This window comes from Sphingopyxis sp. H050 (genome assembly GCF_001468265.1).
Lineage (GTDB): Bacteria > Pseudomonadota > Alphaproteobacteria > Sphingomonadales > Sphingomonadaceae > Sphingopyxis.
The window spans coordinates 170,160-377,182 of sequence record NZ_LNRZ01000005.1 but is presented as its reverse complement, the minus strand read 5'-3'; the positions used below and the strand labels follow the sequence as shown (position 1 = coordinate 377,182).

Annotated in this window: 200 protein-coding genes, 2 tRNA genes, 2 other RNA genes and 1 pseudogene (1 of these 205 only partly in view); 86 read left to right on the top strand and 119 right to left on the bottom strand. The window is 65.7% G+C overall.

What is annotated here, in order from left to right; translation table 11 throughout:
• Nucleotides 1-217: 217 nt before the first annotated feature.
• From ATE67_RS21720 to ATE67_RS12860, 13 genes are all read right to left on the bottom strand, one after another.
• Nucleotides 218-703 (bottom strand): AHH domain-containing protein, encoded by a 486-nt coding sequence (locus ATE67_RS21720; RefSeq protein ID WP_058817060.1) that lies wholly within the window; start codon nucleotides 701-703, stop codon nucleotides 218-220.
• Complete coding sequence (locus tag ATE67_RS21715; protein ID WP_231728151.1) at nucleotides 703-1,509, bottom strand: hypothetical protein; 807 nt, start codon at nucleotides 1,507-1,509, stop codon at nucleotides 703-705. Before ATE67_RS21715 ends, ATE67_RS21720 begins: the two co-directional genes overlap by 1 nt.
• Nucleotides 1,510-1,618: 109 nt before the next feature.
• Nucleotides 1,619-3,580, bottom strand: a complete 1,962-nt coding sequence (locus tag ATE67_RS12910) for a potassium transporter Kup (RefSeq protein ID WP_058817058.1) — start codon at nucleotides 3,578-3,580, stop codon at nucleotides 1,619-1,621.
• A 56-nt stretch (nucleotides 3,581-3,636) separates the two neighbouring features.
• Complete coding sequence (locus ATE67_RS12905) at nucleotides 3,637-4,311, bottom strand: tetratricopeptide repeat protein (RefSeq protein ID WP_058817057.1); 675 nt, start codon at nucleotides 4,309-4,311, stop codon at nucleotides 3,637-3,639.
• Entirely contained in the window at nucleotides 4,308-4,715 is a 408-nt protein-coding gene (locus tag ATE67_RS12900) for a cytochrome c-type biogenesis protein (protein WP_058817108.1), read from the bottom strand. The genes ATE67_RS12905 and ATE67_RS12900 overlap by 4 nt, the downstream gene beginning before the upstream one ends.
• Before the next feature lie 134 nt (nucleotides 4,716-4,849).
• Nucleotides 4,850-5,380: a DsbE family thiol:disulfide interchange protein gene (locus ATE67_RS12895; RefSeq protein ID WP_058817056.1), complete on the bottom strand. Its 531-nt coding sequence runs from the start codon at nucleotides 5,378-5,380 to the stop codon at nucleotides 4,850-4,852.
• Entirely contained in the window at nucleotides 5,377-7,347 is a 1,971-nt protein-coding gene (locus tag ATE67_RS12890) for a heme lyase CcmF/NrfE family subunit (protein ID WP_058817055.1), read from the bottom strand. The genes ATE67_RS12895 and ATE67_RS12890 overlap by 4 nt, the downstream gene beginning before the upstream one ends.
• A gap of 112 nt (nucleotides 7,348-7,459) precedes the next feature.
• On the bottom strand, nucleotides 7,460-7,897 hold the full coding sequence (ccmE, locus tag ATE67_RS12885) for a cytochrome c maturation protein CcmE (protein WP_058817054.1): 438 nt from the start codon (nucleotides 7,895-7,897) through the stop codon (nucleotides 7,460-7,462).
• Nucleotides 7,894-8,079 (bottom strand): hypothetical protein, encoded by a 186-nt coding sequence (locus tag ATE67_RS12880; protein ID WP_058817053.1) that lies wholly within the window; start codon nucleotides 8,077-8,079, stop codon nucleotides 7,894-7,896. The genes ccmE and ATE67_RS12880 overlap by 4 nt, the downstream gene beginning before the upstream one ends.
• Before the next feature lie 21 nt (nucleotides 8,080-8,100).
• Entirely contained in the window at nucleotides 8,101-8,832 is a 732-nt protein-coding gene (ccmC, locus tag ATE67_RS12875) for a heme ABC transporter permease CcmC (protein WP_058817052.1), read from the bottom strand.
• Nucleotides 8,833-8,959: 127 nt separating this feature from the next.
• Entirely contained in the window at nucleotides 8,960-9,313 is a 354-nt protein-coding gene (locus tag ATE67_RS12870; RefSeq protein ID WP_058817051.1) for a YbaN family protein, read from the bottom strand.
• A 176-nt stretch (nucleotides 9,314-9,489) separates the two neighbouring features.
• Nucleotides 9,490-10,539 carry a Glu/Leu/Phe/Val family dehydrogenase gene (locus tag ATE67_RS12865; protein ID WP_058817050.1) on the bottom strand — a complete coding sequence of 350 codons (1,050 nt, stop codon included), beginning with the start codon at nucleotides 10,537-10,539 and terminating at the stop codon, nucleotides 9,490-9,492.
• A gap of 98 nt (nucleotides 10,540-10,637) precedes the next feature.
• Nucleotides 10,638-10,714 (bottom strand) — tRNA-His (locus ATE67_RS12860).
• Between the two features lie 102 nt (nucleotides 10,715-10,816).
• Here ATE67_RS12860 and ATE67_RS12855 point away from each other — a divergent pair.
• Entirely contained in the window at nucleotides 10,817-11,497 is a 681-nt protein-coding gene (locus ATE67_RS12855) for a prolyl hydroxylase family protein (protein WP_231728150.1), read from the top strand.
• Between the two features lie 49 nt (nucleotides 11,498-11,546).
• On the opposite strand, the gene ATE67_RS12850 is transcribed toward ATE67_RS12855, so the two are convergent.
• On the bottom strand, nucleotides 11,547-12,293 hold the full coding sequence (locus tag ATE67_RS12850) for an SIMPL domain-containing protein (protein WP_058817049.1): 747 nt from the start codon (nucleotides 12,291-12,293) through the stop codon (nucleotides 11,547-11,549).
• A gap of 134 nt (nucleotides 12,294-12,427) precedes the next feature.
• On the opposite strand from ATE67_RS12850, the gene ATE67_RS12845 reads away from it, so the two are divergent.
• Nucleotides 12,428-14,203, top strand: a complete 1,776-nt coding sequence (locus ATE67_RS12845) for an ABC-F family ATP-binding cassette domain-containing protein (protein ID WP_058817048.1) — start codon at nucleotides 12,428-12,430, stop codon at nucleotides 14,201-14,203.
• A 161-nt stretch (nucleotides 14,204-14,364) separates the two neighbouring features.
• Here ATE67_RS12845 and ATE67_RS12840 read toward each other — a convergent pair whose 3' ends face one another.
• Complete coding sequence (locus ATE67_RS12840) at nucleotides 14,365-14,847, bottom strand: DUF6456 domain-containing protein (RefSeq protein ID WP_082660349.1); 483 nt, start codon at nucleotides 14,845-14,847, stop codon at nucleotides 14,365-14,367.
• Nucleotides 14,848-14,933: 86 nt separating this feature from the next.
• Here ATE67_RS12840 and ATE67_RS12835 point away from each other — a divergent pair, with 86 nt between their 5' ends.
• A complete protein-coding gene (locus ATE67_RS12835; RefSeq protein ID WP_058817047.1) occupies nucleotides 14,934-15,494 on the top strand; it encodes a helix-turn-helix domain-containing protein in 561 nt (186 codons plus the stop codon).
• A 103-nt stretch (nucleotides 15,495-15,597) separates the two neighbouring features.
• Nucleotides 15,598-16,767, top strand: a complete 1,170-nt coding sequence (locus tag ATE67_RS12830; RefSeq protein ID WP_058817046.1) for a glycosyltransferase — start codon at nucleotides 15,598-15,600, stop codon at nucleotides 16,765-16,767.
• Between the two features lies 1 nt (nucleotide 16,768).
• Here the strand turns inward: ATE67_RS12830 and secF are convergent, their stop codons facing one another.
• Genes secF through yajC form a run of 3 tightly spaced genes read right to left on the bottom strand, consistent with a single transcriptional unit; the run spans nucleotide 16,769 to nucleotide 19,761 of the window.
• Nucleotides 16,769-17,749 carry a protein translocase subunit SecF gene (gene secF, locus ATE67_RS12825; protein WP_058817045.1) on the bottom strand — a complete coding sequence of 327 codons (981 nt, stop codon included), beginning with the start codon at nucleotides 17,747-17,749 and terminating at the stop codon, nucleotides 16,769-16,771.
• Nucleotides 17,750-17,764: 15 nt separating this feature from the next.
• Entirely contained in the window at nucleotides 17,765-19,381 is a 1,617-nt protein-coding gene (secD, locus tag ATE67_RS12820; protein ID WP_058817044.1) for a protein translocase subunit SecD, read from the bottom strand.
• A 50-nt stretch (nucleotides 19,382-19,431) separates the two neighbouring features.
• Nucleotides 19,432-19,761, bottom strand: coding sequence for a preprotein translocase subunit YajC (yajC, locus tag ATE67_RS12815; RefSeq protein WP_058817043.1), 330 nt, complete (start codon nucleotides 19,759-19,761; stop codon nucleotides 19,432-19,434).
• Between the two features lie 278 nt (nucleotides 19,762-20,039).
• Between yajC and ATE67_RS12810 the strand changes: the two genes are divergently transcribed.
• Nucleotides 20,040-20,116, top strand: a tRNA-Pro gene (locus tag ATE67_RS12810).
• 44 nt (nucleotides 20,117-20,160) lie between these two features.
• Here ATE67_RS12810 and ATE67_RS12805 read toward each other — a convergent pair.
• The 3 genes from ATE67_RS12805 to ATE67_RS12795 form a co-directional block, all read right to left on the bottom strand.
• A complete protein-coding gene (locus ATE67_RS12805; RefSeq protein WP_058817042.1) occupies nucleotides 20,161-21,003 on the bottom strand; it encodes an amidohydrolase family protein in 843 nt (280 codons plus the stop codon).
• A 97-nt stretch (nucleotides 21,004-21,100) separates the two neighbouring features.
• Entirely contained in the window at nucleotides 21,101-21,427 is a 327-nt protein-coding gene (locus ATE67_RS12800; RefSeq protein WP_058817041.1) for an EF-hand domain-containing protein, read from the bottom strand.
• A 100-nt stretch (nucleotides 21,428-21,527) separates the two neighbouring features.
• A complete protein-coding gene (locus ATE67_RS12795; RefSeq protein ID WP_058817040.1) occupies nucleotides 21,528-22,505 on the bottom strand; it encodes an NADPH:quinone oxidoreductase family protein in 978 nt (325 codons plus the stop codon).
• A gap of 71 nt (nucleotides 22,506-22,576) precedes the next feature.
• Here ATE67_RS12795 and ATE67_RS12790 point away from each other — a divergent pair, with 71 nt between their 5' ends.
• Nucleotides 22,577-23,146 (top strand): glycoside hydrolase family 108 protein, encoded by a 570-nt coding sequence (locus tag ATE67_RS12790; protein WP_058817039.1) that lies wholly within the window; start codon nucleotides 22,577-22,579, stop codon nucleotides 23,144-23,146.
• A gap of 61 nt (nucleotides 23,147-23,207) precedes the next feature.
• Nucleotides 23,208-23,621, top strand: coding sequence for a holin family protein (locus tag ATE67_RS12785; RefSeq protein ID WP_058817038.1), 414 nt, complete (start codon nucleotides 23,208-23,210; stop codon nucleotides 23,619-23,621).
• 139 nt (nucleotides 23,622-23,760) lie between these two features.
• Here the strand turns inward: ATE67_RS12785 and ATE67_RS12780 are convergent, their stop codons facing one another.
• From ATE67_RS12780 to dapA, 13 genes are all read right to left on the bottom strand, one after another.
• A complete protein-coding gene (locus ATE67_RS12780; RefSeq protein WP_058817037.1) occupies nucleotides 23,761-24,243 on the bottom strand; it encodes an SRPBCC family protein in 483 nt (160 codons plus the stop codon).
• Nucleotides 24,240-26,897: an alanine--tRNA ligase gene (gene alaS / locus ATE67_RS12775; protein ID WP_058817036.1), complete on the bottom strand. Its 2,658-nt coding sequence runs from the start codon at nucleotides 26,895-26,897 to the stop codon at nucleotides 24,240-24,242. Before alaS ends, ATE67_RS12780 begins: the two co-directional genes overlap by 4 nt.
• Nucleotides 26,898-26,960: 63 nt before the next feature.
• Nucleotides 26,961-27,701 carry a hypothetical protein gene (locus ATE67_RS12770; RefSeq protein WP_058817035.1) on the bottom strand — a complete coding sequence of 247 codons (741 nt, stop codon included), beginning with the start codon at nucleotides 27,699-27,701 and terminating at the stop codon, nucleotides 26,961-26,963.
• A gap of 96 nt (nucleotides 27,702-27,797) precedes the next feature.
• Complete coding sequence (locus ATE67_RS12765; RefSeq protein WP_058817034.1) at nucleotides 27,798-28,370, bottom strand: hypothetical protein; 573 nt, start codon at nucleotides 28,368-28,370, stop codon at nucleotides 27,798-27,800.
• Nucleotides 28,360-29,010, bottom strand: a complete 651-nt coding sequence (locus tag ATE67_RS12760) for a glutathione S-transferase family protein (RefSeq protein WP_058817033.1) — start codon at nucleotides 29,008-29,010, stop codon at nucleotides 28,360-28,362. The genes ATE67_RS12765 and ATE67_RS12760 overlap by 11 nt, the downstream gene beginning before the upstream one ends.
• Nucleotides 29,011-29,025: 15 nt before the next feature.
• Nucleotides 29,026-29,841: an agmatinase gene (gene speB / locus ATE67_RS12755; protein WP_058817032.1), complete on the bottom strand. Its 816-nt coding sequence runs from the start codon at nucleotides 29,839-29,841 to the stop codon at nucleotides 29,026-29,028.
• 268 nt (nucleotides 29,842-30,109) lie between these two features.
• The gene (recA, locus tag ATE67_RS12750; RefSeq protein ID WP_058817031.1) at nucleotides 30,110-31,192 is read right to left on the bottom strand and encodes a recombinase RecA; all 1,083 of its coding nucleotides are present in this window, start codon (nucleotides 31,190-31,192) and stop codon (nucleotides 30,110-30,112) included.
• 117 nt (nucleotides 31,193-31,309) lie between these two features.
• Nucleotides 31,310-31,666 carry a response regulator gene (locus ATE67_RS12745; protein WP_058817030.1) on the bottom strand — a complete coding sequence of 119 codons (357 nt, stop codon included), beginning with the start codon at nucleotides 31,664-31,666 and terminating at the stop codon, nucleotides 31,310-31,312.
• The gene (locus tag ATE67_RS12740; protein ID WP_058817105.1) at nucleotides 31,659-34,019 is read right to left on the bottom strand and encodes a hybrid sensor histidine kinase/response regulator; all 2,361 of its coding nucleotides are present in this window, start codon (nucleotides 34,017-34,019) and stop codon (nucleotides 31,659-31,661) included. The genes ATE67_RS12745 and ATE67_RS12740 overlap by 8 nt, the downstream gene beginning before the upstream one ends.
• Nucleotides 34,020-34,127: 108 nt before the next feature.
• Nucleotides 34,128-36,191, bottom strand: a complete 2,064-nt coding sequence (locus ATE67_RS12735) for a M13 family metallopeptidase (RefSeq protein WP_156417004.1) — start codon at nucleotides 36,189-36,191, stop codon at nucleotides 34,128-34,130.
• Between the two features lie 96 nt (nucleotides 36,192-36,287).
• Entirely contained in the window at nucleotides 36,288-36,911 is a 624-nt protein-coding gene (locus ATE67_RS12730) for a DUF2062 domain-containing protein (RefSeq protein WP_082660348.1), read from the bottom strand.
• The gene (gene smpB / locus ATE67_RS12725; RefSeq protein WP_058817028.1) at nucleotides 36,908-37,393 is read right to left on the bottom strand and encodes an SsrA-binding protein SmpB; all 486 of its coding nucleotides are present in this window, start codon (nucleotides 37,391-37,393) and stop codon (nucleotides 36,908-36,910) included. Before smpB ends, ATE67_RS12730 begins: the two co-directional genes overlap by 4 nt.
• A gap of 8 nt (nucleotides 37,394-37,401) precedes the next feature.
• Nucleotides 37,402-38,277 carry a 4-hydroxy-tetrahydrodipicolinate synthase gene (dapA, locus tag ATE67_RS12720; RefSeq protein ID WP_058817027.1) on the bottom strand — a complete coding sequence of 292 codons (876 nt, stop codon included), beginning with the start codon at nucleotides 38,275-38,277 and terminating at the stop codon, nucleotides 37,402-37,404.
• A 100-nt stretch (nucleotides 38,278-38,377) separates the two neighbouring features.
• Here dapA and ATE67_RS12715 point away from each other — a divergent pair, with 100 nt between their 5' ends.
• Complete coding sequence (locus ATE67_RS12715) at nucleotides 38,378-40,405, top strand: lytic transglycosylase domain-containing protein (protein WP_058817103.1); 2,028 nt, start codon at nucleotides 38,378-38,380, stop codon at nucleotides 40,403-40,405.
• A 6-nt stretch (nucleotides 40,406-40,411) separates the two neighbouring features.
• On the top strand, nucleotides 40,412-40,894 hold the full coding sequence (gene greB, locus ATE67_RS12710) for a transcription elongation factor GreB (RefSeq protein WP_058817026.1): 483 nt from the start codon (nucleotides 40,412-40,414) through the stop codon (nucleotides 40,892-40,894).
• Between the two features lie 3 nt (nucleotides 40,895-40,897).
• Here greB and ATE67_RS12705 read toward each other — a convergent pair whose 3' ends face one another.
• A complete protein-coding gene (locus ATE67_RS12705) occupies nucleotides 40,898-42,616 on the bottom strand; it encodes a caspase family protein (RefSeq protein WP_058817025.1) in 1,719 nt (572 codons plus the stop codon).
• Nucleotides 42,617-42,846: 230 nt separating this feature from the next.
• Here ATE67_RS12705 and ATE67_RS12700 point away from each other — a divergent pair, with 230 nt between their 5' ends.
• On the top strand, nucleotides 42,847-43,509 hold the full coding sequence (locus ATE67_RS12700; protein WP_058817024.1) for a hypothetical protein: 663 nt from the start codon (nucleotides 42,847-42,849) through the stop codon (nucleotides 43,507-43,509).
• Between the two features lie 102 nt (nucleotides 43,510-43,611).
• On the opposite strand, the gene ATE67_RS21710 is transcribed toward ATE67_RS12700, so the two are convergent.
• From ATE67_RS21710 to aspS, 7 genes are all read right to left on the bottom strand, one after another.
• Complete coding sequence (locus tag ATE67_RS21710; protein WP_197411945.1) at nucleotides 43,612-43,767, bottom strand: hypothetical protein; 156 nt, start codon at nucleotides 43,765-43,767, stop codon at nucleotides 43,612-43,614.
• A gap of 74 nt (nucleotides 43,768-43,841) precedes the next feature.
• Nucleotides 43,842-44,224: RNase P RNA component class A (gene rnpB / locus ATE67_RS12925), an RNA gene on the bottom strand.
• A 127-nt stretch (nucleotides 44,225-44,351) separates the two neighbouring features.
• Nucleotides 44,352-44,888, bottom strand: a complete 537-nt coding sequence (locus ATE67_RS12695; protein ID WP_058817023.1) for a J domain-containing protein — start codon at nucleotides 44,886-44,888, stop codon at nucleotides 44,352-44,354.
• Nucleotides 44,889-44,942: 54 nt separating this feature from the next.
• A complete protein-coding gene (locus tag ATE67_RS12690; protein WP_058817022.1) occupies nucleotides 44,943-45,728 on the bottom strand; it encodes a polyphosphate kinase 2 family protein in 786 nt (261 codons plus the stop codon).
• Nucleotides 45,729-45,796: 68 nt separating this feature from the next.
• Nucleotides 45,797-46,729 (bottom strand): hypothetical protein, encoded by a 933-nt coding sequence (locus ATE67_RS12685; RefSeq protein ID WP_058817021.1) that lies wholly within the window; start codon nucleotides 46,727-46,729, stop codon nucleotides 45,797-45,799.
• A 56-nt stretch (nucleotides 46,730-46,785) separates the two neighbouring features.
• Entirely contained in the window at nucleotides 46,786-47,658 is an 873-nt protein-coding gene (locus ATE67_RS12680; protein WP_058817020.1) for an alpha/beta fold hydrolase, read from the bottom strand.
• 114 nt (nucleotides 47,659-47,772) lie between these two features.
• On the bottom strand, nucleotides 47,773-49,563 hold the full coding sequence (gene aspS, locus ATE67_RS12675; protein WP_058817019.1) for an aspartate--tRNA ligase: 1,791 nt from the start codon (nucleotides 49,561-49,563) through the stop codon (nucleotides 47,773-47,775).
• Nucleotides 49,564-49,742: 179 nt separating this feature from the next.
• Between aspS and rnd the strand changes: the two genes are divergently transcribed.
• Entirely contained in the window at nucleotides 49,743-50,930 is a 1,188-nt protein-coding gene (gene rnd, locus ATE67_RS12670) for a ribonuclease D (RefSeq protein WP_058817018.1), read from the top strand.
• A gap of 39 nt (nucleotides 50,931-50,969) precedes the next feature.
• On the opposite strand, the gene ATE67_RS12665 is transcribed toward rnd, so the two are convergent.
• From ATE67_RS12665 to ATE67_RS12650, 4 genes are read right to left on the bottom strand one after another with little or no spacing between them, the layout of a single operon-like run.
• The gene (locus ATE67_RS12665) at nucleotides 50,970-52,457 is read right to left on the bottom strand and encodes a Ppx/GppA family phosphatase (RefSeq protein ID WP_156417003.1); all 1,488 of its coding nucleotides are present in this window, start codon (nucleotides 52,455-52,457) and stop codon (nucleotides 50,970-50,972) included.
• A gap of 5 nt (nucleotides 52,458-52,462) precedes the next feature.
• A complete protein-coding gene (locus ATE67_RS12660; RefSeq protein ID WP_058817016.1) occupies nucleotides 52,463-54,631 on the bottom strand; it encodes an RNA degradosome polyphosphate kinase in 2,169 nt (722 codons plus the stop codon).
• Nucleotides 54,622-55,275 (bottom strand): HdaA/DnaA family protein, encoded by a 654-nt coding sequence (locus tag ATE67_RS12655; protein WP_058817015.1) that lies wholly within the window; start codon nucleotides 55,273-55,275, stop codon nucleotides 54,622-54,624. Before ATE67_RS12655 ends, ATE67_RS12660 begins: the two co-directional genes overlap by 10 nt.
• Nucleotides 55,275-56,546 carry a hypothetical protein gene (locus ATE67_RS12650; RefSeq protein WP_058817014.1) on the bottom strand — a complete coding sequence of 424 codons (1,272 nt, stop codon included), beginning with the start codon at nucleotides 56,544-56,546 and terminating at the stop codon, nucleotides 55,275-55,277. Before ATE67_RS12650 ends, ATE67_RS12655 begins: the two co-directional genes overlap by 1 nt.
• An 85-nt stretch (nucleotides 56,547-56,631) precedes the next feature.
• Here ATE67_RS12650 and purM point away from each other — a divergent pair, with 85 nt between their 5' ends.
• The 3 genes from purM to ATE67_RS12635 all read left to right on the top strand — a co-directional run bounded on the left by purM (nucleotide 56,632) and on the right by ATE67_RS12635 (nucleotide 59,514).
• Entirely contained in the window at nucleotides 56,632-57,738 is a 1,107-nt protein-coding gene (gene purM, locus ATE67_RS12645) for a phosphoribosylformylglycinamidine cyclo-ligase (RefSeq protein ID WP_058817013.1), read from the top strand.
• Between the two features lie 115 nt (nucleotides 57,739-57,853).
• Nucleotides 57,854-58,804, top strand: a complete 951-nt coding sequence (purN, locus tag ATE67_RS12640) for a phosphoribosylglycinamide formyltransferase (RefSeq protein WP_058817012.1) — start codon at nucleotides 57,854-57,856, stop codon at nucleotides 58,802-58,804.
• Nucleotides 58,729-59,514: an imm11 family protein gene (locus tag ATE67_RS12635; protein ID WP_082660347.1), complete on the top strand. Its 786-nt coding sequence runs from the start codon at nucleotides 58,729-58,731 to the stop codon at nucleotides 59,512-59,514. Before purN ends, ATE67_RS12635 begins: the two co-directional genes overlap by 76 nt.
• On the opposite strand, the gene ndk is transcribed toward ATE67_RS12635, so the two are convergent.
• Nucleotides 59,511-59,933, bottom strand: coding sequence for a nucleoside-diphosphate kinase (gene ndk, locus ATE67_RS12630; protein WP_058817010.1), 423 nt, complete (start codon nucleotides 59,931-59,933; stop codon nucleotides 59,511-59,513). The two genes, ATE67_RS12635 and ndk, sit on opposite strands and share 4 nt — an antisense overlap.
• Nucleotides 59,934-60,047: 114 nt before the next feature.
• On the opposite strand from ndk, the gene ATE67_RS12625 reads away from it, so the two are divergent.
• Nucleotides 60,048-60,692 carry a dioxygenase family protein gene (locus ATE67_RS12625; RefSeq protein WP_058817009.1) on the top strand — a complete coding sequence of 215 codons (645 nt, stop codon included), beginning with the start codon at nucleotides 60,048-60,050 and terminating at the stop codon, nucleotides 60,690-60,692.
• A 140-nt stretch (nucleotides 60,693-60,832) separates the two neighbouring features.
• Here the strand turns inward: ATE67_RS12625 and ATE67_RS12620 are convergent, their stop codons facing one another.
• Complete coding sequence (locus ATE67_RS12620; protein ID WP_058817008.1) at nucleotides 60,833-61,282, bottom strand: DNA polymerase III subunit chi; 450 nt, start codon at nucleotides 61,280-61,282, stop codon at nucleotides 60,833-60,835.
• Nucleotides 61,283-61,298: 16 nt separating this feature from the next.
• Nucleotides 61,299-62,744 (bottom strand): leucyl aminopeptidase, encoded by a 1,446-nt coding sequence (locus ATE67_RS12615; RefSeq protein WP_058817007.1) that lies wholly within the window; start codon nucleotides 62,742-62,744, stop codon nucleotides 61,299-61,301.
• A gap of 132 nt (nucleotides 62,745-62,876) precedes the next feature.
• Here ATE67_RS12615 and ATE67_RS12610 point away from each other — a divergent pair, with 132 nt between their 5' ends.
• The 4 genes from ATE67_RS12610 (at nucleotide 62,877) to rsmA (ending at nucleotide 68,521) form a co-directional block, all read left to right on the top strand.
• The gene (locus ATE67_RS12610) at nucleotides 62,877-65,186 is read left to right on the top strand and encodes an LPS-assembly protein LptD (protein WP_058817006.1); all 2,310 of its coding nucleotides are present in this window, start codon (nucleotides 62,877-62,879) and stop codon (nucleotides 65,184-65,186) included.
• A gap of 135 nt (nucleotides 65,187-65,321) precedes the next feature.
• Nucleotides 65,322-66,662, top strand: coding sequence for a peptidylprolyl isomerase (locus ATE67_RS12605; RefSeq protein ID WP_058817005.1), 1,341 nt, complete (start codon nucleotides 65,322-65,324; stop codon nucleotides 66,660-66,662).
• A gap of 6 nt (nucleotides 66,663-66,668) precedes the next feature.
• Nucleotides 66,669-67,688, top strand: a complete 1,020-nt coding sequence (gene pdxA / locus ATE67_RS12600; protein WP_082660344.1) for a 4-hydroxythreonine-4-phosphate dehydrogenase PdxA — start codon at nucleotides 66,669-66,671, stop codon at nucleotides 67,686-67,688.
• A complete protein-coding gene (gene rsmA, locus ATE67_RS12595; protein ID WP_231728149.1) occupies nucleotides 67,685-68,521 on the top strand; it encodes a 16S rRNA (adenine(1518)-N(6)/adenine(1519)-N(6))-dimethyltransferase RsmA in 837 nt (278 codons plus the stop codon). Before pdxA ends, rsmA begins: the two co-directional genes overlap by 4 nt.
• Nucleotides 68,522-68,671: 150 nt before the next feature.
• On the opposite strand, the gene ATE67_RS12590 is transcribed toward rsmA, so the two are convergent.
• The 3 genes from ATE67_RS12590 to guaB form a co-directional block, all read right to left on the bottom strand.
• Complete coding sequence (locus ATE67_RS12590; RefSeq protein WP_231728148.1) at nucleotides 68,672-69,217, bottom strand: hypothetical protein; 546 nt, start codon at nucleotides 69,215-69,217, stop codon at nucleotides 68,672-68,674.
• An 11-nt stretch (nucleotides 69,218-69,228) separates the two neighbouring features.
• Nucleotides 69,229-70,419 carry an RsmB/NOP family class I SAM-dependent RNA methyltransferase gene (locus ATE67_RS12585; RefSeq protein ID WP_058817002.1) on the bottom strand — a complete coding sequence of 397 codons (1,191 nt, stop codon included), beginning with the start codon at nucleotides 70,417-70,419 and terminating at the stop codon, nucleotides 69,229-69,231.
• A 153-nt stretch (nucleotides 70,420-70,572) separates the two neighbouring features.
• Entirely contained in the window at nucleotides 70,573-72,030 is a 1,458-nt protein-coding gene (gene guaB, locus ATE67_RS12580; protein WP_058817001.1) for an IMP dehydrogenase, read from the bottom strand.
• 313 nt (nucleotides 72,031-72,343) lie between these two features.
• Here guaB and ATE67_RS12575 point away from each other — a divergent pair, with 313 nt between their 5' ends.
• The 10 genes from ATE67_RS12575 to ATE67_RS12530 all read left to right on the top strand — a co-directional run bounded on the left by ATE67_RS12575 (nucleotide 72,344) and on the right by ATE67_RS12530 (nucleotide 84,305).
• Nucleotides 72,344-73,714, top strand: a complete 1,371-nt coding sequence (locus ATE67_RS12575) for an MFS transporter (RefSeq protein ID WP_058817000.1) — start codon at nucleotides 72,344-72,346, stop codon at nucleotides 73,712-73,714.
• The gene (locus ATE67_RS12570; RefSeq protein WP_058816999.1) at nucleotides 73,714-75,774 is read left to right on the top strand and encodes a glycoside hydrolase family 97 protein; all 2,061 of its coding nucleotides are present in this window, start codon (nucleotides 73,714-73,716) and stop codon (nucleotides 75,772-75,774) included. Before ATE67_RS12575 ends, ATE67_RS12570 begins: the two co-directional genes overlap by 1 nt.
• 3 nt (nucleotides 75,775-75,777) lie before the next feature.
• Nucleotides 75,778-76,860 (top strand): ABC transporter ATP-binding protein, encoded by a 1,083-nt coding sequence (locus ATE67_RS12565; protein ID WP_058816998.1) that lies wholly within the window; start codon nucleotides 75,778-75,780, stop codon nucleotides 76,858-76,860.
• Nucleotides 76,861-76,863: 3 nt separating this feature from the next.
• On the top strand, nucleotides 76,864-77,913 hold the full coding sequence (locus ATE67_RS12560) for a LacI family DNA-binding transcriptional regulator (RefSeq protein WP_058816997.1): 1,050 nt from the start codon (nucleotides 76,864-76,866) through the stop codon (nucleotides 77,911-77,913).
• Between the two features lie 200 nt (nucleotides 77,914-78,113).
• The gene (locus ATE67_RS12555; RefSeq protein ID WP_058816996.1) at nucleotides 78,114-79,382 is read left to right on the top strand and encodes an extracellular solute-binding protein; all 1,269 of its coding nucleotides are present in this window, start codon (nucleotides 78,114-78,116) and stop codon (nucleotides 79,380-79,382) included.
• Nucleotides 79,379-80,269 (top strand): carbohydrate ABC transporter permease, encoded by an 891-nt coding sequence (locus tag ATE67_RS12550; protein WP_231728147.1) that lies wholly within the window; start codon nucleotides 79,379-79,381, stop codon nucleotides 80,267-80,269. The genes ATE67_RS12555 and ATE67_RS12550 overlap by 4 nt, the downstream gene beginning before the upstream one ends.
• A gap of 148 nt (nucleotides 80,270-80,417) precedes the next feature.
• Nucleotides 80,418-81,227 (top strand): carbohydrate ABC transporter permease, encoded by an 810-nt coding sequence (locus ATE67_RS12545; protein WP_443028766.1) that lies wholly within the window; start codon nucleotides 80,418-80,420, stop codon nucleotides 81,225-81,227.
• Between the two features lie 203 nt (nucleotides 81,228-81,430).
• Nucleotides 81,431-82,102 (top strand): alpha/beta hydrolase-fold protein, encoded by a 672-nt coding sequence (locus ATE67_RS12540; RefSeq protein WP_443028765.1) that lies wholly within the window; start codon nucleotides 81,431-81,433, stop codon nucleotides 82,100-82,102.
• Nucleotides 82,099-83,442, top strand: a complete 1,344-nt coding sequence (locus tag ATE67_RS12535; RefSeq protein WP_058816993.1) for a GH1 family beta-glucosidase — start codon at nucleotides 82,099-82,101, stop codon at nucleotides 83,440-83,442. Before ATE67_RS12540 ends, ATE67_RS12535 begins: the two co-directional genes overlap by 4 nt.
• Complete coding sequence (locus tag ATE67_RS12530) at nucleotides 83,442-84,305, top strand: endonuclease/exonuclease/phosphatase family protein (RefSeq protein ID WP_058816992.1); 864 nt, start codon at nucleotides 83,442-83,444, stop codon at nucleotides 84,303-84,305. Before ATE67_RS12535 ends, ATE67_RS12530 begins: the two co-directional genes overlap by 1 nt.
• Here ATE67_RS12530 and ATE67_RS12525 read toward each other — a convergent pair whose 3' ends face one another.
• Together ATE67_RS12525 and ATE67_RS12520 are read right to left on the bottom strand one after the other, a co-directional pair.
• Nucleotides 84,306-85,802 (bottom strand): glucoamylase family protein, encoded by a 1,497-nt coding sequence (locus ATE67_RS12525; protein ID WP_058816991.1) that lies wholly within the window; start codon nucleotides 85,800-85,802, stop codon nucleotides 84,306-84,308.
• 69 nt (nucleotides 85,803-85,871) lie between these two features.
• Nucleotides 85,872-88,931, bottom strand: a complete 3,060-nt coding sequence (locus ATE67_RS12520; protein WP_231728146.1) for a TonB-dependent receptor — start codon at nucleotides 88,929-88,931, stop codon at nucleotides 85,872-85,874.
• Nucleotides 88,932-89,179: 248 nt separating this feature from the next.
• Between ATE67_RS12520 and bglX the strand changes: the two genes are divergently transcribed.
• From bglX to ATE67_RS12505, 3 genes are all read left to right on the top strand, one after another.
• Nucleotides 89,180-91,501 (top strand): beta-glucosidase BglX, encoded by a 2,322-nt coding sequence (gene bglX / locus ATE67_RS12515; RefSeq protein ID WP_058816990.1) that lies wholly within the window; start codon nucleotides 89,180-89,182, stop codon nucleotides 91,499-91,501.
• Between the two features lie 42 nt (nucleotides 91,502-91,543).
• The gene (locus ATE67_RS12510; RefSeq protein WP_058816989.1) at nucleotides 91,544-92,782 is read left to right on the top strand and encodes an MFS transporter; all 1,239 of its coding nucleotides are present in this window, start codon (nucleotides 91,544-91,546) and stop codon (nucleotides 92,780-92,782) included.
• 65 nt (nucleotides 92,783-92,847) lie between these two features.
• A complete protein-coding gene (locus tag ATE67_RS12505; protein ID WP_082660343.1) occupies nucleotides 92,848-93,978 on the top strand; it encodes a GGDEF domain-containing protein in 1,131 nt (376 codons plus the stop codon).
• Between the two features lie 115 nt (nucleotides 93,979-94,093).
• On the opposite strand, the gene ATE67_RS12500 is transcribed toward ATE67_RS12505, so the two are convergent.
• From ATE67_RS12500 to coxB, 10 genes are all read right to left on the bottom strand, one after another.
• Entirely contained in the window at nucleotides 94,094-94,984 is an 891-nt protein-coding gene (locus ATE67_RS12500; protein ID WP_058816987.1) for a class I SAM-dependent methyltransferase, read from the bottom strand.
• A complete protein-coding gene (gene thrC / locus ATE67_RS12495; RefSeq protein WP_058816986.1) occupies nucleotides 94,977-96,374 on the bottom strand; it encodes a threonine synthase in 1,398 nt (465 codons plus the stop codon). The genes ATE67_RS12500 and thrC overlap by 8 nt, the downstream gene beginning before the upstream one ends.
• Before the next feature lie 28 nt (nucleotides 96,375-96,402).
• On the bottom strand, nucleotides 96,403-97,047 hold the full coding sequence (locus ATE67_RS12490; RefSeq protein ID WP_058816985.1) for an SURF1 family protein: 645 nt from the start codon (nucleotides 97,045-97,047) through the stop codon (nucleotides 96,403-96,405).
• Nucleotides 97,040-97,426, bottom strand: a complete 387-nt coding sequence (locus tag ATE67_RS12485; protein WP_082660342.1) for a DUF983 domain-containing protein — start codon at nucleotides 97,424-97,426, stop codon at nucleotides 97,040-97,042. Before ATE67_RS12485 ends, ATE67_RS12490 begins: the two co-directional genes overlap by 8 nt.
• Nucleotides 97,427-98,302, bottom strand: coding sequence for a cytochrome c oxidase subunit 3 (locus ATE67_RS12480; RefSeq protein ID WP_058816984.1), 876 nt, complete (start codon nucleotides 98,300-98,302; stop codon nucleotides 97,427-97,429).
• An 82-nt stretch (nucleotides 98,303-98,384) separates the two neighbouring features.
• Complete coding sequence (locus tag ATE67_RS12475; protein ID WP_058816983.1) at nucleotides 98,385-98,942, bottom strand: cytochrome c oxidase assembly protein; 558 nt, start codon at nucleotides 98,940-98,942, stop codon at nucleotides 98,385-98,387.
• The gene (locus tag ATE67_RS21705; protein ID WP_197411944.1) at nucleotides 98,939-99,094 is read right to left on the bottom strand and encodes a hypothetical protein; all 156 of its coding nucleotides are present in this window, start codon (nucleotides 99,092-99,094) and stop codon (nucleotides 98,939-98,941) included. The genes ATE67_RS12475 and ATE67_RS21705 overlap by 4 nt, the downstream gene beginning before the upstream one ends.
• Nucleotides 99,091-100,002, bottom strand: coding sequence for a heme o synthase (locus ATE67_RS12470; protein ID WP_058816982.1), 912 nt, complete (start codon nucleotides 100,000-100,002; stop codon nucleotides 99,091-99,093). Before ATE67_RS12470 ends, ATE67_RS21705 begins: the two co-directional genes overlap by 4 nt.
• 60 nt (nucleotides 100,003-100,062) lie before the next feature.
• Nucleotides 100,063-101,742, bottom strand: a complete 1,680-nt coding sequence (gene ctaD, locus ATE67_RS12465) for a cytochrome c oxidase subunit I (protein ID WP_058816981.1) — start codon at nucleotides 101,740-101,742, stop codon at nucleotides 100,063-100,065.
• A gap of 17 nt (nucleotides 101,743-101,759) precedes the next feature.
• A complete protein-coding gene (gene coxB / locus ATE67_RS12460; RefSeq protein WP_058816980.1) occupies nucleotides 101,760-102,878 on the bottom strand; it encodes a cytochrome c oxidase subunit II in 1,119 nt (372 codons plus the stop codon).
• A gap of 232 nt (nucleotides 102,879-103,110) precedes the next feature.
• Here coxB and pyrE point away from each other — a divergent pair, with 232 nt between their 5' ends.
• The 5 genes from pyrE (at nucleotide 103,111) to ATE67_RS12435 (ending at nucleotide 106,996) form a co-directional block, all read left to right on the top strand.
• Nucleotides 103,111-103,701 (top strand): orotate phosphoribosyltransferase, encoded by a 591-nt coding sequence (gene pyrE, locus ATE67_RS12455; RefSeq protein WP_058816979.1) that lies wholly within the window; start codon nucleotides 103,111-103,113, stop codon nucleotides 103,699-103,701.
• Nucleotides 103,698-104,438, top strand: a complete 741-nt coding sequence (locus ATE67_RS12450; RefSeq protein ID WP_058816978.1) for a pyridoxine 5'-phosphate synthase — start codon at nucleotides 103,698-103,700, stop codon at nucleotides 104,436-104,438. Before pyrE ends, ATE67_RS12450 begins: the two co-directional genes overlap by 4 nt.
• Before the next feature lie 160 nt (nucleotides 104,439-104,598).
• Nucleotides 104,599-105,000 (top strand): holo-ACP synthase, encoded by a 402-nt coding sequence (acpS, locus tag ATE67_RS12445; protein ID WP_058816977.1) that lies wholly within the window; start codon nucleotides 104,599-104,601, stop codon nucleotides 104,998-105,000.
• Nucleotides 105,001-105,002: 2 nt separating this feature from the next.
• Nucleotides 105,003-105,842: a signal peptidase I gene (gene lepB, locus ATE67_RS12440; protein ID WP_058816976.1), complete on the top strand. Its 840-nt coding sequence runs from the start codon at nucleotides 105,003-105,005 to the stop codon at nucleotides 105,840-105,842.
• Nucleotides 105,843-105,853: 11 nt separating this feature from the next.
• A complete protein-coding gene (locus tag ATE67_RS12435; RefSeq protein WP_082660341.1) occupies nucleotides 105,854-106,996 on the top strand; it encodes an AI-2E family transporter in 1,143 nt (380 codons plus the stop codon).
• Between the two features lie 36 nt (nucleotides 106,997-107,032).
• Here the strand turns inward: ATE67_RS12435 and ATE67_RS12430 are convergent, their stop codons facing one another.
• Both ATE67_RS12430 and rpsU read right to left on the bottom strand, forming a co-directional pair.
• The gene (locus tag ATE67_RS12430) at nucleotides 107,033-107,557 is read right to left on the bottom strand and encodes an FKBP-type peptidyl-prolyl cis-trans isomerase (RefSeq protein WP_058816975.1); all 525 of its coding nucleotides are present in this window, start codon (nucleotides 107,555-107,557) and stop codon (nucleotides 107,033-107,035) included.
• Nucleotides 107,558-107,887: 330 nt separating this feature from the next.
• Nucleotides 107,888-108,094, bottom strand: a complete 207-nt coding sequence (rpsU, locus tag ATE67_RS12425; RefSeq protein WP_003047635.1) for a 30S ribosomal protein S21 — start codon at nucleotides 108,092-108,094, stop codon at nucleotides 107,888-107,890.
• Nucleotides 108,095-108,371: 277 nt separating this feature from the next.
• On the opposite strand from rpsU, the gene ATE67_RS12420 reads away from it, so the two are divergent.
• The 4 genes from ATE67_RS12420 to ATE67_RS12405 all read left to right on the top strand — a co-directional run bounded on the left by ATE67_RS12420 (nucleotide 108,372) and on the right by ATE67_RS12405 (nucleotide 112,188).
• A complete protein-coding gene (locus ATE67_RS12420; protein ID WP_058816974.1) occupies nucleotides 108,372-109,136 on the top strand; it encodes a class II aldolase/adducin family protein in 765 nt (254 codons plus the stop codon).
• Between the two features lie 27 nt (nucleotides 109,137-109,163).
• Complete coding sequence (locus ATE67_RS12415; RefSeq protein WP_058816973.1) at nucleotides 109,164-109,709, top strand: (2Fe-2S)-binding protein; 546 nt, start codon at nucleotides 109,164-109,166, stop codon at nucleotides 109,707-109,709.
• A gap of 134 nt (nucleotides 109,710-109,843) precedes the next feature.
• Nucleotides 109,844-110,797, top strand: a complete 954-nt coding sequence (locus tag ATE67_RS12410; protein ID WP_058816972.1) for an RcnB family protein — start codon at nucleotides 109,844-109,846, stop codon at nucleotides 110,795-110,797.
• A gap of 119 nt (nucleotides 110,798-110,916) precedes the next feature.
• Nucleotides 110,917-112,188, top strand: coding sequence for a metal-dependent hydrolase family protein (locus ATE67_RS12405; protein WP_058816971.1), 1,272 nt, complete (start codon nucleotides 110,917-110,919; stop codon nucleotides 112,186-112,188).
• A 6-nt stretch (nucleotides 112,189-112,194) separates the two neighbouring features.
• Here the strand turns inward: ATE67_RS12405 and ATE67_RS12400 are convergent, their stop codons facing one another.
• Nucleotides 112,195-114,774: an EAL domain-containing protein gene (locus ATE67_RS12400; RefSeq protein ID WP_231728145.1), complete on the bottom strand. Its 2,580-nt coding sequence runs from the start codon at nucleotides 114,772-114,774 to the stop codon at nucleotides 112,195-112,197.
• Nucleotides 114,775-114,987: 213 nt separating this feature from the next.
• Between ATE67_RS12400 and ATE67_RS12395 the strand changes: the two genes are divergently transcribed.
• The gene (locus ATE67_RS12395; RefSeq protein ID WP_058816969.1) at nucleotides 114,988-116,031 is read left to right on the top strand and encodes a fatty acid desaturase family protein; all 1,044 of its coding nucleotides are present in this window, start codon (nucleotides 114,988-114,990) and stop codon (nucleotides 116,029-116,031) included.
• Here ATE67_RS12395 and ATE67_RS12390 read toward each other — a convergent pair.
• From ATE67_RS12390 to ATE67_RS12365, 6 genes are all read right to left on the bottom strand, one after another.
• Nucleotides 116,028-116,798 carry an HvfC/BufC family peptide modification chaperone gene (locus ATE67_RS12390; protein ID WP_058816968.1) on the bottom strand — a complete coding sequence of 257 codons (771 nt, stop codon included), beginning with the start codon at nucleotides 116,796-116,798 and terminating at the stop codon, nucleotides 116,028-116,030. The genes ATE67_RS12395 and ATE67_RS12390 overlap by 4 nt on opposite strands.
• On the bottom strand, nucleotides 116,791-117,636 hold the full coding sequence (bufB, locus tag ATE67_RS12385; protein ID WP_058816967.1) for an MNIO family bufferin maturase: 846 nt from the start codon (nucleotides 117,634-117,636) through the stop codon (nucleotides 116,791-116,793). The genes ATE67_RS12390 and bufB overlap by 8 nt, the downstream gene beginning before the upstream one ends.
• A gap of 161 nt (nucleotides 117,637-117,797) precedes the next feature.
• On the bottom strand, nucleotides 117,798-118,082 hold the full coding sequence (gene bufA2 / locus ATE67_RS12380; protein ID WP_058816966.1) for a BufA2 family periplasmic bufferin-type metallophore: 285 nt from the start codon (nucleotides 118,080-118,082) through the stop codon (nucleotides 117,798-117,800).
• 85 nt (nucleotides 118,083-118,167) lie between these two features.
• Nucleotides 118,168-118,653, bottom strand: coding sequence for an asparaginase domain-containing protein (locus tag ATE67_RS12375; protein WP_058817097.1), 486 nt, complete (start codon nucleotides 118,651-118,653; stop codon nucleotides 118,168-118,170).
• Nucleotides 118,650-119,135 (bottom strand): DUF3291 domain-containing protein, encoded by a 486-nt coding sequence (locus ATE67_RS12370; RefSeq protein WP_058816965.1) that lies wholly within the window; start codon nucleotides 119,133-119,135, stop codon nucleotides 118,650-118,652. Before ATE67_RS12370 ends, ATE67_RS12375 begins: the two co-directional genes overlap by 4 nt.
• Before the next feature lie 11 nt (nucleotides 119,136-119,146).
• Nucleotides 119,147-120,748, bottom strand: coding sequence for a lysine--tRNA ligase (locus tag ATE67_RS12365; protein ID WP_058817096.1), 1,602 nt, complete (start codon nucleotides 120,746-120,748; stop codon nucleotides 119,147-119,149).
• Nucleotides 120,749-121,078: 330 nt separating this feature from the next.
• On the opposite strand from ATE67_RS12365, the gene ATE67_RS12360 reads away from it, so the two are divergent.
• From ATE67_RS12360 to ATE67_RS12345, 4 genes are all read left to right on the top strand, one after another.
• A complete protein-coding gene (locus ATE67_RS12360; RefSeq protein WP_058816964.1) occupies nucleotides 121,079-121,447 on the top strand; it encodes a PilZ domain-containing protein in 369 nt (122 codons plus the stop codon).
• A 69-nt stretch (nucleotides 121,448-121,516) separates the two neighbouring features.
• Nucleotides 121,517-121,861 carry a GIY-YIG nuclease family protein gene (locus tag ATE67_RS12355; RefSeq protein ID WP_197411942.1) on the top strand — a complete coding sequence of 115 codons (345 nt, stop codon included), beginning with the start codon at nucleotides 121,517-121,519 and terminating at the stop codon, nucleotides 121,859-121,861.
• Nucleotides 121,862-121,870: 9 nt separating this feature from the next.
• A complete protein-coding gene (locus ATE67_RS12350; RefSeq protein WP_058816963.1) occupies nucleotides 121,871-124,600 on the top strand; it encodes an ATP-dependent DNA helicase in 2,730 nt (909 codons plus the stop codon).
• 57 nt (nucleotides 124,601-124,657) lie between these two features.
• Nucleotides 124,658-125,209, top strand: a complete 552-nt coding sequence (locus tag ATE67_RS12345) for a SixA phosphatase family protein (protein ID WP_058816962.1) — start codon at nucleotides 124,658-124,660, stop codon at nucleotides 125,207-125,209.
• A gap of 83 nt (nucleotides 125,210-125,292) precedes the next feature.
• Here the strand turns inward: ATE67_RS12345 and ATE67_RS12340 are convergent, their stop codons facing one another.
• The 5 genes from ATE67_RS12340 to rpmF form a co-directional block, all read right to left on the bottom strand.
• The gene (locus ATE67_RS12340) at nucleotides 125,293-125,682 is read right to left on the bottom strand and encodes a MerR family transcriptional regulator (RefSeq protein ID WP_058816961.1); all 390 of its coding nucleotides are present in this window, start codon (nucleotides 125,680-125,682) and stop codon (nucleotides 125,293-125,295) included.
• 26 nt (nucleotides 125,683-125,708) lie between these two features.
• Entirely contained in the window at nucleotides 125,709-126,002 is a 294-nt protein-coding gene (locus ATE67_RS12335; RefSeq protein WP_058816960.1) for an integration host factor subunit alpha, read from the bottom strand.
• Between the two features lie 150 nt (nucleotides 126,003-126,152).
• Nucleotides 126,153-127,118 (bottom strand): beta-ketoacyl-ACP synthase III, encoded by a 966-nt coding sequence (locus tag ATE67_RS12330; protein ID WP_058816959.1) that lies wholly within the window; start codon nucleotides 127,116-127,118, stop codon nucleotides 126,153-126,155.
• Entirely contained in the window at nucleotides 127,115-128,149 is a 1,035-nt protein-coding gene (gene plsX / locus ATE67_RS12325) for a phosphate acyltransferase PlsX (RefSeq protein WP_058816958.1), read from the bottom strand. Before plsX ends, ATE67_RS12330 begins: the two co-directional genes overlap by 4 nt.
• 22 nt (nucleotides 128,150-128,171) lie before the next feature.
• Nucleotides 128,172-128,348: a 50S ribosomal protein L32 gene (gene rpmF / locus ATE67_RS12320; RefSeq protein ID WP_053553947.1), complete on the bottom strand. Its 177-nt coding sequence runs from the start codon at nucleotides 128,346-128,348 to the stop codon at nucleotides 128,172-128,174.
• Nucleotides 128,349-128,662: 314 nt separating this feature from the next.
• On the opposite strand from rpmF, the gene ATE67_RS12315 reads away from it, so the two are divergent.
• The gene (locus ATE67_RS12315; RefSeq protein WP_058816957.1) at nucleotides 128,663-129,106 is read left to right on the top strand and encodes an MAPEG family protein; all 444 of its coding nucleotides are present in this window, start codon (nucleotides 128,663-128,665) and stop codon (nucleotides 129,104-129,106) included.
• A gap of 6 nt (nucleotides 129,107-129,112) precedes the next feature.
• On the opposite strand, the gene ATE67_RS12310 is transcribed toward ATE67_RS12315, so the two are convergent.
• From ATE67_RS12310 to ygfZ, 4 genes are read right to left on the bottom strand one after another with little or no spacing between them, the layout of a single operon-like run.
• Nucleotides 129,113-129,775 carry an MBL fold metallo-hydrolase gene (locus ATE67_RS12310; RefSeq protein ID WP_058816956.1) on the bottom strand — a complete coding sequence of 221 codons (663 nt, stop codon included), beginning with the start codon at nucleotides 129,773-129,775 and terminating at the stop codon, nucleotides 129,113-129,115.
• Nucleotides 129,776-129,822: 47 nt separating this feature from the next.
• Nucleotides 129,823-130,389 carry a retropepsin-like aspartic protease family protein gene (locus ATE67_RS12305; RefSeq protein WP_058816955.1) on the bottom strand — a complete coding sequence of 189 codons (567 nt, stop codon included), beginning with the start codon at nucleotides 130,387-130,389 and terminating at the stop codon, nucleotides 129,823-129,825.
• A gap of 34 nt (nucleotides 130,390-130,423) precedes the next feature.
• Complete coding sequence (locus ATE67_RS12300; protein ID WP_058816954.1) at nucleotides 130,424-131,011, bottom strand: hypothetical protein; 588 nt, start codon at nucleotides 131,009-131,011, stop codon at nucleotides 130,424-130,426.
• 32 nt (nucleotides 131,012-131,043) lie between these two features.
• Nucleotides 131,044-131,769 (bottom strand): CAF17-like 4Fe-4S cluster assembly/insertion protein YgfZ, encoded by a 726-nt coding sequence (gene ygfZ, locus ATE67_RS12295; RefSeq protein ID WP_058816953.1) that lies wholly within the window; start codon nucleotides 131,767-131,769, stop codon nucleotides 131,044-131,046.
• A gap of 57 nt (nucleotides 131,770-131,826) precedes the next feature.
• Between ygfZ and pyrC the strand changes: the two genes are divergently transcribed.
• Nucleotides 131,827-132,849 carry a dihydroorotase gene (pyrC, locus tag ATE67_RS12290; RefSeq protein WP_058816952.1) on the top strand — a complete coding sequence of 341 codons (1,023 nt, stop codon included), beginning with the start codon at nucleotides 131,827-131,829 and terminating at the stop codon, nucleotides 132,847-132,849.
• A 44-nt stretch (nucleotides 132,850-132,893) separates the two neighbouring features.
• On the opposite strand, the gene rarD is transcribed toward pyrC, so the two are convergent.
• Nucleotides 132,894-133,811, bottom strand: a complete 918-nt coding sequence (rarD, locus tag ATE67_RS12285) for an EamA family transporter RarD (protein WP_058816951.1) — start codon at nucleotides 133,809-133,811, stop codon at nucleotides 132,894-132,896.
• 19 nt (nucleotides 133,812-133,830) lie between these two features.
• A complete protein-coding gene (locus ATE67_RS12280; RefSeq protein WP_058817095.1) occupies nucleotides 133,831-134,052 on the bottom strand; it encodes a hypothetical protein in 222 nt (73 codons plus the stop codon).
• 178 nt (nucleotides 134,053-134,230) lie between these two features.
• Here ATE67_RS12280 and ATE67_RS12275 point away from each other — a divergent pair, with 178 nt between their 5' ends.
• The 4 genes from ATE67_RS12275 to ATE67_RS12260 all read left to right on the top strand — a co-directional run bounded on the left by ATE67_RS12275 (nucleotide 134,231) and on the right by ATE67_RS12260 (nucleotide 136,633).
• Nucleotides 134,231-134,632, top strand: a complete 402-nt coding sequence (locus tag ATE67_RS12275) for a glycine zipper 2TM domain-containing protein (protein ID WP_331458764.1) — start codon at nucleotides 134,231-134,233, stop codon at nucleotides 134,630-134,632.
• A 164-nt stretch (nucleotides 134,633-134,796) separates the two neighbouring features.
• Nucleotides 134,797-135,348: a GNAT family N-acetyltransferase gene (locus ATE67_RS12270; protein ID WP_058816950.1), complete on the top strand. Its 552-nt coding sequence runs from the start codon at nucleotides 134,797-134,799 to the stop codon at nucleotides 135,346-135,348.
• Entirely contained in the window at nucleotides 135,345-135,791 is a 447-nt protein-coding gene (locus ATE67_RS12265) for a DUF1330 domain-containing protein (protein WP_058816949.1), read from the top strand. Before ATE67_RS12270 ends, ATE67_RS12265 begins: the two co-directional genes overlap by 4 nt.
• A gap of 86 nt (nucleotides 135,792-135,877) precedes the next feature.
• Nucleotides 135,878-136,633, top strand: coding sequence for a hypothetical protein (locus tag ATE67_RS12260; protein WP_058816948.1), 756 nt, complete (start codon nucleotides 135,878-135,880; stop codon nucleotides 136,631-136,633).
• Between the two features lie 91 nt (nucleotides 136,634-136,724).
• Here ATE67_RS12260 and ATE67_RS12255 read toward each other — a convergent pair whose 3' ends face one another.
• Together ATE67_RS12255 and thiS are read right to left on the bottom strand one after the other, a co-directional pair.
• Nucleotides 136,725-136,907 carry a CsbD family protein gene (locus ATE67_RS12255; protein ID WP_058816947.1) on the bottom strand — a complete coding sequence of 61 codons (183 nt, stop codon included), beginning with the start codon at nucleotides 136,905-136,907 and terminating at the stop codon, nucleotides 136,725-136,727.
• A 152-nt stretch (nucleotides 136,908-137,059) separates the two neighbouring features.
• Nucleotides 137,060-138,069: pseudogene (thiS, locus tag ATE67_RS12250) on the bottom strand (sulfur carrier protein ThiS).
• Nucleotides 138,070-138,109: 40 nt separating this feature from the next.
• Here thiS and ATE67_RS12240 point away from each other — a divergent pair.
• The 4 genes from ATE67_RS12240 to ATE67_RS12225 all read left to right on the top strand — a co-directional run bounded on the left by ATE67_RS12240 (nucleotide 138,110) and on the right by ATE67_RS12225 (nucleotide 142,031).
• Nucleotides 138,110-138,562: a type II 3-dehydroquinate dehydratase gene (locus tag ATE67_RS12240; protein WP_058816945.1), complete on the top strand. Its 453-nt coding sequence runs from the start codon at nucleotides 138,110-138,112 to the stop codon at nucleotides 138,560-138,562.
• A 69-nt stretch (nucleotides 138,563-138,631) separates the two neighbouring features.
• The gene (gene accB, locus ATE67_RS12235; protein WP_058816944.1) at nucleotides 138,632-139,120 is read left to right on the top strand and encodes an acetyl-CoA carboxylase biotin carboxyl carrier protein; all 489 of its coding nucleotides are present in this window, start codon (nucleotides 138,632-138,634) and stop codon (nucleotides 139,118-139,120) included.
• Nucleotides 139,121-139,127: 7 nt separating this feature from the next.
• Nucleotides 139,128-140,489, top strand: coding sequence for an acetyl-CoA carboxylase biotin carboxylase subunit (accC, locus tag ATE67_RS12230; protein ID WP_058816943.1), 1,362 nt, complete (start codon nucleotides 139,128-139,130; stop codon nucleotides 140,487-140,489).
• Between the two features lie 195 nt (nucleotides 140,490-140,684).
• Nucleotides 140,685-142,031, top strand: coding sequence for a L,D-transpeptidase family protein (locus ATE67_RS12225; protein ID WP_058817092.1), 1,347 nt, complete (start codon nucleotides 140,685-140,687; stop codon nucleotides 142,029-142,031).
• 37 nt (nucleotides 142,032-142,068) lie between these two features.
• Here ATE67_RS12225 and ATE67_RS12220 read toward each other — a convergent pair whose 3' ends face one another.
• Complete coding sequence (locus ATE67_RS12220; RefSeq protein WP_231728143.1) at nucleotides 142,069-142,797, bottom strand: murein L,D-transpeptidase catalytic domain family protein; 729 nt, start codon at nucleotides 142,795-142,797, stop codon at nucleotides 142,069-142,071.
• Nucleotides 142,798-142,976: 179 nt separating this feature from the next.
• Between ATE67_RS12220 and ATE67_RS12215 the strand changes: the two genes are divergently transcribed.
• Together ATE67_RS12215 and ATE67_RS12210 are read left to right on the top strand one after the other, a co-directional pair.
• On the top strand, nucleotides 142,977-143,321 hold the full coding sequence (locus tag ATE67_RS12215) for an ArsC/Spx/MgsR family protein (RefSeq protein WP_058816942.1): 345 nt from the start codon (nucleotides 142,977-142,979) through the stop codon (nucleotides 143,319-143,321).
• Between the two features lie 55 nt (nucleotides 143,322-143,376).
• Nucleotides 143,377-143,583, top strand: coding sequence for a hypothetical protein (locus tag ATE67_RS12210; RefSeq protein WP_058816941.1), 207 nt, complete (start codon nucleotides 143,377-143,379; stop codon nucleotides 143,581-143,583).
• Nucleotides 143,584-143,591: 8 nt separating this feature from the next.
• On the opposite strand, the gene recF is transcribed toward ATE67_RS12210, so the two are convergent.
• Nucleotides 143,592-144,701 carry a DNA replication/repair protein RecF gene (recF, locus tag ATE67_RS12205; protein WP_058816940.1) on the bottom strand — a complete coding sequence of 370 codons (1,110 nt, stop codon included), beginning with the start codon at nucleotides 144,699-144,701 and terminating at the stop codon, nucleotides 143,592-143,594.
• Nucleotides 144,702-145,007: 306 nt separating this feature from the next.
• Here recF and ATE67_RS22015 point away from each other — a divergent pair, with 306 nt between their 5' ends.
• Both ATE67_RS22015 and ATE67_RS12200 read left to right on the top strand, forming a co-directional pair.
• Nucleotides 145,008-145,136, top strand: a complete 129-nt coding sequence (locus tag ATE67_RS22015) for a hypothetical protein (protein WP_269433454.1) — start codon at nucleotides 145,008-145,010, stop codon at nucleotides 145,134-145,136.
• Between the two features lie 59 nt (nucleotides 145,137-145,195).
• Nucleotides 145,196-145,375 (top strand): PspC domain-containing protein, encoded by a 180-nt coding sequence (locus ATE67_RS12200; RefSeq protein ID WP_058816939.1) that lies wholly within the window; start codon nucleotides 145,196-145,198, stop codon nucleotides 145,373-145,375.
• A 97-nt stretch (nucleotides 145,376-145,472) separates the two neighbouring features.
• Here ATE67_RS12200 and ATE67_RS12195 read toward each other — a convergent pair whose 3' ends face one another.
• On the bottom strand, nucleotides 145,473-146,183 hold the full coding sequence (locus tag ATE67_RS12195) for a TonB-dependent receptor (RefSeq protein ID WP_156417001.1): 711 nt from the start codon (nucleotides 146,181-146,183) through the stop codon (nucleotides 145,473-145,475).
• 56 nt (nucleotides 146,184-146,239) lie between these two features.
• Between ATE67_RS12195 and ATE67_RS21420 the strand changes: the two genes are divergently transcribed.
• Complete coding sequence (locus ATE67_RS21420) at nucleotides 146,240-146,383, top strand: hypothetical protein (RefSeq protein ID WP_156417000.1); 144 nt, start codon at nucleotides 146,240-146,242, stop codon at nucleotides 146,381-146,383.
• A gap of 93 nt (nucleotides 146,384-146,476) precedes the next feature.
• Here ATE67_RS21420 and rpoC read toward each other — a convergent pair whose 3' ends face one another.
• The 5 genes from rpoC to ATE67_RS12170 all read right to left on the bottom strand — a co-directional run bounded on the left by rpoC (nucleotide 146,477) and on the right by ATE67_RS12170 (nucleotide 158,315).
• Nucleotides 146,477-150,754, bottom strand: coding sequence for a DNA-directed RNA polymerase subunit beta' (rpoC, locus tag ATE67_RS12190; RefSeq protein ID WP_058816937.1), 4,278 nt, complete (start codon nucleotides 150,752-150,754; stop codon nucleotides 146,477-146,479).
• 53 nt (nucleotides 150,755-150,807) lie between these two features.
• The gene (rpoB, locus tag ATE67_RS12185) at nucleotides 150,808-154,986 is read right to left on the bottom strand and encodes a DNA-directed RNA polymerase subunit beta (protein WP_058816936.1); all 4,179 of its coding nucleotides are present in this window, start codon (nucleotides 154,984-154,986) and stop codon (nucleotides 150,808-150,810) included.
• Between the two features lie 259 nt (nucleotides 154,987-155,245).
• Nucleotides 155,246-155,563, bottom strand: a complete 318-nt coding sequence (locus tag ATE67_RS12180; RefSeq protein ID WP_156416999.1) for a hypothetical protein — start codon at nucleotides 155,561-155,563, stop codon at nucleotides 155,246-155,248.
• 244 nt (nucleotides 155,564-155,807) lie between these two features.
• Entirely contained in the window at nucleotides 155,808-157,607 is a 1,800-nt protein-coding gene (locus ATE67_RS12175; protein WP_058816934.1) for a sensor domain-containing diguanylate cyclase, read from the bottom strand.
• 93 nt (nucleotides 157,608-157,700) lie between these two features.
• Complete coding sequence (locus ATE67_RS12170) at nucleotides 157,701-158,315, bottom strand: TetR/AcrR family transcriptional regulator (protein ID WP_058817090.1); 615 nt, start codon at nucleotides 158,313-158,315, stop codon at nucleotides 157,701-157,703.
• 86 nt (nucleotides 158,316-158,401) lie between these two features.
• Here ATE67_RS12170 and ATE67_RS12165 point away from each other — a divergent pair, with 86 nt between their 5' ends.
• Nucleotides 158,402-159,847, top strand: a complete 1,446-nt coding sequence (locus tag ATE67_RS12165) for an 8'-apo-carotenoid 13,14-cleaving dioxygenase (protein WP_058816933.1) — start codon at nucleotides 158,402-158,404, stop codon at nucleotides 159,845-159,847.
• On the opposite strand, the gene ATE67_RS12160 is transcribed toward ATE67_RS12165, so the two are convergent.
• Both ATE67_RS12160 and ATE67_RS12155 read right to left on the bottom strand, forming a co-directional pair.
• Complete coding sequence (locus ATE67_RS12160; protein WP_082660340.1) at nucleotides 159,768-160,628, bottom strand: NTP transferase domain-containing protein; 861 nt, start codon at nucleotides 160,626-160,628, stop codon at nucleotides 159,768-159,770. The two genes, ATE67_RS12165 and ATE67_RS12160, sit on opposite strands and share 80 nt — an antisense overlap.
• A complete protein-coding gene (locus tag ATE67_RS12155) occupies nucleotides 160,625-161,653 on the bottom strand; it encodes a D-alanine--D-alanine ligase family protein (RefSeq protein WP_058816932.1) in 1,029 nt (342 codons plus the stop codon). The genes ATE67_RS12160 and ATE67_RS12155 overlap by 4 nt, the downstream gene beginning before the upstream one ends.
• Nucleotides 161,654-161,787: 134 nt before the next feature.
• Here ATE67_RS12155 and ATE67_RS12150 point away from each other — a divergent pair, with 134 nt between their 5' ends.
• Together ATE67_RS12150 and ATE67_RS21415 are read left to right on the top strand one after the other, a co-directional pair.
• The gene (locus ATE67_RS12150) at nucleotides 161,788-163,299 is read left to right on the top strand and encodes a hypothetical protein (protein ID WP_058816931.1); all 1,512 of its coding nucleotides are present in this window, start codon (nucleotides 161,788-161,790) and stop codon (nucleotides 163,297-163,299) included.
• 131 nt (nucleotides 163,300-163,430) lie between these two features.
• Nucleotides 163,431-164,465 carry an LPXTG cell wall anchor domain-containing protein gene (locus ATE67_RS21415; protein ID WP_156416998.1) on the top strand — a complete coding sequence of 345 codons (1,035 nt, stop codon included), beginning with the start codon at nucleotides 163,431-163,433 and terminating at the stop codon, nucleotides 164,463-164,465.
• Between the two features lie 102 nt (nucleotides 164,466-164,567).
• On the opposite strand, the gene rplL is transcribed toward ATE67_RS21415, so the two are convergent.
• Nucleotides 164,568-164,939 (bottom strand): 50S ribosomal protein L7/L12, encoded by a 372-nt coding sequence (rplL, locus tag ATE67_RS12140; protein WP_058816929.1) that lies wholly within the window; start codon nucleotides 164,937-164,939, stop codon nucleotides 164,568-164,570.
• Nucleotides 164,940-164,996: 57 nt separating this feature from the next.
• Nucleotides 164,997-165,512 carry a 50S ribosomal protein L10 gene (gene rplJ / locus ATE67_RS12135; RefSeq protein ID WP_058816928.1) on the bottom strand — a complete coding sequence of 172 codons (516 nt, stop codon included), beginning with the start codon at nucleotides 165,510-165,512 and terminating at the stop codon, nucleotides 164,997-164,999.
• A gap of 470 nt (nucleotides 165,513-165,982) precedes the next feature.
• On the opposite strand from rplJ, the gene ATE67_RS12130 reads away from it, so the two are divergent.
• From ATE67_RS12130 to ATE67_RS12120, 3 genes are all read left to right on the top strand, one after another.
• Nucleotides 165,983-166,534 carry a PadR family transcriptional regulator gene (locus ATE67_RS12130; protein WP_058817089.1) on the top strand — a complete coding sequence of 184 codons (552 nt, stop codon included), beginning with the start codon at nucleotides 165,983-165,985 and terminating at the stop codon, nucleotides 166,532-166,534.
• Nucleotides 166,534-166,857, top strand: a complete 324-nt coding sequence (locus ATE67_RS12125) for a DUF2218 domain-containing protein (protein WP_058816927.1) — start codon at nucleotides 166,534-166,536, stop codon at nucleotides 166,855-166,857. Before ATE67_RS12130 ends, ATE67_RS12125 begins: the two co-directional genes overlap by 1 nt.
• A 64-nt stretch (nucleotides 166,858-166,921) precedes the next feature.
• On the top strand, nucleotides 166,922-167,218 hold the full coding sequence (locus ATE67_RS12120) for a TFIIB-type zinc ribbon-containing protein (protein ID WP_058816926.1): 297 nt from the start codon (nucleotides 166,922-166,924) through the stop codon (nucleotides 167,216-167,218).
• A 15-nt stretch (nucleotides 167,219-167,233) separates the two neighbouring features.
• On the opposite strand, the gene ATE67_RS12115 is transcribed toward ATE67_RS12120, so the two are convergent.
• The 3 genes from ATE67_RS12115 to ATE67_RS12105 all read right to left on the bottom strand — a co-directional run bounded on the left by ATE67_RS12115 (nucleotide 167,234) and on the right by ATE67_RS12105 (nucleotide 172,026).
• Complete coding sequence (locus ATE67_RS12115; protein ID WP_058816925.1) at nucleotides 167,234-170,035, bottom strand: DUF3857 domain-containing protein; 2,802 nt, start codon at nucleotides 170,033-170,035, stop codon at nucleotides 167,234-167,236.
• An 85-nt stretch (nucleotides 170,036-170,120) separates the two neighbouring features.
• Nucleotides 170,121-171,518 (bottom strand): amino acid permease, encoded by a 1,398-nt coding sequence (locus tag ATE67_RS12110; RefSeq protein ID WP_058816924.1) that lies wholly within the window; start codon nucleotides 171,516-171,518, stop codon nucleotides 170,121-170,123.
• A 220-nt stretch (nucleotides 171,519-171,738) separates the two neighbouring features.
• The gene (locus ATE67_RS12105; protein WP_058816923.1) at nucleotides 171,739-172,026 is read right to left on the bottom strand and encodes a 4a-hydroxytetrahydrobiopterin dehydratase; all 288 of its coding nucleotides are present in this window, start codon (nucleotides 172,024-172,026) and stop codon (nucleotides 171,739-171,741) included.
• A 50-nt stretch (nucleotides 172,027-172,076) separates the two neighbouring features.
• Here ATE67_RS12105 and ATE67_RS12100 point away from each other — a divergent pair, with 50 nt between their 5' ends.
• The 3 genes from ATE67_RS12100 to ATE67_RS12090 are packed head-to-tail and all read left to right on the top strand — an operon-like array spanning nucleotide 172,077 to nucleotide 173,757.
• Nucleotides 172,077-172,505, top strand: a complete 429-nt coding sequence (locus ATE67_RS12100; RefSeq protein WP_058816922.1) for a metallopeptidase family protein — start codon at nucleotides 172,077-172,079, stop codon at nucleotides 172,503-172,505.
• A gap of 23 nt (nucleotides 172,506-172,528) precedes the next feature.
• Entirely contained in the window at nucleotides 172,529-173,113 is a 585-nt protein-coding gene (gene ccmA / locus ATE67_RS12095) for a heme ABC exporter ATP-binding protein CcmA (protein ID WP_058817088.1), read from the top strand.
• The gene (locus ATE67_RS12090; protein ID WP_058816921.1) at nucleotides 173,110-173,757 is read left to right on the top strand and encodes a heme exporter protein CcmB; all 648 of its coding nucleotides are present in this window, start codon (nucleotides 173,110-173,112) and stop codon (nucleotides 173,755-173,757) included. Before ccmA ends, ATE67_RS12090 begins: the two co-directional genes overlap by 4 nt.
• A 95-nt stretch (nucleotides 173,758-173,852) precedes the next feature.
• Here the strand turns inward: ATE67_RS12090 and rplA are convergent, their stop codons facing one another.
• The 9 genes from rplA to mscL form a co-directional block, all read right to left on the bottom strand.
• Nucleotides 173,853-174,551 carry a 50S ribosomal protein L1 gene (rplA, locus tag ATE67_RS12085; RefSeq protein ID WP_058816920.1) on the bottom strand — a complete coding sequence of 233 codons (699 nt, stop codon included), beginning with the start codon at nucleotides 174,549-174,551 and terminating at the stop codon, nucleotides 173,853-173,855.
• A 4-nt stretch (nucleotides 174,552-174,555) separates the two neighbouring features.
• Entirely contained in the window at nucleotides 174,556-174,987 is a 432-nt protein-coding gene (rplK, locus tag ATE67_RS12080; RefSeq protein WP_058816919.1) for a 50S ribosomal protein L11, read from the bottom strand.
• Nucleotides 174,988-175,142: 155 nt separating this feature from the next.
• On the bottom strand, nucleotides 175,143-176,075 hold the full coding sequence (locus ATE67_RS12075; protein ID WP_058816918.1) for an acyl-CoA thioesterase: 933 nt from the start codon (nucleotides 176,073-176,075) through the stop codon (nucleotides 175,143-175,145).
• Nucleotides 176,076-176,234: 159 nt separating this feature from the next.
• Nucleotides 176,235-176,771, bottom strand: a complete 537-nt coding sequence (gene nusG / locus ATE67_RS12070; protein ID WP_058816917.1) for a transcription termination/antitermination protein NusG — start codon at nucleotides 176,769-176,771, stop codon at nucleotides 176,235-176,237.
• 31 nt (nucleotides 176,772-176,802) lie between these two features.
• Nucleotides 176,803-177,000, bottom strand: coding sequence for a preprotein translocase subunit SecE (gene secE / locus ATE67_RS12065; RefSeq protein WP_058817087.1), 198 nt, complete (start codon nucleotides 176,998-177,000; stop codon nucleotides 176,803-176,805).
• Nucleotides 177,001-177,206: 206 nt separating this feature from the next.
• A complete protein-coding gene (locus ATE67_RS12060; protein WP_058816916.1) occupies nucleotides 177,207-177,527 on the bottom strand; it encodes a DMT family transporter in 321 nt (106 codons plus the stop codon).
• A 103-nt stretch (nucleotides 177,528-177,630) separates the two neighbouring features.
• Entirely contained in the window at nucleotides 177,631-179,457 is a 1,827-nt protein-coding gene (locus tag ATE67_RS12055) for a DUF885 domain-containing protein (protein WP_058816915.1), read from the bottom strand.
• 197 nt (nucleotides 179,458-179,654) lie between these two features.
• Nucleotides 179,655-180,012: a transfer-messenger RNA gene (gene ssrA / locus ATE67_RS21065) on the bottom strand.
• Nucleotides 180,013-180,049: 37 nt separating this feature from the next.
• Nucleotides 180,050-180,466 (bottom strand): large conductance mechanosensitive channel protein MscL, encoded by a 417-nt coding sequence (gene mscL, locus ATE67_RS12050; RefSeq protein WP_058816914.1) that lies wholly within the window; start codon nucleotides 180,464-180,466, stop codon nucleotides 180,050-180,052.
• Nucleotides 180,467-180,584: 118 nt separating this feature from the next.
• On the opposite strand from mscL, the gene ATE67_RS12045 reads away from it, so the two are divergent.
• From ATE67_RS12045 to ATE67_RS12030, 4 genes are all read left to right on the top strand, one after another.
• The gene (locus tag ATE67_RS12045; protein ID WP_058816913.1) at nucleotides 180,585-181,187 is read left to right on the top strand and encodes a LemA family protein; all 603 of its coding nucleotides are present in this window, start codon (nucleotides 180,585-180,587) and stop codon (nucleotides 181,185-181,187) included.
• 16 nt (nucleotides 181,188-181,203) lie between these two features.
• Complete coding sequence (locus ATE67_RS12040; RefSeq protein WP_231728142.1) at nucleotides 181,204-181,968, top strand: TPM domain-containing protein; 765 nt, start codon at nucleotides 181,204-181,206, stop codon at nucleotides 181,966-181,968.
• A 12-nt stretch (nucleotides 181,969-181,980) separates the two neighbouring features.
• Complete coding sequence (locus ATE67_RS12035) at nucleotides 181,981-182,661, top strand: TPM domain-containing protein (RefSeq protein WP_058816911.1); 681 nt, start codon at nucleotides 181,981-181,983, stop codon at nucleotides 182,659-182,661.
• 116 nt (nucleotides 182,662-182,777) lie between these two features.
• Nucleotides 182,778-183,320: an NUDIX hydrolase gene (locus ATE67_RS12030; RefSeq protein ID WP_058816910.1), complete on the top strand. Its 543-nt coding sequence runs from the start codon at nucleotides 182,778-182,780 to the stop codon at nucleotides 183,318-183,320.
• Here the strand turns inward: ATE67_RS12030 and ATE67_RS12025 are convergent.
• The 5 genes from ATE67_RS12025 to carA all read right to left on the bottom strand — a co-directional run bounded on the left by ATE67_RS12025 (nucleotide 183,317) and on the right by carA (nucleotide 189,331).
• Nucleotides 183,317-183,952, bottom strand: coding sequence for a rhomboid family intramembrane serine protease (locus tag ATE67_RS12025; protein ID WP_058816909.1), 636 nt, complete (start codon nucleotides 183,950-183,952; stop codon nucleotides 183,317-183,319). The genes ATE67_RS12030 and ATE67_RS12025 overlap by 4 nt on opposite strands.
• Before the next feature lie 17 nt (nucleotides 183,953-183,969).
• Nucleotides 183,970-184,446, bottom strand: coding sequence for a transcription elongation factor GreA (greA, locus tag ATE67_RS12020; protein ID WP_058816908.1), 477 nt, complete (start codon nucleotides 184,444-184,446; stop codon nucleotides 183,970-183,972).
• A gap of 97 nt (nucleotides 184,447-184,543) precedes the next feature.
• Nucleotides 184,544-187,864 (bottom strand): carbamoyl-phosphate synthase large subunit, encoded by a 3,321-nt coding sequence (gene carB, locus ATE67_RS12015; RefSeq protein ID WP_058816907.1) that lies wholly within the window; start codon nucleotides 187,862-187,864, stop codon nucleotides 184,544-184,546.
• A gap of 1 nt (nucleotide 187,865) precedes the next feature.
• Nucleotides 187,866-188,126: a hypothetical protein gene (locus ATE67_RS21855; protein ID WP_156416997.1), complete on the bottom strand. Its 261-nt coding sequence runs from the start codon at nucleotides 188,124-188,126 to the stop codon at nucleotides 187,866-187,868.
• Nucleotides 188,123-189,331, bottom strand: a complete 1,209-nt coding sequence (gene carA / locus ATE67_RS12010) for a glutamine-hydrolyzing carbamoyl-phosphate synthase small subunit (RefSeq protein WP_058816906.1) — start codon at nucleotides 189,329-189,331, stop codon at nucleotides 188,123-188,125. Before carA ends, ATE67_RS21855 begins: the two co-directional genes overlap by 4 nt.
• A gap of 131 nt (nucleotides 189,332-189,462) precedes the next feature.
• Here carA and ATE67_RS12005 point away from each other — a divergent pair, with 131 nt between their 5' ends.
• From ATE67_RS12005 to rpoD, 4 genes are all read left to right on the top strand, one after another.
• Nucleotides 189,463-189,915 (top strand): GatB/YqeY domain-containing protein, encoded by a 453-nt coding sequence (locus ATE67_RS12005; RefSeq protein WP_058816905.1) that lies wholly within the window; start codon nucleotides 189,463-189,465, stop codon nucleotides 189,913-189,915.
• 105 nt (nucleotides 189,916-190,020) lie between these two features.
• Nucleotides 190,021-190,410, top strand: coding sequence for an endonuclease domain-containing protein (locus tag ATE67_RS12000; protein ID WP_058817086.1), 390 nt, complete (start codon nucleotides 190,021-190,023; stop codon nucleotides 190,408-190,410).
• A complete protein-coding gene (dnaG, locus tag ATE67_RS11995) occupies nucleotides 190,407-192,281 on the top strand; it encodes a DNA primase (protein WP_058816904.1) in 1,875 nt (624 codons plus the stop codon). Before ATE67_RS12000 ends, dnaG begins: the two co-directional genes overlap by 4 nt.
• Nucleotides 192,282-192,333: 52 nt before the next feature.
• A complete protein-coding gene (gene rpoD, locus ATE67_RS11990) occupies nucleotides 192,334-194,358 on the top strand; it encodes an RNA polymerase sigma factor RpoD (RefSeq protein WP_058816903.1) in 2,025 nt (674 codons plus the stop codon).
• A 51-nt stretch (nucleotides 194,359-194,409) separates the two neighbouring features.
• Here rpoD and ATE67_RS11985 read toward each other — a convergent pair whose 3' ends face one another.
• A complete protein-coding gene (locus tag ATE67_RS11985; RefSeq protein WP_058816902.1) occupies nucleotides 194,410-194,982 on the bottom strand; it encodes a hypothetical protein in 573 nt (190 codons plus the stop codon).
• A gap of 87 nt (nucleotides 194,983-195,069) precedes the next feature.
• On the opposite strand from ATE67_RS11985, the gene ATE67_RS11980 reads away from it, so the two are divergent.
• The 5 genes from ATE67_RS11980 to ATE67_RS11960 all read left to right on the top strand — a co-directional run bounded on the left by ATE67_RS11980 (nucleotide 195,070) and on the right by ATE67_RS11960 (nucleotide 199,302).
• Entirely contained in the window at nucleotides 195,070-196,137 is a 1,068-nt protein-coding gene (locus ATE67_RS11980; protein WP_058816901.1) for a winged helix-turn-helix domain-containing protein, read from the top strand.
• Between the two features lie 308 nt (nucleotides 196,138-196,445).
• Complete coding sequence (locus ATE67_RS11975) at nucleotides 196,446-196,748, top strand: PspC domain-containing protein (protein WP_231728141.1); 303 nt, start codon at nucleotides 196,446-196,448, stop codon at nucleotides 196,746-196,748.
• 281 nt (nucleotides 196,749-197,029) lie between these two features.
• Nucleotides 197,030-197,701: a DUF6975 family protein gene (locus ATE67_RS11970; RefSeq protein WP_058816900.1), complete on the top strand. Its 672-nt coding sequence runs from the start codon at nucleotides 197,030-197,032 to the stop codon at nucleotides 197,699-197,701.
• Between the two features lie 224 nt (nucleotides 197,702-197,925).
• On the top strand, nucleotides 197,926-198,771 hold the full coding sequence (locus ATE67_RS11965; RefSeq protein WP_058453951.1) for an AAA family ATPase: 846 nt from the start codon (nucleotides 197,926-197,928) through the stop codon (nucleotides 198,769-198,771).
• Nucleotides 198,772-198,870: 99 nt separating this feature from the next.
• Nucleotides 198,871-199,302 (top strand): GFA family protein, encoded by a 432-nt coding sequence (locus ATE67_RS11960; RefSeq protein ID WP_058816899.1) that lies wholly within the window; start codon nucleotides 198,871-198,873, stop codon nucleotides 199,300-199,302.
• On the opposite strand, the gene ATE67_RS11955 is transcribed toward ATE67_RS11960, so the two are convergent.
• Nucleotides 199,299-200,696, bottom strand: coding sequence for a methyl-accepting chemotaxis protein (locus ATE67_RS11955; protein WP_058816898.1), 1,398 nt, complete (start codon nucleotides 200,694-200,696; stop codon nucleotides 199,299-199,301). The genes ATE67_RS11960 and ATE67_RS11955 overlap by 4 nt on opposite strands.
• 634 nt (nucleotides 200,697-201,330) lie before the next feature.
• Between ATE67_RS11955 and ATE67_RS11950 the strand changes: the two genes are divergently transcribed.
• The 3 genes from ATE67_RS11950 (at nucleotide 201,331) to ATE67_RS11940 (ending at nucleotide 204,333) form a co-directional block, all read left to right on the top strand.
• Nucleotides 201,331-202,509: a vWA domain-containing protein gene (locus ATE67_RS11950; protein WP_058816897.1), complete on the top strand. Its 1,179-nt coding sequence runs from the start codon at nucleotides 201,331-201,333 to the stop codon at nucleotides 202,507-202,509.
• A 154-nt stretch (nucleotides 202,510-202,663) separates the two neighbouring features.
• A complete protein-coding gene (locus ATE67_RS11945) occupies nucleotides 202,664-203,470 on the top strand; it encodes a lipid II flippase Amj family protein (protein WP_082660338.1) in 807 nt (268 codons plus the stop codon).
• A gap of 5 nt (nucleotides 203,471-203,475) precedes the next feature.
• Nucleotides 203,476-204,333, top strand: a complete 858-nt coding sequence (locus ATE67_RS11940) for a DUF817 domain-containing protein (RefSeq protein ID WP_058816896.1) — start codon at nucleotides 203,476-203,478, stop codon at nucleotides 204,331-204,333.
• 126 nt (nucleotides 204,334-204,459) lie between these two features.
• Here the strand turns inward: ATE67_RS11940 and ATE67_RS11935 are convergent, their stop codons facing one another.
• Together ATE67_RS11935 and ATE67_RS11930 are read right to left on the bottom strand one after the other, a co-directional pair.
• Nucleotides 204,460-205,704 carry a M24 family metallopeptidase gene (locus ATE67_RS11935; RefSeq protein WP_058816895.1) on the bottom strand — a complete coding sequence of 415 codons (1,245 nt, stop codon included), beginning with the start codon at nucleotides 205,702-205,704 and terminating at the stop codon, nucleotides 204,460-204,462.
• 125 nt (nucleotides 205,705-205,829) lie between these two features.
• Nucleotides 205,830-207,023: the 3' portion of an exo-beta-N-acetylmuramidase NamZ family protein gene (locus ATE67_RS11930; protein WP_058816894.1), read on the bottom strand. It continues 15 nt past the right edge of the window; the window shows 1,194 of its 1,209 coding nt (coding positions 16-1,209); its start codon lies off the right edge, out of view; it ends in the stop codon at nucleotides 205,830-205,832.

Sequence of the window (207,023 nt, the reverse complement as noted above, 5' to 3'; positions counted from 1 at the left end):
CTGCCACGCGCTGGGATGAACTCATGCCTTGGAACTGGCAGCCAGATCAGCAACCGATCGCCGAAGCCGCCTGATCTGCGGCCTCCAGCTCACGCTTACCCCGCCTGCGCGGGGGCGACGGCTTATTTCGATCGCTTCCTACCTTCGTCATCCCGGCGCGCAGCGATGGGGAGGTGGACCGCCGCCGCAGGCGGTGGTGGAGGGGCCGCGGCGGCGGCTATTCGCGCGCACCCCCGAACAGCCGGTCGATCGCCGCGTCCAGATAGGGTCGATCGGCGAACAGCCGCATCGGATCGCGCCGGTTGAGCCAGAAGGTTCCGCCATGTCCGTCGGTGAGCGCGCGCCGCATCACGTCCTGCAACAGGCGCAGCCGCATCACGGCTGTCCGCCGCGCCAGGCGCATGTCGACGGGTGCCTGGATCGCGAAGTGGACGCGTATCCGTTCGACCCGTGCCGCGATCACATCGTTGTAGCCCCGATGCGGCCCGCGGTGCAGCGCATGGCCGGACCATAGCGCGGTCGCTTCGCTGGCCGGCAACGTGACGCCGTTGGCGGCGAACTGCTGCAATGAGAAGCCCTCGCGATGCAGATGCTCGAACATGATCGCCATTTGCGGCCGGCCGAGCAATGCGACCGGGACCAGATGATGTCGCTGATAGCCCGGCGTCGGCGGCGGAGCAGTTTGCCACCGCCGCGACGCCATCAAAAATCGCTGCCGAATTCCACCCGCACCGTCGACCGGCCGGCTTGCGGCGACAGCGACACCCATTCGCCCGGTTCCAGCCCCCGCAGCCGCCGCGGTTCGTGCACCGGCCCGTTGAGCATGATATCGAGCGCCAGCCGCGCCAGCCGCTTGACCATCTCGGCGACCGTCCAGCCGGCGGGTATCCGGCCCTCGATCTCCTGCCCGCCGAACAAGGTCAAACCGCGGGTTCGAACCAGCGCATGCTCTTCTTCCTCGCGGCGCCGGAATGCGACCAGATGCAGGACCGGCGGCATCCCGCTGACCAGCATCTCGGCGATGGAAGCGCGAAACTGCGGGCCCTCGGACCACAGCCGCGCCGGCGACCAGAAGATATGCCCGGCATCGAACAGATCGATCAGCAGCACCATCATCTTGAAGAATTCGCGCATTCGCACCGGCTCGGTGTCCGCGCCCGCGGCTTCGGGGATGAAGACCCAGCATTGGCCGCCCGCGCGCCAGTCCTTGGGCAGGCTCGCCCCCAGCTGGCTGGTCGATGGATGAAGCGGATCGGCCAGGTCGAGGGCATCGGCCGACGCCCGCCCGGCGAGGATGGAAACCGAGCCGAGGTGCAGCCGGAACAGCGGCGGCTCGATCCGCGTCTCGGCGATATCGCCGCCGCCGACCCGCTCGGGACGCAGGCCCATATGGCGGATGGCGGTTTCGATGTCCTCCAGGGACCGGTGCAGCATTGCCGGTCCGACGATCAGCGCGAAGGGCTCCGGCGGCGCCGGCCGATTCAAGGTTTCGCTATAGCCCAATTGCATTGCCGGCCGCCCCCCGATGCTCAGTGCATCGCAAGACTTGCCAAAATGTTCAAACGCTTATTCCGACATTGCGGTAAGTTAACCTCGCCGCACCGGATGAAGGCGGGCGTCAGATCGCCACCTGGCTCCCCAGCTCGACCACGCGGTTCGTCGGCAGGCGGAAATATTCCATCGCGCTTTCCGAGTTGCGCAGCATCCATGCGAACAGCTTTTCGCGCCAGATCGGCATCCCCGGCTTGCTCGCCGCGATCAGCGTCTGCCGCGACAGGAAAAAGCTCGTCTCCAGCATCTTGAACTCGCCGCCGCAGCCGGTGGTGCGCTTCAGCGCCTCGGGCACGTCGACGGGCTGCATGAACCCATAGTTCAGGATCAGCCGGTGAAAGCCCTGCCCCAATGCGTCGAGCTGGCACAGCTTGCTCTCGGGCACGAAGGGCACATCGGCGATCTTGATGGTCAGCAGGATGATCCGCTCGTGCAGCACCTTGTTGTGCTTGAGGTTGTGCAGCAGCGCATGCGGTACACCATCCGACGAAGAGGTCATGAAGACCGCGGTCCCCGGCACGCGCGTCGCGCTGTTCGCGGCCGATTTGACGAACACCGGGATCGGCATCGCCCCCTCGGCCATTTCCTGCTGCATCAGCTTGCGGCCGCGCGACCAGGTGGTCAGCATCGTGAAGATGGTCAGGCCGATCGCCAGCGGCACCCAGCCGCCGTCGGGCACCTTGATCAGATTTGCGCCGAAATAGGCGATATCGACGATGAAGAACACCGCCAGCACCGGCACCGCCTTCCAAGCCGGCCAGCGCCATAGCGTGAACAGCACGACGCTCATCAGACAAGTGTCGATGAACATCGCCCCCGTCACCGCAATGCCATAGGCGGCGGCCAGGTTGCTCGACGATCCGAAGAACAGGACGAGGATGATGACCATCACCATCAGCCCCCAATTGACCATCGGAATATAGATCTGTCCCGCCGCGGACGCGCTCGTATGCTCGACGCGCAACCGCGGCATGAAGCCGAGTTGGATCGCCTGCTGCGTCAGCGAAAAGGCGCCCGAAATCACCGCCTGGCTCGCAATGATCGTCGCGAGGATCGCCAGGATCACGACCGGCACGCGCCACGCGTCGGGCATCATCAGAAAGAAGGGGTCCTGGATCAGCTGCGCGGCCGGCGCGACCTCGCCCGCCAGCACCATCGCGCCCTGCCCCATATAGTTGAGCATCAGCGCGGGCAGCACGAAGAACATCCAGCTGAGGCCGATCGGCGCGCGCCCGAAATGCCCCATGTCGGCGTACAGCGCCTCGGCCCCCGTCACCGCGAGCACCACCGCGCCCAGTGCGATGAAGGCGGTGAAACCGTCGAGGTAGAAGAAGCGCAGCGCGTTCACCGGGTTCAGCGTGTGCATGATGATCGTCGGATGATCGACGATATGCATGATGCCCAGCGTCGCGAGCATCAGGAAATAGGCGAGCATGATCGGCCCGAACAGCGCCCCGACCTTCGCCGTCCCGCGCGACTGGATCGCGAACAGCCCGATCAGGATCGCCAGCGCGATCGGCACGATATAGGGCTCGAACCCCCGGTTGACGTAGCTCAGGCCCTCGGTCGCCGACAGCACCGACATCGCCGGGGTGATCATGCTGTCGCCATAGAAGAGCGCGGTCGCGAACACGCCCAGCAGCACGATCGGCCAGGTCCAGCGCTTGCCCTCCGACTGGCGGCTGATCAGCGCGAGCAGCGCCAGGCTGCCTCCCTCGCCCTTGTTGTCGGCCTTCATGATCGTCAGCACATATTTGAACGTCACGACCAGCATCATCGACCAGAAGACCAGGCTCAGCACGCCATAGATGTGCAGCTGGTCGGCCTCGATCGAATGGTGGCCCGAAAAGGTCTCGCGGAACGCGTACAGCGGACTCGTCCCGATGTCGCCGAACACGACGCCGACCGCCCCGACGGCAAGCTTCAGCTTGCCATCGCTATGATGTCCATGGCCATAATGGGCCGTTTCGGCGTCGGCAGTCGCGGCGTTCGCGCCGCCGCCCGCCGCCTGTGGCGACTCAGCAGTCATTGCGCGCCTTTAGACGAGCTTGCGCCATCGGAACAGGTTCCAAATCGGGACGCGACCTACGGACCCGCCGGGGCCTCGGCCGGCGGGGCGACCGGCGTCGCAGGCGGCAGCTGCGGCCCCATCGCCTCGCGGATCCGCGCCAGCCGCATTTCGAGGTCCGGCCGCCAGGGCGCGCCCTCGGGCGAACGCGCGAGCAGCTGGCTCCACACCGCCTCGGCGCCCTTCAGGTCGCCGCCCTGCGCCAGCGCGAGGCCGGCGAAGAAGGGCGGCGCCGGATGCGCCGGATCGCGCTTCGCCGCCTCGTCGAAGGCCAGCGCCGCGGCCGGCGACATCACCCCGCCGCCATGCGCGACGAGCGCATTGCCGAGGCCGACCCACAAATCGACATTGTCGGGATATTTATCCAGCCCCTTTTCGAGCGCCTGCGCCGCCAGCGCGGTCTTGCCCGTCCGCATGAAGCCGTCGGACATGCCGATCCACTGCGCCGCGGGGCCGAAGCGGTCGGCCATCCCCTGCTGGCGGTCGGTGATCGCCTCGCCGAAGCCGTCGGGCTCGGCCGCCGCCGCGACCGGCTTGCCGGGCAGCGACGGGCTGCCCTGCAGCGCATAGCCCGCGAGCCCCAGCATGATCGCCGCTCCGGCCAGCGGCCGCGCCGCGGCGGGCAGCTTGCCCAGCCCGACCACCCCCGCGCCGGTGACGATCGCCGCCAGCATGACCCACAGCCAGATCATGCCGCATCCTCCCCGGCCGCGTCGGCATCCTCGCCGCGGTGAAACCGCCCGAAGGCGAGCCAGCCGCCGAGCGCCAGGAAGAGCAAGGGCCCGAACCACAGCAATGCGGTCGCGGCGTCGAACGGCGGATCATAATCGACCCAATTGCCATAGCGCGCGACCAGCCAGTTCCGGATCGCCTCGGGGCTTTCGCCCGCCGCGATCTTCGAGCGCACCTCGTGCCGCATGTCGCCCGCCAGCGGCGCATCGCTGTCGGCGATCGACTGCCCCTGACAGACGAGGCAGCGCAGCTCCTCCATCAACCGCTTCGCCTGCGCCTCCTGCGTCGGATCGGCAAGCTGCTGATAGGCATAGGGCGCGGGCGGCAGCCGGTCCTGCGCCACAGCCGGTGGCCCCGCGAGCATCAACAGCGCGGCTAAAAACACCCCTGTTCCCCCGCGAAAGCGGGGGTCCAAAGCGAGTTTGCGCGGCGTCGGCTTCTTGCCGGCCCGGATCCCCGCTTTCGCAGGGACGCAGGAAGAGAAAGTGGGTTTGCCGCTCACTTCATCGCCTCCAGCTTGGCGATGATCTCGGGCACCTGCTCCGCCAGGATCACGCCCTGGATCTGCTCGCGGATGATCCCCTTGCCGTCGATCAGGAAGGTTTCGGGAACCCCCGACGAGCCAAGCGCGATCTGGACGCTGCTCTGCTGGTCCGACCCGATGCGGTCGAAAGGATTGCCGTTTTCGCGCAGGAAGGCCGCGACATCGTCGGGCCGGTCGCGGATCGCGATGCCGTCGATCGGCACCCCCGCCGCCTTCAGCGCCTCGAGCTGCGGCGCCTCGGCGCGGCACGGGATGCACCAGCTGGCGAAGACGTTGACCAACCGCGGCCGGCCGTCGGCCAACTGGCTGCTCTTCAGCCCCTCGACGCCCGCGGTCGCGGGCGGCAGGTCGAACAGCGGCATCGGCTTGTCGATCCACTGCGACCGGATCAGCGTCTCGGCGGGCACCGTCAGGCGATAGACGAAGGCGCCGAACAACAGCCCCATGATCGCCAGCGGCACGAACAGGACCCAGCGGCTCTTCATGCGAAACGCTCCTGCGCCTTGCGCGCCCGGCGCGCCCGCCAGATTTCGAGGATCTGCGCGCGGCCGAGCAGCGACAGCGTCGCCCCGACCGCGATCAGCCCGCCGCCGAGCCAGATCCACCACACCAGCGGCTTCCACCACAGGCGCAGCTGATAGCGGTCGGCCGACGCACCGTCGGCGCTCGGCACCGGCTGGCCCAGCACGGCGTAAAGCTGTCCGCCCGGCCGCGTCAGCAGCGCCGCCTCGTTGGTCTCGGTCGGCGCGGTGCCCATCAGCCCGGGAAACATGCGCGCCTCGGGATGCAGCGTGAACGACGCGCCCGCCGGGGTCGACGCCACCAACGTGCCACGGATCGCGGTATAGTTCGGCCCGGCGACGGGTTTGGCTCCGACGAATTTCACCGAGAAATCGTCGACCTTCACCGTCTCGCCGGGCGCCGCGGCGACGAGGCGTTCCTTGATGAAGGCGCTTTCGGCCCCCATCCCCGCCAGCGCGACCGCCACCCCGAAATGGGCGATGACCATGCCAAAAGTGGGCAATGGCGTGCGGCGCAGGTTGCGCTTCCACAGCGGCGCCAGGCTGGCGACCGCCACGACCCCCGCCACCGTCATGCCCAGCAGCGGCAGCACGCCGACCTTGCCGCCGAACAGCACCAGGCCGAACAGCACCACCGCGCCCGCGAAAATCGCGACCGGCAGCCGCGTCCATAATTTCCGGCCATCGTCCTTGCGCCAGCTCAGCAGCGGTCCCGCGACCATCACCAGGCACAGGATCAGCGCGAGCGGTCCCGCGACCTTGTTGTAATAGGGCGGCCCCACCGAAATCTTCTCGCCCATCGCCTCGGCGACGATCGGATAGAGCGTGCCGAGCAGCACCAGCGCGAGGATCGTCGTCAGCAACAGATTGTTGATCACCAGCGAGCCTTCGCGGCTCATCAGCGCGAATTTCTTGCCCTCGGCGACCGCCCCGGCGCGCAGCGCGAACAGCGTCAGCGCGCCGCCGATATAGATCGCCATCAGCGCCAGCAGGAAAGTCCCGCGCTCGGGATCGACCGCGAAGCTGTGGACGCTGGTCAACAACCCCGACCGCACGATGAAGGTGCCGACCATCGACATCGAAAAGGCGATCACCGCCAGCATCACCGTCCACGCGCGCAGCGCGTTGCGCGTCGCGGTCACGCTCACCGAATGGAGCAAAGCCGCGCCCGCGAGCCAGGGGACCAGCGAAACATTCTCGACCGGGTCCCAGAACCACCAGCCGCCCCAGCCGAGCTCATAATAGGCCCAATAGCTGCCCGCGGTGATGCCCAGCGTCAGAAAGATCCAGCTCCCCAGCACCCACGGCCGCATCGCGCGCGCGAACGCCGGGCCGATTTCGCGCGTGATCAGCGCGCCGACCGCGAAGCTGAAAGCGACCGAAATCCCGACATAGCCGACGTAAAGCGTCGGCGGGTGGAAGGCGAGCCCCGGATCCTGCAACAGCGGATTGAGCCCCTGCCCGTCCGGCGGCGCGACCGGCAGGCGCTTGAACGGGTTCGACGAGAAGAGCAGGAAAGCGAAGAAGCCCAGGCTCAGGGCTGCCTGCGCTCCGAGCGTCGCGACGAGCGTGTCCTTGCGCAGTCTTTTTTCGAAAAGCGCAACCAGCGCCCCCGACAGGCCCAGGATCGTCAGCCACAGCAGCATCGACCCTTCATGATTGCCCCACGCGCCCGCAACCTTGAACAGCATGGGTTTCAGGCTGTTGCTGTTGCGTGCCACCAGCTCGACCGACATGTCCGACCGCACGAACAGGGTGATGAGCAGAGCAAAGGAAACCGCGGTCAGCACGCCCTGTGCGACGCTCGCGGGCCGCACCAGCGCGGCGAGATCGTCCTTGCCCGTCCGGACGAAGGCGATTCCGGCAACCAGCGACAGACACGCGAGCGCCGCCGCAATCCAGAGCAGGGCGAGGGCAAGTTCGGCGATCATTTTCCGCCGCCCCGCAAACGCGCCGTCGCCCCCGCGAAGGCGGGGGCCGCTGGCAACCTTGTGCTATGCTGATGGCGGCCCCCGCCTTCGCGGGGGCGACGGTAAATCATCCTCATACCTTCGGCGCCACCTTCATATCCTTGGGCATGTCGCCCATCTGCGGCGGCATATAGCGCTCGTCATGCTTGGCGAGGATGCGGTCGGCCACGAACACGCCGTCGGCGCGCATCCGGCCGTCGGCAACCATCCCCGAATTTTCGGCGAACAGGTCGGGGACGATGCCGGTGAACTGAACCGGGATCGACGCCTTGCCGTCGGTCGCGACGAAATCGATCGTCAGCCCGTCGGCCTGTCGCTTGATGCTGCCCGCGGCGACCATGCCGCCCAGCCGCATCGGCTCGTTGACGATGGTCTTTCCGGCTTTCACCTCGGCGGGGGTGCGGAAATAGGCCGCTTCGTCGCGCAGCGCGCTCGCCCCAAGCACACCGGCGCCTGCCACGCCTACCAGCGCGAAAGCCGCGAGGATCAATCGTTGGTGCTTCGCCTTCATTTCGGGTCCCCGCGCGGCGCGCCGCCGCGCCGACCATCGGTGCGGAGCGCATCGCTGCGCTTCTCGGCCTTCGCCATCGCGCGCCAACTCGCCCACAGGACGGCGCCGGTCAGCAGCGCGGTCAGGGCATAGGCCGCCACGACATAGGCCCATTGCCCGCTCCCGCTGATCACCCCCGTCACGCTTCAGGTCCCCCGGTCACGTCAATCTTCTTCATCGGCCAGCCGCCGCAGCCGCGCCGCAACGCGATTGTCGGCGATGATCCGCCGCATCCGCATCAGCACGATGGCGCCGAATAGCAGCGAAAAACCGAGCAGGGTCAAGCCCAAAGGCCACAGCAGCGCCTTGTCGATGCTCGATCCGCCCAGCGTGATGCTCGGGCCCTGATGCAGGCTGTTCCACCACACGACGCTGCGGTTGATGATCGGAATGTTGATCGCACCGACCAGCGCATAGATCGCCGCGCCGCGCGACAGCGATCCGCCCTGCCGCTGGCCCTCATCGCCGTTCGTCAGCGCGATGAAGCCTGCATAGAGAAAGAGGAGGACCAGCATCGACGTCATCCGCCCGTCCCATTCCCACCAGGTTCCCCACGTCGGCTTGCCCCAGATCGACCCGGTCGCCAGGCACAGCGCGGTGAACAGCATCCCCGGCACCGCGATCGCCCGCGCCGCGATCCCCGACAGCGGATGCCGCCAGACGAGTTGCACCAGCCCTGCCACCGCAAGGCTCGTCCAGCCGCCCATGCCGAGCCAGGCCGAAGGAACATGAACATAAAGAATGCGCGCGGTCTCGCCCTGCTTATAGTCGCCGGGAACCATCGTCAGGCCCGCGAAGGCGCCGCCGAGCACGAGCAGCAATCCGACGCCGAGCAGCCACGGCGTCAGCGGCTTGGCGATCGCCAGAAAACGGGTCGGATTGGCGTAAGCGTGCATCGGTTCGCGTCGTCTTTAGGTGAGGCCGATTTATCGGTCCAGTGAATTGCCCGGCGCGACCCGGCGGCGTCGGTTTTGCCCGTGAGGCGCAGAAGGTCAAGCCTCGCCCCGCTGTGAACCCGCGACCTCACCCCTCCGGCCGCGTCCATATCCACGTCCCCGTCACCGCCGCCGCGATCACCGGCACCATCACCCACGGCCAGGGCGACAGCACCGCCGCCAGGACGATGCTCACCGCAAACGCGGCGGTCGCCGCGATCTTGCCCTTGCGGCTGATCGCGCCCTTCTCGCGCCAGGCGACGATATGATGCCCGAAATGCGGATGACCGAGCAGCCACGCCTCGAGCCGCGGCGACGAATTGGCAAAGCAGAAAGCGGCGAGGATGACGAACGGCACCGTCGGCAACAGCGGCAGAAACGCACCGATCGCGCCGAGTCCCAGCGAAGCCCAGCCTGCGACCAGATAGAAATGCCGTTTCATCAACGGCTGGCTTAGCGGATTTGAACCGCACTGCCACCCACATCCGTATCGGGAGCCCCTCTCTCTATCCGTTCGCCCTGAGCTTGTCGAAGGGCCGTTCTTCTCTTTCCACCGTGAAGCAAGAAGGACGGTGCTTCGACAAGCTCAGCACGAACGGAAAATGAGAAGGGCGACGTTCACCCCCGTCCGATCAGCTTCTGCGCCATCCGGTCGGCCACCACCGAAGCCGGCGTCCCGCTCGCCTTGCTCTCCGCCCAGATTTCGGCGAGGCGGCCGGGGATCAGGTGGATGCGGCTCTCGACCTCGTCCTGGCTCCCCTGCCCCAGATATTCCAGCGCGACATTGATGATGCCGCCCGCATTGATGACATAATCAGGCGCATAGACGATGCCGCGGTCGTGGACGCGCTGGCCGTCGGCCGCGGTCGCCAGCTGGTTGTTCGCGCCGCCCGCGATGATCGGTACGCGCAGCTTCTCGATGCTGCGCTCGGTCAGGATCGCGCCCAGCGCATTGGGGCTCAGCACGTCGGCCTCGATCTCCATGATCGCCGCCGAATCGGCCAGATCCGCGCCCAGTTCCTCGGCCAGCGCCTTCGCGCGCGCCAGATTGACGTCGGCCAGCGTCAGCTTCGCGCCCTCGGCCGCCAGCCGCCGCGCGACCCCGCCGCCGACGCTGCCGACGCCCTGGATCGCGACGCGCACGCCCGCGGCGCTGTCGGTGCCCAGGCCCTCGCGGATCGCCGCCTTGATGCCCAGATAGACGCCGAGCGCGGTGAACGGCCCCGGATCGCCGCCGGCCTCGCCGCTGGCCACCGGAAGCCCGCTGACATGCTTGGTATGTTTGGCAATCTCGACCATGTCGGCGTCGGTGATCCCGACGTCTTCGGCCGTGACATAGGCGCCGCCCAGCGATTCGACCGCGCGGCCGAACGCCGCGAGCAGCTCGGGCGTTTTCGCGGCGCCCTCGTCGGCCAGGATCACGCCCTTGCCGCCGCCCATCGGCAGGCCGGCCATCGCGTTCTTGTAGCTCATGCCGCGCGACAGGCGCAGCGCATCGGTGATCGCCGCCGCGCGCTGCGGATAATGCCAATAGCGCACCCCGCCCGCGCCGGGGCCAAGGTGCGTCGAGTGGACCGCGATGACCGCCGTCAGTCCACTCGCCCGATCGCGGAACATGTGGACATGCTCATGATCGTCGAAATCGGCGAAATCCCAGACAGCAGACATGCGCGACTCCTCGCGTTAGAAAATTACGTTAGGACGTAATAATCCGTCGGATCGCGGGTGTCACCCCCAATAGCGCATATGCGCGAAGATCGAGAAAATGGGGCGACCAACGGGGCTCGAACCCGCGACCTCCGGTACCACAAACCGGCGCTCTAACCAACTGAGCTATGGTCGCCACACGCCGGGCGAAACCGCCTGCGACAGCGCGCGGCGATAGGCGCGCGCCCCCGTCGCGTCAAGCATTGTTCGCGCTGGCGTCGCCCCCTAAAAGCGCGCCATGGCTGGCAACGAACATGTCGACATGGCGACCTCGGGCGCCGACCGCACCGCCGAGCGGCTCTCCGCCGTCCCCGGCATCCGGCGCGCGCCCTCGCTCAAGCTCCAGCAGTTCATGCTCCCGCGCTTCCTCGACGCCGAAACCTGCGCCGCGCTGATCGCGCTGATCGACGGCGACGCGCGCCCGTCGACGATCGCCGATCCGAACGGCGACGAAGCGTTCCGCACCAGCTCGACCTGCGACCTCGACCATCGCAACCCGGTGGTGATCGCGGTCAACAACAAGCTCCACGATCTCACCGGCATCCCGCTCGAATATGGCGAGCCGCTGCAGGGGCAGCGCTATGACGTCGGCGAGGAATTCAAGGCGCACACCGACTATTTCGACCCCGACGGCGCCGACTGGGAAACCTATTGCGCGATCCCCGGCCAGCGGAGTTGGACGTTGATGATCTATCTCAACGAGCCCGCCGCCGGCGGCGCGACGCGCTTCCTCGCCACAGGGAAAATGCACCAGCCCGAAACCGGCAAATTGCTCGCGTGGAACAACATTCGGCCCGACGGCACGGTGAACCCCGACACGCTCCACCATGGGATGAAGGTCCGCAAGGGCCGCAAATATATCATCACCAAATGGTTCCGCGAGCGGCCGTGGCCATGGGCGGAGGGGGAGCTGCGGTAAACCCGCGTCAGCCCCCGTTGGGAGCCGGCATTAGCCGACCCCCATGGTTTTACCGCACCAGCCGATACTGAAAACTCAGCGTCAGCGTGTTCGCGACCTGCCCCGGCTCGACCGGAGTGGCCTTGGCGTCCATCGCCTGCAGGCGCACCATCGGCGGCGCCGGCGGCGGCGGGCCAGCATAGCTGCCGCCCTCGCTGATCGACACCAGTTCAGCACTGCGGAACCCCGCAAGGCGTGCATAGTCGGCGGCCTTCGCCTCGGCTTCCTTGATCGCCGCGCCGCGGGCACCGACCAGCTGCGCATCCGCGTCTTTCATGCCGAACCACGGCCCCTCGATATTGGTCCCGCCCGCGGCCACCAGCGCGTCGAGCAGCGGGCCGATGTCGGCGATCTTGTTCGTCGTCGCGCGTACGGTGTTCGACACCTGATAACCGATGAAGCGCGGCGGCTGGCCGTTGCCGTTGTTGCTATAGTCATATTGCGGCGACAGGCTGATGCCGCTTGTCTGGATATCCTCGGCCTTGATCCCGCGTGCTTTCGCCGCGGCAATCAGCTTGTCCATGGCAGTCGCATTCAGCCGCATCGCCTCGACCGCGGTCGGCGCGGTCGTCGTCACCCCGGCGCCGACGGTCGCCTGGTCGGGGCGCGAGCGCACTTCCTCGCTCACGCTGAAGCTCAGGATCGGCCCTTGCGCCGTTGCTGCGGTCACCGTCGAGCCTCCCTGCTGCGCGATGGCGGGAGCCGCCGCGATCAAAGCCATTCCGGCGACCATAACGGTGAGCAGTTGCTTCGTCATTTCATTCTCCTGTCGGCCGGACCCCCGGCCATTTCCGATTTCCAGCCCGTAACGCAGACGGACTGGACCCGTTCCGGCCTTTGCGCGCATGGCGCTTGCATGATGCTGAACGTATCGGTAGCGCGCCGTTCATCATGGCAGCACCGATTTTATCTTATGAGGGCCTCGGCCTTGTGCAAGGCAGCGGCTGGCTGTTCCAGGACCTGGACATCTATGTCGGCGCGCGCGACCGCCTCGCGCTTATCGGTCGCAACGGCGCGGGCAAGACGACGCTGCTGAAATTGCTCGCGAACCGCATCGACGCCGACAAGGGCAAGCGCACGATCGTCCCCGGCACCCATGTCGTGATGCTCGAACAGGAGCCCGACCTGTCGGCCTTCGACACGCTGATGGATTTCGCGACGTCGGGCGCCGACGCGCCCGCCGAACATGACGTCGCCGCGATCGCCGACCAGCTCGGCATCGACATGAGCCGCACCGCCACAAGCGCCTCGGGCGGCGAGCGCCGCCGCGCCGCGATCGCGCGTGCGCTGGCGCAGAACCCGGACGTGCTGCTCCTCGACGAGCCGACGAACCATCTCGACCTCGCCGCAATCGACTGGCTCGAAAACTGGCTCGCGCGCTACACCGGCGCCTTTGTCGTCATCAGCCACGACCGCACCTTCCTAACGCGCCTGACGCGCCAGACGCTGTGGCTTGACCGCGGCAGCATCCGCCGCAAGGAAATCGGTTTCGGCGGCTTCGACGAATGGACCGAAGCCGTGTTCGCCGAGGAAGCCCGCGCCGCGCAAAAGCTCGATTCGAAGCTGCGGCTCGAGGCGCACTGGCTCGAACGCGGCGTCACCGCACGCCGAAAGCGTAATCAGGGCCGTCTCGAAAAGCTCAAGGAAATGCGTGCAACGCGCGCCGCAATGATCGGCGGGCCCGGCGTCGCCAAGCTCGGCCTTGCCAACGACGACGTTCGCTCGAAATCGGTGATCGTCGCCGACCGGATTACCAAGCGCTTCGGCGACCGCACGATCATCAGGGACTTCGATTTCCGCGTCCAGCGCGGCGACCGCATTGGCATCGTCGGAGCCAATGGCGCGGGCAAGTCGACGCTGCTCAAGCTGCTCACGGGCGAAATCCAGCCCGACGAAGGGACGGTCACGCTCGCCCCGACGCTCGACGGCATCGTGATCGATCAGCAACGCAGCCTGCTCGCCCCCGACAAGACGGTCCGCGACATCCTTGCCGACGGAGGCGATTGGGTCGAGGTGCGCGGGGTCAAGAAGCACGTCCAGGGCTATCTGAAGGACTTCCTCTTCGATCCGGGCATTGCCGAAGCCAACGTCGGCGCACTCTCGGGCGGCGAGCGTTCGCGGCTGCTCCTCGCGCGCGAATTTGCCCGCGAATCGAACCTGCTCGTCCTCGACGAGCCGACCAACGACCTTGATCTCGAAACGCTCGACCTGTTGCAGGAGGTCATCGCAGACTATGAGGGCACCGTCCTCCTCGTCAGCCACGACCGCGACTTCCTCGACCGCACGGTGACCGTCACGCTCGGGCTCGATGGGTCGGGAAAGGTCGATATCGTCGCGGGCGGTTATGCCGATTGGGAAGCGAAGCGCGTGAAGCCCGCCGCGACGAAGGCCAAGGCTGCAGCCAGCGAAACGGCGCCGCCGCCGCAAGCGCGCAAGAAATTGAGCTACAAGGACCAGCGCGACTACGACCTGCTCCCGGCCCGGATCGAAGCGATCGAGAAGGAGATGGCCGCAATAGAAGCCGAACTCTCCGACAGCAGCCTGTTCACCCGCGACAACGCGCGCTTCAACGCGCTGACGACGAAGCTGGACCAGCTGCGCGACGAGAAAACGGCAGCCGAGGATCGCTGGCTGGCATTGGCCGAAGAGGTTGAAGCGCTGAGTTAGCGTCCGTTTTGGGGTGGGAAGCGGCCGTTCCTACTCCAGCCTCGTCATCCCGGACTTGATCCGGGATCCATAGCCGCACCGCCGTTGTGGATCCCGGATCAAGTCCGGGATGACGATAAAAGGGACGGCGACTAACGGTCGAGAGCGGACCTTGGGCCTCCTCACCCCATCCCGTAAAACCGCGCCAGCCGATCGAGCGCCAGCCCCAGCACCAGCTTCCCCGATCGCGCAGGCCATCCCATCGCTTTCTCCGCGCCGCCGATCCCCTCGCCCGCACAGATCACGCGCCAGCATATATCCGCAAGCCCGGGCCCGACATGATCGACCGCAGCATGAAAGCGCCGACGGGCATCGATCCGCGCCAGCGACGCGTCCGACGCCCGCGCGCCGCCGCGGCCCTTTGCCGGCGGGGCCGCATCCCAGCGCATCGTCACCCGCGCCGACAATCCCGCGCGCTCATAATCGGCCCGCAGGCGCTCGCCGGCCTGCAACTGCGCGCCGGTCAACAGCCCCCGCGCCGCAAGCCAGGCGATCGGGCTCTCCGCGACATTCACCGTCACATGCCGCATCACTTGCGGCCCTACCTTGTCGGGATCGAGCCGGTCGTCCGGGTGGATGCGCGTGTCGAGGCGGCGTGCAGTCATGCGATTCTCCTTGGTTGCAAGACTCACTTGACATTGGATTATTTTGTAGGAAAGTAGAAACCGATTTGGTTATTCAAGGATAGACAATGATCAACAGCATCCGCGCCGTGCGCCGCGCCAAAGGCCTGACGCTCGAGGAGGTGGGCCAGCGCTGCGATCCGCCAACGACCGCACAGACGATCGGCCGCCTTGAAACCGGCACGCGAACGCTGTCATTGGGCTGGATGAACCGCATCGCCAAGGCGCTGGGGGTCGAAGCCGCCGAGCTCGTCCAATTGCCGCAGGATACCCAGCTCACCATAACCGCGCACCTCGGCGCCGACGGTGCGCAAGCGCCGACGCGGGTCGAACAGGCGCTCACCGCGCGGCCGGGCGAGGACATGGTCGCGGTGCGCGTAACCTCGTCGATCGGCGATTATCGCGCGGGCGACGAAATCTGGTGCCGCCGGATCGAGGGCGACTGGACGACCGCGCTCAACCGCGACATCCTCGTCCCCCGGCCCGCTGGACGCTTCTTCTTCGCCCGCCTGCTCAACGTCGACGGCGAAAAGCTCCATCTGCTCCCGTTCGGCACCGGTCAGCGCCAGCAGGTCGTCAGCAACCCGCCCTGGGCGGCGATCGCCGTGCGCCTGATTCGGACCCTCTAAGCCCCCGTTCGCCCGGAGCTTGTCGAAGGACCGTCCCTTTTCTATGTCGCCAAGGAAGAACGGTGCTTCGACAAGCTCAGCACAAACGGATGAGGTGTCACGGATGACTGCTCCTCTCCGCGTCCTCTCCATCGCGACCCTGTTCCCCGATGCGGCGCGGCCTAACTTCGGCCTGTTCGTCGAGAGAAGCCTGCGCGCGCTCGCCGCACAGCCGGGCATCGAGTTGACGGTCGTCGCGCCAGTTGGCCTGCCGCCGTTCCCGCTCTCGCTCCACAAGCGCTACCGCGTGCTGCGGAGCCTGCCGCGCACCGAGGAATGGCACGGCCTGACCGTCCACCGCCCGCGCTTCACGTTGATCCCGCGTTACGGCGCCCGCTTCAACCCCGCGAAGGTTGCCCGCGCGGTCCTATCGGCGGTTCGCGGCCGGTCGTTCGATGTCGTCGATGCGCAATTCTTCTATCCCGACGGCCCCGCCGCGATGCGCGTCGCCGACGCGCTCGGCCTGCCCTTCTCGGCCAAGGCGCGCGGCGCCGACATCAGCCACTTTGGCCATGACTCCGCGACCGCGCCGCCGGTGATCGAGGCGGGCCGCCGGGCCGCGGGCCTGCTCGCCGTGTCCGACGCCCTGCGCCGCGATATGGCCGCCATCGGCATCGACCCTGCGAAGGTCGCGGTCCACTACACCGGCATCGACCCGACGCGGTTCCATCCCGGCGACCGCGCCGCGGCGCGGGCCGCGCTCGGCATGGGCGATGCATCGGCGATCGCGACCGTGGGTGCGCTCATTCCGCGCAAGGGCCAGGCCCTCGTGATCGAAGCCCTGCCAGCGCTACCCGGCGTCCACTACTGGCTCGCCGGCGCCGGCGAAGAGGAAGGCCGCTATCGCGCGCTTGCCAAGCGCCTCGGCGTCGCCGACCGCGTCCATCTGATGGGTCCCGTCGCCAACGCCGATCTGCCACGGCTCTACCGCGCCGCCGATGTCGTCGTGACGCCCTCCATCAGCGAAGGCCTCGCCAATGCGTGGGTCGAGGCGCTCGCTTGCGGCACCCCCATCGTCATCAGCGACGCAGGGGGCGCTGGCGAACTCGTCACGTCGCCCGTCGCCGGGCGCATCGTCGAGCGGACGCCGGGCGCCATCGCCGCGGCCGTGCAATCGATCCTCGCGGCGCCGCCGTCACCCGAAGACGTGGCTGCCAGCCTTGGCGGCCGCTTCGACTGGGATCGCAACGGCCGCGAGCTGGCGGAGCATCTCCGCTGCTGCGCTGGCCGCTAGCTTACACAACCGCGCCGTCGTCCTTGCGCTCGACGCGTTCCGCACCGCCTGCGCCCGCGCTGGTGCGCGGCACGAAGCTGTCGGGACCAACCTTCAACCACACCAGCACCGGCGTCGACATCAGAACCGACGAATAACCGCCGATGAACACGCCGAACAGCATCGCGGCAGTAAAGCCGAAGATCACGTCCGGGCCAAAGATCAACAGCATGCCGAGCGCCAGCACCATCGCGACCGTGGTCATGACCGTGCGCGACAGCGTCTCGTTGATGCTGAGATTAAGGAGCGGAATGATCTCCATCTTGCGGTATTTTTTAAGGTTTTCGCGAATGCGGTCATAGACGACGATCGTGTCGTTGAGCGAATAGCCGACGATCGTCAGCAGCGCCGCGACGCTGTTGAGATCGAATTGCATCTGCGTCACCGCGAACAGCCCGAAGGTCAGCGATACCTCGTGGAACAGGCGGCCGAGCGCGCCGACGCCAAATTGCCACTCGAACCGGATCCAGATGTAGATCGAGATGCCCAGGATCGCGAGCCCCAGGCTGAGCGCGCCTGTCCGGATCAGCTCCTCGGACACCTTGCCCGACACCGTCTCGACAGAGCCGGTCTTGGCGGTCGGAAACGCTTTGTGGATTCCGTCCACCAGCTGCTTGCCCGCGCGTTCGGCGGCCGCCTTGTCGCCTTCGGGCAGCGCGGTGCGGATCGACACCGCCTTATCCGATCCGAACTGCTGGATCGTCGCTTCGCCAAGGCCGATGTTACCGACCTTTTCGCGAATCTCGTCGATCGCTGGCATTGTCTGGGAAAATTCGACGCGGACCGACTGGCCGCCGACGAAGTCGACGCCGAAGTTCAGCCCCTTCACGGCGACGAGCGCAATCGAAACCACAACGAGGAAAAAGCTCATGAACGAGGCGAATTTTCGCCACCGCAGGAAATCGATATTGGTGTCGTCGGGGACGAGTTTCAGCAAGCGCATCTCTCTGCTCCCTCCTTAAATGTTGATCGTCGTCGGGCGCTTGGTCCGCAGCCAGTGGGCAACGAACATGCGCGTGACGGTGACGGCGGTGAAGACGCTGGTGACGATGCCGATGGTCAGCACCACGGCGAAGCCCTTGATCGGACCCGATCCGAACCAGAACATCAGCGAGGCGGCGATGACGTTGGTCACGTTCGCATCGAAGATCGCGCGGCTGGCCTCGGAATAGCCCAGCTCGACCGCCTGGAAGACCTTGCGCCCGCGTTTCAACTCCTCGCGTATGCGCTCGTTGATCAGCACGTTCGCGTCGACCGCGGCGCCGATCGTCAGCACGAAGCCGGCGATGCCCGGCAACGTGAGCGTCGCATTGAACGCCGCCATGATCGCGATGATCAGGAAGATGTTAAAGAACAGCGCGATGCACGCATAGACGCCGAAGCGGCCGTATACGACGATCATCAGCACCAGCACCGAGACGGTCGCGATGATGCCCGCGATCGCGCCCTTCTCGATCGAATCCTTGCCGAGTTCGGGGGTTACCGTGCGCTCTTCAACGACTTCCATTTTCACCGGCAGCGCGCCGGAGCGGAGCGAAATCGCCAGCGCGTTCGCGCTTGCGACGCTGAAGCTGCCCGAAATCTGTGCGCTGCCGCCCAGGATCGGTTCGTTGATCGACGGCGCCGACAGCACCTTGCCGTCGAGGACCATCGCGAACCGCTGGCCGACGCTCTGCGCCGTCACCTTGGCGAAGGTGCTCGACCCGCCCGAATCGAAGCGGATCGACACGACCGGCTGGTTATTCTGGGGATCATAGCTCTGTTTGGCGTCGATCAACTGCTCGCCGCTGATCATCACCTGACGGCGCAGCACTTCGAAGCGCGCGCCATTGCCCTCGCCTTCCGCATAGGGGACGATTTCGCTGCCGACCGGCGCGCGGCCCGCCGCGGCCTCGTTGGGATCGGCGTTGGCGTCGACCATGCGGAACTCCAGGCGCGCGGTCTTGCCGATCAGCTCCTTGAGCGCCGACGGATCCTGCAGACCCGGAACCTGCACGACGACGCGGTCGGTTCCCTCGCGGATGATCGTCGGTTCGCGCGTCCCCAACGCGTTGACGCGGCGGTCGATGATGTCGCGCGCAGTGTCCATCGCATTGGCCACGGCCTGCGTCTGCCCCGCCGACGTCGGCGTCAGCACGATCCGCGTCGTGTCGACGACGTCGATGCGCCAGTCGCGCTGGCCGGTCGCGATCCCCGCGCCGCCGGTCTCGTTGAACAGCCGATCGCGCGCCGCGTCGAGCTGGCGCTGGTCGCGGACCAGGAAACTGATCTTGCCGCCGGCGTTCGACAGTTCGCCGATCGCGATATCGTCGTCAGGCCCGCGGTCGCCGCGCATCGCGGCGCGCACGGTCTTTTCCATATTGGCGAGCTGCGTCTTCTGCAGGTCGGCGAGATCGGCCTCGAGCAGCAGATGGCTGCCGCCCGCAAGGTCGAGGCCCAGATTGACCTTGGCCTGCAGGAAGCCCGGCAGGCTGTCGTGCACCTTTTGCGGCAGGAAGCTGGGAATGGAAAACAGGATGCCCAGCACCAGAATGATGCTGATGCCGATGGTCTTCCAGCGCGGGAAATCGAGCATGATGATGTTCCGGTTGGTCTGGACAGCGCCGCGATCGCGGCGCCGAAACGTCAGTCGTTCGCGGGCTTTGCGCCCGGCGAAACCACATCCGACAAAGTGGCCTTCACGACCTTGATCTTCACGCCCTGCGCGATTTCCACGTCGGCATATTCATCGTCGACGCGCGTGACCTTGCCGACGATGCCGCCGCCAGTCACGACCTGATCGCGCGGCTTCACCGCTGCGATCTTGGCGCGATGCTCCTTCATCCGCACCTGCTGGGGGCGGATCAGGAAGAACCAGAACACGACGAAGATCAGGATCATCGGGATGATCTGGGCAAAGGCGAAGGCCCCGCCCCCCGATCCGGCCGCCTGGGTCAGAAGCAGATTGGTCGACATGAATGAAGAACTTTCTCGTTACAGCCTCGGCCGATCCGGTGCGGAAAGGCCAAGAAAAATATGGCGCGGCGCCTATCACGCAGGGGCCGGGCGCGCAAGCAAGTCGCTTCATCCCTCCCCCGTTGGCGCTCGCCGAAATGGGAAGCGCGGCAGGCAGGTCAAGGGCGGGCGGAAAGAATGTCGGCGAACGGCCATCACCGTGCTTCGTCTTTGCTCAGGAGAGCCTTGCATCGCCGTCCAAGCCGCGCTAGGGGCCTCGCCTGCCCAATCGGGCCGGTCGGGACGTAGCGCAGCCTGGTAGCGCATCACACTGGGGGTGTGGGGGTCGGAGGTTCGAATCCTCTCGTCCCGACCAATTTTACCAAAGGCCATATCCTCAAGGCGGGTTGGCCGCTTAGCTCAATCGAGCCCAAGCAATTTTCGCGCGTTACCCGCGCGGATCTTCGCTTTCTCTTCCGCTGTCAGATCCAGCTTCTCGAACGCTTCGATCGTTTTCGGCAGCGAGATCTGCGGAAAGTCCGACGCCAGCAGCACATGATCGACCCCCACGTTGCGGATCGTCCAGACGAACTCGGCTTCTATCGGGGAATCGGCGGCCAGGATCACGCCAGCACTGATGTCGAAATAGATATTGTCGGCGAACAGATTTTCCGCTGTCCGCGCCAGCGCCAGCATGTTCCAGAAGCGGAAATTAAGCCCGCCCATATGTGCGAAGATGAAGCGCGTCTTCGGCGCTTTCAGCGCCAGGTTGAACAGATTTTCGCTGTCGCCGGGCAAGATGTTCGCATTGTCCATCACGACGATCAGCCCCGCCTCGCCCGCCCGCTTGACCAGCGCCAGCACGCGCGGGTCGGCCACGTCGAACTGCTGCGTGTGCGGATGGATCTTCAGCAGCTTGACGCCGCGCGCGGCGACGCGATCGACCTCGGCGAGCGCCGCGTCGCCGTCATAGGGATGGACCGTCGCAATCGCGATCATCCCCTTATGCTGCGCGGCCAGCGCGATCAGTGCGTCGTTGCGCGCGCGAATATCGTCGGGATTGCCCGCCAACGCCTGATTGGGTCCGCCGAACCACATCGCGCCGAACGCGGAGACCGACTGACCCGCCGCCTTGAGCTGCGCCTCATATTCGCGGATCGACGCCTCTCCGTTCCACAAATGGACGTGCGTATCGATAACCCGGTCCTGACCGAACGCGGTCGTCGGCATCGCGAGCGCAAGAGCAACGAGCAAGGGCCGCATTCCATCTCCCAATCGTCGCTTAATCGGCGGTCTGTCTGGCTTTAAGCTGTCTGCTTTTAAAGAGAATAAGGGGCGGCCCGCAAGCCGCCCCTTGTTCTTAGTTCGTGCCCGACGGCGCCTCGGCCGGCGGCGCGGGGGCGCGGGCACTGCGCATCTTTTCGATCTCGCCCTTGTCGATCATGCCGTCGCCGTTGGCGTCAACATGCTTGATGAAGGCATCGACCTTGTCGGGCGACGCCAGGCTCGGATCGCCCTGCTTCTGGGCGCGCATCTCGGCCATCTTGGTGACCTCGGCCTTGTCGAGCTTGCCGTCGCCATTGGTGTCGATCATCGCGAAAAGGCGGCCATCGTCCTTTGGCGGCTGCGCCGACGCGATGGCCGGAATCAGGCCCGCCGCAGCGGCGATCATCATAAACTTCTTCATTCTACGTCCTTTTGGTCATGAACGGCGCGTGCGCCGGGATACCCCGGCGCCGACATGCCAGCTTGAACGTCGCAAAACTATGCCGGCGCAGCTCGGCTCGTCACGGTTTCAGCACGACCTTGCCGATCACCTCGCGCCGTTCCAGCATCGCGAAGCCTTTGCGCCAGTCGCCCAGGTCCAGCGCAGCATGGACATGCGGCCGGATCATCCCCGCCGCCGCCAGCGCATCGATCGCCGCGACATTCTCGGCGCCGCGCTCGGGAAAGCGCCGGCCATATTCGCCCGCGCGCACCCCGACGATCGAAAAGCCCTTGATCAGCGGCATGTTGACCGACACCTCGGGGATCCGCCCCGACGCAAAGCCGATCACCAGCAGCCGCCCGCCGAACGCGATGCAGCGCGTCGATTCGTCGAACACATCGCCGCCCACCGGGTCGAAAATCACATCGGCCCCCTTGCCACCGGTCAGCCGCTTTACCTCTTCGCGAAAGCCGGCATGGGCCGCGATCACGGCGTCGGGGGCGTAGAGCCGCCCAATTGCGTCGCGCTTTTCCGCGCTACTCGCCGCCGCGATCACCTTCGCGCCCAGCGCCTTCGCCAGATCGACGGTGGCCAGCCCCACGCCGCCCGCTGCGCCATGCACCAGCAAGGTCTCGCCCGCCTCGATCCGCCCGCAACGGACCAGCGCCACATAGGCGGTGAGATAGGCGACGGGGTAGGCCGCGGCCTCCTCCCAACCCAGCGCGGCCGGTTTGGGGCGCAGCGCGCCCGCCGGAACCACCGCATATTCGGCCATGGCTCCAAACCGGTTGCCGCCGACCACCGCATCGCCGACGTCCCAATCGGCGACGCCTGCACCCACCGCATCGACTTCGCCGGCAAACTCGAGGCCCGATACGAACGGCAGTTCGGGCTTCAACTGATAGCCGCCGCCGGTCATCAGCAGGTCGGGAAAATTCACCCCCGCCGCGCGCACCCGCACCCGCACCTCACCGGGAGCCGGATCCGGAATCGGCAGGTCGACGATCCCCGCGCCGCCATGATCGGAAAGCAATTCGCGCACCTGGAGCGCCCGCATCGAAAAAGCCCTTTCCTACAATATTCCTATATGGTTCGTTATCACATCTACGAGAACCAAAGGAGCGAATCATGCCAAGACCCGACCCCTCGATCAGCGACGCCGACGCGTTGATCGATGCCGTCATCGACCGCGAAGGCCGATATGTAAACCACCCCGCCGATCGTGGCGGCCCGACCTGTTGGGGGATCACCGAGGCGGTGGCACGCGCGCAGGGCTATGAAGGCTGCATGCGCGAACTGCCTCGCGCCGATGCAGCCGCCATCTATCGCCGCCTCTATTGGCTGCGCCCCGGCTTCGACAAGGTGGCCCTGCGCGCACCAAGGATCGCGGCCGAGCTGTTCGATACCGGCGTCAACATGGGAACCGCCACCGCAGCCGGTTTCCTCCAGCGCGCGCTCAACGCGCTCAACCGCGCCGCGCGCGACTATCCCGACATTGCGGTCGACCGCGACATCGGCCCGCGCACGCTGTCGGCGCTCGACGGCTTCCTGAAAGCGCGCGGCAAAGGCGGCGAAACCGTCCTGCTGCGCGCGATGGAGGCGCTGCAGGGTGAGCGCTACATCGCGCTCGCCGAACGCCGCCCCAGCCAGGAGGCCTTTCTCTACGGCTGGCTCGCGAACCGCATCGGCGAGGCCTGACGCATCGGGGCCCGCCATGAGGCTGAACTTCACTGAACTTTGACAATAAAGGAGTAGCCGAATGAGCATCATCGAAGGCCTGATCGGCCCCGTCGCCAAGCTGATCGACAAGATCATCCCCGACCCCGAAGCGCGCGACCGCGCCAAGCTCGAACTTTTAAAGCTCGAAGGCAGCCAGGAAATGGAGGCGATCAAGACGCGCATGACCGCGATCGTCGCCGAAGCAAGCAGCGCCGACCCCTGGACCAGCCGCGCGCGGCCGAGCTTCCTTTATGTCATGTATGCATTGCTGCTGTGGGCGATCCCGATGGGCCTCATCGCCGCCGCGCGGCCCGACATGGCAAAGGGTATCGCCGAGGGCATGAACGCCTATCTCGCCGGCATTCCTGAGCCGCTCTACGCGCTCTTCGGGACGGGCTATCTCGGCTACACCGCGGCGCGGGCATGGGGGAAGGTCAAGGGGATCGAGAGCTAAAGCTTCTCCAAGCCTTGCTCTCACTTCAAGCCTCGCTCTCAGTCGTGTGTCCCCGCGAAGGCGGGGACCCATCTCCCGCCAGTTCGAAATGGCGCGGCCGGATGATGGGCCCCCGCCTCCGCGGGGGCGCACGGCTTTTTCAAGCCGCCCCCTCCACCACCCGCGCCAAATTCGCCAGCGACGAATTCAGCCCCGCCACATGATCCTTCGCCGAAATCCCCGGCGGCACCTGATGCGCGTCGACCGTGACCAGCGTGCCGCCCCCCTGCCGCGACAGATACCAGTGCATCGCCATCGTTCCTGAAAAGCGTGGATCGTCGGATTCGAACTCGACCTCCCACACGATCAGTCGCCCGTCGTCCAGCGTCGGGATATAGACCTCGACGACATCGCTATCATCGTCGCTTTTGGTCTCGACATCGGCGTCATCGAACGTCAGCCGCATCAGAAAGCCGCCGCCCGCGCTCAGATCGACATGCTCGAACGTCCCCGTCGCGCCCTCCGGCGGCAGCCACCGCGCCAGCTTGTCGGCGCTGGTAAAGGCCGCGAAGACATCGACCAGCGGCGCCGCGATCAGCCTTTCGGCATGATCGGTGCGCCGCGTCTTCTTGGTCGGCTTCAAGCGAGCGCTGCTTTGACCGCGGCGACGGCGTCGTTGGCCGCGCCACCGTCGGGGCCACCGCCTTGCGCCATGTCGGGACGCCCGCCGCCGCCCTGCCCGCCGAGCGCCGCGACCGCAGCCTTGACCAGCTCGACCGCGCTGTGACTGCCCGTCTTGTCGTCGGTCACGCCGACCGCGACCGAAGCGCGCCCGTCGTTGACCGCGACGAGCATCGCGACGCCGCTGCCGACCTGCTTCTTGAGGCCATCGACCGTGCCGCGCAATTCCTTGGGATCGAGACCATCGACGACCTGCGCCAGAAAAGCGGTATCTCCGACCTGCTCGACCGCCGGTCCGGAAGCCGCGCCGCCGCCAGCACCGGCAGAACCGCCGAGCGCAAGCGCTTTCTTCGCGTCGGCCAGTTCGCGCTCGACCTTCTTGAGCTGCTCGGCAAGCGTCGCAACACGCGCCGGCACTTCGTCAGGCGACGTTTTCAGCGCAGCCGCGGCAGCCTTCAGCGCCTCGTCGCGGCTGTTCAGCCACAGCCGCGCCGCCTCGCCGGTCAGCGCCTCGATGCGCCGCACGCCCGACGAAACCGCGGATTCGCTGACGATCTTGAACAGCGCGATGTCGCCCAGCGCGCGGACATGCGTCCCCCCGCAAAGCTCGACCGAATATGATTTGTCGTCCGCTGCGCCCATGCTGAGCACGCGCACTTCGTCGCCATATTTCTCGCCGAACAGCGCCAGCGCCCCCGCCGCGACCGCATCGTCGGGCGTCATCAGCCGCGTCGACACGGCTTCGTTACCGCGGATCTGCGCGTTCACGTCGGCCTCGATCTCGGCAATCTCCTCGGCGGTCAGCGCCTTGGGGTGCGAGAAGTCGAAGCGGAAGCGATCCTCGGCGACGAGGCTGCCCTTCTGCGTCACATGCCCGCCCAAGCGGTTACGCAGCGCCGCGTGCAGCAAGTGCGTCGCGCTGTGGTTGGCGCGGATACGGTCGCGCCGCGCGGCATCGACGGTGAGCTGCACCGTGTCGCCGACCTTCAGCGTTCCGGCCTCCAGCTTCGCCTGATGCGCGTGCAGCCGTCCCAGCGGCTTGCCCGTATCGCTGACGAACGCCTTGGCGCCCTCCAGCGTCGCGATTGTCCCCGCGTCGCCCATCTGGCCGCCGCTCTCGCCATAGAAGGGCGTCTGGTTGGTCAACACGACGACCGCGTCGCCAGCCTTCGCCTGATCGACCGGCTGACCGTCCTTGACCAGGCCGATCACCGTCGCCTCGCCCGCGGTCGAGGTGTAACCCGTGAACTCAGTGCTGCCGTTGCTCTCGGCGAGGTCGAACCAGATTTCCTCCGACGCCTTCTCGCCGCTGCCCTTCCAAGCGGCGCGCGCCGCCGCCTTCTGCTGCGCCATCGCCGCATCGAAGCCTGCGCGATCGACCGAAATGTCGTTCGCGCGCAGCGCGTCCTCCGTCAGGTCATAGGGGAAGCCATAAGTGTCGTAGAGCTTGAACGCGACCTCACCGGGCAGCGTATCGCCCTTGCCCATTTGAGCCGTCGCCTCGTCGAGCAGGCGAAGCCCCTTGTCGAGCGTCTGGCGGAACTTGGTCTCTTCGCGCTCCAGCGTCTCTGCGATTAGCGGCTGCGCGCGGATCAGCTCGGGATAGGCGGCGCCCATCTCGGCGGTGAGCGACGGCAGCAGCCGGTGCATCAACGGATCCTTCGCGCCCAGCAGATGCGCGTGGCGCATCGCGCGGCGCATGATTCTGCGCAGGACGTAGCCCCGGCCCTCGGCCGACGGCAGCACCCCGTCGGCGACGAGGAAGCTCGACGCGCGGAGGTGATCGGCGATCACGCGGTGGCTCGCCTGCGTCGCCCCCTCGGCCGGGACACCGGTCAAATCGACAGACGCCGCGATCAGCGCCTTGAACGTGTCCGTGTCGTAATTGTCGTGGACGCCCTGCAGCACCGCCGCAACGCGCTCCAGTCCCATGCCGGTGTCGATGCTGGGCCGCGGGAGGTCGACGCGCTCGCCGCCGGGCAGTTGCTCATACTGCATGAACACCAGGTTCCAGATCTCGACGAAACGGTCGCCGTCTTCCTCCGGCGATCCCGGCGGGCCGCCCCAGATATGGTCGCCATGGTCATAGAAGATTTCGCTGCACGGTCCGCACGGCCCGGTGTCGCCCATCGACCAGAAATTATCGCTCGTCGGGATGCGGATGATGCGATCCTCGGGCAGCCCCGCGATCTTCTTCCACAGTTCGAAAGCTTCATCGTCCGTGTGATAGACCGTCGCGGTCAGTTTCTCAGGGCTAAGGCCCCAGGTCTTGGTGATCAGCGTCCACGCATGATGGATCGCCTGCTCCTTGAAATAGTCGCCGAAGGAGAAATTCCCCAGCATTTCAAAAAAGGTATGATGCCGCGCGGTATAGCCGACATTGTCGAGGTCGTTGTGCTTGCCGCCCGCGCGCACGCATTTCTGCGACGAGGCCGCGGTGCTGTACGGCCGCTTTTCCAGCCCGGTGAAGACATTCTTGAACGGCACCATGCCCGCGTTGACGAACATCAGCGTCGGGTCGTTGTACGGCACCAGCGGCGCCGATGGCTCGATATGATGTCCCGCCTCCCCGAAATAGTCGAGAAAAGAGCGGCGAATGTCGTTGGTCGATGTCATGCGCGCGATCTAGTGCGGCGCGGCGCGTTTCTCAAGCATCATGCGCGTCGCCGTGCCGCTGCCCTACCGCTGGCAGAGACGATTAAGTTCCTCGTCGCTATATCCGGCCTCATCGATCAACTGCTGGGAAATATAGCGCACATCATATTGCGAGATATTGTAAACGCCCTCGCGGACTCGGTAGACAAGCAATCCGCCGCAGGTTCCGGCGATCCCGGGATGCGAACTGAGCACTGCGAAATAGGCGTAAGCGCCAGGATAAATGGCATCTTCGGGGTTGTTCAGCCAGCCGTCGAGCCTGGACGTGAAGCGGCCCGCTCCCGTCTGGTGCATCTTCGCTTCCTCGCTGAAGCGTTGCATCTCGGCCGGTGTAGCTTCGAGCGCCGGGTCCATCATCTTCGCCAGCGCGGCGCCATTGCCCTTGTCCAAGTTTTCGAGAAAGCCTGCGACGAATTTCGTCGCGGCGGCGACTTCGGCGGCGCTGGGCTTCCAGTCGGCCGGCACCGCCTTGTAAGGATCGGTCGCGGGGTCGAAACAGGAAAAATGCTGGCGGAAATTCTTGATCACCATCACGCCGCGCTCAACATCCACCTGGTTGTCGAAATAATAGCGGCCGAAGCGCGACTTCAGCTTTCCGCAGCGCTGAATTGCGATCGCCTTGATGCGGTCGACAACGGGGTCGTACTGATCGGCGTCGATCATCTCGACCGTTGCAAGATAACCTTTACCAGCAACAGCCTCGATCTTGATCTCGGGCTGGCCGGCAGCCGTCGCCGCCAGCAACGCAAACGCCATCATCCCCATTTACCCCGTCCCTACCATGCAGAAACGACCCGGGCGGACATTGTGCAATGCAGTGCCGATCCGCAACCGCAAATTTATATAGCGGCCGCCAACATCTCAAAATGCGGTCGCGATCCCCTTGCCCAGATAGCAGGGCAGCTCGCGCAGCACCTCGGCCTTCGGGACGCCTTCCTCGATCAGCGTCGGCGGAACTTCGGAGGTATCGACGCGAACGACGGTGAAGCCGCTTGCCGACTCGGCACGGTGAACGACGACATAGCCGCAATCCATCGTGCCGTCCTTGCGATCGCCGCGGAAATCGAACGCAGCGTAAAGTCCCGGCGGCTGGCCTGCGGGATCGAGGTACCAGCTGAGACGCAGCACGCGGATTTGGCCGTCGGCCCACAGCGTCGCCCGCTTGCGCTGGTTCATCTCCCACTCGAGCCGTGGGTTCGAAGCCTGGAAGGAAAGGCGCAGCATCGCGTAGGCCGACGCAAAGTCCCGTTTGGCGAGTGCCATCGTATAGGCGGCGAAACGGTCCATCGCGGCGCTTTCATCGACAGACGTCGGCTTAAAAACGACGCCATCCGGCACGACCACGTCGCGTTCGACGTCCGTGCCGAGCGGCGGGGTCGCGCCGAGAAGAAGCAACGGAACCGCGAGAGCAAGCCAGCGGCGGTCAATAGCCATAATAGGCGCCGCCCTTTTCTCTCGCGCGGCGCCAAGCCGGACGATCGTGGCAGGCGTTCACAAAATTCGCGAGTTTAGGATAGCGCGGCGCCATGCCCTGCATGATCGCGATCTCTGCCGGAAAGCTCAGCATGATGTCCGCCGCCGACAGATTGTCGCCGACGAAATGGCCGGCATCGCTGACTTCGTTCTCCATATAGGAAAAATGCGAATCGAGTTGCTGCGCGATCCGCGGTTCGAGCGTGGCTGCCGCTTCGCCAAGCCGCGCGGTGTAGAGGCGCAGCAGGATCGGTGTCATCGCCGACCCCTCGGCGAAGTGCATCCATTGCAGGTGGCGGACATGATCATCGGTCCCACGCTGTGGCACAAGCGCACTGCCACCATGATAGTCGCACAAATATTCGGCGATCGCCGCGGACTCGATTATGATGCGGCCCCGCCCGCCGGACGCGGAATCATTGCGGTCCTCCAGCACCGGAGATTTGCCGAGCGGATGCACCGCGACCAACTCCGGCGGCGCGAGATTGGTGATCGGGTCGCGGTCGTAGAATTTGATCTCGTAGGGAATGCCGATCTCTTCGAGCAGCCACAAGATGCGCTGCGAGCGGCTGTTGTTGAGATGGTGGACGATCAAGCTCATCGCGCTCTCCTTCGCTTATTGGGGGTAAGTTCCATTGCGGTCGATCAGCGCCGCAAGTTCGCGCACCAGCTTGGCGCCTAGGATTGCTGTCACGTCACCGACGTCGCGGCCGGGGTGGTGCTCGACGATGTCGGCGCCGACGATCGGCGCGGTCTGCTTGTGCAGCACGGCGAGCACCTCGCGCACCGTCAGCCCGCCGGGTTCGGGATGCGCTACGCCGGGCGCCGCCGACGGGTCGAGGCCGTCGAGGTCGATCGAAATATAGAGCGGGCCGTCCAACACCGGCACATCGTCGGGCGTGAAGCCCGCCATCGGGACGATCTCGACCCCGAAACGCTTGGCTTGTTCGCGGCAATGCCCATTCAAGGTCCGGATCCCGACCTGCACCAGCCGCTTGGCATGGCCGGCCTCGCAGATACGCGCAAAAGGCGACGCGTGGCTGCGCGGATTGCCGCCGAAATCGTCGTAGAGATCGGGGTGGGCATCGAAATGCAGGATAGTTACCGGCCCGAAGCAGGTCGCGGCCGCTTCAACGAGTGGAAAGCTCACCGCATGGTCGCCGCCGAGCGCGAGCGGCACTTCGCCATCCTTTTGGAGCATGGCGACATGGCGCCGGATCGCCGCATCGTCGCGCGCCGCGTCTTCGGTCAGTGGAAGGTCGCCATCATCGGAAAAGGCGATGTCGGTCCCGATCTCGGGCCCGAGCTCGCTCGCCAGATTGCCGCGATCGCTGCGCAGCGCCGCCCGAATGGCGGCGGGACCACCGGCGGCGCCTCGCTCGAAACTGCTGTTGATGTCGGTCGGCAAGCCGAAGAGGCGGATCGCGGGCATGCGCTGCTTGTAGCTAGCAGCAGGACCCGCGCAAGGACCATCCGCGTGGGGTTCCCTAAGCCGGGCGGGCACCACCGCCCTTCCCAACAGCGCCATGTCCACGCGGAAAATGGCTTGGCCTGAACGCCCGATCAACGGCGGGCGGGCCGATCTGCGAGAGGGACATGTGCAGATCTTTGGCAGCCGCAAGGAAGCCGCGAGGCCCGCCGCCGTCGGCCGGCCGGTTTATGGGAGGGGGAAACCGGCCGGATAGCGTATGCTGTGGCGATCAGATATCGCCGTCGTCGCCGTCGTCGTCGGGACCGGCCATCATTTCCTCGGCCACCGCATCGGTGCGGCCGCGAATCGCAGCTTCCAGACGTTCGCGCAGTTCGGGGTTCTCGGTCAGGAAATTCTTCGCATTTTCGCGGCCCTGCCCGATGCGGATCGAGTCGTAGCTGAACCACGCGCCCGATTTTTCGACGAGCCCGGCCTTAACGCCGATGTCGAGAATCTCGCCGATCTTCGAAATGCCTTGCCCGTACATGATGTCGAACTCGACCTGCTTGAACGGCGGCGCGACCTTGTTCTTGACGACTTTGACGCGGGTGGTGTTGCCGACGATCTCGTCGCCATTCTTGATCTGGCCGGTGCGGCGGATGTCGAGACGAACCGAAGCATAGAATTTGAGCGCATTGCCGCCGGTCGTGGTCTCCGGATTGCCATACATCACGCCGATCTTCATGCGCAGCTGGTTGATGAAGATCACCATGCAGCGCGAACGGCTGATCGAGCCGGTGAGCTTGCGCAGCGATTGCGACATCAGGCGCGCCTGCAGGCCCACATGGCTGTCGCCCATCTCGCCCTCGATTTCGGCGCGCGGGACGAGCGCGGCGACCGAGTCGACGACGAGCACGTCGATCGCATTCGATCGCACCAGCGTATCGACGATTTCGAGCGCCTGCTCGCCCGTGTCGGGCTGCGAAACGATCAGTTCGTCGATGTTCACGCCGAGTTTGCGGGCATAGACCGGGTCGAGCGCATGTTCGGCATCGACGAAGGCGACGGTGCCGCCGGTCTTTTGCGCCTCGGCGAGCGTGTGCAACGCCAGCGTCGTCTTGCCCGAACTTTCCGGGCCATAGATTTCGATGACGCGTCCGCGCGGCAGACCGCCGACTCCGAGCGCGATGTCGAGCCCGAGCGACCCGGTCGAGATCGCCTCGACCTGCATCGCTTCCTTCGACCCCAGCTTCATCACCGAGCCCTTGCCGAACGCGCGATCGATCTGCGCGAGCGCGGCGTCGAGCGCCTTCTGCCTATCCGTTCCGTTCACTGATTTCCCCGATTCGACGAGTGACAACTGTCCGGCCATGACCGTCCCTTTCCAGCTCTAAAGCGACCGCAGAAGCATCGCAATGGCCGACTATGTGCCACATTTGTTCTTGTAGAACAAGTAAGGAACAAAAGAAAATTGGAGCGTGAAAATTGCTCAGGTTTCGGACCGAAATTCGTCGAGTGCCGCCTCGATGTCGCCGATCCGGAACGGCTTGGTGACCAACCGGCGATTCGCATGCTCGGCTGGAATCACATCACCCCCGCCCGAGGTGAACGCGAAGGGTATGCCGCGTTCCGTCAGCGCATCGGCAACCGGCCAGCCCTTTTCCTCGCCAAGATTGATGTCGACGAGCGCACCGTCGATCGATTCGGAGGCAATGATGGCGAGAGCGTCGTCCTTTGTGGTGGCCTGTGCCGGCTCGGGCAGGCCGAGCGCGTCGAACATGTCGGCGAGCATCATGCCGATCAGCACATCGTCCTCTACAAGCAGGATGCGGGGGGCGTCAGTCATTGGCAATCCGATGCGCGGCATTGTCGAGCGCCGCCGACACCGCCTCGGCCAGCTGGGCAACCGAGAAGGGTTTCGGCAGAAAAGCGACATCGTCGATGTTGATCGACTGGCGCAGCTGTTCCTCGGCATAGCCCGACATGAAAAGCACCAGCAAGGTCGGCCGTTTCGCGCGCATCGCCCGCACCATTGCGGGACCGTCCATCGTCGGCATGACGACATCGCTGACGATCAGGTCGATCTTGTCCATGGCGGCAAACCGTTCCAGCCCCTCTTCCCCCTGCGATGCGGTGACGACGCTATAACCCGCACGGGTCAGTGCTCGTTCCGCGACCGCGCGCACCATATCCTCGTCCTCGACCAGCAGGATGGTGCCGGTGCCCCATTGGCTCTTCTTGGGCTTGACCGGCGGCTGCGGGGTTGCGGGCGCCCCATTTTCGGCGCGATGCACGGGCAGATAAACGGTAAAGCTCGTCTCGCCCGGCTTGCTGTCGGCGAAAATGAACCCGGCCGATTGCTTGATGATGCCATAGACCGTCGACAGACCAAGGCCCGTACCCTTCCCCACATCCTTGGTCGTGAAGAAAGGCTCGAAAATCTTGGGCAGGATATCGGCCGGGATCCCGGTCCCGGTATCGCTCACTTTGAGCGCGCTGTAATCGGCGGGCGGCATGAACTCGTTGCCCATCTGGCGCACATCGGCGGCCGACACCGGATAGGTCTCGATCGTCAGCGTACCCCCGCCGGGCATCGCGTCGCGCGCGTTCACCGCCAGGTTGATGATCACCTGTTCGAGCTGCCCCGGATCGGCGCGCACGGCGCCGAGACCACGGCCGTGATGGACCGAAAGCTGGACCGTATCGCCGATCAGCCGCTTCAGCAGGTGCGACACTTCCGAAATCACGTCAGGCAGCTGCAGGATCTGCGGTCGCAGCGTCTGCTGGCGCGAGAAGGCCAGCAATTGCCGTGTCAGACTGGCGGCGCGGTTCGCGTTGCTGCGGATTTGCTGGATATCGTCATAATCGCTGTCGCCGGGCGTATGCCGCATCAGCATCAGGTCGCAGGCGCCGAGTACCGCGGTCAGGATATTGTTGAAGTCGTGCGCGACGCCGCCGGCAAGCTGGCCGACCGCCTGCATCTTGGAGGCCTGCGCGACCTGGCGCTTGAGGCGCGACTCCTCGCTCGAATCCTTGAGGCTGAGCAGCACCGCCGCCTCGCCGAGCCCCCGGACGCCGACGACGCGCATCGACACCGGCTCGTCGCTCTGGCCCACCAGGCGGATAGACAGGTCGCCGCCGACCTGTTGCCCGCTGCTGTGGCGGCGGATCATGTCGGCGAGCGGGCTCTTGTCCTCGCCAACGACGAGGTCGCCGGGGTAGCGCGGCGGCTTGCCGTCGCCGATGCCGGCCGCCCGGCCAAAGGCCCGGTTCATGTAAAGGAAACGCCCGTCGCGATCGACGAGCGCGAGGCCGAAAGGCAGCAGCGACAGCAAGGTTTCGACATAGGCCTGCGCCGTGCCGCGATCGGCCGGGCCCATTTCCTCGTCAAGCATTGCGAGCAGGATCGGCCCGTGCGGGTCGGCGGGGACGAGCGGAATCTGGATCATCCGCACCGGCGTCGCGCGGTCGCCCTCACGCGCGAAATAGAGCGAACCCGCATCGTCGAGGCGCAGCATCGGCGCGACGTCGCGGCCCGCATAATGGGTCGCATCGACCTCGCCCAAGGCGCGGAGGAGGAAGGCCCTGTTCGCGACACGCAGCCGCCCCTCGGCGTTCACCAGCGCGGCCATAACCCCCGCGTTGCCGAGCGTGAGGCCGGCCGGGCCCTCAAGATGGCGCAAGATTTCGGTGGCAATGTCGACCCGTTCGAGCGCAGAAAAGCGCCAGACGAGATAATCCTCGGCTTGTCCGGTGCGCGTCACCTGCGCCCGCAGGTGCAACGAACCGACCGCGACATCGTCGACAATGCCCTCACCGTCGCGCCATGCACTCTTGCCGGCATTTTTCAGCAGTTCGACCCCGCGGCCCTCAAGCGGCAGGCCCGGAGGGGTTGCGAACCCGCCCATCCAAGTCGCGAAAAGGTCATTCGCACAGACAAGGCGGCCGGCGCGGTCGGTCACCGCGATCGCAACATCGTCATGATCGACCGCGGTGCGCAGCATGGTCCAGTCAGAGAAACCGGATTCCCCGGCGGCCGTGCCCGGGAAGAGCCGGCGGACGAACAGCACGCCGCCGCCGACGAGGGACAGTCCGGCAAGGAAGCCGGCGGCCAGCACCGCGTCGCGCGTCGCCCAAAAGAACAACGCCACCGACGCCAGCGCCAGACCGCCGATGATGGCGACATCGATCCGCGACAGGTTTGCCGGAAGCTGAAAAGCCCCCGCGGAACCCGCCCCCCGGCTGAAATCTGTTTCAGCGGAAGGCAGGCTATGCGCGGTCAAATGTCAGACTTTCCTGTTGGCGCATCACCAGATGCGGACACGATCCTTCGGCGCCAGATACAGCTTCTGGCCTTCCTTGACGCTGTACGCCTTATACCAAGGATCGAGGTTGCGCGAGACCCAAGCGCGCTGGATCGAGGGCGAATGGGGATCGGTTGTGATCCGCTGCGACAGATTCTGCTCGCGGTAGTTGCGACGCCACACCTGCGCCCAGCCGAGGAAGAAGCGCTGATCGCCGGTCAGGCCGTCGATCACCGGCGCCGGCTTGCCGCCGAGCGACTTCTTGTACGCGTCGTAAGCGATCGTCAGCCCGGCGAGATCGCCGATATTCTCGCCCAGGGTGAAAGTGCCGTCGAGGCGTTCGCCGGGCAGGATTTCATAGGCATCATATTGCGCGACGAGCGCCTTGCCCGCGGCCTCGAACGCCGCGACGTCCTGCGGCGTCCACCAGTCGGCGAGCTTGCCGGTCTCGTCGTACTTTGCGCCCTGATCGTCGAAATGATGGCTGATTTCGTGTCCGATGACGGCGCCGATACCGCCATAGTTGATCGCGGCGTCGGCTTTCGGATCGAAGAAGGGCGGCTGCAGGATCGCGGCGGGGAAGACAATCTCGTTCATGCCGAAATTGGCGTAGGCGTTGACCTCCATCGGCGTCATCCCCCACTCCCAGCGGCGGATCGGACCGCCGAGGCGGCTGATATTGTCATCGTGCGCGAACTGGTTCGAGCGGAGCGCGTTGCCGAACAGGTCGTCGGCGCGGATGTCCAGCTTGCTGTAATCCTTCCAGCGATCGGGGTAGCCGATCTTGGTCGTGAAGTTGGCGAGCTTCTTCTTCGCCTTGACCTTCGTCTGCGGCTGCATCCAAGTTAGGTTGCCGATACGCGTGTCGAGCGCCGCGAGGACATTCTTGACCAGCACGTCCATCGCCGCCTTGGTTTCGGGCGGGAAATATTTCGCGACATAATCCTGGCCGACGGCCTCGCCCATATTGTTGGTCGTGAAGTCGACCGCGCGCTTCCAGCGCTCCTGCATCTGCGGCGTACCCGACAGCGCAGTGCCATAGAAGGAGAAGGCTTCCTTGGCGACCGCGTCGGGCAGGACGCCCGAGAAGCCGTCGAGGCTGCGGACGGTCAGGATGTCGCGGATCACCTCGATCGGCGCAGCGGCGATCAGCTTTGCCTCACCCGTGAAGGCGCTCGGCTGCGCCACGAGGAGCGTATCCTCGTTGACGCCGATACCGCGGATGAAGGTCGACCAGTCGAAGCCGGGCGCCGCCTGCGCCAGTTCGGCAATGGTCATCTTGTTATAGACTTTGACCGCGTCGCTGCTGTCGTTCTTGTCCCAATGGACGGTCGCGATCTGCTTTTCGAAGTCGTAGATCGCCTTGGCCCGCGCCGCCGCATTCTGTTCGCCAGCGAGCCCCAGCACATTTTCCAGATGCTTCAGGTATGCGGCCTGCAGCTTCGTGTTGCGGTCGCCGTCCTTCAGATAGAAGTCGCGGTCGGGCATGCCGATGCCGCCTTGGAACATCGTGTAGATATAGACGTCGGGATTCTTGTCGTCCTGCCCGACGTAGCCGCCGAAGAAATGCTGGACGCCGCTGCGGTCGGCTTCCGCCAGCAACTTGGCCAGGCCGGCCTTGTCGACGCTGCGGATCTTGGTGAGCCATGGCTGGATCGGGGCAAGGCCCTTGGCCTCGACCGCGGCGGAATCGAGGTAGGACGCATAGGCGCGGCCGATCATGCTGTTCGGATCGCCCTTCGCGACGTCGAGAATCTCGCGGGTGCGCTTCTGCGACAGGTCGGCGAGCGCGGTGAACATGCCATAGTTCGACTTGTCGGCCGGGATCGGCGTGTTCTTCGCCCAGGTTCCGTTGGCGAACGCGTAGAAATCGTCGCCCGGCTGGACGCTCTTGTCCATGCCAGAGAGGTCGAAGCCGAAGTCGCCGATTTCAGGCTTGGCGGTCGCCGTGGTGGTCGCGGGCGTTTTTGCGGCCTCATCCTTGGCAAGGGCAGGTAACGGGCTGAGCAGAACAGCGCCCAGCGCGGCGGTCGCCATGAGGCGCGAAGAAAGTTTCGAACGAGTCATGAGATTCCCCAGTGAAACAAAAGAAGGGCGCGCCGCCGCTTCCAACGCCGGCACGATCTTGCGATGGCGATAGCTATAGGCCCGCCTATCGGCGGTTCAACCGGCGGCGGCGTCGCTCGTCGATGCCTCAAGTCGTTGGTCGCGCGCGCGGCGAATCTTGCGGCGCCAGCGCAGGCGAATCCAATTGTCCCAGATCACCGAGGCGAGGATATATCCGACGATGGCCGACACCACCGAAATGACGAATAAGCCTGCCAGACCGCCGACCAGCGTCGGCCCCGCATTGTCGCTGATCCAATGCCACCATTCGGTAAAGGACGCGCCCTCGTCGTAGAGGATATAGAGGTCCGACATGCGGGTATTCAGTCCGAACAGCGCGTTGCCCAGCCAGACCGAGGCGGCGAGGATCAGCGGCGTCGTCACCGGGTTCGAGAGAAACGTCATCGCCGCGCCGATCGGGATATTGGCGCGAAACGGCAACGCGAGGAGCGCAACGCCCAGAATCTGCACGCCGGGGATTAGGAAGAAGATGCCGACGAACAGGCCCAGCGCGGTCCCGCGGCGCACCGAGGTGCGGGAGAAGCGCCACAAATGGCTGTGCGCCACGCGGTGCGCAAAGGGTTTGACGAAGCGGCTTTCCAGCAGCTCCTCGCGCGTCGGCGAGTTGCGGCGGATCCAGTTCATCAGAAACGCCTTGTCTTTCGGCTTGCCCCCGCTCATCCGCGGTCCTTCATCAGCCGCTCCTTGTCGCGCTTCCAGTCGCGTTCCTTGATCGACTCCCGCTTGTCGTGGGCCTTCTTACCCTTGGCGAGCGCGAGCTCGACCTTCGCGCGGCCGCGGCTGTTGAAATAGACCGACAACGGGACGAGCGTCATGCCCTGGCGCATCACCCCGGCGTGCAGCTTGTTGATCTCGCGGCCGTTGAGCAACAGCTTGCGGGGGCGCTTCGGCTCGTGGTTGAAGCGGTTGCCGTGGCTGAATTCGGGGATATTGGCGTTGATCAGCCACACCTCGCCGCCGGTCACTTCGGCATAGCTTTCGGCGATCGTGCCCTCGCCGAAACGGAGCGATTTCACCTCGGTGCCTTGCAACGCGATACCCGCTTCGAACACTTGCTCAATGGCATAGTCGAAGCGTGCGCGCCGGTTCTCGGCGACGACTTTCTTCTTGTCGAATTCGGCGGCGGACTGCGGACGAGCCATTTCGGAACCTAGATTACTCCCGCCGCGACAAGTGCGGCATCGACGGCTTTGCGCGATGCTTCGGACGCCGGAACGATAGGTAGGCGCACTTCGGGCGAAAACCAGTCGTGGATACGCGCCAGCGCATATTTTGCCGGGCCCGGCGACGCGTCGGAGAACATCGCCTTGTGCAGATCGAACAGCCGGTCGTGCAGCGCGAGCGCCCCGGTCCAGTCGCCCGCGGCGCAGGCGGCGGCGAAATCGGCGCACAGGCGCGGCGCGACATTGGCGGTGACCGAAATGCAGCCGGCTCCGCCGAGCACGGCATGCGGCAGCCACAAATCATCGTTGCCGCTGAGCTGGCAGAAGTTCTCCCCGGCTCCGGCGCGATGCATCGTCACGCGGGCGAGATCGCCGCTGGCGTCCTTGATCGCGACGATGCTCGGAATTTCGGCGAGTTTGCATAGCGTCTCGGCGCTGATGTCGGCAACGGTGCGGCCAGGGACGTTGTAGACGACGATCGGCAGGTCGCACGCATCGGCAAGCGCCGTGTAGTGCGCGATCATCCCCTCCTGTGACGGCTTGTTGTAATAGGGCGCGACAACCAGTGCTGCCGCGGCACCGGCCTGTTGGGCGTAGCGCATGTGCCGGATTGCGGTCGCGGTGTCGTTCGAACCGCAGCCGGCGATCACCGGGACGCGGCCCGCCGCGGCTTCGATGCAACAGTCGATGACTCGATAATGTTCATCGAAACCCAAGGTCGGGCTTTCGCCCGTCGTGCCGCACGGCACCAGCGCGCTCGTTCCCTGATCGATCTGCCATTCGACCAGCCGTTTGAACGTCGGCGCGTCGAACGCACCGTCGCGAAATGGCGTCACCAAGGCGGGAATCGACCCCGAAAACATGCCCTGCTCCTTTACAAAGACTCCGCGCAGCCGATAGGATCGCCGAGCGCGCCCGCTATTGAACGTCTATTCAGCGCCCCGCAAGGAGTTTGGCACCAATATGCCCGGCATGATCTCGCTGCCTTCCATTTCCCGCCTGGCGCTCGCGCTGGCCCTCGCAATTCCCACCGCCGCGCATGCCAGCGAGCTTACCCCCGAACAGATGGCCTGGTATCGCGCTCAGATGGGGCTCTCCTCGGTGTCGGGCCCGCCGCCGTCGACCAGCTCGGTCGGCGATGCCGTGATGGAGTGGCGCCGTCTGACGGCCGGAACCACAGCGTCGTTCGACCAGCTCTCGCGCTTCCTGATGGCGAACCGCGACTGGCCCGACAACGAAAAGCTGCGCGTACGCGCCGAAAAGGCGATCTCGCTCGACAGCTACGATCCGCAGCGCACCCTCGCCTTCTTCCAGGCCTATCCGCCGCGCACGCCGAGCGGCGAGCTGCGCTATGCGCTGGCGCTCAACGCGACCGGACGCCGCGACGAGGCCAACGCCGCCGTCCGCCGCGCCTGGACCGGCGGCACGCTTGACGATTTCGAGGTCAGCCGGGTGATGAGCTTGTTTCCCGGGGCGTTGAGCACTGCCGACCATGACGCGCGGATGGACCGGCTGTTGTGGATCGGCGCGACGAGCGCCGCGAGCCGTCAGCTTTCCTATGTTTCGTCCGATAAACGTGCGGTATTTGCGGCCCGCCTCGCGCTGCGCAGTGGGGCGGTCGATGCCGCGTTGCAGGCTTCGGCGGTCGAGAGCGCAAATCCCTCGCTGCTCCGCACCGATGCCGGATATATCACCGACAAGGCGACCTGGCTCAGAAAAGCCGGTCGTGTCGGCGAGGCGCGCGCACTGCTCGCAGCGCCGCGTTCGCTCGCGAAGCCGCCGACCGATACCGAGGAATGGCTCGAAACGCTGCTCACCAACGCCCGCGCGGCCGATGCCGCGGGCGACAAGATGACGGCGTATAATATCGCGAAACAGCTGGACGACAGCTTTCCGCCGGGCGTCGTCATCCGCGAAGCGCCGCTCAGCGTGCGCGACGATTACACCTCGCTGGCGTGGCTTGCCGGACAGCTCGCGTTCAAGAGCGTCGGCCGGCCGCGGGAAGCCGTCGGGCTGTTCCGCGCCTATGGCGAAGCCGCCAGGTCGGCGCAGACGCGGACCAAGGGCTTCTATTGGGCCGGTCGCGCCGCGCTTGCAGCTGGCGACCGCAACGCCGCCAACGCCCATTTCGCCGATGCAGCGCAGCACTACGACCAATATTACGGTCAGCTCGCACTCGAACGGCTCGGCCGGCCGCAGCCGAAGCCGCTGCCCAATCCGACGATCAAGGTCGATAGCGACCAGAAGCGCGCGTTCGAGGACGACCGGCTCGTTCGTGCGTCGCGCGCGCTCGGCGAAATCGGTGCGTGGCGGGAGCAATCGCTGTTCCTGCGCGCCATTGCCCAGCGCGCGACCTCCCCCGCCGATCATGTGCTCGCGGGCCAGCTCGCGTCGGCGATCGGTCGCCCGGACCTTGGCGTCATGATAGGGCGCAGCGCGCAGGCGAACAGCCTCGACGCCGTCGAGGTGTCGGGCTTCCCGACCGTCCGCGTTCCCAGCGGCCATGAAAACAACTGGACCTTCATCCATGCGATCACGCGGCAGGAAAGCCAGTTCGACCGGCAGGCGGTGAGCCATGCCGGGGCGCGCGGCATGATGCAGCTGATGCCGGGTACGGCGCGCGAGGTCGCGGGCAAGCTGGGGCTCAGCTACGACGCCGGGTCGCTGACCGCCGACACCAATTACAATATCACGCTGGGTTCGACCTATTTCCAGCAGATGCTGAGCTATTTCGGCGGCAGCTATCCGCTGGCGGTCGCGGCGTACAACGCCGGTCCGGGCAATGTGAACAAATGGCTGCGCGCCAACGGCGATCCGCGCGGCGGCGGGATCGACATCGTCGACTGGATCGAGGCGATCCCGATCTTCGAGACGCGCAACTATGTGCAGCGCGTGCTCGAGAATGCCGTCGTTTACGACACCCTGCGCGACGGCCGCTCGCTGCCGCAGGCGCCGCTGAGCTTCTACCTCGGCAAGCGCACGCCGGGATAAGTCCCGATGGCGGGGGAGAAGACCAACATCATCAGCCCGGCGGGCTTCGCCGCGCTGCGCGCCGAATATCAGCAGCTGCTCGGCGACGAGCGCCCGAAGCTGGTCGAAGTGATCAGCTGGGCCGCGGGCAATGGCGACCGCAGCGAGAATGGCGATTATATCTATGGCCGTAAGCGCCTCCGCGAAATCGACCGGCGGCTCGGCTTCCTCGCGCGGCGGATGAAAGCGGCGCGCGTCGTCGATCCCGCGGCGCAGCCCGACAAGAGCCGCATCTGGTTCGGCGCGACGGTCGAGCTGGCCGACGACGACGATGCACGCCGCATCGTTACGCTCGTCGGAGACGATGAGGCCGAGGCGGGCGACGGCCGGATCGGCTGGAACAGCCCCCTCGCCCGCGCTCTCCGCGGCGCGGCGGTCGGCGATCTGCGCACCGTGCAGCTTCCGGCAGGTCCGAAGGAATGGGAGATCGTGACGATCAGCTATCCCTGATCGTTACTCGCCGATCCCCGCGATCAGGTCGCGCTGGTCCTTGCGCAACTCTGGCAGGTGGCGCGCAAGCTTGGCCCAGAAGACCGCTTCCTTGACATCGGCCGCAACACCGCTGCCGTTCGCATAAGCCCACGCCAGGATGGCCCGCGATCCTGCGAAACCCGCGCGCGCGCCGACGCCGCAGTCCTCGATCGCCTGCGCCAGCGTCTTGTCGGCATAGTGCGCCTCGCAGAGCCAATGATTGCCCTCGGGGTTGCCGGCATCGGCGATGGCGCGCAGCCGCGCCATATTGGCGGCCCGCGCGTCGGGAAAGAAGGTCAGCGCAAAAACCGCGGCCGGATGCCCCTTCGCCGCCGCCTCGCTATAAAGCGCCTGCGCCCGGACAAAATCGGCAGGACCGAAGGTGCCCGACGCGAGGCGATAGGCGAGATGCGTCTTCGCCTTCGAAAAGCCGGCGTTCGATGAGGCCACATAGAGATCGTGGGCGCGCTTCACATTTTCGGGTGTCGGGTCGTTTTCGAGGAGGAGATAGGCAAGTTCCTGCTGCCCGGCCGGGAAATTCTGCGCCGCCGATTTCTCGAGATAGGCCCGCGCGCGCGGCACGTCCTTCTTCACCCCGACACCGAGCGAGAACATATAGCCCGCCAGATGCTGCGCCAGCGCGTTCCCACCGTCGGCGAGACCGATCACCTCCCCCACCGGATGGCGCGAGAGCACGTCAGCGACCAGCACCGGTTCGTCCTCGATCGCGAGGCGGTCGAGCGAGATATCCGCGAGCGGATTGATCGCGCCGCGGACAGCGGGCGACGGGGTGGGCGGCGCGGGCGGGGCCGCCGAGAAGGACCCGAAGCCGCCCCCTTGCTTGCCGGCCTCCGGCACGTCGGCGGGCGCGACGAGATAATAATCGTCGAACCAGCTGCCATAATGGAAGGGCTGCTGCGGCCCCTTCTCCATGCCATAAGTGCGTTTGTAGACGTCGCGCGCGACAACCTTGAAATAGTCGGAGATTTCTAGGCCCGGGATCCCGAGTTCCTTGACCACCGCGGCCGCGAACGGGCTGACTGGCGACCCGACCGGCGCGAAGTCGAGCGCGGGTCGGCCCTTGGCGGTCGAATAGAAGACCGCGCCCTGCCCGATATCGAGCAGACCCACCGGAGCGGATCCCGCCTCCCCGCCCGCGATATTGACGTCCTCGATCCGCACGACCGGCTCCGGCGTGCGGCAGGCATCGACGAACAGCAGGGTGAAGGCGCCCGTGGGCACGACGCGCTTCACCAGCGCTTCGAGCGAAAGATAGCGCTTCTCGACATCGGCGCGGCGGGTCGCGGGGGGCGCATCCATCGGCACCAGCCAGTTGCGGCCACCATATTCGAAGCCGTGGCCGGCATAGTAGAGGATCACCGACTTGGCGCCCTTCGCCTCGGCCGCGAATTCCGCAAGTGCCGTGTCGAGCGAGGCCTTGTCGGCGTTGCGAACGATGCGCGGCGCAATGCCCGCCTTGGCGAAGGCGTCGCAAACATAGTCGATGTCGTTCACGGCGTTCTTGAGCGACGGCCATTCCCAGTCGTTGTACGCGCTGTTGCCGATCAGCAGCGCGACGCGATCGCCCTTGAGCGGGGCGGTGCCGCAACTGCCCGCTGGCTGCGCCGCGGCCGGGGACGCCAGCCCGCCGAGCGCTAAAAGTGCCGCGGCCCATGCCGCCCGATATCGCGAACGCCTCATCCCGGTTTTCCTATCCCCCGCGCATCACAAAGCAGCAGAAAACTGCCTAACTTCACTCGCAATTCGCACACTCTGCATCCTGCCCGGCCGCCCTGCGGCAGACCGATGCGACCCCGGCGAGAAGGGTATGCCAGCGACATATTGTAGGAAAGCGCAAACTGTGCGCAACATCACCGCAGGTGGCTGGACGGCGGGCTAAGGACGCTAGTCTGTTCGCGAGGGAAACGAAGATGAAGCGAAGCCTGGTCCTTAGCGCCACCCTGCTGCTCTCCGGCGCCGCGCATGCCGCGCCGCCGCGTGAGGCGAGGCCGCCGGTTTCCGACCAGATATTGCAGGACGGCCTCGAACTCGGCGACGAGATCGAGACGCGCGTCGACGGCGACCTCAACGGGGACGGCGATCCCGACACGGCCTATGTGGTCGCAAGCCCCGACGCGCGGACGCTGCACGTGTTGCTGAGCTATCGCACCGAAGTGGATCTGGGGCACGATCCCGCGGGCAGCGTCAAGCTGGCGGCAGACCGGCTGGGGCCCGCCGATCTGTCGATCAGCAAGGGTGTGCTGGTGGTCAAGGACCTGACCGGCGGCACGACGGCGCTGGCGTCGACCTATCGCTTCCGCGCCGACAAGAAGCAAACGCCGCCGAGGATGCAGCTGATCGGGCTCGATACGATGCTCTACAGCCGGACATGGGCGCATGACGGCAGCGAGATGAGCTGGAACCTGCTGACCGGCGACATCGTCGCGTCCGAATTGAAGCTGGTCGGCGAGGGCGAGGATGCGCGCTATGACAAGCAGTTCACGCGCAAGGCGAAGCGGCCGGTCAAGGCCGTCTATATGGAAGATACGCCCGATCCCGAGGAAGAATTGGTCCGCGCCACCAAGGCGAAGTAAAACCCCGTTCGCCCTTCCAGCGGAGGCCGGGCCCTCGCCCTTCGCGCAACACCGCTCCGGTGAAATCCCGGCCTGCGCCGGGATGACGATCGATATGCGGGCTCAGCTGTTGAGCAGCGCCGGTACGATCCAGATCGCCGAGAGGACGATCACCGCGAGAAGCAGCGAGATCGCGAGGACGTAACGCACGCCCTGCCCCTTCACGCCGCTGCTCGCTTCGGTTTCGGTTACCTCGACATGGTCATCGACGACTTGCATGATCCGTCTCCCTTTCTGGTCCGGGTAATACGCCGGTCTTCGCAGCGCGGTTCCGCGCCTGTCGAAAGGGCAAGTGAGCCAGAGGGTCTGTAAGCCGGGTTCTGTCCACCCCTTGCGGGGATGGGCGATCATTCCTCTAGGCGTGCGGTTGCCCGAACGCTCAAGCAGTCAACCCGGACGGCGGGGCCGGAACCAGCCCTGAGTTAACTCGTGCCATCCCTATTCGACCTTGCTCCCGGTGGGGTTTGCCATGCCGCGTCCGTTACCGTCCGCGCGGTGCGCTCTTACCGCACCCTTTCACCTTTCGCCGGGCCGAAGCCTTTGGCGGTCTGCTCTCTGTGGCACTTTCCCTGACCCCGGTTGCCCGGAGCCGCCGGACGTTATCCGGCACCGTGGTTTCCGTGGAGCCCGGACTTTCCTCCCCCGCTTGCGCGGCGGCGATCGCCCGACCCTCTGGCTGGGGCCGAGTATAGCGCGAACAGAGATGGATTGCGAGACATTGTGCGGGATGGCGGCCTTGGGGTGGTGGCTGCCCCCCAATTCTCATCATGCTATGAATGTTGTGGTTCGGTCGCAACCTTACCCTAAGCCGGCTTCCAGCTCTTCCGCTCTTCGGCCTGCTTCAGCACCTCGAACGCCGCCTGTCCTGCGGCAAAGCGCTTCGCCGCGTCAGCGTCGTCCGGCTTCACGTCGGGGTGGCATTCCTTCGCGTAAGCGCGCCACGCTTTCTTGGTCGCGTCGAAATCGGCGTCGGGGTCCAGTCCCAGCACGTCCAGCGCGCGCATTTCGTCGGCGCTGCGGCTCCCATCGCCCGATCCGCCCCAGGCATAATGCTGCGCGCGCGCATAGCTGCGCGCGCCGGCGGCCTCTTCGGCGGCGCGCGCCGCGGCGTCTTCGGCGCTGAGGCCCGCGAAATAGTCCCAGCCGCGGTTATATTCGGCGGCGTGCGCCTCGCAGAAATACCAGCGTTCGGGGCTGTTCGGCGACTTGGGCGCGGGGCAATTGCCGGGGTTGGTGCAGCCGTGGCGGTCGCAAAGACGCACCTTCTGCGTCTCGCGCGACGAGCCATAGGGGCGCCAGCGGGGAAAACCCCAGTCGTCGGATCTCTTGGCGCGGCTCATTCCACCCCATGTAGCAACGAGGGCGCCGATTGGCTAGGCGGCTGGCCCGAAAAGCTAGTCTTTGGGCGAGAAACCGAAGGCCTTTTGCGCCAGCTTGACGACCGCGGGGTCGAGATCGGGCGGCGTCATCGGCACGGCGGCCTCGAGCGTTTCGACGATATGGGTCAGCGCCGCGATGCGCGCCGCCTTCTTGTTGTTGCCGTCGATGACCTTCCACGGCGCCCAGCGCGTGTCGGTCTGCTGGAACATCTCCTCGATCGCGGCAAGATATTCCTTGCGCTTCGACCGGTTGCGATAATCGTCTGGCCCGGTCTTCCAGCGCTTCCACGGGTTGCTCAGCCGATCGGCGAAACGTTCGTCCTGTTCCTTTTGCGTGATGTGGACGAACAGCTTGACCAGGTTCGTGCGGCTGCCGGTCAGCTGCGCCTCGAACTCGTTGATCTCGTCATAGCCCTTGCGCCATTCGGCCTCGCTCGCATAGCCCTCGACGCGCTCGACGAGGACGCGGCCATACCAGCTGCGGTCGAAGATCGAGATTTCGCGATTGCCCGGCAGGCGCTTCCAGAAGCGCCAAAGAAAGTGGCGCGCCTTTTCCTCCTCGTTCGGCGCGGCGATCGGCCAAACCTCGAAATAGCGGGGGTCGAGCGAGGCGGTCAGCCGCTGGATGATGCCGCCCTTCCCCGCCGCATCCCAGCCCTCGAACATGATGATGCTGCGCTGGCCATGGGTGATGTGCGCCGCCTGCAGGCGTTCGATACGATCCTCGAGCGCGGCGAGATCGTCGGCATAGTCGCCGCCATATTTGGCGCCGGTTTCATAATCGGAAAGCAGGATGGTCATCGCGCTATCCTAGCTGGCGGCCCTCACCCGACCAAGCGCGCGTTTTGTCCGGTTCCGGTACAGAAGCGCTATTTGACGCCCATCAGCCGCTTGCGCGCGGCCCAGTCGCCCAGCGCGCGGCGGTGGCTGGCGACGCGCGTCAGCCCCTCGCCGATGTCGCGATTCTTCGAGCCTAGGCGCTGCGCCTGTTCGTACCAGTCGGTCGCCGCGTCGAAATCGCGGTTCATCTCGGCGCAGAGGCCGAGGTTGAAGGCGAGCGCCGCGGTCGGCTCGGCGGCTTGGGTCAGGGCGGCCCACGTCGAGCAGGCGGCGGCGGGGTCGGTCTTGGTCAGGCGGATCGCTTCCTTGAAGCTGTCGGACGCCGCCTTGGACAGGCCCTTGCGATTCTCGTCGACGCGAACGGCGATGTTATAGGGGGTGGGGGCGAGATCGCGGCGGATTGCCTGCACCTGATCGTCCTGCACCCCTTCGATATAGTCATCGACGGCGCGCGAGGCGGCGCGGTCGGGGCAATAGGTCTGCTGGTCGCGGGCGTTGAGCGGGCGCGTGTAGCGGATCGAGCCGTCGCCGATCGCGACGAGCCGCGCAGTGGTCGCGACGCTGATGGTGCGGCGGCGGCAGCGGATGTCGGTCTCGACCTCCTTCACGCACTTCTTCTTGTCGGCGGGATCATACTCGGTGCATTTCTTGCGCTTCTCGGTCACCGGCGCCTCGTCGACGCTGGCGCGCGTCGTGCCCGTGAGTAGGCCGTCGACCGGTACGCCCGATTCCGGGGCGACGATGCGGAAATAGGAATAGCCGCCGAACTGCGTCTTGCCGAGTGCGTCCTCCAGCTTTTGCGCGATCGCGCCGCCGTCCTCGCCCTCGAAACGGTCGACCGCGAGACGGAGCAGGTCGTTGACGTTCGCCGCCGCGGGATCGCTGCCGCTGATCGGCAGCGTCTCGGCCGCCGCGGGTGCGGCAAGGCACAGGACAGTCGCGGCAAGCAGCGGACGCAGCATGAATCACCCCCCGGTTCATCGACCCGAGGAGGAGCTATCGCAGCGCTCCCATGCTGTCAAAGCGCGGTGGCGATGAGGTCGGCGAGGCGCTGCGGCACTTCCATCGGGATGAAATGGCTGTGCTCGGCCCATTGCTCGTCGCGCGCCGCGCCGAGCCTGGCGCCGAGGCCGGGCCACGACGGGCTGACCGAGAAATCGAGATTGCCCGAACGCTCGCCGGTGCGGGCGCGGATGACGGTCGACGGCGCGGTGATGCGGCCGATCCACGCATAGGGATCGGTGTGCGCGGCGCCGAGATAGACCGATGCCTCGAGCCTGGGCGGGCAGGCGAGCTCCCATCCCTCGCCGTCGGCGGCGGGGAGCAGGCCGTGGCGGCAATAGTCGGCGAGGACTTCGGGCTGCCAATGGGCATAGGGCGGGCGCTCGGCGAAGCTCGCGAGCATCGCTTCCCAGCCATCCCAGCGGTTGCGGCGGCGCGACACGGGATGTTCCGACGCATCGGGCACCGACCGACCCGCGGCTTGCGCGTAGAAGACCGGGTCCATGATCACCGGGTCGATCAGGAAGATATGCTGGAACGCGTCGGGGCGTTCGGCCGCGAGGCGGCTCAGCACAAAGCTGCCCATGCTGTGGCCGCAGCCGACGAGGGGCGTGCCTGCAAAGCGGTCGACCAAGGGCAGCAGCGCGTCGGCGGTGATCGTCCATTCGGAGAGCGAGGCGGGCTTTGCGCTGCGCCCGTGGCCCAGATGATCGGGCGCGATGACATGCGTCCCCGCGGGCAGCGCGGCGACGACCCGATCCCAGAGGCGGGCGTGGAAGCCCGTCGCGTGGAGGAGCAGGACCGAAGGCCCCTCGCCCTGCTGACCCCATTCGAACCAGCAGATGTCGCCTTCGGGCGCCGCCTGCCGATGCTCCCGGGGCTGTTCCATTTATATCGTCATCCCGGCGCGGGCCGGGATCTCGCCGCTGCGGCGGAACGAGATGGCGCGATCCCGGCTTTCGCCGGGATGACGAGACATGAGGGGATGACCTTTATCCAAGGATCAGTTCTTGGGGCCGTCCACGAGGCGGATGTGCAGTTCCTTGAGCTGCTTGTCGCTGACCGGCGCCGGGGCGCCCATCATCAGGTCCTCGGCCTTTTGCGTCATCGGGAAGACGATCACTTCGCGGATGTTCGGCTCGTCGGCGAGCAGCATCACGATGCGGTCGACCCCCGGCGCCGAACCGCCGTGCGGCGGGGCGCCGAACTTGAAGGCGTTGATCATGCCCGCGAAATTGGTGTCGACGTCCTGCTGGCTGTAACCCGCGATCTCGAATGCCTTGTACATGATGTCGGGGCGATGGTTCCGGATCGCGCCCGACGACAGTTCGACGCCGTTGCAGACGATGTCGTACTGATAGGCGAGGATATCGAGCGGGTCCTTGGTCGTCAGCGCCTCCATCTCGCCCTGCGGCATCGAGAAGGGATTGTGGCTGAAATCGATCTTGCCGGTCTCTTCGTCGGCCTCGAACATCGGGAAATCGACGATCCAGCAGAATTCGAAGCGGCTCTTGTCGATAAGGCCCAGCTGTTCAGCAACGCGCGTGCGGGCGAGGCCGGCGAGCTTCGCCGCCTTCGCCTCGACACCCGCGGCGAAGAAGATGCCGTCGTTCGGGCCGAGACCCATCGCGTCGGCGATCGCCTTCATGCCGTCCTGGCCGTGGTTGTTGGCGATCGGCCCGCCGAACACGCCGTCCTTCTGCGTCGCATAGCCGAGGCCCGGGAAACCTTCCGACTGCGCCCAGCTGTTCATCTCGTCGAAGAATTTGCGGCTCTTCTCGTGCGTTTCGGGGGCGGCGACGGCGCGGACGACCTGTCCTTCCTCGACCATCGAGGCAAAGCGGCCAAAGCCCGATCCCTTGAAGAAATCGCCCACGTCATGGACGAGCAGCGGGTTGCGGAGATCCGGCTTGTCGCTGCCATATTTCAGCATCGATTCGCGGTAGGGAATGCGCTTGAACGGCAGCGGCGACACGGTGCGGCCCTTGCCGTCGAAATCGGCGAACTCCTCGAACACCCCGTGCAGGACGGGCTCGATCGCGTTGAAGACGTCGTCCTGCGTGACGAAGCTCATTTCGAAATCGAGCTGGTAGAATTCGCCCGGGCTACGGTCGGCGCGCGCATCTTCGTCGCGGAAGCAGGGCGCGATCTGGAAATAGCGGTCGAAGCCCGCGACCATCAGCAGCTGCTTGAACATCTGCGGCGCCTGCGGCAGCGCATAGAATTTGCCGGGGTGGACGCGGCTGGGCACCAGATAGTCGCGCGCGCCCTCGGGGCTGCTCGCGGTCAGGATCGGGGTCTGGAACTCGGTGAAACCCTGGTCGATCATCCGGCGGCGCAGCGACGAAATCACGTTCGAGCGCAGCACGATATTCTTGTGCAGCCGCTCGCGGCGCAGATCGAGGAAGCGGTTGGTGAGGCGGATCTCTTCCGGATATTCGGCCTCGCCGAACACCGGCAGCGGCAGGCGCTCGGCCGCCGACTGGACCGTCACCGCGCTGGGGTAGATTTCGATCTCGCCGGTCGCGAGCTTCGGGTTGAGCGTCTCGGGCGAGCGCGCCGCGACCTTGCCGGTAAAGGTCAGGACAGACTCGGGGCCCACGCCGTTGACCGTGGGATAAAGGTCCGACCCGGTTTCGACGACGATCTGGGTGATGCCATAATGGTCGCGAAGATCGACGAAGAGCACATTTGCATGCTCGCGCGTCCGGTGCACCCAGCCCGACAGACGGACGTCCTCGCCGACGTTGGCGGCGCGAAGATCGGCGCAGGTGTGGGTACGATAGGCGTGCATTTTCTTGGTCTTTCGGTGAATGGGAAACAAACACGCAAAAACGTGTTTTATGGTCGCGCCCAAGGCAGCACAGCGCACTGTTTGTCAAGGGCGAAGGCCCGATTTGCCCCTTCGCGGCTCTTTGTTTGCAGCGGCCAATTTTTGCTGCCGCTCGCGCCAAGTCGCTGTATAGGCGCTCCATGCAAGTCCATCCGCTTATCGAAACCAGCGCCGCGCTCGTCGAATTTGTCGATCTGATCAAAGGCAGCGATTTCATCGCCGTCGACACCGAATTCATGCGCGAAAATACCTTCTGGCCCGAGCTGTGCCTGATCCAGGTCGCCGACAGCGAGCATGCCGCGGCGATCGATCCGATGGCGCCCGGAATCGACATGAAACCCCTGCTCGACCTGCTGGTGAACAACGAGGATGTGCTGAAGGTCTTCCATGCCGGCGGGCAGGATGTGGAAATCATCTTCAACCTGACCGGCAAGACGCCGCACCCGATCTTCGACACCCAGATCGGCCAGATGGCGCTGGGTCAGGCCGAGCAGGTCGGTTACTCGAACCTGGTCGAGGCGTGGATCGGGATCCAGCTCGACAAGGGCGCGCGCTTTACCGACTGGAGCCGCCGCCCGCTCGACAAGCGCCAGATCGACTATGCGATCGGCGACGTCACGCATCTCGCGCAGATTTTCCCGATGATGCTGAAAAAGCTGGTCAAGACCGGCCGTGGCCACTGGCTCGACGAGGAAATGGAAAAGCTCGCCGATCCGTCGAACTACAACCTCGATCCCAATGACGCCTGGCAGCGGATCAAGGTGCCGTCGCGCAAGCCCGACGTGCTCGGCCGCCTTCAGGCGCTTGCCGCGTGGCGCGAGCGCGAGGCGCGCAGCAAGAATCTGCCCCGCGGGCGCATCGTCAAGGACGAGACGCTCGCCGACCTCGCCGCGCATCCGCCGAAGGATCAGGACGGCCTCGGCCGCGTTCGCGGACTGTCGGCGACATGGAAGTCGAACGACATCGGCAGCCGCCTGATGGACGCCCTCGCCAATGCCCGGACCATGTCGAAGGATGACATGCCCGACCGCGCGCCGCGCGGGCCGGGGCTCGGCAAGGAGGGCGTGCTTGTCGCCGACCTTCTGAAGCTGCTGCTCAAGATTCGCGCGCGCGAGCTCAATGTCGCGGCGCGATTGATCGCGCGTAGCGACGACCTCGAAGCGCTTGCTGCGGGCGCGCGCGACGGCATTGCGATGATGCGGGGCTGGCGCTACGACGTGTTCGGCCATGCGGCGGTCGATCTGGTCGAAGGGCGCATGGGCTTTGCGGTCGTCAACGGCAAGCTGGTGATGAGCGAAATCGACCCGGCCGCCGCAATCGAAATTTAGGGCCGTCAACGCCCCCCGCCTTCGCGGGGGCGACGGTGTTTAGAGCAGCACCAGCTCCGGCTTCGCGTCGAGCGCCTGGGCGAGGATGCGGAGGCGACGTTCGACCGACTCGCCCGCCAGATGATGCCAGCCGGCATCGAGACAGAGGCGCAGTTTCCCATCGACCAGCGCGATGCCGCTGGCCTTGAGCGGCGCCTCGACGCCGCCGGTCAGGCGCTGCGCCAGACGGATGGCAAGGCCCCATTGCCGCGCGCGTTCCAGCCGATCGGCGCTGACGAGATTGCCCATCGCGGGAAAATCGGAATCGGAACCGCCGAAGCCCGCAAAGAGCGCGCGGGCGAGCAGGATGCGGCCCGGGATGTCGATGCTCCGCCAGTTGCCGTGCAGCCCGATCTCGGTGCCGCGATCGGCGCGAAAGTCGGGATTCGCCGACCAGGCGACGTCGCTGAGCAGGCTGGCCGCCAGGCGGACGCGGCTGTCGGCCGGCGGCTCGCCGGCAAAAAGCGGCGCGATCCAGTCGGCGAGCGCGCGGCCGTGCGGCGCGAAGCGCGCGAGGCGGCGGCCCTCGAACTCGGCGGCGACGATCAGCGGGTCCTGCGCGCGCACATCCTCGTCAAGCGCCTGATAAAGCAGACCTTCGCGAAGCCCCGACGACGACACGGTCATCTCGGGCACGTCGAGGATGTTGACGAGCGCCGCGAGCAGCGCCGCCGCGTCGGGCAAGGTCGCGGCGCGGTTCGACGCCATGCCGGGGATCGCGCGCAAATCCTCGAAGGTGAGCCGCTTGCTCGCGCGGATCAGGCGGCGGAGCGCGCTGCGCGGCAACGTGTGCTGGTCGAGCACCGCGAGCGGGTCCTTGGTGAGTTCGAGATCGAGACGCGAGAGCGCGCGCCACGACCCGCCGACGAGATAGAGCGGCAGGCCGGTCAGTCCCTCGCCCGGCCAGTCGGCGGCCCGCAGCATCTTGCGGATCGCCCGTTCGAACGCCTGCTCCCCGTCCTTGCGCAGCGCGGGCAAGCGCAGCACGCCGAGCGGAAAGGATGCGCGGCGGCCGACCTTGCCGTTCGCGACTTCGGCAAGCTCGAGGCTGCCGCCGCCCAGATCGACCGCAATGCCATGCGCGTCGGGGATCGCCGACAGGACGCCATAGCCCGCAGCCTCGGCCTCCTCCTCGCCGGAGAGCAGCCGGATCTTCAGACCGGCCTCGGCTGCCGCGGCGATGAAGGCGGGGCCGTTCGCGGCGTCGCGCACGGCGGCGGTCGCGACGCATTGCAGATCCTCGACCTCCATATGCTTGGCGAGCAAGGCGTAGCGACGGAGCGCGAGCAGGCCGCGTTCGGCGTCTTCGGGAGCGATGCGGCCATCGGAGGACAGCCCCCTGCCCAGTCCCGCCGCGACCTTTTCGTTAAAGATCACCGCCGGCGCGCGCGCGGGCCCTTCATAGACGACGATGCGAACCGAGTTCGACCCGATGTCGATCACGGCCGAACGGCGCACCGTCTGTTTGGAAGATTTGAGCAGCGCCAAGCGGATCAGGCCTCGCGCATCGGGAAGTCGAGCGTCGGGACGTCCTGGCGCTGATGCAGCGAGGTGCCGCGACCCGACAGCGAGGGGTTGTTCATGAAATAATGGTGCAGGTTGAACGGCTTGTCGCCCGGAGCGAGCCGCCGATACACGCCGTCGGACTGCAAGACCCAGCTCTGTTCATTGTCGATGAGGTTCGCGACGAGCACCTGGTCGAGAATCTGGTCGTGGACGGTCGGATTTTCGATCGGGATCATATATTCGACGCGGCGGTCGAAGTTGCGCGGCATCCAGTCGGCGCTGGAGATATAGAGCTTGGCGCGCTGGTGCGGCAGGCGCGCGCCGTTCGCAAAGGCCCAGATGCGACTGTGCTCCAGAAAGCGGCCGACGATCGATTTGACGCGGATCGTCTCCGACAGCCCGGGGACGCCGGGACGCAGGCAGCAGATGCCGCGCACGATCAGCTCGACGGACACGCCGGCGGCGCTCGCCTCGTAGAGCTTGTCGATGATGTCGGGATCGACAAGGCTGTTCATCTTCGCCCAGACGCCCGCGGGCAGCCCGGCCTTCGCCGCCGCAATCTCGGCCTCGATCAGGTCGCTGAGGTGCGCGCGCATGTTGAGCGGCGACATGGTGACGAGTTCGAGCCGCTCGGGTTCGACATAGCCGGTGATGTAGTTGAACAGCTGCGCCGCGTCGCGCCCCGCACGCGGATCCGCAGTGAAGAAGCTGAGGTCGGTATAGATGCGCGCGGTGACCGGATGATAATTGCCGGTGCCGAAGTGGCAGTAGGTGCGATACCCCTGCCCTTCGCGGCGCACGACCATCGATATTTTGGCGTGCGTCTTCCACTCGATGAAGCCGTAGACGACCTGCACTCCGGCACGCTCGAGCTGGTTCGCCCAGAGGAGATTCTGCTCCTCGTCGAAACGCGCCTTGAGTTCGACCACCGCGGTGACCGACTTGCCGGCCTCGGCGGCCTCGATCAGCGCGCGAATGACCGGCGACTGGTTGCCCGCACGGTAAAGCGTCTGCTTGATCGCGACCACGTCGGGATCGGCCGCCGCTTGGCGCAGAAAGGAGAGCACGACGTCGAAGCTCTCGTAAGGATGATGGACGACGATGTCCTTCGAGCGGATCGCCGCGAAACAATCGCCGCCATGCTCGCGGATACGTTCGGGAAAGCGCGGCGAATAAGCAGGGAATTTGAGGTCGGGGCGATCGACATCGACGAGCGCCGAGAGCGCCGCGAGGCCGATGAACCCGCCGATCTTCGCGACGATCGCCTCATGCCCCTGGATGTCGGCGTTGAGGACCGCCGCAATTTCGGCGGGCATGTCGGCCTCGATCTCCATGAGGATGACGCGGCCGCGGCGGCGGCGGCGGATCGCGGTGCGGAACAGACGCACCAGATCCTCGGCCTCTTCCTCGATTTCGATGTCGCTGTCGCGGATGATGCGAAAGACGCCGAGCGAACGGATGGCAAAGCCCGGAAAGATCAGGTCGCCGAACAGCTCGATCAGATATTCGATCGGTACGAAGCTGGCCGCTTCGCCCGGCACCGGCACGAAGCGCGGCAGCGAGGCCGGGATCATGACCAGTTCGCGCACCGTGTCGCCGGTCGCCTTGCGTTCGAGATCGAAGATTACGCCGACGCCGCGGTTCGGGATGAAGGGAAAAGGGTGCGCGGGATCGAGCACCTGCGGGGTTAGGATCGGGAAAATCTGGTCCAGGAAATATTGGCGGAGCGCGCGGCGCAGTTTCTCGACGTTCGAGCCGGTTCCGTGGACGATGATCCCCTGCTCGGCGAGCAACTGGTGCAGCCGCTGCCACTCGCTCTGCTGCTGATCGACGAGGCGGTGGACCTCGGCCTCGATCTCGGCGAGCTGTTGCCCCGGCGAACGGCCGTCGGCCGACGGATCGTCGATTCCCTGGAGCTGCTGGCCCTTGAGGCCGGCAACGCGGACCATGAAGAATTCGTCGAGATTGCTGCCCGAGATTGACAGGAAGCGCAGGCGTTCGAGCAGCGGATGCGCGGGGTTACGCGCCTCCTCCATCACCCGCCGGTTGAAGGCGAGCCAGCTGAGTTCGCGGTTGAAGAAGCGTTCGGGACCAAAGGTCGGCGTCGCCGCGTCGGCGTCATTATCGGCGCGAAGAGGGCCGCTCGCTATCGACATTGTGCTGCATCCTGTCGTTCGAGGAGATCGGGATCGATCAGCCCCTGTGACAGTAATGTTTCACGCGTAAGACGAACGCTAACGCCGCGTCCTTTTTCGAGCGACGCGGCGTCGAGGGCCGCGACGATGCGGTGGATCATCGCATAGCTACGCTCCATCCGCGGCACGATATAGGAGGCGACTCCGGGCGCGATCGCCATGCCGCGCTGCGCGAACAGCGCCTCGATCAGGTCACGCGCCAGGCAGTCGTCGGGCTCGCCGATCGTCAGCACCGGCACGGCGCGCAGGCGTGAGGCGAGGTCGGGAAGCTGAATGTTCCAATCCGACGGCGGCGCGTCGGCGACGATCAGCAGCGGCGTGCCCGACGCCTGCGCGGCGTTCCACGCATGGAAAATCTCTTCCTCCGAAACGCTGTCGTGGCCGTCGATAACGCGGCCGCCGGTTTCGCGCGCGAACAGCCGCCCCATCAGGCTGCGTCCCGATCCGCGCGGTCCAGTCAGGACCGCAGTGCGCACCGGCCAGGTCGCGACATGACGGAGGTAGCGCACCGCGTCGGCGTTGCTCGCGCCGACGATCAGCGGGCCGTCGTTCGAGCCGCCCGCGCTCCAATCGAGCGGCAACGCAATCTGGCCCGACCCCGCCATCAGCGGCTGATCCTGAGCTGGCCGCCGCCTTCCTGAACCTTGAAGCCGCGGGCGGCGAGCGCCGCCTTGAGCGCCGCCAAATCGCCGCGGAAGGTCACGCGCATCACGGACATACCGCCGAGCGCGAGGCTGGTCGTCGATGCGCCCTGCACGCCCGCCGCACCGGCGACTGCGCGCTCGGTCGCCGATACCGATTCGACGTCGGGCGAACTATACTGGACGGTGAAGCTCTGGACCCCCGCCGCCGGGGTCGCCGCGGTGCTGGCGTCGGTTTCGCTGGGCAGCGCGCTTTCGTCGGTCGCGACCTCTTCGGGCAGGTCTTCCTTCGCGACCGGCTTTTCCAGGACGAGATAGGCGTCGGTGCGCAGCACGCCCTCGGCGAGCGCGGCGGTGTAGATCGAATCCATCCGCGCCACCGCCTTCTCCATCATGTCGGGGAGCGCGGCCGGGCTGGGGCCGGTCATGGTGAAGGTGCCGATCAGCTTGTTGTCGGGGCCAAAGCGGGCCGCGAAATAGCCTTTGATCGGGCCGCCGGGATAGCTGTACTCGACGCGGGCGATCGGGGTGAGCACGTCGGCGGCGCCATATTGATCGAGGATGACGCGCCACCACACACGGCTGCGCCGCCCGGTCTGCCCGGCGTTGAGCAACAGGGTGTCGGGGCCGGTGCCCGCGGTGCGAACATAGTCGATCGCGCTTTGTCCGGTGTTATATTCGGCCCAGGCGCGCTGCCACGCGCTGCGCTGTTCGAAGACCTGCGGGATGCCGTCGACCGAATAGACGGGAATGACCAGCAACGGCGGCGAGCGCAGCGTGCGGCCGCTGACGCCGAGGATCTGGCCGGCACGAACACGGTCGAACTGCACGCCGAGCGTTGCGACGTAGCGGCGCGGGCCGATCTGTTCCTCCTCGACGACGATCGCGGTGACGATGCCGTCGAGCACCGAATCGCCGAGCGCCGGGCCGTCCGAACCGTTGATCTTGCGATAGAGCTGCGCCCAGCCCTGCCGCTGCGCCTCGCGCCAGCCCTTTTCGCGCGCATCCTCGGCATTGTCGCCGGTGACATCGACGCGGATTCCGCTGGCGAGGAAGTCGCCGCTGCTGTTGATCGGGATGATGCCGCGGTCGCCGCGACTGATCTGCCCCTCCACGATGCCGGCCAGCAGAATCGCGAAAAACAGGCCGAAAAGCGCGGCCCAGCGCCAGTCGCGGGGGGCGAGAGCGCGGAGCGAAAGGCCGAGCGTCGAACGGGGGAAAGCGGCGGCGGTCATATCGTCTCTGGTCTTTGCCCCGAAGTGCGATGCCCGACAAGGAAATCATGGCATTTGTCGGCGGGAAGCGTTAGTCGCGCGGGCCATGGATTCCAAGCATAACCAACCCGCCAGCTACACTTATGCCCAAGCGGGCGTGTCGATCGAGACCGGCAATGCGCTGGTCCGTGCCATCGCCCCGCTCGCCCGTTCGACGCGCCGGCCCGGCGCGGACGCCGACCTTGGCGGTTTCGGCGGCTTCTTCGACCTGAAGGCGGCGGGGTTCGACGACCCGCTGCTCGTCGCGGCGAATGACGGGGTCGGCACCAAGCTCAAGCTCGCGATCGAGACCGGCAAGCATGACGGGGTCGGCATCGACCTGGTCGCGATGTGCGCCAACGACCTGATCGTGCAAGGAGCCGAACCGCTGTTTTTCCTCGACTATTATGCGACCGGCAAGCTCGACAACGCTATCGCGACCGAAGTCGTCGCGAGCATCGCCGAAGGCTGCAAGCAGGCCGGCTGCGCGCTGATCGGCGGCGAGACGGCCGAAATGCCGGGCATGTATTCGGACGGCGATTACGACCTCGCGGGCTTCTGCGTCGGCGCGGTCGAGCGCGACCAGGTGCTGACCGCCGACAAGGTCGCGGCGGGCGACGTGATCCTGGGCCTCGCCTCTTCGGGCGTCCATTCGAACGGCTTTTCGCTGGTACGGCGTCTTGCCGCCGACAAGGGCTGGAAGCTCGACCGCCCCGCCCTGTTCGACCAGACTATCCGCCTGATCGACGCGCTGATGGCGCCGACGCGCATCTATGTGAAGAGCCTGCTGCCGCTGGTGAAGACCGGCAAGGTCCATGCGCTCGCGCATATCACGGGCGGCGGTTTGCTCGAGAATATTCCGCGCATCCTGCCGAAGACGTTGCACGCGTATGTCGATGCCGACGCGTGGGAGCAGCCACGGCTGATGGCCTTCCTGCAGGCGCAGGGCAATATCGAGCCCGAAGAGATGGCGCGCACCTTCAACTGCGGGATCGGCATGGCGGTCGTCGTCGCGGAGGGTGATGTCGCCGAGGTGACGGCGGCGCTGGAAGCGGCGGGCGAGACGGTCCACCGGATCGGCCATATCGGCGAAGGCGAAAAGGGCTGTACCGTCAGCGGCGGCGCCGCGACATGGAGCGCAATGGCCGCGTGGAGCGCCACGCACCACGGTTGAACCCCTCCCCCGTTCGCCCTGAGCTTGTCGAAGGGCAGTCCTTCCTTTTTTAGGTGGAAGAGAGAAGAGCAGTGCTTCGACAAGCTCAGCACGAACGGATTGAAGGGGTGACGTCGTGACGAAGGCCAAAGTCGCCGTCCTCATCTCCGGCGCCGGCACCAATATGGCGGCGCTGCTTTATGCCGCGAAAGCCGCCGATTGCCCCTACGAGCTGGTGCTCGTCGCCAGCAACAACCCCGATGCGCCGGGCCTTGCGATCGCCGCGGCCGAGGGGGTCCCGACCTGGAGTCTCTCGCACAAGGGCATGACCCGCGACGCGTTCGACGCGCTGGTCGATGCGCAATTGCGCGAAGCGGGCGCCGAGTTCGTCGCGCTCGCGGGCTATATGCGCATCCTGAGCGACGATTTCGTCGAGCGCTGGGCAGGCAGGATGGTCAACATCCATCCCAGCCTGCTGCCCAAATATCCGGGACTGAACACGCACAGCCAGGCGATCGACGCCGGCGACAGGTTCGGCGGCTGCAGCGTCCATATCGTGACGCCGGGCGTCGATGAAGGCCCGGTGCTGGCGCAGACGCCGGTCGCGATCGTACCCGGTGACACCGCGGAAACCCTGGCAGAACGCGTGCGCTTTGCCGAGCATCAGCTATATCCGGCCACCCTCGCCGCCTTCGTCGCACGCGAACGCTCGCCCGACTATCTGCTCAGTCGCGTGCGCGACCTCGCGATGGCGCTGCCCGAGGCCGACGAGGTCACCTCGCACGGCATGCCCTGCTTCGGGATCGTGAAGGGCAAGAAATTCGCCTATTTCACGCAGGATCATCATGGCGACGGCAAGACCGCGTTGCTGGTCAAGATCAGCGGCGCCGACGAGCAGGCGGCCCTGATCGAGATGGACGCCGACCGCTATTACCGCCCCGCCTATTTCGGCGACGGCTGGATCGGCATCCGCCTCGATTTGGGCGACACGGACTGGGATGCGATCGGCGAATGGCTGCGCAAAAGCTGGCTGGCGGTGGCGCCGAAGAAGCTGGCGGGGCTGATGGGCGTGGTGGGGGAGTTTTGATGGTACCGACGGGTGAGCATCGACGGCTCTATCTCTTTAGGAATACTTTGACGCTCGATGCGACGCGATACGACCTGTTGAACGAGGACGATCTGTTCAAAAGTAGCAAACTCGGCCGCAATCTATATGTCGTGCCGAACTCAGACCTGCGGGGCTATTACGGCCTTCCAGAAATGCTCGAACGCCCGCGCCTGCGGCTGAATGCTCGCCGCCAGCTTTTGGACTTTTACGGCTACGGGCCGTATTTTGTCTCGGCGCGCGCGCGCGAGCATTTGCTGAGCGTCGATCCGAGCGCCTTCGAGTTTGTCGAATGCGAAACGGTGGGCGCCAAGGGAGAGGCGCTCGAGGCCTATTGGATGATGGATATTGCGCGGCTCGTCATGAACTTCGACGAGCAGGCATCCGAATTCATCACCTATGCCGAACGAAACCCGGAAGCGCCAGACACAACGACCAATCCGCTGATATCGGAGTTGATCGACATTCGCCTGATGGCCGGATTTCCCGACGATCATCGCGCGTTCCGCTTTTCCCGGTACATCCGCTGTTTCGTAGCGGATGAGATATTGGTCGATGGCTGGATTAAGGCCGGACTGCGCGGTGCGCAGTTTACACCTCTGCAAAGGCCGACGGCGGCGGAAATGAAACGCCGTTCGCGCTATATCATTCCCACCACCTGGTATCGGCGCCTGCAGGCAGAACGGCCTTAGCCGACGATTTCTTCGGGCTTGAAGAAGTAAGCGATCTCGATCGCCGCATTTTCCTCGCTGTCCGAGCCATGGACGGTGTTCGCCTCGATGCTTTCGGCCAGTTCCTTGCGGATCGTGCCGGGCTCGGCGTTCGCCGGGTTGGTCGCGCCCATGATGTCGCGGTTGCGCTGCATGGCATTCTCGCCTTCGAGCACCTGCACCACGACGGGGCCCGAGGTCATGAATTCGACGAGTTCGCCGAAGAAGGGGCGTTCCTTGTGGACCGCGTAAAAGCCCTCGGCCTGTTCGCGGGTCATGTGGATGCGCTTCGACGCGACGACGCGGAGGCCGGCGTCTTCCAGCATCTTGGTGACGGCGCCGGTGATGTTGCGACGCGTGGCGTCGGGCTTGATGATCGAGAAGGTGCGGGTGACCGCCATGGGGGAAGCTCCTGTGTTGTTATGGTCTGCGATGCGCGCGCCTCTAGCGGCGCTTTTGTGCCGCCGCAAGCCATGCTATGTTCCGGTGCGGGTCTACAGGGGGAGTGTTGGGCCATGCAGAACGATCGCATCGACGGAATGACGCGCCGCGCCTTTGCGGGGTCGGCGCTCGCGGCCGCGGCTGCGATGGCAAGCGGCGCGAAGGGCGCGGAGACCCCGCTGCGCCCGACGGCGTTCGGCGACCTTGGCCCCTTCTATCCGATCGAGAGGCTGGCCGAGGAAGACGCTGATCTCACCTGGATCAAGGGCCACGCCAAACGCGCCTCGGGCGATGTGATCGAGGTCAGCGGGCGCGTGCTCGACCGGCACGGCAATCCGGTGCGGGGCGCGATCCTCGAAGTCTGGCAAGCCAATTCGCTCGGCCGCTACGCGCACGCCAACGACATCGCCAAGGCGCCGCTCGACCCGGATTTTCAGGGGTATGCGCGGATCCGCACCGGCGCCGGCGGTGACTGGCGGATCACGACGATCAAGCCCGCCGCCTATGACTCGCCGATCGGCCGACGGACGCCGCACATCCATTTCGACGTCCATGGCAAGAGCCAACGGCTGATCACCCAGATGTATTTTTCGGACGATGCCGCGACCAACGCCGCCGATATGCTCTACAAGGGTCTCGGCGACTGGGCCGATACGGCGCTGGCCAAGCTCGACACGCCGGCGAAATATCGCTGGGACGTCGTGATGATGGACGGCTAGCTCGTATCGACATTCAGTTCAGGGGGAGCCGAAAATGATGAATTTACGGGCCCCGGAGCGCGGCGCACTTTGGTACGTGAGCACCGGAAGCCCGTAAAATCGCCATGCGCAGCCCGCCATGGGCTGAATGCCGATACAAGCTAGGGCCCTTCGGACCAGCGGCCGCTTTCGTCCTGCTTCCAGAAACGGTTGTCGACATCGTCGCGCGCCGCAAGCGAGCGCCAGGTTGCGCGGGCGTCGTCGATGCGGCTGTTGTCGAACAGGAGGAAGGTGCGCTCGAACGCCAGCGCCGCTTCGCGCCATTCGCCGTCGGCGAGCGCGATATGGCTCGCGCCGTTGGGCGGAGACGGGTCGAGCGTGCCGGAAAGCAGGATCGGCTCGATCGCCTCGTCCGGCGAACCGGCATTGCCGTGGGGCAGGAAGCTCGCGGGTTGCAGCGTCCACAGCGCCGCGTCGATCGCCTGCCGCTGCATCGCCGAAGCAGCGACCACCAGCAAGCGGTCGCCGTTTCCGAGAATGCGCGTCGCGATGGCGGGAAGCACCCGTTCGACCGGGTCGCGGGTCAGCCGATAGAAGTCGACGCGCGCCACGCTCCCCGCCCTTCGCTCAACCCTCGTGGTTGTCGGCGATGTAGCGGTCGAGCAGGCGCACGCCGTAGCCGGTCGCTCCCTTGCCATAGACCGCGCCGTCCTTGTCGGCCCATGCCATGCCCGCAATGTCGAGATGCGCCCAGGCGACGCCTTCGCCGACGAAGCGCTTCAGGAACTGCGCCGCGGTGATCGAACCGCCTTCGCGCGGACCGACATTCTTGATGTCGGCGATCGGGCTGTCGATCAGCTTGTCGTAAGCGGGCGACAGCGGGAAGCGCCACAGCTTGTTGTTGCTCCCCTCGCCCGCCGCGATCAGATCGGCGGCCAGCTTGTCGTCATTGGCGAAGATGCCGGCATATTCGTGGCCGAGCGAGATCACCATCGCGCCGGTCAGCGTCGCGAGATCGACGATGATCTTGGGGTCATAGGCCTTTTGCGCCCAGGTGATCGCGTCGCAAAGGACGAGGCGGCCCTCGGCGTCGGTGTTGAGCACCTCGACGGTCTGGCCCGACATGGTGGTGACGATGTCGCCGGGGCGCATCGCGTTGCCGTCGGGCATATTTTCGACAAGGCCGACGACGCCGACCACGTTCGCCTTCGCCTTGCGGCCGGCGATCGCCTTGATCGCGCCCGCCACGGCGCCGGCGCCGCCCATGTCCCACTTCATCATGTCCATGCCCGCGGCGGGCTTGATGCTGATGCCGCCGGTGTCGAAGGTCACGCCCTTGCCGATGAAGACGACGGGCGCGTCGCCCGGGGTGCCGCCGTTCCAGCGCATGGCGAGCAGCCGCGGCGGCCGCGTCGAGCCCTGCGCGACGCCGAGCAGCGCGCCCATGCCGAGCGCCTTCATCTGGCGTTCGTCGAGCACTTCGAGTTCGACGCCGAGGTCGGCCAGATGCTGGCAGCGGTCGACGAAGGTTTCGGGATAGACGATGTTCGGCGGCTCCGCGACGAGCGTCTGGGTCAGCGCGACGCCGTCGGCGACCGCCGAATAGCTGCCCCAGCGCGCCGACAGATCGCCCGCGGGCGATGCGATGACGACCGTCTGGAGCGTCGACTTGGCATTGTCGGCGAGGCGCGTGCGATAGGTGTCGATGCGCCAGTTGCGGAGCTTCGCGCCCATCGCAAAGGCGAGCACATCGTCCTCGTCGGTCTGGCCGGCGCTGGCGAAATCGACGTGGACTTTCGTCACGCCGCTGGTCTGGAGCCGCGCGACGAGCGACGCGCCGGCGCGCTCAAGATCATGGACCGAGCCTTCGCCGATGCCGACCAGCAGCAGCCGCTTCGCCTGCTCGCCGTCGATCGCCGCGGTCTCGGCGATCGCGCCGGCGGCGCCCTCGAACCGCGCCTGCTTCGCGGCGGCGCCCAGCAGCGCCCCGAGCGCGCTCGCCTCGCCCTTGCGAACCGGAAATGCGACGACGTCGGCAGACGCATCGATTTGCGCGACAAACTGGATGTCCATGCGATTACTTTCTTATGCGGAGATTGATTGGAACGTGCCGGACCGATAGGGGTTTCGCCTGCGAGTTGCAAAAACAAAGCAGCCGGTCCAGTCCGGGTGGACGCAAGATAAGGTGTGGGACAAAGATATCAAATGAGCTGGGCTTTGTTCCAACACCATGCAACGCGGGCGCGCTCCCTGTGGCTTGCGACCGCGAGCGGCGCGGCGTTGATGGCCTGTCCCGTCGCGGCGCAGCAGACGGTCGAACCGCCGGTCGTTCCGGCGCCCGCGACCGCCCCGGACCTGCTCGACCGCGACGTTCCGCCTGACACCAACACCGCCCCCGTCCCCGCCACCGACGACCAGGTCGGCTTTGCCGCCGACAATCTGAATTACGACAGCGACGCCGAAGTCGTCGTGGCCGAGGGCAATGTCGAAATGAACCGCGACGCGATCGAGATGCGCGCGGACAAGGTGACGTGGAACCGCAAGACCGGCGAAGTGGTCGCCGAGGGCGGCGTCGCGATCAAGAATCCCGAGGGCGACACGGCCTATGGCGACCGCGTGGTGCTGACCGACAGCCTGCGCGACGGGGTGATCAACAATATGCTCGTCGTGCTCGACAATGGCGCGCGCCTCGCCGCCGTAAAGGGCACGCGCTTCGACAATGGCAATATCGAGCTGGAGAACGCCGCCTACACCCCCTGCCCGGTGGCGGACGACAGCGGTTGCCCCAAGAACCCCAGCTGGCAGGTCCGCGCCGTCCGCGTCATCTATGACCGCGCCAAGAACAAGGTGAAGTACAAGGGCGCGCGGATCGAGCTTTTCGGGCTGCCGCTGATCCCGCTCCCGGGCCTCAGCCATCCCGCGAACAGCGAGGCGGGCAGCGGCTTGCTCGTCCCCGAAATCCGGCTCGACCGGACCAACGGCTTCGAGATTGCCATTCCCTATTATCTGCGCCTCGCGTCCGACCGCGACATCACGATCACGCCGCATCTCTACACCAGCTCGGCGCCGATGGTCGAAGGCGAATTCCGCGCGCTGACCGACATCGGGTCGTTCCGCATCAACGGCTTCGCGACGCACAGCGCGGTCGTGCCGGTGTCGGGCCAGGTGATCGACCCCAACCGGCAGTTCCGCGGCTATCTCGAAAGCGCGGGCAAGTTCCAGTTCTCGCCGCGCTGGAGCCTCAGCTATTCGGGCCGCATCACCACCGACCGCACCTTCATGCGGCGTTACGACATCAGCCGCGACGACCGACTGCGCTCGACCTTCGAGATCGAGCGGATCGGCGGGCAGAGCTATCTCTCGATCGCCGGCTGGGCGACGCAGACGCTGCGGGCCAACGACGTCCAGGGGCAACAGCCGATTGCGCTACCGATCATCGACTATCGCCAGCGCCTCGCCGATCCGCTGCTTGGCGGCCAGATCGAGCTTCAGCTCAATACGCTCGCGATCGCCCGCACGGCGGGTCAGGATACCCAGCGCGCCTTCGCCGGCGCGCGTTGGGATCTCCGCCGGCTGACCGGGCTGGGGCAGGAAGTCGTGCTGACCGCGATGGTCCGCGGCGACGTCTATCACAGCGACGAAAATCTTTTGACCGCAATCCCCGGATATCGGGGAAAATCGGGCTGGGAAGGCCGCGGAATCGCTGCGATCGCCGCCGACATGCGCTGGCCGTTCATCGGCGAATTCGCCGGCGGCACGCAAACGCTGACCCCGCGCGTCCAGATCGTCGCCACGCCGCCGCTCAAGAATCTCGACATCCCGAACGAGGACAGCCGCGCCTTCGACCTTGAGGACAGCAACCTGTTCGCGATCAACCGCTTTGCCGGCTACGACCGGTTCGAGGACGGCGCGCGCATCACCTATGGCCTTGAATGGAACTATAGCCGGCCGGGCTTCAACATCAGCTCGGTGGTCGGCCAAAGCTATCGCCTGTCGAACAAGCCCAGCCTCTTCCCCGACGGCACCGGCCTGACCGACCGGACGTCGGACATCGTCGGGCGCACCACCGTCGCCTACAAGGATTTCCTGCGCCTGACGCACCGCTTCCGCCTCGACAAGGACGATCTAGCGGTGCGCCGCAACGAGATTGACGCGACGGTCGGCAGCCGGTCCACCTATGCGATGATCGGGTATTCGCGGCTCAACCGCGACATATTGCTGCTCGGCGAGGACCTGCAGGACCGCGAGGAAGTGCGCGTCGGCGGGCGCGTCGCCTTTGCGAAGCACTGGTCTATCTTCGGCTCGGCGGTCGTCGATCTGACGAGCAAGAATGACAATCCGCAGGGCTTCCTTGGCGACGGGTTCGATCCGATTCGCAACCGCCTGGGCGTTGCCTATGACGACGAATGCCTGTCGATCGCCTTCACCTGGCGCCGCGACTATATCGACACCGGCGACGCCAAGCGAGGCAACAGCTTCTCGTTCCGCATCGCGTTCCGCAACCTGGGATTCTGATCCCCCCGCTCAGCCTGCGTTCAGCGTGGACCCGCTATCCGGCGGCGGTTATGATGTGCATCGACGCGATTGCACTGGACCACCGGGCACGTCCGCTGATACGGAGCGGGCCGGAATTTCTCGAATAGGATCGCAATGACCAGATTTTCGACCATGATCGGGCTGATCGCCGTCGCTGCCGCAGGCGTGACGCCGGTGCTGGCGCAGACCGTCAGCGACAATGAAGTGCCGACCACCAGCCTGAACATTCCGGGCAACGTCCAGCTATATGGCGATCAGAAAGCCAACGTCTATCGCCCCTCGGCGACGGTCAACGGCGAAATCATTACCGCCACCGACATCGAACAGCGCATGGCGCTGATCCGCATCGCGAACAACAATGTCGAACTGCCGCCCGAGGAAGTGGCGCGGCTGCGCAACCAGGTGTTCAGCAACCTGATCGACGAAAAGCTCCAGATTCAGGCAGCGAAGGACGCCAAGATCGAGATCGACGAGAATATCGTCAACGAGCAGTACGCCCGTCTCGCCGCGCGCTTCAAGCAGACCCCCGATCAGTTCAACCAGTATCTGGCCTCCAAAGGATCGTCGTCCGCCGCGGTGAAGCAGCAGATCCGCGGCGAATTCGCGTGGGACCGCCTGATGTCGCGCAATATCCAGTCGACGACCAACGTATCGACCGAAGAGGTCGAGGCGGTGGTCAAGCGGATGAACGACGCCAAGGGCCAGGACGAATTCCATCTCGGCGAAATCTATCTGTCGGCGACCCCCGACAATGCCGCCGCGATCGTTGAAAATGCGCGCAAGATCATACAGGCGCTACAGGCCGGCGGCAGCTTCGCCGCCTATGCGCGCCAGTTTTCAGAGGCGTCGACCGCCGTCGTCGGCGGCGACCTGGGCTGGGTGAAGGCGGGACAGCTACCCCAGTCGATCGCCGAAGCCGCCGTCGGCATGGCGCCCGGCCAGCTCGTCGGCCCCGTCGAGGTTCCCGGCGGCGTGTCGATCATCCTGATGATCGACCGGCGTCAGGTGCTGACCGCCGATCCGCGCGACGCGGTGCTGAGCCTGAAGCAGATTTCGCTGGATTTCGCGCCGGGGACGACCGAAGCGAAAGCGACCGAACTGGCCGGTAAATTCGCCGAAGCAACGCGCTCGATCGCCGGTTGCGGCGCCGCCGACGAAGTCGCCGCCAGCCTGGGCGCCAACATCGTCGCGCGCGACAATATCGCGATGCGCGGCCTGCCCGGGCCGCTGCAGGCAACGCTCGCCAATATGCAGATCGGCCAGACGACCCAGCCCTTCGGCGCCGCGAGCGAAGGCATCAGCGTGCTGGTGCTCTGTGGCCGCGAGATGCCGCAGACGGCGACCGCCCCCGATTTGCAGGAGATCGAAAACCGCCTGCTCGAGGAAAAGGTCAGCAAGCGGGCCCAGCGATATCTGCGCGACCTGCGCCGCGACGCGGTGATCGAATATAGCTGATCGCTGATGTCCGGTCCTAGTCAACGACACCCGATCGCGGTCACCATGGGGGACCCGGCGGGGGTCGGACCAGAGGTGGCCGCGCTCGCTTGGGCGGCGCGCCATCAGCACGACCTGCCGCCTTTCGTCGTCGTCGGCGACGCCGCGGCGATCGAGGCCGTTTGGGACGGCCCGTACCGTCGCATCGCCGACATGGACGAGGCGGCGCGCGTCTTCGACACCGCGCTGCCCGTCTGGCATCTGGAAGACAGCGGGCCGCTGACCCCCGGGAGTCCGACGCAGGCAGGCGCAACCTGCGCGCTCCACGCGCTCGAAACCGGCATCGGGCTGACACGGAACGGCGCAAGCTGCGCGCTCGTCACCGGCCCCGTCTCGAAGCACGCGCTGCACGGCATCGGCTATACGCATCCGGGGCAGACCGAATTCATCGCCGAGCGCTGCGGCGTCACCGCGACCAATGCGGTAATGATGCTGGCGGGGCCGAAATTGCGCGTCGTGCCGCTGACCGTCCATATCCCCCTGATCGAGGTCGCCGAGCGGCTGACGATCGACCTGATCGTCGCCAAGGCGCGGATCGTCGCGCGCGGGCTGACGCGCGATTTCGGCATCGCGACGCCGCGGCTCGCGATTGCGGGGCTCAACCCGCATGCCGGCGAGAGCGGCCAGCTCGGCGACGAGGAAATCCGCATCATCGCGCCCGCGGTCGCGCAGCTCGTCGAGGAGGACATCCTCGTCGACGGTCCGCTGGCCGCCGACGCCCTCTTCGCCCCCGGCATCCGCGACCAGTATGACGCGATCCTCTGCGGCTATCATGATCAGGCTCTCGCACCGTTCAAGGCGCTGCACTTCCACGACGGCGTCAACCTGACCCTCGGCCTGCCGATCATCCGCACCTCGCCCGACCATGGCACCGCCTTCAACATCGCGGGCCAGGGCAAGGCCGATCCCGGGCCGACGATCGCTGCGATTGCGATGGCGGCGCAGATGACCGGCGCGCGCGACCGCGCCTGCGCGCCGGCGAAGTGAGGGTCGAACCCAGCACGCCGCTGCCGCCGCTGCGCGAGACCGTGCGCGTCCACGGGCTGCAGGCCAGCAAGGCGCTGGGCCAGAATTTCCTGTTCGACGAGCAATTGCTGGGCCGCATCGCGGCGCTGCCAGGCGACCTCGCCGGCGCGACGGTGTTCGAGGTCGGCCCCGGCCCCGGCGGGCTCACGCGCGCGCTGCTCCGCGCCGGGGCGAAGGTCATCGCCGTCGAACGCGACGATCGCTGCCTGCCCCTGCTCGGTGAGTTAAGCGAGGCGTTCGACGGCCGCCTGACGGTGGTCCCCGACGACGCGATGGTGATCGACGCCGATGCGCTTGCCGGCGGACCCTATCATATCGTCGCGAATCTGCCCTATAATGTCGGCACCGCGCTGTTCACGCGCTGGCTGGAGCCCAAGGCGTGGCCGCCGCTATGGCTGTCGCTGACCCTGATGTTCCAGCTGGAGGTCGCCGAGCGCATCGTCGCCCCGGTGGGCACGAACGCCTATGGCCGCCTTGCGGTGCTCGCCCAGTGGCGCTCGCATGCAAAGATCGCGATGAAAGTCCATCGCTCGGCCTTCACCCCGCCCCCGAAGGTGATGTCGGCAATCGTCCATGTCACGCCCGGCGAGGAGCCCGAGGGTGTCGACCCGCGCATCCTGTCGAAGCTGACCGAAAAGGGGTTCGGCCAGCGCCGCAAGATGCTGCGGCAGAGCCTGAAGGGCGTGGCGGGAGCGCTCGCAGCGTTGGAGGCGCTCGGTATCGATCCGACGCGACGCGCCGAAACGGTGAGCGTTGCCGAATGGGTCGCGCTGGCGCGTCTCCTGAGCCGCTAACCGCTATATATCTTCGTCACCCTGAACTTGTTTCAGGGTCCATGGCCCAGTATTTTCGTCAGCGCGTCGCCACATTCCGGCTCAGGCCATGGATGCTGAAACGAGTTCAGCATGACGGGAATATGCGTGCGGGGCGTTCAGCGCCCGCGCTTAATTCTGGCTGGTGGTGCCGACCGTGGCGACGGGCTTCGGCGCGATGGCTTCGGCCGCGACGACGCGCTTCGAATCGCCGTTTGCGATCGCGCGCTCGAGCGAGGCGACCTGCGGGCAATTCGATTTGCACACGCGCTTCGCCTCGGCGAGCTTTTCGCGTGCGAGTTCCATCGCGCCCTTGTCGGCGAGCGCCTCGCCCTGCCCGGTCAGCGCGATGATGTCGTTCGGATCGAGGAGCAGCGCCTCGCGATAGAGGCCGATCGACTTGCCGGGCAGACCCTGCGCGCGCGCGACCTGCGCCATCGCGATGATCGCCGAGCGGTTGCGCGGATCGGCGGCCAGCGCCGATTCATAGAAATCGACCGCGGCGCCCAGATCGCCCTTCGCCTGCGCCTCGGCGCCCTGTTGCTGGAGTGCCACCGAGCGCGGCAGGATGTCGTTGTCGGCGCGCTGCGCGTCGGAGGCGACGGGCATGCTGGCAAGGATGAGGCCGGCACCGAGAGCCAGAAAACTGACGCGCATCGCATTCTCCCATTTCTTCATTGCAGGGGATGCTAACATGGGGCCGTCAGCCGTGCGAGAAAAAATCCGTCGCAGCGATCATGCGCCGGGGTGAGCAGAAAACCGCCGCCCGCAGCGCGGCCGATGCCCTCTGGCAGCAAGCCGCCGTCGGCTGTCCAGCCGGGATGCCGGGTCAGAAAATCATCCACTTGTGCCCGCCCCTCGCGCGCGATGATCGAGCAGACGGCATAAAGGAGTTTGCCGCCCGGCGCCACAAGATCGGCGCCGATGTCGATCAGCTTCGCCTGATCGGCGAGATGGCGTTCGAGCCGCTGGGGCGTCAGCCGCCAGCGCAGTTCCGGGCTGCGCCGCCACGTGCCGCTGCCCGAGCAGGGGGCATCGACGAAGACACGGGTTGCCTTGCCCTGCCAATCGGCGAGCATCGCGGGTTCCTGGCCGGGGTTGAGCAGCCGCGTTTCGATGCGGGTCGCGCCCGCACGTTCGGCGCGTGGCGGAAGCTGCTGGAGACGGGCGCGATTGGTATCGCACGCGAGAATGTCGGCGTCGTTTGCGGTGATGGAGGCGATCGCGAGCGTCTTGCCGCCGCCGCCGGCGCACAGATCGACGATCGCCTGCCCCGGCGCGGCAGCAATCGCGGCGGAGGCATATTGGCTCGCGGCATCCTGTACCTCGAACAGGCCGTCGGCATAGGCGGGATGCTGCGCCGCGGCGGTTTCGGGGGGCAGGCGCCAGCCGTCGGGCGCGCCCGGAATCGCCTCGCCATCGGGGAAGATCGCGGCCAGATCGTCGCGGTCGGCCTTGATCCGGTTGGCGCGAAGGTCGAGCGAGGCGCGGGCGAGCATCGCTTCGCCCTCGCCTTCGCCGACCAGCGGGTCGAAAAGGTCGATCAGGGCCTCAGCGGCGATCCCGGTTTCGGCGCGCGGCTCGTCGGCGGCGATCGGCGCCGGGCCATAGGGCGTGCCGTCGAACAGCTCCGCCAGCGCCGTATCCGCATCGGCGAGCGCGAGCATCGCGGCGCGGCCCGACGCGGGCGCCGAGCGGACGAGGCGGATCGCGTCATAGACATGGCCGCGGATCGCGCGGCGGTCTTTCGACCCAGCGTATCGGCGCGCGCGCATCGCGTCGGCGAAGATAGCATCGGCGGGCGGCCCGCCCTCGCGGGCGGCCGCGGCTATCGCGTCGAGGATTTCGATCGCGGCCTGTATGCGGGCGGCGGGGGTCATGATCTGAAGCCCCTCCCGCTTGCGGGAGGGGTTGGGGGCGGGCCTGCTCCGTCATGATCGCCCGCGCCGCTGCGACTGGCGAGCAAGCTGGCAAGTCTCGCTGCCCCTCTCGCAAGCGCGAGAGGATGAGGCGTGGACGAAGGTGTCGCCACCTCAACCCGCCGGATAGTTCGGCGCCTCGCGGGTGATCGCGACGTCGTGGACATGGCTTTCGCGCAGCCCTGCATTGGTGATGCGCACGAACTTGGCGCGCTCGCGCAAATCCTTGAGCGTACGGCTGCCGGTATAGCCCATCGCGGCCTTTACCCCGCCGACGAGCTGGTGGATCACGTCCTTCGCGGGCCCCTTGAACGGCACCTGGCCCTCGATCCCTTCGGGAACCAGCTTCATCTGGTCCTTGATATCCTGCTGGAAATATCGGTCGGCCGAGCCGCGCGCCATCGCGCCGACGCTGCCCATGCCGCGATAGCTCTTGTAGGTGCGGCCTTGAAACAGGAAGGTCTCGCCCGGCGCTTCCGCGGTGCCCGCGAGCAGTGAGCCGACCATCACGCTCGACGCGCCCGCGGCGAGCGCCTTGGCGATGTCACCCGAGGTGCGCAGACCGCCGTCGGCGATCACCGGGATGCCGAGCTTCGCCGCCGCCTCGACGCTGTCGAGAATCGCGGTCAGCTGCGGCACACCCACGCCGGCGACGACGCGCGTCGTACAGATCGAGCCCGGGCCGATGCCGACCTTGACGCCATCGGCGCCCGCGTCGATCAGCGCCTTGGTCGCATCGCCGGTCGCGACATTGCCCGCGAGCACTTGGACGCGGTTCGACAGCTTCTTGATCTTCTCGACCGTTTCGCCGACGCCCTTGCTGTGGCCGTGCGCAGTATCGACGACGATCAGGTCGCATTCGGCATCGAGCAGCGCCTCGGCGCGTTCGATGCCGCTGTCGCCCGTGTTGGTCGCCGCGGCGACGCGCAGCCGGCCGCTGCTATCCTTGGTTGCGTCGGGGAAGTTGACCGCCTTTTCCATGTCCTTGACGGTGATCAGGCCGATGCAGCGATAATCGTCATCGACCACCAGCAGCTTTTCGATGCGGCGCTGGTGGAGCAATTTCCGCGCCTCGTCCTGCCCGACACCGGGGCGCACGGTCGCGAGATTCTCCGCGGTCATCAGCTCGCGCACCGGCTGGCCGGGATTGTCGGCGAAGCGGACATCGCGATGGGTCAGAATGCCGACCAGCTTGCCGCCCGGCTCGACGACCGGGATGCCCGAAATCCTGTGCTGGTCCATCAGCGCGGTCGCATAGGACAGCGGCGCGTCGGGGGTGATCGTGATCGGGTTGACGATCATGCCGCTTTCGAAGCGCTTGACCTGCCGCACCGCCGCGGCCTGTTCCTCGATCGTCAGATTGCGGTGGAGGACGCCGATGCCGCCGATCTGCGCCATCAGGATCGCCATGTCGGCCTCGGTCACCGTGTCCATCGCCGAGGACAGGATCGGGATATTGAGGCTGATGTCGCCGGTCAGCTGCGTCTGGAGATTGGCGTCCGACGGCAGGATATCCGAAGCGCCCGGCACCAACAGCACGTCGTCGAAGGTCAGGCCGGTGATGATTTCCATGGGTGCCACTTTCTCATGCGGGCGGCGCCTGCCCCGCGGTTTTCGGGCAGCACACGCGATTCGTTTGGTGGCGGCCCATGTAACCAGTCGGCGCGGCGCGCGCCAGTGGGGGGCGCAGGAATATTTCACCGCGTGGAAGCGCGAAAAAAGACCGATTGCGGCATCGCTGGCCATGCTGCAAACCGCGGCTAACGACACCGATCGGGGGCCATTGCCCCCTTGCGCGCGCCGTCGCCATGTAACCGGTTGCATTGCCCCTTACCCCGCATTAGACCAGCCGACACAAAACAATCTTCCGGAAGAGGACATAAGGATGGACGCACCCAGCCAGAACCCGGCGGGCGCCGGCGCCAGATCGACCGCGATGGCCGCCTTTGCCGCAGTTACGGTGCTGTTCTTCGCCTGGGGCTTCATCACCTCGCTGATCGATCCGCTCGTCGCCGCGGTGAAGGGCATCTTCACGCTGAGCGATGCCGAGGCGCAGCTGTCGGCCTCGGCCTTCTTCATCGCCTATGGCCTGATGTCTTTCCCGGCTGCGGCGCTGATCGCGCGTTTTCGTTCGGTGCCTTCGATCCTGACCGCGCTCTCGACGATGGTCGTCGGCTGCCTGGTGATGCTCGCCGCGGCCAATCTGGCGGTCTATCCGCTCGTCCTCGCGGGCCTGTTCATCCTCGCCAGCGGGATCACGATCCTTCAGGTCGCGGCGAACCCGCTCGCCGCGGCGCTCGGCGATCCGAAACGCAGCCATTTTCGCCTGACCTTCAGCCAGACCTTCAACAGCTTCGGCACCTTCCTCGGCCCGCTGATCGGCGCGCATCTGTTTCTGGAAGGCGTCGAGGTCAAGGAAGGCACGGTCGTCACCGATGCGGTGCGGGCGCAGGCGCTTGCCGGGATCGATTCGGCCTATTTCTGGATCTGCGGGCTGATTATCGCGCTGCTGCTCTTTTTCTGGGTCAGCCGCCGTATCGTCAACGAGGCTGTTCCTCCCGCTCCCATCGGATCGCGGACGGGTATGATCGCCCTGATCCTCGAAGCCTTTTCCTCGCGCTGGGGCTTGCTCGGCGCGGCTGCCATCTTCCTCTATGTCGGCGCCGAGGTGGCGATCGGCACCCATATGGCGCTGTTCCTCAACAGCGACGCCGTCTGGGGTCAGTCGGACGCGCCGTTCGGCGTTCCCTTGCTCGGCTGGTTCATGGGCAGCGACGGCGTGTCGGGCGTCTCGCTTCAGGAAGCCGGCAAGGCGGTCGCTTTCTATTGGGGCGGCGCAATGGTCGGCCGCGCGATCGGCTCGGTGCTGCTCGCGCGCTTCTCGGCGTCGAAGCTGCTCGCGCTCTTCACCGCAATCGCGGCGGCGATGTGCCTCTATGTCGTCATGGTCGGCGGCGTCAGCGGCGGCTTTGTCGCGCTGTCGATCGGGCTGTTCAATTCGATCATGTTCCCGGTCATCTTCACCTTGACCCTCGAACGTTCGACCGCGCGCGCCGAGGCGACCTCCGGGCTGCTGTGCACCGCGATCGTCGGCGGCGCGGCGATCCCGTTTCTGGCCGGCCTGCTGTCCGATGCCGTCGGCTATGGCGCATCGCTCGTGCTTCCCGCCGCCTGCTATGTCGCGCTCTGCCTCTTCGCCATCGCTGCCGGACGCGCGCCGGTACGGCAGGCGAGCGCCGCCGCGACGGTCCATTGATGCCGCGGCTGCGCGACATCGCGTGGGCGGGTGGCCTTCCCTTCGTCGCGCTCGCGACCGCGGCGAGCCCCGCGGCGGCGCGCGACGACGTCACGCATCGCGTCTGCTCGCCGAACGAGCGCATCTGTTTTGCGCTGACGACCGAGAACGAGATCCCGACCTACAGCGTGACGCGCGACGACAAGCCGGTGATCGCGCCCTCGCGGCTGGGCTTCATGCTGCGCGGCGACGGCAAGTTCGAGCATAGCACCGCGCTGGGCGAGGCGACTTACGCGGAAGCCGATCGCACATGGGAGCAGCCGTGGGGCGAGAATCGCCTTACCCGCGAGAATTACCGAGAGATGCGCGTGCCGATCATCGAGCTGATTGGCGGCAAGCGGCGCATCGACCTGATCGCGTGCGTCTTCGACAGCGGCGTAGGCTTCCGCTTCGCCTTCCCCGATCAGGAGCGGCTGAAGGACGTCGGGATCGACGAGGAGCTGACCGAGTTCAACATCGCGGGCGAGGCCGAGGCGTGGTGGATCACCGCGGGCGAGTGGAACCGCTACGAATATCTCTATAATCACACCCCGGCCAATCAGGTGGGGACCGCGCACACGCCGATCACCTTCCGCCGCAAGGACGACGGGCTGCATATCGCGATCCACGAAGCGGCGCTGGTCGACTATGCCGCTTTCTGGCTGCAGCGCATCGACGGCCAGCGCTTCCGCACCCGCCTGTCGAACTCGTCCGAAGCGTCGAAGGTCCGGCGCACCGCGCCGTTCGAGACGCCGTGGCGGACGATCATCATCGGCGACGACGCCCCCGGCCTGTACGCCGCGGCCGACATCATCCTCAACCTCAACGAGCCCAACAAGCTGGGCGATGTGAGCTGGGTCAAGCCACTCAAATACATCGGCATCTGGTGGGCGATGCACCTCGATCAGTGGAGCTGGAACAGCGGGCCGACGCATGGCGCAACGACTGCGCATGCGATGCAATATATCGACTTCGCCGCGAAGCACGGCTTCGACGCCGTGCTGATCGAGGGGTGGAACAAAGGCTGGGACGGCAACTGGATCGGCGACCATGGCCGCAACTTCAATTTCGCCGAGGCCTATCCCGACTTCGACATGGAGCGGGTCGCGGCCTACGCCAAGGCGAAGGGCGTCGCGATCATGGGGCATCACGAGACCGCGGGCAATTCGGGGCTCTATGCCGAGCAGCTCGACGCGGCGATGGATTATTATGCAAGGCACGGCGTGCCGTCGGTAAAGACCGGCTATGTCGCCGATGCGGGCGGCGTGCTGCACAAGGATGCGGCGGGCAACGAGATCTGGGACTGGCACGACGGCCAATGGCAGTCGCGGCACCATCTGGAGGTCGTGCTGGCGGCGGCGAAGCACCATATTTCGATCAACACGCACGAGCCGATCAAGGACACCGGGCTGCGCCGCACCTATCCCAATTGGGTCAGCCGCGAAGGCGCGCGCGGGATGGAATATCAGGCCTGGGGCGACCCGCCGAACCCGCCGGAGCATGAACCGACGCTGGCCTTCACGCGCCTGCTGTCGGGGCCGATGGACTTCACCCCCGGCATCGTCAGCCTGACCGGCAAGGGCGGGCGCGAAATCCCCTCGACGCTGGCGCGTCAGCTCGCCAATTTCGTCGTGATCTACAGCCCGGTGCAGATGGCGGCCGACCTGCCCGAGAATTACGAGAAGCACGCGCAAGCCTTCGAGTTCATCAAGCGCGTCCCCGCCGACTGGGAACGGACGCGCGTGCTCGCGGGTGCGATCGGCGACTATGCCGTCTTCGCACGCCAGCGGCGCGGCGGGCAGGACTGGTATGTCGGCGGGGTCACCGACGACCAGGCGCGCGAGGTCACGCTCGACTTCGCCTTCCTGCCGAAGGGAAGGAGCTATCGCGCGAAAATCTGGCGCGACGGGCCGGGCGGCGGGGTCGGCGGCGACCGCTTCGCGATGGTCGTCGAGGAAAAGACCGTCACCGCGGCGACAAAGCTGCCCATCCGCATGGAAGCGGGCGGCGGCTTCGCCATCGCGCTGACGCCGGGCGGCTGAACGATGGCGGGCCTCTCGATCCGCGGCGCGCAGAAGAGCTTCGGCGATACCGAGGTGCTGAAGGGCGTGTCGATCGACGTCGCCGACGGCGAGTTCGCGGTGATCGTCGGCCCGTCGGGCTGCGGCAAGTCGACCTTGCTGCGCGCGGTTGCCGGGCTGGAGGAGCTGACCGGCGGCAGCATCACCATCGGCGATCGCGACGTCACCGCGCTGCCTCCCTCGGATCGCGGCATCGCGATGGTGTTCCAGAGCTATGCGCTCTACCCGCATCTCACCGTGTACGAGAATATGGCCTTCGCGCTGAAGATCGCGAAAGCCGGCAAGGGCGCGATCGACGAAGCGGTGCGCCGCGCCGCCGCGATCCTGAACATCGAGGCCCTGCTCGATCGCAAGCCCGCCGCGCTGTCGGGCGGACAGCGCCAGCGCGTCGCGATCGGCCGCGCCATCGTCCGCCAGCCGCAGATCTTCCTCTTCGACGAGCCGCTGTCGAACCTCGACGCCGACCTGCGCGTTCGCATGCGCTACGAATTCGCTAGCCTGCATCGCCAGCTCGGCACGACGACGCTCTATGTCACGCACGACCAGGTCGAGGCGATGACGCTCGCCGACCGGATCATCGTGCTGCGCGACGGGTTGATCGAGCAGGTCGGCACCCCGCGCGAGCTGTACGAGCGGCCGGCGAACATCTTCGTCGCGCAGTTCCTCGGCACGCCGCGCATGAACATATTGTCTGCGACCGTCGCAGACGGGGGGCAGGCCCTGCTCGCGGACGGGCGACGCATCGCCCTGCCCCCCACCGCTTTGCCGCTCGCGGCGGGCGCGCCGATATCGGTGGGCATCCGGCCCGAGGATATCGCGATCGGCGATGCGCCGGGCGCGCTGCCCTACACCGTCCACTTCGTCGAGCGGCTCGGCGGGCTGGCGACGGTGCATCTCGGCGGACGCGAGGGCGACGAGCCGGTCGCGTGCCAGCTGCGCGACGACGGCAGCATCGCCGAGGGCGACCGGCTTGCGGCAAGCTTCGCGCCCGGGCATCTGCATCTCTTCGACGCCGCGGGCCGGGCGATCGGGGTGCGAGGGGGATAGGATATGGCGACGCTCAGGGATGTGGCCCGCGAGGCCGGCGTGTCGGTGGCGACGGCATCGCGCGCGATCAACGGCCTCGGCAACGTCACCGGGCCGACGCGCGACGCGGTGCTGGCGGCGGTCAAGAAGCTCAACTTCGTGCCGCACAGCGGCGCGCGCAGCCTGACGCGGCGCAAGACCGACACGATCGGCGTCATCCTGCCCGACCTGTTCGGCGAGTTCTTCTCCGAAATCATCCGCGGCATCGACCTCGTGGCGCACGAGTCCGGCATGCACCTGCTGCTCGGCAACATGCACGGCAGCACGCACGAGACCGCGGCCGCGATCGCCTCGATGCGCGGGCGCGTCGACGGACTGCTGGTGATGCCGCCCGACATGAAGCCCGAACTGCTCGCCGGCCACCTCGATCCCGCGCTGCCGACGGTGCTGCTCAATTACGACGCCGGCCCGCTCGACGTGCCGTTCGTCGCGGTCGACAATTATCATGGCGCCTATGCGATGACCGAGGCGCTGCTCGACCGCGGCGCGCGGCAGGTCGTCCATATCGCGGGGCCGAAGCACAACCGCGACGCGCGCGACCGCCAGCGCGGCTTCGTCGATGCAATGGCAAAGATCGCCAAGGAGCGCAGCCCGGTGATCCTGCCCGGCGATTTCTCCGAAGAAGCGGGCGAAGAAGCCGCACGGCTGCTGATCCAGGGCCAGCTTCCGGCCGATGCGGTGTTTGCATCGAACGACCTGATGGCGGTCGGCTGTATCCAGCAGCTTGGCGAGGCCGGGATTTCGGTGCCGCGCGACGTGATGGTCGCGGGCTTCGACGACATTCCGCTCGCGCGCCATGTCTCGCCGGCGCTGTCGACGATGCAGGTCAAGATCGACCGGCTCGGCTCGACCGCGATGATGATGCTGCTCCGCTTGCTGCGCGGCGAGACGCTGGGCGCGGCGAGCTCGACGGTGCTGACCCCGACGCTGATCGCGCGCGGCACGACCGCGGGTCCGGTGGGGCTGGCCGCGGTTTCGAAGGCGGTGCCCGCGGCGGACCGCGACAGCGACTGATGGCGAGCGCGTATGAGCCTTGAGCAAGATGTTTCCGGATCAAGCTTCCGTGTTCCCCCGCGAAGGCGGGGGCCCATCACCGGCCGTCTAACCAAGAACAAACCTCGCTTACGAACGAACCAGTTGGTGATGGGTCCCCGCCTCCGCGGGGGAACACACTCTATTTCAGGCGCGACTTTACGGACGAGCGGCCGAGTTCGATGCAGCTGACGCGGCGCCAGATGGCGGGCGCGCTCGCCGCGCTACCGCTGGCGTCGCTGCTCGGCGGCTGCGGCGCACGCGGCGGCGACGGGCTGACGGTGTGGGCGATGGGCAATGAGGCGGCGCATCTGCCCGCGCTGCTGGATACGCTGAAACTGCCCGCATCGATGCTGAAGATTCGCGTCCAGCCCCTCCCCTGGACCGCGGCGCACGAGAAATTGCTGACCGGCTTCGCCGGCGGCTCGCTCCCCGCGATCGGCCAGGTCGGCAACAGCTGGATCGCCGAGATGGCGGCGATCGGCGCGATCACTCCGGTTCCCGTCTCGGCAGAGCATCTGCTGACCGACCAGTTTCGCGCCGTCGTCGATACCAACCGCATCGCCGGCAAGACCTGGGCGGTGCCCTGGTACGTCGACACACGGCTGCAATTCTATCGCACGGACATGTTCGCGCGCGCCGGCTATGCCGCGCCGCCGCTCGTCTGGAGCGAATGGAAGGCGACGCTGCACAAGGTGAAGGCGCTCGCTGGGTCCGGCAATTATGCCGTGCTGCTGCCGCTCAACGAGTTCGAGCAATTGCTGACCATCGCGCTGTCAGCGGGCGCCCGACTACTGCGCGACAACGGATCGCGCGGGGCGTTCTCCGACCCCGAGTTCAAGGCGGCGCTCGCCTTCTACAAGTCGTTGTTCGACGAACAGCTCGCGCCGGTCGCCTCGGCGACGCAGATTTCGAACATTTGGGACGAATTCGCCAAGGGTTTTTTTAGCATCTTTACCTCGGGTCCATGGACGATCGGCGACATGAAGAGCCGCCTCGCGCCTACGATGCAGGATAAATGGGGCACCGCACCCAATCCGGGGCCAGAGGGTATCGGATCGGCGGCGCCCGGCGGGTCGAGCCTTGTCGTCTTTGCCGGCACCCAGAGCGCCGATGCAGCGTGGGACGTCGTGTCGCGGCTGCTGGCGCCGTCGGCGCAGCTCAGCTTCCATCAGCTCACCGGCGACCTCCCCGCGCGCCGCTCGGTCTGGGCGGCGGCGGGCCTTGCAGGCGACCCGATTGTCGCGCCCTTCAGGGTCCAGCTCGACCGCGCCACCGCGCTGCCCAAGGTTCCCGAATGGGAACGCATCGTCACCGAGATGCAGATCGTCGCCGAGCGCATGGTGCGCGGCGAATATACCGTCGATGCCGCTGCGAAAGAGATCGACCGCCGCGCCGACCGCCTGCTCGAAAAGCGGCGCTGGATGCTGGGCAAAGGGCAGGCGCTGTGACGGCGGTCAGCCGAACCCGCGAGGCGCGCGCCGGCTTGGGCATGAGCGCGCCCGCGCTGACCGCGATCGTCATCTTCTTCGTGATCCCCGCGGTGGCGTCGCTGCTACTGAGCTTCACCGATTTCGACATCTATGCGCTCGCCGACCTGTCGAACCTGCGCTTCGTGGGCTTCCAGAATTACGCGCGGCTGGTCGAGAACCCGCTGTTCTGGAAGGCGATGGGCAACACGCTCTGGTTCGTCCTCCTGGGCGTGCCCTTCGTTGTTGGCCTGTCGTTGTTCGCCGCGATGCTCGTCAATTCGCGCTGGCTTAAATGGCGGCCGGTGTGGCGCGTCGCGCTGTTCGCGCCCTATGTGACGACGCTCGTCGCGACCGCGGTCGTGTGGCGCTATCTGCTTCATACGCGCTATGGCCTCGTCAATTATCTGCTCTCGCTGTTCGGGATCGCGCCGGTCGACTGGCTCGGCGATCCGCACGCGTCGCTGCCCGCGATCCTGATCTTCGTCGGGTGGAAGACCTTCGGCTACAATATGATCATCTTCCTCGCCGCGCTGCAGACGGTGCCGCGCGAGCTGGAGGAAGCCGCGCGGATCGATGGCGCAGGCTGGTGGACGCGCCTCCGCCATGTGACCTCGCCCGCGATCGCGCCGACGGTTTTGCTCGTCTCGGTGCTGACCGTCGCCGCGATGTTCCAGCTCTTCGCCGAACCCTATGTGATGACGCAGGGCGGCCCCGCCCAGTCGACCGTCACCATCCTCTATTTCATGTATGAGGAGGGGTTCAAATGGTGGAACCTCGGTTCGGGTGCGGCGGTCGCTTTCCTGCTCTTCCTCTGTATTCTCGCGGTGACGCTGGTGCAGCTGCGGCTGGCGAGGAAGGCGGTCTGATGAATGCTGCGCGGCCTTTCCCTTCTGGGTTTCCCCGCGAAGGCGGGGATCCATCACCCGCCCGTGCTATTTTGTGCCGATCTGCGATGGGCCCGCGCCTTCGCGGGGGAACATGGCGTGTTTCCAATCTGGATGAATTTAGATGCGCGTGAATCGCTGGACCGTTACGCTGCTCGCCGCATTTGTCGCACTGCTGACGATCGCCCCGCTGCTCTGGATGGTATCGGTCAGCTTCATGGCGCGCGGCGAGGCATCGCAATTCCCGCCCCCGCTACTCCCCGACAGCCCGACGCTCGACAATTACCGGATGTTGTTCGGCACCTTCGGCGTCGGCCGCTTCCTCGCGAACAGTGTGTTGGTGTCCACGCTCGCGACGGTCCTCGCCCTGCTCTTCACCGTCCCCGCAGGCTATGCCTTTGCAACGCTGCGCTTCAAGGGCCGCGACGCGACCTTCCGCCTGCTCGTCGCGGCGCTCGTCGTGCCGGGGCAGATCGGGATGCTGCCGCTCTTCCTCGAACTCAAGGCGATGGGACTGGTCAACAGCTATGCCGGCGCGCTCGTACCCTGGCTCGCGGGCATCTTCGGCATCTTCCTCGTCCGCCAATATTGCCTGTCGATCCCCGACGAGATGCTCGAGGCGGCGCGCATCGACGGCGCGAGCGAGGGGCAGATATTGCGCCGCGTCGTGCTGCCGATCCTGACCCCGATCATCGTCACACTGGCGCTGTTCGTTTTCCTGTCGAGCTGGAACGACTTCATGTGGCCGCTGATCATTCTCGCCGACCAGCAGCTTTACACCCTCCCCGTCGCGCTCGCCGCGATGAGCCGCGAGCATGTGCAGGATAACGAGCTGATGATGGCGGGCGCCGTCATCACCACCCTGCCGGTGCTGATCCTCTTCCTCGCGCTGCAGCGCTTCTATCTGAGCGGCCTCCTGACCGGGAGCGTCAAAGGATGACAATCGTGACTTCGAACTTGAAAACTCCGTTCGCCCTGAGCTCGTCGAAGCCTGTCCTGAGCGCCTGCAAGGCAGTCGAAGGGGGCCGTTCTTTTCTTTTGGCGCCGAGGAAGAACGGTGCTTCGACAAGCTCAGCACGAACGGGGTTGGGTTGGGCGAAGATGGTCTTCGCGGTTGCAGCCCTCGCCCTCTCTCCTCCAGCGGTGGCGCAGATGACCGACGGACAAAGCCCCCAGCCTGCGATCGAGGCGGGCAATTATCCCTATCAGCTGTTCCTGCCGCGCGGCTATTCAGCGGACAAGGCGAAGCGATGGCCGCTGCTGATTTTCCTCCACGGATCGGGCGAGCGTGGCGACGATGTCGCGAAGGTCAAGGTCCACGGCCCGCCGAAGATCGCCGACCGCGATCCCGATTTCCCCTTCGTCACCGTCTCGCCCTTGCTCGGCGCCGATCAGGACTGGGACATCGAAAGGCTCGACCGGCTGGTCGACTATGCCGCAAAGAAATACCGCATCGACCCGGCGCGCATCTACCTCACCGGCCTCAGCCGCGGCGGCCATGCGAGCTGGCGCTGGGCGATAGCCGAGCCGACGCGCTTCGCCGCGGTCGCGCCGGTCGCGGGGCGCGGCGATCCCGGCGGGGCGTGCCGGATCATGGATTTGCCCGTCTGGGCCTTTCACGGCGACCGCGACGATGTCGTCCTGCCCGAGGGCAGCTTCGCCATGGCGCGCGCCATCCGCGCCTGTGGCGGCCGCAAGGCGCGGCTCACCATCTATCCCGATCTCGGCCACAATGCCTGGGATCCCGCCTATGACGATCCGGCGCTCTACGCCTGGCTCCTCGAACACCGCCTCCCCGCGAAGGACAAGAAATGACGCACACGCCCTTCCCCGACAATTTCCTGTGGGGTGCTGCAACCGCGGCCTATCAGATAGAGGGCTCGCCGCTCGCCGACGGCGCGGGCGCGAGCATCTGGCAGCGCTTTACGCACGACTCGCGGCTGATGGCGGCGCCGGGCGACACCGGCGACGTCGCCTGCGACCACTACAATCGCATGGAAAGCGACGTCGCACTGATGCGCGAACTCGGGCTGCAAGCCTATCGCTTCAGCGTCAATTGGGGTCGCGTGCTGCCCGAGGGGACCGGCCGCGTGAACGACAAGGGGCTCGATTTCTACAAGCGCCTTGTCGACACCCTGCTGAAGCAGGGCATCGAGCCGCTGCTGACGCTACACCATTGGGACCTGCCCGTCGCGCTCGACGACCGCGGCGGCTGGCTCAACCGCGACAGCGCCGACTGGTTCGCCGAATATGCCCGCGTGATGTACCGCGCGCTCGACGGGCTGGTGACCAAATGGGTGACGCTCAACGAACCCTGGGTGATCACCGACGGCGGCTATCTCCACGGCGCGCTGGCGCCGGGGCACCGCAACATGTTCGAGGCGCCGATCGCTACGCACAATCTCATGCGCTCGCACGGAAAGGCCGTGCAGGCCTATCGCGCCGACGGAGCGCACGAAATCGGCCTCGTCGTCAACATCGAGCCGAAATATCCGGCCACCGACAGCCCCGAAGATATCGCCGCCACCGCCCGCGCGCACGCCTATATGAACCGCCAGTATCTCGACCCGGCGCTGAAGGGTTCCTATCCCGAAGAACTCAAGGAAATCTTCGGCGAAGCCTGGCCCGAATGGCCGGCGGACGATCTCAAGGACATCAACCAACCGGTTGATTTCATTGGAATAAATTATTACACGCGCAACGTCGTCAGATATGACCCGAACCAGTGGCCGCAACGCGCCGCGCCGGTGAAGCAGATCGCGACCCACACCACCACCGACTGGGAAGTCTATCCCCCCGCGATGACCGACATGCTCGTCTGGTTCCGCGACACCTTTGGCAACATCCCGCTCTACATCACCGAAAACGGCGCCGCCTTCTACGACCCCCCAACCGCGGGCCCCGAAGGGATCGACGACCCGCTGCGCTGCGATTATTTCCGCACGCATATCGCCGCGATCGGCGAGGCGATCCGGCAGGGCGTCGATGTACGCGGCTATATGGCGTGGTCGCTGCTCGACAACCTCGAATGGTCCCTCGGCTATTCGAAGCGCTTCGGGATCGTCCATGTCGATTATCAGACGCAGGTGCGCACGCCGAAGCGCAGTGCGCGCTTTTACAGCGAGATCATCGCGACGAACGGCGCCAACCTCTGATGCGCTGGCTGGCGCTGCTCCTCGCCGCTTTGCTCGCGCTGCCGGCGGCCGCAAAGGAACGCGCAGATCGCTACAGCGCGATGACCTACAACATCCGGCTCGACATCGCATCGGACGGCGACAATGCGTGGATCCATCGGCGGAGAGCGCTGACCAGCCTCATCGCTTATTATGCGCCCGACCTGGTCGGGATGCAGGAGGTGCTGCTGGGCCAGAAGCGCGATATTGAGGCCGACCTGCCCGGCTATGCCTTCGTCGGCGTCGCGCGAGACGACGGCAAGGAGAAGGGCGAATTTTCGCTGCTCGGCTATCGGCGCGACCGCTTCGCGCTGGTCCAGTCGGGCACCTTCTGGCTCTCCCCCACCCGCGATGTGCCGGGGAAGGGCTGGGACGCCGCCTATCCGCGCGTCGCGAGCTGGGCGCGGCTGACCGACAAGGTGGCGAAGCGCAGCCTGCTCGTCGTCAACACGCATATGGATCATGTCGGGCTGACCGCGCGTCTGGAGGGCGCGAAGCTGATCCGGAGCTGGATCGCAGGCCATCGCAGGGCCGGCGACACGGTGGTGCTCATGGGCGACTTCAACAGTCCGACCGACAGCCCCGCCTACGTGGCGATCACCGAAGCAGGCGCAGACGCGCTGCGCGACACGCTGACCATCAGCCGCACGCCGCATTTCGGTCCCCTCGGTACATTTACAGCGTTCAAGGTCGACCAGGTCGAACCTGCACCGATCGATCACATCTTCGTGAGCGAAGGTGTGACAGTGCTGCGGCATGCGACGCTGACACAGCAGACGGGCGGCAAGCTGCCGTCGGACCATTATCCGGTGCTCGCCGACCTTTGCGTCGGCAAGGGCTGCTGATTACTCGGGCTTGGCCTGATCGAGCCAGCCGCCAGTAAAGCCGATCCGCTTCAACCCGCGCACGATGTGCGGGTTCTTGCGCATCACTTTCCAGACGAAGCCGCTGCGGTGGTTCTCCATCATCATCAGGATCGGCCCTTGGTCGATGCCAAGATAGTCGTTCGCGATCCAGCCCTGCACCGGATCGATCGTCCCGTCGCCCGATGTCGCATCAGCGAACGTGAAGCTGGGGTTGAAGGCATCCTTGAAGCCATAGCGGGTATAGAGGCGCGACCCGTACTGTGTGCGCATCGCCATCAGCGCCGGGATCGCGACCTCGGGCGCGAAGGCGACCGAACCGCCCGCCGCGGTCGGAACGACCGTGCCATCATCGACGACGCGGATCGCGCTGACGCCGCGCGCCATATAGCCGTTAAACGCACGCGAGGTGCCGTTCACGCGATACTTGCCCTCGGAATATCCCGGCCCGTCCGACGCGGTCCAGCCCCAGATGTCGGCGCTGTAGCCCACCCATTTGTTCGGATTGGCGGCACCATAGGCGCGCTGCGCCAAAGTCGCGCGGCGGCTGTTCTCGAAATAATCGATGCCCTTGGCGCGCATGAACTCGTCCCGAATACCCCGGAAATCGACCCAGACATGGCTGTACTGATGGCCGAACAGCGGCTCGAACTGCAAATGCTGCTGCCCGTAGAAGCTGCCCCAGTCCTTTTCCAGATCGGCCGCCCAGCCCTTGTCCCACGCATCTTTGTCGACCGCGTGGGTCGGCGAGCCGAGCGCGAGCACATAGACGAGCATGCCCTCGTTATAGCCGACCCAGTCGTGCGTCTCCCACCCCTTCTCGGGCTTCCAGCCCATGGTGATCGCGTGCGAGTTGCGGAGGTTATCGGCCTGCGTGCCGGTGGTATTGCGCTGCGCCCAGCGCCAGTCGACGCGGGTGTAGATCTTCTCCGCCAGATCGCGGATCTCGGCCTCGACCGGATCGCTTCGATCGTAATAGCTTTGCGCAAACAGCACGCCGCCGAGGAACAGGCTGGTGTCAACGGTCGATAGCTCGACATTGCGAAAGCGCGTGCCGTCGTCGTTCTTCAGAAAGTGATAGTAGAAGCCTTTATAGCCGGTGTTCCCCGCGGCTTCCGGTCCTTGCGGCGCGGTCCAATAGAAGCGCAGGCAATCGCGCGTGCGCGCCGCGGCTTCGGCGCGGGACACATAACCGCGCTCGGCCCCGATGCCATAGGCAGTCAGTGCAAAGCCCGTCGCCGCGATCGACGAGAAGGGATTGCTCGGCCAGCGGTCGGGCGCGAGACAGCGTTTGGTGTCCGTGGTGTCCCAGAAATAGCGGAAGGTCCGCTGGGTCAACTCTTCCGAAAAAGCCGCCTCGGTCATCGGCGCCAGAGCGGCGGTGGCGGACGATGTTGTCGCGGACGGCGCGGGACTGGCGACGCAGGCAGCGGTCAACGCCACGAGGGGCAAGGCGAACGCCCCGATCCGGAACGACATCACATACTCCAAAAAGAAAGACGCCCGGCCAACGGGAGGGGTGTGTGGCCGGGCGTCCTATTCAGCCGGTCAGAAAGAGAAACCGGCTGATAGCTTAATCGTCCGCGGCGGGCCATCAATCGCATAGTCGGTCGGGTTGCGAAGCCCGGTCGTTGCATTGAAGCCGCTGAAGTTGCGGTCGTTGAACAAGTTGATGATGTCGACGCGCAGGCGGATGCGTGTGTCGTCGTTGATGAACTTGAGCGGGATGTTCTTGGTGATCGACAGATCCATCTGGCGATAGCCCCAGAGATCCCCATTCCCCTCGGTCTTCGTCGAAATCACGTCGCGGCTGTTCGGATTGCCCGGCGTGAACACAAAAGCCGCAAGATATTTCGGCGAGGCGATCTGGAACTTGCCCGACAGCGTGATTCCGTAGGGAATGTCCACCGAGCCCGCCATCACGAAGCGATGCTTGCGCACGCCGGTTGAAGTGATGAAGGGATAGGCATCCATGTTCGGGAAATCGAGGCTGAAGGTCTCGCCAAACTGCCGGTTTTCCTCGGCATCGGTGAAGGTATAGGTCGCATCGAGGCTCCACGGCGAGAATTGCGTATAGCGCTTCGTCAGCTTGAAATATGCTGTGTTGGCGCGCGTCTCGATCCCATTCGTGCCGATGATGATGCTGCCGAACGGCGCCGGCGGGAAGCCGAACGGCGAGTCCGGGTTGCCGGTGGCCGGGAAGAACGTGCCGTTCGCACGGCGGTTGCCGAGCAGATAGGCGAAGCCGTCCTTGCTCTCGACATAGCTGTAGCCGACTTCGAGATCGAGCAGGTCGAACCGACCGCGGGCGCCCAGGCTGAACTGGTCCGAATAGGGTGTCTTCAGCTTGTTGTTGATGAAGCGCAGTTCGCGTCCGGCGCCGACGGGCAGCCCGGCGATCAGCGCCGCGCGGCCTTCCGGCGTCAGATAAGCCGGATTCCAGGCGATGCAGGTCGCGCTCGGTGCGCAGACGTTGGTCGTATCGCCGGGGTTGTTGAAGTTGAACGTCCGAGTCGCGAACAGGCCCTGCGACAGCTCCTGCTGGATGAAGTCGAACTGCGTGCGGTCATAAGAGCGGCCGTAACCGCCGAAGATCGAGAATCGCTTTTCGTCGTCGAGCGCGTAGGTGAAGCCGACACGCGGCTGCCACGCACCCTTGAACGCCTTACGTTCCGAACCCGTCGAGATATAGTCGTCGATGTCGTAATCGGCATTCGCCAGGTTTGCGTACGGCGGCGTCACGACACCGTTCGGCCCGGTGTAGGAGGCGCGGCCCGCCACGAAATTGGCGATCGCGGGATCGTGAACATAGTTCAGGAACGCCGGGGTGCGCTCATAATCCCAACGCAGGCCGATATTGAGCGTCAACCGGTCGTCATATTCCCAATCGTCCTGCGCATAGACGCCGAACTGGAAATTGTTCGAGGTGATGTTCGGATCGCCGCCATCAACCGGCGCGCTGAACACCATGCGATAGGGGATGTCGTCGTTGAACGTGCCCCCGTTCGGGTTGTAGTTCACATTGTAGGTGAAAACGGGATTCACGCCGTTCTGGGTATTGGTGTTGAGCTTGATCCACTTGCCCTTCACGCCGACCTTGAATGTATGTCCTTCAAGCCCGGTGTAAGTGAAGTCGTTCGACACCTGCCAGCCGCTCTGGCCCTTGTCCTGGAAGTTGCTGCCGGCGCCGATGCGAAGAATATCGCCGCGGCGCGATCCTGTTGCAGGCGGCGTGTTCGGGACGGTAGCGTTGAAGATCGAGACATTGCCGAAATTGAGCGGGCGCGGTCCCCAGGTCACATCTTCATACGCGACCTTGAAGTCGTTGACCCAGGTATCGCCCGTATGCTCCCAGCGCGCGAGACCACGCCATTCCTCGACCTTTGCGATCGTGCGGGTTTCGAACGCGGCGATGCCGCTGTTGAACTGCTCGCCGCTCTCGTCGCGATATTTGACCGAAAATTCGAACAGGTCGTTCGAGGTCGGGGTGAAGTTGAGCTTTCCGAAATAGAGATTCTCGTTGAACGTCTCGTTCGCCGATCCGAACACACCCTGATATTCGGTCGGGAAATAGGAAACGGGCAGATCCAGACCCGGCGTCACGTCGCGCGGATTGACGCGGCGCTTGCCTTCGTAGGTCACGAAAAAGTGCAACATATCCTTGATGATAGGCCCGCCGAGCGCGCCGCCGAACTGCAAGTCCTTGGTGCGCGTCTTCGGGATATAGCGCGGGAAATTTTCGTTCGGACGGCGGTCGCGCAAATCCTGATTGGTGAAGTCGATGAAGCCTTCGCCATGGAATTCGTTGGTGCCCGACTTGGTGATTGCGGTGACCGCGACCGAGCTGACTTGGTCATATTCGGCCTTGTAGTTCGAACTGATGACGCGATACTCACCGATCGCGAGCTGCGGGAACGGGTTACCCTGCGTCGAATCCTGACCTGTGATGCCGTTCTTCAGGACATAGTCCTTCTGCCCGACACCATCGATGAAGATGTTGACCGCGTTGCTGCCCTGCGCGCCGCCCTGCAAACGCGATTGATCGCTGCCGTTGGTCACGAACTGAACGCCCGGCGCGAGGTCGGCAAAGGCCAGGAAGTTGCGATTGTTCTGCGGCAGGACCTCGATCAGGCGCTGCGAGATATTGGTGCCAACTTCGCCGCCCTCCATCGATCGGATGCGGCTGCCCGTGACGATGATCGCATCGCCGTCGCCCGAGGCGATATCTTCGGACGAGAAATCGAAATCAAGCACGGCGCTCTGGGCGACATTCAGGGTAAAATCATCCGTCCGGCGCACGCCATTCGGTGTCGTGAGTTCGAGGCGGTATGTGCCAGCGGGGAGCGAGGCGAAATTATAGCTGCCGTTCGCAGCCACCGATACGCTGCGCGTCAGGCCGGTGTTCACGTTGATCGCGGTGACCTGCGACACGCCGCCGTCGGCTTTCACATTGCCGCGAAGCGATGCGTTTGAAACCTGCGCCTGCGCGGGCGCCGCCATGCCGAGCGCAAGCGCCGCGCCGGCGCTGCTATAGGCAAGCGCCGCAGCAAGCATCCGGACATGCGACCGGCGCGCGGCATTATTCTGAATCTGACGGTATGACTTCACGGCATCCTCCCATTAAACGTGCCCCGAACTCTCCGTTTCCGGCAGATACGCCCGGCTTTTGAGCCGATACGACGCCGAATCACGGGGAACCCGTATTCGTTGTTGATTTGATTTGTAACCGGTTTCACGATAGCTGTATAGAGGGAAGCGACACAGCAAAGCGGACCCGGGACCGGCCCGGAAATGACTTTAAACCGCCAATCCGTGCGCCATAAACTAAAGAGAGACCCAATGGGGAAGGACGAATCATGCCGCCGAAATCGCGCAATCTTGCCAGCCTGACGCTTGCTGCCCTGATGGTTGTCGCCCAGCTCTCTTCCGCCCCGCTCCTCGCCAAACCGGCCGCGCGGGCACAGCAGTCCGCGGCCGAAGTAGATTCGACCGGATGGATGAAGCCCGACCCGGCGATGGACAAGTTCATCGCCGAGCTGATGGCGAAGATGACGCTGGAGGAAAAGATTGGCCAGCTGTCGCTGCTCACCAGCGACTGGGATTCGACCGGCCCGACGATGCGACAGGGCTATCAGGACGACATCCGCAAGGGTCGCATCGGATCGATCTTCAACGCCTTCACCGCCAAATATACGCGCGAGCTGCAGCGGCTTGCAGTCGAGGAAACGCGGCTCAAAATCCCGCTCCTCTTCGGCTATGACGTCGTCCATGGCCACCGCACCATCTTTCCCATCTCGCTCGGTGAATCGGCGAGCTGGGACATGAAAGCCATTGAAAAGGCTGCTCGAGTTTCGGCGACCGAGGCGGCGGCCGAAGGCATTCACTGGACCTTCGCGCCGATGGTCGACGTCGCGCGCGACCCGCGCTGGGGCCGCGTGTCGGAAGGATCGGGCGAAGATGTCTTCCTCGGCAGCGAGATCGCGAAGGCGCGGGTCCGCGGTTTCCAGGGCGACGATCTGCGGCGCATCGATACCGTGCTGGCGACCGCGAAGCATTTCGCCGCCTATGGCGCGGCGCAGGCGGGACGCGACTATCACACCGTCGATATTTCGGAGCGGACGCTGCGCGACGTCTATCTGCCCCCGTTCAAGGCCGCGGCCGACGCCGGCGCCGCGACCTTCATGACCGCGTTCAACGAGTATGACGGCGTCCCGGCGTCGGGCAGCCACTATCTGCTCACCGACGTGCTGCGCGAGAAATGGGGCTTCAAGGGCTTTGTGGTAACCGATTACACGTCGATCAACGAAATGGTCGCGCACGGTTATTCGAAGGATCTGAAACAGGCGGGCGAACAGGCGATCAACGCCGGGGTCGACATGGACCTGCAAGGCGCGGTGTTCATGGAATATCTCGCGAAATCGGTTGCCGAGGGCAAGGTCGACGTCGCGCGCGTCGACGAGGCGGTGAAGCTGATCCTCGAAATGAAGTACCGCCGCGGGCTGTTCGAGGATCCCTATCGCTATTCGGTCGAGGCGCGCGAGAAGGCGACGATCTACAAGCCCGAATTCCTGGAGGCCGCGCGCGATGTGGCGCGCAAGTCGATCGTCCTCCTGAAGAACAAGGACAACGCCCTGCCCCTCGCCGCGTCGGCGAAGTCGATCGCGGTGATCGGTCCGCTCGGCAACAGCAAGGAAGACATGATCGGCAGCTGGGCCGCGGCGGGCGATCGCAAGACGCGTCCGGTGACGCTGCTCGAAGGGCTGCAGGCGCGCGCGCCGAAGGGAACGAGCGTCGGCTATGCCCGCGGCGCGGGCTATGGCTTCGAGGACGCCGGCAAGAGCGACGGCTTTGCCGAGGCGCTCGCGCTGGCGCAGAAATCGGACGTGATCATCGCCGCGATGGGTGAGAAGTGGGACATGACCGGGGAGGCCGCGAGCCGGACCTCCCTGGACCTTCCCGGCAACCAGCAGGCGCTGCTCGAAGAGCTCAAGAAGACCGGAAAGCCGATCATCCTCGTACTGCTGAGCGGGCGCCCGAACAGCATCGAATGGGCCGACGCCAATGCCGATGCGATCCTGGAGGCCTGGTATCCGGGCACGATGGGCGGCCATGCGATCGCCGACGTTCTGTACGGCGACTATAATCCGTCGGCGAAGCTGCCCGTCACCTTCCCGCGCAATGTCGGGCAGGTGCCGATCTATTACGACATGAAGAACACCGGGCGGCCGATCAATCCGAAGGACCCCAACGCCAAATATGTGTCGCGCTATCTCGATACGCCGAACACGCCGCTTTATCCTTTCGGCTATGGCCTCAGCTACACCAGCTTTACTTATTCGCCGGTTACGCTCGACAAGGCGAAAATCGCGCCGGGCGAGACGCTGACCGCAAGCGTCACCGTCACCAACAGCGGCGCCCGCGACGGCGAAGAGGTCGTGCAGCTCTATGTCCACGACGTTACCGGATCGGTGACCAGGCCGGTCAAGGAATTGAAGGGCTTTGAAAAGATCGCGCTGAAAAAGGGGGAGAAGCGCACCGTGCGCTTTACCCTGACCGACGCCGACCTGGCCTTTACGCGCCAAGACATGAGCTGGGGCAGCGAGCCCGGCGCATTCAAGCTGTGGATCGGGCCGTCGTCGGCCGAGGGCGGCGAGGCCGATTTCGAACTCACCGAATAGCCCCGCTTGCCGCACCCGCGGCGCAGGTCTAGGCGGGGAAGCGTGAGTCCCGACACGCCTTCCCCGCCTTCCGCACTCGCCCCCTTTCGCTACCCCGCCTTTCGCGCGATCTGGATCGCCAATCTCGCGTCGAACATGGGATCGATGATCCAGTCGGTCGGTGCCGCTTGGCTGATGACCGAACTCACCCGGTCGCACATGCTGATCGCGCTGGTGCAGGCGGGTGCGACGATCCCGATCCTGCTGCTCGGCGTCTTTGCGGGCGCGATCGCCGATAATTACGACCGGCGACGCGTGATGCTGGCGGCGCAGACGGGGATGCTGCTCGTTTCGGCGGCGTTGACCGTGACGACCTGGATGGGCGCGATCACGCCGCTGCTGCTGCTCTTCTTCACTCTCGCCGTCGGCGCCGGGACCGCGCTCAACGGTCCCGCTTGGCAGGCGTCGGTGCGGATGCAGGTCGGTCCAAAGGATCTGCCGCAGGCGATTGCGCTCAACAGTATCGCTTTCAACCTGGCGCGCAGCGCCGGTCCGGCGCTCGGAGGACTTCTCATATCGGTCACCGGCCCCGCGCCGGCCTTCGCACTCAACGCCGTCTCCTATCTGGCGCTGATCATCGTCCTCATGCGCTGGCATCCCGAGGTGGCCGAGCCCAAACGCTCGCCCATGCTGGCCTCGATCACGACGGGTCTGCGCTTCTGTTACCAGTCGGACCCGGTGCGCCGCATCCTCATCCGGGGCTTTATCTTTGGCATCCCGGCCATCAGCTTTCAGGCCCTGCTCCCCTCGCTCGTCCGCGACCGGCTGCAGGGCACCGAAACCGTCTACGGCCTGTGCCTTGCCGCTTTCGGTGCTGGCTCGATCATCGCCGCGCTGCTCGTGGGCAATCTCCGCCGCCGCTGGGGCAGCGACCGGATCGTGACCGCCGCCTCGCTGGTCTACGCGGCCGCGATGCTGCCCGTCGCATTGATCCAAAGCCTGCCGGCGATCCTTATCGCGGCGTTCGTCGCCGGGATGGCGTGGGTGTCGGTGCTGACGACGCTCAACGTCGCGATGCAGCTTCGCTCGCCCGAGGCGATCCTCGGACGCTGCATGGCGATCTATCAAGCGGTCACCTTCGGCGCGATGGCAATCGGCGCCTGGCTGTTCGGGATGATCGCCGATTTCCGCACGCTGGCCCAAGCGATCCTTGCTTCGGCGGTGTGGCTGGTGATTTCCGCCGTCATCGTGCCGATGCTGGCACCGATGCCGGGGCGCGACGAAGGCCGCATCATGCCGTGACCGGCGCTGTCGGATAATTTGCGTTAGCCATTAAAACTTGGGGACCAGCGCCCGTTAAATGGCGCATGACCACACGCGCAACACCTTCGAACGAGCCGGTCGGGCGGCTCCTGGGCTGGCTTGGATTACGGAGTGCGGAAGGCGGCGCTCGCGAAGGTGAGCGGGTAGCAGGTTCGGCCGTAACCCATGACCTGATGCGCGAGGCGCGTCATCAGCTGGTCGGCGCGATCAGCGCCTTCCTGCTCGACCATGATATCGACGTGACCGCGACGAACCTGCTCATCGCTCACAGCGCCTTTTCGGGGATCAATCCCCGTCTCGCCAGGCAGATTGCAACGCGCGCCGGAAGCGGCGAAGGCATCACCCAGCAATGGCTCGACGAGCTGGCGAAGCAGGAGCCCATCCAGCCCGACAGCGCCGAACTCGACCGTATGGTCGCCCGCCTCGAATCGAACCTAGAAACCTTTCAGACGAACACCAAGGCCGCGCGCAGCGCGACCAGCGAATATGGCACCAAGCTGGAGGAGCATGTCAGCGACCTCGAACAGGTCCAGAAAACCGGGGAGCTCGTCTCGCACCTCGCCGACATCGCCAAGGTCATGCTCGAGCGCACGCGCCACGCCGAAGAGGAAATGCGCAAGAGCGAAGACGAAGCCCGTTCGCTCCGCCGCAGCCTCGCGCGCGCCAAGCGCGACGCCGAGGTCGACTATCTCACCGGCCTGCCGAACCGACGCGCGTTCGAGGTATTGCTCGAACGTCATTATGAGGAAGCGCGCGCCGCGTGCGAGCCGTTGTCGGTCGCCTTCTGCGACATCGACAAGTTCAAGGAAGTCAACGACACCCACGGCCATGAAGCCGGCGACCGCGTGATCAAGCTGATCGCCGACACGCTCGCACATATCTCGAACGACCATTGCCATGTCGCGCGTCACGGCGGCGAGGAATTCGTGATGCTGTTCCGCGGCCTGCCGCCGAGCGAAGCCGCGAAGAAGCTCGACGAGGCACGCGAGTCGCTCGCCAATCGGCGTTTGATCAACCGCAAGACCGACCAGCCCTTCGGCCAGATCACTTTCTCCGGCGGGGTCGCCGACGTCTTCGGCTTCGGCGACGCGCGCGCGGCGCTCAAGGCCGCCGACGACGCGCTCTACCGGGCGAAGGAAAGCGGCCGCAACCGGATCGAGCTAGCGGCGCTCTGATTTTTTTCGCCTGCCGGCGAAGGCGGCACGGGCCCGCTCCCCCACCCGGCCTCCCCAGATTACCGTCCTTAGGGAGGCCGGGTGAAGGGTCGGGCCGGTGCCGTTGCTCGGAGTGTCAGCGGGTCCAGCGCGCGAAGATGGCGGTGGGGAGTAACAGCCCCCGCGCTTCCTCGCGGACCGCCAGCTCGCCGCATTCGACCTTGCCCGGCAGGTCGGCGAAAAGCTGCGCGAGCAGCTCGCCGATCGCGAGCGCCGACATACGAACGGCATAGACGGTCAGAAACAGCGCCCGGCTGTCTGCATCGAGCAGTTGGCGGCAATCGGCGAGCAGCGGCGCAAGACCCTCTTCCAATTGCCAGCGTTCGTTGTTCGGGCCCCGCCCGAACTTGGGCGGATCGAGCAGGATCGCGTCGTAGCGCCGCGCGCGCCGCACTTCACGCGCCGTGAACTTGCCCGCGTCATCGACGATCCAGCGGATCGGCCTTTCCGCCATACCCGCCAGCGCGGCATTCTCGCGCGCCTGCGACACCGACTTCTTCGAGGCATCGACATGCGTCACCGACGCGCCCGCCGCGGCGAGCGCCTGGCTGCCGACGCCAGTGTAGCCGAAGAGGTTGAGGAACGCGGGATCGGGCTTGTCGGCGACTTGCGTACGCAGCCAGTCCCACACCGGCGCCATGTCGGGAAAGAAGCCCAGATGGCGGAAGGGCGTGCATTGCGCGGTAAAGCGCGTCTCGCGCCACGCCAGCGGCCAGCCCTCGGCAGGCACCGGCTTGTTAAAGTACCAACGACCGCCGCCGTCGTCGTCGGATGCGGGGATGAACTCGCCGTCGGCAGCTTCCCATTCGCTGGCGGGCAGCGCGGGGGCCCACATCGCCTGCGGCTCGGGGCGGATGAAGCGATATCGGCCGTAGCGTTCGAGCTTGCGCCCGCCGCCGCTGTCGACCAGCCCGTAATCATCCCATGCCTCACCGACCAGGGTGACGAGCGGCGGCAGATCAGCCACGCGCCGCCTCGCCGAGGATATAGGCCTTCACCGCATCATAATCGCCCGGCAGCTTCGCGTAGCGCTCCTCGCGCTCGAACAGATTGCCGAGGCGCGCGGGGAGCGGCGGGCGGACGCCGGTGGCGCGCTCGACGGCGTCGCGAAACTTCGCGGGATGCGCGGTCGCAAGGGTGACGATCGGCACCTCGGCGTCGATGTCCACGGCTCGTGCGGCCGCAAGCCCCACCGCGCTGTGCGGATCGATGATCTGCCCGCCCTTCTCCTGCGCCCAGCGCAACGCGAGCGCCATCGCATCGGCGTCGATGCGCGCGCTCGAGAAGAGATCGCGCGCGCCGGCAAGCATATCCGCGGGGATGGTCATGGCGCGCTTCGCGTCGAACTCGTCCATCATGCCGGTGATCGCAGCACCGTCACGGCCCGCTAAATCGAAGAGCAGGCGTTCAAAATTGCTGCTGACCTGGATGTCCATGCTCGGCGTCGCCGTCGCGGTGACGCTGCCCGCGCTATAGTCGCCGCTGGTCAGCGCGCGATAGAGGATGTCGTTGACGTTGGTCGCGACGACGAGCCGCGCGATCGGCAAGCCCATTTGTGCCGCGACATAGCCCGCAAACACATCGCCGAAATTGCCGGTAGGAACGCTGAACGCCACCGGGCGGTCGGGGCCGCCGAGGCGCACCGCGGCGTAGAAATAATAGACGACCTGCGCCATCAGCCGCGCCCAGTTGATGCTGTTCACTGCCGACAGCGTGACTTGGCTGCGCGCCTCTTCGTCGCCGAACAGCCGCTTCACCATCGCCTGCGCATCGTCGAAGCTGCCGTCGATCGAGATATTATAGACGTTCGGTGCGAGCACCGTCGTCATCTGCCGGCGCTGGACGTCGCTGACGCGGCCTTCGGGATGGAGCATGAAGATGCGAATATGCTCGCGTCCCGCGACCGCCTCGATCGCCGCCGAACCGGTATCACCCGAGGTCGCGCCGACGATCGTGATGTCGGTGTCGCCGCCCGCCAGGAACTTTTCGAACAGCTGCCCGAGCAATTGCAGCGCCACATCCTTGAACGCCAGCGTCGGGCCGTGGAACAGTTCGAGCAGCCAGTGGCGATGATCAAGCTGGACGAGCGGCGTCACGGCGTCGTGGCTGAAGCGGCCGTAGGCGGCCCTGCAAAGCTCGCGCAGTTCGTCCTCTGTCAGGATACCCGCGACAAACGGCGTCATCACCCGCACCGCCGTTTCGGTATAGTCGAGACCCGCAAGCGCGCGAATATCGTCCACCGACAGCTGCGGCCATATCGCCGGCACATAAAGCCCGCCGTCGCTGGCGAGACCGGCGAGCGTGGCGGCGCGGAAGTCGAGGGTCGGCGCGGAGCCGCGGGTGCTGATATAATCCATCACGGACATGCGCCCTAACGGCGCGCCGTCACCGCTGCAAGCGGCGGCGCACGGCGATGACGTATATAATCAGCGCCACGATCGCGAAAAAGAACCATTGGAAGGCGTAGGCCAGATGATTGTTCGGGACACCGGCGCCCGTCGGCACCGCGCTGGCGCGCAATCCCGCGACCGGCGTATCGGCAACAAGCATCGCGCGCGCCGGAACCGCCTTGCCCGTGAGCCGCTCGACCAGTGTCGGCTGTTCCGGGCCGGGGACGATCGTTCCCTGCACGGTCCCGCCCTGCCACTGCGGCGGCTTGAAGTCTTCGGCAATCCCGACGTCGACGAGCACACCCGGACCCTCGGCACCGGTGCGGCAGTCGGCGATCATGCGGATGCCGCTGGCCCCCTTGCGGTCGGTGCCGCCGCGCGGATCCCATTGGACGACCTCCAGGCAGACGACGCTGCTCTTGCGGAACAGCATCGCGTCCGGAACCGGCGGCAGCTTCGGGTAGGAGACGAGCGACGACATCGCCATGTTGCGATCGTAGAGCACGATCAGCGCCTCCTTCTCGGCCTTGCGCTGCAGCTGCCACACGCCCAGCGCAATCATCGCCGCGACGGCGCACAGGACGACAATCGTCGGGATCACCGGCCAACGGCGCGGGGCGGGCACAACGGGCTCAGTCATCGCGCTTCGTCCCTTCGGCTGCCTGCCGCTGATGCTCGCTTGCCAGCAGCGCCGCCTTCGCGACGCGCAGGCCGTAAATCACCGCCGCGGCGGTCAGCGGAACCCAAAGCACGACATGCACCCAGAAAGGCGGGTTGAGCATCGTGTCGAGCGTCAGCGCGGCGGCGATCAACAACGCGCCGATGATCATCGTCAGAAACGCGGCCGGACCATCACCGACATTGTAGCGGCCGAAGTCGAGCCCGCACGACGCACAGCACTCGCGGAACTTCGCCGGCCATTCGAGCAAGCCGGGAGCGCCGCATTCGGGGCAGAGCGCAAAAAAGGCAGCGCGCCAGATCGGCGGCTGCCCCTTTTGTGTTTGGTCGTCTGCGGTCACTTAGTGTGCGGCGACCGGTGCGCCCCAGCCGCCCCAGACATAGACGATGATGAAGAGGAACAGCCACACGACGTCGACGAAGTGCCAGTACCAGGCCGCGGCTTCGAAGCCGAAATGCTGTTGCGGCGTGAAGTGACCCTTGGAGGCGCGGACGAGGCAGACGATCAGGAAGATCGTGCCGACGAGCACATGGAACCCGTGGAAACCGGTCGCCATGAAAAAGGCCGACGAATAGTTGATCTGACCGAAGTTGAACGGCGCTTCGGCATATTCATATGCCTGAATGCTGCTGAAAAGCAGGCCGAGCAGGATGGTCGCCCACAGGCCTTTCTTCAGGCCGTCGCGGTCACCGTGGATCAGTGCATGATGCGCCCAGGTGATGGTGGTGCCCGAGCAGAGCAGGATCAGCGTATTGAGCAGCGGCAGCGAGAAGGCGTCGATGACGTGGATGCCCTTCGGCGGCCAGATCGTCGCGGCGGTCGCGCCGTCCTGCCCGAACAGATTGGTCACCGCGCCGTCGACGATTTCGACCGGCACCGGGAAGAGCGAGAAGTCGAACCACGCCCAGAACCAGCCGACGAAGAACATGACTTCCGACGCGATAAACAGGATCATGCCGTAACGCAGATGCAGCTGGACGACCGGGGTATGGTCGCCGGCATGTGCTTCGTTGATGACGTCCGACCACCAGCTGAAAAAGGTAGCGATCACGCCCATCAGGCCGAGGCCGAGGACCCACTTGCCGGCGCCGCCGAAAAAGTCCTGATGCATGAACATCACCAGGCCGAAGAACATCACCAGCGCGGCGACCGAGCCGATGAGCGGCCACACGCTGGGATTTACGAGGTGATAGTCATGATGTTTGGCACCGGACATGGCGTTGTTCCCGTTTTTAGCAGCCCCAGCTTCGCGATTCCCCATCGCTTGCCAGTCTTGTTTGGACTCTTTGGATGCGGCCTTAGCTCGCGTTTTTGTCCCCGTCTACAGGGTGGAAGGTGTAGCTCAGCGTGATTTCTTCGATGTCCTTCGCGTCGGGATCGTCCTTGATCTTGGGATCGACGAAGAACAGCACCGGCATCCGCATCTGCTCGCCGGGTTTCAGCATCTGCTGGGTGAAGCAGAAGCACTGGATCTTGGTGAAATATTTGCCTGCCGCGTCGGGCGTGACGTTGAAGCTGGCGGTGCCGACGACGGGATGCGGCGAAGCATTTTCGGCGATGAAGATCGCCATGTCGCGCGCCCCGATGCTGACCGTGTCGGTCGGATGCTCGGGATAGAATTTCCACGGCAGCTTCGGCGAGACATTGGCGTCGAAGCGCACCGAAATCGTATCGCTGAGGATCTTCGGCGTCTCGGCCGCGGCGACCGGGTCGTAACGCTGCGTCGTGCCGCCGAACCCGGTCACGCGGCAAAACAGATTGTAAAGCGGCACCGCCGCGAACCCCAGACCGACCATCGCGACCGCGAGCAAGGCCGCCAGCGAGCCGGTCTTCGCGTTTCGCGACAATGTCTTCATTTGGGCACCACCATGCGGGCGATCGTGATGAAGAAGAACAGAAAAGCCAGCCCGCCGAGCAGCCAGCCCATCAGATTGGCGCGGCTGCGCTGGCGGCGGCGATATTCAGCTTCGTCGAAGGGCGGCTGTTCGGGGGGCAGTTCTTCGGTCATAGCGCAAACCAATGGTCGGCGACGACTGCGCCGAACAGGATGAAAAGATAGGCGATCGAGAAAGCGAAGAGCCGCTTTTCGGGTTGCATCGGGTCGCCCTCGCCGGTCGTGCGCGTACCGACCTGGATCGACAGCGCCACAAAGACCGCCGACAGCACGACGGCGGTCCAGCCATAGAGCGCGCCGGTGTAGCCGAGCGGCCAGGGCGCGATCGCGCCCACCGCCATGATGATGGCGTAGAACAGGATCTGGCGCCGCGTCGATTGCTCGCCCGCGACGACGGGCATCATCGGGATGCCCGCGGCAGCATAGTCCGAGCGCACGAACAGCGCGAGCGCCCAGAAATGCGGCGGCGTCCAGAGGAAGATCAGCAGGAAGAGCAGCACCGGCAGCGGCGCGACGCTGCCCGTCGCGGCGACCCAGCCGATCAGCGGCGGAAAGGCACCCGCCGCGCCGCCGATGACGATATTCTGCGGCGTCCGCGGCTTCAGCCACATCGTATAGACGAAGACGTAAAAGACAATCGATCCGGCGAGCAGCAGGGTCGCCTGCCAGTTCGACGCGAAGAGCATCAGAAACAGCGAGAAAGCGGCAAGCCCGACGCCGAACTGGAGCGCGGTCTGGCGGTCGAGACGCCCCGCGGGAAGCGGCCGCCCCGCGGTTCGCTTCATCTTGGCGTCGAGCCCCGCCTCATACCATTGGTTGAGTGCGCCCGACGCGCCTGCGCCCAGCGCGATCGCAAGGATCGACGAAAAGGCGAGCACCGGATGGACGCTGCCCGGCGCCGCGAGCAAGCCGCAGAGCGCGGTGAACACGACGAGCGACATCACGCGCGGCTTGGTCAGCGCGAACAGGTCGCGCCAGTCGGCGGGAAGCGCTGTTGCGCCGTGGGTCAGGCTCTGCGCCATATTTGCTCCGGCCTGTCGGGAAGCGCCCCCTGCCGAAAATCGAGCAGGGGGCGATTCCGATCAGGAGATACGCGGCAGTTCGTTGAACTGGTGGAACGGCGGCGGGCTCGACAGCGTCCATTCGAGCGTCGTCGCGCCTTCGCCCCACGGATTGTCGGCGGCCTTCTTGCCCGCGAACAGCGCGTAGAGGATGTTCACGAAGAAGAAGATCATGCCGACGGCCATGATCACATAGCCGAGCGACGAAATGTGATGCCAATAGGCATAGGCTTCCGCATAGTCGGGGTAACGGCGCGGCATGCCCTGCTGGCCCAGGAAGTGCTGGGGGAAGAACATGACGTTCACGCCGATGAAGAAGACCCAGAAGTGCAGCTGGCCGAGCGCCTCATTGTACATCCGGCCCGACATCTTCGGGAACCAGTAATAGAAACCGGCGAAGAGCGAGAAGACCGCGCCCAGCGACAGCACATAGTGGAAGTGCGCGACGACATAATAGGTGTCGTGCAGATTGGTGTCGACGCCGCCATTGGCGAGCACGACGCCGGTGACGCCGCCCACGGTGAACATGAAGATGAAGCCGAGCGACCACATCATCGGCGTCTTGAAGCTCAGCGAGCCGCCCCACATGGTGGCGATCCAGCTGAAGATCTTGATGCCGGTCGGGACCGCAATCACCATCGTCGCGGCGGTGAAGTACATCTTCAGGTTCACGCTCATGCCGACGGTGAACATGTGGTGCGCCCACACGATAAAGCCGACGACGCCGATCGCGACCATGGCGTAGGCCATGCCGAGATAGCCGAACACCGGCTTGCGGCTGAAGGTCGAGATGATCTGGCTGACGATGCCGAAGCCCGGCAGGATCATGATGTACACTTCGGGGTGGCCGAAGAACCAGAAGAGATGCTGGTAGAGCACCGGATCGCCGCCGCCCGTGGCATCATAGAAGGTGGTGCCGAAGTTGCGGTCGGTCAGCAGCATGGTGATCGCGGCGGCGAGAACCGGCAGCGCGAGCAGCAGCAGGAAGGCGGTGACCAGCACCGACCACACGAACAGCGGCATCTTGTGCAGGGTCATGCCCGGCGCGCGCATGTTGAAGATGGTGGTGATGAAGTTGATCGCCCCCAGGATCGACGCCGCACCGGCGAGGTGGAGCGAGAAGATCGCCATGTCGACCGCGGGTCCGACCGAGCCGCTGGTCGACAGCGGCGCATAGACCGTCCAGCCGGTGCCGGCGCCATGGCCGCTGCCACCCGGAACGAAGCTCGACCCGACGAGCATGATGAACGCGACGAAGGTCAGCCAGAAGCTGACGTTGTTCATGCGCGGGAACGCCATGTCGGGCGCGCCGATCATCAGCGGGACGAACCAGTTGCCGAAGCCGCCGATCATCGCGGGCATGACCATGAAGAAAACCATGATCAGGCCGTGCGCAGTAATCAGCACGTTCCACATATGCTTGCCCTGCACCTCGGTCGCCGCCGGATCGAGCCACTGGGCCCAGCCCGTCAGATACTGGATGCCGGGTTCGGCGAGTTCGAGGCGCATCATGCCCGAGATCGCGCCGCCGACGATGCCGGCGACGATCGCGAAGATCAGGTAGAGTGTGCCGATGTCCTTGTGGTTCGTCGACATGAACCAGCGGACGAAAAAGCCCGGCGTGTCGTGGTCGTGATCATGCGCATGAGCATGAGCGTGTTCGGCGCCGTGCGCGGGTGCAGTCGCTGCGATATCGGTCATCTGTCGGACCCCTTGGATTATTTCTTGGCGGCCGGAGCTGCGGCGGGAGCCGCAGCCGGCGCTGCTTCGGGAGCGGTTTGGGCCGTGGCGGCGGTCGGCGTCGCCGGGGCGGCAGCGGGAACAGCCGCGGGTGCGGCGGGCGCGGCGGCAGATGCCGCTGCGGGCTGCGGACCCGCGGGGTTGCCGCCCTTCGAGCGGACCCAGGCTTCCCACTTTTCGACGGGCAGCACTTCGACGGCAATCGGCATATAGCCATGATCGACGCCGCAAAGCTCCGAGCACTGACCGTAATAGACGCCGACCTTGGTGGCGGTGAAAGTCGTTTCGTTGGCGCGGCCGGGGACCGCGTCCATCTTGGTCCAGAAAGCCGGAACCGCGAAGCTGTGGATCACGTCGGCGCCGGTGATGATCAGCTTGACCTGGCGGCCGACGGGGACGACCATGCGGTTATCGACCGCAAGGTGATAGGGCTCGCCACGCGCCTTGGCCTGATCTTCGGGCAGGATTTTCGAGACATATTCCGGAATGCCCTGGTCGGGGTAGGCGTAGCCCCAATACCATTGATAGCCGGTGACCTTGATCGTCAGCGCGTCCTTCTTCGGCGGTTCATATTGCGCCGCCAGCAGCTGGATCGACGGCACGGCGATCAACGCGAGGATCAGCACCGGGATCGCGGTCCAGATGATTTCGATGAAGGTATTGTGCGTCGTCTTCGACGGCACCGGGTTCGCCTTGGCGCGATAACGGAACATCACCCACAGCAGCAGGCCGAGAACGAGCAGTGAAATCGCGATGATCACCGGCAGCAGGATATAGTGGTTGAAGGCATAGGCCTGTTCGCCGATCGGGCTGACCTGCGGCTGGAAATTGATCCCCGCGTCGACCGGCTGCCCGATCCCGGGGGTCGGCTTCATCGGGACGTAGGTCGCATCCGCGGTCGCATCGACCACCGGAGTGGCCGCCGGGGCCGGCGCCGCCGCTTCGGCAACAGCCGGAGCGGGATTCGCCGCCGTCGGCGCGGCCGCGGGGGCCGCGACGGGCGCCGCCGGAGCTGCCGCTTGCCCGGCGCCTACCGCGCCGAGCGACAGAGCCGCTGCGATCAGCGCCTTGATTACAGGGGTTTTCAAGCTCTTCATAAGGATAGTGCCGCCCGTTGCCTGTTGTTCTTTTGATGCCCCAACCCCGTCGTGCCGATCGCCGGACATGCGTCGCGGCAGCCGTCCCCAAGGCTGAATCTCGCGGGCGCTATAGACCCGCTTGCCGCTTGCCTCAAGCATCTCTAACACTATTTTGCGGCTGGCAAATCTTCCTTGTCTCCACTAGGTCGCCCGGCACGGACGACAACAGGAACAAAAGACAAAATCTCCCATGACCGATGACGAAATCCTGGCCGAATTTCGCGCCGCCGACGCCCTGCTCCAGGGGCACTTCCTGCTCTCTTCGGGCCGGCATAGCGAATATTATCTGCAGTGCGCGCGCGTGCTGATGGACACCGAGCGCGCCGGACGCCTCGCGAGCGCGCTCGCCGCAAAGCTCCCGCGCGACCTTAAACAGGCGATCGACGTCGTCGTCTCGCCCGCGATGGGTGGGGTCATCATCGGCCATGAAATGGGCCGCGCACTCGGCAAGCCGGCGATTTTCGTCGAACGTCCGACCGGCACCTTCGAACTGCGCCGCGGCTTCGCGATCGCGCCGGGCGCCAAGGTGCTGATGGTCGAAGATGTGGTGACGACGGGCCTCTCGTCGCGCGAGGCGATGGACGCGGTGCGCGCCGCGGGCGGCGACGTCATCGCCGAAGCCGCGCTGGTGGACCGCTCGGCGGGGAGCAACATCGACCTCGGCGTGCCCTTCTATCCGCTCGTCGCGATCAACTTCCCGACCTATGCCGACGATGAGTTGCCGGCCGAACTTGCGGCGACGCAGGCGATTAAGCCGGGGAGCCGGAGCATAGCGGCTTGAGCAGCCTCCCGTCCAAATTGCGGCTCGGCGTCAACATCGACCATGTTGCGACGATCCGCAATGCGCGCGGCGGCGATCATCCCGACCCGGTGCGCGCGGCGGAAATCGTCGCGGCGTTCGGCGGCGACGGCATCACCGCGCATCTGCGCGAGGACCGGCGGCACATCCGCGACGACGACCTGGCGCGCATCCAGGCGGCGACCGACCTGCCGCTCAACCTCGAAATGGCGGCGACCGACGAGATGCTGGAGATCGCGCTGCGGCATATGCCGCACGCCGCGTGCATCGTCCCCGAGAAGCGCGAGGAACGGACGACCGAGGGCGGGCTCGACGCGGCCGGGCAGCACAACCATCTCGCGCCGATCGTCGGCCGGCTGAACGACGCGGGCATCCGTGTCAGCCTGTTCATCGAGCCCGACCCGCGCCAGATCGAGGCGGCGATGCGTCTGAAAGCGCCGGTCGTCGAGTTCCACACCGGCCGCTACGCGCATGTCGAGGGCGAAGAACGCGCCGCCGAACTGCGCCGCATCGCCGATGCCGCGGCGCTCGCGTGGAAGAACGGCATCGAACCGCATGCCGGCCACGGCCTCACCTATGACAATGTCGTGGCCGTAGCCGCGATCCCGCAGCTCGCCGAACTCAATATCGGTCATTATCTGATCGGCGAGGCGATCTTCACCGGGCTGGAACATGCGATCCGGCGAATGCGCGGCCTGATGGACGAGGCGCGCGGGTGAGCGGGCCGTTGCCGATCCTCCCCGGCACGGGGAGGGGGACCATGCGAAGCATGGTGGAGGGGCACGCAAGGTGTTTCCTGCCCTATATGCGCCGCACGACTCCGCCTGTGCCCCTCCACCACCTTCGGTGGTCCCCCTCCCCGTTCCGGGGAGGATCGCTGTGATCATCGGCCTCGGTTCCGACCTCTGTAATATCGAGCGCATCCAGAATTCACTCGACCGGTTCGGCGAGCGGTTCGAAAACCGCGTCTTTACCGAGATCGAGCGCGCCAAGGCGGCGCGGCGCCCGTTCACCCGCGCCGGCACCTACGCCAAGCGCTTCGCCGCCAAGGAGGCCTTCTCCAAGGCCGTCGGAACCGGCTTCAAGCGCGGCGTGTTCATGAAGGACATCGGCGTCGTCAACGCCCCCTCGGGCGCGCCGACGCTGGCGCTTACCGGCGGCGCGGCGGCGCGGCTCGCCGAGATGATTCCGGCCGGGCACAGGGCACATATCCACCTGACACTGACCGACGACCACCCCTGGGCGCAGGCTTTCGTCATCATCGAAGCGATCAAGGACTGAGAATGGCGAAGAGCGTACGGGACGAAGAAACGAGCTGGGGCAAGCTGATCCGCGACGTCGTGGTGATCCTGCTGCTGGTGCTCGGCATCCACAGCTGCGTCGCCAAGCCCTTCTATATCCCGTCGGATTCGATGATGCCGGCGCTGCACAACGGCGACCGGCTGATCGTCAGCAAATATCCCTATGGCTGGTCCTACGCCTCGGTCAGCTTCCATCTCGCGCCGAAGGTCGAAGGCCGCCTGTTCGGCAAGCTGCCCGAACGCGGCGACATCGTCGTGCTGGAACATCCCGAGAGCCGCATCGATTACATCAAGCGGGTGATCGGCCTGCCCGGCGACACGATCGAACTGCGCGGGGGCGTGCTGATCATCAACGGCAAGCCCGTGAAACGCGAGGTTCAGCCGATGACCGCGATCCCCGTCGACGCCAACACCCCCTCGCCCGGCAGCAGCCTCTACGCCTTCGTCACCACCGACGCGCAGGGCCGCAAGATGCTCGAGGCGCCGGTCGTGCGCGAAACGCTGCCGGGCGGCGCAACGTTCGACACGATCGACATGGGCGGCTTCCAGACCGACGACTACGGCCCCGTTGAAGTGCCGGCGGACCACCTGTTCCTGATGGGCGACAACCGCGACGGCAGCGCCGATAGCCGCGTGCCGACCTTCCAGAAGGGCCTCGGCGGTCCCGTCCCGTTCGACGCGATCGCCGGACGCGCCGAGATCATCACCTTTTCGACCGATGGAACCGCCGTCTGGTACAATCCGCTAAGCTGGTTCGAAGCTCTGCGACCGGGCCGTGCGGGAACCGACTTGCGGCCTGCGCGTGACGCGGAAGCGAAATAGGGAGTAAGGGCATGGCGGCACCAAAGGCGACATCGAGAACGGCGGCCGCATCGCGAGCGCCGCGCAAGACCCCGCCCAAATCCGCCGAAAGCGAAAAGCCCGAGGCCCCCGGCCCGACCGAGATTCGCAGCCAGCCTGTCCGCACCGAGTTGCTCCGCGCCGCCGTGTGGCTGGGGCTCGCACTGCTGATCGGCCTCTGCATCATCCTGATCCAGCCGATCCTGCTGATTTTCGCGGGCATCGTAATGGCGTCGATGCTCGATGGCGGAACCCGGCTGCTCGGGCGCGTTCTGCCGATCGCGCGCGGCTGGCGGCTGCTGATCGTCTGCCTTTCGCTCGTGGCCTTCCTCGTCTGGACGGTGATGTTCGCGGGCTCGCAGATCGCCGATCAGGCCGCGACGCTGCAAAAGGTCGTGATGGGCCAGGTCGAGCGCATCGCCGCCTGGGCCGCCGACCATGGCATGGGCGACTTCCAGCTCGACACCAAGACGATCACCGACAATATCGCGGGCACTTTCGGGCGCGTCACCGCCGCGGTCGGAACCGTGCTCGGCGCGCTGACCAGCCTGGTCATGGTCATCGTCCTCGGCATCTTCATCGCGATCGAGCCGCGGCTTTATGAACGCGGCGTCGCGTGGATGCTGCCGATGAAGTCTCGCGAAAATTTCTACATCACGACCGCGCGCATGGGCTTCACGCTGCGCCGGCTGATGGCGGGACGCCTGCTCGGCATGCTGGTCGAAGGCATCGGAACCTGGCTCGCCTGCCTGGCGGTCGGCATTCCGATGGCGGCCTTGATGGGGCTGCTCACCGGCCTGCTCGCCTTCATCCCCAATATCGGCGCGATCGTGTCGGGCGTGCTGCTGGTGCTCGTCGGCTTCTCGGCCGGGGTCGATACCGGCCTGTGGGCGATCGCCATCTATTTCACCGTCCAGACGGTCGACGGCTATCTGATCGTGCCGATGGTCGCGAAGCAGACCGTTGACCTTGCGCCCGCGCTCGTCCTCGGCGCGCAGATCCTGTTCGGCGCCCTACTCGGCATCATGGGGCTGTTCCTCGCCGATCCGATCGTCGCGATGATCAAGGTCGCGCTGGAACGCGAGGCGGAGCGCAACGCAGGCGCCGCCCAAACGAAAGCGGCGGCGAGCCCCTAGCTCACCGCCGCTTGAAATTCGCTTTAGACCGAAGCGTTACTGCTGCGGCGCGGGGGCCGGTGCGCCGGGTACGCCGCCGGGGGCGCCCTGCTGCTGTTGCTGCATCATCTGCATCTGCTGCTGCATCGCGCGAACCTCGGCTTCCGAGCGGAAGTCGAGCAGTTCGACGTCGAAATGCAGCGTGCTGCCGGCCGGGATCGGGCCGACGGCGCGGTCGCCATAGCCGAGCGACGACGGGATGCTGATCTTGTACTTGCCGCCCTTCTGCATACGGGTCAGCGCGTCGGAGAAGCCGGGAACGACCTGCGACACCTGCATCGGCGCCTGTTCGTTGGCGTCGAAGACGGTGCCGTCGTCGAGCTTGCCTTCATATTTGACGAGAACGACGTCGGCGGTCGTCGGGCTGGGGCCGGTGCCAGCCTTGACAGTCTCGAACCCGATGCGCGGCGTCCCCATGAAGGCAAAGGCGGTGCCCGCCGCGAGCAGCGCGATCAGGCCAATCCACATCAGCCACAGCCCGCCCTTGCTCACCGGGCGCAGTGGAACCGTCGTTACGCTCATGCTCTTGTCCTTCCCTGCCCCGATCGGGCTGAATGTCGGGCACGCCTATAAGCGGTGCGGTGCGGAAGGGTCCAGAGGCAATTATATGGATGCAGCGCGATGGCGGGAATGGGGTGGGGAGTTCCTGTTACCCTATTTTCTTTCGTCATCCCGGACTTGATCCGGGATCCATTACTACGGCGCGGCTATGGATCCTGGATCAAGTCCGGGATGACGATGAAAGCAAGGTCCACTTCCGGCCGCGACCGGCTGTCCGCGCCCCAACGAAAAAGGGCGCCACGTTGCCGCGGCGCCCTTTTCTCGAATCAGGATCCCGAACGGGAGACGGTCTTACTTGATACCGTCGCGCTCCATCCGCTTGCGCTCCATCTTGCGGGCGCGGCGGACGGCGGCGGCGCGCTCGCGGGCGCGCTTTTCGCTGGGCTTCTCGTAGTGACGGCGCAGCTTCATTTCGCGATACACGCCCTCACGCTGCAGCTTCTTCTTGAGCGCGCGAAGGGCCTGGTCGACATTATTGTCGCGAACGATGATCTGCATACGCCGTGTCGTCTCCTGTTCGTCAAAACGATTTCGCCACCGGGCACCCGGTTTGCCGTAAATCGCCGATATTCGGGCAATAAAAAGAGCGCCGCGAAAGCGCGACGTTCCGGTTGGCCGCCGACTAAAGGGATTCGCGCCGAAATGCAACCCCAAAGGCGGTGTAGCGGGCCGGTCGCGCGCCCAAGGCGCTTTGCGCGCTCGCGGGATTGTGCCGGCCCCCATGCTTATGGCATAGGTAGCAGGACGAAACTAACATCATAATGAGGGACAGGCCATGGCGACCCAGCTCAAGCGCAACAGCAAATATAGCGAAGCCGAATGGACGGCGCGGCAGGAGCTTGCCGCTTGCTACCGCATCTTTGCGATGATGGGCTGGGACGAGATGATCTTCAACCATATCACGGTGAAGGTTCCCGACGAGGACGGCAGCTACCTGATCAATCCTTATGGCATGCATTTCAGCGAAGTGACCGCCTCGACCCTCATCAAGATCGACATCGACGGCAACAAGGTCGACGAGGACAATCCCTGGCACGTCAACAAGGCGGGCTTTGTCCAGCACAGCCTGTTCCACCGCGTCCTGCCCGACGCGCACGCGATCATCCACACGCACACCACAGCGACGGTCGCGGTCTGTGCGCTCGAAGGCGGGCTGCAGCCGGTGAACTTCTATGCCTGCAACTTCGCGGGCCAGATCGCCTATCATGATTTCGAGGGCGTCACGGTGCGCGAGGAGGAAGGCGAACGCCTCGTCCAAAATCTCGGCGACAAGCGCATCCTGATGCTCAAGAATCACGGCCCCGTCGTGATGGGCAAGACGCTGACCGAAGCCTTCATCAAATATTGGGCGCTGCAGCGCGCGTGCGAGATCCAGATGGCGACGATGAGCATGGGCAAGCCGATCACCGTTCCGCAGGAGGTGATCGCGGTCCACCAGCGCGACCTGTTCATGGCCTCGATCCCCGGCCAGGCGGGCAAGGCCGAATTCGACGCGATGGTCCGCAAGGTCGACAAGATCGACACGAGCTGGCGTGACTAATCCGGCGGGGCCGTTAAGACCGGCCGCATGACGAGATTTTCGGTCAACGACCGGCCGGTCGAATATCGCATGGACCCCGAAACGCCCCTGCTGTGGGCGCTGCGCGACGCGTCGAATCTGACTGGCACCAAATATGGCTGCGGCACCGGCGAGTGCGGCGCCTGCACCGTCGACATCGACGGCGAGGCGATTCGCAGCTGCATGGTCACCATCGCCGAATGCGAAGGCCGCTTCGTCACGACGATCGAGGCGCTGTCGCGCGACCGCAGCCATCCGGTCCAGCAGGCGTGGGTTGCGGAGCAGGTGCCGCAATGCGGGTTCTGCCAGTCGGGCATGATCATGGCGGCGGCCGCGCTGCTGCGCGGCAACAGCAACCCAAGCGATGCCGAGATCGACGCCGCGATCACCAATATCTGCCGCTGCGGCACCTATCCGCGCATCCGCACCGCGATCCGCCGCGCCGGACGGGTGCTGCGCGGCGAGGAGCGGATCGCCGCCGCGCCGCCGCCCGGCATCCGGCCACAGGATGCCGCGGGCGCAGTGCCGGCGCTGCGCGTCCCACCCCCCGAATGAGGGCTGCCGTTCATCTAGCTGAACCACAGGCAACAGCATGGTTCAGCCATGATCCATATTGCCAATCGTAAATTTCGATTCATCTTCCCGGCTGGTGTCTCCAGCGCATGGGACATGAGTTGGAGTGGACGGACATGAAGAAGACTTTCGGAGGGTTGCTGATCGCTGCAACGATCCTGACCCCCATCGCGCCCGCCGCCGCGCAAGCGACCGGCGAGCGTATCCAGATCGCCCAGCGCGGCGATCGCGGCGGTGGTGACCGTGGCCCGCGCGGACCCGAGGTTCGCCGGGGCGGCGACTGGGGCGGCAATAATGGCGGCCAGCGCGGTGAACGCGGGCGCCCCGAACGCCCGCAGCAGGTCCAGCAGGCACCGCGTCCCGATCGGAGCGAGCGCGGCGGCAATGGCTGGAACGGCCAGCGCCAGCGCGGCGAAAACGGCCAGCGCCAGTGGCAGGGCCGCGGCGATACGCCGCGCCCGGTCGTGCAGCAGCAGCGCCCCTCCCAGCAGCAGGCCGAGCGTCAGCGCGGCACCTATGATCGCAACCGCGACGGTCGGACCGATCGCCAGTGGGATCGCAACCGCGACGGCAATGTCGACCGTCAGTGGGACCGCAACCGCAACGGGCAGGTAGACCGCCGCTACGACCGCAATCGCAACGGCGGCCTCGACCGCCGCTGGGATCGCAACAACGACAACCGCGTCGACCGCCGGTACGACAACAACCGCAACGGCTATGTCGATCGGCGCTATCGCGACGGCCGCCCGGCCAACAATGGCAACTGGAACCGCGGCTGGCGCGATGACCGCCGCTATGACTGGCGCAGCTATCGCGAGCGGAACCGGAACTATTACCGGATGCCGCGCTATTACAACCCGTATCGGGGCTATGGCTACACGCGGTTCAGCATTGGTTTTTCGCTGAACTCGCTGTTCTACAGTCAGCGCTACTGGATCAATGATCCCTGGTATTATCGCCTGCCCCCGGCCTACGGCGATTACCGCTGGATCCGCTATTATGACGATGCGCTGCTCGTCGATGTCTACAGCGGCCGGGTGGTCGACGTGATCTACGACTTCTTCTGGTAATATTCCTTTCGGTTATCAGAGGTGAAACTGAGGGGCCGGTTTTCCGGCCCCTCTTTTTATAGGCCTTGCCCTGCCCCTCCCCGCGCGCCACGATGGCGGCGCAACACAGGGGAGACATCATGCGCAAATCGGGACTGGTCGCCGCCGCGGCCCTCACGCTGCTGAGCAGTACTGCGACGGCCAAGACAACGGTCATCTACGCCGGCCGCGTCATTACCGACGCCAGCAAGCCCGCCGAGGGTCCGTCGACCGTCACCGTCACCGATGACCGCATCACTTCGATCGTTCCCGGCCGCGCCGCCGCACCCGCCGATGCCGAAGTCGTCGACCTTGGCGACAAGACCCTGCTCCCCGGCCTTATCGACCTGCACGTCCATCTGACCGGCGATCCCGGCGGCGATTTTCGCGCCGAAGCCGTGGATCCGGACGAATGGGGCGTCGTCGTCGGCGCCAAGAATGCGCGGATCACGCTTCGCGCCGGCTTCACGACCGTCCGCGAGGCCGGGTCGGCGCAATATACCGCCTTTTCGCTTCGCCGCGGCACCGCCGAAGGCTTCATTGAGGGCCCGCGCATCGTCGCGGCCGGACCTGTCCTGTCGATCATCGGCGGGCATGGCGACGTCACCGGCTTCCGCGAAGACATCCACGACGTGCTCGATCAGGGCTATACCTGCACCGGCGCGGTCGAATGCGCCGAAAAGGTCCGCAAGGCGTCGCGTGCCGGCGCCGATGTCATCAAGATCACCGCGACGGGCGGCGTGCTGTCGCAGCAGGGCCGCGGGCTCGAAGGCCATTTCTCGAACCCCGAGCTCGCCGCGATCTCGGACACCGCGCATTCGCTGGGCCTCAAGGTGATGGCGCATGCCCATGGCGCACGCGGGATCGAATCCGCGGCGGCGGCTGGCATCGACAGCATCGAGCATGGCACTTTCGCCGACGATGCGGCATTGAAGGTGATGAAGGCGAAGGGCACCTATCTCGTGCCGACCCTGATGGCGTTCGAGGGCATCAAGGAACGCCTCGGCAAGGGCATCTACACCCCGACGGTCGAAACCAAGGTGCGGATGACGATGAACGACGTCGGCAAGGCCGTCGGCCGCGCGAAGGCGCTGGGCGTGCCGATCGCCTTCGGCACCGACGCCGGCGTGTTCGAGCATGGCCGCAACGCGGGCGAATTCGCGCTGCTCGTCAAATATGGGCTTACCCCGCGCGAGGCGCTGGCGAGTGCGACGACCGTCGCCGCGAAGCTGTTGTCGCTCGACGGCGAGATCGGACGCATCGCACCCGGCATGTCCGCCGATCTGATCGCGGTCAGCGGCGATCCGCTGACCGACGTGACGGTGCTCGAAAAAGTCGACTGGGTGATGGCGCGCGGGCGGATCGCCGACTGACGCGGCTCAGGCGGCGCGGTCGACGGGCGGACGGAGGAGCTTGGCCTTCGCGGCGGGTGGACCGACAAGTGCCGCCATGTCGACCGCCTGCGCGAACTGGACGCCGACGCGATTGTTATCGGACCAGCGCGCTTGTGCGTCGAGAATGATTTCGGGCGCGAATTCCAGCGTCAGCACCGTGCCGCTCGGGACATTCCACAACCCCTCGATCAGCGCCCCGCCCGACGACATGTTGCGGATGATCGCGTCATAGCGGTAACCCCCGCTCTCTATCTGGATCGTGCGGAAGGTGCGGACCCGCGGCTCGCGCGCGCTCTTGAAGCCCTGCGCGACGACTTGGCCCCCGCCTTCCCCAAGGAGCGTGAGCACCTCGGACAGGTCCATCGGACGCCCATAGATATAGCCTTGGACATGGCTGCACCCCAGCCCGCGGATCAGCGCCAGATCGTCGTGCGTCTCGACCCCCTCGGCGGTCGTTTCCATGTTGAGCGCGGTCGCCAGACCGACGATCGACGAGATGATCGCCGCATTCATGCTGCTGGGATCGGCGGCGCCGAGCACGAAGCTCTGGTCGATCTTGATCTTGTCGAACGGCGCTTTTTTCAGATAGCCGAGCGCCGAATAGCCGGTCCCGAAATCGTCGAGCGCCAAGCGGACGCCGGTGCGCTTGAGCTTCTGGAACATTTCGAGATTTTCGGGGCTCTCGTCTAGGAACACCCCCTCGGTGATCTCCAGCTCAAGCTGTGCAGGTTCGATCCGTGCCGCCGCGACCGCGCTCAGAATCGTCGCAGGCAGCTTCTCATTGGCGAACTGGCGCGGCGACACGTTGACCGCGACGCGGTAGCCGGGGCCGAGCTTCGCGATGGCGTCGCACGCCGAGCGGATGATCCACTCGCCGATCGGAACGATCAGGTTCGATTCCTCGGCGATGGGGATGAATTTTGCCGGGCTGATCGCTTCTCCGCCGTCACGCTGCCAGCGGATCAGCGCCTCGAAGCCGGTGATGCGCTCGCTGCCGACGTCCACGATCGGCTGGTAGAGCAATTTGAGCTCCTCCTTCGCGAGCGCGTCGCGCAGCGCGTCTTCGATCGCCTTTCGTTCGCTCGCCTGATTGTGCATCGCGTCGGCGTAGAAGCGATAGACGCCGCGCCCTGCATCCTTGGCTGCATACAGGGCAAGGTCGGCATTGCGGACGAGCGCCGACGAGGTCACGCCGCCGCCCTCCGACACGGCAATCCCGATCGACGAGCCGATCCGCACCTGCTCGCCCTCGATCGCGAAAGGCTTGGCCAGGCTCAGGATGATGGCGTTGGCGACGCCCGACAGCTTTTCGGCCTGCGTCATCTGCGGCAGCACGATCTGGAACTCGTCGCCGCCGAGCCGTCCGACCTGCCCCTTGTCGCCGACGATCTGGGTCAGCCGCCCCGCGACCTGCTGGAGCAGCTGGTCGCCCACGGGGTGCCCGAGCGTGTCGTTCACCTGCTTGAAACGGTCGAGGTCCATCAGCAGCAGCGCGCAGGGCTGTGCTTGGCCCATATGATTCTTGAGCGCGCGTTCGAGCAGGTCGGTGATGTGGAGGCGGTTCGCGAGGCCGGTCAGCGTGTCGTACCGTGCCAGCTGATTGATCTCGCGCTCCGACCTCTTCTTGTCGGTCAGGTCGGTGCCGCTGCCGCGGAAGCCCTGGAAATTGCCGAGTTCGTCGCTGATCGGGTGGCCCGAGATCGACCACCAGCGCTCGTCGCCCGGCACCGCCGCGCGCACCGTCAGTTCATTGAATGGCGTCCGCGACGAGAGGCTGAAGCCCAGCGTGCGCTCCTCACGGTCGTCGTCGCCGAGGCGCTTGCGGATGATAGCGGTGAAAGGCCGACCGAGAATCTCCGCCATCGGCAGGTCGAGTTTTGCCGCGACCGTCGGCGAAATATAGACGAGATACCCGCTGCGGTCGGTCTCCCAGAACCAGCCGCGGCCTGCGCGCTCGAAATCGCGCATCAGACCGAGCGCGCGCTGCTGCTCGCTGATCGACAGCCGCTTGGCCCGCGTCGCCCGGCGCTGGTGCCGGACATCCTCGCGCATCATCACGATCAATAGCCCCAGGAAGACAAGTCCCGCGACACCGAAGGGCCAGGACGCGATGCCGATCGCCCCGCCCACCGCGGTCGCGCCGGCGAAGGCAAAGAAAGCCGGTCGCGCAATTGCCACCGCCGACGCGGCGACGAGGATCGCGCCAAGCTGGATCGACGAGAAGGAGTCGAAATAGAAGCGCCCGTCATGAACCGCCACCGCGGCGAAGGTGCCGGCCGATGACAGCATCGTCCCGACGACGATCAACGCGAAGCAGACAGACAGCGCCATCGGCGCCCGATCGGCGGAAAGCGCCTGCGGACGCCGCGAAAGCTGGCCGAACACCGTAAGCACCAGGTCGCAGCCCAGACCCGCCGCCATCGCGATCCACTGCGACGGATGGCCCAGGAATCCGTCAACGCCGGGAAAGAAGGCAAAGGCGAAGAACGCGAGCGCACGGGCGATGAGCACATAGTGCCACAACTGCGCGACGCGCATCATGCGGGTGACGAATTGGGGCGTCATGAGCAGCGGTTCGCTATCCGGCAAGCCGCGCGCTCCCGGTCCGGCCAGGTTCCGCTTTATCCCCAAATTTCGCTCAATCTTTCCGTCTGGTCGAGGCGCCATCCTGTGTCGGGAAGGGGTTTCCAAATCCTTACCGCCGCCCCGCCGATGCCGCCGTTTCTGTGCCATAACGGAAGGGGTTGGGTTTCGCTTCGCAACGGGTTAGGGTGGCGCATGTCCGCCGTGCGCCTGTTGCCTCCCGACCGCTTTTTCGACCGCGACGCATGGCGCGCGATCACCACCGCATCGCGCTGGCACGGCCCTTGGCTCGTCGCGCATGCGTGGATTGTCAGCATCGCCGCGGTCGGGCTTGCGGCGTGGAGCGGCCATCCGGCGGCGTGGCTCCTTGCGATCGTGCTGGTCGGCGGGCGCCAGCTCGGCCTCGCGATCCTGATGCACGAGGCCGCGCACGGCCTGCTGCATCCGAATAGAAAGGTGAATAATTTCCTCGGCCAATGGCTTACCGGCGCCGCGGTCGGGTCGGATCTGATCGCTTACCGCACCTATCACCTGCAGCATCACAAATTCACGCAGCAGCCCGAGGATCCCGACCTGTCGCTGTCGAAGCCCTTCCCGACGGCGCGCGCGAGCCTTTGGCGCAAGGCGCTGCGCGATCTGACCGGGCAGACGTTCGTCAAGCAGCGGGCGGCGCAGTTCGGATTCGCGCTCAAAGGCCTTCAGGCGATGCGCCGCGGCGAACAGGCTGACAAGGGGCCCCAGGCAAAAGGCGCCAGCACCAGGGCCGGAACGCCGTTCAACAAGCAGTCCGACGACGGCATGACGTCACCGACGATCGACGTCGCGGGCGCGATGGCGGTGACGCGCGCGGTCGGACGTTTCCTCGTGATACAGGCCGTGCTGCTCGCCGCGTCGCTCGCGCTCTATGGGTGGACGCCGTACTTGCTCTGGCTCGCGGGGCTCGCGACGACCTTTCAGCTCTACCTGCGTATCCGCAACATTGCCGAACATGCCTGCACCACGACGGGCAGCGACGATCCGTTCACCCATGCCCGCACGACCTATGCGGGCTGGATCGCCCGCGCGACGGTCGCTCCATATTGGGTGAATTATCACGCCGAGCATCATCTGTTCATGGGCGTCCCCTGCTATCGCCTGCGCGCGGTGCATGAGATGCTGGGCCGGCAGGGCAAGCATGACGCGATGACGATCGCGCCCACCTATGCCGCCGTGCTGCGGCAGGTTACGGCGCGCGGTTAACCGGCAAGCGCCAGCACGCCGTCGGCAAGCCACTGGCCCAGCCGGGCAGCCAGCTCTTCCATCGCAGCCGCTTCGCCGACCCGTTCGATCACATCGGCGCTGAGCGCGGCAAAGCTCGCACCCCCCGCCAAAAGCGAAAGCGCGGCGGCTTCGGGGACCGACAGGCTGCGAAACTTCGTCTGCTGACAATTGCGCCAGACGAGCAAGCTCACCGGCTCGGCGAACGCCACTGGCGCGGGCGGATGGTGCTCCGCGTCGAGCGCGCTCCAGATCGCCGCGCTGTTGAAATGCATGGCAAGGAGCTGCGCTGCGGGATGAAGGGTTAGCGGCTGCTCGATCCATGCGTCCCCGAGTTGGCCAACCCTGGCGGCGTCGAGCACCGGGGTATCGGGTGCGTCGAACGCGGAGCGCAGCGCCCAGTCGATCGCCGCCAGCTCCGCGAGTTCGCCGTCACCGGGAAAATGCCGGGCCAGAAATGCGGGAAACGCGCCGCCATAATAGCGCAGGCTCCGCGTCGTCGACGGGTTCGCGGCTAAATAGGCGCCTGCGACATTATCGAACTGCTCATCGCCCAGATAGGCGTGCAGCCGCTCGAAATGATCCGACAGCACGCCGATCAGGCTTGCGCGGTAATTGTTGCGATAGATGCCCAGCCGTTTGCGCGCACCGACGCGCGCATCGTCGACGATCAGCGCCTCGGCCCCGGCGTCGCCCGCGATGATCGCGGCGAGAAATCGCTGCTGAACCTCGCGTAGTGTTTCAGGCATGCACCGGCTCCAGCGCGGTCTCAGCAAGCGCCCGGGCGCGGTCGAGTTCGGCGATTACCTGCCCTAGCGGCGGAATATCGTCGTCGCGCTCGATCATCGTCGCGACGGGGCCGAACATCGCGATCGCTTGCGAATACAGCTCCCACACCGCGTCGCAGACGTCGGCATCGTGCGTGTCGATAACATAATCGCCCATGTCGCTGTGCCCCGCGAGATGGATCTGCTGGATGCGATCGCCGGGAAGCCCTGCGAGATAGTCGAGCGGGTCGAAGCCGTGATTGCGCGCGCTGACATAGATATTGTTGACGTCGAGCAGCAGCAGGCAATCTGCGCGCTCGGCCATTTCGGCGAGGAAATCCCATTCGCTGCGATCCGACGAGCGGAAGGTCACATAGGAGGACGGATTCTCGATCAGGATGCGCCGACCGAGATAGTCCTGCACCCGGGCGATATTATCAACGACGCAATCGAGCGCGGGCGCATCATAAGGGAGCGGCAGGAGGTCGTGCGTGTTGTGGGCGTTGATGCCGGTCCAGCAGAGATGATCCGAAATCCACAAGGGTTCGACCCGCCGCTCCAGCGCCTTGAGCTCCGCCAGATAGTCCAGGTCGAGCGGCTCGTCCGACCCGATCGACAGCGACACGCCGTGCATGACCATCGGATAATCGGCGCGGATCGCGTCAAGCATCGCCCGCGGCTTGCCGCCGGGCACCATGTAATTTTCGGAAATGATCTCGAGCCATTCGACCCGCTGCGGCCGGGCGAGAAATTCGGAATAATGGTCGGGGCGGAGGCCAAGGCCGAAACCCGGCGACGGCGCGGTCTTGCTTTCGGTCATGTCATCCTTCGCCCCCTAACGGGAAGACTTGGCAGGTGGATCAGGCCTTTGCCGGCCGCTCGCTGCTTGAAGTCCTGACCTTCGCAGCTGCTGGCGCCGGGGCAGCTCGTGAGGGAATTCTTCCCGGGCCGCGACGAAGCGCGGCCCGGGAAGCGAAACGATCAGCCGATGTCGCCGATGACGCCGCCGTCCGACAGGCACTTGCCGGCGGCGACCGCCTTGAAGCCATGGCCCTTGCATTCGTTCTGGCCCTTGCACTCGTGCGAGGCGGTCTTGCAGTCGGCGGTGCCCTTGCAGCTGTTTACGCCATAGCAATGCACGGTGTCCTTGGCGCTGATGGCAGCGCCCGAGCTGCCCGCGGGAGCGGGGGCGGCCATGGCTGCGCCGGCAAGTGCGAGGGCGGTAGCCGAAGCGGCGATGGCGGCCGCGAATTTGTTGTTGGTCATGATATCCTCCGAAGACAGTGGTGAGGCTCCATGGCCTCCACGCTGTTATTCGGCGGGAACGGTCAAAGGTTACGCGCGCGCGGCTTTATTCGGGATTCGATACGAACCGCGATCCGGCGCGATCCTTCACCGTGGTGGCGGGATCGAAGATCATCCCGTTCATTGCGATATAGACACCCGGCGGCAGCGTCTGCACCGCGGCGAGTGCGAAGCCGACGTTGAATTCGGCGTCGCTCGCGCGCACCGATGCGGGCTGCATCGCGCCGGTCATCACGATCGTCTTGCCCGCAATCCCCGCAAGGACCCGCCCGGTGACCGGCATCGTGTCGGTCCCGTGGGTGACGAGGATGCGCGAGGCATCGCTTGCCGCCACCGCGGCGCGGATCGTCTCCCGGTCCGCGTCGGTCAACTCGAGGCTGTCCTTGCGCATCAGCTGTGTCACGCGGTGCGGGATATGGACATTATTCTCGCGGAGCAGGTCGGGCAGCGCGGTCGGCCCCACCTGATATTCCGACAAAGCATCGAAATAGACCTTGTCGATCGTCCCGCCGGTGGTGAAAATCTCGATCACGCGCATTCGTCCTGAACCGGCAGGGCCGGCGTGCCATCGGGCGCCGCGAACGGCTGCTTGAAGGTGAAGGCTTCGGGACCCGGCCCGCTCGTTTCGAGCATCGCAAGCCGTTCCATCCCTTCCACCACCGTCGGACGATGGCCCGCGGGCACCCACCAGAGCACCTGATAGACGGCGATATGGTCGAACCATTCCTTGCGCCGCCGCATGATCGAAAGATGCTCGGGCTGGCGATAGACAAAGGCGGCCAACGCATCGAGGTCGCGCCACACCGACATGTTCGGGATGACCAGCGGGTCGTCGGTCACGGCGACGTCGGTCGCGTCGTTGCCCTCGCCGGTCAGCCGCCAGATAAAGCCGTCGCTCGCCTCGGCGATCGCGTTGACCCCGTCGAGCGCCGCCATGAAGTCGCGGTTCGCGACATGGTCGGCGGGCAGGCGGAAGCGCGCGATGTTCATCTGCGCCAGTTCGTAAGCCGCCATGCCCGTCTTCCCTATGCCAGCGCCTCGGCGATCAGCCGCCGCGTATTGTCGATCCCGAACAGCGCGATGAAGCTGCCCATGCGCGGTCCGGCACTCGACCCGAGCAAGGTCTCGTAAAGCGCCTTGAACCAGTCGCGCAGGTTTTCAAAGCCATAGACTTCGTTCTTGCCGATCTCGTACACGATATTCTGGATGTCGTCGGCCGACGCATCGGCGGGCAGCGCCGCGAGCTTCGCGTCGAGTTCGGCGAGCGCGGCGGCTTCACCGCCCTGCGGCTTGCGGCGCTTGAGCGTCGGCGCGACATAATCGCGGTTATACGCCATCGCATTGTCGATCAGCCGGTCGAGCTCGGGATAGCTCTCCGCATTCGCGCCCTCGACATATTGGCCGAGGTAGCGCCAGATCTGCTCCTTCGACGCGTCGGCGCCCATCACCCCCACGAGGTTGAGCAGCAGCCCGAAGGTCACCGGCAGTTCGGCCGAGGGCATATCCTCACCGCGCGCGACATGGACGTGGTGCACGGGATTGCCGAGCTTCTTGTCGGGCTCCTGCGCCGGATAATTGCCGCGCATCTGCAGATATTCGTCGACCGCCTTGGGGATCACGCCGATGTGGAGCTGCTTCGCCGCCTTGGGCTCGCGATACGCGAAAAAGGCCAGGCTCTCCTCGCTGCCATAGCTCAGCCATTGCTCGAGGCTCAGGCCATTGCCCTTCGACTTCGAAATCTTCTCGCCCTTTTCGTCGAGGAACATTTCGTAGATCAGCCCCTCGGGCTTCTGCCCGCCCAGCGCGCGCGCGATCTTGCCCGACTGCACGCCGCTATCGGTCAGGTCCTTGCCGTACATCTCGTAATCGACGCCGAGCGCGACCCAGCGCATCGCCCAGTCGACCTTCCACTGCAGCTTCGCGCCGCCGCCGAGAATGCTGTGCGTGATCGTCTCACCCTCATCCTCAAACGACACGAGGCCCGCGTCGGCATCGACCACCGACACCGGCACCTGCAGCACGATCCCCGACTTGGGGCTCACCGGCAGGATCGGCGAATAGGTCGCGGCGCGCTCGGCGCGCAGCGTCGGCAACATGATGTCGAGAATATCCTGATTATGACGCAGGACATTCTTCAGCGCCTCGTCGAACGCGCCCGACTTGTAACGCTCGGTCGAGCTGACGAATTCATAGTCGAAACCGAACCGGTCGAGAAACTCGCGCAGCATCGCATTGTTATGATGCGCGAAACTTTCATATTTTCCGAACGGATCGGGAATGTCGGTCAGCGGCTTGCCGAGATGCGCCGCGAGCATCTCCTTCTGCGGCACATTGTCGGGCACCTTGCGCAGCCCGTCCATGTCGTCGCTGAACGCGACGAGGCGCGTCGGCGCGCCGCCGGTCAGCGCCTCATAGGCGCGGCGGACCATCGTCGTGCGGAGCACTTCGTTGAAGGTGCCGATATGCGGCAGGCCCGAGGGGCCATAGCCGGTCTCGAACAGCACCGCTTCGCCGCCGGGCTTGCCGTCGGGATAGCGTTTGATCAGCTTGCGCGCTTCCTCGAACGGCCAGGCCTTGGACGTTTGCGCGGGCTCGCGCAGCGACGGATGAAGGTGCAGGTCAGTCATGGCGCGCGCCATAGCGGCAAGATGCGTGAATGGGAAGAAGACCGGGCGCCGGGACTACGATCCTCCCCGGAACGGGGAGGGGGACCAGCGAAGCTGGTGGAGGGGCACGTGCACTCGAGCGCGGCGCACGACCTCCCGGATGCCCGCATATCCTCGATGCCCGGCGCGATATATTCCGCCATGGAGGTTCCGCCGGTCCGCAATGCCGTAAAGGGTGATCGACCGGGCCATGTGCGGGGTAAATCATTCTCCGCGATGGCTGGCAATATGCCGTCAGCGGCGGGTTTATCGTTACCGGAAAATTTACCATGTTGAGCTTAGTCTGCCTGAATGACGAATTTCCGCTCCCCCACGGCGCGCAGCCACAACCGGACTCCGGTGACGATCGACGTTCTGGTCAATGGCGTGCTCAACTTCATCGACGGCCAGATCACCGACCTGTCGGAAGGCGGCGCCCGCATCGACGGCGCCAGCATGCCCGCGCGCTCGCGCTGCGAAATCCATTATGCCGGCGAAGTGACCTATGCCGTCGTGATGTGGTCGGAGATCGACCGCATGGGCGTCCGCTTCCCTTATGAGCTGACCCACGGGGCGCTCTACAACGCCCTCCGGAACAGGCGGCGAACGACGGCCACCGAGGCGCCCCCCGCGTTCCTGAACCAGCGCGGCGCGGTGTTCGGACGCCGCGGGTTGAGCTAATCCAAAGCGGTTCTTTTTCCGTTCGCCCTGAGCTTGTCGAAGGGCCGTTCTTTCTCTTTATTGGCCGCAATGAGCTTCTGGGCCTATATCCTCCATTGCCGCGGCGGAGCATTCTACACCGGCCACACCGAAAATCTGCCGCGCCGCATAGGCGAGCATGAATCGGGCCGCATTCGCGGCTTCACGAGCGACAAGCTCCCTGTTGTCCTGGTCTGGTCTCAGGAATTTTCGACGCGAGTTGAGGCTCTGGAGGCGGAGCGCCGTATCAAGGGATGGGGCCGCGCCAAGAAAATGGCTCTCATCCGCGGCGACTGGGAAAAAGGGCAAGAACGGTCCTTCGACAAGCTCAGGACAAACGGATTAGGTGTTGGTTTCGCACCTAGCCACCTTGCCGCGTTCCTCTTTTGTCCCTAGCATATTCCGATGCTCCCCCGCGTCGATCCCCTTGCCCTGCCCGCCATCCACGCAAGCCATGTCGGCATCTGGATCGCCGATCCCGAGGGCCGCGTGCAGCGCGTCGGGCGCGGCGAAGCGATTGCCGCGGTGGCCGCAACACCCCATCTGCTTCTCAACGCGACGCTGACCGGCGACCGGCTCGGCTATCCCGAATTGTCGGGGCTCGACCTGCTCGAACTTTTCGCCTTCCTCTACCCGGCGCGCTTCGCGGTGCCGACGCCTGCCGGGCTCGCTGCCGCGATCGGGCTCGAAGCGCCGCAGGCCGAGGAGGATATCGCGCCCTTCCTCCGCCTCGCCGCCGCGGCGATGCTCGCCAGCCTCGACGATCCCGACTGGCCCGAGCGCGAGGGCGCGTGGCACGGGCTGCAAGCGCTCGGCCGCCAGCGCTGGCCATGGGCTTCGCTCATGCAATCGCGGCTCGGGGCGCCCGACAAGGCCGACCGCTGGCTGTTCGCGAAGCTGCCCGAATGGGAGGAAGTGCCGCCGCGCCCGCAGCCGCGGCAGGTGACGGTCAACCCCGACGACGTCCGCGCGCGGCTCGACCGGCTGACCGGTGACGGCGCCGAGCGGCGTGCAGGGCAGCAAGATTACGCGCGCGCCGCCGCTACGATCTTCGCCCCGCGCGCGCGCCGCGACATGCCGCAGATGCTCGTCGCCGAGGCCGGTACGGGGATCGGCAAGACATTGGGCTACCTCGCCCCCGCCAAGCAATGGATCGACCAGTCGGCGGGCGCGGTCTGCATCTCGACCTTTACCAAGGCGCTGCAACGCCAGCTCGCGCGCGAGACCGAGAAACTCTACCCCGACGCCGCGACGCACCGCGAGAAGGTGGTCGTGCGCAAGGGGCGCGAAAATTATCTCTGCCTGCTCAATCTCGAGGACGCCTTGCAGGGCGGCTTTTCGGGCCGCGCCGCGATCCTGGCGCAACTCGTCGCACGCTGGGCGGCGTACACGCGCGATGGCGACATGGTCGGCGGCGACCTGCCCGGCTGGCTCCCCGCGCTGTTCCGCCGCAACGGCACCACCGCGCTCACCGACCGGCGCGGCGAGTGCATCTATGCGGGCTGCCCGCATTTTCGCAAATGCTTCATCGAGCGCTCGGCGCGCGCCGCGACGCAGGCCGACATCGTCATCGCCAACCATGCGTTGACGATGGTGCAGGCGGCGCGCCCACGCGACGGTGGCGCGCCGGCCACGCGGCTGATCTTCGACGAAGGCCATCATCTGTGGGACGCCGCCGACAGCATGTTCGCCGCCGCGTTGACCGGGCAGGAAGCGGTCGAAATCCGCCGCTGGGTGCTGGGCCCCGAAGGCAAGTCACGCGGACGGCGGCGCGGCCTTGCGGCACGCCTTGCCGACGTCGCAAGCTATGACGAGGCGGGCGACAAGGCGATCCAGGCCGCGATCCAGGCTGCCGGCGAGCTGCCCGGCGAAGGCTGGCTCGGCCGCATATCCGAGAACGAGCCCTGGGGCGCGATCGAGCGGCTGCTCGTCGCGGTGCGTGCGATGACCTATGCCCGCAGCGTCGACACGCGCACCGCCGACAGCGGCTACGGCCTCGAAACCGAACTCGCCGACCCCGATCCCGAACTGGTCGCCGCCGCCGCCGGCGCCAGCGATGCGATCGAGGCGCTGCTGCGCCCGCTGCTCGCGCTCGGCAAGCGGCTCGACGCGCTGGTCGAGGACCCGCCGGACTGGCTTGACGGACAGGCGCGGGCGCGCGTCGACGGCGCTCGGAACAGTCTCGGCACGCGGATCGACACGCTCGGCGCGTGGCTGTCGCTGCTCGGGCGCGTCGGCGGCCCCGCCGATCCCGACTTCGTCGACTGGCTCGCGGTCGACCGCTTCGACGGGCGCGAGTTCGATATGGGACTGCATCGCCATTGGCTCGACCCCGCCCGCCCGGTTGCCGACATCGTCTATCGCCCCGCGCAGGGTGTGCTCGTCACCTCCGCCACGCTGCGTAGCGGAAGCGGCTGGACCGACGCCGACATCCGCACCGGCGCGCGCCACATGGACGGCGGCGTCCAGCATTTCGCAGTGCCCAGCCCGTTCGATTACGCGCGCCGGTCCGAGGTGCTGATCGTCACCGACATCGCGCGCGGCGACCTGCCCGCGCTCGCTGGCGCATACAGCCGGCTGATCGAGGCGGCGGGCGGCGGCGCGCTCGGGCTGTTCAGCGCGATCCGGCGGCTGCGCATCGTCCACGCGCGCATCGCCGACCGGCTCGCGCGCGCCGGGCTACCGCTCTATGCCCAGCATGTCGATCCGCTGGACACCGGCACGCTGGTCGACATCTTCCGCGCCGACCCGCAAGCCTCGCTGCTCGGCACCGATGCGCTCCGCGACGGCGTCGACGTGCCCGGCGACTCGCTAAGGCTCGTGGTGATGGAGGGCGTGCCCTGGCCGCGCCCGACAATCCTCCACGCCGCACGCCGCGCCGCACAGGGCGGCGGCGCCTATGACGACAGCGTCATCCGCGCGCGCATCGGGCAGGCGTTCGGCCGCCTGATCCGCCGCGCCGACGATTTCGGCCAGTTCGTGATGCTCTCGCCCAGCTTCCCGTCGCGGCTGCTCGGCGCCTTTCCCGAAGGCACGCCGATCCGCCGCCTGCCGCTCGACGAGGCGGTAAATCATGTCGCTGCGGCGAATGTCGCACAAAGAAAAAGCGCCTTTCCCGCCTTTTCACCGCCCTAACTTTGCGGCACAGAGCGTTTCGACCGAGGGGATGATAAGGCAACGCGGGGAGCGATCTTGAAGACTTTGACCATCCTGCGGCACGCGAAGTCGGGCTGGGACGTACAGGTCGAGCGCGATTTCGACCGGCCGATCAACGCCCGCGGCCGCCGCGGCGCCGAAATCATCGGCCAATATGTGAAGCGCCAGGCCTTTCCGATCGACCGCATCATCGCCTCGCCCGCAGTGCGGGTGACCGAGACGCTCGACATCTTCCAGCCCGCGGCGAACCTCGACGATCTGGAGCCGCATTGGGACCGGCGCATCTACCTCGCTTCGGCGGCGACGCTGATCGATGTCATCCACGACATGGGCAGCGATGCCGATAACCTGCTGATCTCGGGCCATAATCCCGGTCTCGAGGATCTGGCGCTGATGCTGGTGCCGCAGGATGGCGGCGGGGATCTGCGCGAAAAGGTCGAGGAAAAGCTGCCGACGTCGGCGCTCGTCCGGCTGGAGATCGACATCGCCGACTGGCGCGAGCTGGAGGTCAATATGGCACGGATTGTGGATTTCATCCGCCCGCGCGACCTCGACCCGGCGCTGGGGCCGGCGATGGACGACGATTAACGGGATCGTCGATTGGGAGTTGGAACGGACGCTTCCTATCCCAAATTCGCAGAAGATGCCCGCAACCGGTCGCTAACAGCTGATCAGTTCAGCGCCGCCGCGAGCCGCTGACGCAGCGCAACCAGCGCCTCCACCGGTACACCGTGCGCCGCAGCGACAACGGGCGCCGCGGCCGCAGGCGCCACCGGCGCGCCCTTTCCTGCGCCATTCGTTTCCGACAGCGCCTTGCGCGCGCCCTCGACCGTATAGCCTTTCACATGCAGCAGATGGTGAATATGCTCGGTGAGCGCGACATCCTCGGCGCGGTAATAGCGCCGCCGCCCCGACCGCTGGAGCGGGCGGAGCTGCGGAAAGCGCGTTTCCCAATAGCGCAGCACATGCGTGGGCACGCCGATGCGGTCGGCCAGTTCGCCAATCGACAGCATCGCGCCGGCGGACTTGCCGCCGTCGCCATCGTTATCGAAATCCGACATATCCAAACCCCCGAGACAGGCCCGGATTATTTGCCGGCGACGCGCGCGCGCATCGTCTGGCTGGCGCGGAAGGTCATCACCCGCCGCGGCAGGATCGGCACCTCAATGCCGGTCTTGGGATTGCGGCCGATCCGCTGCGCCTTGTCGCGCAGCACGAAGGTGCCGAAGCCCGAAATCTTCACATTCTGCCCACCCGCCAGCGCGTCGGACATATGGTCCAGAATAGATTCGACGATCGTCGCCGACTCGTTGCGCGACAGACCGATCTGCTGATTGATCTTTGCTGCGATATCCGCACGCGTAAGCGTCCCTGCTGCCATGTTGTTCCCTTCCCCTCCAGAAGCGGATGCACCAAAAGGTTCCCGGAAGGCCCCCACCGTCACGAGTCCCGTGCGCCTTTGTAACAAAAGCGAATAAATCCGCCAAACTGAAAAGGATGGCCGGAGAAGTTAAAGCGCCGGAGCGAAGGATCAGATGCGAAGGACCGCGGCGCCCCAGGTAAAGCCCCCGCCCATCGCCTCGAGCACGACCAGGTCGCCGCGCTTGATGCGCCCGTCGCGGACCGCAAGATCGAGCGCGAGCGGCACCGAGGCCGCCGACGTATTGGCATGCTGGTCGACCGTCAGCACAACGCGTTCGGCCGGCAAGCCCAGCTTTTTGGCGGTCGCGTCGATGATGCGCTTGTTCGCCTGATGCGGAACGACCCAGTCGATATCCTCGGCCGACAGCCCGACGTCGGCCATCACCTCACCCAGCACGCTCGCCAGATTGGTGACGGCATGGCGGAACACTTCGCGGCCTTGCATGCGGACATGGCCGACGGTGCCGGTCGTCGAGGGACCGCCGTCGACGTAGAGCATGTCCGTATATTTGCCCTCGGCGTGGAGGCGCGTCGCCAGGATGCCGCGATCGTCCGCGACCTCTTCGGCCGACAGCACCACCGCGCCCGCGCCGTCGCCGAACAGGACGCAGGTCGTGCGGTCTTCCCAGTCGAGGATGCGGCTGAAGGTCTCGCTGCCGATGACGAGCGCGTGCTTCGCCGCGCCCGTGCGCAGCATCGAGTCGGCGACCGACACCGCATAGAGAAAGCCAGAGCAGACCGCGGCGACGTCGAAGGCGATGCAGTCGGGCGCACCGAGGATCGCCTGCACCTTGGTCGCGCTGGCCGGGAAGGTGTTGTCGGGGGTCGCGGTGGCGACGATGATCAGGCCGATGTCCGATGGCTGGAGCCCGGCCGCGGCCAGCGCCTGCTTCGCGGCGTCGGCGCCCAGCGTCGCGGTCGTCTCGTCGGGCTCGGCGATATGACGAAAGCGGATGCCGGTGCGCTCGACGATCCACTCGTCGCTGGTATCGACGCGTGTCGCCAGTTCGGCATTGGAAACGCGGGTGCGCGGCAGCGCCGAGCCGGTGCCGGCCAGAATCGCGCGTAAGGTCATGCCGCGTCGCCGCTGCGGAAATTCGCGAGATCCTCGGTCACCTGACGCGTAATGTCCTTTTCGATGAGTTCGGCGCAGAGGTGGACGCAGTTCGCGACCCCCTTCGCATCGGCGCTGCCGTGGCTCTTCAGCACCACGCCGTTGAGGCCGAGGAACACCGCGCCATTGTGATTGTTCGGGTCGAGATGATGCCGCAGCAGCTCGGTCGCCGGGCGCGAGATCAGGAAGCCGATCTTCGAGCGCGTGGACGAGGTGAAGGCGCGGCGCAGCAGGTCGGTGACGAAGCGCGCCGTCCCCTCGATCGTCTTGAGCGCGATATTGCCCGAAAAGCCGTCGTGGACGATCACATCGACGTCGCCGCGCGACAATTTGTCGCCCTCGATGAAGCCCGCGAACTGCATCGGCAGCCCTTCCGCCCCGCGCAGCATCGCCGCCGCGTCGCGGATTTCGTCGGTGCCCTTCAGCTCCTCGGTGCCGATGTTGAGCAGCGCGACCCGCGGCTTCTCCAGGCCCATCGCGGTGCGCGCATAGGCGGCGCCCATGACGGCGAACTGGACGAGATTGTTGGCGTCGCAATCGGTGTTGGCGCCAAGGTCGAGCATCACGACATCATTGTCGCCGAGCGTCGGCAGCAGCGCCGCAAGGGCCGGCCGGTCGATCCCCGGCATGGTGCGCAGCGCCAGCTTGGCCATCGCCATCAGCGCGCCGGTGTTGCCCGCCGACACGGCGCCGCCCGCATCGCCGCGCTTCACCGCGTCGATCGCGAGCCCCATCGAGGTGGTTTTCGCCTTGCGGATCGCCTGGCTGGGCTTGTCCTCGCCGGTCACGACGCCGTCGGTGTGGATGATGTCCGAAGCGGCGCGCAGGTTCGGGTGGTTTTCCAGCGCAGCCTTGATCTGCACCTCGTCGCCGACGAGCAGAAAACGGAGACCGTCGTGCTTGTGGCGCGCCATCGCGGCGCCGGCGAGCATCATGCGCACGCCGACGTCACCGCCCATCGCATCGATCGCGATTCGCGGTGTCAGGCTCATCCGAACGCTCTCCGGCTTGGGCTTAGGCGCCAGCCACCACTTCGCGGCCGTTGTAATGGCCGCAGGCGTTGCACAGATTGTGCGGACGCTTCAGTTCGCCGCAGTTGGGGCATTCCTGAAAGGCTTCGACCTTCAGGCTGTCGTGGCTACGACGCATGCCGCGCTTCGAGGGCGAGGTTTTTCGCTTGGGAACGGCCATTTTATATCCTGCATTCTTAACTGTTTATACGAATCGGCGAACCCGGACATGTTGCTTCCGTTGCCGGAAATAACTGGCCCGCCCGCCGCGCGATGCTTGTTTCCGCCTGAAAAAGAACAGGAAACCGTCCGCCGGAGGGTGCCTCAACGCCTGTTGGTGTCGGGTGCCGGATCGGGCGCGGCTATAGCGTTTTTGCCCGCAAAGGCAACCCCTGAGGGCAAAGGATGTGCCGCGACGCCACTTGCCCTCCCCGGCAGGCAATGCCACACCCGCGTCACCGCCGGAACACCGGCCAACGACAGGGGGGAAGCCACATGATTATCTTGCCGATCAGCCTCACGATCGCCGCCGGAGCGGCGCTGCTCAATCTCTGGCTCAGCGTGCGCGTCGGGCGCGTGCGGACCAAGGAAAAGGTCTTCATCGGCGACGGCGGCAACGAACCGCTGACGCGCCGCATGCGCGCGCACAGCAATTTCGTCGAGAACACCGCCTTCGTGCTGATCCTGCTCGCGCTCGTCGAACTGGCGCTGGGCTGGTCGGTCTGGCTCTGGGCCGTCGGCGCGCTCTATCTGGCCGCCCGCATCCTGCACGCGCTCGGCATGGACGGGACGATGCCGTGGGGCCGCATGGTCGGCACGATCATCACCATGCTGACCCAGCTCGGCCTCGCCGGACTTGCGTTGTTCACTGTCTATGCGACGCCGGCGAACAGCATCACGACCGAGATTGTCGAGACCGAGGCGGTGCCGCCCAAATAGGCGCGCTCAGCCTATCGCCGCGTCGCTGACATAGGGATTGGTGCGGCGCTCCTGCGCAAAGCTGCTGTGCGGGCCGTGTCCGGGCAGGAAGATCGTCTCGTCGCCGAGCGGCCACAGCTTCTGCGTGATCGAATCGAGCAGCTGCTGGTGGTTGCCGCGCGGGAAATCGGTCCGGCCGATCGATCCCTGGAACAGCACGTCGCCGACGATCGCGAGCTTCGACGGACCGTGGTGGAAGACGACATGCCCCGGCGTGTGGCCGGGACAATGGATGACATCGATTTCCAGATTGCCGACGCTGACCTTGTCGCCGTCGACCAGCCAGCGATCGGGCTCGAACGTCTCGCCCACCATTCCGAAACGCGCGCCATCCTCGGCGAACTGCGCGATCCAGAAGCGGTCGTCCTCATGCGGCCCCTCGATCGGCACGCCAAGCTCCTTCGCCAACATCCCCGCCTGACCGCAATGATCCATATGGCCGTGAGTGACGAGAATCTTTTCGACCTCGACCCCGGTCTGCCGCACGGCTTCCTTCAGCTTGTCGAGATCGCCGCCAGGATCGACGAAGGCCGCCTTGTTCGTCTCGGTACACCACAGCAGGGTGCAATTCTGCTGAAAGGCGGTGACGGGCACGATCGCGGCGCGAAGCGGAGGATTGGGAGCGTTCATGGCCCCGATGTGGGCAAAGCGGCCCGATTTGGCAACCCTGACGCGCGTCAGCGCAGCGTCATCGTGTCGCCTTCGACCTTCACGCTTTCGAGCTTGGCGAGGAAGCTCTGGCCGAGCAGCGACACGCCCATGTCGGCGTCGACCACCGCGGCCTGGACATGCCGAACCTCGAGTCCGTCGACCTCGACGCGGTCGAGCACGAAGGTGCGCATCGGCACGTCGCCGCCCGCCGTGCGCGCGGTGCCGGTGATCGGCAAGCGATCGACGTCGATGCCGATCGCTTCGGCGTCGTCGCGCGTCAGCGCCACCACCGACGCGCCGCTGTCGACCATCAAGCGGATATGCGAACCGTCGATGTCCGCATCGGCATAGAAATGCGAATCGCTCGCTCGACCCAGCAATACCTCGCTGGGCCGGCCCGTGTTGCCCCGCGCTTCGGCCGCGGCCAGCGACTGCTCCTTGCGCACTTTATGCGTCGTCCAATTGTCGTGATTGCCGCGAATGGGGTCAGGCCGCTGGGCCACGTCGTCCGACGTCGAGCGGCTGGCGACACTCGCCACGCCCAACGAGACCGCCACGATCACCGCAGCCAAACCAAGGAAGCGCCCCAACATGAGGCGCTTTTCGCAGACGAGGGTTGGCGATTGGTTAAGCCGGTCCGCCTTGTTCGATAAAGGCGCGCCACGTCGGCGTCGCGCCGCGAATGCTATACACGATCCGCGCACAGGCATAGGGGCGGCCCGGCCGGTTATCGGCCTCGATCGCAGTCGCCGGCCATGGTCCGGCGCCGTTGCCGCCCGCCGACCAGCAAACAAGCGCCTCGGCCTCCTGCCCGGCCTCGATCGCGGCGCGCTCGTCGGCAGCGAGCGACGCGGGCGCGGCCCAGCCGAAGATCGCGCTACGGTTCGACCCCTCCGAAAAAAGGGCCTGCACGAACGGACTGCCCCGATCGTTGAGCAGCGCCTTGATGCGGTCGCGATCTGCCACGGTCAGCCATTGCCCGCCAAGCAACGGCGCCCATTGGGCCTCGTCGCGCGACCGGAGCGCAAGGGCCAACGCGTCCGCCGCGGCCGCAAAGCGCGGCGTCCATGCGGAGTCGGCCGCCAATGGCGCCAGCCTGGATGGAGGTCGGGACGCCTCGGCTTCGGTGGGCAGCAACGATGTCGGCGCCGAAAGGGCGGGAACCGAAAGGGCGAAAGCGGCGGTGAGCGCCGACGATATCAGCAGAGCGCGCATGGGCGGCAATCTAGCACCGACGGCCGCACCTGTCATGAGCCGAGCGCGAGCGCCTCGCGCATCCATGCTGGTGCAGCGGCCGGGTCCACAGCCTCGACCCGGCGATGCTCGACCGACCAGCCGAGATCGGGGTAGGCAATGACCTGCCGCTTTTCGTCGGCTTCGCCGATCGGCACCACGACCAGCCGCCGATTGACCTTCTGCCGCCAGTTCATCCGCGCGGTATTCTCCTGCCCAACGTAGCAGCCCTTGGTGAAGCTGACGCCGTTCAGTTCGGCGGCATTGCATTCGAGCCAGAGCGTCGTGCCGTCGCCAAGCTCGGCGCGGCCTTCCGTGACGCCCTGCGACAGCCGATGCGCCTTCCACCCGGCATCGGCGCCCTCGCCTTCATCGGCGGGGGCCAGCCAGCGCTGGCCGAGATCGGCGAGGCGCGGATCGACGACGCCAAGGTCGCCTTCCTTCGCCCAATGCACGGCGAGCCCGTCTTCGCGCCCGATCGTGATCGCCCGGCGCAAGCGATAGAGGGTCAGCCGCTTCGCCAACGCTTCGGCGGCGTCGCGCTCGCAATCGATCAGCACGTCCGCCTCGTCACCCCAGATCAGGAAATCGAACAGCACCTTGCCTTGCGGCGTCAGCAGCGCCGCCCAGACCGGCAGATTGCCCGAGACGTCGTTGGTGACGAGCCCTTGCAGGAACCCCCGGACATCTTCGCCCGAAAGACGGAGGAGCGCGCGGTCGTTCAGGGTGGTATTGGCCATGCCGATAATCTAGGGACGCGGCAGCCAAAACCAACCCGCAAGTTGACGAGCCCGCACATGACCGACCGCCTGACGATCCGCCGCCCCGACGACTGGCATGTGCATCTTCGCGACGGCGTCATGCTCGAGCATGTCGCGCGCTATACCGCGCGCCAGTTCGCGCGGGCGATCATCATGCCGAACCTGTCGCCGCCGGTCACGACCGCCCAGGAGGGCGCGGCGTATCGCGACCGCATCCGCGCCGCCGTCCCGGCGGACCTCGATCTCACTCCGTTGATCGTCGCCTATCTCACCGACAACAGCGACCCCGACGAAATCGCGCGCGGCCATGCCGAGGGCGTGTTTACCGCGGCGAAGCTCTATCCGGCGCATGCAACGACCGGCAGCGCGCACGGCGTCACCGACGTCGCGAACATCATGTCCGTCCTCGAACGCATGGCCGAAATCGGCATGCCCTTGCTGATCCACGGCGAAGTCACCGATCATGACGTCGACATCTTCGACCGCGAGGCGGTGTTCATCGACCGCACCCTCGCGCCGCTGGTGAAGAAATTGCCCGACCTCAAGATCGTCTTCGAGCATATCACGACGTCCGAAGCCGTGGAGTTCGTGAAGAGCGCGCCCGCCAATGTCGGCGCGACGATCACGCCGCAGCATCTCCACATCAACCGCAACGCGATGCTCGTCGGCGGTATCCGCCCGCACGCCTATTGCCTGCCCGTCGCCAAGCGCGAGCAGCACCGCCTCGCGGTGCGTTCCGCCGCGGTGTCGGGCTCGCCCAAATTCTTCCTGGGCACCGACAGCGCGCCGCATGCCGTGCACACGAAAGAAGCCGCCTGCGGCTGCGCGGGAATCTTCAACGCGCCCTTTGCGTTGGAAAGCTACATCGCGGTCTTCGACGAGGAAGGCGCGCTGGACAAGTTCGAGGGCTTCGCCAGCGAGCACGGCCCCAACTTCTATGGCCTGCCGCTCAACGGCGGCACGATCACGCTCGAGCGCGGGGAGACTGTCGTGCCGGACAAGATCGGCGAGGTCGTGCCTTTCCACGCCGGCGAGACGCTGGGCTGGCGGCTGGTCTAATCTCTTCGTTCCTCCCTGTCGCGAAGCGATGGGAGGAAAAGGATCTAAGCCGCCGGCATCATCCGGCCGGCGCGCATCTTGCGCCACATGTCGAAACTGAACACTGCGATGCTGATCCAGATCAACAGGAAGCAGGCGAGCTGCGCCGGCTTCAGCGGTTCCTTGAACACAAACAGGCTGAGCACAAAGGCAATGCTCGGCGCGAGATACTGGACGAAACCCAGCGCCGCATAGCTCATCCTGCGCGCCGCCGTCGCGAAGAGCAGCAGCGGCACCGCAGTCACCACGCCGCCCGCCATCAGCAAGAGGCTGATCGACGTTCCGGACGCAAATCCGGCGCCGTCGTCGATCCAGAGATAATAGCCCGCGGCGGCGATCGCGAGCGGCAGCAGCACGGTCGTTTCGACCGCCAGCCCCGGAAGCGAGCCCACCGGGACGACCTTGCGCAGCAGGCCGTAAGTGCCGAAGCTCAGCGCCAGAGTCAGGCTGATCCACAGCGTGTCGAGCGCGCCCGCCAGCAGGATCGCGACGCCAACCCCGGCGATGGCGACCGCGACAAGCTGCAGTCGCGACAGCCGCTCGCCGAGGAACACCATCCCCAGCATCACATTGACCAGCGGGTTGAGATAATAGCCGAGGCTCGCGGCTAGCACATGGTCGGTGAAGATCGCATAGATATAGACGAGCCAGTTGACCGCGATCAGCACCGAACTCGCGAGGAGCAGGCGCAGCGTCTTCCACTCCTTCAGCGCGGCCAGATAATCGCCGATCTGCCGCCGGAACGCCATGATCAGGAAACAGAGCGGCAACGACCACACGATCCGCTGCGCCAGCACTTCGGCCGGCGGAACGCTGGTCAGCAGCTTGAAGAACAGCGGGACGAAGCCCCAGATGCCATAGGCCGCGAGCGCATAGGGCAGCCCGCCCTGATTGCTCCCCGCAGGGGCCGGTGCGCTTGCCATGGCTCTCTGCCGCTCCGGATCAGATGATGCCGCCGCCGAGCATCAGGCGCACGACGCCGATGACGATGACGACGATATTGAGGTTCCGGCCCGCCGTGCGGTCGGACATCGCGCCCAGCGCCAACCCCACGATCGCGATCGGCACGATGACCCAGTTCGCCCAGCCGAGCAGCGGGATGAACGCGAAAACGGCCAAAACGAGCGCGATGGCGCCGATGACGAGCGAAGCGACGTTAAGCATGGGCAACATGTCGCACGCCCGCCCCCGCCCTTCAAGACACTTTCGGTCCGTCGATGGATAGGCTCGCTTCGTCTTGTTGCCGAAGGTTCATGCAACGGGTCGCGGACCCGGCTCGTTTTGCCTGTCGAAGCGCACGGTCCCCATCGGGAAACGAGCGTCGAGACCAGGAAAGGATAAGATGATGAAGACTTGGACCAAGGGCCTGATGGGCATGATCGCCGCGGCCAGCGTCGTCGGCACCGCCCCCGCCTACGCCGGCATCTCCACGGCCGTGCCGTCGCAGGGCTACAGCAAGAGCGACGACAGCGCGAACTTCTATCGCAAGAAGGACCGCCGCTATTACGCCTCGCGCGACCAGCGGATCAACCGCAACACCCGCGTGTGGCGCGGCGAGGACGGGCGTTATCGCTGTAAGAAGGACAATGGCACCACCGGCTTGCTGATCGGCGGCGCCGCGGGCGGCCTCGCCGGCCACGAAATCGCCGGCAACGGCGACAAGCTGCTCGGCACCATCATCGGCGCGGGCGCCGGTGCGCTGATCGGCCGCGAGATCGACCGCGACAAATATCGCTGCCGCTAAGCGATAGGAAACCGTCGCAGGTGTGGGTTCGAGACCCCTCCACCTGCACCATGTGATGGCGAGGGCGCCGACCGCAAGGTTGGCGCCCTCAACATATCCGGCTTGCCCGGACTGTCCTCTTGCCGCAGAAGCATCGGCCAATCGCTGCGGGAGAGACACGAAAGATGTTGAACGGCCCCCTGCTGGTCACCGAACGGCTGATCCTGCGCCCGCCGGGCCCCCAGGACTTCGACGGCTTCGCCGAGATGTGCGCCGAGGAAGACACGATGCGCTTCATCGGCGGCGCCTGCCCGCGCTCGCAGGCGTGGCGGCTGTGGTGCACGCTCGCGGGCGCCTGGCATATCCGCGGCTATTCGATGTTCTCGGTCATCGAGCGCGAGAGCGGCGAATGGGTCGGCCGCCTCGGACCGTGGGAACCCGACGGCTGGCCCGCGCCCGAGATCGGTTACGGCGTCCGCGCCAGGTTCGCGGGCAAGGGTTACGCCTTCGAGGGGTGCGTCGCGGCGTGCGACTTCGCGGTCGAATTCCTGAAATGGCCCGAGCTGATGCACAGCATCGACCCGGCGAACACCCGCTCGCAGGCGCTCGCCAGGCGCCTCGGCGCGGCGAACAGCGGCCCGACCCGGCTCCCCGCCCCCTTTCAGGACGCACCCGTCGACGCGTGGACGCAGAGCGCCGACGCCTGGCGGATCAAACGCAAGGAGTTTCTGCCGTGAGCGACCGCCACGTCGACCCCGAACGCGCGCAGTTCGACGCGTTCAAGGCGCTGCCGCGCGATACGAAAATCCACATGCTCAACCTCGTCCGCTTCAAGGACAAGGCGACCTATCCCGCCGACCATCCGCTCGCCGCCGCCGATCTCAGCGGCGCCGAAGCCTATGCGAATTACGGGACCGACAGCGGCCCGGTCTTCCAGCGTGTCGGCGGCAGTATCGTCTGGCGCGGCTCGATGGAGGCGCTGCTGATCGGCCCCGACGGCGAAAAATGGGACGCGATCTTCATCGCCGAATATCCGCACAGCGGGGCTTTCATGGAGATGGTGACCGACCCCGTCTATCGGCAGGCGGTCGTTCACCGGCAAGCCTCGGTCGAGACCTCGCGCCTCATCCGCACCGCGCCGGGGCTGATCCCGTCTCGCTCCGGCACAGTTTTCGGATAACAAAACATTACCCGTTAACGCATTTTATTTGGGTCTTTTTAACCAGGATCGGGCATTCCCGGAGAGATATTAAGGGAGTGTTAGCTATGATCGTGCGGGGAAAATGGCTCGTTGCTGGCCTGCTGATGGCGACGGCGCCGCTGGCGGGATGCCGCGACAACCCTGAAGCCAAGGCGGATCTCGCACCGCTCGACGACGGCTTGGCCAGCGGCGACCCCGCGGTCAAGGGCGCGCTCGAGGACAAGATCATGGTCGACCCCAAGCTTACGGGTCAGGCGAACAAGAATGCCGTGGGCCCGGGCAACAAGCCCGTCGACGGCGGCGTTCCGGGCGTCGGCGGTGGCAAGGCCGCTGCGGCGGCCGAGGCAGCCGCAGCGCAAGCCGCAGGCAAATTGCTCGCCGCGCCCAAGGCGCTGCCCTTCGAGGAAAATTGCGCGGGCGACTGCGCCGCCGCGGCCAAGCGCCCGGTCACGATCGGCGCGCTCGCGCGCGATCAGCAAAAGGGCAGCTGCGATGCCAAGCTGACCTATGGCAACGCCTGGGCGGACCGCCTGCCCGCCGCGTTCAAGGTCTACCCGCGCGCCACGCTGCGCGAGGCCGCGGGCGTCGCCGGCGGCAAGTGCAACATCCGCGTCGTCAATTTCCAGACCGCCGCCTCGATCCAGGGTGTGCTCGACTATTACCACACCATGGCGGTCCGCGCCGGCTACACCAGCGACCACCGCGTCAAGGGCAACGAGCATATGCTCGGCGGCACCAAGGGCGACCTCGCCTATGTCGTGATGCTCCGCCGCGACGGCGGCGTGACCGACGTCGATCTGGTGGCGTCGGGCGGCAAATAACAGGCGGCGACCAAGCAGCTTTCGGAACATAGTGAAAAGGCCCCGGGGGAGAGGGAACCCCCGGGGCCTTTTAAGGCGTATCAGGCGGCTGTCAGAGCTTGTCGCCGAGCGCGCCTTGGACCTTGCCCTTCAGATTCTGGGCCTCGCCCTTGCGCTCCTGCGCTGCGCCTTCGGCGCGCAGGCGCTCGTTGTCGGTCGCCTTGCCGGCCGCCTGCTTCACATTGCCGGCGGCTTCGTTCGCCAGCCCTTTGGCTTTTTCGGTCAGTTCACCCACGGGGGTTTCTCCTTAGCTGCTCGCGAGGCGGAGGGGGCGCCTCGTGCAAGATCAACGTGGAGTGGCGGCCAAAGTTGCCCAAATTTGCGACTAACCGCTTGTCGTATCATGATTTTACCGCGGGAACATCGCCCGCCGCCAGGCGTTGGTTGTCAAATCAGGCCTGCTAGCGGGCTCGACGGATCGGCATATTTGCGCAGCCCCATCCGTCCCGCCAGATAGGCGTCGCGTCCCGCCTCGACCGCCAGCTTCATCGCGCGCGCCATGCGAATGGGGTCTTTCGCTTCGGCGATCGCGGTGTTCATCAGCACGCCGTCGCAGCCAAGCTCCATCGCCACCGCGGCGTCGCTCGCGGTCCCGACGCCCGCATCGACGAGCACCGGCACCGACGCGCCCTCGACGATCAGGCGGATCGTCACGCGGTTCTGGATGCCCAGCCCCGACCCGATCGGCGCGCCGAGCGGCATGATCGCGACCGCGCCCGCATCCTCGAGCTGCTTCGCCGCGATCGGATCGTCGACGCAATAGACCATCGGCAGGAAGCCTTCCTTGGCGAGCACTTCGGTCGCCTCCAGCGTCTCGCGCATGTTCGGATAGAGCGTCTTCGCCTCGCCGAGCACCTCCAGCTTGACCAGATCCCAGCCCCCCGCCTCGCGCGCCAGCCGCAGGGTGCGGATCGCATCGTCGGCGTTGAAGCAGCCCGCGGTGTTCGGCAGATAGGTGATCTTCTTGGGATCGATATAGTCGGTCAGCATCGGCGCATTCGGGTCCGACACATTGACGCGGCGCACCGCGACGGTGACGATCTGTGCCCCCGACGCCGCGACTGCCGCCGCATTCTGCTCGAAATCCTTATACTTGCCGGTCCCGACAATCAGCCGCGACGTGAACGTCCGTCCGGCAACGCTCCAAGTGTCGGTCAACAACCGCCTCCCACAAAATGAACGATTTCCAGCGCATCGCCCTCGGCGAGCGCGACATCGGCCAGCGTCGAACGCGGCACGATCGCGCGATTGCGCTCGACCGCGACCTTTTTGACGTCGAGCCCCAGCGAGGCGACGAGGTCGGCGATGCTGCCTTCGCGCACCTGCCGCGCTTCGCCGTTGAGGATCACCGAAATCACCGCGTACCCGCCTTGCTTTGCCTTTGCCAAGCAGCCCATATAGGGGGAGCGCGCATCCTCGCAACCGAAAGCCAAGCCTTTGACCAATGAGCGTACCGACAAGCCGACCGTCTTCGTCTTCTCCGGCCCCAACCTCAACCTGCTCGGCACCCGCGAGCCCGAGATCTACGGCCACGACACGCTGAACGACATCCACGCGCGGCTGGAAGCGCAGGCCGCCGAACTCGGCCTACGGCTCGAATGCCGCCAGACCAACCATGAAGGCGTGCTGATCGACTGGCTGCACGAAGCCTATGTCGCGGGCGCCAAGGCGGTGCTGCTCAACGCCGGCGGCTACACGCACACCTCGATCGCGCTGCACGATGCGATCAAGTCGATCAAGGTGCCGGTGATCGAGGTCCATCTGTCGGACCCGATGCAGCGCGAGGCGTTCCGCCATGTGAGCTATGTCGGCATGGCCGCCGTAGCGCATTTTGCCGGGCACGGCGCAAACAGCTACACGCTGGCGCTGGACGCCGCGGCCCGTCTCTGACAATAGGGCGCATCAAAAAACGGGGTCAGGGCGCCCAACCGACGGCGCCGCAACAACAGGAAAATTCTCATGGGTGACCATAAAGACGATGGCATCAATATCGATCCGGCTTATGTCCGCGCGCTCGCCGAACTGCTCGACGACACCAGCCTGACCGAGATCGAAGTCGAAGACGGCGACCGCAAGGTCCGCGTCGCGCGCAAGGCGACCGCCGCCGCCGCGCCCGTCGCTTATGCCCCCGCCCCTGTGGCTGCACCCGCCGCCGCCCCCCCGGCTGCAACCGCCGCGGCTCCGGCTGCTGCCGCGCCAGCCGCCGACAGCTTCGCTGGCGCGGTCAAATCGCCGATGGTCGGCACCGTCTACCTGTCGCCCGAACCCGGCGCGCCGAATTTCGCGACCGTCGGTTCGGCGGTGAAGGAAGGCGATACCGTCCTGATTATCGAGGCGATGAAGGTGATGAACCCGATCGTCGCGCCGACGTCAGGCACGCTTAAAGCCGTGCATGTCGAGAACAGCCAGCCGGTCGAATTCGACCAGCCGCTGTTCACCATTGCCTGAGTTTCCCATGGCCATCGAAAAACTGCTGATCGCCAACCGCGGCGAGATTGCGCTGCGCATCCACCGCGCGTGTCACGAAATGGGCATCAAGACGGTCGCGGTCCACTCGACCGCCGACACCGACGCGATGCACGTCCGCCTCGCCGACGAGGCCGTCTGCATCGGCCCGCCCGCCGCGAAGGACAGCTATCTCAATATCCCCGCGATTATTTCGGCGGCCGAGATCACCGGCGCCGACGCCATCCATCCGGGCTATGGCTTCCTCTCCGAAAACGAGCGCTTCGCCGAAATCATCGAAGCGCATGACATGGTCTTCGTCGGCCCGAAGCCCGAGCATATCCGCACGATGGGCGACAAGGTCGAGGCGAAGCGCACCGCGGTCGCGCTCGGCCTTCCGGTCGTTCCGGGCTCGCCGGGCGCGGTTACGTTCGGCGAGGAGACCAAACGCCTCGCCAAGGACATCGGCTATCCGGTGCTGATCAAGGCCGCCTCGGGCGGCGGCGGGCGCGGCATGAAGGTCGTTCCCGACGAGGACAGCCTCGAAAGCCTGATGGGCCAGGCCTCCAGCGAAGCGGCGGCCGCATTCGGCGACCCCACCGTCTACATGGAGAAATATCTCGGCAACCCGCGCCACATCGAGTTTCAGGTATTCGGCGACGGTCAGGGCAATGCCATCCACCTCGGCGAGCGCGACTGCTCGCTCCAGCGCCGCCACCAGAAGGTGCTCGAAGAGGCCCCGTCGCCGATCATCTCGGCCGAGGAACGCGCGCGCATGGGCGGCATCTGCGCCGATGCGATGGCGAAAATGGGCTATCGCGGCGCCGGCACGATCGAGTTCCTGTGGGAAAATGGCGAATTTTTCTTCATCGAGATGAACACCCGCATCCAGGTGGAGCATCCGGTGACCGAGATGATCACCGGCTTCGACCTCGTCCGCGAACAGATCCGCATCGCCGGCGGCGCGGGCCTGTCGGTCCGCCAGGAAGACCTCGAGTTTCGCGGCCATGCGATGGAATGCCGCATCAATGCGGAGGACCCGCGCACCTTCCTGCCCTCGCCGGGCAAGGTCACCAACTATCACGCGGCGGGCGGCATGCACGTCCGCGTCGATAGCGGGCTTTACGCCGGCTATTCGATCCCGCCTTACTATGACAGCATGATCGGCAAACTGATCGTCTATGGCCGCAGCCGCGAAAGCTGCATGATGCGGATGCGCCGCGCGCTCGAGGAAATGGTGATCGGCGGCGTCAAGACGAACATCCCGCTCCACCAGGCGCTGCTCGCCGATCCCGATGTCATCCACGGCGACTATACGATCAAGTGGCTCGAGGATTGGCTCGCGCGGCAGGATGAAGCAGGCGCGGCTTAGGTCCGCTCGTCGCCACCCTGCCCCACTTCGTCACCCCCGGCGAAGGCCTGGGTCGCATGGGCATGGCCTGACGCTGCGTCGAGCTTCCGGCCTTCGCCGGAATGACGGAGATGTTCTGTCGAGGCGGCACCACAAGCGGTAGAGTGTGTGCTAGCTCACTTTAACTAGGGAGAGTTTTTGGCTATGGCCTTCGCCATGGTCAAAAAGTCTTTGCTTTCGCTGCGCCCGACGGCGGCGCTGTTGCTCCCCCTGACGCTGCTGGCGGCCCCTTCCTTCGCGCAGGCGGTCAAGGAAGATTCGGTCGTCCTCCAGCCCGACAAGGTGAAGGACGACGCCCCGGTCGTCGAGACGATGGCCGAGGCCAATCTGCCGAGCTGGTCGGCCGCCAACGCCCGCGCACTGCTCGCCGCGATCAAGGGCGCGGGTGACGAGGGTCTGTTCGCGAAGGATTATAACCCCGAGGGGCTGAAAGCTGCGATCGACAGCGGCGATCAGGCGCGGCTCGACAAGGTCGCGACCGACAGCTTCCTTTTGCTGGCGACACACCTCCGCGACGGCCGGACGCCGAACGCTGCCCGCAAACAATGGTTCATGACCGACAGCGACGCCCAGACGACGCCGCTGATCGCGCTGCTGACCTCGGCGCTGGTGTCGGGCACCGTCCCGCAGGCGCTTGCCAGCCTCGACCCCGTGCACCCCAATTTCGCGGTGCTGAAGGCGTCGCTCGCCAAGGCCAAGACTCCGGCCGACGCCAATGCGATCCGCGTCAATATGGAGCGCTGGCGCTGGATGCCGCGCAGCCTTGGCGATCGTTACGTCGTCAGCAACGTCCCCGAATATCTGACCCGCGTCATCCACGGGGGCACGACGATCGCCACGCACAAGGCCGTGGTCGGCAAGGCGACGACCCCGACGCCGCAGCTCAATCCGATGGCGACCGGCATCATCGTCAACCCGACCTGGACGCTGCCGCGCAGCATCATCAACGAAGGCATCGGTGCGACGATCGCCCGCAACCCCGCCTCGGCGCGCGCGCAGGGCTATACCTGGACCGGCAGCGGCAAGACGCTGTCGGTCGTGCAGCAGCCGGGCGCGAACAATGCGCTGGGCGTCATGAAGATGGAAATGCTCAATCCGCACGCCATCTATCTGCACGACACGCCGTCGAAGGCCGCGTTCGCCGCAACCGCGCGCGCGTTCAGCCACGGCTGCATCCGCACCGAAAAGGCGCTGCACTTCTCCGGCCTGATGGCGGTCTATTTCGCGGGCCGCAGTCCCGAGGAATTTGGCGAGGCGATCGCCAGCGGCAAGACGACGAAGTTCACCTTCGAACAGCCCTTCCCCGTCTATGTCGCCTATTGGACGGTGATCCCGAATGCGAAAGGCGACGGCATCAGCAAGCTCGCCGACATCTACGGCCGCGACGCGCCCGTGGTGGAAAGCTTCGCCAGGCCCGGCCGCACCGCCGCCGTCCTGATCGCGCCCAACCCGCCGTCGGTGGTGCCGACGATGACCACGCCGATCACGACGGGCGGGAATTAACCCTCTGCCCTCCCCGCTGAATGGGGGAAGAAGCTTCTTAGTCCGCCGTCCTCGGAATCGCGTTGTTCGCGCCGGCCCGGACCATATTCTCGGTCCCCGGCAGCGGCTCGCTCGGCATCGGGAACACCGGCGCCGGCGGCGGCACGCTCAGCTTGTCGGCGAACAGCAACCGCCCCGGTCCCAGCTTATAGAGGATCATCGGCAACAGCTCTTCGCCGAACACGAAACAGCCTTCGCTGCGCCCCAGCTTGCCCTGTGTCGCGATCAGCGACGGGTCGGCATACCACGCGCCATGCACGACGATCGCGCGCATGTCGGCATTGTTGTTGTCCGGCTCCAGCCCGGCGAGCCGCATCGACGACCCGTTGGCGCCCCAATAATAATCGCTGGTGCGATACGCTCCGCGCGACGAGGCCAGGCTGCCCGGCGCGTTCGAAAAGCGCTTCAACCAGCCGTCGTGCTGCGGGTCCGACCCGCGGCCGTGCGTCACCGGGAACATGTCGACCTTGCCCGCAACCATGTCGACCAGCGCAAAGCGCGCGCGCGACGACGGCAGGCCGAAATCGACGATCCCGACGCGGTCGGTCTGGTGGATATTGCGCGCCTGCGTCGCCAGCTGCCGCTTTGCGACGGCCAGATAATCGACCGGCGGCGCAACCGGCGCGGCCGGTTGGCTTATCCAGTCAGGCAATTGGGCGGCGCGCGCCGACGTCGCGGCCAGCGCACCTGCGCCCGCCATTGCCGCCAGCATCGCCCTGCGATCCATCAATTCATTCACGTATCCAGCAACCCCGCATTGGCCGCCTCTGGCGGTCCCTCGACTTGCATAAGTCGTATCTGGGCCGTCGAAGGCAAGCCGGTGGTTCCCCTTCATGCCGCAAACTGTGCCATATATGCCATGAATAGCGGGTTTACGCTGTCGTAAGCTCTCGTTAGGGCGGCGGCATGAAGGCAGTCATCTGGCACAACCCCGCCTGCGGCACCTCGCGCAAGACGCTCGCGATTCTCGAAGAAGCGCCGGACGTCGAGGTCGAGGTCGTCCAGTACCTCAAGACGCCCTACACCGCGGGCAAGCTCCGCCAGCTGTTCCGGGACGCGGGCCTGACCGCCCGCGAAGCCCTTCGCCTCCGCGGCACCGACGCCGAAGAGCGCGGGCTGCCCGACGCCGACGACGACGCGATCATCGCCGCGATGGCCGCAAACCCCGCCTATGTGAACCGCCCCTTCGTCGAGACCGAAAAGGGCGTCCGCTTCTGCCGCCCGCAGGATCTGGTGCGCGAAATTCTCTGAGCGATCTCAGTCTTCCGGCTGGACAGAATCGCTCCCCCCTCGCTACCCGCGCGGCATGGGAATCATCGCAACGATCATGAACACCGCCACCGGCCAGCCGCTCCAGCAGATGAGTTTCGGCCGCATGCCCAAGCCCTGGGCGAGCTTCACGCTGGAGACCGGCGAGCGCGTCACCGCCGAACGCATCGACGTCGGCAAACCCGCACCGGGCAAATTCGCGGCGCCGGTCAGCGTCTGGGTAACGCTCAAGCCCCGCGGCTGAAAGCCGCTCTATCCCGCACTGATCCGTCCGCCCGCGACGTGAAAGCGCGTCACCGGCCCCGGCATCGCGTCGAACAGCGCGGCCTCGGTCCCGGTCAGCCACGCCTGCCCCCCCTGCCCCGCCAGCCGCTCGTAGAGCGCGCCGCGGCGCAGCGGGTCGAGGTGCGCCGCGACCTCGTCGAGCAGCAGCACCGGGCGCGCGCCGCGCAGCCGTGCGACGCAGTCGCTGTGCGCGAGGACGAGCGACAGCAGCATCGCCTTCTGCTCGCCCGTCGAACAGCGCGCCGCCGAGCGGCCGGTCGCGGCGTGGACGGCATTCAGGTCGTCGCGGTGCGGCCCCGCTGTCGCGCGGCCCGCCGCGGCGTCGATTCGGCGGCGGCTCGCGAACAGCATCTTCAAGGCCTCGGCATCATAGGGTGCCTCACGCGGCGCGCCCTCACTGTCGACCAATGTCAGCAGCGGCCGCGCGAAGGGCGCATCGGGCTGTCCCGCCAGCTCGGCGGAGAGCGCCGCGAGCGCCTGCTGCCGTGCCGCATCCATCGCCGCGCCATGCTCGGCAAGCTGCACCTCCAGGCTCGCCAGCCATTGGGCGTCGGCGCTCGCCAGATCGGCGAGCAACTTGCCCCGCGCCCGCAACGCCGCCTCGTACCGGTTGCTGTGCTGTGCGTGCCGCGGATCGAGCGCAAGCACCAGCCGGTCGAGGAAGCGCCGCCGGTTGCCCGCGGTCTCGACGAACAGCCGGTCCATCGCGGGGGTCAGCCACAACACCGCCAGCCACTCGCCGAGCGCGGTCGCCGCCGCCGGTGCGCCGTTGATCCGCACGATCCGCCGCCCCGGGTGCGCGGCCTCGATCCCCGTCCCCAGCGCGACCGGCGCCAGATCGGACCCGGCCTGCACTTCGGCGAAAATCGCAAAGCCGCCCGCCGCCCCGTCGCGCACCATGTCCAACAGCGCCGCGCGCCGCAGCCCGCGTCCGGGCGCGAGCAGCGAAATCGCCTCCAATATGTTGGTCTTGCCCGCGCCATTGTCGCCATGCAGCGCGACCAGGCCGGACGTGGCCGCCATGTCCGCGCCGGCATGATTGCGAAAATCGGTCAGCGAAAGGCGGGTGAGCGTCATCCTGCCCTGCGCCTACCGTAGCCGCCGACCCGACGCCAGCCTCCACAATCGGTCATCCCGGCGAAGGCCGGGATCTCCACCCCGCGACCCTAGGCGCCGGAGAGGCCCCGGCCTTCGCCTGACATGACGGGAAAATTTCCCATGATTGGGAATTTTCACCATCTCACCGCAAAATATCCTTCTAGACAATATTCGAGATCCCAAAAATCGGCGGTTAACCGCCAATGAATGAAATTGGCACGCCTCCTGCATTACATCGGGCATCCACCGGATGGTCCGGATGGACGATCAAAAAAGGAAATCACCATGGCCCATTTCAATGTCGAATCGTTCAAGAGCTACGCGATCGCAGCCGCTGCTTCGCTCTACTGCTCGCTCATGTTCCTCGCCGCTGTCGGCCCGAACGCTGCGCACTTCGGTGGACTGGTCGCCTGACCAGTCCCCGCTAGCCGCCAACAACGCCGGCCATACGGGCCGGGATCGAAAGGAAAGAAATGAACCAGGGTTTTCGCAAGAACCGCCGCAATGGGATGATCTTCGGCGTGTGCGCCGGGATGGCAGACCAGTTCGGCATCGACGTCTTGTGGACACGCGTCGCCTTTGTCGCCCTGACGCTGCTGGGCTTCGGCCTGCCTCTGCTGCTGTACCTCGCCGTCGCGATCCTCGCGCCTTAACGAGACAGCCACGGGCCGGACGCTTTCACAGCGCCGTCGCACCGGCCCACACATTCCCGAAACACGAAGGCCCGCCGGTCATCCGGTGGGCCTTTTCCTATCCCTTCGGCCGCACCGTAAAGTCATAGGGCAGATAGAGGAACACCTCGGTCGGACTCGCCTGCGCCCACGCCAGCTGCTCGTTCAGCCCGCTGACATCGACGCCATAGTCGGGGCCGAAGGCCGCCGCGGTCTTCAGCGCCTCGGCCGCGACCAGCCTGACGATCTCGGCGCGATACTGGTCGGGATTCTTGATCGTCAGCGTGATCCCGCCGCGCTTTTCGATCAGCGCGCGGCCGTTCGGCGGCACCGCACGGATGAAACCATCGATCCGCTCCTGCGCACTGCCCACTGACCCCGCGAGTCCCGCTTTCACGAACAGCCCGATCTCGCTCGTGTCAGGCCGCCCGCCGCGCTGGAACGCCAGATTCTTGTAATTGGCCAGCGTTACCTTGGTCAGCTCGAAATCGCCGGTGACCAGCTCGACCCCGGCACTCTCGGCGCGGCGGATCGCCGCCTCCAGCATCGCGTGGATTTCGCGCTTGCGCACATCCTCCTCGCGCGAATCCGACGTGAACTGCACGCGCTGGATCGCGCTGTCGGCGGTCCGCCGCAGCCCGACGACCGGCTGAACATCGGCCAGATAGCCCGCCGATGCGCGCTGCGCGGTGACGACGACCTCGCCCTGAATGTTGCTGTTATCCTGCGCCGCAACGGGCGCGGCAAGCGCCAAGGCCGCGACCGCGAGCCACATATTTCCTTTGGTCATACACCCTCCTTCGCAACCGATATTGCGACCCGACGTCCGGACTATCAGACCGCGGCATGATGCAGAATGAACGGGCGAGCGCCATCCAAACTATGGGCATCGACAAAGGAACCGTGGAGGAGGTGCGCAAGCGAGGCTTTTCGTTGCGGCAGATCGAGGTGACGCTCGAACCGAGCGTCACTGTTCCCGAACGACAGTAGCGAGCTCCCTGCGTCTCGCGCGCAGTCAAAGAAAAAGCCCCGCCGGATCGTTCCGGCGGGGCTCTGTCTTTCGGCCCGAAAGCGCGGCGAAACTTATTCGCCGTCGCTCTGGATCAGGTAATCGCCCGCATCGGCGTCGGTGCCGTGGGTTTCACCCTCGACCGCACCCAGCGGATCGTCGCCGATCGCCGCTTCGGGGCCCTGCGCCAGTTCGGCGGCATGCTCATCAGCAGCGCTTGCAGGCGCGATCAGGTCCGGGTTCGCGGCGCGCATGGCGGCGCGCAGCGCGGCGTCCTTCGACGACGCGGTGACGCGGACGCGGTTCATGGCAGCGCCCGTACCCGCCGGGATGAGGCGGCCGACGATGACATTTTCCTTCAGGCCCTGCAGCGAGTCGACCTTGCCCTGCACCGACGCCTCGGTGAGGACGCGGGTCGTTTCCTGGAACGACGCGGCCGAAACGAAGCTGCGCGTTTGCAGCGACGCCTTGGTGATGCCCAGCAGGACCGGACGGCCCTCCGCAGGCACGCCGTTCTTCGGCAGCTTGGCGTTATACTCCATCATCTCCAGATAATCGAGCTGCTCGCCCGGCAGCAGCGTGGTGTCGCCGCCGTTGGTGATCTCGACCTTTTGCAGCATCTGGCGAACGATCACCTCGATGTGCTTGTCGTTGATCTTCACGCCCTGCAATCGATAGACTTCCTGGATTTCCGCGACCAGATATTCGGCCAGCGCTTCCACGCCCATGACGTCCAGGATGTCGTGCGGGTTCGGCGAGCCCGAAATCAGCGCGTCGCCGCGCTTGACCTGATCGCCTTCCTGCACTTCCAGGACCTTCGACTTGGGGATCAGATACTCGATCGGATCGCCTTCTTCCGGAACGATCGCGATCTTGCGCTTCGCCTTGTAATCCTTGACGAATTCAATGCGGCCGCTGATCTTCGCGATCACGCTGTTGTCCTTCGGAATGCGCGCTTCGAACAGCTCGGCAACGCGCGGCAGACCGCCGGTGATGTCGCGCGTCTTCGACGCTTCGCGGCTGACACGCGCCAGAACGTCGCCCGCCTGCACTTCCTGGCCGTCCTCGACCGACAGCATCGTGCCGACCGCGAGCAGGTAGCGCGCGGCTTCGCCCGACTGTTCGTCGAGCAAGGTCAGGCGCGGCTGCAGGTCTTCCTTCTTCGAACGGCCCGCCGAACGATATTCGATCACGACGCGCTGGGCGATGCCCGTCGCTTCGTCGACCTGTTCGATCAGCGTCTTCGTGTCCTGAAGATCCTGATACTTCACGATGCCCTGCTTTTCGGTGATCAGGGGCATGGTGAACGGATCCCATTCGGCAATCCGGTCGCCCTTCTTCACCTTCTCGCCGTCCTTGAACAGGATCTGGGCGCCATAAGGCAGCTTGTGCGACGCGCGTTCGCGACCTTCGCTGTCGATGATCGCGATTTCGCCCGAACGCGACAGCGCCAGACGGCGGCCGCGCTGATCGACGATCGTCGTCATCTCGCGATATTCGATCGTACCGTCCGAAATCGCTTCGGCGTTCGACTGCTCGTTGACCTGCGCCGCACCACCGATGTGGAAGGTACGCATGGTCAGCTGCGTGCCGGGCTCACCGATCGACTGCGCGGCGATAACGCCGACAGCTTCACCGATGTTCACCGGCGTACCGCGGGCAAGGTCGCGGCCATAGCATTTGCCGCAAACGCCCAGGGTCGCTTCGCAGACCAGCGGGCTGCGGATCTTCACCGACTGCACTTCGGCGTCCTCGATGCGCTGCGTCGTCGCTTCGTCGAGCAGCGTGCCCACCGGAGCGATGATATTGCCGTCCTTGTCGGCGACATCTTCCAGCGTGGTACGGCCGAGGATGCGCTCGCCCAGCGAGGCGATCGTCGAACCGCCCTGGATGATCGCGCGCATTTCCATGCCGCGGGTCGTGCCGCAATCTTCCTCGATCACGACGCAATCCTGCGACACGTCGACCAGACGGCGGGTCAGATAACCCGAGTTCGCCGTCTTGAGCGCCGTATCGGCCAGGCCCTTACGCGCACCGTGGGTCGAGTTGAAATACTCGAGAACGGTCAGGCCTTCCTTGAAGTTCGAGATGATCGGCGTTTCGATGATCTCGCCCGACGGCTTGGCCATCAGGCCGCGCATGCCGGCGAGCTGCTTCATCTGGGCCTGCGAACCGCGAGCACCCGAGTGCGCCATCATATAGATGGAATTGATCGGGGCCAGACGGCCGTCGGGCAGCTTCGGCGTCGCACGGATTTCGTCCATCATGGCGTTCGCCACCTTGTCGCCGCACTGCGACCAGGCGTCGATGGCCTTGTTGTACTTTTCCTGCTGCGTGATCAGGCCGTCCTGATACTGCTGCTCGAAATCCTTCACCAGCGCGCGGGTTTCGTCGACCATCCCTTCCTTCGACGCCGGAATGATCATGTCATCCTTGCCGAACGAGATGCCCGCCTTGAACGCGTTGCGGAAGCCCAGCGCCATGATGGCGTCGGCGAACAGCACCGTCTCTTTCTGGCCGGTGTGGCGATACACCTGGTCGATCACGTCGCCGATTTCCTTCTTGGTCAGAAGGCGGTTGACGACGTCGAAGGGCACGGTGTGCGACTTCGGCAGACATTCGCCGATCAGCATGCGGCCCGGCGTGGTCTCGTAACGCTTGAGGTAGGTGTTGCCGTCCTCGTCGGTCTGCGGAACGCGGCTCTTGACCTTGGTGTGCAGCGTGACGGCGCCGATATGCAGCGCCTGGTGCACCTCGGCCATGTCGGCGAGCAGCATCCCCTCGCCCGGCTCGCCTTCGCGCTCCAGCGACAGATAATAGAGACCCAGCACCATGTCCTGCGACGGAACGATGATCGGCTTGCCGTTCGCGGGGCTGAGGATGTTGTTGGTCGACATCATCAGCACGCGCGCTTCGAGCTGGGCTTCCAGCGACAGCGGCACGTGGACCGCCATCTGGTCACCGTCGAAGTCGGCGTTGAACGCGGCGCAGACCAGCGGATGAAGCTGGATCGCCTTGCCTTCGATCAGCACGGGCTCGAACGCCTGGATGCCGAGGCGGTGAAGCGTCGGGGCGCGGTTCAAGAGGACCGGGTGCTCGCGAATGACTTCGTCGAGGATGTCCCAGACTTCCTTGCGTTCCTTTTCGACCCACTTCTTCGCCTGCTTCAGGGTCATCGACAGACCCTTGGCGTCGAGGCGCGCGTAGATGAAGGGCTTGAACAGCTCGAGCGCCATCTTCTTCGGCAGGCCGCACTGGTGCAGCTTGAGTTCCGGACCGGTCACGATCACCGAGCGGCCCGAATAGTCGACGCGCTTGCCGAGCAGGTTCTGGCGGAAGCGGCCCTGCTTGCCCTTCAGCATGTCCGAGAGCGACTTCAGCGGACGCTTGTTGGCGCCGGTGATCGTGCGGCCGCGGCGGCCGTTGTCGAACAATGCGTCGACGGCTTCCTGCAGCATGCGCTTTTCGTTGCGGACGATGATGTCCGGCGCGCGCAGCTCCATCAGGCGCTTCAGGCGGTTGTTGCGGTTGATCACGCGGCGATACAGGTCGTTCAGATCCGACGTCGCGAAGCGGCCGCCGTCGAGCGGCACCAGCGGGCGCAGTTCGGGCGGGATCACCGGCACGACTTCCAGGATCATCCACTCGGGGCGGTTGCCCGATTCGATGAAGCTCTCGACGACCTTCAGGCGCTTGATGATCTTCTTGGGCTTCAGCTCCGACTTGGTGGTCGCGAGCTCTTCCATCAGATCGACGCGTTCCTGCTCCAGGTCGAGATTCTCGAGGAGCACGCGGATCGCCTCGGCGCCGATGCCGGCCGAGAAGGCGTCTTCGCCATATTCGTCCTGCGCGTCGAGCAGCTCGTCTTCGGTCAGCAGCTGGAACTTCTCGAGCGGGGTCAGGCCGGGCTCGAGAACGATATAGGCTTCGAAATAGAGGACGCGCTCGAGCTGCTTCAGCTGCATGTCGAGCAGCAGGCCGATGCGCGACGGCAGCGACTTCAGGAACCAGATGTGCGCGACGGGCGCGGCGAGCTCGATATGGCCCATGCGCTCGCGGCGCACTTTCGTGACCGTGACTTCGACACCGCATTTTTCGCAGACGATGCCCTTGTATTTCATCCGCTTATACTTGCCGCACAGGCATTCATAATCCTTGATCGGACCGAAGATGCGCGCGCAGAACAGGCCGTCACGCTCGGGCTTGAACGTGCGGTAGTTGATGGTTTCGGGCTTCTTGATCTCGCCGAACGACCACGAGCGGATGCGTTCCGGGCTCGCGATGCCGATTTTGATCATGTCGAAGGTTTCGGGCTTCGCGACCGGGTTCATGAAGTTGGTAAGCTGGTTCATCTATCTGCTCCATCTTCCCCCCTCGCGCAGCGCGAGAGGGGTGAGGAAAAATCTTATTCGGCGGCTTCGGGAAGAGCGTCCGGACCCTCGTCGGGATCGATCTCCGCATAGGAAGACAGTTCCACATTGAGGCCCAGCGAGCGCATTTCCTTGACGAGCACGTTGAAGCTTTCGGGAATGCCGGCCTCGAAGGTGTCGTCGCCCTTGACGATCGCTTCGTAAACCTTGGTGCGGCCGATCACGTCGTCGGACTTCACCGTCAGCATTTCCTGGAGCGTGTACGCCGCGCCATAGGCCTGGAGCGCCCAGACCTCCATTTCACCGAAGCGCTGGCCGCCGAACTGCGCCTTACCGCCCAGCGGCTGCTGGGTGACGAGGCTGTACGGCCCGATCGAACGCGCGTGGATCTTGTCGTCGACCAGGTGGTGGAGCTTCAGCATATAGATGTAGCCCACGGTCACCTTGCGATCGAACTTGTCGCCGGTGCGGCCGTCGTACAGGTCCGACTGCCCCGATTCATGCAGGCCCGCGAGGGTCAGCATGTTGGTGACGTCGGCTTCCTTGGCGCCGTCAAACACCGGGGTCGCGAACGGCACGCCGACGCGCAGGTTCGACGCCAGCTCGACGATGCTTTCGGCATCGCGCGACTTGATGTCGTCCAGATATTCGGCGCCATAGACATGCTCGAGCTGGTCGCGCACCGCTTCGGGCATCTGACCGCCCGTCGCGTCCGGATTGGCGTCGCGCCATTCGTCCAGCGCCTGCGTCACCTGCCGGCCGAGGCCGCGCGAGGCCCAGCCAAGGTGCGTTTCCAGGATCTGCCCGACGTTCATGCGCGACGGCACGCCCAGCGGGTTCAGCACGATGTCGACCGGCGTCCCGTCTTCGAGGAACGGCATGTCCTCGTTCGGCAGGATGCGGCTGATGACGCCCTTGTTCCCGTGACGGCCGGCCATCTTGTCGCCCGGCTGCAGCTTGCGCTTCACCGCGACGAAGACCTTGACCATCTTGAGCACGCCCGGCGCGAGTTCGTCGCCGCGCTGCAGCTTCTCGACGCGATCTTCATACTTCGCGTTGATCCGCTTGATCGCGTCGTCATACTGCGCCTTGATCGCTTCCAATGCGGTCTGCGCCTTGTCGTCGACAACGGCGAGCTTCCACCAGTCGGCGCGGTCCAGATCGACCAGCATCTCTTCGGTCACCACGTCGCCCTTCTTCAGGCCCTTCGGCACCGCGCTGGTCGTCTGACCGATCAGCAGGTCCTTGAGGCTCGAGAAGGTCGCACGGTTCAGGATCGCGCGCTCGTCGTCGGCGTCCTGCTTCAGGCGCTCGATCTCTTCGCGTTCGATCGCGATCGCGCGCTCGTCCTTGTCGATACCGTGACGGTTGAAGACGCGGACTTCGACGACCGTGCCCGACACGCCCGGCGGCAGGCGGAGCGAGGTGTCGCGCACGTCGCTGGCCTTTTCACCGAAGATCGCGCGCAGCAGCTTTTCTTCCGGCGTCATTGGCGATTCCCCCTTGGGGGTGATCTTGCCGGCCAGAATGTCGCCCGGGCCGACTTCGGCGCCGATATAGACGATGCCCGCTTCGTCGAGGTTGCGCAAGGCTTCCTCGCCGACGTTCGGGATGTCGCGCGTGATGTCTTCGGGGCCAAGGCGCGTGTCGCGCGCGGTGACTTCGAATTCCTCGATGTGGATCGAGGTGAAGACGTCGTCCTTCACGATGCGCTCGCTGATGAGGATCGAGTCCTCATAATTATAGCCGTTCCACGGCATGAACGCGACCAGCACATTCTTGCCGAGCGCCAGTTCGCCAAGCTCGGTCGACGGACCGTCGGCGATGATGTCGCCGGTGCGGACCACGTCGCCCACCTTCACCAGCGGACGCTGGTTGATGCAGGTGTTCTGGTTCGACCGCTGGAACTTCTGCAGGCGATAGATGTCGACGCCCGACTTGCCCGGTTCGACGAGATCGGTCGCACGGATGACGATACGCGTCGCGTCGACCTGGTCGATCACACCGCCGCGGCGCGCCGCGATTGCTGCGCCCGAATCGCGCGCCACGGTGCCTTCCATGCCCGTGCCGACGACCGGAGCCTCGGCGCGGAGCAGCGGAACGGCCTGGCGCTGCATGTTGGATCCCATCAGCGCGCGGTTGGCGTCATCGTTTTCCAGGAACGGGATGAGCGAGGCCGCGACCGAAACAAGCTGCTTCGGCGACACGTCCATCAGCGTGATCTGCTCGCGCGGCGCCATCAGGAATTCGCCGGCTTCGCGCGCCGAGATCAGCTCGTCGATGAAGCTGCCGTCGGGGTTGAGGTCGGCGTTCGCCTGCGCAACCGTGTGCTTCGACTCTTCCATCGCCGACAGATAGACGACCTCGTTCGTGACCTTGCCGTCGACGATGCGGCGGTACGGGGTCTCGATGAAGCCATATTTGTTCACGCGCGCGAAGGTCGCGAGGCTGTTGATCAGACCGATGTTCGGGCCTTCCGGCGTTTCGATCGGGCAGATACGGCCATAGTGCGTCGGGTGGACGTCGCGGACTTCGAAGCCCGCGCGCTCGCGGGTCAGACCGCCCGGCCCGAGCGCCGACACGCGGCGCTTGTGGGTGACTTCCGACAAGGGGTTGGTCTGGTCCATGAACTGGCTGAGCTGCGACGAGCCGAAGAATTCGCGCACCGCGGCGACCGCGGGCTTCGCGTTGATCAGGTCGTTCGGCATCACCGTCGACACGTCGACCGAGCTCATGCGCTCCTTCACCGCGCGCTCCATGCGGAGCAGGCCGACGCGATACTGGTTTTCCAGCAGCTCGCCGACCGAACGCACGCGGCGGTTGCCGAGGTTGTCGATGTCGTCGATTTCGCCCTTGCCGTCCTTCAGGTTCACCAGTTCCTTGACGACCGCGAGGATGTCCTCGCTGCGCAGCGTGGTGACCGTGTCCTCGGCGTCGAGGCCAAGGCGCATGTTCAGCTTGACGCGGCCGACGGCCGACAGGTCATAGCGCTCGCTGTCGAAGAACAGGCCGTCGAACAGCGCTTCCGCGGTTTCGCGCGTCGGCGGTTCGCCGGGGCGCATCACGCGATAGATGTCCGAAAGCGCCTGGTCGCGGTCTTCGGCCTTGTCGGCCTTCAACGTGTTGCGGATCCAGGGGCCGGTGTTGTTGTGGTCGATGTCGAGCAGCACGAGCTTGTCGATGCCCGCGGCGTCGAGCTTCTCGAGATTCTCGGCGGTCACTTCGTCGCCGGCCTCGATATAGATCTCGCCGGTCGCTTCGTTGATCAGGTCATAGGCCGAATAACGACCGAAGATTTCCTCGGTCGGGATCAGCAGCGTGTCGAGCCCGTCCTTTGCGGCCTTGTTGGCCAGGCGCGGGCTGATCTTGTGGCCGGCGGCGAAGACGACTTCGCCGGTCTTGGCGTCGACGACGTCGAACGCGGGCTTGGCGCCGCGCCAATTCTCGACGACGAACGGAACCTTCCAGCCGTTCGAGGCGCGTTCGAACACCAGGCGGTCATAGAAATGGTTGAGGATTTCCTCGCCCGACATGCCCAGCGCGTACAACAGGCTGGTGACCGGCAGCTTGCGCTTGCGGTCGATGCGGACGTTGACAATGTCCTTGGCGTCGAATTCGAAGTCGAGCCACGAGCCGCGATACGGAATGACGCGCGCGGCGAACAGATATTTGCCCGACGAGTGGGTCTTGCCCCGGTCATGGTCGAACAGCACACCCGGCGAACGGTGCATCTGCGACACGATGACGCGCTCGGTGCCGTTGACGAAGAAGGTGCCGTTCTCGGTCATGAGCGGCATGTCGCCCATGTAGACGTCCTGCTCCTTGATATCGAGGACCGAGCGGGTGTCGGTTTCGCTGTCGACTTCGAAGACGATCAGGCGCAGCGTGACCTTCATCGGCGCCGCATAGGTGATGCCGCGCTGACGGCATTCGTCGACGTCATACTTCGGCTCTTCGAGTTCGTAATGGACGAAGTCGAGCTCGGCGGTGCCGGCGAAGTCGCGGATCGGGAACACGCTGCGCAGCGTCTTTTCCAGGCCCGACACATAGCCGACCGAGGGATCCGAGCGCAGGAACTGCTCATAGGATTCGCGCTGAACCTCGATGAGGTTGGGCATTTCCACCGCTTCGTGGATGTTGCCGAACAGCTTGCGGATCCGCTTGGTCGCGGTTGCTTCGAGGGCCTTGCCCACCGACTTCGCCTTGGTCGCCATAAGTGATTGTCTCGCCTTAAGAAAATAGCTCGCGAGCGCAGGAGAGACGCAAAAAAGCCGCAAGCAACCGTTGCCGGTTTACCGCAGCTTTCCAACGCATCTCGAAATCCCGAACGCCCTATCCGTACAGCCCGTTGCGCAAAGTCAGGCTCTATCTCGGACGATCAGGTGTGACGGCGATATAGGATTGGACGCGCGCGGTGTCAACGGGCCGGGCCGATGCAGCGGATACCAAAGCCAGCTTTGGGGTGGGAAGCAGTCATTTGGTGAGTGAGGACTTTTCCTGCCACTCGCCATTCGGCAGACGCACCCATTCAGTATCTTGGCCTTCGAAGGAAATTACCGTCCCCGCGGCATGATCCACTAGCTCAACAAGGTTTTCGGCAAACCAAAATCCCTCGTCCAATTCATCAAAATGAACGTTGACGGCATAATCCTCAGATGGCGCGCCCACGACTGCGACCTCGGTGACGGATGGCGTAGTATGGCCAAACACCTGCCCCTCACGACCTGCTAAGCCAAGCCGTTCGGTCTCCTCGGTGCGTTTGATGCGAACGCGATCTGCAAAGCCCGTCATGCTGGCAAGCATACCGCTATCGTTGATGTCCGCAATCGGTCGTTAGCGGTCACCTCCCTTTCCGTTCGTGTCGAGCGAAGTCGAGACACCCCTCAACCTCGCGCCACGCCGAGAGGCATCTCGACTTCCGGCGCCGCCGGAAGTTTATCCTGAGCGCCTGCCAAGGCAGTCGAAGGGCCCGATGCGAACGGCGGTAGGTTAGGCAGCTTCCAGTCGCCCCTGACTTCCGTCATGCCGCGCCAACCTACGCCGCTTTCCGCATCCGGTTCCGGCCGTCGCGCTTCGCTGCGTAGAGCGCCTGATCGGCGCGGTGCAGCAATTCCTCGACATCGGGTTCGCCGTCATAGATCGCCAGCCCGACGCTGATCGTCACTTCGGGCAGGCCGTCGGGGCGCGCTTCGTCGATCTCGATCGTCTTGCGGATGCGCTCGGCCAGCATCTCGGCCGCCTGCGCGCTCGACCGCTGGAAGATGCAGACGAACTCTTCGCCGCCGACGCGGCCGACCAGATCCTCCTCGCGCAGCGCCGCCTTGGCGCGCTGGGCGACGCGGCGGATGACATTGTCGCCGACCGCGTGACCGAAGGTGTCGTTGATCCGCTTGAAATGGTCGATGTCGAAGATCGCAACCGCCAGCGGGGCGCCATGCTCGCGCGCGCCGGCCAGCGCCTTTTCGAGGAAGGCCAGCGTATGGCGGCGGTTGGGCATGCCGGTCAGCATGTCGGTGTTCGCAACGCGCTCGGCCGCGCTGCGGGCGGCCTCCAGGATGCGGGCGTTCTCGACCGTTTCGGTCACGTCCTGCACCGTGCCGAAGATGCCGACGGCCCTGCCGCCGCGACCCATCTCGATCGAGCCGTGGGATTTGACGTGCCGGATTTCGCCGTCGGTGCGGCGGATCCGGCCCTGAAACTGGAACGGCTCGCCGGTCTGGACCGCGGCCGCCAATATCGCGCGCACCGCCTCGGCATCCTCTTCGACATATTGCTTGACGCTGTAATCGACCCCCACCGGCGTGCCGGGCTCCAACCCGTGCACGCGATAGGTCTGGTCGGACCATTGGATGGTCCAGCGGATCAGGTCGACGCGCCAGTGGCCGACATGCGCCGCGGCCTCCGCCTGCAGCAGGCGCTGATTGCTCTGCTCGAGCCGCTTGGCGAGCCTCCGCTGCACGACCAGCAGCGCGGCGAGCGGCAGCGAGGTGAACAGCAGCACCAGCAGATAGAATTGCAGGAACAGGATTTTGGCGCGCTGGTTGCCGTCGATCGACGCCATCGGCCCCTCGCCCTGCCCGGTCAGGAAGGCGGTGATGACCGTCACGATCAGCATCCCCGTCGCCGCCCCGAAGGGACCGAGGCGATAGGCGGCGGCAACAACCGCGATGGCGGGCAGGAAGGTCGTGGGAAAATAGGATTGCGAAAAGGAGACCGCGGTCAACGCCGCCGCGGCGGTCAGGATGGCAAGCGCTTCGCCCTTCATCGCCATCGAGGCGTTGTCGAGCGCCTTCGACGTCACCAGCCGTGCCAGCATGACGATCGGCGGCGTCACGATCAGCATGCCGAGCGACACGGTGGTCAGCCACGACAGGAAAAAGTCGATGCTGCGTCCGGCGAGCCCCAAACCCACGAACAGCGTCGCGATCGAGGCGCTGAGGATGCTCGCGGAAATGGCGGCGACGCAGAAATTGGCGACCGACCGCGGGACCATGAACGACAGCTCGCCCGGTTCGCGCCGGCGAATGAGCCACATCGCGACATAAGCCTCGCAGGCGTTGGCCAGGGTGAAGGCCGCGGATGTCAATGCCGTGTTGCCGCCCCACATATTCGCGCCCAGGCTCGCCGCCGCCATCGCGCCGAATGACGCCGCCCGCGCATGCGCGGGCATCAACAGCAGCAGCGAGAGGAAATAGCCGCTCGGCGGCCAGACGGCGGCGATATTGTCCGCGCCCTTGGTCGCGTAAAGCGACAGCGCGGCGAGCAGGAAATAGCCGAGCGCCGTCGACAGCGACCAGAGTGCCGCTTCGACTCTGGGGGTGAACGACCGCGTCATGCCGTCAAGCTACCCCGAAACTGGAAAATATTTGGCTAACATGTGCCGCGGCCCACCCCGTTCGCCGCGTGTCCTGACCGACCGGGCGCTGTTCTAGTCTATTCCCCCGAAGGTCATCCCGACGACCTCCTCCACCATGGCTTCGTCCCATTCGACGCGCCGGTCAAGGATCAGCATCGCCAGACCATGGACGAGCGACCAGGCGTGCAGCGCCGCGGCGTCGGCATTGTCCTCCAGATGCGGCAGCCCCTGCGCGACGCCCGCACGGAGCAGGTTATAGGCAACTTCGCCGCCGTCGCTGCCCTCATCGCGGGCGCGCTGCGACATCTGGCGGGTGAAGCTCAGCCGGAAAACCGCGGGCTCCTCATGCGCGAAGCGGACATAGGCTACGCCGGTGGCCAGGAAACCGGCGCGCCCGCCGCCGGCCTTCAGCCACGCCTGCGCCTGCTGCGCGCCCAGCCGCCGCAGCCCTTCGTCGGCCAGCGCGTCGAGCAGCGCCTCCTTGTCGGGAAAGTGGCGGTAGAGCGCGGTTGCGCTGACCCCGACGTCGCGCGCCAGCGCGCGCAGGCCCAGTTCGGCGCCGTCGCCTTCCTCCAGCCTTTTGACCCCCGCCGCGATCACCGCGGCGCGCAAATCGCCATGATGGTATGCACCCGAACTTTTCGCTCCGGCATTTTCCATGTTGACACTGTTATCTTGATCACTCATGTTGTCACCGTAAACATTCCGAGTCGCCAGCGCAATCCCCTCCACGCTGCGCGGCACCTTCGACAACATCCGTACGGAGCATCAGCATGGCGAGCAATGTAGAAACCCTGATCCGCGGCGCCGTTGCCAAGGGCATCGGCAAGGTCGCCGATTTCAACCGCAAACGCCTCCCCGTCCCTGCCGACGCCCACCCCTATCTGACCGGCATCCACACCCCGATGACCGAGGAATTCACGCTCCAGGAACTCCGCGTCGAAGGCGAGATCCCCGCCAGCCTCACCGGCCGCTACCTTCGCAACGGCCCGAACCCCGCGGCCGCCCCCGATCCTGCGAGCTATCACTGGTTCACCGGCGCCGGCATGGTCCACGGCATCCGCATCGCGGGCGGCAGGGCCGACTGGTATCGCAACCGCTGGGTCCGCGGCACCGAGGCGTGCGCCGTGCTCGGTGAGGAAATCCCGCCCGGGCCGCGCGCAGAAGGCGGCTTCGACGCCCCCAACACCAACGTCGTCGGCATCGACGGCCGCACCTTCGCGATCGTCGAGGCCGGCGGCAAGCCGGTCGAACTCGGCTATGAACTCAACACCATTGCGCACAACCCCTTCGACGGCACGCTGAAGGGCCCCTACACCGCGCACCCGCATCTTGATCCCGCAACCGGCGAGATGCATTCGATCACCTACAAGGGCGACGACTTCAACACCGTCTGGCACGTCGTCGTCGACAGCCAAGCGCAGGTGACCCGCGAGCTTCCGATCCCGGTCAGCGATGGCCCGTCGATCCACGACTGTGCGATCACCAAAAATTACGTGCTCGTCCTCGACCTGCCCGTCACCTTCTCGATGTCGCGACTGCTTGCTGGCTATCGCTTCCCTTATGCCTGGAACGAAAAACATCCGGCACGCGTCGGCCTCCTCCCCAGGAAAGGCGGCGCCGAAGACATTATCTGGGTTCCGGTCGAACCTTGCTATGTCTTCCACCCCGCCAACGCCTTCGAGACCGCGGACGGCAAGATCATCGTCGACGTCGTCGCGCATGAGACGATGTTCGCGGAATCGACACGCGGCCCCGACAGCCGGAAGACGCGGATGGAGCGCTGGACGCTCGATCCGGCGGCCCGAACTTCGGTGCGCACCGTTATCCATGACCATGCGCAGGAATTTCCGCGCTACGACGAACGGCTGACCACCACGACCTATCGCTATGCCTATACGGTCGCGATCCCCGAGGCCGAAGCGTCCGAGTGGCAGATGGCCGATACGCGGCTGTTCCGCCACGACCTCGAGCAGGGCACCACCGACACCCACGATTTCGGCCCCGGCCGGCACCCCGGCGAGTTCGTCTTCGTCCCGCGCAGCGTGCAGGGGGCCGAGGATGACGGCTGGCTGATCGGCCTCGTCGTTGACATGAATGACGAGACCACCGATCTCGTCATCCTGAACGCAGACGACTTTACCGGGTCACCGCAAGCTGTGGTTCACCTGCCGCATCGCGTTCCGCCGGGGTTCCACGGCAACTGGGTCGCGGATTGACGCCATCGGGGCGCTTCATCAGCGCCTCGGTCACGCGCAGCGACCGCTCGTTGTCGACATCGATCGCCGTCGCCCCGTTGCTCACCAGCAGCGGGGCGATGTCGACTTTCAGGTGGCGCGAGATGCGCTGGAAGATATGTTGGATCGGGCCGAGCCCGAAACGGAAGCGCAGCAGGTTGATCAATCCGAACGCCTGCATCACACGGATCGGCTTCTTGACGAACTGGCCGCCGCCGCGAAACGCCTCGGCCGCCTTCAGCGCAGCGCGGTCGCCGATCCAGTACGCGTTGCAGTTCGACACGGTCACGTCCGAAAACTCATAGAAGCGCCGCTGCCCCTCGGGATGCGCCGCCAGCACATCCTCGCGCCGCGCCAGCGCGACCCCCGCTCCGACGCCAAGCCGTGCCGCCTCGCTGCCGATCTCCATGATCGTCGCCGGGGTCAGCAGGCAATTGTCCGCGGTGGTGATGAACAGCGGAAACGCGGCCCGATCGGCGACCGCGAGCACCGAGTCCGCGAGGTTGTCAGCGGCCGCAACGATGACGAGACGCTCGCCGAGCCTCTCGACCACGTCGTCGGCGAGAGCGTCTAGCAGGGTTTCATGATGCGTCGAGACGAAGATGCGTGTCGCATCGGTCTGCGCCGCGCTGTCGAGCACATGCGCAATCATCGCGCGGCCCGCGACCGGCACCAGGCATTTGTCGCCGACACCATGCGCCTCGGCGAGCGCATCGACCGCGCCCGGCCGGCGCCCCGCGAGGATCAGGATCGAGCCGCTCATGCCGCATCCCTCCGCGCGAAACCGACGAGCTGGCGGATCATGCTTTCGGACACGATCGTCTCGATGAGGTCGGCCTGACTGAAGCCCGCCGCGATCGCGGCGCGGCCGAAAACCTTCTCCGACCACAGGTTGCAATTGAGATTGACCTCGAGCAGCCGGATCTCACCGGTCGCGAAATCGACGCGAAACTCGAAGCGTCCGTAATCGAACGGCCGAAAGACTTCGGCCATCGCTCGCGTATATTCGATCAGCCGCGCGCCGATTTCGGCGTTGTCGAACAGCTTGAGACTGTATTTCTGGCTGCGGTCGACCAGATCGCGCTTTTCATGATAGGTGCGCAGGTGGCTGGGGTCGGCCTGCTCGAAGATCATCATCGGCAACATCGCCGGCTCGCCGTCTATGGTGATCACCGGCACCTCGACGTCGCTGCCGTCGATGAAGGGCTCGACAATCGTGTCATGGTCGAGCGCATGGATCTCAGCAATGGCCTGCGCGAGTTCGCTGCGGTCGTGCGCGTCTCGGATACCCCACGAGGCCGAGCTGTTGTTCGGCTTGATCACCCAGCGCTTCGCCGGCGGGCAGCGCGAGACGTCGACGGGCGCGCCGCGGCGGAACAGCGACCAGGGCGCGGTCGGGATACCGCGCGCCGCGGCTTCAAGCTTGGTCAGATGCTTGTCGTCGGAAAGGCCGCGCACGATCGGCGACGCGCCGACATAGGGCAGCCCCAGCCGGTTGCAGAGCAAGGGCAGCAGCATCTCGCTGTTATAGAAGCCGCCGCGATTCAGCAGCGGAAAGACGAAGTCGGCGTCGGGCCGGGTAAACAGGTCGGCATAAGTGTCGGCGACGACCAGCGGGATGCCGAGCCCTTCCAGTATCTCGCGCGTTTCGCGGTGATAGAGCGCGTGGTTGCCGTCTTCGCTATGGAGCCCGCCGGTCCATTTCGCGTGCTTGGCGATGAAGAGAAGCCGCTGCGTATCGCGCAAGCGATCGGGCAGCCGGGTGGGTGCAAGGTCGTTGGTTCGCATGTGATGCTCTGACCACGCTCAGGTTTCATGCCGATGACTTTTCAATGACTGTGCTGCAACCAAAACGCCAAATCTATGTCATCTTGCGCCGGTAATTCGCGGGTCATGGTCTTCCCCGGAACGGATTTATCCGCATGCTTCTGAACCCGAAAAGCTATGAGAAAAACGCGCCGCGCAGCGACGCCCGATACGCCGCGAGGCTCGCCGAAGCGCTGATCAGCGGCGGCGACGGGCGCATCCGGCTCGATGCACAGGGCCGCAACCAATATTATGCCAGCGCCGCGCCCAGCGACGCGCTCGCTTATGGATCATCGACGATCAGCAGCATTTCAGAGCATGCGTTCACGACGTTGATCGGTGAATGGAGGGATCGGATCGACCAGCCGGTCGCCGCGCGCGATTATGCCGCCGGCCTTGACGCGATCCGCGACCGCCTCGCCGCATATTTCGGTTGGAACGATGCCGCGATCGTCTTCGCCGCGTCGGGAACCGATCTCGAATATGTCGGCCTCGCCGCCGCCTGGGACGGCCGTCCGCTCACCGCGGTGCTACTCGGCCGCGACGAGGTCGGCAGCGGCTGCATCCACAGCGCCGCAGGCCGCTTCTTCGCCGCGGAAACCGCGACCGGCGCGCGCGTCGTCGCGCAATCGGCGATCGACCCAGCCTTTGCCGGGATCGCGCTGATCGACGTCGCGGTGCGCGATGCCGCCGGCCGCCCGCGGGCTTCGGCCGCGGTTGCCGCGGAGCTTTCGCTCCACATCGAACGCGCCGCCGCCAACGGCCGCCGCGCGGTCGTCCATGTCGTCCATGGCTCGAAATCGGGACTGACGCTCCCCGCGCTCCCCGACGTCGAGCGCCTCGTCGCGACACATGGCGACGCGATGACGATCGTCGTCGACGCCTGCCAGCTTCGCATCGCGCCCGATGTCGTCCGCAGCTATCTCGGGCTCGGTTGTATCGTCCTGATGACCGGCTCGAAATTCGCCGGCGGCCCGCCGTTCAGCGGCTTCGCGCTGGTGCCCGCCGCCGCCCGCGACCGCGCCCGGCCGCTGCCCGAAGGCTTCCGCCGCCTCGCCAACCGCGCCGAATGGCCCGCCGACTGGCCCGGCGCCGACATTCTGCACAAGACGGGCAATTTCGGCCTGCTGCTGCGCCTGCAGGCGGCGTTGATCGAGATCGAACGCTTCGCTGCGCTTCCTGCCGGGCGCGTCACGCATGTCGCCGCGCGCTTCAGCCATCATGTGATGCGCCTCGTTAAGCGCCTCGAGCTTGCCGAGGTCCCCGGCGCGGGCACAAGCTGCCTCGCGACCGAGACGCTACGCACGCTCGACCTGTCGGCACGCTGGCCACAGTGCGACTTCGACGCCGCCAAGACGATGCACGGCCATATCGCGCGCCAGTCGCGCCAGTGGCTCGGCCAGGAAATCCGCCTCGGCCAACCGGTGAAGACGCACCCGCTCGACGACGGGCGGATGGCCGGAACGCTGCGCCTATCGCTGTCGATGCCGCTGATTATCGACATGGCCGCAATGGACGATATCGCCCTCGACGAACGGCTCGACCACGAGATGTCGCTCGTCGGTGCGGCGATCTCCGCGGCGGGCGCGATGACCCTCGCCTCGCCCCAGCCAGCCCCCATCGGCTGACCCCGAAAGCGGTCGTCGGCCGCGACGAACGGGCCCGGAATCTTCGCCGCGCCGCCACGGCGGCACGGCTCATCGTGGAATCGCGCGCATTTTCGCAGCGCTTTTCGGGCGCCGTTCGTTTGTCCTCCACTATGACGAAAAATGCTCCCCTCCTCCGCCCCGCCGCGAGCGCGATTGCCGCGTTCCTGGTCCTCTCAACCCCTGGCGCCTTTGCGCAGGAAACGACGGTGTCGATGACGCCCCCGGTCAGCGTACCGTCGACCTCGGCTCCGCCGACAGTCCAGCCGCCGGCGACGACGGCGCCCGCTACCGCTCCGACCGCGCAGCCGGCGCCCCAGCCGGTGATCCGCGTCCCGCTCGACCTGCCGCCCGCTCCGAAGGCAGCCGAGCGTGAGGCCGCTACCCCGCCCGCCCGTGCCCGCGCTGAGCGCACAGCGCCGCAGTCGCGACCGGCGCAGGCCTCTCCCACACGTGCCCCGGCGGCGTCCGTCGCGCCGGTTGCCGCAGCGGCGGCGCCGATCGAGGAAGCCGTGTCGATTACTCCGGCTATAGCTGAACCTATGCAGCCGACGATCGAAGCCGCACCCGCTGTGGTCGACGGCCCCGCCACGGGCGACAGCTTCCCTTGGGAAATCGTCGGTGGTGCAGCCGCACTGCTGATCGCCGGCGGCGCAGGCCTCGCTTTTGCCCGCCGTCGCAAGGCAACGAACGAGGTCTGGGAATTTGAAGAGACGTCGAACGCCGAATGGGTGCCGACAACCGAACCCGCCGCTGAGCCTGCCTTCACCCGCACCGAAACGGTTGCCGCGCCCGAACCGCAGCCGATGCAGGCTGCGACCACCCCGGCTTTCACCGCGGTGCCGGCCGGCAGCATGGGCCGTCACGAGGCGATGGCGATGGCGGGGCCGACGCCCGAAAATCCATTCGCGACGCTCAGCAAGCGCCTTGCCCGCGCGCGTTTCCTCGATCGGCAAGAACGCGCAAGCTACGAAGCGGCGCTCGCCACTAGCGAGCCACAGGCCGAACAGGCCCCGGTCCGCAAACCCGTGAGCGCTTGGGAAATCGCGCAGCGCCAGACGATCCCGGCGCCCGCTGAGCAGGAAGTGCGCCGCCTTGAACCCGGCCACGCTCGGAAGGAGTTCAAGCCGGGTTGGACCCGCAATTAAGGCTGCTTAGCGATCATGAAAAAAGGGCGGTGCCTCGCGGCACCGCCCTTTTTTTTCTCTTTTCGCAAGCACGGCGGGCAAGCCCGCCGGACCCGAACCGAATTACTTCAGTTCGACGGTCGCGCCGGCGGCGAGCAGCTTCGCCTTCAGCTCTTCAGCTTCAGCCTTGCTCACGCCTTCCTTGACGGCCTTCGGCGCGCCTTCGACGAGCGCCTTGGCTTCGCCGAGGCCCAGACCGGTGATCGCACGGACTTCCTTAATCACGTTGATCTTGTTGCCGCCGTCACCCGTCAGGATGACGTCGAATTCGGTCTGCTCTTCAGCAGCCGGGCCAGCAGCGGCGGCGGCCGGAGCGGCAGCAACGGCGGCGGCGGCCGAAACGCCCCACTTTTCTTCGAGCAGCTTCGAAAGTTCAGCAGCTTCCAGAACGGTCAGCGCCGACAGGTCTTCAACGATCTTTGCGAGATCAGCCATGTTCATTCTCCATCAGAACCGGGATAGCCCGGCAGTAAGTTTCAGTTCAGTTCGAAATCACGCTGCTTCTTTGGCGGCATATGCGCCAAAAATCCGCGCCAGCTGGCCCGCCGGGGCTGCGGCAATCTGCGCAACCTTGGTGGCCGGAGCCTGCACCAGACCGATGATCTTGGCGCGGAGCTCGTCGAGCGAGGGAAGCGAAGCAAGCGCTTTGACGCCATTCACGTCGAGGACCACGTCGCCCATGCCGCCGCCAACGATTTCAAGCTTGTCGTTGGTCTTGGCAAATTCCACGGCGATCTTCGCAGCCGAGACCGGATCGGTCGAGGTTGCGAGGGCCGTGGGACCGGTCAGCAGTTCGCCGATGCCGGTGTAGGACGTGCCATCGAGCGCGATTTTGGCAAGACGGTTCTTCGTGACGCGAAAGTCGGCCCCTGCATCGCGCATCTGCTGGCGCAGCACCGTCGACTGGGCGACGGTCATGCCCAGGTTGCGGACGACCACAACCGAGGCGGCATTTGCCAGCGTAGCGTTCAGCGAGGATACGGCTTCGGCCTTTTCCGTACGATCCATGCCTATACTCCACTCATCTGCCCGGATGCCCGCGCGCCGGAACGCGCGCGCCGCCGGGCGCTAACACACGCAAACGACCGACGTGGGACGAATCCCGCCTGTCCTTTGCGCAACGATGTCCGATGGGGTCGGTCAAGACGCGTCGCCTGATCAAACAGGCGGGCGACCGATAAAGACTGTTCCCCGTCTCGGCTGGAAATTAAGAAGGGCATATTCCCTTCACCAACTGTCTCGGACGGAATTGTCGCGGGCGAACCCGTGACAACACGGGGGCGCTCTTAGCCCGAATCGGGGGGAAGTCAAGGATTTCGGCGGAAGTTGTCGAAAGTGTCGCGGAGCGTCTTGCGAAATCTGTTTCAAGATATATCTTAGAAACATCGAATCGCATGAAGGAGTTTGAGATGCGACATGGAATGAACCGGCATGGCTGCGGCGAGCGGCAGGCCATGCACCGGATGATGCGCGAAGCGATGCGGCACGGGATGCGCGGCGGCGGCCGGGGTTTCGGCGGGCACGGCTTCGGCGGACGCTTTCGCGACGACGACGAAGGCCGGGGCCGGCGGCGCCGGATGTTCGACAGCGGCGAGCTGCGGCTGGTGCTTCTGAAGCTGATCGCCGACGAACCGCGCCACGGATATGACCTGATCCGCCGGATCGAGGAGCTGACCGGCGGCGCCTATGCGCCGAGCCCGGGCGTGATCTATCCCACCCTCACCCTCCTGGGCGACATGGGGCTGATCGAGGCGGCCGACAGCGACGGCGCGAAAAAGCTGTTCGCGATCACCGATGCCGGCCAGGCCGAACTCGACGCGAACAAGAACGCGATCGAAGCGCTGATCGCCCGGCTGACCGAGGTCGGCGAAGAACGCCAGCGCACCGACAGCGCCTCGGTCCGCCGCGCGATGGGCAATCTGCGCGCCGTGCTGATGAACCGGCTGGGCGACCGCGACCTCGACGCCGCGACGCTGCACGAGGTGGTCGCGCTGATCGACGACGCCGCGCAGAAGATCGAGCGGCTGTGATGGCGAGCGCGATCGCAACGGTGCCAACAACGCACGCGAGCAAATATCTGCAACAGCTGTGCAAGCATTGGCAGCATAACCTGACGGTCGAATTCACCGCCGATCATGGCACCGTGACCTTCCCCAAGGATGCGCGCAGCGCCGCCTGGGCGCGCGACGCGCTGGTCACCTTCGATGCGGGCGCCGACGCGCTGTCGGTCCGCATCGACGCAAGCAGCGCGGAGCATGTCGAGGCGATGAAGGATGTCGTCGCGCGGCACCTCGATCGCTTTGCGTTTCGCGAGGCGCCTTTGGCGTTCGACTGGCACGGCATTTCATCCTAAAGCAGCAGACGAGGTGGGAGAATCGGCAAATTTGCCAATGTCTTCTTCAAGGAAAGGAAATTCCATGTCCGAACCTCACGGCCTGCTTTGCCCCACCTGCCGCGTGAATCTGACGATGTCGGAGCGTCAGGGAATCGAGATCGATTATTGCCCGCAGTGCCGCGGCGTGTGGCTGGACCGCGGCGAGCTCGACAAGATCATCGAGCGCAGCGAAAGCGCCGCCGCGCCCGCCCCCCGTGCCCCGGCACCACCGCCGCCCCAGCAGCCGCATTATCGCGAGCACGGCCACGACGACCGCTATTACGGCAAACCGTACAAGAAGAATTACAAGAAGAGCTTCCTCAGCGAGCTGTTCGACTGATCCCCGCGATTGGGATCAAGGCTTGAGACCGAAGCGCGCATAGTCGCGCTCGGTCGAAGGCGACATCTGCCGCGCGACCGCAAGGTCGGCGGCAGCTGCTTCGCTTTGCCCCATACGCTTGTTGACGATCGCGCGCAGGAAGCGGCTCGATCCCATGCCCGGCACCTGGAGCAGCGCCGCGTCGAGATCGCGCAGTGCATCCTCGTCGCGGCCGAGGCGCATCCAGACGAGCGCGCGGCTGTCGAGGATCGCTGCCGTGCTGTCGCTGAGTTCCATCGCCGAGGTGCAATCCTTGAGCGCCGTGTCGACCTGGACATTGCGCGTCGCCTTGATCCAGCAACGCGCGTTGAGGAGACCGGGCACGCCGGGCTTTGCCGCGATGAGAGCATCGAGTTCCGCAATCGCCGCGGCAGGGTCACCGAATTCGCCGACCACCGTAGCCTTCGCCATCCGATAATCGTCGCGCGTCTTGCCGCCGAGCGCGATGCGTTCGTCGAGCAGCGCCGATGCCTTTGCGACGTCGCCGCGCTCGGCAACCAGCATCGCGACCGTGAACACCGCGCCCTGCGATGCGGGGTCGAGCTTTCGCGCTTCTTCCGCATCGGCGAGCGCACCGGCAAGATCGCCGAGTTCCTTGCGCGCCGCCGAGCGGTTGAGATACGCCTCGACCGACGGCAGCAGCGCAATCTGCTTCGTCAGCGCCGCGATCGCGCCCCTATAATCGCCGATCCCCTGATGGAAGGATGCGCTGCTGGTCAGCGCGGTCACATTTTCCTCGTCCGAACGTTCGGCCGCCTTGGCGAAAATCGCGCTCGCGCCGTCGAGCTGCGACGCGGAGGCCGCGCCCTTGAGATTCCAGCGGCGACGCGCGTCCGACGGCGCGACCATGCGCGGCGAGCGTGCGACCAGCGTCGCCGTGCGGTCGCGTTCGGCGGCGATCTGCGCAGCAGGGATTTCCCGGCCCGCGGTCGCGAACGATTCGTCGATGGCCACCACGCCGCCTTCCATGCTGACGGTGCGCTTGACGTCGAAACCCGCGACCTGCGTCTCGGCCGCCGCATCGCCCTCGATCGCATAGCCCTTGCCGCCGTCGGGCAGGCGAATGCGCATCCGGTAATGCGCGCGGTCGGGCGCCGGGGTGACGACGGGAATATCGGCCCACGCGGGGCGCGCGCGGTCAGGCTCGAAACCGATCATGTTCGGAACCCGCGACAACCAGCGCTCCATCCGCTGATCCTCGCGGCGCCAGCCGGTGGTAAAGACGCCCTTGCCCTTGATCGTGATGCTGCCCGCATCGGCATCGGGCGTCGTGACGAGCGTTTCATACTGCGCCTCGCCGACATAATGCTGCAGGAATTTCTCGGTCAGTTCGCGCTGTTCCTTGGCTCCCAGCTGCGACCCCGCCAGCGTCATCAGGCTGGCGAGCTGGCCGCGCACGACCATCGTCAGGTCGATCACCGACGGCAGGTCGATGCTGGTGCTTTCGTCGGCATCGAGCGACAGGTCGACCAACGGACGCGCAGGCGAGCGCAGGTCCATCTTGACCAGTTCGGCGCCCGCGGTGCGGACCGGCAGCACATGCCCGAACGGCGGCGTGTCGCGAAGATCGGCCAGCCGCGTACCCAGCCCCGTGCCGTCGAGCCACAAGGTCTCGCCGCCGACCTTCGCGCCGACGATGACATGGTTGAACGCCAGTGCGCTGGGAATGCGGCCCGCGACCAGATCGCCCATGTCCGCGTGGGCGAGCACGGCTTCGGCCTCGATATCCATCGCGTGAAGCATCGTGAGGAGCAGCAGGGTCTTGGCCTTGCAGTCGCCGTACCGCACCTCCCACGTCTTCGCCGGCGCCTGCGGCACATAATTGCCGCCGTCCATGCCGACCGCGAGATAGCGGATCTTGTCCTGAACCAGTTGCAGCGCCATCGCCGTGCGCTTTAGGGGATCGTCGGTCGCCGCCTTGATCGTAGCGACTTCACCCGCGAGCGCGCTGCCCGGTGCGATCTTTCCGTCGGTCGCATAGAGCGGCGCCATGATTTTCGACACATCGGCCCAGCTTGCGAAGGTCGAGGCCTCGATCAGCGGCAGGCGCTGGAAACGCCCGGGCGCATCTTGCGGAATGTCGGCGAGTTTCGCGACCGGCATGACGATCGGCAGCTCGAAAAAGTCGCCGACCCGCTTCGGCCTGGCGTCGATATTGCCGCTCAGCGCCTTCCAGTGCGTATCGTCGCCCGCTCGCCACGACAGCTTGTACGACGCCGATGCGATGCGCACCGGCTCGGCGACGATCGGCTGCACCAGCTGCGCCCGCCCACCGAGCGCGTCATCCTTGGCGGTGATCGACACGCGGAGGCGCAGCACGTCGCCGACACGCAGCCCCTCGACCGCCAGCGTCGCAGAGAGAATGCCCGTCAACTCGCGCTGTTCGAGCGACTGCTCGCGGCGAAGCACGGTGAATTTCTGTCCGCCGGCCAGGGCATCGACCTCTTCGCCGTCGCGGATGATCGCGACCTGGTGGACGATCAGGTCGCCCTTGTCGGGGCTCCACGCGAGGGTGAGATTGCTGTTCTGCGACAGCGCCTCCGGCGTATCGAGCTTGATGGCGGTGTCGACATAGTTCCACACCGTGGCGCCGTCGACGCGCTGTTGCACGTCATAGAGGATCGGTCCGGCCGCCGCGTTCCTGGCGGCCGCATCGGGAAGCTTGGCGATGGCGACCCACGCCGGTGCGGGGGCATAAAGCGGCTGCTCACCCGCCCAGGCGATCTGCGCCGGCACGACGACGACGGCGGCACATGCCGCACCACGCCAGATATTCATCACGTTGTTCCCCCGTCGATTTCCATTCGCCCTGCCGCGTCAACTGCACCGGCAGGCCGCGCGATGCAATCGCCTTTACCGCCAATCAGGCGGCGACGGCATTGCGCCGGGCATAGAGGAAATAGACGCCAAGCCCGACGATATTCCAGATCAGGAACCAGAGCTGCGTCTGTGCGGGCAGGCTCAAGAACAGATAGATGCAGCCCAGCACAGCGATGCCGCCGACCACCCACGGCCACGGCGTGCGGAAGGTGCGCGGCGCGTCCGGCGCGCGGCGGCGCATGATCAGCATGCAGATCGACACCGCCGTGAAGGCCGCGAGGGTGCCCGCATTCGCCAGCGCCGCCAGCTCGTCGAGCGGGATGAAGCCTGCGAGGATCGCGACGACGATCGCGGTGAAGATGGTGATGCGCACCGGCGTCCCGCGCGGCGAAAGTTTGGCGAGGCTGCTCGGCAGCAGGCCGTCGCGCGCCATGGTGAAGAAGATGCGGCTCTGCCCGAAGAAGAAGGCGAGGATCACCGTCGGCAGCGCGATCACCGCCGAGAGCGCGAGATGTTTGGCGGCGCCCGGCTGGCCGAGTTCGCGCAGGATCAGCGCCAGCGGCTCGGGGCTGTTCGCGAACTTGCTGTAGGTGATCGCGCCGACCGCCGCGACCGCGACGAGGATGTAGATGGCGACGCAGGCAAGCATCGACCCGACGATACCGATCTTGAGATCGCGATCGGGGTTCTTGGCCTCCTCGGCCGCGGTCGCGATCGCGTCGAAGCCATAGAAGGCGAAGAAGATGATCGCCGCCGCCGCCATGATCCCGCGCTCGACGCCGTCGGGACCGACATGCTTGGCGAAGCCGAAGGGGCTGAAGGGTTCGAGGTTGGCCGCGTCGAACGCGGGCAGCGCAACCGCGACGAAGACCGCGAGCGCGATGATCTTCACGATCACCAGGATCGCGTTGACGGTCGCGCTTTCGCGCGTGCCATAGAGCAGCATCCCGGCAACGAGCGCGATGATCGCAATCGCCGGCAGATTGACGATGCCGCCAAGCTCGGGGCCTTGCATCAGCTCCATCGGAACATTCGCCCACGCCTGGAGCAACGGCGCCGCATAGCCCGACCAGCCGACCGCGACCGCGCTGACCACCAGCGAATATTCGAGGATCAGGCTCCAGCCGACGATCCACGCGATCAGCTCGCCGATCACGACATAGGAGTAGGTGTAAGCGCTGCCCGAGGCGGGGATCATCGTCGCCATTTCGGCATAGGCAAGCGCCGCACAGGCGCAGATCAGGCCCGCGACCGCGAAAGAAACGATGACCGCAGGCCCCGCCTTGTCGGCGCCGACGCCGATCAGGGTCAGGATACCGGTCCCGACGATCGCCCCGACGCCGAGCGCGATCAGATGCGGCCAACTGAGCGTGCGCGCGAGGCCGTGGCCTTCCTGCTGCTGTGGAACGATGGATTTGCGGCGCAGCAGGCTGTCGGACATTCGGGCTCCCCTATATTCTGTGCGACGCTTGTAAGCGGGCAGGTGGACAGCGCAAGCCATGGCATGACGATTGGGTCATGCGGCTGGGGTGGGGAGCGGACGTTAAAATGTTAAAATAGTGCGTCGCCCCCGCGAAGGCGGGGGCCGTAGTCGGCCTTGCGCACCGGCTCCAGCGGCCCCCACCTTCGCGGGGGCGACGGCAGCAACCAGCCGAAAGCGGTCAGAGCAATCCCTCGATCGCTCCCGCCAGCGCCACGTCGCGTTCCGACAATCCGTCCGCGTCGTGCGTCGTCAGCAATATGTCGACGCGGTTATACACATTCGACCATTCGGGGTGATGGTCCATCTTCTCCGCGATGATCGCAACGCTCGCCATGAAGCCGAAGGCCTGGGCGAAATCGTCGAACTTGAACTGGCGGGTGATGGCGTCGCGGATCGGCTCGTGCGTCCAGTCGGGGAAGCGGGCGAACAGTGCGGCGCGCTCTGCATCGTCGAGTTTCTGGACCATGGTCTTCTCCGGCTGGTAATGGGCGTGCCGCCGCCATAAGGAAGGGCGCGATGAGCGACAAGACCGCCCTGCCCCGACTTCCTGCCGGTTGGACCGGAACCGCCCCCGACGCCGACGCGCTGTTCGCGATGGCCGAGGCGGCGCTCGAACAGCTGCCCGCCGTCTTCAAGCCGCATATCGAAGGCATCGTGATCGAGATCGCCGAATTCGCCGACGACGAGACGCTGCAATCGCTCGACATCGAGCATCCCTATGATCTGACCGGCCTCTACGAAGGCCGCCCGCTGACCGAACGCAGCATCGACCAGAGCGGGGGCATGCCCGACCGGGTTACGCTGTACCGCATCCCGATCCTCGTCGAATGGATCGAGGGCGGCGAGCGGCTCGACTGGCTGGTGCGCCATGTGCTGATCCACGAAATCGGGCATCATTTCGGGTTCAGCGACGACGATATGCATGCGTTGGAGCGTATGACTTGAGCGCGCCTCCGCGCGCGGGTGGCGTGAGCGCGTTGCTGCGGCTGAACGAAGTGGCGTGCATCCGCGGGGACCGGCTGCTCTTCGAAGAGCTGTCGCTGGCGCTCGGCCGCGGCGACGCGCTGTGGCTGCGCGGGCCCAATGGCGCGGGCAAGTCGAGCCTGATCCGGCTCGCCGCCGGGCTGCTGCGCCCTGCGGCAGGGACCGTCGAGCGGCGCGAGCGGGTGGCGCTGATCGACGAGGCGGCGGCGCTCGACGCCGAGCTGCCGCTGCGCCGCGCGCTCGATTTCTGGGCGCGCGTCGATACCGTCGATGGGCACACGGTCGATCGCGCGATGGCGGAAATGGCGCTGGCGCCGCTCGCCGAGGTGCCGGTGGCGATGCTCTCCACCGGGCAGCGCAAGCGCGCCGCGATGGTGCGCGTGATCGCCAGCGGCGCGCCGATCTGGCTGCTCGACGAGCCCGCGAACGGTATGGACGACGCGGCGCAGGCGCGGCTGGTCGCGGCGATCGCGAAACATCGGGCGAATGGCGGCGCGGTGCTGCTGGCCTCGCACTTCGCGCTCGGGGTGCCCGAGCTGGCGGAGCTCGATATGGGGGCGCTGGCGTGACCGCGCTGATCGCCCTCTTCTGGCGCGATCTTCGCCGCGCGTGGGGCAGCGGGGCGCTGTGGCTGCCGGTGCTCTTCTTCCTGCTCGTCGCGACCGCCTTTCCCTTCGCGGTCGGTCCCGACGCGCCGCTGCTGCGCCGTGCGGGGGGCGGGATGGTGTGGGTCGCGGCGTTGCTGGCGGCGTTGCTGCCGATCGACCGGCTGGTGAAGCCCGACAAGGACGGCGGCGTGCTCGACCAGCTGGCGGTGCGCGGCTTCGCCGACGAGGTGATCGCGGCGGTCAAGATCGGCGCGCATGCCATTGGTTTCGGGCTGCCGTTGCTGATCGCGCTGCTGCCCGCCTCGGCCTTGCTGGCGCAGGATGGGGCGCGGGTGGAGCTGCTGGCGACGGGCCTTGCCATCGCGATCCCCGCCCTCGCCTCGCTTGCGGTGCTGAGCGCGGCGCTGACCGCGAACCATAAGGGCGGCAGCGCAATCGGCGGGCTGCTGGTGTTGCCGCTTGCGGTGCCGATGCTGATCTTCGGCGCCGGGATGCTCGACCCGTCGGGACGCGGCGCGGTGAAGCTGCTGGCGGCGGCGAGTCTGTTGCTGACGGTGATCGGACCGTTCGCGGCCGGCGCGGCGCTGCGGGGGCTGCGGGAGTAGCCGCTTGCGGGCGAAACCAGCCGTCGCCTCGCGCCCGCGCATAAGAAAAGGGCCGGAGTTTCCCCCGGCCCTTCCCTAAATCGTGTGCGCTTCGATCAGGCGCCGGCGAGTTCGGCCGTGTCGACCTTGACGCCCGGACCCATCGACGAGGACAGCGCGACCTTGCGGACGTACTTGCCCTTCGCGCCCGACGGCTTCGCCTTGACGATCGCGTCGACGAAGGCGTCGAAGTTCTGGCGGAGCTTTTCCTCGCCGAACGACAGCTTGCCGAGGCCGGCGTGGATGATGCCGACCTTTTCGACGCGGAATTCGATCTGACCGCCCTTGGCGGCCTTCACGGCTTCGGCGACGTTCGGGGTCACGGTGCCCAGCTTCGGGTTCGGCATCAGGCCCTTCGGACCCAGCGTCTTGCCGAGGCGGCCGACGATGCCCATCATGTCCGGCGTCGCGATGACGCGGCCATAGTCGAGGTTGCCCGCGAGCATGTCTTCCATCAGGTCCTCCGCACCGACCTTGTCGGCGCCGGCGGCCAGCGCCTTTTCGGCATTGTCGCCGCGCGCGAAGACCGCGACCTTGACGTCCTTGCCGGTGCCGGCGGGCAGCGTCACGACGCCGCGGACCATCTGGTCGGCGTGGCGCGGATCGACGCCCAGGTTCATTGCGATTTCGAGCGTTTCGTCGAACTTGGCGGTCGCCAGTTCGCGCACCAGCTTGATCGCTTCGTCGACGCCGTGGAGCTTCAGCGCATCGACCTTGCCCTCGAGGGCCTTCTGCTTCTTGGTCAGCTTAGCCATGGGTTCAGCCCTCCGTCACTTCGAGGCCCATCGAGCGGGCGCTGCCTTCGATGATCTTCGTCGCCTGTTCGAGGTCGTTCGCGTTGAGATCCTTCATCTTGATCTCGGCGATTTCGGTCAGCTTCGAACGGGCGATCTTGCCGCCGCTGATCTTGCCGGGCTCCTTCGAACCCGACTTCAGGTTCGCGGCCTTCTTGATCAGATAGGTCGCGGGGGGCGTCTTCGTGATGAACGAGAAGCTCTTGTCCGCATAGACGGTGATGATGGTGGGCGTGGGCGTGCCCTTGTCCATGCCATCGGTCGCGGCGTTGAACGCCTTGCAGAATTCCATGATGTTGACGCCGCGCTGACCCAGTGCCGGCCCGAGCGGCGGCGAGGGGTTGGCGGTGCCGGCGGGCACCTGCAGCTTGATATAGCCGCTGATCTTCTTGGCCATGATAGCCTCCTGTCTTTCTGTCGCCCCCGACCATGGTCCGGGGCTCAAAATAAGCGGTCAAGCAGAAGGGCATCACCCCTTCCTCCCGCGCGGAATCACGCCCTTATCTGACGCGAAGCGGCGCCCATACGGGCAAAGACGCAAGAAAACAAGCCCTACTGCGGCCGGTAGCGGATTAGGCCTTCCTGCGCGACGGTCGCCATCAGGGTGCCGTCGCGGCGATAGATCGACCCGCGGCAGAGCCCGCGATCGCCGCCCGTCCACGGGCTGTCCATCACGAAGACGAACCAGTCGTCGACGCGAATGTCGCCGTGGAACCACATCGCATGGTCGAGGCTGGTCGAGACGAGCCCCGGGGTCCAGAAGGTCACGCCATGCGGCAGCATCGCAGAGGACAGTAGCCCCATGTCGGAGGCGAAGGCCAAAAAGCCGCGGTGGAGCAGCGGATCGTCGACGATCGGCGCGGCGAGGCGGAACCACTGATAATGCTGCGTCGCCTTTTCGGACGCCGGCGGACGGAAGCTGCGGACCTCGAACGGACGGCTGCGCGCCATATGCGCCAGCTGCACATCCGAAATATGCGGATCGGCGGCGATGTAATCGGCGAAGTCCCAGCATTCCTCGGGCGGCAGCAGGTCGGGAATCGCGACCTGATGCGACAGACCCTCGGCCGGCACCTGGAACGAGGCTGTCAGGTTGAAGATGACCTTGCCGTCCTGCCGCACGACGACGCGGCGGTTCGAGAAGCTGCGCCCGTCGAAGTCGCGGTGCAGACGGAAGTGGAGCGGCTTGGTCTCGTCGCCGCCGCGCAGGAAATAGGCGTGCAGCGAATGGACCTGCTTGTCGGGATCGACCGTGCGCGCCGCGGCGGTCATCGCCTGCGCGATCACCTGTCCGCCGAAGATACGCGCGCGCGATGTCGTGGGACGCGCAGGAAAGGTGAACTCGTCGTCGACGCCGGGAACGGCATCGAGGTCGAACAATCGCGCCACCGCGCCGACCACCTGATCGGCGGGCGTGCTGGCGTTGATCTCGCGCGCGAGATCGACGCGGGCCTGAATCTCGTCGAGAGAAAGTGAGTTCGTCACCGAATTGCCTCTTCTCCGTTCGCCCTGAGCTTGTCGAAGGGCCGTTCTTTCTTTTGACGTCGAACGAAATAAGGACGGTGCTTCGACAAGCTCAGCACGAACGGAATTATGTCAGGGTCGGATAGATATCCAGCGCCCCCGCTGCCGCGAGGGCTATGCTTATTTCATCCGTTCGACCTGCTCGAAATCGAGCTCGACCGGGGTCGCACGGCCGAAGATCGACACCGACACCTTGACGCGCGCCTTGTCGAAATCGAGTTCCTCGACGACGCCGTTGAAGCTGGCGAACGGACCTTCGAGCACCTTGACCTGATCGCCGATTTCATAGTCGACGCGGATTTCGGTCTTCGGACGCGCCGCGGCCTCTTCCTTGCTGTTCAGGATGCGCGCGGCCTCGGCTTCGCTGATCGCCTGCGGCTTGCCCATCGAGCCGAGAAAGCCGGTCACCTTCGGCGTGTTCTTGACGAGGTGATAGACGTCGTCGGTCATCGTCAGCTTGGCGAGGACATAGCCGGGGAAGAATTTCCGCTCGGCCTGCACCTTCTTGCCGCGCTTCACCTCGGTCACGGTTTCGACCGGAACCTCGACCGCTTCGACGAGCTGGGTCAGCCCCATGCGCTCGGCCTCGGCGATCACCGAATCGCGAACCTTGTTCTCGAAGCCCGAATAGGCGTGAATGATGTACCAGCGCGCCATTGCGTATCCCTCTAATACCCTGTCGCGCCGATCAGCGCGCGAGCGACGTCAGCCAGCTGACGATCGCGTTGAAAACCGTGTCGACGCCAAAGAAGAACAGCGCGAGGATCGTCATCATGATCAGCACCATGATCGTCGTCTGCACCGTCTCGCGGCTCGTCGGCCATACGATCTTGGAGGCTTCGGTCTTCACCTGGTTGACGAATTCGCCAATCTTGGGCTTGGCCATGTTCCGCGTCCTGTCCTTCATGCGTCAATGATCCGGGCCAGATGGGTCGCCGCCTGCGGCGCGTCAAGCGCGCTTCAGGCAATAGTCCGCCCACCCTCCCCGAGCATGTCGGCGAAAGGCGGAAGGAAAACGGCGCATCTGTCCGAATGATGCGGCCTTTAAACGCGCACATCCCCCTTGGCAAGCGATAGCAGCGATTGCCGCCGTCAGGCGGGCGACGTGACTTTCATGAGCACAAGTCCCGCCACGATCAGCGTCGCGGCGAAGATGCGCATCGCGCTCGCCGCCTCGCCAAGGACGAGGATGCCGAGGACGAAGGCGCCGACCGCGCCGATGCCGGTCCAGATCATATAGGCGGTGCCGAGGGGCAGCGACTTCATCGACAGCGACAGCAGGGCAAAGCTCGCGATCATGGCGACGATCGTGATGGCGCTGGGCCAAGGTCGGCTGAAACCCTCCGACAGCTTCATCGAATAGGCCCAGACGATTTCGAAAACGCCGGCGATCAACAGATAAACCCAGGCCATGGCAGCCTCCTTTACAGACCGCCGGGCCGTCCCGGACTTGAGAGCCGCGGCGGGCGGCCGGGGACGTGGCCCCTGGCGATGTCCGGCCCGGCGGGCCGCCTGTTCATCCCGGCGCAGCGATCCAGCGATCGACCTGCGCCTCGAGCACCGGCAGCGGCACCGAGCCGCGCCCGAGGATGATCTCGTGGAACATCTTCTGGTCGAAGCGGCCGCCGAGCGCCTTCTTCGCCTTGTCGCGCAGCGCCAGGATGCGTTGCATCCCGACCTTGTACGACGTCGCCTGGCCGGGTGTGACGAAATAGCGCCGGATTTCCGAGCGGATTTTCGCCGTAGGCTGCGGCGAATTGGCGGTGTAGAAGGCGAGCGCCTGTTCCTCGCTCCATCCCTTGGCATGAATGCCGGTGTCGACGACCAGCCGGATCGCGCGCCAGATCTCGCGGCCGAGCCGTCCGAAATCGCTGTAGGGGTCGGTGTAGAAGCCCATCTCCTTCGCGAGCCGTTCGACATAGAGCGCCCAACCTTCGCCATAGGCGCCGTAGAAATAATTCTTCCGGAATTCCGGCGTGCCGGTCATCTCCTGGGCCAGCGCGATCTGCATATGATGGCCGGGATGGCCCTCGTGATAGGTCGTGCCCTCGATCTCGTAGATCGGCGTCGCGCGCGTGTCGGCGAGGTGGACATAATAGATGCCGGGGCGCGAGCCATCGAGCGCGGCGGGCGAATAATGCGCCGCGCCGCCCGGCTCCTCGCGGAACGCCTCGACGCGCTTGACGATCAAATCGGCCTTGGGCAGCCGGCCGAACTGTTCGGGCAGCCGCGCGCGCATGCCGGCAAGATAATCCTCTGCCTTCTTGAGATAGATGGCGCGGCCGGCATCGTCGTTGGCGACGTAGAAACGGTCGTCGCTGCGCAGGAAGACGAAGAAATCCTCGAGCTTGCCCGCATAGCCGATCTTGGCTTTCAGCACCTCCATCTCGGCGCGGATGCGCGCGACTTCGGACAGGCCGAGCTCGTGGATTTCGTCGGCGGTCATGTCGGTCGTCGTCTGCAAGCGCAGCATCGCGTCGTAATAGGCGGCGCCGTCGGGCAGCGCGCCGGCGCCGTGCGGGTCTTTGCCCGCCGCCGCGCGATCGGTCTCCAACCAGGTCTTGATGCGGTCATAGGCGGGCTTCAGCGACCCCGTCATCGCTTGCGCGACGCGTGCGGTGAAGGCATCGGCGGCCGCGGCGTCGATCTTCTTTGCGGTGACGAGCCCCGCCGCCTTTTCCTTCGCATCGGCATAGAGCGCATTGTCGGCGCCGTCGCCGAACGGCGCGCCGCTCGTCAGCCGCCCGATCAGTTCGATCGACTGGTCGTAGGCGAAGCCCGGCATGCGGATGCCCTTCGCGGCCGAGGCCTGCGCACGGTCCAGATAGACGTCGAGCGTGGGGCCAAGCGCAGCGACGCGCCGGACATAGGCTTCCATATCGGCGGGGGTATCGACGCGGTGCTGGTTGATCAGGAAGTTTGGCAGGCCGGTGTGCGGGCCGTTGCGGTCGAAGATATAACCATGTCCGCGCCATTTGGTCGACGCCTCGGCGCGTTCGAGTTCGAGCGCCCACATATCGTAGGAAACACGCGCATCCTCGCCAAGCTGGGCGCGGTCGAAGGTCTTTTTCATCTCGGCGACATTGGCGCGCCGCCAGGCGAGCCGCGCCGCGGCGGCGGCGTCGCTGGGGTCGGTGAACCGGTCCTGCTGTTCCTTGCGGCCGAGGCTGGTCAGCTGTTCGGGATCGAGCGCGAGTTCAGCCTCGAACGCCGCGTCCAGAAACGCCGTCAGCGCCGCATCGGCGGAGCCGCCCTTGACCGATACGTCCGCAGCGCGCGCCGCCGGCGCGACCAGCGCGCTGGTCGCCAGCGCCCATGAAAATTCCCGTCGTGAAAGCCGCACCGGACCCCTTTCCCTATTCGTTGCAGGTCAGCGGTACAGCGATTGCGGGGCGAGCGCCAAGGCAAATAATGCGCCGTTACAACCGGAAAGCCCGATCAGGCGATCGGGCGATCGGGCGATCATGGGGGATGCGCGAGCGCGCGCCAAAGTGTCGGGAAGGTGGGACGATTCTGTTGCCCGGCTCGTCCCCAGCCGCTGGTATCCGATTCTGTTGCCCGGTTCGGTCCGAACCGCGTTCTATTTGAATAACCTTAGGCCGTGAGGCTTATCGGTTACGCAGCCAGAGCGAGTGCTTCGTTATCGTTAGCACTTATAGGTTTGAGCCTTGAACGGGTTACTCAGCCCGGAAGAAAATATCGTCTTTGAACACACGTCGATCCTGGTTCGGCCCCGTCAGAAGCCCGCGCACCCTTTGCGGGAGAGCGCGGGATTGTGGTGGAGCCGCCGGGTACTGCCCCCGGGTCCGCTGTGTCTATTCCACGACACCATTTATCCTCATAGCCGGCCGAAACCGGCACGACCCATATAGGAAACCCGCCCGCGCTTTGAAAGAGCGCAGGCGGGTCATTCACCCCGAATTGGGCTCGAACCCCTATTTTTTCCGCAATTCATCACGAATTTGGGTGAGGAGATCGACCTCGCTCGGGCCCGCAGGCGCATCGGGACCCTTGCGGACGACCTTGTTCACGGCGCGGACGAGCAGGAAGATGATCCACGCGAGAATCAGGAAGTTGATCACCGCGGTGATGAAGGCGCCATAGCCGATCATCGCGACACCGGCCTTTTTGAGCGCGGCATAGTCGGTCGCGGCGATGCCGTCGGGCACGCTGCCGAGCAGGATGAACTTGCTGGAAAAATCGACCCCGCCAAAGATCCAGCCGACCAGCGGCATGATCAGATCCTCGGTCAGCGAGCCGGTGATCGTCGCGAAAGCGCCGCCGATGATGACCCCGACCGCCAGGTCGATGACGTTGCCGCGCGCGATAAATTCCTTGAACTCGCTCAACATCTTGCTGCTCCCCGAATGACGGTTGCGATGCGCCGAACGTGCCGCGGCGATTGCACAAAGGCAAGCGCGATCCTATTATGTGTGTTGTTGCGGCAAAACGCCGCGCGAGGGAGCATTGATGACCATGACCTATCGTTCCGCCCGCTGGCTGATTGTCCCGGTTGCCGCACTGTCGCTGTCCGCCTGCGGCATCAACAGCGTTCCCACCAAGGAAGAGGCCGCGAAGGCCAAATGGGCCAATGTCGAGGCCGCGTATCAGCGCCGCGCCGACCTGATCCCCAACCTCGTCGAAACCGCGAAGGGCGCGGCCAAGATCGAGCAGTCGACACTCGAAGGCGTCATCCAGGCGCGCGCGTCGGCGACGCAGGTGAAGCTCAGCACCGACGACCTCAATGATCCGGCCAAAGTGCAGGCCTTCCAGCAGGCGCAGGGCAATGTGTCGGGCGCGCTCGGCCGATTGCTGGTGACGGTCGAACAATATCCCGACCTCAAGAGCCAGGCACGCTTCGCCGACCTGATGACCCAGCTCGAGGGCACCGAGAACCGCATCAACGTTACGGTGCAGGATTATAACGCCGCGGTGCAGGACTATAACACGACGATCCGTACCTTCCCGGATATCATCGGAGCGAAGATCGTCCATGGCGCGCAGCCGATGACGCCGTACAAGGCGATCACGCCCAACGCCAACCAGGCGCCGAAGGTCGATTTCGGTCAGTAAAGTGCGCCCTCTCCCCTTGTTGCGCCCGCTGGCAACGGCGGCCCTTTCCGGGCTGCTGTTGGCGGCGGTGCCAGCCGCCGCGCAAAGCTTCCCGAAGCTCACCGGCCGCGTCGTCGATCAGGCGGATATCATCCCTGCGACCGAGGAAGCTGATCTCAATGTTCAGCTCGAACAGCTGGAAAAGACGACCGGGCACCAACTCGTCGTCGCAACAGTGAACGACCTCGAAGGGAACGACATCTCCGACTACGGCTATCGTCTCGGTCGCGAGTGGAAGATCGGCGGCAAGGAAAACAACGACGGCGTCGTCTTCCTGATCGCCCCCAACGAGCGGCGGATGAATATCTCGGTAGGCTACGGCCTTGAGCCCGTGCTGACCGATGCGCTGTCGGGGCGGATCATCCGCGATATCGTGACGCCGAAATTCAAGGCGGGCGACATGCCGGGCGGCATTCAGGACGGCGTCAATGCGATCGCCCAGCAGATCCAGCTGCCGCCCGAGGAAGCCGCCGCGCGCGCCGCCGCGGCCGACAAGGCCGAGCGCGACCGGGCGGACGACGGCAATATCGGCGGGCTCATCTTCATCGGCTTCATCGTCTTGTTCTTCTTCGTGCTGCCGATGCTCACGGCCTTTGGGCGGCGCGGCAAGCGGCATCGGCGCAATCGCCCGTGGGGCGGCGCGCCAATCATCATCTGGGGCGACGACGACTGGGGCGGTGGCGGCGGCTTTTCTGGCGGCGGCGGCAGCTTCGGCGGCGGCGGCGCGTCGGGCGGCTGGTAAGGGAGCGGGACCATGAAAGTCAGTCACGTCAGCGCCGCCGACCATGATCTCGTCACCGCGGCAGTCGCGGCCGCGGAAGATCGTACCAGCGGCGAGATCGTCACCGTGATCGCCGCCCAATCCAACGATTATGACGACGTCGCGCTCGTCTGGGCGAGCGTCATCGCCTTCCTGGCGATGTCGGTCATCGCGCTGTTCCCCGATTTCTATCAGGGCCTCTATTACCGGCTGAGCGGCGGATGGGGGCATGAGCTGACGCCCAATCAGTGGCTTGGCACCGTCATTGCAATCGGCGTCCTCAAATGGATCGGCGTGTGGCTGATCCTGCTGTACCGGCCGCTGCGCCTGGCGCTGACGCCGCGCGCGATCAAGGCGGCGCGCGTGCGCGCCCGCGCGGTCGATCTGTTCAAGGTCGGCACCGAGGCGAAGACGCTGGGCCGCACCGGCGTGCTGCTCTATGTCAGCCTGCGCGAGCATCGCGCCGACATCGTCGCCGACGAAGCGATCGCCGCCAAAGTGGCGCCGGAGATATGGGGCGACGCCATGGCGTCGCTGATCGAGCGCATCCGCGCCGGCAAACCCGGCGAAGGCATGGCCGAGGCGGTGCGCCAGATGGGCGTCGTCCTGGCCGACCACTTCCCGCGCGGCAGCGAAAATCCGAACGAGCTGCCCGACCGGCTGATCGAGCTCTAGTCGGCCCCGTCATTTCCGTCCGTGCTGAGCTTGCCGAAGCACCGCACTTCGCCCTACCATCGAAAGAAAAGCGGCCCTTCGACAAGCTCAGGGCGAACGGATCGAAAGGATTTGCCGTGTCCCGACCCTCCCCCGACACACCCATCGAGACGCGCTGGGAGGGCCGCTTCATCACGGTCAAACAGCAGGGGACGTGGGAATATGTCTCGCGCTCGCGCGGCATCCATGCGGCCGTGATCTTGGCGATCGACGACGCGCCCGACGGGCGCCACGTCATCCTGGTCGAGCAGTATCGCGTGCCGCTGAAGGTCCGGTGCATCGAGTTGCCCGCCGGCCTCGTCGGCGACGAAAGCGCAGGCGAAGCGCCCGAGGTCGCGGCGGCGCGCGAGCTGGCCGAGGAGACCGGCTATTCGGCGGCGCGCTGGCGCACCGTAGGCGAATTCTACAGCTCGCCGGGGATGGTCAGCGAGAGCTTCACGCTGCTCGTCGCCACGGACCTGACGAAAGTCGGCGAAGGCGGCGGCGTCGAGGGCGAGGACATTGTCGTCCACCGCATCCCGCTGGCCGGGATCGAGGATTTCGTCGCGGCGAAACGCGCCGAAGGCTGCGGCATCGACGTCCGCGTGGCGATGCTGCTGATCGGCGGATTGCTCGCCTAGCGCGCGCCGAACCGCCAGCGCAGCATCGGACGGGCAAGGAGCAGGCCGGCGAGGAAGCCGCCGACATGCGCCCAGATCGCGACGGCACCGAAGCCGCCGCCGGCAACGCCGAACAGCAGCTGGATGCCGATCCACGCCGCGGCGAGCCAGATGGCGCGCACCCAATGCGCCGGGATCGGGCCGATCGCCGCCGTCTTCGTGCGGCTGAAGATCAGCGCGAACACCGCCACCAGCGCTGAAATCGCGCCACTGGCGCCGATCATCGGGGTGGTCGAGGCAGGATCGGCCGCCCATTGCGCAGCGGCGCCGACATAGGCGCCGGCGACGAGCAGCACCGCCACGGCCTTGGCGCCGAGCGGCGCTTCGAGCTGGCGGCCGATGAACAGCAGCATCGCCATGTTGAAGATCAGGTGCAGCCAGCCGCCGTGCAGGAAGGCCGAGGTCAGCGGCGTCAGCACGAACGGCAGCAGGGTCGTCCCGGGCGGCGCGATCACCTCGGCGTCGAAGCGCGCGGGAATGAAGCCCGCGCTGACGATCGCATCGACTTGGAAGCCCGTGATTTCGAGCAGCAGGAAAATGATGACGCAGGCCAGCGCATAGCCCGTAACCAGCGGCGCGTCCTGCGGCTTCATCGCCCGGCCTTCCGAACTCAGACGAATTCGATCTTCGTCACCACATAATATTTGTCGCCCGACGGCACGGTCACCTCGACCTCGTCGTCGACGCGGCGGCCGATCAGTGCGCGGCCGAGCGGCGAGTTGTAGCTGATCTTGCCGTCCTTGGCGTCCGCCTCGGCCTGGCCGACGATCTGATAACGCACCGGCTTGTCGTCTTCATCGGCGAGCGTGACGGTCGCACCGAACACGATGCGGTCGCCCGACAGCGTCGTCGGGTCGATCACCTGCGCGCGCGACAGGCGGTCTTCAAGGTCGCCGATCGTCGCTTCGACCTGACCCTGACGCTCTTTCGCGGCGTGATATTCGGCATTTTCCGAAAGGTCGCCATGCGCGCGCGCTTCCTCGATCGCATCGACGATCAACGGGCGCTCGGCCTTGAGAGTCGCGAGCTGGGCGCTCAGCTTCTCATAGCCTTCCTGCAGCATCGGAACCTTTTCAACGCTAGCCATTATCCTGTTGTCCTTCGTCAATAATCCTGCCTCGGCGGTTGAGCGCCGAGCGGCTGAGCCGCTGTGTCCATAATGTCAGGGAGGTGGAGCGGTATGGTCAATAATAGTCCTGAAGCGGCTTTACTTCAAGACTATGCGCGCGCAGCGCGCCGATCGCGTGCGTGGCCGCATCGCTGCCCGCCGCGGTCGTGTAATAGGCGATGTCGGCGGCCAGCGCCGAGGCGCGGATCGACTGCGAATCCTGCAGGCTCTGCCACCCCTCGGTCGTGTTGAAGATCAGCTGCACATCGCCGTCCTTGATCCGGTCGACGATATGCGGCCGCCCCTCGGCGACCTTGTTGACGCGCTCGACCTCGATGCCCTGCTCGGCCAGATAGTCGGCGGTGCCGCCGGTCGCGATCACCTTCCAGCCCCAAGCGCGGAGCTGCTTCACCGCACCGACGATGCGCGGCTTGTCGCTGTTCTTGACCGACACGAAGACGCGGCCGTCGGTCGGCAGGCGGTCGCCCGCGCCCAGCTGCGCCTTGGCGAAGGCCAGGTTGAAATTGCGATCGATTCCCATGACTTCGCCCGTGGACTTCATCTCGGGCGACAAGACCGGGTCGGTGCCGGGGAAACGCGCGAAGGGGAAGACCGCCTCCTTCACCGCGACATGTGCGATGTCGCGGTTGATCCTGGGCAGGTCGGCGAGCTTTTCGCCCGCCATCACCCGCGCCGCGATCTTGGCGATCGGCGAGCCCACCGCCTTGGCGACGAAGGGCACGGTGCGGCTGGCGCGCGGGTTGACCTCGATGAGGTAAACCTCGTCGCCCTTCACCGCGAACTGGATATTCATCAGGCCGCGCACTTCGAGCGCGCGCGCCAGCGCTTCGGTCTGGCGCTCGATCTCGGCGACGATGTCGGCCGACAGGCTGTAGGGCGGGATCGAGCAGGCGCTGTCGCCCGAATGGACGCCGGCTTCCTCGATATGCTGCAGCACGCCCGCGACGACGACATCGGTCCCGTCGCACAGCGCATCGACGTCGACCTCGATCGCGTCGCGCAAATAGCGGTCGATCAGCACCGGCGAGTCGCCCGACACCTGCACCGCGGTCTCGATATAATTTTCAAGCTGCGCCTGATCGTCGACGATTTCCATCGCGCGGCCGCCGAGCACATAGGAAGGGCGCGTCAGCACCGGGTAACCGATGCGCGCCGCGACCGCGACGGCTTCCTCGCGGCTGCGCGCGATGCCGTTTTCGGGCTGCTTGAGGCCGAGCTTGTTGACGAGCGCCGCGAACCGCTCGCGGTCTTCGGCCAGATCGATCGCGTCGGGCGAGGTGCCGAGGATCGGGATTCCCGCTTCTGCCAAGGCTTGTGCGAGCTTGAGCGGGGTCTGCCCGCCGAACTGGACGATCACGCCCACCAGCTCGCCCTTCGACATTTCGACGTGCAGGATTTCGAGCACGTCTTCGGCGGTCAGGGGCTCGAAATAGAGGCGGTCGGACGTGTCATAGTCGGTGCTCACCGTTTCCGGGTTGCAGTTGATCATGATCGTCTCATAGCCCGCCTCTTCGAGGGCGAAGCAGGCGTGGCAGCAGCAATAGTCGAATTCGATCCCCTGCCCGATCCGGTTCGGACCGCCGCCGAGGATGACGATCTTCTTAGCGTCGGACGGGTTCGCCTCATTTTCGGCCTCGCCAAAGGTCGGCGCTTCATAGGTCGAGTAGAGATAGGGCGTCTGCGCCTGGAATTCGGCGGCGCAGGTGTCGATGGTCTTGAACACCGGGCGCACGCCGAGCTTGTGGCGCAGCGCGCGCACTTCGGCCTCGGTCACGCCGCCGGTCATCGCCTTCACGGCCTCGTGGATCAGACCCGAACCGCGCGCGGTCGCGCGCTTCGATCCGGGGCGCAGGTTCGCCGACTGGAGCGCCAGATAAGCAAGGCGCTTGTCGGAGAAGCCCATGGCTTTCAGCTTGCGCAGCCCTTCGGCGTCGCGCGGCAGGCCGTTTTCGCAAACCTCCTGCTCGGCCGCGACGATCTCGGCGATGCGTTCGAGGAACCACATGTCGTAGCCCGCGACGCGGTTGATGTCGGCGAGCGGCAGCCCCTCGCGGATCGCCTGCGCGGCGTTGAGCAGCCGGTCGGGGGTGCGCTGCGCCAGTTCGTTGCGCAGCTGGTCGTGGCTCGCGCCCTTGAGGCGGTCGACGAAGTTGAAGCCCGAAAGGCCCGTCTCGAGGCCGCGCAGCGCCTTTTGCAAGCTCTCGTGGATGGTGCGGCCAATCGCCATCACCTCGCCGACCGATTTCATCGCCGTCGACAGCGTCGCCTCGGCGCCCTTGAACTTCTCGAAGGCGAAGCGCGGGATCTTGGTGACGACATAATCGATCGTCGGTTCGAACGACGCCGGGGTCACGCCGGTGATGTCGTTCATGATCTCGTCGAGCGTGTAGCCGACCGCGAGCTTCGCCGCGACCTTCGCGATCGGGAAGCCCGTCGCTTTGGACGCCAATGCCGAGGAGCGCGACACGCGCGGGTTCATCTCGATCACGATCAGGCGGCCGTCCTTGGGATTGACCGCGAACTGGACGTTCGACCCGCCCGTCTCGACCCCGATCTCGCGCAGCACCGCGATGCTCGCGTTGCGCATGATCTGATATTCCTTGTCGGTCAGCGTCAGCGCCGGCGCGACGGTGATGCTGTCGCCGGTGTGCACGCCCATCGGATCGACATTCTCGATCGAGCAGATGATGATGCAATTGTCCTTACGGTCGCGTACCACCTCCATCTCGAACTCCTTCCAGCCGAGGAGCGATTCCTCGATCAGGACTTCGGTGGTGGGCGAGGCGATCAGGCCGCCGCGGACAATATGCTCGAATTCCTCGCGGTTGTACGCGATGCCGCCGCCGGTGCCGCCGAGCGTGAAGCTGGGGCGGATGATCGACGGCAATCCGGTACGCTCGAGCACAGCGAACGCCTCGTCGAGCGTGTGCGCGACGCCGCTGCGCGCGCTTTCGAGCCCGATCTTGTCCATCGCGTCGCGGAATTTCTGCCGGTCCTCGGCCTTGTCGATCGCCTCGGCATCGGCGCCGATCATCTCGACGCCATATTTCGCGAGCGTCCCGTCGTTGAACAGCGCCAGCGCGGTGTTGAGCGCGGTCTGCCCGCCCATCGTCGGCAGCACCGCGTCGGGGCGCTCCTTGGCGATGATCTTCGCGACGATCTCGGGCGTGATCGGCTCCACATAAGTGGCGTCAGCGAGGTCCGGATCGGTCATGATCGTCGCCGGGTTGGAGTTGACGAGGACGATGCGATAGCCCTCCTCCTTCAGCGCCTTGATCGCCTGCGTCCCCGAATAGTCGAACTCGCACGCCTGACCGATAACGATCGGGCCGGCGCCGATGACGAGGATGGATTGGATGTCGGTTCTTTTGGGCATGTTATTTCTGTCTTTGATCTAGGAAATCCACAGCGGCATTCCGTCCCGCGTCGGTCAATTCTACGGCGTCAGAGGAGCAAGCTATCCATTGTTTTGAAACCAACAAGTCCAAGGCTTCGGTCGAAATCTGCTTGGGTGCTTTGTAGCCCGTCCGTTCTGCCAACTCGGAGGTGGAAAGCTTCCCCAGTCCTTCTGTTACCCAAGTTCGATAGAAAGCCACGAGCGCAACTTTGGCATCGCGCTCAACTTTTGCCGAGCTCACTTCAGCCCGCCCACAAACTTCTCGAACAGATAGAAGCTGTCTTGCGGCCCCGGGCTCGCCTCGGGGTGATATTGCACGCTGAACGCCTGCTTGCCCGTCACCTCGATGCCGCAGTTCGATCCGTCGAACAGGCTCTTGTGCGTCTCGACGACGCCCGCGGGCAACGTCGATGCGTCGACCGCGAAGCCGTGGTTCATGCTGGTGATCTCGACCACGCCGTCCCCAAAATCGCCGCCGACGCGCTGCACCGGATGGTTGGCGCCGCGGTGGCCCTGATGCATCTTCACCGTCTTCGCGCCCGCGGCCAGCCCAAGCAATTGGTGGCCGAGGCAGATGCCGAAGATCGGGATGTTGCGCTCGAGCAGCCCCCTGATCACCGGCACCGCATAGTCGCCCGTCGCCGCGGGGTCGCCGGGGCCGTTCGACAGGAACACGCCCGCGGGGCGCAGCGCCATGATCTCGTCGAGGCTGGTCTTCGCGGGCACCACCGTGACGCGCGCGCCGGCCTTCACCAGGTTGCGGAAGATATTGTCCTTCGCGCCATAATCGACCGCGACGACGTGCGGCGCGGCATCGTCCGCGCGCTTGTGGTTCGATACCTCATAGCCCGACCCCAGATGCCACACGCCCGCGTCCCAGCTGCCCTGCCGCTCGCGCGTGACGGTCTTGGCGAGGTCCATGCCCTCCAGCCCCGGCCAGCCCTGCGCCAGCATCAACAGCTTGTCGAGGTCGAACTTGCCCTCGGGATGGTGCGCCACGACGCCGGTCGGCGCGCCGCCGTCGCGGATGCGGCGGGTCAGCGCGCGCGTGTCGATGCCGGCGAGCCCGATCAGCCCCTGCGCCGCCATCCATTCGGGCAAGGTCTGGGTGCTGCGAAAGCTGCTGGGCGCAGTCGGCAATTCGCGCGTGACGCAGCCGATCGCGGCGCGCTTTTCGCGCTCCATATCCTCGGGGTTCGCGCCGACGTTGCCGATGTGCGGAAAGGTGAAGGTGATGATCTGGCCGGCATAGCTCGGGTCGGTCAGGATTTCCTGATAGCCGGTCATCGACGTGTTGAAACAAATCTCGCCCACGCCCGCACCGCTGGCGCCATAACCCACGCCCCACAGGATCGTGCCATCGGCAAGGACAAGAACGCCGGTCGCGCCCGCGGGCTGGCTTTGGGGCGGGGTTTTGGGCGCGACTGATGGGTTGGCTGGTGCCATTTAAACTGCTCCGGACGGGGGGCTAAACGGCCGACCAAGTAGGAGCCAAAAAAGTGATTCACAAGCTATCGGATTCGAAAACTTGCCGCTAGAGAGGGCCTTTCCGAAATTTGCAGCGCATGGGGACACGCATGATTCGTGACGACATCAAGGCTGCGCAGGTTGCCGCGATGAAGAGCGGCGACAAGGCGCGGCTGGGCACCATCCGGCTGATGCTGGCCAAGATCAAGGACAAGGACATCGAACTGCGCACCGGCACCGCGCCGGCGGACGACGATGTGCTGGTCACCGACGTGCTGCAGAAGATGGTCAAGCAGCGCCGCGAGTCGATCGCCATGTACGAACAGGGTGGCCGTCAGGAGCTGGCGGATATCGAGGCGGCCGAGGTCGTCGTGATCGAGGATTTCCTGCCCGCGCAGCTCAGCGATGACGAGGCGACGGCGGCGATCAAGGCGATCGTCGTGGAACTCGGCGCCGAGAGCCTGAAGGATATGGGCAAGGTGATGGCCGCGGTGAAGGACCGGCTGGGCAGCCAGCTCGATATGAGCAAGGCGAGCGGGTGGGTGAAGGCGGCGTTGAGCTGAGACAGGTCCTCCCCCGACCCCTCCCGGGGGGCGGGAGGGGGGCTGGTTGGGCTGCGAGCGGATATTCTCCCCTCCCGCTTGCGGGAGGGGTCGGGGGAGGGCCTGTTGGATAAAGGCTACAAGCGTCCGACCGCGCGCTCCCGCGAATTGCGCCTCAACGCCACAGCCGCCGAACGGGCGCTCTGGGCGCAGCTCAGTGCTCGCAAGATTTCGGGCGTCCGCTTCAATCGCCAGTTTCCCATCGGCCCTTTCATCTGCGATTTTGTGTCACGCACAGCCAAGCTGGTCATCGAAGTCGATGGCGGGCAACATTCAGTTGATGTAGCGAAAGACGAAGCGCGCACGGCCTATCTGCAAGCGCGAGGATATCGGGTGATCCGCTTCTGGAACAATGATGTGTTGGAGCGGATCGAGGGTGTCGTGATGGAGATCGAGCGCGTGCTTGCAGACATGCCCTCCCCTAACCCCTCCCATAAATGGGAGGGGAACGCTTGACCCTCACCCCGCAATGGCTGGACGAACTGCGATCGCGGATCACGCTCTCGACCCTCATCGGCCGCACGGTGAAGGTCACGCGCGCCGGGCGCGAATATAAGGCCTGCTGCCCCTTCCATAACGAAAAGACGCCCAGCTTCACCATCAACGACGAAAAGGGCTTCTATCACTGCTTCGGCTGCAGCGCCCATGGCGATGCCATCCGCTGGATGACCGACCAGCGCGGGCTGTCGTTCATGGATGCCGTGAAAGAGCTCGCCGCCGAAGCCGGGATGGAAGTCCCCGCCGCCGACCCGCGCGCCGCGAAGAAGGCCGAGGAGGCGGCGAGCCTGCGCGATGTCGTGCAAGCCGCCGCCGATTGGTTCACGCAACAATTGGACAGCAGCAACGGCGCGCCCGCGCGCGAATATCTCGCCAAGCGCGGGATTTCGGACGCCACGCGCAAGGCCTTCGGCTTCGGCCTCGCCCCCGACAGCCGCAGCGCGCTCAAGGAAGCGCTCAAGAAATTCCCGACCGCGATGCTCGTCGAATCGGGGATGCTGATCGCGGTCGATGACAAGGAGCCCTACGACCGCTTCCGCGGCCGCCTGATGATCCCGATCCGCGATGCGCGCGGGCGGGTCATCGCGTTCGGCGGCCGCATCCTCGGCGAAGGCGAGCCCAAATATCTGAACTCGCCCGACACGCCTTTGTTCGACAAGGGGCGCACGCTCTACAATCTCGACAAGGCCAGCCCCGCGTCGCGGCAGACGAACCGGATCATCGTCGTCGAGGGCTATATGGACGTCATCGCCCTCGCCGAAGCGGGGATCGCCGATGCGGTCGCACCGCTCGGCACCGCGCTCACCGAGAACCAGCTCGGGATGATCTGGCGGATGGTGCCGGTGCCGGTCCTCTGCTTCGACGGCGACGGCGCGGGGCAGAAGGCGGCGATGCGCGCCGCGATGCGCGCCCTGCCCCTCCTGCGTCCCGGCTTCAGCCTCGCCTTCGCGACGCTGCCGGCCGGACAGGACCCCGACGATATCGTCCGCGCCCGCGGCGCCGCAGGCTTCGCCGACATTCTGGACGAAGCCCAGCCGCTCGTCGAGCGCCTGTGGGCGCATGAAGTCGCCGCCGGGCCGCTCGCCACGCCCGAGGAGCGCGCCGCGCTCAAGACCCGCCTGCTCGCGCACGCCGACGCCATTCAGGACGCCGACGTCCGCCATCATTATCGCGAGGCCTTTCGCGAGAAACTCGACGCCCTGTTCGCGCGCAAGCAGCCCGAGCGCGGCCCGCGGGTGCCCTGGGCGCCGCAGCCGCAACGTGGCGGCCGCCGCTTCCAGCCCGACCTGCGCTATCAGCCGCCCGCCGCGGAGACGCGCGCGCTGGGACAGGCGGGTATCGGCGGGCCCTATGCCGCGGCGTTGCTTGGCGGCCTGCTGCGCTATCCGGAGGCGATCCGGCGCAACGAAGAGGATTTGTTCCGGCTCGCGATCCCCGATTCCGGCGACGCCGAACTGCTCGGCGCAATGCTTGACATCGCAAATGCCCAAGAAGGGCTTGATTGCGAGGGGTTGCTTGCCATATTGGAACCCATGAAAGTGTATAATAGGGCGATGACATTGCTCAGAGCCGACGGAATGCACTTCTCGTTCAATCGCAGGCTCGAAGGCGAAGAGGTTGATGCAGCACGCGAAATCGCGCTGCGCGACCTGGACGAATATATCGGCGTGCTGGTCACCCAGCCCGAAATCCGCGCCCGGCTGGCAGAGGCCACCGCGGAGTTTCAGCGCACGATGGACGACGAAGGCCTGGCACGCCAACAGCGGTTGCGTGCGATGGATGAAGAACTGACCCGCCGCCTGGCCGCGCTGTCCGACAGCAGCCAGTGACGACCGACCCTTTTTAGATGCCCACCGGCTGGGCAATGACCAGGAACAATAAATGGCCACGAAGAACACCGCCGACACCGATACCGACACCGACGGCCCGCTGATCGACCTCAACGAGGCCGATGTCAAAAAGCTGATCGCGCGCGGCAAGAAGCGCGGTTACCTGACCTATGACGAGCTGAACGCGGCGCTGCCGCAGGACGAGATGTCGTCCGAGCAGATCGAGGACATCATGTCGGCGATCAGCGACATGGGCATCAACATCGTCGAAAGCGACGAGGATGTGCAGGAAGAGGCCGACGCCGAACCCGACGACGAAGTCGATGTGTCGGCCGGCACCGGTTCGGTGTCGAACCCCGCGATCGAAAAGAAGAAGGAAACGGTCGATCGCACCGACGATCCCGTCCGCATGTACCTGCGCGAAATGGGCGCGGTCGAGCTGCTCAGCCGCGAGGGCGAAATCGCGATCGCGAAGCGCATCGAGGCGGGCCGCGACACGATGATCCTGGGGCTTTGCGAAAGCCCGCTGACCTTCAACGCGATCATCGACTGGTCGACCGCGCTGAACAATGGCGACATGCAGCTGCGCGAGATCGTCGATCTGGAAGCGATGCTGTCGAAGGATCCCGCGCCCGAGAATCTCGACGAGGAAGGCGCCGAGGACGATGGCGAGATCAGCGAAAAGACCGCCGGCGTCTCGTTCAAGGACGAGGACGAGGTCGAGGAAGAGCCCGCCGCCGACGAGGATGACGAGGACGGCGAAGGCTCGTCGGGCAAGCGCGAAACCTTCGAGGAGGACGAGGAAGACAACACCCTCAGCCTCGCGGCGATGGAAGAGCTGCTGAAGCCCGACGCGCTGGAGAAGTTTGCGAACATCACCAAGAGCTTCAAGGCGTTCCAGAAGCTGCAGGAAGCGCGGCTCGAATCGCTGTCGGGCGGCGACGAATTCCCGTCGGCGTCGGAGAAGAAATATCACAAGCTGCGCGAGGAACTCACCGCGCAGGTCGAGAGCGTGCAGTTCCACGGCACCAAGATCGAATATCTGGTCGACCAGCTCTACAGCTACAACCGCCGCCTGACCGCGCTCGGCGGCCAGATGCTGCGCCTCGCCGAGCGCCACAAGGTGCCGCGCAAGGCGTTCCTCGACAATTATGTCGGGCGCGAGCTCGAAGAGAATTGGCTCGAGGAAGTCGGCGGCATCGACAAGAAATGGGCCGCCTTCGCCGAGAATGAAGCCGGCGCCGTCGACCGCATCCGCATCGAGATCAGCGAAATCGCGCAGGCGGCGGGCATGAGCCTGACCGAATTCCGCCGCGTCGTGAACATGGTCCAGAAGGGCGAGCGCGAAGCGCGCATCGCCAAGAAGGAAATGGTCGAGGCGAACCTGCGCCTCGTGATCTCGATCGCCAAGAAATATACGAACCGCGGCCTGCAGTTCCTCGACCTCATTCAGGAAGGCAATATCGGCCTGATGAAGGCGGTCGACAAGTTCGAGTATCGCCGCGGCTACAAGTTCAGCACCTATGCGACCTGGTGGATTCGTCAGGCGATCACCCGCAGCATTGCCGACCAGGCGAGAACGATCCGCATCCCGGTCCACATGATCGAGACGATCAACAAGCTGGTCCGGTGCAGCCGCCAGTTCCTCCACGAAAGCGGCCGCGAGCCGACCCCGGAGGAAATGGCCGAGCGCCTGTCGATGCCGCTCGAAAAGGTTCGCAAGGTGATGAAGATCGCCAAGGAGCCGATCAGCCTCGAAACGCCGATCGGCGACGAGGAAGACAGCCACCTCGGCGATTTCATCGAGGACAAGAACGCCGTCATCCCGGTCGACGCCGCGGTGCAGTCGAACCTCAAGGAAACGGTCACGCGCGTGCTGGCGTCGCTCACCCCGCGCGAGGAGCGCGTGCTGCGCATGCGCTTCGGCATCGGGATGAACACCGACCATACGCTCGAGGAAGTCGGCCAGCAGTTCAGCGTGACGCGCGAGCGCATCCGCCAGATCGAGGCGAAGGCGCTCCGCAAGCTGAAGCATCCGAGCCGCAGCCGCAAGATGCGCAGCTTCCTTGACCAGTAAGGTCGGGCGCAGGCGATGTTGAAATAGCCCCGCTCCGGCGGGGCTATTTTTTTAGTCGGCGCGCACTTCGGCGGTTTTCGCCGCGTGACGGAACAGCGCCGCCGCGGTCAGCCACAGCGCGGCGAAGAAGGCGCTCAATATCACCAGGCCGACGACCCCGGCGGGATCACGCTGGGTCGAAGGCGCCGTCCCTATGACCAGCGCGAGCAGCATTTGTACGCCCGCGGTGCCCAGCATCGCGCGCGCCATCCCGGCAGGACGAAAGCCGGCCGAAAAGGCGCCGATCGCGGCGATCAGCACGAGCATGAAAAAGCTCAAGTTCACGGGATTGTCCTCGCTGCCGACGATGCCCACCGCGACATTGACCCAGACCAGCAGGAACGACACCGCCAGCGCGACGATCACGCCGCCGCGATAGGCGAAGCTCGGCGACACCAGCGTCGCGCGATCGTAAAGCAGCAAGACGCCGCCGATCATCACGCCGGCAAAGACAAAGGAGCCCGCGTTCCAGTTCCACTCGCTGCTCAGCTGCATCATCGCCAGCGGGGTCAGCAGCAACAGGGCGCCGGCCGTCCATCGCGCGATGCGCCAGCCGTTCCATCCGATGTTCGTCTCCACCACCATTCGCTTGCCTCCTTGACCATTTGGGGCTTTAGCTGTGGCCGCGCGGCCGATGAACGGCATGAGCAGGATCTGAGATTTTGCTGAAAAATGGCTGAAACCCGCTTTCGGTTCGATGACTTCGCCGTCGACACGGCGGATCGCAGCCTGCGCCGCGGCGACGCTGTGCTGGATCTGAGCAGCCGCTATTTCGATGCGCTGGCGCTGCTGCTCGCCGAACGCGGCCGGCTCGTCACCAAGGATCGCTTCATGGCCGAGGTATGGCGGGGCGTCCCGGTCACCGACGAAGCGCTGACCCAGTGCATCCGTTCGCTGCGCCGCCTGCTCGGCGACGACGCCGCGCGCCCGCGATTTATCGAAACCGTGCCGAAGCACGGCTATCGCTTCGTCGGGGCCGTGCAGGCCGGTTCGGCGGGCATCGCGCCAAGGCCGGCCCCAGACGCCACCGGCTCGGTGCTGCTACCCGTCGCGGCGGCGACGATCGGCGGCGGCGCGGCGGGCATATTGGGCGGCACGCTCTACGGGCTCGGCGTGAATCTGCAGGGTTTGCAGCCGGGCCTCGGCGCAACGTCGGCGCTGTTCGTCCTGCTGGCGATCAACATGCTCGTGGGCCTCGTCGCCGGGGCGGGCGTCGGCCTCGGCATCGCGCTCGCGACCCGGCGCTGGCCCATTGGCTGGCAGAGCAGCGTGCTCGGCGGCCTGGCGGGCGGCTTCGTTACCGGCGGCGCAGCGAAGCTCGTCGGGCTCGACGCCTTCCGGCTGTTGCTCGGCGAGGCGCCCGGCCGGATGACGGGTGCGCCCGAAGGCGCGGTGCTTGGGGCGGCGGTCGGCCTCGCGGCATGGATCGCCGGCCGCCGGTCGCGTTCGCCGGCGCAGGCCGTTGCGATCGGTGCGGCGGCGACGGGCGCGGCGGGCTTCATCCTCCCTCTGCTGGGCGGGACGCTGCTTGGCGGCAGTCTCGATCAGCTCGTCCGGCGCTTCCCCGACTCGCGCTTCAGTCTCGCGCCGATCGGCCGCCTGTTCGGCGAAACCGGCTTCGGCCCGGTCAGCCAGGCGGCGACGGCCGGAATCGAAGGGTTGCTGTTCGGCGCCTGCATCGTCGGCGCCCTCGGCTTTTTCCTGTCGGGCCGCGCCGCGGAGCGCCCTCCGTCCCCCTGAAACCGGCGTTCGTCGAAAAATTGGTGCGGCGCACAAAAATTTGCGGCTGCCTACTTCAATTGTTCATATTTCGACGCCAGATAGCGGTCGTCGCCGGGTGCTGCTCCGTCAGGGAGCGTTCATCCGGGACCGCTAAATGGCAAATAATCCCATTCGATGGGAAACAATACATATCGCCGGGACGGCGGCCGATCCGGCCGACCCGAAAAATCCCGGAAATAGAGAGAATGCACGAACTGGCACGGCCATTGCTTAGCAGTGGGTATGAACGCGGCTCCCCCTCCGCCGCGGCCAAAGGGAAAGACAAGATGATGCAGACCGAAACCGAAAACCTCTTCCGCCGCCGCGATACTTTCTTCGGCATCTGCGAGGCCGTGGGACAGGATTTTGGCTTCAACCCGCTGTATCTGCGCCTCGCGTTCATCGCGCCGCTGTTCTTCTTCCCGGTGCAGACCTTTGCCGCCTATTTCGCGCTCGGTTTCATCGTTCTCGCCTCGCGCCTGCTCTTCCCGAACAAGGCGGCGGCGGTGCAGGTCGAGCAGTCCGCGCCGACCGCGGTCGAACCCGCCAAGGCCGACGGCAAGACCGAAGATTTCGCTCTCGCAGCTTGACGGGACGCGGGCCGGGCTCTCTCCCTCTCCCCGCCCTGCTCGCCTCCCGCAGACCATGGCGCTCCCCGGCGCCATAGCATCGAAGACCGGCAAGCCCTCCCCCGTGCTTGCCGGTCTTTTCGCATCGCGCGCACGCTGTCCCTATCCGGAACAGAGGCGAGCCAATTCGGCGCAAATCGCCCGCCCCTTATAAACGTGACGTTTACGACGATCGTCTAAGCACGACGCTTGAAATCCACCGGCATCGGGTCTTGCCCGCCGCCCCAGGCAAGGATCACGCGTTGAGCCAGTCGACCAAGCCCCAGCTGCCCTCGCGTGGCGTCGCCGAACTGCTCGACAATCTCGTCGCCAGCGAGGGGACGGGAGCGCACGCGCATGTCAAATCGGGCGCGCTGTCCAGCGGCCCCGACGCGATGCGCAACCTGGCCGACGCCGTCCATTTCATCGGCCTGCTCCACGGCCGCTATCCCGGCGTCGTCGACAGCGCCGCGCGCAAGGCAGTAGACCCGATTTCGCGCCGATGGATGGAGGAAGCCGCGCAGGCTTTCGCGCAGGAGCGCGCTTTCCTGTCGAGGATCGCGGCTGCCGTCGGCCCCGTGCCGAGCACACAGGGTCAGGCGCAGTGCGAAGCCGCGGTCGCGGCACAGCGCAAGGCGCTCGACATGCTCGCCGAATCCGACCGCCACGGCTGCGCGGTCGGTGCGGCGATCGCGCTGACGCTCGACTGGCGCACGATCCGCGTCCTGCTCGACATCAGCGCCCAGCGGCTCGACATGAATACGCCGCGCTGCACGCTGCCCGATCTGCGCGACACCGCGCGGCTTGCCGCCGATGTTGCCGACAGCCCGGCCGCCGAACGCGCCGTCGCCTTCGGCGCGCAGCAGTTGATCGCGCAGCATGCGGGCCTCTGGGACCTTCTCGCCGCGCGCGCCGCGAGCCGCGCCCACGCATAACATCCTCCCTGTGGCGGCGCCCTTCGACTGCCTTGCAGGCGCTCAGGATAACTGCGCCTTCGGCGCAGCGCTGACGGAACGGCCAGAACGCAGCCCCTCCACCATCGGCTGCGCCGACGGTCCCCCTCCCCACCGCCACGCGGCAGGGAGGATCATCAACTTTGCTTGCACCCCTCCCCTCGCTGTGCCATTTCGCTTGACGTTCACGTTAAGGGAAAGAGCCGATGCGTTTCGAAGGTACCAGCGCCTATATCGCCACCGACGACCTGAAGGTGGCGGTCAACGCCGCAACGATGCTGCGCCGCCCGCTGCTCGTGAAGGGCGAACCCGGCACCGGCAAGACCGTGCTGGCCGAGGAAATCGCCAAGGCCTTCGACGCGCCGCTGATCACCTGGAACATCAAGTCGACCACGAAAGCCCAACAAGGCCTTTATGAATATGACGCGGTCGCGCGCCTGCGCGACGGCCAGCTCGGCGAAGAGCGCGTCCACGACATCCGCAATTACATCAAGAAGGGCAAGCTATGGGAGGCGTTCACGTCCCCGAAACTCCCCGTCCTCCTGATCGACGAGATCGACAAGGCCGACATCGAATTCCCGAACGACCTGCTCCAGGAACTCGATCGCATGGCCTTCCATGTCTATGAGACCGACGAGACGATCAGCGCCAAGGAACGCCCGATCGTCGTCATCACCTCGAACAACGAGAAGGAACTGCCCGACGCCTTCCTGCGCCGCTGCTTCTTCCACTATATCAAATTCCCCGACCGCGACACGATGGCCGACATCGTCGAGGTCCACTTCCCCGGTATCCAGAAAACGCTGGTCAGCCGCGCGATGGACATCTTCTATGATGTGCGCGACGTTCCGGGGCTCAAGAAAAAGCCCTCGACCAGCGAGCTGATCGACTGGCTGAAGCTGCTCCTCGCCGAGGATATGCCGCTCGAAGTCCTGCAGAACCGCGACGTCGGCAAGGCGATCCCGCCGCTCCATGGCGCGCTGCTCAAGAACGAGCAGGATGTGATGCTGTTCGAAAAGCTCGCCTTCATGGCGCGCCGCCAGGGCGCCTGACCGCCGCCGGCGTCCGATTGCTCACATCGCGAGCGCATGGCCGATTGCGGCCGCGCGCGCTTCTGATATTCTCGCAAAAGCGATGATGCGGGACGAGGCATGGCGGACGGCAATTATTCAGGAAGCTGCGCCTGCGGCGCGGTAAGGTTCGAGATCGCTGGCGATCCTCTCGCGGTGCGCCAGTGCTGGTGCCGCCATTGCCAGAAGCTGGCGGCGGGCGGACCGACGCATAACGCTTTCTTCATGGCCGACGCGATCAGCGTGACGGGCACGCTCGCCTCGAACGCGCATGCCGCCGACAGCGGCAACGAGCTGACCTGGTATTTCTGTCCATCGTGCGGCACCCAGCTTTTCGGTTCGTCGTCCGCGCGGCCGCAGATGCGCGCCGTACGGCTGGGGAGTCTCGACCCGGTGCACGGTCTTGAACCGACGGCGGCAATCTGGGTACAGGAAGCCCCCGCCTGGGTCACGATCGATCCGGCGCTGGAACAGCATCCGGCGCAGCCGCCGCCCCCGCCTTCACAAAATTAGAGCTGGTAGGCGACCTCGACGTCGCCCCAGCGGCGACCGTTGATGATCGCCGGCATATAGACGTTGCGCACGGTCATGTAATTGATGCCGTCGCCTTCCTGGCGATAGACGGTCATGAAGAAGGGCGCGGTGCTGCGCTTCGCGGCGGCGTCGGTCTCGTCATAGAGGATGCGGCCGTTGCGGCAGTGCGCGGTGTCATGCTCCAGGTCGCCGGTCGGCGCGCGCGAGCAGTCGGTGATATGCGTCGGCAGGAAGCCGTTCATGTCGCCCGCCGACGACATCTTGATTTCGGGATGGGTCGCGACGATGCGGTCGAACAGCGGCCGCCAATTGGCGTCGGCCCAGTCGCACAGCGTCGTGCGGAAGCGTTCGGGGTTGGAGTTCGGGACGCGAACATAGTTGGTGTCGAAGACCTGCTCCATGGTCAGCTCTCCGCGTTGGATCGCCGCTTCGGCCAGACCGACGAACTCGTCGCGGACCTTCGCCGCCAGCTCGACGATCGCCGAATCCTGCGGGGAAACGCCGGCCGAGATCACCGCGTTGAACATGCGGTTCGACACATGCTCCATCGACAGGATCGAATCGCGCGTGCCCTCCAGGGTGGCGCTGTTGTCGCGCACCGAGGTGACGACGCGGTCCATCGCCTCGCGCACCTTGGCGCCATTGGCGTGCACCATCGCGCTCGACTGCGCGATGCGGTCGCTCTGGTCGTCGAGCAGCGCGACGAGATGCGTTGCATCGTGCAGCGCATCGGTGATCGTCTCGAACTGCGCCTCGGCACGGCTCGACTGTTCGACGCCCGACTGGATTTCGGCAACCAGCCCGCTTGCCTCGGTGGCGAGGCTGCCGATGCTGCGGCGGATCTCGTCGGTCGCGCCGCGCGTGTTCTGCGCCAGCTTCTTCACCTCGGCGGCGACGACCGCAAAAGTGCGCCCGGCATCGCCTGCGCGCTCCGCCTCGATCGCGGCGTTCAGCGCAAGCATGTTGGTGGTCTTCGCGATCGACTCGATCGACTGGCTGACCTGTTGCACCTGCTCCATCACCGCGGCGAAATTGGTGACATGCGTGCCCAATCGCGCGACGAGGTCGATGACCGAACGGAATTCGCTGACCGCGGCATTGACGCGCTCGGCGCCGGTGTCGAGCTGTTCGCACGCGCGCGCCGAAAGCAATTTCGCCTCGTCGGTCGAATCGGCGATCTGACGCTGGTCGTTTTCGAGGCTGACGACGAATTCTTCCAGCCGGCCGAGCTCGGCGATCTGGCGGTCCATCTGGTCGGTCGCCCGCTTGATGCGCCCCGCGGCGTCGCTGCAGCCGACGGCCAACTCGCCGCAGTCGGAAGCCACCGACTGGTCGAGTATCGGCGCGGCCGGATTGATAGGTTCGAATTTCATTGCGCACCCACGTCCCTGAATGATCGCGAAGATATGACGGGCAATGGTTAACGGGGCGTCAATGGGTGCCGGTAGCGGGCGTCGGCTTGGGGGTGGTGAGCGGACGTTCAATCCTCCCCACTTGTGGGGAGGTGGTAGCCGCACAGCGGCTAACGGAGGGGGTGTGCGTCCTCCCGCAACCTCGGCTCACTCCGCCAGCCCCCTCCACCACCTCCGGTGGTCCCCCTCCCCGTAAGCGGGGAGGATCTTTACGGCCGCAATCGGTCGAAAGCCGTCTGACAAGCAAATCGCCCCTTTCCTACATTATCCCGCTGTGCCAGCCCCTTCGCATGAGTCTTTGGATCGCCGATACCCATCCGCCCCAGGCGGTCTCCCACATCGTTCCTAAAACGACAAAGGAGACAGTTTCGACGCGCCGGTCCGTATCTTTTGTCGCCTTAAGGCCGCAAAAGCCGCAAAGCCCGGTCGCGCAGGCGGGTCTTTTGTGGCTTTAGCCGACGCGGCCCACGCCGTCCGTTCGCGATTTGCGAGTGAAGTTGCGCAGTTTTCCGCCACTTCTCCTGTCTGTCGCGACCCAAGTTTCCGTAAACGTAAAGTGATTGCGCGCACCGCGCCGACGCGATAGGTCTTTGCCATGCTTCTGGGCTTTCTCGACGAACTGCGGGCCGCGGGCATTCCCGCCAGCCTGAAAGAGCATCTGCTGCTGCTGGAGGCGCTCGACCGCGAGGTCATCGACCGGACGCCCGAGCAATTCTATTATCTCAGCCGCTCGATCTATGTGAAGGACGAAGGGCAGCTCGACCGCTTCGACCAGGTGTTCAACAAGGTCTTCAAGGGCCTGCTCACCGACTATGGCCAGAACCCCGTCGACGTTCCGGAGGAATGGCTGAAGGCGGTCGCCGAGAAATATCTGACGCCCGAGGAGATGGAGGCGATCAAGTCGCTCGGCGACTGGGATGAGATCATGGAGACGCTGAAGAAGCGGCTCGAGGAACAGCAGAAGCGCCATCAGGGCGGCAACAAGTGGATCGGCACCGGCGGCACGTCGCCCTATGGCAATTCGGGCTACAACCCCGAGGGCGTCCGCATCGGCGGCGAGAGCAAGCACAAGCGCGCGCTGAAAGTCTGGGAAAAGCGCGAGTTCCAGAACCTCGACAACACCAAGGAACTCGGCACCCGCAACATCAAGATCGCGCTGCGCCGCCTGCGCAAATTCGCGCGCGAGGGCGCGGCCGACGAGCTCGACATCCCGGGCACGATCGACGGCACCGCGCGGCAAGGGTGGCTCGATATCAAGATGCGCCCCGAACGGCGCAATGCGGTCAAGCTGCTGCTGTTTCTCGACGTCGGCGGGTCGATGGATCCGTTCATCAAGCTGTGCGAAGAATTGTTCAGCGCCGCGACGACCGAATTCAAGAATCTCGAATTCTTCTACTTTCACAATTGCCCGTACGAAGGCGTGTGGAAGGACAACAAGCGCCGCTGGTCGGAACGCCACCAGATGTGGGACATCCTCCACAAATATGGCCATGATTATAAGGTGATCTTTGTCGGCGATGCGTCGATGAGCGCCTATGAAATCACCCATCCGGGCGGCAGCGTCGAACATTTCAACGAGGAATCGGGCGCGGTCTGGCTGCAACGCATCACCCATGTCTATCCCGCCGCGGTGTGGCTCAACCCGGTGCCCGAGGCGCATTGGGGCTACACCCAGTCGGTGAAGCTGATCAAACAGCTGATGAACGACCGCATGTACCCGCTGACGCTCGCGGGGCTCGACGATGCGATGCGCGAGCTGACGCGCAAGCATTGACGGCGAGGCGGCCAAACCTGGTCGTGACCATTTTGCGCCGATCCCCTAATTCCGTTCGCATCGAGCGAAGTCGAGATGCCCATCATCGGCACACGCCCCTAGGGTGTCTCGACTTCGCTCGACACGAACGGATTTCTACGTATTAGGCCCCGACATGATCGACCTCCCCCTCGTCACCATCCTGCTGCTGACCGGCTTCATCAACCTGATCGGCGCACTCGCCTACGCCGCGCGTATCGCCGGCGTCCGCACGCGGCGCATTGCGATGTCCTTTGCGCTGTTCAACATCCTCGTGCTCTTCTCGCGCACCTCGAACAGCTTCCTCGGCCCGTTCCTCGCCAAGCGGATCGAGACGCGGATCCACGACGGCAGCGGGGCGTCGCTGTTCATCGACATGCAGCTCGTGCTCGCCGCGGCAAGCGTCGCGACGTTGATCGGGATATTGCTGGTGCCGACGGGGCAGCGGATGTTTGCGGCGGCGATCGGCTGGTATCAGGATAACCGCTCGACGACGAAGCTCGCGCTGAAGGCCGCGAGCCCGAGCGGGCTGCGCACGCTGCGCCGGTCGCTGACGATCCCCAGCCTGTCGCACCTCCGGAGCTGGAAGATGCCGAAGGGGATCGGTTGGGGCGTGCTGATCGCCAACTGCCTCGCGCAGTCGCTGCTCGCGGTCGGCGTGGTCGCGTCGCTCTACGCCGGCTATCTCGCCCCCGAATTCCGCGTCACCGCATCGCAGTTGTCGGCGTTGATCAACGGCTTCGCGACGATACTCCTGTTCGCCTTCATCGACCCGCAGCTGTCGGTGATGACCGACGACGCCGTCGAGGGCAAAGTCGACGAGGCCGATTTCCGCCGCGCGATCACCTTCATCTCGCTGAGCCGCCTCGCCGGGACGGTCCTCGCGCAGCTGCTGCTGCTCCCCGCCGCCTCGCTGATCGCATACGTCGCCGTCTATGTCTGACGTCTATGTCTGCTAGCGGCGGCGGCAACAGCCGCTTCCACGCCGTCCGCGCGCGCTTGGAAGCGATGGCGGTCGAACCCGGGCCGCGCGGCTGGTTCCTCGAGTTTCTCGTCTTCGGCTTCAAGCAGGGGTGGGCGTGCCTGTTCGGCGGCCTGATGCTCGCGCTGCTGCTCGGCACGCACCTGTTCTGGCCCGAGAACGCGCAGCTCCACCGTTATGATGCGATCACGATCGGCGCGGTGCTGATCCAGCTCGGCATGCTCGCCTTCCGGCTCGAAACGCCGAAGGAAGCGCTCGTCATCCTGATTTTCCATATCGTCGGCACGGTGATGGAGCTGTTCAAGACCGCCGCGGGATCGTGGCAATATCCCGAGCCGAGCCTGCTCCACATCGGCGCCGTGCCCCTCTTCTCGGGCTTCATGTACGCCGCGGTCGGCAGCTATATCGCGCGTGTCTGGCGTATCTTCGACTTCCGTTACACCGGCTACCCGCCGGTGTGGACGAGCCATGTCCTCGCCGCCGCGATCTACGTCAATTTCTTCGCGCACCATTGGCTATACGACTTCCGCTGGTTCCTTTTCGCGGCGACCGCACTCCTCTTTTGGCGCTGCCAGGTCTGGTTCCGTCCGCTCCACACGCACCGCCGCATGCCTTTGCTCGTCGGCTGGGGGCTCGTCGCGCTCTTCATCTGGCTCGCCGAAAATATCGGCACGTTTGCGCGCGCCTGGACCTACCCCAGCCAGAACGACGGCTGGCATATGGTCGGCCTTGAAAAGCTCGGTAGCTGGTATCTGCTGATGATCATCAGCTTCGTGCTCGTCAGCCTCGTCCAGCGGCCGAAGGCGCCTGACGCCAGCCCCTAATCCGTTTGTGCTGCGCTTGTCGAAGCACTGTCCTTCTCTTCACCGAGGAAAGCAAAGAACGGCCCCCTTCGACTGCCTTGCAGGCACTCAGGACAAGCTTAGACAAGCTCAGGGCGAACGGATTTGTCAGGCAAAAGGCTGATCGATCGACGGCGGTGGAGTGCTGAACCACTTCGGGCCGCTGTCGGTCATGTAGAAACAATCCTCCAGACGGATGCCGAACTCGCCGGGAATATAAATGCCCGGCTCGTTCGAGAAGCACATGCCCGGTGCTAGCGGCGTCGTCTCGCCGCGCACCAGATTAACCGGCTCATGCCCGTCGAGCCCGATACCGTGGCCCGTGCGGTGCGAGGTGCCGGGCAGCTTGTATCCCGGTCCCCAGCCGAGGCTTTCATAATAGGCGCGCACCGCGTCATCGACCTTGCCGGCGGGCGTGCCGAGCTTCGCCGCGGCGAAGGCGACATCCTGTCCCTTGCGCATCTGATCCCACACCTGCCGCTGACGGGGCGTCGCCTTGCCGTAAACGAAGGTCCGCGAAATATCGGACTGATAGCCGTGCACGGTCGCGCCGCAGTCCATCAGCACGACCTCACCGTCCTTCACCGCCTGCGGCTTGCCGCTCCCGTGCGGATAGGCGCTCGCCTCGCCGAGCAGGATCAGCTCGAATTCGCTCTGCCCGCCGAGCGCGGTGGTCGCGGCCTTCATGATCGCGCCGATGTCGGCAGGCGTCATCCCCGCCTCGACGCGCGGCGCGGTGTGGCGATAGGCGGCGAGCGTGATGTCCGCGGCGATCTGCATCAGCGCGATTTCGGCGGGCGACTTGTGCATTCGGCACCCGCGCACGACGGGCGCGCCGTTGACCACCGTCGCTTCGGGCATCACCTTTTCCAGCCCGTCGACCGCGAAATAGCGCACCGTTTCCTCGACGCCGATCCGGCCCTTCGCCAGCCCGCGCTTGCCGAGCCATCCCGCGACCGCCGCCAGCGGATTCTCGTCCTCGTTCCACGTCAGCACCTCGGCGTCGATGCCCAGGCTCTCGCGCACCGAAGGCTCTTCGAAAAAGGGCGTGACGATCGCGACCTCGCCCTCGCGCGTCAGCACCGCCGCGGTCAACCGCTCGCTCCGCCACCATTCGACCCCGGTGAAATAGATGAGGCTCGACCCCGGCTCGATCAGCAACGCGCCGATATCGTTCGCGCGCATCAATTCGGTCGCCTTGGCGATCCGCGCCATGCGCTCGGCCTTGCCGATCGGGACAGCCTTGGCGGCAAGGTTGGGCAGGCCGGCGGTATCGGCGGCAAAGGCCGATACGGGCAGGCTGGCTGCCAGACCGCCAAGTGCCGCCGTGCCGAGAAATTGCCGCCTGTGCATTATATTCGACCCTCTTTCCGTTCGCCCTGCGCTTGTCGAAGGGCTGTTCTTGTTTTCAGACCTTGCAAGAAAATACGGTCCTTCGACAAGCTCGAGACGAGCAGCTTTGATTTTCAAGCGATGCTCTAACGATACAACAAAAGCTCTTCGATTTCCGCGCGCCACGCCGCCTCATCCGGCAGCGCCAGCGCGTCAAGATCGCCCGCACCCGCGCCCGCATCGTCGACCCACTCGCGCAGGCCCGGGCCGCCGTTGATCACGTCGATCGCGAGCACATCTTCGGTGTACTCATATTTGAAATCCTTGCCGCGCCAGATCGGATAGTCGGGATAGAGCGAGCGGATCGCCTTGAAGCCCAGCGCCTGCACCCGCCACGGCCGGAACGCGGCATGATCGTACCATTCGCCCTCGGCATGAATGTGAACGCCGTTGTTCAGCTGCTTCATATGCTTGTGAAAGGTCGGCTCGAACCAGATATTCCGCAACTTGCACCCCGCGAGCCATTCGGGCGCGATCCGGCGCATCTCGGCGATCACCGCCTTCGCATCGATATCGGGCGCGCCGAAGAGTTCGAGCGGGCGCGTCGTGCCCCTGCCCTCGCTGAGCGTCGCGCCCTCGACCATCACGGTGCCCGCATAGGCGCGCGCCATATTGACGTTGACGGCGTTCGGGCTCGGGTTGATCCACACGCGATCCGTGGGCCAGCCGAAGCCCGGCCCCTCGGGCTGCCACCCCTCCATCTCGATCACGCGATAGTCGACGTCGAGCCCTAAGTGGCGGATGAACCAGTGCCCCATCTCGCCCATCGTCAGGCCGTGGCGCATCACCATCGGCCCCGCGCCGACGAAGCTTTCCCAGCCGGGCAGAAGCCGCGTCCCCTCGACCGGACGTCCCGCCGGATTGGGCCGGTCGAGCACCCACACCGCCTTGCCATGCTGCGCCGCGGCCTCGAGGACGTAGAGCAAGGTCGTCACATAGGTATAGATGCGACACCCCAGATCCTGCAGGTCGACCAGCATGACATCGAACGTATGCATCGACTGCCCCGACGGCCGCCGCACTTCGCCATAGAGGCTGAACACCGGCATGCCATAAGTCGGATCGGTGAAGTCGGGCGACTCCATCATATTATCCTGCAGGTCGCCGCGAACACCGTGTTGCGGCCCGAACACCGCGGTCACGTCGATCCCGGCCGCCACCAGCGCATCGACGCTGTGCGTCAGGTCGGCCGTCACCGAGGCGGGATGCGCGAGCAGCGCGACGCGCTTGCCCTCGAGTGGTTTGCGAAGCGCCGGATCGGCGAGCAGGCGGTCGATGCC

Excerpts from the sequence above, each read along its gene's own strand:
- ATE67_RS21720 (WP_058817060.1), bottom strand. The coding sequence starts at position 703 with ATGGCGTCGCGGCGGTGGCAAACTGCTCCGCCGCCGACGCCGGGCTAT.
- ATE67_RS21715 (WP_231728151.1), bottom strand. The coding sequence starts at position 1,509 with ATGCAATTGGGCTATAGCGAAACCTTGAATCGGCCGGCGCCGCCGGAG.
- ATE67_RS12910 (WP_058817058.1), bottom strand. The coding sequence starts at position 3,580 with ATGACTGCTGAGTCGCCACAGGCGGCGGGCGGCGGCGCGAACGCCGCG.
- ATE67_RS12905 (WP_058817057.1), bottom strand. The coding sequence starts at position 4,311 with ATGATCTGGCTGTGGGTCATGCTGGCGGCGATCGTCACCGGCGCGGGG.
- ATE67_RS12900 (WP_058817108.1), bottom strand. The coding sequence starts at position 4,715 with ATGCTCGCGGGGCCACCGGCTGTGGCGCAGGACCGGCTGCCGCCCGCG.
- ATE67_RS12895 (WP_058817056.1), bottom strand. The coding sequence starts at position 5,380 with ATGAAGAGCCGCTGGGTCCTGTTCGTGCCGCTGGCGATCATGGGGCTG.
- ATE67_RS12890 (WP_058817055.1), bottom strand. The coding sequence starts at position 7,347 with ATGATCGCCGAACTTGCCCTCGCCCTGCTCTGGATTGCGGCGGCGCTC.
- ccmE (WP_058817054.1), bottom strand. The coding sequence starts at position 7,897 with ATGAAGGCGAAGCACCAACGATTGATCCTCGCGGCTTTCGCGCTGGTA.
- ccmC (WP_058817052.1), bottom strand. The coding sequence starts at position 8,832 with ATGCACGCTTACGCCAATCCGACCCGTTTTCTGGCGATCGCCAAGCCG.
- ATE67_RS12870 (WP_058817051.1), bottom strand. The coding sequence starts at position 9,313 with ATGAAACGGCATTTCTATCTGGTCGCAGGCTGGGCTTCGCTGGGACTC.
- ATE67_RS12865 (WP_058817050.1), bottom strand. The coding sequence starts at position 10,539 with ATGTCTGCTGTCTGGGATTTCGCCGATTTCGACGATCATGAGCATGTC.
- ATE67_RS12855 (WP_231728150.1), top strand. The coding sequence starts at position 10,817 with ATGGCTGGCAACGAACATGTCGACATGGCGACCTCGGGCGCCGACCGC.
- ATE67_RS12850 (WP_058817049.1), bottom strand. The coding sequence starts at position 12,293 with ATGACGAAGCAACTGCTCACCGTTATGGTCGCCGGAATGGCTTTGATC.
- ATE67_RS12845 (WP_058817048.1), top strand. The coding sequence starts at position 12,428 with ATGGCAGCACCGATTTTATCTTATGAGGGCCTCGGCCTTGTGCAAGGC.
- ATE67_RS12840 (WP_082660349.1), bottom strand. The coding sequence starts at position 14,847 with ATGACTGCACGCCGCCTCGACACGCGCATCCACCCGGACGACCGGCTC.
- ATE67_RS12835 (WP_058817047.1), top strand. The coding sequence starts at position 14,934 with ATGATCAACAGCATCCGCGCCGTGCGCCGCGCCAAAGGCCTGACGCTC.
- ATE67_RS12830 (WP_058817046.1), top strand. The coding sequence starts at position 15,598 with ATGACTGCTCCTCTCCGCGTCCTCTCCATCGCGACCCTGTTCCCCGAT.
- secF (WP_058817045.1), bottom strand. The coding sequence starts at position 17,749 with ATGCGCTTGCTGAAACTCGTCCCCGACGACACCAATATCGATTTCCTG.
- secD (WP_058817044.1), bottom strand. The coding sequence starts at position 19,381 with ATGCTCGATTTCCCGCGCTGGAAGACCATCGGCATCAGCATCATTCTG.
- yajC (WP_058817043.1), bottom strand. The coding sequence starts at position 19,761 with ATGTCGACCAATCTGCTTCTGACCCAGGCGGCCGGATCGGGGGGCGGG.
- ATE67_RS12805 (WP_058817042.1), bottom strand. The coding sequence starts at position 21,003 with ATGCGGCCCTTGCTCGTTGCTCTTGCGCTCGCGATGCCGACGACCGCG.
- ATE67_RS12800 (WP_058817041.1), bottom strand. The coding sequence starts at position 21,427 with ATGAAGAAGTTTATGATGATCGCCGCTGCGGCGGGCCTGATTCCGGCC.
- ATE67_RS12795 (WP_058817040.1), bottom strand. The coding sequence starts at position 22,505 with ATGCGGGCGCTCCAGGTGCGCGAATTGCTTTCCGATCATGGCGGCGCG.
- ATE67_RS12790 (WP_058817039.1), top strand. The coding sequence starts at position 22,577 with ATGCCAAGACCCGACCCCTCGATCAGCGACGCCGACGCGTTGATCGAT.
- ATE67_RS12785 (WP_058817038.1), top strand. The coding sequence starts at position 23,208 with ATGAGCATCATCGAAGGCCTGATCGGCCCCGTCGCCAAGCTGATCGAC.
- alaS (WP_058817036.1), bottom strand. The coding sequence starts at position 26,897 with ATGACATCGACCAACGACATTCGCCGCTCTTTTCTCGACTATTTCGGG.
- ATE67_RS12770 (WP_058817035.1), bottom strand. The coding sequence starts at position 27,701 with ATGGGGATGATGGCGTTTGCGTTGCTGGCGGCGACGGCTGCCGGCCAG.
- ATE67_RS12765 (WP_058817034.1), bottom strand. The coding sequence starts at position 28,370 with ATGGCTATTGACCGCCGCTGGCTTGCTCTCGCGGTTCCGTTGCTTCTT.
- ATE67_RS12760 (WP_058817033.1), bottom strand. The coding sequence starts at position 29,010 with ATGAGCTTGATCGTCCACCATCTCAACAACAGCCGCTCGCAGCGCATC.
- speB (WP_058817032.1), bottom strand. The coding sequence starts at position 29,841 with ATGCCCGCGATCCGCCTCTTCGGCTTGCCGACCGACATCAACAGCAGT.
- recA (WP_058817031.1), bottom strand. The coding sequence starts at position 31,192 with ATGGCCGGACAGTTGTCACTCGTCGAATCGGGGAAATCAGTGAACGGA.
- ATE67_RS12745 (WP_058817030.1), bottom strand. The coding sequence starts at position 31,666 with ATGACTGACGCCCCCCGCATCCTGCTTGTAGAGGACGATGTGCTGATC.
- ATE67_RS12735 (WP_156417004.1), bottom strand. The coding sequence starts at position 36,191 with ATGACTCGTTCGAAACTTTCTTCGCGCCTCATGGCGACCGCCGCGCTG.
- ATE67_RS12730 (WP_082660348.1), bottom strand. The coding sequence starts at position 36,911 with ATGAGCGGGGGCAAGCCGAAAGACAAGGCGTTTCTGATGAACTGGATC.
- smpB (WP_058817028.1), bottom strand. The coding sequence starts at position 37,393 with ATGGCTCGTCCGCAGTCCGCCGCCGAATTCGACAAGAAGAAAGTCGTC.
- dapA (WP_058817027.1), bottom strand. The coding sequence starts at position 38,277 with ATGTTTTCGGGGTCGATTCCCGCCTTGGTGACGCCATTTCGCGACGGT.
- ATE67_RS12715 (WP_058817103.1), top strand. The coding sequence starts at position 38,378 with ATGCCCGGCATGATCTCGCTGCCTTCCATTTCCCGCCTGGCGCTCGCG.
- greB (WP_058817026.1), top strand. The coding sequence starts at position 40,412 with ATGGCGGGGGAGAAGACCAACATCATCAGCCCGGCGGGCTTCGCCGCG.
- ATE67_RS12705 (WP_058817025.1), bottom strand. The coding sequence starts at position 42,616 with ATGAGGCGTTCGCGATATCGGGCGGCATGGGCCGCGGCACTTTTAGCG.
- ATE67_RS12700 (WP_058817024.1), top strand. The coding sequence starts at position 42,847 with ATGAAGCGAAGCCTGGTCCTTAGCGCCACCCTGCTGCTCTCCGGCGCC.
- ATE67_RS21710 (WP_197411945.1), bottom strand. The coding sequence starts at position 43,767 with ATGCAAGTCGTCGATGACCATGTCGAGGTAACCGAAACCGAAGCGAGC.
- ATE67_RS12695 (WP_058817023.1), bottom strand. The coding sequence starts at position 44,888 with ATGAGCCGCGCCAAGAGATCCGACGACTGGGGTTTTCCCCGCTGGCGC.
- ATE67_RS12690 (WP_058817022.1), bottom strand. The coding sequence starts at position 45,728 with ATGACCATCCTGCTTTCCGATTATGAAACCGGCGCCAAATATGGCGGC.
- ATE67_RS12685 (WP_058817021.1), bottom strand. The coding sequence starts at position 46,729 with ATGCTGCGTCCGCTGCTTGCCGCGACTGTCCTGTGCCTTGCCGCACCC.
- ATE67_RS12680 (WP_058817020.1), bottom strand. The coding sequence starts at position 47,658 with ATGGAACAGCCCCGGGAGCATCGGCAGGCGGCGCCCGAAGGCGACATC.
- aspS (WP_058817019.1), bottom strand. The coding sequence starts at position 49,563 with ATGCACGCCTATCGTACCCACACCTGCGCCGATCTTCGCGCCGCCAAC.
- rnd (WP_058817018.1), top strand. The coding sequence starts at position 49,743 with ATGCAAGTCCATCCGCTTATCGAAACCAGCGCCGCGCTCGTCGAATTT.
- ATE67_RS12660 (WP_058817016.1), bottom strand. The coding sequence starts at position 54,631 with ATGTCGATAGCGAGCGGCCCTCTTCGCGCCGATAATGACGCCGACGCG.
- ATE67_RS12655 (WP_058817015.1), bottom strand. The coding sequence starts at position 55,275 with ATGGCGGGGTCGGGCCAGATTGCGTTGCCGCTCGATTGGAGCGCGGGC.
- ATE67_RS12650 (WP_058817014.1), bottom strand. The coding sequence starts at position 56,546 with ATGACCGCCGCCGCTTTCCCCCGTTCGACGCTCGGCCTTTCGCTCCGC.
- purM (WP_058817013.1), top strand. The coding sequence starts at position 56,632 with ATGGATTCCAAGCATAACCAACCCGCCAGCTACACTTATGCCCAAGCG.
- ATE67_RS12635 (WP_082660347.1), top strand. The coding sequence starts at position 58,729 with ATGGCTGCGCAAAAGCTGGCTGGCGGTGGCGCCGAAGAAGCTGGCGGG.
- ndk (WP_058817010.1), bottom strand. The coding sequence starts at position 59,933 with ATGGCGGTCACCCGCACCTTCTCGATCATCAAGCCCGACGCCACGCGT.
- ATE67_RS12625 (WP_058817009.1), top strand. The coding sequence starts at position 60,048 with ATGCAGAACGATCGCATCGACGGAATGACGCGCCGCGCCTTTGCGGGG.
- ATE67_RS12615 (WP_058817007.1), bottom strand. The coding sequence starts at position 62,744 with ATGGACATCCAGTTTGTCGCGCAAATCGATGCGTCTGCCGACGTCGTC.
- ATE67_RS12610 (WP_058817006.1), top strand. The coding sequence starts at position 62,877 with ATGAGCTGGGCTTTGTTCCAACACCATGCAACGCGGGCGCGCTCCCTG.
- ATE67_RS12605 (WP_058817005.1), top strand. The coding sequence starts at position 65,322 with ATGACCAGATTTTCGACCATGATCGGGCTGATCGCCGTCGCTGCCGCA.
- pdxA (WP_082660344.1), top strand. The coding sequence starts at position 66,669 with ATGTCCGGTCCTAGTCAACGACACCCGATCGCGGTCACCATGGGGGAC.
- ATE67_RS12590 (WP_231728148.1), bottom strand. The coding sequence starts at position 69,217 with ATGAAGAAATGGGAGAATGCGATGCGCGTCAGTTTTCTGGCTCTCGGT.
- ATE67_RS12585 (WP_058817002.1), bottom strand. The coding sequence starts at position 70,419 with ATGACCCCCGCCGCCCGCATACAGGCCGCGATCGAAATCCTCGACGCG.
- guaB (WP_058817001.1), bottom strand. The coding sequence starts at position 72,030 with ATGGAAATCATCACCGGCCTGACCTTCGACGACGTGCTGTTGGTGCCG.
- ATE67_RS12575 (WP_058817000.1), top strand. The coding sequence starts at position 72,344 with ATGGACGCACCCAGCCAGAACCCGGCGGGCGCCGGCGCCAGATCGACC.
- ATE67_RS12570 (WP_058816999.1), top strand. The coding sequence starts at position 73,714 with ATGCCGCGGCTGCGCGACATCGCGTGGGCGGGTGGCCTTCCCTTCGTC.
- ATE67_RS12565 (WP_058816998.1), top strand. The coding sequence starts at position 75,778 with ATGGCGGGCCTCTCGATCCGCGGCGCGCAGAAGAGCTTCGGCGATACC.
- ATE67_RS12560 (WP_058816997.1), top strand. The coding sequence starts at position 76,864 with ATGGCGACGCTCAGGGATGTGGCCCGCGAGGCCGGCGTGTCGGTGGCG.
- ATE67_RS12555 (WP_058816996.1), top strand. The coding sequence starts at position 78,114 with ATGCAGCTGACGCGGCGCCAGATGGCGGGCGCGCTCGCCGCGCTACCG.
- ATE67_RS12535 (WP_058816993.1), top strand. The coding sequence starts at position 82,099 with ATGACGCACACGCCCTTCCCCGACAATTTCCTGTGGGGTGCTGCAACC.
- ATE67_RS12530 (WP_058816992.1), top strand. The coding sequence starts at position 83,442 with ATGCGCTGGCTGGCGCTGCTCCTCGCCGCTTTGCTCGCGCTGCCGGCG.
- ATE67_RS12525 (WP_058816991.1), bottom strand. The coding sequence starts at position 85,802 with ATGTCGTTCCGGATCGGGGCGTTCGCCTTGCCCCTCGTGGCGTTGACC.
- bglX (WP_058816990.1), top strand. The coding sequence starts at position 89,180 with ATGCCGCCGAAATCGCGCAATCTTGCCAGCCTGACGCTTGCTGCCCTG.
- ATE67_RS12505 (WP_082660343.1), top strand. The coding sequence starts at position 92,848 with ATGACCACACGCGCAACACCTTCGAACGAGCCGGTCGGGCGGCTCCTG.
- thrC (WP_058816986.1), bottom strand. The coding sequence starts at position 96,374 with ATGGATTATATCAGCACCCGCGGCTCCGCGCCGACCCTCGACTTCCGC.
- ATE67_RS12490 (WP_058816985.1), bottom strand. The coding sequence starts at position 97,047 with ATGACTGAGCCCGTTGTGCCCGCCCCGCGCCGTTGGCCGGTGATCCCG.
- ATE67_RS12480 (WP_058816984.1), bottom strand. The coding sequence starts at position 98,302 with ATGTCCGGTGCCAAACATCATGACTATCACCTCGTAAATCCCAGCGTG.
- ATE67_RS12475 (WP_058816983.1), bottom strand. The coding sequence starts at position 98,942 with ATGAAGACATTGTCGCGAAACGCGAAGACCGGCTCGCTGGCGGCCTTG.
- ATE67_RS21705 (WP_197411944.1), bottom strand. The coding sequence starts at position 99,094 with ATGACCGAAGAACTGCCCCCCGAACAGCCGCCCTTCGACGAAGCTGAA.
- ATE67_RS12470 (WP_058816982.1), bottom strand. The coding sequence starts at position 100,002 with ATGGCGCAGAGCCTGACCCACGGCGCAACAGCGCTTCCCGCCGACTGG.
- ctaD (WP_058816981.1), bottom strand. The coding sequence starts at position 101,742 with ATGACCGATATCGCAGCGACTGCACCCGCGCACGGCGCCGAACACGCT.
- coxB (WP_058816980.1), bottom strand. The coding sequence starts at position 102,878 with ATGAAGAGCTTGAAAACCCCTGTAATCAAGGCGCTGATCGCAGCGGCT.
- pyrE (WP_058816979.1), top strand. The coding sequence starts at position 103,111 with ATGACCGATGACGAAATCCTGGCCGAATTTCGCGCCGCCGACGCCCTG.
- lepB (WP_058816976.1), top strand. The coding sequence starts at position 105,003 with ATGGCGAAGAGCGTACGGGACGAAGAAACGAGCTGGGGCAAGCTGATC.
- ATE67_RS12435 (WP_082660341.1), top strand. The coding sequence starts at position 105,854 with ATGGCGGCACCAAAGGCGACATCGAGAACGGCGGCCGCATCGCGAGCG.
- ATE67_RS12430 (WP_058816975.1), bottom strand. The coding sequence starts at position 107,557 with ATGAGCGTAACGACGGTTCCACTGCGCCCGGTGAGCAAGGGCGGGCTG.
- rpsU (WP_003047635.1), bottom strand. The coding sequence starts at position 108,094 with ATGCAGATCATCGTTCGCGACAATAATGTCGACCAGGCCCTTCGCGCG.
- ATE67_RS12420 (WP_058816974.1), top strand. The coding sequence starts at position 108,372 with ATGGCGACCCAGCTCAAGCGCAACAGCAAATATAGCGAAGCCGAATGG.
- ATE67_RS12415 (WP_058816973.1), top strand. The coding sequence starts at position 109,164 with ATGACGAGATTTTCGGTCAACGACCGGCCGGTCGAATATCGCATGGAC.
- ATE67_RS12410 (WP_058816972.1), top strand. The coding sequence starts at position 109,844 with ATGAAGAAGACTTTCGGAGGGTTGCTGATCGCTGCAACGATCCTGACC.
- ATE67_RS12405 (WP_058816971.1), top strand. The coding sequence starts at position 110,917 with ATGCGCAAATCGGGACTGGTCGCCGCCGCGGCCCTCACGCTGCTGAGC.
- ATE67_RS12400 (WP_231728145.1), bottom strand. The coding sequence starts at position 114,774 with ATGACGCCCCAATTCGTCACCCGCATGATGCGCGTCGCGCAGTTGTGG.
- ATE67_RS12395 (WP_058816969.1), top strand. The coding sequence starts at position 114,988 with ATGTCCGCCGTGCGCCTGTTGCCTCCCGACCGCTTTTTCGACCGCGAC.
- ATE67_RS12390 (WP_058816968.1), bottom strand. The coding sequence starts at position 116,798 with ATGCCTGAAACACTACGCGAGGTTCAGCAGCGATTTCTCGCCGCGATC.
- bufB (WP_058816967.1), bottom strand. The coding sequence starts at position 117,636 with ATGACCGAAAGCAAGACCGCGCCGTCGCCGGGTTTCGGCCTTGGCCTC.
- bufA2 (WP_058816966.1), bottom strand. The coding sequence starts at position 118,082 with ATGACCAACAACAAATTCGCGGCCGCCATCGCCGCTTCGGCTACCGCC.
- ATE67_RS12370 (WP_058816965.1), bottom strand. The coding sequence starts at position 119,135 with ATGGCGGCTTACGAACTGGCGCAGATGAACATCGCGCGCTTCCGCCTG.
- ATE67_RS12365 (WP_058817096.1), bottom strand. The coding sequence starts at position 120,748 with ATGACTGACCTGCACCTTCATCCGTCGCTGCGCGAGCCCGCGCAAACG.
- ATE67_RS12360 (WP_058816964.1), top strand. The coding sequence starts at position 121,079 with ATGACGAATTTCCGCTCCCCCACGGCGCGCAGCCACAACCGGACTCCG.
- ATE67_RS12355 (WP_197411942.1), top strand. The coding sequence starts at position 121,517 with ATGAGCTTCTGGGCCTATATCCTCCATTGCCGCGGCGGAGCATTCTAC.
- ATE67_RS12350 (WP_058816963.1), top strand. The coding sequence starts at position 121,871 with ATGCTCCCCCGCGTCGATCCCCTTGCCCTGCCCGCCATCCACGCAAGC.
- ATE67_RS12340 (WP_058816961.1), bottom strand. The coding sequence starts at position 125,682 with ATGTCGGATTTCGATAACGATGGCGACGGCGGCAAGTCCGCCGGCGCG.
- ATE67_RS12335 (WP_058816960.1), bottom strand. The coding sequence starts at position 126,002 with ATGGCAGCAGGGACGCTTACGCGTGCGGATATCGCAGCAAAGATCAAT.
- ATE67_RS12330 (WP_058816959.1), bottom strand. The coding sequence starts at position 127,118 with ATGACCTTACGCGCGATTCTGGCCGGCACCGGCTCGGCGCTGCCGCGC.
- plsX (WP_058816958.1), bottom strand. The coding sequence starts at position 128,149 with ATGAGCCTGACACCGCGAATCGCGATCGATGCGATGGGCGGTGACGTC.
- rpmF (WP_053553947.1), bottom strand. The coding sequence starts at position 128,348 with ATGGCCGTTCCCAAGCGAAAAACCTCGCCCTCGAAGCGCGGCATGCGT.
- ATE67_RS12315 (WP_058816957.1), top strand. The coding sequence starts at position 128,663 with ATGATTATCTTGCCGATCAGCCTCACGATCGCCGCCGGAGCGGCGCTG.
- ATE67_RS12310 (WP_058816956.1), bottom strand. The coding sequence starts at position 129,775 with ATGAACGCTCCCAATCCTCCGCTTCGCGCCGCGATCGTGCCCGTCACC.
- ATE67_RS12305 (WP_058816955.1), bottom strand. The coding sequence starts at position 130,389 with ATGTTGGGGCGCTTCCTTGGTTTGGCTGCGGTGATCGTGGCGGTCTCG.
- ATE67_RS12300 (WP_058816954.1), bottom strand. The coding sequence starts at position 131,011 with ATGCGCGCTCTGCTGATATCGTCGGCGCTCACCGCCGCTTTCGCCCTT.
- ygfZ (WP_058816953.1), bottom strand. The coding sequence starts at position 131,769 with ATGGCCAATACCACCCTGAACGACCGCGCGCTCCTCCGTCTTTCGGGC.
- pyrC (WP_058816952.1), top strand. The coding sequence starts at position 131,827 with ATGACCGACCGCCTGACGATCCGCCGCCCCGACGACTGGCATGTGCAT.
- rarD (WP_058816951.1), bottom strand. The coding sequence starts at position 133,811 with ATGGCAAGCGCACCGGCCCCTGCGGGGAGCAATCAGGGCGGGCTGCCC.
- ATE67_RS12280 (WP_058817095.1), bottom strand. The coding sequence starts at position 134,052 with ATGCTTAACGTCGCTTCGCTCGTCATCGGCGCCATCGCGCTCGTTTTG.
- ATE67_RS12275 (WP_331458764.1), top strand. The coding sequence starts at position 134,231 with ATGATGAAGACTTGGACCAAGGGCCTGATGGGCATGATCGCCGCGGCC.
- ATE67_RS12270 (WP_058816950.1), top strand. The coding sequence starts at position 134,797 with ATGTTGAACGGCCCCCTGCTGGTCACCGAACGGCTGATCCTGCGCCCG.
- ATE67_RS12260 (WP_058816948.1), top strand. The coding sequence starts at position 135,878 with ATGATCGTGCGGGGAAAATGGCTCGTTGCTGGCCTGCTGATGGCGACG.
- accB (WP_058816944.1), top strand. The coding sequence starts at position 138,632 with ATGGGTGACCATAAAGACGATGGCATCAATATCGATCCGGCTTATGTC.
- accC (WP_058816943.1), top strand. The coding sequence starts at position 139,128 with ATGGCCATCGAAAAACTGCTGATCGCCAACCGCGGCGAGATTGCGCTG.
- ATE67_RS12225 (WP_058817092.1), top strand. The coding sequence starts at position 140,685 with ATGGTCAAAAAGTCTTTGCTTTCGCTGCGCCCGACGGCGGCGCTGTTG.
- ATE67_RS12220 (WP_231728143.1), bottom strand. The coding sequence starts at position 142,797 with ATGGATCGCAGGGCGATGCTGGCGGCAATGGCGGGCGCAGGTGCGCTG.
- ATE67_RS12215 (WP_058816942.1), top strand. The coding sequence starts at position 142,977 with ATGAAGGCAGTCATCTGGCACAACCCCGCCTGCGGCACCTCGCGCAAG.
- ATE67_RS12210 (WP_058816941.1), top strand. The coding sequence starts at position 143,377 with ATGGGAATCATCGCAACGATCATGAACACCGCCACCGGCCAGCCGCTC.
- recF (WP_058816940.1), bottom strand. The coding sequence starts at position 144,701 with ATGACGCTCACCCGCCTTTCGCTGACCGATTTTCGCAATCATGCCGGC.
- ATE67_RS22015 (WP_269433454.1), top strand. The coding sequence starts at position 145,008 with ATGGCCCATTTCAATGTCGAATCGTTCAAGAGCTACGCGATCGCAGCC.
- ATE67_RS12200 (WP_058816939.1), top strand. The coding sequence starts at position 145,196 with ATGAACCAGGGTTTTCGCAAGAACCGCCGCAATGGGATGATCTTCGGC.
- ATE67_RS12195 (WP_156417001.1), bottom strand. The coding sequence starts at position 146,183 with ATGACCAAAGGAAATATGTGGCTCGCGGTCGCGGCCTTGGCGCTTGCC.
- ATE67_RS21420 (WP_156417000.1), top strand. The coding sequence starts at position 146,240 with ATGATGCAGAATGAACGGGCGAGCGCCATCCAAACTATGGGCATCGAC.
- rpoC (WP_058816937.1), bottom strand. The coding sequence starts at position 150,754 with ATGAACCAGCTTACCAACTTCATGAACCCGGTCGCGAAGCCCGAAACC.
- rpoB (WP_058816936.1), bottom strand. The coding sequence starts at position 154,986 with ATGGCGACCAAGGCGAAGTCGGTGGGCAAGGCCCTCGAAGCAACCGCG.
- ATE67_RS12180 (WP_156416999.1), bottom strand. The coding sequence starts at position 155,563 with ATGACGGGCTTTGCAGATCGCGTTCGCATCAAACGCACCGAGGAGACC.
- ATE67_RS12175 (WP_058816934.1), bottom strand. The coding sequence starts at position 157,607 with ATGACGCGGTCGTTCACCCCCAGAGTCGAAGCGGCACTCTGGTCGCTG.
- ATE67_RS12170 (WP_058817090.1), bottom strand. The coding sequence starts at position 158,315 with ATGAGTGATCAAGATAACAGTGTCAACATGGAAAATGCCGGAGCGAAA.
- ATE67_RS12165 (WP_058816933.1), top strand. The coding sequence starts at position 158,402 with ATGGCGAGCAATGTAGAAACCCTGATCCGCGGCGCCGTTGCCAAGGGC.
- ATE67_RS12160 (WP_082660340.1), bottom strand. The coding sequence starts at position 160,628 with ATGAGCGGCTCGATCCTGATCCTCGCGGGGCGCCGGCCGGGCGCGGTC.
- ATE67_RS12155 (WP_058816932.1), bottom strand. The coding sequence starts at position 161,653 with ATGCGAACCAACGACCTTGCACCCACCCGGCTGCCCGATCGCTTGCGC.
- ATE67_RS12150 (WP_058816931.1), top strand. The coding sequence starts at position 161,788 with ATGCTTCTGAACCCGAAAAGCTATGAGAAAAACGCGCCGCGCAGCGAC.
- ATE67_RS21415 (WP_156416998.1), top strand. The coding sequence starts at position 163,431 with ATGACGAAAAATGCTCCCCTCCTCCGCCCCGCCGCGAGCGCGATTGCC.
- rplL (WP_058816929.1), bottom strand. The coding sequence starts at position 164,939 with ATGGCTGATCTCGCAAAGATCGTTGAAGACCTGTCGGCGCTGACCGTT.
- rplJ (WP_058816928.1), bottom strand. The coding sequence starts at position 165,512 with ATGGATCGTACGGAAAAGGCCGAAGCCGTATCCTCGCTGAACGCTACG.
- ATE67_RS12130 (WP_058817089.1), top strand. The coding sequence starts at position 165,983 with ATGCGGCACGGGATGCGCGGCGGCGGCCGGGGTTTCGGCGGGCACGGC.
- ATE67_RS12125 (WP_058816927.1), top strand. The coding sequence starts at position 166,534 with ATGGCGAGCGCGATCGCAACGGTGCCAACAACGCACGCGAGCAAATAT.
- ATE67_RS12120 (WP_058816926.1), top strand. The coding sequence starts at position 166,922 with ATGTCCGAACCTCACGGCCTGCTTTGCCCCACCTGCCGCGTGAATCTG.
- ATE67_RS12115 (WP_058816925.1), bottom strand. The coding sequence starts at position 170,035 with ATGAATATCTGGCGTGGTGCGGCATGTGCCGCCGTCGTCGTCGTGCCG.
- ATE67_RS12110 (WP_058816924.1), bottom strand. The coding sequence starts at position 171,518 with ATGTCCGACAGCCTGCTGCGCCGCAAATCCATCGTTCCACAGCAGCAG.
- ATE67_RS12105 (WP_058816923.1), bottom strand. The coding sequence starts at position 172,026 with ATGGTCCAGAAACTCGACGATGCAGAGCGCGCCGCACTGTTCGCCCGC.
- ATE67_RS12100 (WP_058816922.1), top strand. The coding sequence starts at position 172,077 with ATGAGCGACAAGACCGCCCTGCCCCGACTTCCTGCCGGTTGGACCGGA.
- rplA (WP_058816920.1), bottom strand. The coding sequence starts at position 174,551 with ATGGCTAAGCTGACCAAGAAGCAGAAGGCCCTCGAGGGCAAGGTCGAT.
- rplK (WP_058816919.1), bottom strand. The coding sequence starts at position 174,987 with ATGGCCAAGAAGATCAGCGGCTATATCAAGCTGCAGGTGCCCGCCGGC.
- nusG (WP_058816917.1), bottom strand. The coding sequence starts at position 176,771 with ATGGCGCGCTGGTACATCATTCACGCCTATTCGGGCTTCGAGAACAAG.
- secE (WP_058817087.1), bottom strand. The coding sequence starts at position 177,000 with ATGGCCAAGCCCAAGATTGGCGAATTCGTCAACCAGGTGAAGACCGAA.
- ATE67_RS12060 (WP_058816916.1), bottom strand. The coding sequence starts at position 177,527 with ATGGCCTGGGTTTATCTGTTGATCGCCGGCGTTTTCGAAATCGTCTGG.
- mscL (WP_058816914.1), bottom strand. The coding sequence starts at position 180,466 with ATGTTGAGCGAGTTCAAGGAATTTATCGCGCGCGGCAACGTCATCGAC.
- ATE67_RS12045 (WP_058816913.1), top strand. The coding sequence starts at position 180,585 with ATGACCATGACCTATCGTTCCGCCCGCTGGCTGATTGTCCCGGTTGCC.
- ATE67_RS12035 (WP_058816911.1), top strand. The coding sequence starts at position 181,981 with ATGAAAGTCAGTCACGTCAGCGCCGCCGACCATGATCTCGTCACCGCG.
- ATE67_RS12025 (WP_058816909.1), bottom strand. The coding sequence starts at position 183,952 with ATGAAGCCGCAGGACGCGCCGCTGGTTACGGGCTATGCGCTGGCCTGC.
- greA (WP_058816908.1), bottom strand. The coding sequence starts at position 184,446 with ATGGCTAGCGTTGAAAAGGTTCCGATGCTGCAGGAAGGCTATGAGAAG.
- carB (WP_058816907.1), bottom strand. The coding sequence starts at position 187,864 with ATGCCCAAAAGAACCGACATCCAATCCATCCTCGTCATCGGCGCCGGC.
- carA (WP_058816906.1), bottom strand. The coding sequence starts at position 189,331 with ATGGCACCAGCCAACCCATCAGTCGCGCCCAAAACCCCGCCCCAAAGC.
- ATE67_RS12005 (WP_058816905.1), top strand. The coding sequence starts at position 189,463 with ATGATTCGTGACGACATCAAGGCTGCGCAGGTTGCCGCGATGAAGAGC.
- rpoD (WP_058816903.1), top strand. The coding sequence starts at position 192,334 with ATGGCCACGAAGAACACCGCCGACACCGATACCGACACCGACGGCCCG.
- ATE67_RS11985 (WP_058816902.1), bottom strand. The coding sequence starts at position 194,982 with ATGGTGGTGGAGACGAACATCGGATGGAACGGCTGGCGCATCGCGCGA.
- ATE67_RS11980 (WP_058816901.1), top strand. The coding sequence starts at position 195,070 with ATGGCTGAAACCCGCTTTCGGTTCGATGACTTCGCCGTCGACACGGCG.
- ATE67_RS11975 (WP_231728141.1), top strand. The coding sequence starts at position 196,446 with ATGATGCAGACCGAAACCGAAAACCTCTTCCGCCGCCGCGATACTTTC.
- ATE67_RS11965 (WP_058453951.1), top strand. The coding sequence starts at position 197,926 with ATGCGTTTCGAAGGTACCAGCGCCTATATCGCCACCGACGACCTGAAG.
- ATE67_RS11960 (WP_058816899.1), top strand. The coding sequence starts at position 198,871 with ATGGCGGACGGCAATTATTCAGGAAGCTGCGCCTGCGGCGCGGTAAGG.
- ATE67_RS11955 (WP_058816898.1), bottom strand. The coding sequence starts at position 200,696 with ATGAAATTCGAACCTATCAATCCGGCCGCGCCGATACTCGACCAGTCG.
- ATE67_RS11950 (WP_058816897.1), top strand. The coding sequence starts at position 201,331 with ATGCTTCTGGGCTTTCTCGACGAACTGCGGGCCGCGGGCATTCCCGCC.
- ATE67_RS11945 (WP_082660338.1), top strand. The coding sequence starts at position 202,664 with ATGATCGACCTCCCCCTCGTCACCATCCTGCTGCTGACCGGCTTCATC.
- ATE67_RS11940 (WP_058816896.1), top strand. The coding sequence starts at position 203,476 with ATGTCTGCTAGCGGCGGCGGCAACAGCCGCTTCCACGCCGTCCGCGCG.
- ATE67_RS11935 (WP_058816895.1), bottom strand. The coding sequence starts at position 205,704 with ATGCACAGGCGGCAATTTCTCGGCACGGCGGCACTTGGCGGTCTGGCA.